Genomic DNA, 228,755 nt, shown 5'->3' on the forward strand with positions numbered 1-228,755 from the left:
CCGCCTCCCTTCAACGTCGCCAAGATAGCTTGGTTGCCGCCGTGGGCGGAGGGCGTGGCGCCTGCGCTCTTGCCGATGGAGTGCAGGCGCCGTTGGGCTTCGACGGCATCAATGAAGCGGTACTGGTTCGCTTCCTCGATGGTGATGCTGATGTGGGAGTAGTGGTATCGCTTGCTCTCGAAGGGCGGCTCCAGGAGGCCGGAGACGGCGATCCACTTACCGACCCACGACTGGTTGGGCTTGCTGGTCAGCTTCTTCAATCCGTCGGACCAGATCGAGAGCTTGACGATCTCGCCCCGCCAGGGGCCGAAGTTAATGAAGACGTAGGGCCGCCCGTACTTGGTCTTGTCCTCCTTCACCTCGACTATCTGGCCCACCAGTTCCACACGGTCGCCGACACGGCGTAAGGCGGCCATGTAGTCTCGGGCGTCGATGACGTCGTAGGCGCCGACGTAGATCGCCGGGCCGGTCGCCGTCGGTCGTTGCCCCGGAGCGGGGAACGCGATGACGGTCGCGGGGATGTTCCGGCCAGCCAGGAAGTCGCTGAGGGATGGCACGTTGGCAATCGGCGCCCGGCAGATGCGTGCGAAGCCGTCCGCGTCCTGCAGTAGGCCGGGAATGGCGCGGACGTCAGCGAACACCGCCGAAGATGCCGGGTCAAGGTAGTCCGCAGCCGAGAACAGGATGTTCTCGCCGTTGGAGTGGCGCTCGAAAAGGGCTGGCTTCTCGACCAGTGCCCGCAAGCTCAGGTCAATGGCGATGAAGGAGAAGCGATCCATCTGGGGGCCGAAGTCGGTTCCCAGCCGCTTGGGGTGCTGGAAGTGCTTGTGCCCGAGTTCGTTCCCCTGGCCAGTCGGGAGGCCGGGTACGAACAGGCCGTCGTAGTCGATCAGCCGGACGGTGCCGCCATCCACGAGGACGTTACCATTCTGCAGGTCGCCGTGGGCAATGCCCTTGTCCCGCAGGAACTGCTCCAGGCTGCGGAAGCTGGCTATCAACTTGGTGATGGCAGCCTTGTTCTTGTAGTTGCTCTCCAGCCAGATACCGAGGGTCTCGCCCTCGGCCCAGTCCATCCGCACGACGGGATACGGGGTGCCGTCAACGCGAACACCCTGCGGCTGGTACTGGAAGCCGACGAAATGGCCGCTGGGCAGCGAGGAGAGTGTCGAGCTGATCTTCGAGTAGCGGTCCTGAAGGCCCTTCGCCTCCTTGTGGAAGCAGCGGACGGCGTACTTCTTGCCGCCGCTGGTCACCGTGTAGGTCAGGGCGAACCCGCCACCCAATGCGATGGGAAGGCCGAAGGCGTTGGACGCGACCTGACCACGCTGGAGGACTGGATCGAGAAAGGCGACTTGGGGCTTCTGGACCGCCTCGTTGTACTTGTCGATTGCCGGGTAGCCCATCGCCCTACCCCACGATCATCAACGTGGTGTCGTCCCGCCGCATGGTGCCTGCGGCTCGCTCGCCTTCGACCAGCGCCGCGAACGCGGTCCTGGACGGCAACGCTAGGAGCTTGGGCAGGCGGGAGGCCGGGTCGCCGAGGAGCCACGCGCCCAGCGCGTCGGTCATCATCAGGATGGCGGCACCCTTCATGCCCTTGAGGGACCATTCGGCGGTCAGCCGCTTGACCGCGCCCGGCGCCATTAACAAGGCGTTCTTCTCGAAGATGGTCGAGAGGAGCAGAGGGCGAGCACGGAACTGTTCGGGGTTGTCGTAGGGGAACGAGGTAACCATCCGTCCGCCCGCAGCCAGCACGGCCAGCGAGTCGCCAATGCCGAGAATCCGAACACGATCACCGGCGATTTGGGCACCGAGGAGGGTCGCGAAGGAGCCACGGTCGAAGGCGGCTTCTTGGCTCCACGTCATGGTCTTGCGGTTGAAGTGGCTGTTGTACTCCTTGATCGCCGCCATCACCCAGGCTGGCTCTACATCGGCGTTGTCCACGAACCGATTGACGAGCGTGCGCGCCCAGGCGGCGGAGCTATAGGACTCCGTGGCGCCGTCGCTGACAGCGAACAGGCCGCGATAGTGCTTCGCGTTCAGGGCGTCCTCGTTGAGCCCTGGTTCGGAAGCGACCTTCGGCACCTTAGCTCCGAACCAGACCCGCATCACGCCAGCCTCTTGATCGGGTTAGCGGAGGTTCGATGCCTGCGTGCCGATCTCGAAGAAGTCCACGATTTCCTCGATGTTGGCCTTGTAGCCGAAGAACTTGGCCTCGCTGCTAACGTTGTGCCCCTTGGCCTTGGCGGCGGCGACGAGGTGCGGTGGGAAGCCGCTGGACATGCGGAACAGCATTCGCGAGTGCTCGTCGGGAAGGCCGCCCTCAGACGACGGGAACAGGATCGCCGACCCCTCGGTGGTGGCGATGTGAAGATTGAACAGCAAGCACTGCCCGTCCTGCGTCGAGATGAGCTTCAAGGACTCGGCAATCTGAGAGGGGTCGCCGTCGGTGGACTGACCGTCGGTGACGTGGATGATGGTGGGTGGGTAGCTGGCCTGGTGCCCGTCGCACCACTCAACCAACACCTCAGCAGTCTTCCGCATCGCCTCGCACATCGGCGTGCCGCCGTTGTTCACCGGCTCGAACCAGATCGGGAACTTCACCGACTGCTCGACCAAGCCGCCGGCCCCGTCGCTGACCTTCTTCGTCCGCTCGTCCACGCGGAGAACGTTGGCCTCGACGGCGGACAGGGGGTGGATGATGTTACCGCTCAGGCCCCCACGGAAACCGCAGCCGACGCCTTCACCGCCGTAGGAGATGACCCCAACATCGAAGTAGTTGCGAACACCGTCAGCCCGCGTGCTGCGGATGATCAGTTGGTACAGGGTCTTGTTGAGCACGTCCGCGACGAACTCGGCCTTGCTCTTGCCCGAGTCCATCTTCTCGTCCATCGACCCACTCTGGTCGATAACGAAGAGGAAGCAGGTCGGATTTGCGCGGCTGATGTCGGCGGTATAGGCCATTGAAAGTCCCCCTATATGAATGCAGCCGCAGTCTAGCCGGTCTCCCGCGTTTGGTGAAGGGACTGCCTACAGCTTCATCCACCCGTCAGCATCACATCCCGGTTGCGGCGACCGTCACGTTCTTGGTGGTCCATCAGGGACGACGGCTATCCGTCGCTCTGATGAAAGGTTCCACCATTCTGGAGTTCCGAAATCGCGAGGTCGGCCCCGTCAATCAAGGTCTTGCTGTGATCACCGGTGGGAACCCCCGCGTGATCAAGCAGTGTCTTGGCCTCGGCCAGTCGCGCCCTTGCCGACAGCAGATAGACCTGCTTCGCCGCCACCATCTCGTTCATGTGCTTTCCCCCTAATCATCAATGATCTGGCTACTCAGCTGCGACGGCTGTGTGGGTGCTCTCACCTGCATGTTCATTGAGTTGTTCCCAGTATCCGGGTTTGTCCCATTTGCCCTCGGGACGAACGATCACGTAGTGACCGCTGGTTGCGGTGATGGCACCGGGGTCGGGAGGAAGCTCCCCGTACATGGGAATAATCTTGCGGCCGCCAAACTCGATCTCCGCCCCAGGAATGGGCTTCATGCCGCCGCGCCCGATCTTGCTCCAGAATGAAACCCGCTCTTCCAGGGCGTGGCCATAGAACTTGGTAAACCCCTTCTTCAGGCAAAAGTCGATACCAGCATTGCACAGCTCAAATGCAACGCCGCGACCGCCGAACCGCGAGTTTCGGTACTTGGGGAGAACGGCCAAGCGCTCGCACTTGGCGAAGTCGCCGAAGTAGCGAATACGAAGACTTCCTGCCGGTTCGCCATCAACGCAAGCATACATATGCGTTCCAGCAAAATCGTTCCCGTCCCAGTCTTCATGAAAGCGCCATCCACTCTCACCGACATATACTATGGCGCGGAGCGCAATTGATTTGATAAGCTCGTCGAAAGTTCTGGCAATGTGAACGGTAATTCTGCTTGCCATTGAGGTTGCTCCATCAGCATTACTGGCGCTAATTCTAGCTACAGCAGCCGAATTGGATAATTCACAGTTTTAGCTCCTCTGATAAGGTTGTCTATCACCAGCATGTCGATCAACGATTGGGAGTTGCTACGAGTTCTGCTAGAAACGGCGCGGGCAGGAGCTTTCCGCAGGGCCGAGGAGAAGCTCGGCATGACTCAGCCGACGATAGGGAAGAAGATCGACCGGCTGGAGCAAGAGGTCGGGGCCAAGCTAGTGGTGCGGACAAAATCCGGGATTTCGCTAACCCCGTCCGGCGAGGAACTGTGTCAGATCGCAGAGGAGATGGAGCGGTTAGCCGGTCGGGCGGCGGACGGCATCATAACGCCTACAACTAGGTCGAGGGGGCGGGTTCGCGTTGCCATGACCGACGCTATGGCTGGGTACTGGCTACCTCGGCGGCTCCAGCGCTTTCACCGTGAGCATCCGAATATCACCTTGGATATTCAGGTGGTCGAGTTTGGGGCCGAGGTAGATCTCAGCAGCCGAGAGGCCGACATCACCGTGATGTATCGGTTTCCCTCGGACTTGGATGTAGTCGTACTCCAGCAGTCAGTGATGGAGCTTGCCCCCATGTGTACTTCCGCTTTTCTGGCGGAATGGGGGCGACCGATATCGCTTCTCGACGTGCGGAATTTTCCGGTGGTGACGCAGCCCTTTCACTATCACAAGGTGGGCAGTATGAGGCTATGGGCAGAAATGCTTGAGGCCCATCCGATGGTGATCTACCGAACCTCGTCCTCGATCATCTCTGCTCTGGTGTCTAAGATGGGCATCGGCCTGAGTTTGCAGCCGGTCGGCGTCCTTGACCGTGAGGATGGCGTGGAACTGCTGGAGATTGATGGCTTTCGCTGCTATCTACCATTTTATTTGGTCTGCCACAAAAACGTGAAAGACGTGCCCGCAGTAAGAACCGTGATCCAGTACCTTCAGAGCAGCCTCTTTGCTGATGACGGCACGGGCAGCCCGTCGAAGACAATTAAGCCGAGTGCGGAGGAGGTGGCTCCTGTCGTGGCCGAGGAAGCGGATAAGAACCGCCCATGAGCGAAGTCTGCCTGGACGCCGGTCTCGCCGAAATTATCATCCAGGCCCTGGCTATCGGGATGGATGAGCACCCCGATAACGACCCTCTTGCCGTAGAGGTCGCCGTCAAGGCGGCCATGGCCTTTAATCGCAGGCTGTCCAGGGCCGAGGCAATCGCCCATGTACATGCGGTAGTGAGTGGCGCTCACCTCAACTGAGGTGTGTCAGGGATCGATGCCTCGCCTCGGGCGTCCTTGACGGCCTGGGCGATGACCGCCGACCAGAGGTGTCGTTCGTCGGTGATCATGCAGGCTCTCCTACGAGGTGCTGGAGACGCTGGGGGTCGCCGCAAGTGAGTCGCATTAACTCCGATGCCAATTGATCCTTGCCGTGGGCGGTCTGCCCGCCGAGGGCGGCGACGACCTGGCGCAACCATGCAGCGCCCTTCAAGTGGGTCTGGGCAGCAACCCATTGCTCGAAGCCCTGGGCCTCGGGCAGCCGGTCGATCAGGGCGACAGGGCGCTGGGGAGTGGCCGGGGGCGGCGCGGCTGGCGGGGTGTCGTCGGGTACTTCGGCCAGCCCCTCGCCAGCCTGCTCGGCAATATCAGTGCGGATTTGCTCTTCTTCGCCCTGGCTGAGGACGCGGACGTGAAGCTCGGCGGGCTTACCATCTTCCCGGTCCCCACCGACCGGGGCCAGCATCCCAAGACGGCGAAGACCCTCCTCGGCCTCGCGCAACACCCTGCCCAATCCGCCCATAGCGACCGGCGCGATCTTCCCGCGATTGGCGGCCATGTAGGCGTTGACCTCGGAAATCATGGCAACGTAATTGGTCGCCAATCCCCGCCATGCCGCCCCGGAGGATATGGCAAATCGCTCCGCTTCTTCCGGGGTTCCCCATTCGGGCGGCAATCGAGGCGAAGCGGCCCCAGGCTGCGGCTGGGACTCTGGAGCGCGTTCCGCCGGGGCTGGAAGGGCCTTGGCCGGTGCGGGCGCTGGGGTTGTAGCTGCCTTGCCCTTTCGGGCCTTCAAAGCCTTGGAAACGGCTTGCTTGGAAACGCCCAGCAGCCGGGCGGCCTCGGCCTGCGTCAACTGGCCCCGCTCGATGCGGGAAACCATGTCGGTGTCGAGGCCATCCAGTCCGATCCGGGAGGTGGGCGAGGTCGTGGTCATCGCCGATAGACGCCCATGCTGTCGCACTGGTACTGGTTTCCCGCTCCCAGCCCTTCGTCCTCGTCGTCATCCCACGATGCAAAATACGCCCCGACGTATTCGCGTCGGGGCGGCTCGGAAATAGAGGGGGCCTGGGCTTGCTGATGCCCTTCGTCAGGCATGGCCCAGGCCCTTGGCGATCAGGTCCAAGCCACGGCCCGGTCGAGACGACGGGCGGCTGTACGGCGTGGCGTTGGCGGCACGGCGTTGCTGCCGCTCGACCTCGGCCTGTCGCTGTTCAGCCTCCCACCGGGCCGTGGCTCGGATTTCTGCCTGTTCGGCGGCGTGTTGCCGCTCCAGGCCAATCAGTTCGTCCACCTCGGAATCGGACAGGACGGTGTGATCGTCGCAGCGGGCGCTCTGGGCGCGGTCGCGGAGCTGTGTGAGGCGCTGGAAATCAACCGGCATGCTGGGCCTCCATCACCGTGGCAATGGCAGCAGCAGCACCACGCACCGCGTTATTCAGGAGGGTGCTGCTGGACAGTCGGTCATCGCCGACGAGGAGGGCCAGGGCATCGAGAAGAACGAGCGTCCAGGCGGCTTCGGAGCCCTGGCGTCCGTCCTCCCGCTTCCAGCAGGCGCGAGCGGCGGCGATAACGTCGGTCATCGCCGCGCCTTCCTTCAAGAAGCTGGGGATACCGACACTCAGGCGCTCGACCCGCTGGCGGGTCACACCATACATCTCGGCCACCTCTTTTGAGGACCGGCCCCAGATGCCGACTTCCAGACGGACGGCGGCACGACCGGCGGGGGTCAGGAAGCGACCGCTGGGCGTCTTGATGGTGACGCCATGCTTCACGCTGCTCATGCGCCGCACTCCGACAGGGCGCCCAAGGCGCGGTCGATCTGGGCCAGGACGGCGGCCACCTGTTCGCGGCCAGCGGTCAGCTCCTCGACGATCTGAGGCAGCCGACGCTGGAAGCCGATGCTGGCCTTCAGCTTTGCCATCTTGTCGCGACTGGGGCCGTCGTCCGCCTTGGCGGCCAGCTCCTGCAGCTTGGCGTGGGCGGCCTGGAGCTTCGCCATGGCGTCCTCATGGGTAGCCTGGGCGTGGTCGAAGTCGGTCAGGGCGCTCTCGATGGCCTTGAGGTCCAGGCCGTGGGCCAGGGGCAGAACCGACTTCAGGTAGGTGATCGGTGACGACGCTTCGGCAGGAATGCCGGTGGCCCGCATGGCGTCCGCGACGATGGTGCCGAAGCCGGTGATGGTTTTCCGCTCGTCACCCATGACCGGCATGGACGCCAGCTTGGTGGCTTCCTCGACCAGCTTGGTGGCCTGGGCGATGGCGGCCTGGGTCTGAGAGGTGACGGCCACCACCACGCTGGTCGCAGCGGCGATCTCCGCGACGATCAGTTTGATGGCCTCCTCGCCGGTGATGGTGGCCCGCAGCAGACCGGCGGCCCGGAAGAACTCGACGGCGGCGGGAAGTGCCGGGGAGACGGTGACGCCCGCGAAGGTCGGTGCGCCCAGGCGAGGGTGTTCGCGGCGATTGCCAAGAGACGGGATGTGAAGAAACGGCATGGCGACCTCAAGTGCTTAATGAAACCTCACGAAATACTACCTCCTGTGCGCCTTGTTGTCAAAATGGCGGAAAATCTATACATTGAGAGATATTTCTATTTCGGCACCTTGTCGCATTCTTGCCCTGCTTCTCACTTGGATTGCTAAATTTGATATTAAGTTATGCTTCTATATAGCAAGCTGCGTGACTTGGAAGGCAATTGCGACAATCTCCTTCTAAGCAAACAAAATGGGCCAGCACTTCTCATGCTGGCCCATCAAATAGGCTATTTGGGGTATGTGTAGATACGTCGTCTACATCATGGTCCACAATCACCCCAGCGGCGACCCCAAGCCGTCCAAGGCCGACATCGACATGACCCGTGCCGTCAAGGATGCGCTGGGAGCGGTGGGAATTCAGCTGCACGACCACGTGGTGGTGGGCCGCAAGGGCCATTGCAGCTTCAAGGCAATGGGGCTGCTGTAACGACAAAGCCCGATGAGAAAACTCATCGGGCTTTGTCTTGGAACGGCGCCGGATCAGGCCGAACGCAGCTTGTACCAGAAACCATAGGCCCAGCAGGCGGCGCAGAAGCCGGTGGCCAGGTCGATGAAGGCGAAGATCAGGATGGCGGTGGCCGGAATGGCGCCGATCTCCGAGCCCATCAGCCACGACACCGCCATGACGCTGCCGGCGATGGCGGCGATCTTGTCGGCGAACATCTTGGACCCGGCGTTGACCGGATGCTTCCAGCCCAGCCTGTCGGTGATCGTTGCGAACAGGCGGTAGGACAGGCATTTGTGCGGCGAGACGAAACCGCGCAGCACGCCGCCGAACGCCAGCAGGAACGCCACCCACTGGTACGGCGTGAACAGGTAGAGGGCGGCGATGCCGAAGCTCATGGCCGCCTGGAAACGATAGGCGTTGGAGCAGACCGGAGCGATATCGAAGCGAAGCATGGAGGCACCTGAAGCTAATTCCTACGCCCTAAATATTAGCATTTTCTAATTATGTGTCAAGAGCCCTGCTTCCGAACGCCCTCACCCTTCTCCGCCTCTCCTCCTCCGAGGCATCCTCCGGCACCTGGGCCAGCTCCGCGAAAAGCTTGCGCGTACACTTCCGTGCTCCCCATTTCAGCGGCAGGCGCGGCGGCTTCAGGGGCGAGACCAGGGCCTCGGCCCAGCGCTCGAACAGCCGCAAGCAGGCGGCGTAGGCCAGGCTTTCCAGCCCTTGCAGATCACACTCGGCCGGAATGGCGAAGCTCTCCACGTCGCAGATGGTCCCGGAATCGACCCTGGCGGTCATTTCGTGCAGCACGGCCCCGAACGTGGCCGCTCCGTCATGAAGGGCGAAGGCGGAAGGACACCAGCCGGGATAGTCCGGCGGACCGGGATGAAAATTGTAGGCGCCGTATCCCAGCCGCTCCAGCACGCCGCCCGGCACGATCTCGGGGAAGACGAAGGCGATCAGACGGGCGGTGGAGAGATCGATCGGCAGGTCTCCGACCGAGCCCGCCGCCACCACCCGAAGTCCCGGTTCGGCGCGGCGCAGCGCCTCGGCCAGGACCGGGCGTTCGGCCTCTCCCGTCAGAAGAAGGATGGTGTCGAGCATGGCGTTCCGGTGCTTGCGTTTCACCATCATGCTAACCTGCCCGTGGAATCCGTCAAACGGCGTGTGCCAAGCTTGACGCGCCAAGGCCGCCTCTGCATTCTTCCGCCTTCGGAATTCCTCAAGGCGTGATGCCGATGTTCCTTCTGATCGATAAACATGATTGGAATGCGTCGTAGCCTTCCAACCTCCGATCAAACACGCGTTTCCGCCACTTCCTCAAAATCTGTCTTCCGGCACCATCCATTTTCAGCCTTCCCCATCCGGCAGAAAACCGGGTAAGAAACCGGGTAACCGGAATCCTGGGGGAGCGTTACCCGGTCATGCCGATCACAGACACCAAGGCACGTCAGGCGAAGCCCGCGGAGCGTTCATACCGTATCCCGGATGGCAAAGGCCTGTACCTTGAGGTCAGGCCGGCCGGGACGAAATTCTGGAGATATCGCTTCGAACTGCCGCCTGGAAAAGAATCTGTTTTTACCATCGGCGAATATCCAGCCATCACCCTGGCCGAAGCCCGCGCGCAGCGAGATTGGGCGCGGGAAAAGATCAAGGCAGGTATAAATCCCACCGCCGCGCGAGAGTTAGACCGCCGCTTGGCCGCAGCCGGCGCGGCCGAGACATTTAAAGCGGTGGCCGCCGAGTGGATTTCTCAAAACAAGGCGGGATGGACTGAGGGCTACGCCAGACAACTTCAGTCTGTGTTCGAGATGGACGTTTACCCAGAAATCGGGGAACGGCCTATCCGTGCGGTTACCGCCGCCGACATTCTGGCGATACTGCGGAAGATCGAGTCCAGGGATGCAACATCCATCGCCCTGCTGGCCAGGCAGCGGTGCTCCTCCGTTTTTCGTTATGCCGTGGCGACCCTAAGAGCGGATTTCGACCCAACCAGCGCTTTGCAGGGGGCGCTCCGGCGCAAGCCAGTCCGTCACCACCCTCACCTCACACGGGAACAGATCCCGGCGCTGCTGGAGAAGATGGATACCTACGGTGGCTATCTTCCAACCAAGACGGCCATGCATCTGCTGCTGCTGACCTTCACCCGCACTGGCGAACTGAGGCAGGCAAAATGGGACGAGATCGACTTGGATGGAGAGCGATTCGGTCTCGGCGGACCGACATGGCTGATTCCCAAGGAAAGGATGAAAATGCGCCGGCAGCATATCGTTCCGCTGGCCAGCCAAGCGGTGGACTTGCTGACCGAGCTTAGAACGATCACCGGCGGACAGAAATTCCTCTTCCCGAACCTCCGCACCGGCGGCACATGCATGACAATCACCACCATCAACCGCGCCTTGGAGCGCATGGGTTTTGGTGGACAGTTCTCGGGGCATGGATTCCGCTCCACCGCCTCGACAGCCCTCCATGAGCTGGGCTATCCATCAGATCACATCGAAGCGCAACTGGCGCATGCTCAACGCGGCGTCCGGGCAGCATACAACCACGCTCTCTATCTTCCTGAACGCCGCGTTATGATGCAGGACTGGGCTGATTTGATCGACCGCCTGACAGATCGGAAATAGCATCCACCCCACAAACGCAAAAAAGCCCCCTCCCCGGCCGAAACCGGAGAAGGGGCTTTGATGTTCATCCAGACTTGGCAGCCAACCGGTCCCCAGTCGAGGATCCTCCATAGATCCAGTACAGGAAGGCCATGGTGGCGGCGTCGATCATTCCCAGGATTCGCCCCGTCAGCTCGGGGGCGATCACCGGCGGAAAGGGGGTGACCAGCAGGTAGCCATTGATGGTCGCCCAGACGACGAGGATCAGGGCTCCGATCCAGACAGGCGATTTGTCATTCATGGCCTGGGCCCTGGCGCGGGCGCTGTTGCGGTCCTGGACAGCCAAGGCCTCACGATCGAGGCCGAGTTTGTTCATTGCCTCGGCGTGCCGGTGGTCCTCGGACTTGAGAGCCAGCAATTGCTCGGGAGAGGCCTGCGCCACCGCCTTGAGGGCCGCATCCTTATCGCCCGTAGGATCGAGCCCCAAGGCCGTCTCGATGGCCGTCACAGCGGCGCCGGCGAAGGGACCACCGATCATGGTGGCGATGGTCGGGGCGACCTTTCCCAGGACCCCCAGGGCATCATCGACGAAACTCATCACCCCACCTCCTCGGTCAGTCCCAGCGCCTTGAGGGCACGGGCATGGAAGGCCTTGCGCTCGGCCAGGCCTTTGGTTCCGCCATTGATGCGGCGCGTGATGCCCTCGACGTCGTCGCGATCCGCCAGCGCGTTGAGCCCACGCTGCCACCAGAACCATCCGGCCGAGCGGGCGGCGGGCTCGTCCTGCTCCAGCGCTTCGGGATGGGCCAGCAGATCCAGGGCCAGCGCCGAGCCGCACAGGCGGTAATTCTCCCGGCCGGTGATCTGGATCAGGCCGCGCCCCCGGAATTTCCAGCCGTCGCCACCGGCCTCGGGGCCATTGCCCATGCGGTTGGCGTAGACACGGTTGGCGATGGCTTCCGGCCGGTGGGCGAAGGAGTACGCCTCCTCCTCGCTGAAGTACTTCTTGAAGTTCCCCAGCAAGCCCGTGGCCGAGTAGTTCAGGTTTTCGGTCAAGCGCCCAAGCTGGACGCTTTCATGGGCCAATTGGGCCAGCCACGCGGCGATCTGGCGGGGGGTGGTGATATCGAATTCGGCGGCAGCGACGGCCAGGGGGCCGGAAAAGCGCCGGCAGTTATCCGGCTTGGCCAGGGGCATGATGGCCTGCAGCAGGTCATGGGTGATCATGTCCGCGATCTCCTTCGGATGCGGGGTGAAAAGAACGGTTCCGGGTACACGGATGGCGAATCGGCGGGCGTCAGCCGCCTTCAAGCTGGGATGGAGACAGCCATGCGAAGATCACCTGACTGCCCCGGTTGATGTGGATCAGCCGGGCGCGGGCATGGATCATATGGCCGTCCTTGTGGCGCAAGCCGATATGACGCACATCGCCGGCCAGGCGCGGCCCGCCCGCCCGGTAGCGCTCAAGGTACTGACGGACGAAGCCCGCATGGTGGCGGGCATCGGCTGGACACATCAGGATGGCCAGATCCTGGCCCATCACCGCTTCGGACGGCCACCCGGTCAAGGATTCTGCGCCGTCGTTGTACAGACGGATGCGATGATCGCAGTCGATGGCCAGGGCGGGGACCTCGCATGCCGAGATCAGCGCCTCGCCAAATTCCAGGGCGGTGTCGTCATCGATCACCACACATCCTTTGGCCGGGGATCCGCCCGGTGGAGTCTGACCTTTCCAGGCGGAAACCAGCGGCACGAAGCGCGGGGCCTGGTTCGCCAGGATGATGACGACCCCCGCCACCGTCGCAAACCCCATGGCGACCGAGCCGAGGATCACCACGGGGCCGCCGCCACCGATCACGGCGGCGAAATCGGCGATGATTGACAGGATTTCCAATACACCCTCCTGGATGCTCATCAGTTGACGTGGACGCGGTCATCCTCGATGACGGCGGCGATATCGACCCGGTTCTTCCTGGGCTTGATGGACTTGATACGGACGCGGCGCGCCCACAGGTCCGTGCCGGGCCCCAGGGCGTAATAGGTCCTCTCGCGGTTGCCGCCGGTGTCCGGCACCAGGGGCAAGGGGTCGAGAACGTGGACCTTGTAGGGGTCGCCGTCCGGATCCGGCTCGATCTCCACCGCCGGATGGGCCAGGGAGCCGTTGCGGTGACGCAACCCCATGTAGTGAACAGCCCCTTCGGTCCAGCGAGGCTGTTCCGACAGGGTCATGATGCCGGAATCGGGGTCCCAGTCCTCGACCTCTCCATCCTGCCCCCAGGATGGCAGGGGGTGGGATATGGCCACCACATCACCATAGGACGGGATGCGGCCGTCCAATTCGGTCATCCAGTTGGGCTGGATGCGGCGGTAGTAATTGACGGCGAACATGAAACAGGCCTCGCGTTCGGCCTGGGCCTGATTGGTGATGCCGGGCATCTGGACCTTGGCAGCCCGATCTGGCGGCGTCTCCACCAGTTCGGTGGCGGTCATGATGCGGATCTCGCCCGCCATCATGGCGGCGGTCACCTCGGCCACCTTCCAGGTCTTTTCCGAGTAGTACTGCACCGTCACCGCATCTGCGGTGTCGTCGGTGGGCAGAATATAGTCAACGTTGAAGCTGCCCTTGACGATGTTGCGGCGGTTGTAGAGACCGCTGGGCAGGGCACGGGGCTCATCGCGCATATAGCGGATGATACCGCCCTGCTGGAAGGCCGAGCCGCGCCCCACCTTGACCACCCGCTGCAGGGCATCCCACACGGTCACCGGGGAATCGAACACGGCATTGAAGGTGTCACCCCGCGATTCCCACGTCTCGTGCAAGGACCACAGCATGGCCAGGTCGTTGCGGCTATCAGCCAGCCCAGCCCCGTTTGACGAACGCAGGATGTAACTGGCCGCCGCCGCGATGGACCGGGTGGCCACCGGGCTGGACCATGTGCCGGTATCGGCATCCCACAGCGGAAGCTTGCGGGTGACGATGGCATTGAACAGACGGCTCGACCGCTGGGACAGGTTGTCGGTGGCCCGCGCCTTGATCGCCACCAGGGTGGCATTGCCACCATAGTCGGGCGTTTCATCCAGGTAGGCGCGAAGCTGCCCCCACCGCATTTCATGCCCGGTTCGACTATCGGTGTCGTTGGTGTTGGTACGCCGCAGCCTGACCTCGTAGCGGGCGGCGGCGACGGCATACTTGTTGGACAGGCGCAGTTGCGAGTTATCGGCGGCGGTGTAGGTTTCCTCGCCCAGGCAGGCAAAGGCGCCGCCGGTCAGGGTATCGGCCGAAGGAACCGCCCGGCTGGCCGCCAGGGTGAAGGCATGTCCGGCCAGACCGGCGGTGTCGTATTCGATCACCAACCCCTTGCCGGAAGCCGAATAGGTGGCCACCGCCAACGCCGGATCAGACGAGGCGTTCAGCGCCGACGCCAGGGCGGCGACGGTATCGGCCACGGCGGCGCCGATCTGCACCTGGAAGGCGGCCGGCGCTCCGGAAACGAAGGTCCAGATCCTGCCGTTCAGGGTGGCGGTGTCTCCGGCCGTCGGATTGACGGTGAACAGCAGCCGTCCCCGCGCCTTGGTCAGACCGCCGGGCAGCGCCGCCAGGGACGATGATTCCACCGGGTTTCCATCGTCGTCGATCTCACGCGCCTCGATCCGCCACGCTCCTGTCTTGGATGACAGGGTTCCGCTATTCTCGGCGTAGTAGAGACCCCGGGAAAAGACGATATCGACGCCCAGATGGGTGGCCTTCTTGGCGGCCGGAACCGGCACGAATGGCCCCACCCAGCCGTCGGCGCCGTCGCTCAGCTGGTTGGTGCCCTGGGCCTCCTGCCCCGCCACCTCGGCCGCGGTGACCACCACATGGTCGATCAGGGTCATGGCCCCGCCGGGCGGAACGATCTGGTATTCAACCTCCTCAAACGAAGCAATGGGCGTATCGTCGATCAGCAGGCGTTCGAACTCGAATTCCCCGATCCCCACCACATGCAGCTGGTACAGATACTGCTCGTTGTCGACGTATTCCTGATAGGGGTCGGACCCCAAGTCGAAGACGATCTTGTGGCGTCCGAAGATCTCGGGAATGGTCTGGCCCAGACGAGCCTGATTGCCAGACGGGTTGAGCCCGTAGGTGGGAGAGGGCGCGGGCGGCGTGCCGAATCCGCCCCAGGACGAGGACGGAGTCGCCGCCTTGGGCGCCGAGAACATGGCGCTGGTCAGCAGCATGCCGCCGCCGATCACCGCCGCCGCACCGATGGAGGTGGCCACCTCCATGGTCAGGCCGATGGTACCACCGCTGTAATACGCGACAGCCTGACCGATCTCCGGAGCCAGCATGCCGCCGATCTCGGGCGCGGCGACCATCAGGGCGATCATGGCCACGCTGGACAGGATCTGCTTGCCGCCTCCCCCGCCACCGCCATGGGGAAAGGCACGGAACTCGACCACGTCGTCCGGTCCGACCACCAGAATGGACCATTCACGGCGCAGCGCCGGACGACCGTTCCAGAAGCAGACGGTGGGCATGGGAAACTCCACGATGCCACGCCGGTCAAGGAATCCCCGCACGGTCAGACCGTCATCGACGGAGAACTCTTCGCGGTCCTTCAGCGGGTTGAAAGGGTTCTTGACCCAGATTGCGCAGCCCATGGCCTAACCTCGGAAACGGTGGGTTTCGTAAATGCTCCAGCCCGACGCCCGCACATCGGCCAACGTCTGGAAAACCACGCCGGCATCGCGCGAGCAGTGGAGGATTCCGCCGCGATCCACCGTCAACCATGTCCCGATATGGACGGGATAGCGGGCCTGGCGCATCAGGACGGCATCGCCGTCACAGCGTTCCTCCCAGGGGATTTCCACCCAGCGCTGGCGCTCCGGATGCCCCCTGAAATGCTTGGCGATGGCCAGACAGCGCCTCGCCTCGGACTCCCCTTCCGGATAGACGATGCGCGGCACGTCGCGGCTGAACCCCACCGCCTGGGCTTCGCGGAAGAAGCTCCAGCAATGGAACGTGTTGGGGCCTTCCCCCGTGGGGGACCACGGCAGGCCGATGTAACCCTCTGCCCAGTGCATGGGGTTCTCCTTGGATGGAACGGATGGGGAAGCTAGGTGGCCAAACCGGGATATGATTTCTCGGTGTAGGTCGCCTTGGGGAAGGTTTTGTTGGCAATGTTCGGCATGCGGGCCCGCCCGGCTGCCCGGGGGTTGGAGGCGTTGACCAGCACCATGGACAGCGTCATGGGCGGGTCGTTCTGCGGGCCGTCGATATCGATGTCGAGATAGACACGGTAGGTGACCTCGACCACGGCGGCGCTCATGGCCGCCGCCTCCAGATGGTCCTGCAGTTCCTTGCCCACGTTGTCCATGGTGATGGACAGCTCCGGCGAGGGCGAGGACGAGACCTCGGGCAGGGTGAACTCGAAGGCCAGGGCAATCCAAGGGACCAGTTCACCACCATTGGCTGGCGCCGATGGCTCCAACCGGGCCACCAGGCCGACCAGGGCCCGATCCTCATCGGACAGGGCATCCAGCACCGCGACCACCGGAGCCCCTCCCCGCTCGATCCAGGTATCCTGGTCGGGATTGTTGCGGACCACCCGGATGGCCGTCGGATTGCCGTCACCGTCCACGAAGGTCGGATGCCGTAATTCCAAAGTTTCCAATGGCGTTACCGTAGACGGGCAGGAGGCATAGGCCTCGGCCAGCGCCTCGGAGAGAGTGGGATCAGGCATCAGGGCACCAACTGCGCCCGAAGCGCATCCGCCCGGGCGTTGAACTCGGCCAGCCTGGCGAGGTCGGCGGGATCGGGCGTGCCGCCCGTCGCCTGCGCCTCGAGGATGGCGCGCAAGGGCCGCACCGACTTGGCGTCGATCTCGGCCAGGGCGGCCAGGATGGGGGCGTTGGCCCGGTCCGAGGTGGGCGGATCGGCCGGATCGGGTACACCGCCCGCCGCCTTCCACGCCAAGTATTCGGCGTAGTCGGTGTTGGCGGGATCAGTGGGGATGCTCGCGCTGTCCGAGAGGCGGATGACGGAGCCGCTGGGAGTGAGTTTATAGGCGCTCATAGATCAAAACTCCGCGCTGAAGGCTGGTCGGATTGTCGTCGCCCCACCACCGCCACTGTTAGTGCCGTAGATCACTGCCTGACCTGCCGTAAGAGATGACGGAACCGAGATGTCCATGAACCCGAAATTCTGGGACATTTGGGCGGACCCAATCGACGTTGGTGTAGTCTCAGCCGCAGCACAGTAAATTCTATTTGCGGTATATGAGGACCCAAGCACGCTCTGCGTAGGGGCTGCCCGCATCTCAACCGGGAACTTGACGACGCACCGGGCGAGGGTGGAGCTGAAAGCATACCCCGGGATATTGTCGCCGAGTTTCATGGCGTAGTAATAACGGAAGCACCGCGCCGCCACGACATCGACGGGGAGTACTTCGAAATCCGTAGCAGATGTACCCGCCTCCAGCTGGATGAGGGCTAACTTGAATGTCCCAGCGTTGTTGGCAACATTCACCTGATTGGCTGATGCGAAGGCGTTTGCGGAAGCCCACGACCCGGCGGTCGTCTGGTAGGTACTACCGCACGCCAGCACGAAGCTAACCCTAATCCCCTGACCTATAGTTGTCTGCCACACCCCATCAGTGCAACCGGGAACGGTGATTGTTTTCTTCTCCCAGGTGTTCGCAGCGCTGACGGAATACTCCGCCACATACGTGCGTGATCCCGCTGCATTGCGGAAGCTGACACAGTGTACCCCGGTCAACGGCGACTGCACCCAGAAGCTCAGAGTTGCCGACACGGGGTTGGCTGCGCCCCATCCCATGAAAGCTGTATTGAACCCCTCCACCCCGTGCGTAATGGCAACAACGTCGGCAGCGGCAGGCGACCCAAGCGTTGTGGTTGTTTGGAGAGAAAAGCAGTTAACCGCCTTAATACCGGCCTGCGAAATGGTTGGCGCATCAGAAGCCTGGGTAACGGTACATGCATGTCCTGCCGCACCTACCTTGTAGTACTTCCACCCATCAGCGGTGTACTGTTCCGTAGAGATTGTGACGAAGCTCGTCCCCCGCTGCCAGGGATTGGTGGCGAAGTCGCCGCCGATGATCAGATTCTTGAAGGCGGAACCGCCACCGCCGCCGGCGGGCAGCGCGATGGTGCCGGCGGCGTCATCGTAGGACCCGCCCGCCGCCGCGATCATGGCGCCGATCACGTCCTGCGCGGCCTCGACGAAACCCAGGTTGCTCCGTGCCGCCGCCGGGTCGGTCAGGTCGGACAGGTTGTTGCTTCCCGCGAGGTAACCGCTGCCCGACACATAGGCCGCGACCCACGCCGATCCGGTCCACAGCTTCATCGCCTCGGCCACCGTGTCGAAATACAGCGCTCCCGCCACCAGGGCGTTGCCGTCGTTGTCCAGGGTGGGCGGGGCAGCCTTGGCGCCGAGATAGCGGTCGTCGAAATTGTCGTAGGCCGACAGGGTGGCGTCGCGCGCGGCTTCGGCCGCCACCTGCGCGGCCTGCGCGGCATTTCGGGAGGCCAGCGCGTTGGTCTCCGACCCGGCCGCCGCCAGGGCGGCGGCGGCGGCGGCGGCCTTGTCGGCCGCGACCAACGCCTTGTCGGCGGCGACGATGGCCTTGTCGGCGGCGGCAGCGGCCTCGCTGGCGGCAGCGGCGGCGGCGCTGGCCGTCGCCGCCTCCTCCAGATCCCCCACCGCCTTGGCGACGGTCTTTACCGGACCGCTCTCGGTCGTCACCGTCGAACCGGCGCCGGCGGCCGGTCCATTGGCGACGGCGTCGAGAATGGCCGCCGCATCCGTCGCCTTGGTAACGGCGGCGTTGAGATCGTCTTTGATGGTCATGGATCAGGCTCCGAGATGCTGAAACAGCGTGAGATTGGACAGAGCGTCGAGCGCCGCCACCGCAGCCGTGAGGTCGGCGGGGGCCGTGTCGAGGCAGATGTCCAGTTCGGCTTCGGTCAGGCGGGGGCGCTTGCGGGCCTCCAGGGTCTGGGAGACCAGCCAGTTGATGCCGTCCTTCAACGGCGCCTTGTACTGGCCGACGAAACGGACCTCGTGGTCCTCCACCCCCAGGCCGGTGCGGAGTTTCACCAGGAACCATTCCGCCCCCTCCTTGCCCTTCCATTTGTACCAGGCGTCAAAGATGGCGTACTGGGTGTCGGTGAACTTCCACACCACCGGAATGCGGGTTGGAACGTTGGTCCCCTCCTGCCGCTGACGGGCGGGACCGCTTTCCATATCGGTGCGGATCACCCCTTCCATGGGCTCGACCGAATAGGGATCGGACTGGGGCATGGGCAGGGTGGAGGGAAACCGCAACATCATCCGAAACTCCCGTTGGCGGGGTTCAGCCCGTAGCGACCTTCCAGGGCCGGGGCCAGGCCGTTACCCCGGTCGATATTGGTCGCCATGGCCCCTTCCACCTTTTCCACCAGCACATCGAACGAGAACCCGCCGTCGGCGGTCCGCCGCTGGCCGGTCATCCGCCCGGTGGTGCCGGCCGGAGTGGTCAGGTTGAACTGGACGTTGAGGTTGACCGGCCCCGCCGCCCCACCTGCCCGCCGCAGGTTACGGACATGGCGGGGGTCGGAGGAGGTCAGCACCTCTTCATCATCGGTCAGGATCGCCGGCCGCTCGTTGGAGGCGAGGTAAGGCTGGAACCCGGTATGATGGCGGGGTGCCCCCTGGAACCACAGGGGATCAACGGCACGTGACACACCGGCATCAGGCATGCCGCCCGTATGAAGTTCGGTTCCCCAAAAGGCCAACGTATCGGCCATGGAAGCCCCGCCCTGACCGCCGCCCGACGCCCCGAAGCCGAGAAGATCGGAAAACCAGCTTCCAACCCCCGACAACCCACCCCCCAGTCCCGACAGCAGGCCAAGACCGGCGCCGCCCGAGGCCAGGGGGCCGGTGATGTATTTCTGCGAGAACAGCCGGGCCAGTTCCTGCAGCGACGAATCCACGAAGGATTTCATCGCGTCCTTGCCCTTCTTGGCATTGGTCGCGACGTTGGCGAACATGGTGTCGAAGCCGCGCAACGAATTCTGGGTCAGTCGGTACGAACCGGCGGCGGCATTCTCCGCCTCGCGGCCATATTCCTTCAACGCCAGCATCATGCCGTCGGTGGCGTCCTTGCTGGCCCGCAGACGGGCAAGATCGGCGTCCTCGAACGCCTCCTTGAGGGTCTTGGCGGTCAAGGTTCCGGTGTCGGCCAGTTCCTGCAGACGGGCGATCTCGGCCTGATAGGCCTTATCGCCGTCATACTGGCGGTTGAGCATGGCCGCCTGACGGATGGCGTCTGCCTGATCGCGGGATCGGGTCAGATCGTCATAACGCTTGATCTCGTCCTCGGCCGCCGCGACCCGCGCCGCCGATCCGCTGGCGGCGGCGGCGGTGCGAAGCTTCTCCGCCATCGTGGCGACGTCGTGCTGACGCGCCGCCTCGGTGGCCGCCACGGTCGAGATCTGTTCGGCCTTGGCAACCGCCTGCAGCCCCTTGACCTGGTCGGCCAGGGCATCGTTGGCCTGGGCGGCATCGGCCACTTTCTGGGCGGCGCCGCGATCCAGCAGGGCCTTGGTCAGCGCCCCCTCGTTCACCGCCGCATTGGCGATGTGGGCGGCGCGGGCCTGGGAGGCGGCATCGGATTCGATGGCCGCCCGCTTGCCGGCATCCCAGGCCTGGGCCAGATCGGCGGCGGCGCGGGTTTCCTCCCGTAGCGCGTTGATCTGGTCCGAGGCCGCCATGCGCTGGCCCAGAGAGGCCGCCTCGCCCTTGGCCGAGACATAGGCGTCACGCCCCGCCGCATCCAGGGGCAGGGAAAGGGCCTCCTGGCCCGCCTGCATCCTGGCCAAGGCCGCCGCCCGCTGGCCGGGGGTCAGGCCGGCGGTCGCCTGCGAGAAGGACAACTGCTTCTGGGCCAGTTGCGCCGGGTCCAGCAGGGCGGCATCCTGTCCGTCCAGCAGGGAAAGTCCGCGCCGGAATTCCGCCTCGCGGGCCGGGTTGGCCTTGATGGCGTTTTCCAGCAGGGCCCGCTGATTGGCGAGGTCGAGGCGGCGCTGGGCCAGGGGGTCGAGCTGGCGGACCAGCGACGTACCCTTGGTGTCGAAGTCGTTGGCCTGATTCCTCGCCTCGCGCTCGGCCGGCGCCTTGGACTCGGCATCGGCCATGACCCGCCAATAGCGGGCATCGGCCTCGGCGACCTTGGTCCGGCGGTCGTCGGCACCGTAATCCTTGCGGGCGGCGGCGGCCTTTTCCTCTGCAGCGGACAACTTGTCGGCGGTAGAGCCGTCGGAGAACGAGCGGCCCAGGCTGTCCCAAGCATCGGTGACCGAATTCCAGGCCTTGGCATACCAGCTTACCTTGCCGGCGGCATTCGCCGCCGCATCGCCAACTTTGGCCAGCAGTTCCAGTTGGGCCTGCCCGGCCTGACCAGACTTGGCCAGGGCGGTGATGTGATCGATCTCGGCCTGGGTCAGGTTGTGGAAGCGGGATGCCAGATCCTCAGCCGCCTTGGCGGGGTCGGACAGCAGGCGGGACAGATCCTCGGCGCCCTCCTTGGCGTCCTTGCCGATCAGGGCGCCCCAGTCGCGGGCCAGATCCATGACCTTGCCCAGGGCGGCGCCGGTGACCGTCCCGGACGATACGGCGGCGCCGGCCACGTCACGCATGGCCGAGATCGACAGTAAGGCCGCCGGGGCCATGGCGCGGGCCATGGCCTCGATATCGGCCCGGCTCTTGCCCACATAGCCGCCGGAAGATTGCAGGGCCAGGGACAGCTGCCGCTGGGCCTCGGCGTAGGAATAAGCGGCGGCGGCGGCCAGGGCGAAGGGCGCGGCCACCGCGACCACCCCGGCGGCAGCCAGGGCGGCCTTGCCGCCGATCATGGCGAAGCCTTGGCCCACATCGATCAAAGGGCCCAGGGCCGATGTCAGGTTGCCCTTGGTGGCAATGGCAACCTGGCCTGCGTTGACCAGGTTAGCGGACACCGTGCGCCAGCCCATGGAATTGCCGGCCAGAGCGCCGCCGCCCCGGGCCAGGGCGCCGGTCAGCTCGTCCAGGCGGGTCCGCGCCAGGGCCGAGAACTTGGCGTGATCCTCCTGGGACATGCCCAGGCGGGCCATGCCATCGTCCAGCAGGCGGATGGAACGGTTGTATTCCGCATGGGCCGCGATGGTGGGGTCCAGGCTGGCCTTGACACCCTCGATCTGGCGCGACAGAACGCGGGCCGAGACGGCGGCCTTGTCGCCGGCCGTCTCCATCACCGCCAGGGCCTTGGAGCCCTCCTCGCCGACGCTCTTCAGCGCCTGCTTGACCGTCTCGGCGTCCTTGACGGAAAGACGGATGGAAACATCGCTGGAAACGCCCATGGGACACCCCAAAAGAAAAGGGCGGCCCATGGGACCGCCCTGTACATTGAAATCACGCCGCCGCTAGGACGGATGGAACATCCGCATGGGAATGGCGACGGCCGTAACCTTGATACGGCGAAAACGGATCGCCGGGGTCGCCTGAGCACCGGGGATGGCCAGCAGAGCGCGGCGCCATCCGTTAGCCCAGGAAGACGAGGCGAATACCGCCATCAGCACCGGGTGGGCATCGGCCACGATAAGGAAGCCGTCGTAGCTCTCCACATCTACCCGCACACCGACGGGAGGCAAGGCGCCACAGGCCCCTTCGCTCACCCTGGCGGCGGCCACCAATTCGGCGATGGTACCGTCACCCAGTCTCCAGGACAGCAACCAACGCAGGCAGGCCATCCCCGTCTCCTCGGTATCCCGCACCGCCCGCGCCGAATCCGATGGAAGCGGCAAGGGAGAACGCTCCCACAATTCGCGAGCCGCCCCACGTCCCCACACCCGCATGCTCAAGTTGATCTTGTTCAGCCATAGCCGCTCGATATCGGGGTCCAGGGATTCACCGGTATCGGCCGGCGAACGGAAATCGGGCATGACGTAGGACCCGGTACGGCGCAGGGACGGCAGAACCTCATGGGCCAGCCAGCGCTTGAACCGCTCGGCCGAAGGCTTGCGGCTGGTGAAGATCAGCCGGTACAGACCGGCCTCGTTGACCAGATTGAACTGCTGAGCGCCGTGCCCAGCCCGACCCTCAACATTATTGAGGGTCGTCTTCTCATCGCCATCAAGTCGGGACAATGCCATCGTCGTATTGCCAATTTCCAAACACCGGCAGACATCGGCGGCGACGAACCAGGGCTCGGACACGGCATCGCGCACCACGCGGACCGGGTGCCCCTCGAAGGCGAACGGCATCATGTGTCCCATGTCAATGCACCATGCTGGACTGGGGAACGTATTCATCACCGGCGAAGGCGCCGCGTTCGATTCCGGCTGCCGCCTCCACCACCGCCAGGGCACCCCGTACCGTCACCGCCAGAACGTCCTGAAAGTCCGGGGTGAACCCGTTCCATTCCAGGTGGTGGGCAATCAGCCGAAGCTGCATCACCGCCCCGACAAGGCTAGCGGCCGGAATGGCCAGCACCGCATCCTCGATGGCGTCGATCTTTCGCAGCGCCTCTGTTTCGCAATCCAGGGGCATCCCACCGGCATTAACCTGCCGATGCAGCCGCTCCAACTCATTTCCGAGGGCAATGTGTATGTCCATGGAGAAACCTCAATCACCAAAAATTGGTGACATAAACATAACACACTGACCAGATGAGGCGTCAACATTTTTTGGTGACATTGACCTAAACATATGAACGCGCTAAAGTGGCTACATGATTACGCCAGCACAAAGCCGGGCAGCTCGTGCCCTCATTGAGTGGTCTCAAAGCCAATTGGCTACCGCCGCCTCTTGTAGTTTAAGCACGGTTCGAGACTTTGAAACTGGCCGCCGTACCCCAGTCGCCAACAACCTCGCCGCGATCCGCCGCTCCCTCGAAGAGGCAGGCGTGATCTTCATCGCCGAAAACGGTGATGGACCAGGGGTAAGGCTAAGAAAGTCCCTATAAGAGCTAGACTCGCGAAGTTCGGCATGGATTCCATTATCCATCATTCTTGATGGAGAGGACCATGGACGATCATGACCAGAGCGGCAGGTTGGCTCATGAAGCAGTAAGGCGCTTTTCTTGTGGCATTTTGGAGCGCCAAATTCTTCGTCGGAATGTGGGACGGAGAGTTCGCGTAATTCATCCCACCCTCAACGGCGCCATTCAGTCCTGGGAGGTAACGATCGATATCATCGCGGCCCTAACTTGCAGGGAAGGTGATAACTCCCATACCGATTTAACCTTTCGCGGATACGCAACCACTGGAACATGGAGTGGTGATAAAACATTTTTTGCCTGCGGCTGCATATCCATGACGGATACAGTCACCGGGGACAATATTACAGACATCCATCGCTGGCTGACGAATATTTCCACTACAGAATAAAATTATTCAATTTTTAGACACAGAAACTAAGAACAAGATAGTCACGACAAATCCTGTGACGATCAGCAATATTCTGACCAACAAGTCTAAGCATCCTGTTTTTTGCTTCACAACCCGCTCCACCTGGGTCTGAACCGTTACAGTGGCGAGACGCAGATCCTGGCAGAAGGCCTCTATCTCTTGATCAAACACCTCGATCAGGCGGGCCCGCTGGGTGGAGGCCACCTCGGGGAAGGCCTCGGCGATGCCGTCCTGAAGGTCGAGCCGGGTTCGGGCCAGATGGCCCTCGGCCTGGGCGGTCTCCAGCAGTCCGCGCTGGGCTGATACCCAGGCGCGGACCGCTCCACGATCCACCTTGATGCTGCCATCATCCATGGTACACCCCCGGCCGGTTGCGAAAGCCGAGGGTGCCACACTTTACGGCAGGGTCAAGACTCCTCGTCGTCCTCGTCCCCGGCCGTCGCTTCCAGCAGGCCGAGGTCGATGGCGGGCAGAAGATCCGCCAGAGCGGATGGGCTGGCCCCCAGCGCCTGGCCGTAGGTCAGGCAGGCGACCATGTCCAGGCCGAGAAGACCGCCTTCCGCATCGGTCAGCATGTGCCCCCGGCAGGCCAGCATGGCGCCCCAGGCTGCGGCTCCGGACGGGGTCATGGGGGCATGCTCCACATAGGGGCAGAGCTTGCCGCCTACCCGTTCTCCGCGAGAGCAGGGGAGATCGAGTTCCCGACATTGTCCGCAGTATTGGGGGCCGGCGCCGAAGTGCCATCGTGCCCGGCCCCGGAGCCTTTTTTTTCCGCTTCGACCTCGCGCAGACCGGCCTGATAGGCGGTGCGGAAGCGTTCGCCCACGGTGTTGACGTTCATCAGCTGGCGGATGGCGGCGGGGCTGACCTCGGCCACGGCGCCATTGGCGTCGAACACCTGGTCCCAGCCGATGATAGCCGCCTCGGCCAGGGCAACTCCGGATTCGAACTCGGCCAGCCCCAGGCGGACGGACTCGTCGTCGATATCGGGAATATCGGCGACCCGCCCGCCCTCGGCCACCACCGCGTCAACATGCTCGCGCAGGGCGCGGATCGCCGCCCAGCCCTTGGCGCGGGCCACGTCGGACACCGCCTGGGTCAGGGGACGCACCAGCAGGCGCACCGACAGCCCCGGCAGGGGCATCCAGTAAGGCCCCTCGGGGGCGGACAGATGGATGGAGCCGCCCGTCTCCGGCCAGGACAGGGCCAGGGGAACCGGCGCGGCGGCGGAACCGGCTTTCGCCGACTTGGAGGCGCATCCGCCGCAGTCCAGGCCGAGCATTTTTTTCAACCATGCAAACATGACGTACTCCCTCAGGTATAGCTTTCCACGTCGTTGACCAGGACCACCGTCATGGCGCAGCCGGCGGCGGTGTTCTTGGCGCCCTTGAAGGCGTAGTTCTTCTCGATGCCGCCGGGACCGGTGATGCCCTTCTTGTCCTTGGGCAGGTAGACCTCGTGGCAGGTGATGGACAGCGACAGGCTGTTGCTGATCTTGTAGCCGAAGGTCAGGTCCGAGATTTCGGAACGATTCGCCTCGGCGGTGGCCAGGGCATCAGCCGACATGCGGACCCGCAGCTCGCCGCCCAGGTCGACCTTGCCCGGATCGGCGCCGTCGATCAGGCCGTCGTCGCGGATGGTCCGCACCACGTCCAGATTGTTGGAGTAGTTGAACTTGCCGCCCACCAGATTGCCGACGTAGTCGGCGCCGATCTTGACGAAGCCCTGGCGCACGGAAAAGCGCTGCATGACCAGTTCCACCGGAGTGGCATCCAGGGGGGAACCGGCCTCCGCCTCGGTCTGGGCCACACCGGTAATGGTGGCCTTGACCTTGCCGCTGGTCGCCCAGTCGATGGCCATGGTGTTGGCGGAAAATCCCTTCTGGCGGTAGTACTTGCCCAGATCGGTCAGGCCCAGGTCCAGGGTCATGGACGGCAAGGTGGCGGCGCCGGACTTCCAGGTGTGGGTGTAGGGACCGGTGCCGGTGGTGACCGGGGAACCCAGCAGGGCCTTCAGCCAGATGCCGAACTCGCGCGGGTCGACGGGAACGTCGATGCTGGGCTCGTTCTTGATGGGGCCGTCGGTGGGCGCCGCCGGGTCGCGGCCGTCGCCCAGAAGGTCGGAGGCTTCCAGCGCAATCTCGTTGCCGCCCGAGAAGGACGAGAAGTGCAGCGAGGTCAGTTCGGTGGCGGCGGTGCCGTAGGTCCCCTCGAAACCGCCGGCCAGAATGGCGTTTGCGCCCTGTGCGCGAGTGGCCATGATCATGTCCTTTCGTGATGCGCCCGGTCAGCCGAGCGGGTTGGTGCCCGTCAGCCGAGCGGATTGGTGCCCGTCAGCCGAGCGGATTGGTAGTGGTGTAAGTGGCGACCAGGGTGACGACGGCGCCCTTGACGGAGGCCGCACCCTGAATGCGGGCATCGGCGGTATCCGGGGCAGACCAGTCGAGATAATCGACCTTACCGCCCAGGGTGCGATCCGCCTCCAGGGATGACCCCATGGCGGCCAGCAGGGAATCGAGATCGGCGGCGCGGGTATGCTGCGCCGCCTTCTGGACCAGCACGTCCACCGGGATCTCGTGCTGGAATTCATAGAGGAGCGGAGAGCCCAGCAGGATCTCCGCCTCGCCCGGGTCGCCGTCATGGACGATGATCCGGCCGCCCGCCGGAACAGTGGTCGGAATGGGGTCGTTGCGCTCGACCTTGACCCCTCCCATGGCGGCGGTGAGGACGCTCACCACGGCGGCCAGAACCTCCTCGCGCTTGCTGGTCATGTGGCCATCCTTTGCAGGTTGCGGGCGACCCGGGAAGGAAGCGCCGCCGCCGCCGCCAGGGCGGCGCCGTTAATGTCGAGCAACTTCTTCATGCGAGCCGCCGGGGCCAGGACGAACAGCACCACGGTGGTCCGTCCGGCCAGGCGAACGTAATCTCCGCCGGCTCCCCTGGTGGTCGCCCGCGCCGCCCGACCCCTGGAACTCAGGCGGGCGTTATCCAGCACCAGCAAACCCGGTTTTCCAGGTCGGAAGATGAAGCGCAGCGCGTTTCCGAAGCGGGTTTCGCACTGAAGCAGCGACAGCGGGCGGCCACCACGTCCACGCGGAACGGCGGCAGTAGGAATGGCCAGCCATAGTCCCAGCTTTGAGCGGATCACTGTGCCGTTGGCGAAGGCCGAGACAATGTCTGGGGCCTTGGAATAGACCAGGGCGGCGGCGCCCATGGAAACCTCGCCTTTGGGATAGACCTGCAGGCGCCAGGTGGATTCCATCCGTGTCCCAAGCCCGGCGGCGGCAACCTGGGCACGCAACTGGGCCTGAAGCTCGGCCCCTGCCTCGGCCACCGCGTCGGTGACCGCCGCCGCCATGGTTCCGATCTTGCGGTCAAGCTGGGCGGAAAGGTCGCCCTCGATGCGGGCGCCGATCATGACGGCACCGTGTCTATGACCCACCAGACGCCCAATTCGTCGAGCATGGGTTCCCCCTGCACGGTAAAGACACCTCCGCCGCTGAGGGTGATGGAATCGCCTGCGACGGGCCGCTCCAAATCGGCGGCCAGAGCCCGGAAACTCGTCGTTCCGGCGGCAATGTCATGGCCGAAGATGGAGGATGTCTTGCCCGGCTGGGCCCGCAGCAGGCGCAGTCCAGTCTTCACCTCGCCCGTGGCGGCCACGGTATAGGTGGCGATGACGGCGCGATCCCGGTTTTCGAACATCACGGCGGCGGCGCGGGAAAAGGCATTGTCCATGGCGAGCCCCGCAAACGGCTGAAAGCGGCGGGGGATGATTCCCCCGCCGCTGTTGATCAGGCGACGATATGGATGGTGACGGTCGCCTTGGAGGCCGTCGTGCCTTCGCCGCCGCAGGCGATCTCGACGGCGCCACCGGCCGCCACGGTATTGGCGGCGGTAGGGCTGGCCGAGGCCTTGGTCCCCGCCGCCGAGGCGTCCGATTCCACGGTGACGGCGCCGCCGGTGATGGCCACGCCGCCGATCTTGCCGGTAAAGACGGTATCGGCATCGATGGCGCCCTGGAGGACCACGTCGATGCGCTTCACCTTGCCGGCGATGGGGCTGACCACGAACTGGCTGCCCGCCGCCGCCACGTCGGCGAAATCGACGTTCAGCGCCACCTCGATCTCGTTGGGAGACGCCGAGGTGGAATGCAGGGTGCCGCAGATATCGGCCACCACGGTGGCGGCGCCGCTGCCGGCGGACGACACGGCGGTGCCGCAGCGAGGGCCGGTGGACTGTCCCGTCAACCGCTTGTTGGCGGCGTCCCAGTACAGCGGATCGCCGGCCGCCACGACATCGGTCGACGCCTTGGGCAGTTCATACACGCCCTCGCGGAACATGATGACCAGCTGTCCGGCCTCGGACGCGGCGCCCGAGCAGACACCGAACAGATTTCCCACGGCGAAGGGCTCGCCCGGGGACAGGGCATAGGGCGCGGCGATATCCAGCTGCTCGCCCGGCTGAATGAAATTCTTCATGGTTTCCTCGTTCGAAATGAGGAAGGGCGGCGCCGAACGAGCACCGCCCTTCTTCTGTTTCCGCCCGGTCTAGGCACTCAAGGCCCCCGGGCCGGTGACGGTCGCCCTTAGGCCGGGGCGGCGCCGGGGTTCTTGTAGAAGCCGCGATAGTCGACCAGGGAGGCGTAGAAATCCTCGTAGGCCAGCAGACCGACACCACGGCCGGGCTTCACCTCGTAATAGGTCTGCGGGCCCTGGTTACCCGACAGCCAGCCGAAGTTGATGCAGGGCAGCACCAGCGGGTCGGCAGACAGATACCAGGAAAGCTCGCTGGCCTCGTCCAGCAGGGCTTCGGTCACCACCTCCAGCTTGCGCAGGGATTCGGGAACCGAGGAACCGGGAGAGGTCGGAACCACATAGGGGTTGGTGAACTGCTCGGCCACCGTTTCCAAGGACGCCGGAACAACCAGCTTGGTGACCATCGTGTTGAGCTTGCGCCCCTTGTCGCTCTTCTGGGTCCTGACGGCCCGACGCCCCTCGCCCACCGAAGTGGAAGCGATCACCGCGCCGGCAGCGGCCAGATTGCCGTGGTCGGCATGGAACAACGCCTTGTTGTCCGACACCATCTTGGCATTGGAGGTGACCAGGGCCCATACCGTGCCGTTCTCATGGCTGGCGGCGGCGATGGCGATGCCGTCGGAGTGATCGGCAAGGACGCCCAGGTCGTCGTTGATCAAGGCCTCGCGGGTAATCATGAGTTCGACGCCCACGGATTCCAGCTTGGCGGTTTCCTTGCTCTCGCCGAACGCGCCCTGCTTGAATTCGCCGTTTTCCATCTTGCGCTGGAAGGCCGGGAAATCGCCCTTGCGAACCAGGTTCTTGGTCTTGAAGTCGTTCAGATCGCGCTGGGCGGCGATATGGCGGTAGGTGACGGCCTGCAGCTTGTACTTGGGCAGCAGGATCTTGTCTGCCGCCGCCGACAGCAGGTAGGGAAAATCAGCCGTTTCCAGCGCCCGCAGAGCCAGGGCATTGCGGTTGCCGCGCGGCAGACGCTCGCCACGGGCCGCCAGCAGTTCCGCCGCCATGTCCAGCACGGAGAATCCGGCAAAGGAGCGGGCATGCTCGGAAATGGCCCTCATCTGATCTTCGGAGTGGCCGACGGACCGGGTCTTCTCCAGTTGCGCCAGTTCGGCGGGGTTCAGATACCGCACGGCGATGGCATGGGACATGGCATCGCGCATGAATTCAGGATCGTCACCCGAACGGCCCTGGCTGATGCGCAGCGGCTGGGCGCCAGTGATGCCCTGCAGCGCCGAGCGGCCGGTCACATGATCGAACAGGGCGGAGCGGACACCGTCCATGGAAACACCGCGCTGGAAGAAATCGGCGGTCATGCGCTCGGCCTCGGCGCCCTGGATACCGGCGGCGGAGACCGCCTCGCGGATCTGGGTCATCTGGGTCAGAGCCTCGGCGCGGCCAAGGGCGGTATCGGTATTCTGGGCCGGAGCCACAGCAGGGGCGGGCGGGGCAGCGGGATCCTGGCGGTTCTGGCCGCCCTTCGCCTCGACCACCGAGGGGGGCGGGGTCTGAACCTGCGGCGCATCGCCGCCACTCGAACGGAACTTCATGTTGTCCTCTTGGGGTTGCGCGGCGGCGCCGCTGGGGATGAACTCACACGGAAACTTTTCGGCCATGTCCGAGCGCAGCACCGCCGCGTCCGGATCGGCCGGCATGGCGACCAGGGAGATTTCCAAGGGCTCCCAGTCGACGGCGCGGTAGATGGGCAACTGCCCTTCCTTGCGGGTGACCTCGTACTTGTTGACCCGATAGCCCACCGAGACGTGGGTGATCAGACCCTGCTCGATGCGCTCCCACACCGGGTCGATATCGGCGGTACGGCCAAGGGTGATCTTGGCCGTACCGGTGGTGCCGTCGGTGGTGGCGCTTCCGGCCTCGACCTTGCCGAGGATGGAACGGACGCCGGACCAGGCCTGATGGGTGTCCAGCACCTTTCCCGCGCTGTTCAGGCGGTCCAGGCGGACATGCTTGGCGTCAAGCGACAGCTCCTCCATGTAGTAGCAGTCGTTCTCGAAGTCGTAGCGGCGGACGCCGACGCCCTTGGACCACACCACCGAGATGGTGCGGCCGGCGGAATCGAGGCCGGATGCATCGATGGCCTCGGCGCGGATCTGCATGGTGAGGTCCCGCCGCTCTCCGTTCGGCGCGGTGGCGGACCTGGTCATCAGGGATCCACGGATATGCTTGCTCATGATTCCCCCTTGGGGCTGGCCGCGCCATCCTTGCCGACGGCGTCAAGCTGGCTGATGCCCTGCATGACGCCCGCCTGACTGGTGTGGCGCGGGTCGTTGTCAAAGACCAGGCCGGCGGCATCCACGTCGCGGATGAAACCGGCCCATTTGGCAAGAACCTCGCGCGGGTCGTAGCCCAGACGCTTGATCTCGGTCTGCGGGTCGCTCTGCCCCGAACGCATGCGGACCAGGGCGGCCAGGGCCGCCTTGTATTCGTCCGCTTCCTGCAGCGGGCTGGGGGTCCAGGCCACCCGGTAGTCCCGGCGCGGGATCTTCCCGGCCAGGAACAGGGCATCCACCATCCAGCGCCACTGGGCGCGGCAGGTCTGCGGGATCAGGAAATGCTCCTGGTCCTGCTCCACCATGCGGCCAAATCCGATCTGCCCGATCTTGTAGCTGGCGAAATTGGCGTCCGAGAGGTCCCCGGTCAGGTGGAAATAGGGAACGCTGGACCCGGCGCTGGTCCGCTGGGCAAAGAACTTCATCAGGTCGCGCAGGCCGCCGGACGCCTGGGGCGTCAGCATGTTAGGCTTTTCCCCCGGACGCAGGTAATGAACCATGCCGGGTCCAAGGGTCTGGATGATCTTGTCCTCGACCTTCTTGGTGATGCCCAGTTGATCGGAGCCGGTCCGAATCCCCGACTGTTCGATGAACACCGCCAGCAGGGCCTGGACCTTGAACCGCCACAGTTCCGCCTCGGTGGCCTCGCCGATGTCGCGCAGCGTCACCGTGACGGCATGCAGCCAGGGTGGAAAGCGGACCATGCCGCTCCGCCCCTCGTTGCGGCCGACATGCATCCCCGAGTCGCCATCCCGAGCATCTGGCGCGAGACGTAGCGGCGCAGGGCAAGACTGGGGGCAATTGCCGCCAAGGCCCGTTCGAACATGCTCAGCTTGTCGGACATGGCCTACCCTTTGCTGTAACTGACCCAGGCCGAACGCGGCGACCCGGAGGAATTTACCGTCACCGCGGAGGCGATCTCGGCCTCCAACTGCGCCAGCTTCTGGGCATCATCGGCGCCCCGATAGGTCACCTCGGACCCGTCGGGAAACCGAACCTTTGCTTCCGCCCTGGTCAGGAGATCAAAGCGGGCCTGGCGGACGGCCGCCAAGTGTTCGGGTGTCCAGTTCATCGGGACCTCAGAAAGTTGGCGGCGGCCTCGGCATCGATCAGTCCGCCGGAGATGGTGCCGCCGCCGTCTTCTTCGGCTGCGGCGGCTTCGATGATCTCGCCCGTCACGGGGTCGAACCTGACCCCATCGGCCGTGGACGGCGCCGGGATCGGCCCGCCTTGTCCCAGCAATCCTGACCACCACCGCTCCAGGTCATGCTGGGCGGTGGCCGGTGCGGCGGAGCGCTGGGAAATCAGGGCCGCCCATTCATCGGGCTTCAGATTGTCGGACAGATGATGGGCAAGCGCGCGGGCCCCGACATGGATAAGCACGCCGGAAAGATGCAGGCGGAAATGATGCGCGGCTCCAATTGGGACGTGGCCGTTGCCATCTCTCATGCCCTGGAAGAGGCCGGTCATCGCGGAAACTGGGGCGACCTGCCCCACGGCGCCGTCGTCTGCACGGCGGTGATCTCCGGTGCGTACCACGCGTTTCCGGTTGATGGCGGCGGCATCAAGCTTCTGGCCTCGGTAGGCATGGGGCCGCAACTTCCTCCCGACATGATCCACCATACCGACCCATTCGGTGATTACACGCCGGGCCGGTGGGCATGGCACCTGACTGACGTGCAGCCCTTGGCCGCGCCGAGCCCCGCCAGGGGAAAGCAAGGTTGGTGGGAATGGGAACCATCGGAAAGGGGGGAAGCATGATGCGCCACGGTCAATCCCGCCGCATGTCGTTGGTCGAGCAGGTCTGCAACGTCGCCTCCGGCATCGTCACCGCCGTCGTGGTCGGACAGATCATCTACCCGATGTTCGGCTACTCGGTGACCGTGGCCGACAATCTTGGGCTGACCGCAATTTTCACGGTGGTCAGTGTGGTGCGAGGCTATGTCTGGCGCCGGATGTTCAACTGGTGGCACTGCCGGGAGAGCGCTTATGGCGGATGATCTCTTCGCCGGCAGCCAGCGCCTGCAGATGACCGAGAGCATCGAACTGACGGTGCAGTCGCTGCTGGCCTATGCCCATGATCATGACCACTGGGGCATGGCGTGGTCGGGCGGCAAGGATTCCAGCGCCACCGTGACGCTGATCTGCTGGCTGATCGACATCGGGAAGATCCCGGCGCCGAGGTCGTTTACCGTGTTCTACGCCGACACCAGGATGGAACTGACGCCGCTGGCCATCGCCGCCTTGCAGATTATGGACGAACTGCGGGACCGGGGAATCAAGGTCCACGTGGTCCGCGCTCCGCTCGACAAGCGGTTCTTCGTCTACATCCTCGGCCGTGGCGTGCCGCCGCCCAACAACAACACGCTGCGCTGGTGTACCCGCCAGATCAAGATCGACCCCATGGGCGAGGCCGTGGCGCGCAAGCTCGACGAGATCGAGCGGAACCATAATGGCGGTCCCGACCTGGACGGCGCCGCCGCCCCGAAGCCGTTCCTGATGATCACCGGCGTCCGCCAGGGCGAATCCGCTATGCGCGACCGCCGCATCGAGATGAGCTGCAGCAAGGACGGCGCCGAGTGCGGCCAGGGCTGGTACCAGAAGACGCTCCCCGAGGCCAAGGGCGTACGGGGCCGCATCGCCACCCTGGCTCCGCTGCTCCACTGGAGGGTCTGCCATGTGTGGGAGTGGTTGAAGCACTGGGCACCCCAGCCGCAGTTCGGCGACTGGTCCACCGCCATGATCGCCGATGCCTATGGCGGCGACGAGGCCGAGGAGATCAACGCCCGCACCGGCTGCATCGGCTGCCCCCTGGCCGCCAAGGACATGGCGCTGGATACCATCCTGCATAATCCGGCATGGGCCTATCTGGCGCCGCTGAAGGGCCTGAAGCCGCTCTACCGCGAACTGCGCATGGCCAGGAATCGCCTGCGCCAGCCGGGCGGCGAGCGCCGTCAGGACGGCACCCTGGCCAAGAACCAGCAGCGCATGGGTCCGCTGACCTTTCCGGCCCGCCTGATGGGCCTCGACCGCGTCTTGACCATCCAGGCCGAGGTAAACGCCGCCGCCGTCCGGCTCGGCCGCCCGCGCCTCGACCTGCTCGACGCCGAAGAGGAGGCCCGCATCCGCGAGCTGATCGCCGCCAAGACCTGGCCGGATGGCTGGGATGGCGACGAACCGACCGCCGATACCCCGCTGCCGGCGTACTTCGCCGACGGCACCATTCAGCATCTGCTTGTTTGAACCTTTGAGTGAAAGGACATAACCATGGCCGACCGCCTTATCCGCCTGCCCGAAGTCGAGCATCGCGTTGGTCTTAAAAAGAGCGCAATTTATACCCGCATTCGCGAGGGCACCTTTCCGGCTCCGCGCAAATTGGCGGTCAACTGCGCCGTCTGGCTTGAGTCTGCCATTGACGCTTGGGTGAAGGCGCAGATGGTAGACCCGGAACCCTCTGGAACGCCGGGCTGAAGCCGTGTACCCTGCCGCCGTCTTCCACCGCCGTGCGCCACCGTGCCACATTAAACCGGGTAACAAACCGGGTAAGATGATGGGTGGAAGAATAAAATGTTGATTAATGTCAGTTTGTTAGGTGCTCGAGTGTTCCTCCTGATCGATAATTACGACAGCTTCACCTACAACCTCTGGCACTATCTCGGCGAGTTGGGGGCCGAGGTGGTGGTGAAGCGCAACGACGCCGTCACCGTCGATCAGGTGCTGGCCACGAAGCCCCAGGGCATCGTCATCTCGCCCGGCCCCTGCGATCCCGACAAGGCGGGCATCTGCCTGGAGTTGATCGAGCGCGCCGCCGGCAAGATTCCGCTGTTCGGCGTCTGCCTGGGGCATCAGGCCATCGGCCAGGCCTTCGGCGGCAAGGTGGTGCGCGCGCCCAAGCCCATGCACGGCAAGGTCGACAGCATCGAGCACGACGGCACCGGCGTGTTCAAGGGCCTGCCCAGCCCCTTCCGCGCCACCCGCTACCACTCGCTGGTGGTGGAGAGGGAGAGCTTCCCCGATTGCCTGCACGTCTCCGCCTGGACCGCCGACGGTCTGGTGATGGGCCTGGTCCACAAGGAACTGCCCATCTGGGGCGTCCAGTTCCATCCCGAAAGCATCGAGACCCAGCACGGCCACGCCATGCTGCGCAACTTCATCGATCATACCAAGACCCGCACCGGACAGGCCGCCTGATGAACACCACCCTCGCCCTGATGAAGGAAATCCTCGGCCGCGTCGCCGCCGGCGCCACCCTGTCCGAGGCCCAGGCCGAGGAAGTGTTCGAGATCATCATGTCGGGCGACGCCACACCGGCCCAGATCGGCGGCCTGCTGATGGGCCTCAGGGTCCGGGGCGAGACGGTGGAGGAGATCACCGGCGCCGCCCGCATCATGCGCGCCAAGGCGCTGAAGATCGAAGCCCCGGCCGGTGCGGTGGACATCGTCGGCACCGGCGGCGACGAGGCCGGCACCTACAACATCTCCACCGCCGCCTCCTTCGTGGTGGCGGCCTGCGGCGTGCCGGTGGCCAAGCACGGCAACCGGGCGGTGTCGTCCAAGTCGGGCGCGTCCGACGTGCTGACCGCGCTGGGCGTCAACATCGACGCCGATTTCTCCCTGGTACGCGAAACCCTGTGGGACAACAAGGTCGGCTTCCTGATGGCGCCGCGCCACCACAACGCCATGCGCCATGTGGCCGGCCCGCGCGGCGAGCTGGGCACCCGGACCATCTTCAACCTGCTGGGACCGCTGGCCAATCCGGCCGGAGCGACCCGCCAGGTGGTCGGCGTCTTCGCCGAGCGCTGGGTGGAGCCGCTGGCCCGCGTGCTGGGCCGCCTGGGGGCCGAGCACGCCTGGGTGGTCCACGGCTCCGACGGGCTGGACGAGATGACCACCACCGGTCCCACCAAGGTGGCCGAGTACAAGGGCGGCGAGGTCCGCCTCTTCACCGTCAAGCCGGAGGATGCGGGCCTGAAGCGCGCCGCGCCCGCCGACCTGAAGGGCGGCGACGCCGCCGCCAACGCCGCCGCGCTCCGGCGCCTGCTCAAGGGGGAGCAGGGCGCCTATCGCGACATCGTCGTCCTCAACTCGGCCGCCGCCCTGATGGTGGCCGGCAAGGTCGACTCCCTTAGCGACGGCGCCCGCGCCGCGGAACAGGCCATCGATCGGGGCGAGGCCGAAGCCGTGCTGGAACGCATGATCGCCATCACCAACCGGACTCCCTGACATCATGAACGCCACCCCGACCATCCTCGACCGCATCTGCGCCGAAAAGCGCCGCCAGGTCGCCGAGCAGAAGAGCCGCCGCCCCATCCAGGAACTGCTGAAGCGCGCCCAGGACCAGGCGCCGCCGCGCGGCTTCGCCGCCTCGCTGGACCGCAAGGTCAAGGAGCTGGGCTGGGGCATCATTTCCGAGATCAAGAAGGCCTCGCCCTCGGCCGGGGTGATCCGCCCCGATTTCAAGCCGGAACTGCTGGCCCGGGCCTATCAGCGCGGCGGCGCCGCCTGCCTGTCGGTGCTGACCGACCAGAAGTTCTTCCAGGGCTCGGACGCGGATCTGGGCGCGGCGCGCTCGGCCTGCGACATTCCGGTGCTGCGCAAGGACTTCATGGTCGATCCCTACCAGATCGTCGAGGCCCGCGCGCTGGGCGCCGATTGCATCCTGCTGATCGTCGCCTCGCTGACCGATGCCGAGCTTTCCCAGATGGAGGACATCGCGCTGGGCTACGGCATGGACGTGCTGATCGAGGTCCATGACGAGGCGGAACTGGCCCGCGCGCTGAAGATGAAGTCGCCGCTGATCGGCATCAACAACCGCGACCTCAAGATCATGAAGACCGACCTCGCCACCACCGAGCGTCTGGTCCCCCTGATCCCCGAGGGCAAGGTGGTCGTGTCGGAAAGCGGCCTGGAAGGCCCCGGCGACCTGCGCCGCATGGCCGCCATCGGCGTCAAGCGCTTCCTGATCGGCGAGGCCCTGATGCGCCGCCCCGACGTGGAGCAGGCGCTGAAGGTGCTGCTGGCCGGCGCGGGCACGGCGGCCTGATGAGCGACGGGCTCACCCATTTCGATCCGGACGGCAATGCCGTGATGGTCGACGTCTCGGCCAAGGGGCAAACCGCTCGCAAGGCGGTGGCGCGCGGCTCGGTGGTGATGACGCCCGAGACCCTGGCCCTGATCGCCGCGCGCGGCATGAAGAAGGGTGACGTGCTCTCCGTCGCCCAGCTGGCCGGCATCATGGGGGCCAAGCGCACCCCCGACCTGATTCCGCTGTGCCATCCCCTGGCCCTGTCCTCGGTGGGGGTGGAGCTCAGCCTTGATCCCCAGGCCTCCGCCGTCCATATCGAGGCCACTTGCAAGCTGGTGGGCCAGACCGGCGTCGAGATGGAGGCGCTGACCGCCGTCTCGGTGGCGGCGCTGACCGTCTACGACATGTGCAAGGCGGTGGACAAGTCCATGCGCATCGAGAACATCCGCCTGATCCACAAATCCGGCGGCAAGTCCGGCATCTACGAGGCCAAGGAATGATCTCCGTCGAAGTGGCGCGCGAAAACCTGCTGTCGGGCATCAGGCCGGTGGGGACCGAGGTGATCGGCCTCGCCCAGGCCGCGGGACGCATCCTGGCCGAGGATCTGGCGGCCCGCGTGTCCCATCCGCCGGTGGCGGTGTCGGCAATGGACGGCTACGCCGTCCGCAGCGCCGACCTCGCCCAGGTGCCACGCCCTCTCGACGTCATCGGCCTGTCGGCGGCCGGCTCGGCCTTCGCCGGCATTGTCGGCCCCGGCCAATGCATCCGCATCTTCACCGGCGCGCCGGTGCCCGAAGGGGCCGACGCGGTGGTCATGCAGGAGAACACCCGCAAGGACGGCCAGCGGGTGGAAATCCTCACCTCCGCCCCCCCGGGCCGCCACATCCGACCGGCCGGGCTGGACTTCAAGACCGGCGACGTCCTGATTCCGGCGGGAACCATCATGGGCGGCCGCACCATCGGTCTGGCGGCGGCCATGAACATCCCCAACCTGCTGGTGCGCAGGAAGCCCCGCATCGCCATCCTGTCCACCGGCGACGAGATCGTCCTGCCCGGCGACCAGCCGGGGCCGGCCCAGATCGTCGGCTCCAACGGCCCGGGCCTCGCCGCCATGGTCAACGCCCTGGGAGCCGATTCCATTCATCTCGGCATCGCCAGGGATACCCGGGAGTCGCTGGATTCCATGATCGCCGCCGCGGCGGGCGCCGACATGCTGGTCACCACCGGTGGCGCCTCGGTGGGCGATTACGACCTGGTCCAGGATGCGCTGAAGGACGCCGGCATGAATCTCGGCTTCTACAAGGTGGCCATGCGACCGGGAAAGCCGCTGATGTTCGGCGACATGAAGGGCGTTCCCGTGCTCGGCCTGCCGGGTAATCCCGTCTCGGCCATGGTCTGCGCCATCATCTTCCTGGAACCGGCCATCCGGGCGCTCACCGGACGCTCCACCGTCACCCAGGCCATCAACGCCATTCTGGGCCGCGATCTTCCCCCCAACGACGAGCGCATGGAGTTCATGCGCGCCAGCCTGGAACGCACCGACAACGGCCTGGTGGTCGCCCTTCCCTTCGAACAGCAGGACAGCGCGGTGCTGTCGGGGCTGGCCCGTGCCACCTGCCTGCTGGTGCGCCCCCCCCATGCCGCCACCGCCCAGGCCGGCGACATGGTGCAGGTCATCCCCCTGCCCCCCACCCTGTAGGGAGTATCCTTTGACCGGAGCGCGGCCGTCCCGCCCGCTGGGGTGACCGGAGCGCGGGCGTCCCGCCCGCTGGGGTGACCGGAGCGCGGGCGTCCCGCCCGCTGGGGCGGAAACAAAACGGAATCATCCGTACAGATTCCCCTTGACCACCCCCGGGAACGCGCATAGAACAAAACCAGATGGTTTGTTCTTTGTTCCCTGAACAGACTCATATCGGGGGAGGTTCCGCGATGCTGACGCGCAAGCAATACGAATTGTTGATGTTCATCGACGAACGGCTTCGCGCCACCGGTATTTCTCCCTCGTTCGACGAGATGAAGGATGCGCTGGACCTCAAGTCCAAGTCCGGCATCCACCGCCTGATCACGGGTCTGGAGGAACGGGGCTTCATCCGCCGCCTCGCCCACCGCGCCCGCGCCCTGGAAGTGGTCCGCCTGCCGGAGAACCGGGCCGACACCGCCCTGCCCCCGCCGGCCAAGGCCTTTGCTCCCAACGTCATCAAGGGCGGCTTCGCCGGGCCGCAACTGGCGGGCGCCCCGGTCGCCGGGCCGTCCGACGCCGTCACTCTTCCCCTCTACGGCAAGATCGCCGCCGGCACCCCCATCGAGGCGCTGCGCGACCATTCCAACAGTATCGACATTCCGGCCTCCATGCTGGGCAGCGGCAATCACTACGCGCTCACCGTGGATGGCGATTCCATGATCGAGGCCGGCATCAACGACGGCGACACCGTGGTGATCCGCTCCTGCGACAGCGCCGAGACCGGAACCATCGTGGTCGCCCTGGTGGACGACACCGAGGTGACGCTGAAGCGCCTGCGCCGCAAGGGCAATTCCGTGGCGCTGGAACCCGCCAACCAGGCCTACGAGACCCGTATCCTTCCCCCCGACCGGGTGAAGGTCCAGGGCCGTCTGGTCGGTCTGCTCCGGAGGTACTGAACATGGGCAGCTTCCGTCCGCTCCGCTTCGGCTTCACCGCCGACGGCCGCCCCGCCGACGAGACCTGCGCCGAGATGCGCGTCACCTATCTGGGCCGCGTCTCGCGACGCCAGGCCGAGGCCGACGCCCGGCGCCGCTTCGAGGAATGGTCCCGCCTGGGCAGTTCCCTGTCGCGCCTGCGCGGCGCCGATCAGGTGGTGCTGGGGTAGTCTTTGTGGGCTCTGCCCACGCCCGCAAAGGGCCCGAGGCCCTTTGATCCCCTTGGTCAACCGAGCTGAACTGAGGTTGCCGGAAAGACACGGAGAACACGGATACGGTGCTCCGCACCGCTCGCGGATGGACACGGATGTTCCGCCCCTCTCGGCCGTCACCCCGGGCTTGACCCGGGGTCCAGGAGGCCAGAATTCCAGGAAAGCAATTCCTGGGTCCCGGCTCTTCGGCCAAGATGGCCATATGAAATTTCCATTCTCCGTGCTTATCCGTGGCCGCGCAGCGGCATCCGTGTCCAAGAACGGCAGGAATCCGCATGAAAAAGGTTGGGTCATTGGGCTCTCGCCCTCATCACCCGGTAGGGTGGTAAGAATTCTCGACGTGACGGCGATCTGATGCGGCGCCGACCAGCAGGGGAGAGAAGTGATGGACTAGAGCGGCGTGCGTTTAATCTGAAACATACCCGGCTTCCCTGAGGTAGTTCCAGCATTCGTCTGGGGTGTAGAGATCGCAGATATTGCCGACGGCCTTCCAGAGGTCGTCGATGGTGCGCGCGCCGATCCGTCGGAGATGAGCCTTGAGTTTGGCAAAGGCCATCTCGATTGGGTTTAGGTCTGGGCTGTATGGGGGTAGGAACAGGAACCAGGCGCCTCTCTCCTTGAGGATGGCCTTGGCCTTCTCGCTTTTATGGCTGGAGAGGTTGTCGAGGATGACGACGTCGCCCGGCTGGAGCGTCGGGGCCAGTTGGGTCTCGACGTAGACCTCGAAGGTTTGTCGGTTCATGGGGCCGTTTATGATCCAGGGTGCCGTCAGACCGTCACAGCGCAAGGCGGCGATGAAGGTTTGGGTTCCCCAGTGGCCGAATGGCGCGCGGGCCTTGAACCGTTGCCCTCGCGGTGCCCGTCCCCGCAACCGGGTCATCTTGGTGGTGGTGGCGGTCTCGTCGATGAACGCCAGCCGGTGAGGCTCCTGGCACATCCGGGGCTGGCGGTGGCTCAGCCAGGTCCGGCGCTCCGCCACCACATCATCGCGACCGGCTTCGGTGGCCAGCAGCGTTTTTTTTGACGCTGAAGCCTTGCCCGATCAGAAACCGCGAGAGTGACGCCGGGTGGGCCGTGACGCCGCATTCGGCCTTCAGCTTGGCCGCCAGTTCCGGCATCGTGATGTCGCCTTGCGCCTCCACCCAGCCGGTCAGAAGAGCGGCAAAGGCCGCCAGCTTACCACCGCCCGGCGGACGGCCTTGCCGCAAGGGCTCCAACGAACCCGTCGCCGCCATCCGTTGTGCAAGACGGACGCTGGTCGCGGCGCTCACTCCAAAATGCCGAGCCGCCGCTCGCCGCGATTCGCCGTGTTCGATCTTACCGTAAACACGGACCCGAAGATCTGATGATAGCCATTTGCCCATGATCCACCTCCAATGAGGTTGAATCACTTTTTCGCCTACAAGGGAATCCCCTGCGATTCAGATTTCAGGTCCGATGCTCTATTTCGTCGGTTTGGATGTGTCGGTGCGGACGACGAGTGTGTGCGTGATGACCGAGACCGGAAGAATCGTTCAGGAAGGCAAGGTCGAAAGCGAACCCGAGGCGCTGATCCAGTTCCTTGATGTGCCCGGCAGGCGGTACATCCGTGTCGGCGTCGAGGCAGGCCCGCTTTGCCAATGGCTGTACGCGGGCTTGGCAAAGGCTGGCCTGCCGGTCATCTGCATCGAGACGCGGCATGCGCAGGCGGTGCTCAAGGCGCAGATCAACAAGACCGACCGCAACGACGCCCGCGGCATCGCACAGATGATGCGTGTCGGCCTTTATCGGCCCGTGCATGTGAAGACCCTGGCGAGCCAGCAGATCAGGACGTTGCTCAACGGTCGGCGCTTTCTCCAGGCGCGGATTCTGGACGTCGAGAACAGCATCCGGGGGCTGCTGCGTAATTTCGGCATGAAAGTCGGCGTCATTAGTCGTGCCCGTTACGACGCGCGGATCCGCGAGCTGATTGACGGCGACCCTACGCTGGCGGCGGTGATCGAACCCATGCTCATCGTCCGGCGCGTCACCCGTGAGCAATTCGCGGCTCTTCATCGGAAAATGTTGGAACTGGTCCGCGCCGATGAGGATTGCCGGTTGTTAATGAGCGCACCTGGGGTTGGGCCGGTGGTCGCGATGACCTACCGGGCAGCCATTGATGAGCCGGCCCGCTTCCAGCGTTCACGAGCCGTTGGTGCACATTTCGGCTTGGTTCCTCGAACGCACCAATCCGGCGAGATCGACCGCCGGGGCCGGATCAGCAAGAACGGCGATGAAACATTGCGATCGACGCTCTTCGAGGCGGCCTTGGTGCTGCTGCGCCCGAATTCGAAGCCATCAGCGCTCAAGGCATGGGGCCTGCGGATTGCCAAACGCCGAGGCATGGCCAGGGCGATGGTTGCCGTCGCACGCAAACTGGCGGTGATTCTTCACCGCATGTGGATCGATCGCACAGAGTTCTGCTGGAAGGCCGAAGCCACTGTCTGAGCTATTGCGTCCGTCGTAATTTAGGATCTGCCGCGAGGCGGAGCGAAGTCCCTCCGGGGACCGAGGGTCGGTGAGATCGAGGGCGGTTTGAAGCGCCAAATAGCGACTTCGCGAAAAAGCTTGAGCCACCACTCTTCGGACCTAACCATGAAGCGGCCAACGCGCCGACTTCGGAGAGAAGCCAGAGACCTGGCGGGACAATGCTCTCCAATAAGGCAGATGGAGACAAGAAGGTGCTTGACTCATGAACGCCCAATAGAGAAGCCCCCCGGACCGCGTGATCCGGGGGGCTTCGTCTTGACCGGGATTACTTGCCGATCAGCCCCTTGATGGCGCCGCCGGCGTCGCCGGGCACCAGGGCCTTGGCCTTGTCGCCCACCCCGCCCAGCAGGTTGCCGAAGCTGGTGGCCGCCTTCAGGGCGCCACCGACCAGGGCATCCATCACCTTCTGCGCCACCTGGGCCGAGGACGCGCCGCCGCCATCCTTGCCGATATTGGTCAGCACGATGTCGGCCAGCTTGGCCGTGCCCTGGGCACCGGGAATGCCGCCCGCCGCCAGCTTGACCTGACCGCCGGTAATGGCCAGGCGCTCGATGACCAGCTTCTTTTCCTCGTCCTTGGAAGCGGGCTTGGCCGGCTCGGCCTTGCCGCCGCCCTGTTTGGCGGAGAAGGCCTTCACGTTCTTCTGGATGGCGTCGATGTTGCTGCCGCCCGCCGCCATCTCGTAGGCCACGAAGGGCGAGGCCACGGTGATGTCCTTGACCACGATGGGGTTCTTGTTGAGCGAGCCGGTGTCGAGCGCCAGCGCGATCTCGCCCAGCTTGATGGCGGGATCGGACGAGAAGCCGGGCGGATTGGCGATGGAGAGCCCCGAGATGGAGCCCTTGCCTTCGGACAGCGAGATCTTCACGTCGCCCACCGACACCTTCACGCCGGTCACCTGGGTGCCCACCTCCTCGATCACCTTCTTGACGATGGTGTCCAGCGACGACAGCAGGAACACCGCCGCCCCGACGATCAACGTCACCAGAACACCGGCCCCGATAAGCAGCTTGCGCATGGAGAACCCCCGACCTGTGATTGCAGAGGGGTCAGTGTGAGCCGGGTCGGAGGGAATGTCGAGGGAGTGTCGCGTGACACTCCCTCGATCATGCCGGCCTTACATCTGCGCCAGAGTGCCGCGCAGCTTGAAGCGCTGGATCTTGCCGGTGGCGGTCTTGGGCAGCGCCTCGACGAATTCGATCCAGCGGGGGTACTTGTAGGGCGCCAGCTTGGACTTGACGTAGGCCTGGAGCTGCTCCTTGAGGACCTCCGAGCCGGTTTCGCCGGGGGCGAGCACCACGAAGGCCTTGGGCTTGACCAGGCCTTCGGAATCGGCCTCGCCCACCACGGCGGCTTCCAGCACACGCTCGTGGGAGATCAAGGCCGCTTCCACCTCGAAGGGCGATACCCAGATGCCGCCGACCTTCAGCATGTCGTCGCCCCGCCCGGCGTAGCGGTAATAGCCGTCATCGTCCACGTAGTACTTGTCGCCCGTGTGGGTCCATTCGCCCCGGAAGGTCTTGAGCGACTTCTCGCGCTGGTTCCAGTAGGCGACGGCCGAGCTGGGGCCGCGCACGATCAGCTCGCCCATCTCGCCCTGGGGCACCTCGTGGCCGTCGTCGCCGACGATCTTGAGGTCGTAGCCGGGCACCGGCTTGCCCGAGGTACCGTAACGGACCTCGCCATGGCGGTTGGACAGGAAGATGTGCAGCATCTCGGTGGAGCCCAGGCCGTCCAGAATGGCGGCGCCGAAACGCTCCTCCCAGCGGCGGCCCACGTCCTCGGGCAGGGCCTCGCCGGCCGAGACGCAGGCGCGCAGCCGGGTCGAGCCGGTCTCGCGCTTGTATTGCGGGTCAGCCAGGATGGAACCGTACAGGGTGGGCACGCCGTAGAAAATGGTCGGCTGGTGGTCCTTGAGGATGCCCATCACCGCTTCGGGGGTGGGACGGTCCTTCAGCAGCACCGAGGTGGCGCCCACGTGCAGCGAGAAGGTCATGCCGTTGCCCAGGCCATAGGCGAAGAACAGCTTGGCCGCCGAATAGGTGACGTCGGCCTCGGTGATGCCCAGCACCTGCTGGCCGTAATGCACGGCGGTGGCCGGCAGGTCGCGCTGCAGGTGGACGGCGCCCTTGGGCGCGCCGGTGGAGCCCGAGGAATAAAGCCAGAAGGCCACGTCGTCGCGGGTGGTCTCGGCGGTCTTCAGCTTGGCTTCGGCCTTGGCCAGCAGGTCGGAAAGCAGTACATGCCCGTGGGCGTTCTTGCCCGAGATCACCACGTGCTCCAGCATGGGCAGATCGGGAAGGATGGGTTCGACCTTATCGAACAGCTCCTCGCTGATCACCAGCACGCGGGCGCGGGAATCGGACAGCATGTAGCCGTAATCGCCGGTGGTCAGCAGCGTGTTGAGCGGAATGGGCACGATGCCGGCCTTGATCGCCCCCCAGAACACCGCCGGAAAGTCGACGGTGTCCAGCATGATCATGGCGATGCGGTTCTCCATGTGGAGCCCCAGGCCCTTCAGCGCGTTGCCGGCCCGGTTGACCTTCTCCGCCAGCTGGGCGTAGGTGTGGCCGCCATCGGCATCGATGAAGGCCACCTTGTCGGCACGCCCTTCCTTGAGATGGCGGTCGATGAACCATGTGGCGGCGTTGTAGTCGCGCGGAATGTCGAGCGCATGCTCGGACGAGGCGATGGCGGACGTCATGACGTGTTCTCCTTCCTCCTTAAGCGGGTTGGCGACTGCTTTGCCGGTCAGAGCCCGATATGTCGTTCGAGTATGCTCGAATCGCTTTTCAGTTCGTGCGGGCCGCCGTCATAGACCACCTCGCCCTTGACGAGGATGACGTGACGGTCGGCGAGGTCCAGCAGGACCCCCACGTTCTTGTCCACCACGATGGTGGCGATGCCGGTATCCTTGACGTGGCGCACCACCCGCCAGATCTCGCGGCGGATCAGCGGCGCCAGCCCCTCGGTGGCCTCGTCCAGGATCAGCAGGTCGGGATTGGTCATCAGGGCGCGGCCGATGGACAGCATCTGCTGCTCGCCGCCCGACAGATGGGTGCCCATGTTGTCGAGACGCTCGGCCAGGCGGGGGAAGGTCTCCAGCACCCGGTCATAGGTCCAGTCGGCCCGGCCGCCCAGCCCCTTGCGCGCCGCCATCAGCAGATGCTCGCGCACGCTCAAGTTATGGAACATGCCGCGCCCCTCGGGGACATAGGCGATGCCGTGGCGGATCACCGCCGATGTCTCCATGCCGGTGACGTCACGCCCCTGCACCGTCACCTTGCCCCGGCGGGGGCTGACGATTCCCAGCAGGCTTTTCAGCAAGGTGGACTTGCCCATGCCGTTGCGGCCCATCAGCGCCACCGTCTCGCCCACGCCGACGCGGAAATCCACGCCGTGCAGGATATGGCTGGCGCCGTAATAGGTGTGCAGGCCGGAGGCCTCGAGGAACATCTCCATCAGTACGCCTCCGCCCCGTCGCCGAGATAGGCGTCCTGCACCGCCTTGCTGGCGCGGATCTGCTCCAGGGGGCCGCTTTCCAGCAGGGTGCCGTTGACCATCACCGACAGCACACTGGCGATGGCGAAAACCGCGTCCATGTCGTGCTCGATGAGGATCAGGGTGTAGGTGCGGGCCAGATCCCGCAGCAGATGGACCATGCCCTCGGATTCCTCCTTGCCCATGCCGGCCAGGGGCTCGTCGAGGACCAGGACCTGGGGTGCGGTGGCCAGCACCATGGCGATCTCCAGCTGGCGCTGCTCGCCATAGGACATGGTGCCGGCGATGCGTCCCGCCCGGGACGCCAGCCCGGCCCGCTCCAGCGCCTCGGACGCCTTGGCGGAAATCTCGCGGTACGAGGCGGCGGGCCGCAGGAAACGCATGGAAGTGGAAAGATGGGACTGCGCCGCCAGACGGCAATTCTCGAAACAGGTGAAGGTGGGGAAGATGTTGGTCTTCTGGTACGAGCGCCCGATGCCCAGCCGCGCCACCCTGTGGGCCGGCAGCCGGGTGATGTCGGAGCCCCGGAACAGCACATGGCCGCCCGAGGCGGGCAGATGGCCGGTCAGCAGGTTGACGAAGGTGCTCTTGCCCGCCCCGTTGGGGCCGATGATGGCGTGGGCCTCGCGCTCACGAAAGCCGATGGACACCGAGTTCACCGCGATCAGGCCGCCGAACGCCTTGGTCAGCTCACGGGTCTCGAACAGGAAGGGTGACACGCTCATTCACCATCTCCCTTCTTGCCGCACCACTGCAGCAGCAGCCCGGCGACACCCTTGGGCAGGGCCAGCACGATGGCGATCACCAGGGCTCCCATGGGCAGCAGCCAGTGCTCGGTCAACGCTTCCAGGCCGAAATGGGCCAGTTCCAGGATGAAGGCGCCCAGGATGGGGCCGAACAGGGTGCCCATGCCGCCCAGGATGACCATCACCAGCACGTGTCCCGACTGGTGCCAGCCCAACATGGCGGGATTGACGAAGCCGTACTGGGTGGCGGCCAGGAAACCGGCCAGCCCGGCCAGGGCGCCGGCGATGGTGAAGGCCACCAGCTTGTAGAGCATGGGATCGAAACCCAGACCGCGCACCCGTCCCTCGTTGACGCCGATGGCGGACAGCACCCGGCCGAAGGGCGAGGCCAGGATCACCCGCAGCAGCAGGTAGACGGCCACCAGACAGCCCAGCACCACGAAGAAGAAGGAGGCCTTGCTCTCCAGGTTGACCAGGGTGATTCCAAAGGCCTCGACCACCGGCTTAACGTAGATATAGGCCCCGTCCGATCCGCCGGCCAGCTTGGAATCGTTGAAGAAGTAGTACCCCATCTGGCCGAAGGCCAGGGTCACCATGATGAAGTAGATGCCGGCGGTGCGGATGGCGAGGAAGCCGACCACCAGGGCGGCCAGCGCCACGGCCCCCATGGTGGCGGGCAGCACCACCCACAGATTGGCGGCCTCGTATTGCGGGCTCATCAGGGCCAGCATGTAGCCGCCCAATCCGAAGAAGGCGGCATGCCCCAGGCTGACCAGCCCGGCGACGCCCACCAGCAGGTCCAGGCTCATGGCCAGGATGGCCAGGATCATGATGCCGGTCAGCTTCTGCAGCAGGAAATTGTATTTGGCGCTGAAGGCCAGCGGCCCCCAGACGGGAAACAGCGCCAGCGCCGCCAGCAACACCAGCAGGATAAGGGTCAGGCGTTTGGGGGGATTGATCATGAGAACAGCCCCCGGGGCTTCCACAGCAGCACCGCCGCCATGACGCCATAGACCGTGAAGCTGGCGAAATCGGGGACGAAGACCTTGCCGAAGGTGTCGGCCAGACCGATCAGCATGGCGCCGAGAAAGGCGCCCTTGATGGAACCGACGCCGCCGATGACCACCACCACGAAGCACAGGATCAGCACCGAATCCCCCATGCCCGGCGCCACCGAGGTGATGGGCGTCGAGATGGCCCCGGCCAATCCGGCCAGGGCGGCGCCGATGGCGAACACCACGCCGAACAGCAGTTTCACGTTGATGCCGAGAGCCGCCACCATGTCGCGGTTGGAGGCTCCGGCCCGCACCCACATGCCGAAGCGGGTGCGGGTGATGACCAGATACATGCCCACCGCCAGCACGGCGCACACCACCGACAGCATCAGGCGGTAGACGGGATAGGACAGGGTATCGGTCAGCTTGATGGACCAGTTCAGCGCGGCGGGAACCGGCACGCCATGGACGTCGGCGCCCCAGGTCATGCGGGTCGCCTCGTTGAAGATGAGGATCAGGCCATAGGTCAGCAGAACCTGGTCCAGATGGTCGCGGCGATAGAGCGTGCGGACCAGCAGGGCCTCGATCCCATAGCCGATGGCGCCGGCCAGCGGCAGCGACAACAGCACCGCCGCGGTCAGGCTGCCGGTGACACCCGCCAGCCAATAGGCCAGATAGGCGCCCAGCATGTAGAAGGCGCCGTGGGCCAGGTTGATGATGCCCATGATCCCGAAGATCAGGGTCAGGCCGCTGGCCACCAGGAACAGCAGCAGCCCGTACTGGACGCCGTTCAGCGCCTGAATCAGAAAAAACCAGAAATCCATCGTGGCTCCAGACCGCGCACGTCGAAAGCCGGGGTAGCCGCGCCGCCCGCTCTCCACGAAGCCCCCGCCCGCCATGGGCAAACGGAGCCTCCACCTTCATGGAAAGCCGGCGGCGCGCCCCGACGGGTCAGCCCATCTTGCAACCGGTGGCGGGATCGGCCAGGGCCTTCTCCGCCACGCCGAGGACCACTTCCTGTCCACCCTTGACCTGGCGCAGATAGATGTCCTGCACCGGGTTGTGGGCCTTGGACAGGGTGAAGGTGCCGCGCGGGCTCTTGATCACCGCCTTCTCCATGGCGGCGATCAGGTCGGCCTTGGCGGCGGTGTCGCCCTTGACGGCGCCCATGCCCTGGAACAGCAATTGGCCGGCGTCATACCCCTGCACCGCGTAGACGTCGGCATCCTTGGAGAACGCCTTGCGGTAAGCGCCCCGGAAGGCCTTGTTCTCGGCGGTGTCCAGCGCGTCGGCATAGTGCAGGGTGGTCAGCAGGCCCTCGGCCGCGGCGCCCTGTTCCTTCAGCACGCCATCGGTGAGGAAGCCCGGCCCCATCAGCGGAATGGACTTGAGGCCAGCAGCCGCGTAGTCCTTGACGAACTTGAGCGCCCCCGACCCGGCGAAGAACACGAACACGCCGTCGGGCTTCAGCGCCGCGATCTCGGTCAGGTTGGCCTGGAACTCCTCCTGCGGGAAGGGCACCAGGATCTGCTTGGCGATCTTGCCGCCGGCCTTGGTGAAGCCCTGCTCGAAGCCGGCCACCGCCTCCTCGCCCGCCGCGTACTTCCACGACATGGTGACCACGTTCTTCATGCCGCGTTCCATGGCGACCTTGGCCATGGGATAGGCGGTCTGCCAGTTGGTGAACGAGGTGCGGAAAATATTGGGCGCACAGAGCGGGCCGGTGGCCGCGCCGGCGCCGGCATTGGCGATCACCGTGATGGTGCCGGTCTCGCGCACCACCTTGACCATGCCCATGGCCACGCCGGAATGGACCGGGCCGACCACGAAATCGACGTTCTCGCCGGTCACCAGCTTGTTGGTGTTCTCGGGGCCCTTGGCGGGATTGGATTCGTCGTCCACGGCGATGAACTGGATGTCGCGTCCGCCCAGCTTGCCGCCCCGCTCCTCCAGCGCCAGCTTGAAGCCGTTGGTGATGGCCTCGCCCAGCGCGGCGTAGGTGCCGGAATAGGGCAGCAGGAAACCGACCTTGACCTTGGCGGTGTTGCCGATGGCAAAGCGGGTCGGCACGAAACCGCTGGCGCCAGCGGCCACCACGGCGCCCGCCTGCAACATCGCGCGACGGGAAATACCCTTCACATCTTCCATGACAGTCCTCCCAGACTTTCAGGCCTGCGGCCCGTTCCGTTGTCTTGTTACGAAGGTCCGGCTGTCCCCGGCCGGAACCCTAACCGCCACCCCTTCCGTTCCACAGGAACGGGCGGCCATCGCATCGGATACGGATCCACTTAAATCGGCATCCTAATGCGCATTTCTTCGGATTGCAATCACGCCCCCGAGCGGAGTTGATCTTGTCCCGCGACCGGTTCACCATTCGCCCGACATCCGGTCAGACCAAGGAGTCCGCCGCCGTGACCGCCCACCTTTTCGAGCTTGCCCTTCCTGCCGTCGCCGTCAAGGGGGAAGCGGCGCTTTATCCGGTGCGCCGCGTTTTTTGCGTCGGCCGCAACTATGCCGGCCATGCCCGCGAGATGGGCTCAGACCCCAACCGCGAGCCGCCGTTCTATTTCACCAAGCCCGCCGACGCCCTGGTCCCCGGTGGCGGCTCGATCCCCTACCCCCCCGGCACCGCCAACCTGCACCACGAGGTGGAACTGGTGGTGGCACTGTCGCGCCCCGTCTACAGGTGTTCGCCGGACGAGGCGCGTCAGGCGGTGTTCGGCCATGCGGTCGGCCTGGACATGACCCGGCGCGACCTGCAATTCGCCGCCCGCGACAAGGGACGCCCCTGGTGCCTTGGCAAGGCATTCGAGTTCTCCGCCCCCATTTCGGCCCTGGTCCGCGCCGACGCCCCAAAACTGGCGGGTCGCATCACCCTGGAGGTCAACGGTCAGATACGCCAGAGCGGCGATATCGACGAAATGATCTGGTCGGTGCCGGAGGTGATCGCCCACCTGTCGCAATACTACCATCTGGGGCCGGGGGACCTGATCTTCACCGGCACGCCCGAAGGCGTCGGCCCGGTGGTGGCCGGAGACCGGCTGAAGGGCGCCATCGACGGTGTCGGGGAACTGGAGGTGAGCATCGCGCCCGAGGCCTGAACCTCAGCCCAAGCCTTCCGTCGTCGGCGGCCGCAGGGTGAAGTTGAACGTCGTGCCCTTCTTGGGCTCTGATTCCACCCAGATGGTGCCGCCGAAGCGATGGACGATGCGCCGGCACAACGCCAGGCCAATGCCGGTTCCACCAGGAAAGCGGGTGGGCTCCAGACGCTGGAAGATGATGAAGATCTTCTCGAAATAGGCCGGCTCGATGCCGATGCCGTTGTCGCGGACGGAAATGCGCCACAGGCCCTTGGGCTCATGGGTGGCGGTGATCTCGATCTGGGGCGGGAAATCGGGCTGGCGATAGGTCAGGGCGTTTTCCAGCAGGTTCTGGAACAGGCTCTCCGCCTGCCGCGCCTCGGCCAGGACCACCGGCAGCGTGTCCATCTTGATGACGGCCCCGGATTCCTGCAGGTCGGGGCCGAGATTGGTCAGCACCGACTTCACCACCGCGTTGAGATCGACCGGCACCAGTTCGGGCGGCGAACGCGACACGCGGGCATAGTCGAGCAGATCGGGAATCATCGACGACATATGCTTGGCACCGCCGACGATATAGCCGATGAACTCGTCGGCATCCTTGTCCAGGCGCCCCTCGTAGCGCCGCGCCAGCAATTGCGCGTAGCTGGCGATGTTGCGCAGCGGCGTCTGCAGATCGTGGGACGCCACATAGGCGAACTGTTCCAGATCGGCGTTGGAGCGAGCCAGTTCATCGGTGCGGCGCTCCAGCGCCCGCCAGGTGCGCAGCATGCCTATGCCGCCCAGTGTGGTGACGATGATGAAGGCCCCGGCCAGAACGATGACCTTCACGCCCTCCTTGCGCCATTCCCCCAGATAATCCTCGGTGGCCATGCCGACCAGGGTGATCAGCGGGTAACTGGCGATGGGCTGATAGGAGAAGGTGCGCCGGATGTTGTCGGCCCCCGCCACCGCTTCGTAGGTCCCGCCCTTCGGGTTGGCGGTGATCCGGGCGCGGAAGGTCTGGGACACCGTCGTCTGCCCCACATAGCCCGCGTGGGGGAAACGGGCCAGCAAATCGAAATTGCGCGAGGCGTCACCGCGCATCACCACGGTCCCTTGAGGCCCGACCTCGAGATCGTTGAATTTCTGCTCGAACCACGCGATGGTCACCGGCGCGAAAACGATGCCGGCGAAGCCGCCGTCGGCCAGGGTCAGCCGACGGGCGAAGATCAGCACCCATTTGTTGCTGATTCGCCCCAAAATGGGCTGCGAGATCGCAAGCCCGGCCCCGGGATTATCGCGTAGAGTGGTGAAGTATTCGCGGTCGGCCAGATTGATTCCCGGCTGTGGCCCGTCCGAACCGGCGATGACGTTGCCGGCGGGATCGCTCAGGCGAAGGCTGTCCGTCATCTTCAGGCGGCCCTGCAGACGCCCGAGGAAATCCTTCATCTCCGGCCCGCGCACCGAACCGCCGCCGTCGTGCAGCCGAGACACCTCATCGGCGACGGCGCGCAGGGCGAGATCGATCTGATCGATGTCTCCGGCGATACTTTGGGCTACCAGGCGATTGGTATTGCGGGTGGTGACGGCGGCCCGGTCCTGGTACTGGCGATAGCTGGCATCCAGCGACATCCAGGCCAGTCCAAGTACGGATGCGTTGACGAACAACAGCAACGCGACCAGCCGCCAGCGTGACGCCTTGAATTTGTTGAAGTCCGCCTTCACCCCACCACCCTCCGTCCCTCTCCCCAGAGGAACAACAGCGTACGGAGATAACCTTACCCCAACCCATGGGGCTTTGCCCAGCCGTTCCAATACCTCATGGGCGAGAATTATACCGTTGACAACAACCCCAAACCCAATACGCCGCCCTGGACTTCGCATCACGCTAAGTAATCACCCGATCCTAACCTGGGCTCGATTGCAAAAATCATTTGATGCGGTGAGACCCCGACGATAATGATGACGAGGACGTGGGAGCAGCAAACGGGTAGCGGGTTATCATTCGATGGCGATACCGACCAAAGACGATCTGGAAGCGGCACCCGAAGCCCTGCTGGAGGGAGCCTATTGCACCAGGATCGAGGACTTCTTCTCCACTGGATCGCGTGATCTCATCGGCCGTTTTCTGACCAGCTTCACGGAATCCCTCGTCATCACGCCGACCGAGCTGGTGTTTTCCGCCAAGTACCAGAAGCGTCTGAGCGATGCCGGCCGGGTCATGATGAATGCGGTGGACAAGATCGCCACCCTGCAGGCCAAGGTGAAGGGCGAAAGCGCGGCGCAGCGCCTGCGCGACCTCAACACCCTGATCAGCGCCGGCATGAAGAAGGTGTGGGACGACGACAAGGACAAGCCGCCGCCCACCATCACCCCGGAGAGTTTTTCCGGCTATTGCGCCGGCCTGAAAGGCTCCGCCCTCGAAAAGGATTACGCGGCGAATCGCGCCCTGACCGAGCTTCTGTTCTCGTATAAGGTGTGGAAGGACAAGGTCGCCGTCCTGGTGAAAATGCTGGAACTCACCAAGGGCAAGGAGGAAAGCCGCTACGTCGAACAGGTCCTGTCCGAGTGCCTGAAGAGCGACCCGGCGCTGGACCAGATGCTGGGCCTGTGCGAAACGCTGGAAGAGCGCTGCAACGATCTGGCCGATCTGTGGAAGGGCGAGTGGAAGCAGCGCGACACCGCGCACGCGGCCATGCCGGCCATCGCCCAGATGATCGCCGATGGCAGCGCCCCCAATTGCAAGGCCGCGGTGGAATACTCGCTTCTTCGCACCCTGGCCAATAAGATGCCGTTGCGTTCGGCCGAACCCGAAATCGAAATCTCGGCGCTGTTCGACCTGTTCAAGCGCATGTGGACCGGCAGCACCCTGATCGGCGGCGCCAAGGCCCTGACCTCGCTGGAACGGCGCCAGGCCCGCCATCTCAACAAGGAAGGCGTCACCGACCTGCTGCGCGAGCGCAAGGTCCTGGCCGACCGCTACGCCTTCCTGATGCAGCTGACCACCGTCGCGGTGGGACAGGGCAACCGCGCCACGCTGAAGACCTTCATCGACCACTATTTCGGCGACAAGGATTTCGTGCCGCGCGTGGTGACGGGCCAGGAGCCCCCGGTTCCCAAGCTGCAGACCCTGGCCGGCATCCACCGTGCCATCAAGGCCTCTTGGCTGCCCGATGGGGACAAGCAGGTCTTCATGGCCCAGGTCGAGGCTGCCCAGACCCAGTTGCTGAAGAATGCCCGCCTGTTCGAGCAGATCGACAAGAAGGGCGGCGGACCGGCCCAGAAGGTGCTGACCCTGCTCGATCTCTGTCGCAAGGGAACCTTCATCGACGGCACCAACATGGACGCCGTGCGCCAGTTGCTGAACACCTATCTCCGCGATGGCGGCTTCCTCACCGACTACCTGGGCACCGCCAGCGGCGAGGAGCGGGAGCGCAAGATGCTGCTGTTGAGCAAGACCCTGGCCAGCATCGGCATAACCATCTGACCGGTCCGGCGGTTCAGCGGATGCTGGCCGCGGAGCGGGGCCATTGGAACGGCCCCACCACTGCGGTGAAGTCGTCGAACGGATAGCGGTCCACCGTCACTTGGTCGGCCATGTTGTCGAGCACATGGTGCCGCCCGTCGTGACGAACCAGCAGAACCGCGTGGGCTTCCACATGGAACGGCAGGGCGACCACCACGAGACGCATGTCCTCCTCGCGCCATCCCAGGTCGCGCAGCATGGCCATCTTGGCCAGGGCATAGCCCTTGCAGTCGCCGCCCGACCGCATCAACGAGGCCGGCGACACCGGCCGATGCGGATGGGACGGCACCGCCCGCGCCCCGTTGACATAGGCCTGCACCCGGTCGAGTTGGGCGACCCGATCCAACTGACGATACAGCCCCACCCTGTCCCGCCACTCCGGCAAGCGTGGCTCGTCGAGCATCACCCGCAGTTCCGCTCCCAACGGGACGGGGTGCTCGAACATGAGCTCCATGGACCGCAAACCGGCAGCGCGGGCCTCGCCGACCAGCCCTCCCAGCCACAGGGCGAATACTATCGATCGCATCCACATGCCCATCCTCCATAGGAAGGGACGACACAAAGATCATGCTTAAAAGCACATGACTTTGGTATGTAGTGATGCGTGAGAACACTTCAAGGGTCGAGGGGCCGGGGTACGTGCAGCGCCTTGGCCAAAGCCCTGAAAGGCAGCAGAACGCAGTCATGCCGACTCTTGTGCGGCCTGACGGGCAGGAAGGCCGCCAGGGCGGGAATGGCGGGATCGGCTCCCTTCTTCAGCATGCCCGCCACCTGATCGGCCAGACGGGCGGCGGCTTCCGCGTCCAGGCCCACCGCCTGCTCCGCCGCCAGAGCGGCGGCGGCACGGCACAGCAGGCACCCCTTGACCCGATGGCCGAAAGCCGCGATCCGTCCGCCTTCCACCCGGACGTCGAGGACCACCCGGTCGCCACACAGGGGATTGTCCTGGGTCACGCTGGCATCGGGCTTATCCAGCACCGCCGGTTCCCTGGCGGCCAGATCCTTGATGGCGGTGCCGTAAAGTTCGTCACTCATCGCAGGACCTTCACCGCCTCGGCCAATCCCCGCAGCAGGGCGTCCACGTCGCCCCGGTCGGAATAGGGGGCGAGCGAGGCACGCAAGGTCCCCTCCTCCAGCCCCAGCACGGTCATCAGCGGCCGGGCGCAATGGGCGCCACCGCGCACCGCGATGCCCCGCTCGGCCAGCAGGTGGGCGAGATCGTGGGGATGGCAGCCCTCGACCGTGAACGACACCACCGGCACCCGCGCCTCCAGGCCCAGCGGCCCGACGATGTCCACCCCCTCCATGCTCCGCAGGCCGTCGAGCAGATGCCAGGTGAGCGCCGATTCCCGCTGGCGCACCGCCTGCCAGTCCAGGCCCCCCATCCAGTCCAGCGCGGCGGCCAGCCCCACGGCCTGGGCCACGGGCGGAGTACCCGCCTCGAACCGGTGCGGCGGATCCGCCAGGGAGAAATCCTCGTCCCCGACAGTGCCGACCATGCCGCCCCCCACCACCAGGGGCACCATACCGGCCAGGACCTCCGCCCGCCCCCACAGCACCCCGATGCCGGTGGGGCCATAGGCCTTGTGCCCGGCGAAGGCATAGAGGTCGGCGCCCAGGGCACGGGGATCGACGGGGCCATGAGGCACCATCTGGGCACCATCCACCACCAGTCGGGCGCCGGCCGCATGGGCGGCCTCGGCCAGGCGGGGCAGATCGCTGACCGCTCCGGTGACGTTGGAGGCATGGGTCACGGCCACCACCTTGCAGCGGGGCGTGACCACCTCCCCCAGTTGGTCCAGATCCAGCCGGCCCTCGGGGGTCACCCCCAGCCAGCGCAGCGTGAAGCCCCGCTCCTTGGCCAAGGCCATCCAGGGCAGGCAGGCGGAATGATGCTCCAGCCGGCTGACCACGACCTCGTCATCCGGCCCCAAGACCCGCCCCAGCCCCCAGGCCGCGACATTGAGCGCCAGGGTACAGCCGCCGGTGAACACCACCTCCTCGGCCGGAGCGTTGAGAAAGCGGCCCACGGTGGCCCGCGCTCCGTCATAGGCCTCGTCGGCCCGCCGGGCCATTTCATGCAGGCCCCGCCGCACGTTGGAGCGGGCGGTACGGTTGAGATGGGCGATGGTCTCCGACACCATGCCGGGGATCTGCGCCATGGCGGCGCTGTCCAGATAATGAAACCCCGGCCGCCCCAACGCCGGGAATGCCTCGCGAATGGACTGACTCATCCCTCTCCTCCCAAGGCCCGCAACGCGTCGGGCGTGTCTACATCGATCAGGACGCCGTCATCGTCCATGGCGACCTCGACCACCGCCCCGCCATGCCGGGCGATCAGGCCCCTGGCCCCCGTGTCACCTGTCAGTTCCCCCATGGCGGCGAAAAAGCTCCGTGCCAGCAACACCGGGTTGCCCCGTCGCCCCTCGAACAGCGGCACACAGATGCCGCCCGGCCGGAATGCCGCCGTCAGCTTCCGGACATGGCTCTCGGTCACTCTCGGCATATCGGCCAGCAGCACCATCACCCCGTCCACATCCCCGGGCAGGGCGGCCACTCCGGCGGCCAGCGAGGAGGCCATGCCCCGCGACGGGTCGGGATTGATCACCCGTACCACGCCTTCGGGCAAGTCGGGTTGAGGCTCTGGCCCGGTGACCACCAGAACCGGCGACAGGCCGCCGGCCAAGGCCGCCTCGGTGGCGCATTCGAGCATCGTGCGGCCCTCGACACGCATCAGGCGCTTGTCTCCCCCCATGCGGCTCGCCCGTCCCGCCGCCAGCACCAACCCGGCCACGACGCCCATCAACCACCCCCGTGGTTGAGGGCGCGCCGCGCCAGAACGGGAATCAGCGCGGCGCGGTACTCGGCGCTGGCATGCAGGTCACGGCTGAGCTCGTCGGCGGCAACGCGGAGCCCGTCCAGGGCGGCGGCGGAGAAGTCTCCGGCCAGGGCCATCTCGAAGGTTTCCAGACGGAACGGGCAGGATGCCGCCCCGGTCACCGCCACCCGAATTCCCGCATCGGTCTCGGCGACGAACACGCCCACCACCGGATAGCCCGAGGCGGGATTGCGCACCTTGGCGTAACCGGCGCGGCGCGGCAGAGGGTAGCGGACCGAAACGATCAGCTCACCTGGGTCCAGCACCGTCTCGAACATGCCGAGGAAGAACTCGTCGGCGGCGATGACGCGGCGATCGGTCAGAATCTCGGCCCCCAGGCCCAGCACGCCCGCCGCATGGTCGCTGGCCGGATCGGCATTGGCCAGCGCGCCGCCCAGGGTGCCCATGTTGCGCACCTGCAGATCGCCGATGGAGCCGGCCAGCTCCGCCAGGGCGGCAATTCCGCCGCGCGCCGCCAGCTCCGCATGGGTCACCGCCGCGCCCACCGTCAGATACCCGCCCTCCAGGCGTATCCCCGCCAGTTCCGGCAGCCGGGCCACGTCGATCAGGGCCGAGGGCTGGGCCAGCCGCAGCTTCAGCGCCGCCAGCAGGCTCTGGCCTCCGGCCAGGTAGCGCCGCTCCTCGCCGTCATGGGCGGCGACGGCTTCGGCGATGGTTTGGGGGCGGAGATAGTCGAAGGGAAACATCAGCCCTTCTCCCGCAAAGTCTGGGCGATGGCCTCGACGATGGGGCGATAGCCGGTGCAGCGACACAGATTGCCGTCGAGGCCATGGCGGATGGCCGCCTCGTCGGGCTGATCCAGATGGGCGACGAGGTCGAGACCGCTCATCACCATGCCGGGCGTGCAGAAGCCGCATTGCAGGGCGTGGCGGTCGCGGAAGGCGGCCTGGAGCGGATGCAGCGACTCACCGTCCGCCAAACCTTCGATGGTCAGCACGCTGCGCCCGTCGGCCTGGGCGGCCAGCACCAGACAGGATTTCACCGCCCGGCCGTCAAGGTGAACGGTGCAGGCACCGCACTGGCCGGTGTCGCAGCCCACATGGGTTCCGGTCAGCCCGAAACCCTCGCGCAGCAGCGTGACCAGCAGGGTGCGGGGTTCGACCTCCGCCTCCACCATTTCGCCGTTCAGGGAGAATGCCACGCGCATGGGCCGGCTCCTTTGATTTGCGCCCCCGACGACGCTATCATCGGCATCGCTTCAAGGAAACCGGTCCCGATGCCCATAGCCGTTAAATCCTGCCTCGACGTGGTGTTCTGGATCTCCGACCAGGCGCTGAACGATCGCGAGTACATCCAGCCGCAAAAGCTGCACCGCCTGCTCTATCTGTCGCAGGCCTATTTCGCCGTGGCCTATCACGGCCGCAAGCTGATGCCCGCCACCTTCGTCACCGACGCCTTCGGCCCCATCGAGCCCACGGTGTTCCACGCCTTCGCCTTCGGGCGGCCGACCATGATCGAGGGCAACATGCTGTCCGAGCAGGTCAGCCATTTCCTCGACGGCATCTGGCGGCGCTACGGCCCCTACACAGCCGACCAGCTGACCAAGAAGATCGTCGAGCACGCCCCCGTCGCCTTGGCCATGGCCAAGGGCATCAACGAGGAAATCCCCTTCGCCGACATGGTGAAGTACTATTCCGAGGAGGCCGCCGCCCGCAACAAGCCGGCCTCGGCGGTGGATTCCATCGATCAGGTCTTGAAGCCCCGCATGATGCGCTCGCAGACCGGCAAGCCGGTCACCGTGGCCGCCTGGAAGCCCAAGACCGTCACCCCCAAGAAGGACGAGTGATGCGCCGTCGGGATCTTCTGGCCCGCGGGCTGGCGGGCGGACTGGCGCTGGGCCTGGCCGCCTGCGCCTCGGAACCGGCCCGGCCCGCCCGGCCGTCCCGCGCCAAGGCCACCCCCGGCGTGGTGGACGAGCCCGCCCTGGCGGGCCTCAACGCGGTGATCGACCTGCACCACGCCAATCCGGTCAAGAGCTTCGCCGCCGCCCGTGACGGCAGCGGCATCCTCGCGGTGATCCACAAGGCCAGCGAGGGCGACTGGCAGGACCCCCGCTACGAGGAACGCCGGGCCGCAGCCATGGCGGCGGACCTGCTTTGGGGAGCCTACCATTTCGGCACGAGGCAGCATCCCGGGCGCGTCCAGGCCCGAATGTTCCTGGCCGCCGCCCGCCCCGACCCCGCTACCTTGCTGGTGCTCGACCTGGAGCCCAACGGCCGGGTACCGGCCAATTCCATGCGGCTCGATGCCGCCGAGGACTTCGTGCGGGAAATCGCCGACACCACCGGCCGCCTGCCGCTGCTTTATGTCCCCCCGGCCTGGGCCGATGGCGAGATCATGGTGGGCCAAAGTCTGGGCGGAGCCATCGAGCCCGATTCGATTCTCGCCGCCTGCGACCTGTGGCTGGCCGATTACCGGTACGAGCCGGAACTGCCCCGCGCCTGGACGGCCAAAAGCTGGCGCCTGTGGCAATATGCCGGCGACGATGCGGTGGCCGGCGGACCATTCCGCGACCGCACCCGCGCCGTTCGGGGCGTGGAGCGCGGCAACCGCTCGGTCTTCGCCGGCAGCCGGGAACAGCTCTACGGCTATTGGGCCGGATTGCCCGCGCGGGTCGGCACCACCAGCTGAGTTTCCAGGGTCTGCACCGCCTGCCCTCCGGCATCCAGGGTCTCGACCCGGAAGCGGGCCAGCCCCATTCCGGGCCTGGAGCGCATCTCGCGGGTCTCCACCACCTCGATGCGCAAGGTCAGCACGTCGCCGGGGCGTACCGGACGGTGCCATTTCAGGTATTCCAGGCCGCTGCCGATGATACCCAGTGGCAGTTTCAGCTCACTGGTCACCATCAGGCGCATGGTGGCCGCCGCCGTGTGCCAGCCCGACGCCGCCAGCCCGGCGAAGAACGACTCCTCGGCCGAGTCCTCGTCCAGATGGAAGTGCTGCGGGTCCCAGGCGGCGGCGAAGCCCTTGATGTCTTCCACCGTCACCTCGTACGAGGGCGACGAGAACACCCGGCCGGGCGTGAGATCCTCGAGATAATGGGTCATGCCGCCACTCCTTCCGTCACCGGCCGCGGCCCCAGCTTGCGGCCGATCATCAGCGACATGACCGCCGCCACCAGCAGGGTGACGAAAGTCAGCCCGGCGGCGATCCAGCCATAGTGCAGACGGGGGGCGGAAGCCGGCTGGAACATGGGATTCTCCGGGAAATGAGGTAGACAGGTCTGTATCATTTGACTAGTACAGACAGGTCTGTATCATGTCAATCATGGAAGCCCAGGTCAAAAGCCATACGATGAACGCCCCCATCGGCAAGCTCACCGCCCGCGACCGGATTCTGGCGGCCGCCAACGATCTGTTCTACCGCGAAGGCATCCGCGCCATCGGCATAGACACGGTGATCGAGCGGGCCGGCGTCGCCAAGATGAGCCTTTATCGCGCCTTTCCCTCCAAGGACGACCTGATCGCCGCCTTCCTGGACATGCGCGACAGGATGTACTGGGAGTGGTGGGATTCGGTGGTGGCGCGTCATCCCGGAGATCCCTTGCGCCAGTTGCGCGCCCTGTTCGAGGCGGTGGCCAAGCGCACCTCGGGCTCTCAGTACCGGGGGTGTCCCTTCGTCAACATGTCGGTGGAGTTTCCCGACCCAGCCCATCCCGGCCGCCAGGTGGTGGCCCGCCACATGGAGGAGCTGCGCCGCCGCCTGTCCGTCCTGGTGACGGGACTAGGCCTCGCCCAGCCCAAGCCGCTCACCGATCATCTCATGCTGCTGCTGGAGGGCGCCTATTCCGCCGGCAACACCATGGGAGCCGACGGCCCCTCCGCCTCGGTCGCCGCCTGCGCCGAGATCGTCATCCAAGCCCATCTTTCCCCCACCCTCCAGAGGCCCGCATGACCACCCAGCCCCGTCTGTTCCAGCCGCTCCAACTGCGCGGCCTGACCATCCCCAACCGCGTCGCCGTCGCCCCCATGTGCCAGTATTCGGCGGTGGAAGGTCTGGCCCAGGACTGGCACCTGATGCATTACGGCGCCCTGGCGGCGTCCGGTCCCGGCATGGTGGTGATCGAGGCCACGGGCGTAAGCCCCGAGGGCCGCATCTCGCCCAAGTGCCTGGGCCTCTACGACGACGCCACCGAGATGGCTCTCACCCGGCTGGTCGGCGCCCTGAAGAGCTTCGGCGGCGGCGGAGCCATCGGGGTGCAGTTGGCCCATGCCGGGCGCAAGGGCGGTTCCGCCCCGCCGTGGGAGGGCGGCAAGTTCTCGCCCGACGGCTGGCCGACCATTTCCGCCTCGGCCCTGCCTTTCGACGAGGGCTGGCCGGCCCCAGTGGCGGCGACAGACGATGACCTCGTCCGGTTGAAGCAGGCCTTCGTGGATGCCGCCCACCGGGCCCTCCGGGTCGGATTCGACCTGATCGAACTGCATTCCGCCCACGGCTACCTGCTGCACCAGTTCCTGTCGCCGCTCTCCAACCAACGCACCGATGAATACGGCGGCAGTCTGGAAAACCGGATGCGCTTCCCGCTGGAGGTCATCGCCGCGGTACGCGCGGTCTGGCCGGCCGACAAGCCGCTGGGCCTGCGGATCAGCGCCACCGACTGGGTCGAAGGCGGCTGGGACGCCGATCAGGCGGTGGTCTACGCCAAGGCCTTCAAGGCGGCCGGCATCGACTTCGTCTGCGTGTCTTCGGGGGGGCTAGTGCCCCATGCCAAGATTCCCCTCGGCCCCGGCTACCAGATCGATCTGGCGGCGCGCATCCGCCGCGAGGCGGGGATTCCCACCCGCGCCGTGGGCCTGATCGCCACGCCCGCCCAGGCCGAGGCCGCCCTGGAACAGGGCGCCGCCGACCTGATCGCCATCGGGCGCGGCTTCCTCGACAATCCCCGCTGGGTCTGGCACGCCGCCCAGGCCCTGGGAGCAGAGATGAGCTATCCGCCGCAATACCGGGCCGCTTCGGTCCGGGCCTGGCCGGGCATCGCCCTGGCTCGTCCCGGCATCGCAGCCGAATGAGAACAAGGGGCCCGTCCGGCACCGGCCGGACGGGCCCAGTTTGATCCTGGGGTGGGGGGACAGCCTAGCCCAGGACCTCCTTCATCTTGTCCTGATCCAATTCCTTCTCCCATTTGGAGACCACCACGGCGGCCACGCCGTTGCCGACGAAATTGGTCAGCGCCCGGGCCTCGGACATGAAACGGTCGATGCCGAGGATCAGGGCCAGACCGGCCACCGGAACCGAGGGGACCACCGCCAGGGTGGCGGCCAGGGTGATGAACCCCGCCCCGGTGACGCCCGACGCCCCCTTTGAGGTCAGCATGGCCACGCCGAGCAGGGTGAGCTGCTGGGTAAAGCTCAGTTCGATGTCCAGCGCCTGGGCGACGAACAGGGCGGCCATGGTCAGGTAGATGTTGGTGCCGTCCAGGTTGAAGGAATAGCCCGAGGGAACCACCAGCCCGACCACCGACTTGGAGCAGCCCATGGCCTCGAGCTTGTTCATCAGCGGCACCAGGGCCGATTCCGACGAGGAGGTGCCGAGCACGGTCAGCAGCTCTTCCTTGATGTAGGCGATGAACTTGAAGATGTTGAAGCCGACCACCAGGGCGATGCCGCCCAGCACGATCGCCACGAACAGGAAGCAGGTGAGATAGAAGCTGCCCATCAGCGCGGCCAGGGGCTTCAGCGCCGCCACGCCGTACTTGCCGATGGTGAAGGCCATCGCCCCGCCGGCCCCCAGGGGGGCAAGCTTCATGATGATGTTCATCATGGCGAAGAAGATGTGCGAGCATTCCTCGATGAACATGTGCACGCCCTGTCCGGCCCGTCCCATGCGGGTCATGGCGTAGCCGAACAGGATGGCCACCAGCAGCACCTGCAGCAGATCGCCCGAACCGGTGAAGGCGTCCACCAGGGTCTTGGGAATGATGTGCAGGATGAAATCCACGGTGCTCTGCTCGGTGGCGGCCTTGGCGTACTTGGCCACCGCCTTGGCGTCCAGCTGGGCCGGGTCGGCGTGGAAGCCGTCACCGGGCTTGAGCACCGTCATCACCACCAGGCCGATCACCAGGGCGAAGGTGGACACCACCTCGAAATAGACCAGGGCCTTGCCACCGACCCGGCCGACCTTCTTCATGTCGCCGGCCCCCGCGATGCCCAGCACCACGGTGCAGAAGATCACCGGGGCGATGAGCATCTTGACCAGCGAGATGAATCCGTCACCCAGCGGTTTCAGGCTGACGCCCACATCGGGATAGAAATAGCCGAGAGCACCACCGGCAAAGATGGCAAGCAGAACCCAGAAATAAAGATGACCGGCCAGGCGCTTCATCAGCATGTACCTCGATGGAATGCGAAATCGCGGCGCTTCCTATCCGTTCGACGTCGTTCATGTCGATTGCGGTTATCCGAATTGCGGAAATCCGACGTTCCCGGACCATGCATGGTGCGTTGAGAATTTTTCAGTTGCTCCCGCCCCGGCCAAGGTCTTCCATGAGGGGCCGCTTTCCAAGGATCCGCCCGGTGCCCAACTCCGCCCAGACTACCGTATCCGCCATGTTGGGGCGGGTGGTCCTGCCCTTCGCGGCGGGCTACTTCCTGTCCTACCTCTACCGGACGGTGAACGCGGTGCTGGCCCCCGAGATCGGTCGCGCCATCCATCTCGACGGCGGCGACATCGGCCTGATGACCGGGGTGTATTTCATCACCTTCGCCGCCGCCCAGCTGCCGCTCGGCATCCTGCTCGACCGCTTCGGCCCCCGCCGGGTGGAGAGCATCCTGCTGTGCTTCGCCGCCGCCGGCGCCTTCGCCTTTTCCCTGGCCGAATCGGTCCCCGCCCTGGTGATCGGCCGCGCCCTGGTGGGATTCGGCGTCTCGTCCTGCCTGATGGCGGCGCTGAAGGCCAACGTCCAGTTCTTCCCGCAACCCCGCATTCCCCTGATGAACGGCATCATCCTGGGCGCCGGCGGCCTGGGCGCCATCGCCGCCACCGCCCCGGTCCAGGCCGCCCTGCAGGTGACCGACTGGCGCGGGGTCTATGCCGGCGTCGCCGTCCTGACGCTGGGCGCCAGCGCCTTCCTCTGGCTGGCCGTCCCCGACCGCCACCCGCCGCCGGGCGCCGGTGGATTGCGCGCCCAGATCGCCGAAGTGGCCGAGATCTACCGTGACGCCGGCTTCTGGCGGGTTGCGCCGGCCACCATGCTGTCCATGGGCAGCTTCATGTCCATCCAAGGGCTGTGGGCCGGTCCCTGGCTGCGCGACATGGCAGGATTCACGCCCGATCAGTCGGCCACCGGCCTGACCGTGATGGCGGCGGCCATGGCGCTGGGCTACCTCTCGGTGGGAGCCATGGCCGAGAAGCTGGAGAAGCTGGGCATCCCGCCCATCACCCAAGGGGCCATCGGCATGGGCCTGCATGTCCTGGCCCTGGGCGCCATGGCGGCGGGATGGACCGCCGCGCCTCTGGCGCTCGCGACGTTCTACGGCCTGACCGGCACGGCCTGCTCGATCAATTACGCCGTGCTGACCCGACGCTTTCCGCTGCGCCTCGCCGGACGGGTCAACACCAGCCTCAACCTGACCATCTTCGTGGCCGCCTTCATCATCCAGTGGGGGCTTGGCGCCCTGATCGGCCTGTGGGACAAGGTGGACGGCCATTGGCCGCCGGTGGCCTGGGCGGTGGGCCTCGGCGTGCCCGCCCTGCTGACCCTTCTGGCCCTGATCTGGCAGATTCCCGCCTGCCGGGCGGAAAGGCCCTGATGCATCCGGGTACGGTTGACCGGCGGCCGACGGCCGCCTTCATCCTGTCGGCGGCGCTGCATGCACTGGTCGCCCTGTTGCTGCAGATGGAGGCCTGGCCGGATCTGCTGCCCAGGGAGCACAGCGAGCGAAGCATGGAGGTGGAGGTGGTCCGCGAACCACCCAGACCACCGCCCCCGCCGGCCCGGGAGCCGCCGCCCGAGCCGCCGCCCGAGCCGCCCAAGGTCCAGCCGGCCCCGCCTCCTCCGCCCTTGCAGCGTCCACAGCTGGAACCCGCGCCCCTGGCCGAAAAGTCGGCGGCACCGCGTCCCGCCCCCCGCCCCGAACCCGCCCCGAGGCCAGCCGTGGCCGCGACGGGGCTGTCGGCCGAGAGCGGCGCGTCATCGCGCCCGGCCCAATCCGCCGGCAGCCTGACCCAGAGCGCCCAGGACAAGGTCCTGGCCCAGGTGGTGGCCATGTGGCATTTCAATTCCAACGCCTTGCGGGGCAGCGACATGGTGCTGACCGCCAGCCTGCTGATCAACCGCGACGGAACCCTGTCCGGCCCCATGCACAAGGATTCGCCGTGGAATCCGGACGCGGTGATCAAGGGCTATTCGGCGCTGCCCGACGGCACCACCAAGCGGATGCTGGAAACGTTCCTGCTGGCGCTGCGCATGTCCCAGCCGCTGCAGCTGCCCCCCGACGACGGCAAGCCCTGGCCGCGCCAGATGATCCTGCGCTTCAAGCCGGGGGATCTTTCACGGTGAATTCCATCCGCACCACCAGCCCGGGCTGATTGCCGCCCAGCGAGAGCCGCGCGCCGTGCAGCCGCGCCACCGCCTGGACCAGCGACAGGCCCAGGCCGTTGCCCGGCGTCGAGCGGGTGGCGTCCAGGCGGACGAAACGTTCGAGCACGCTGTCGCGGGCGTCCTCGGGAATGCCGGGGCCGCTGTCGGCCACCGACAGGATCACCGAGCCGGGGCCGCCCTCGACGGCGACCGCCACCTCGCCACCGGCGGGCGTATACTTGACGGCGTTGTCCACCAGATTGGCCAGCGCCTGGAAAAGCAGGTGGCGATCGACCTTGAGGGCAAGGCCGCCATCGGCCCGGCACTGGAGACGGATGCCCTTCTCCTCGGCCAGGGGTTCGTAAAGCTCGACCACGTCGGCGGCCAGGGTGGCGGGATCGATGACCTCGAAGCGGTCGAGCCGCGCCGCCGATTCGGCGTGGGATATGGTCAGGATGGCGTTGAAGGTGGCCAGAAGGTGGTCGGCCTCGGCCAGCGTTTCCTCGAGGGTACGGCGATAGGCGTCGCGGTCCGCCTCGCCCAGCAGCACCAGATCGATGCGCGAGCGCAGGCGGTTCAGGGGCGTGCGCAGGTCGTGGGCGATGTTGTCCGAGACGGTGCGGATGCCTTCCAGCAGACGCTCCAGCTCGTCCATCATCTCGTTGAAGCTCTCGGCCAGGGAATCGAACTCGTCGTCGATCCCCGAGACCTGCATGCGCTGGCTCATGTCGCCGCCGAAGATGCGGCGCGCCGTGCGGCTCATCTCCTCGACCCGCTGCAACAGGTGGCGGCTGGTGAAATAGCCGCCCACCACGCCCAGCAGGATGGTCAGCGCCAGGCCCCAGCCCAGCGCCCGGTTGATGGCCGATTTCACCCGCTTGGCGTCGGCCAGCGAACGCCCGACCAGCAGGCGGTAGCCGTCGGCCAGCTCGTAGACATGGGCCAGCACCTCGATTCCCGGGCCGACGCTGCCCACCTGGATCAGCCGGAAGCGGACCCAGCCCAGCTGGCTGGACACCTCGGCCGGCCAGGATTTGATGTTGCCGGCCAGGATGTGGCCGGAATGGCCCATCAGCAGATAGGTGTTGCGGCTTTCGATGTCCTGGCGCATGCGCTGGCCGATGATCTCGGCCAGACCGCCGAGATCGCGCGAGTGATAGACCTCGGACAGGCCGGTGGCCTCGGCCTCCACCGTTTCCTGCACCTGCCACTCGATGAACATGGTGGTGCTCCACGACACCAGGGCCAGCAGCGCGATGGCCGAGACGGTGAAGATGCCGAGATAGCTCAGCGCCAGCCGGAAGGTGGTGGTGCGGAGAAGGCTAGCGGGCCGCACGAAGGGTGTATCCGGCGCCGCGGACCGTATGGATCAGCGGCAGTTCGAAATCCTTGTCCACCTTCTGGCGCAACCGGCTGATATGGACGTCGATCAGGTTGGTCTGGGGGTCGAAATGATACTCCCAGACGTTCTCCAGCAGCATGGTGCGGGTCACCACCTGGCCGGCGTGGCGCATGAGGTATTCCAGCAGCCGGAACTCGCGCGGCTGCAGGTCGATCTCCTGCCCGCCCCGCATCACCGTGCGGGCCAGGAGGTCCATCTCCAGGTCCTCGACCTTGAGCCGGGTCTCCGGCTGGGATGTGGACACCCGGCGCGACAACGCCTCGATGCGGGCCAGCAGCTCGGCGAAGGCGTAAGGCTTGACCAGATAGTCGTCGCCGCCCGCCTTGAGGCCCCTCACCCGGTCGTCCACCTTGCCCAGCGCGGAGAGCACCAGCACCGGCGTGGTGTTGCCGGCGGCGCGCAGCGCCTGGATGATGGCCAGACCGTCCAGGCCGGGCAGCATGCGGTCGATGATCATGGCGTCCCAGCGTTCCGACGTCGCCAGGAACAGGCCGTCGGTGCCGGTGGCGGCGTGATCGACCACATGGCCGGCTTCCTTCAGGCCCTTGGCCATGTAAGCCGCCGCTTCGCTGTCGTCCTCGATCAGAAGGATGCGCATCTGCCCATTTACCTTGTTGTGACGGGGACCATACAATCAACCCCCCTCACGGAAAAGCCCCCGCGCCAGGGGGGAGAGCGCGGGGGCCTTTTTCCGGTGCCCGGCAGCGGGGGGACGCTGCCGGTGGTTCGACTTGACCGCTCGGGGGGAAGAAGCGGCCAGCCGTGCGGCGGGGAGTTCAATTCCGCCGGGTTCGAGAGGCTTTGGCGAGGAGCGCAAACTTGCCGCCGACCGCCATCTCCAACCTGATGAAGGGATCATGGCAGGCGCCGGGTTACCGCAGCATTTCACCGCGATTAACCTTTGGTAATATTGGCCGAAACCATGCCGGCCGATCATATCCGCCATGCGCAACACACTGATATAAATGACGAAACCATGCCTTGACGGCGTGACACCCCACCTTACATCGAAGAGTGGGAAGGTGTTCGAACGAAGCCTTCCCGTGCGCGTGCCGCACTCCGCGGGCGCGGGTGTCCGCCGGCCCCATTCGGGGATCTGGCGTCGGGCCGGCCATCGGCAACGTTTCACCCGCCCCGGGCAACGCGGCACGCGGGCGTGCAACATTGCGATGGAGGACAGTCATGAACCGCACCATGATTCCCAAGGGCCATACGCCTCTGGCCTCCCGCGAGGGGCGCCTCGAGCCGTTCTTCGCGCTCCAGCGCGGCATCAACCGGATGTTCGACGATCTCTGGCACGGCTTCGACGTGCCGACCGTTTTCGCCGGCCATCGCTTCCCCACCCTGGAAGTGCGCGACGACGACAAGGCGGTGTCGGTCATCGCCGAGCTGCCGGGTCTGGGGCCCGATGACGTGGAACTCAGCCTGCGCGACGGCATTCTCACCCTGAAGGGCGAGAAGAAGACCGAAAGCGAGGAAAAGACCGAGCGCGGCTTGGTGTCCGAACGCTGGTTCGGCCATTTCGAACGCTCGGTGGCCGTGGGCGACGTGGATGAGAGCACCACCGAAGCCAAGTACGAGAACGGTGTGCTCACCGTCACCCTGCCCAAGGTCGAGCGGCCGAAGGAAACGGGACGCAAGATTCCCATCGCGGCCAAGTAGCATGATCCGCTGGGGCGCCGCCGGACATCCGGACGGCGCCCCACTCTTACCGGGAGCGTCCCATGCTGGACTATCGGTCGCTGCGAGACCAGGCTCGGCGCAATCGCCGCGACACCGCCTTCGTCCTGGCCGCCATCGCCCTGCTGATGTCGCTGGCCGGCTGGCTGCTGGCGGGGGAATTGGGAATCCTCGCCGCCCTGGCGGGCGCCGCCCTCGCCCTGGCGGTGAGTCCGAGCAACTCGGTCGCCATGATGCGGGCCGTCTACCGCGCCCGTCCGTTGCCGGTTCAAGCCGCACCGGGCCTGTGGCGCGTCCATATGGAATTGTGCCGTCGCGCCGGGCTGGAAACCGTGCCCCCTCTGCTGATCATCCCTTCGGCGTCCGTCACCGCCCTGTCGGCCGGCTGGGGGCGGCATTGCGCCATCGCCCTGTCCGAGGGAGCCCTCCTGCACTTCTCGCCGGAAGAGACCGCCGCCGTGCTGGCCCACGAAATCGCCCATATCCGGGCCGGAGATCTCAAGCTGCTGCGCCTGGCCGACACCGCCGGCAACCTGACCCATGGCCTGGCGGCCGCCACTCTGATCCTGCTGGTGCTGTTCCTGCCCGACATGCTGGCGGCGGAAGCCTCGCCGAATATGGCGGCCATCGCCCTGCTGGCCCTGTCGCCCGTCGGCTGCGATCTGCTGCGCCTGCGCCTGTCGCGCACCCGGGAATTCGCCGCCGACGCCGAAGCGGCCCGTCTGTGCGGCTCGCCCGTGGGGCTCATTTCCGCGCTGGCCCGCCTGGAGCGCCGCTACGACACCTTGACGCCGCCCGGCTGGTGGCAGCTGATCCGCACCCATCCCACCACCGCCGAGCGCATCGCCCGCCTGCGGGACTTGGCCCCGCCGGCCCATCCCGACGTCCGGAATCTGCTGTTGGGGGAGGCTCCCTGGTACGCACCACCTCCATCCGCGCAGGCCCGATACGCCGGGGCAGCGCATCCCCGGCACCGAATTATGTGGTAAGCTGTTTACCTTAGTCGGTTCCGGAAAGCGTGGGGAGATTCGCCATGTTGAGCCTGGAAGACTGTATCGCCTTCAGCGGCTTGACGGCCGAGCAGCTGGAAGCCGTCGCCTGCCACGAGCACCTGCCCCTGATCATCGTCGCCGAATGGGCGGAAACCGTCCTGGCGGCCGAGGACGGCTGCGCCAAGGTCGCCGCCATCCTGTGCGAGGAGGTGGAGGCCGCCGCCATCCACCACAGGGACCGTCTCTGCGACTGGGCGCGCGGCCTGGAGCAGTTCCGGCGCGAGCACGCCCTCAACTAAAGCATCGAGCGTCAAATCAGAGACAGATTGTCACCCTGAGCTTCGGCGAAGGGTCTTTCAGGCACCTGCGGCAATCGCCTCAGGCTGAAAGATGCTTCGCTGTGCTCAGCATGACAGCGTGTCTCATATTTGACGCTCGCCGCTCTAGCCGAACAGGTCGCCCTGGGCGGCTTCGGTCGTGACGGCGTACGGCCCGTCATCGGGGCGCATGAGCGGAGCAACGGCGTCGAAAGGCATTGCGCCGTCCAGCCATCTCCCCTCTTCCGCGGGCTTCAGCACCACGGGCATGCGGTCGTGGATCGCGGCAAGGCCGTCGCCGGGGGCGCAGGTGACGATCACCACCCGCTCTCCATCGGTCAGTCCGGCGAAGGCCAGGATCTCTCCGTCCACGGGTGCGATCCGGGTCTTGGCTCGCCGGGGCCATTCCCACCACGCGGTGGCCGGCACCAGCACCCGCCCCCTGGCCAGCAACGGACGGAAGGTCGGCCTGGACGCCAGGGTCTCGGCCCGGGCGTTGATCAGCGGCGCCGCCTGCCACTCCACCACCAGGCCCCAGCGCATCAGGCGAGCGCCGTCACCGCCGATCGCCAGGACGGAATCGGTTGGGCGAAGTTCCCTGGCGGACGGCAGCGGCGGCGGCACCGTCAGGCGGAAGCGCCGTGCGAGTTCGCGGGAATTGGCGTTCAGTTCGAAACGGGAGCACACGGCGCGCCCTCGAACCGCCCGACGATGAGGAATTCCTTGTTGCCCTCCGGCCCCAGGATGGGACTTTCGGTGATCCCTTCCACCCGCCATCCCGGCAGACTATCCAGCCAGAGGCGGATTCGCTCGCAGACCTCGGCGTGCAGTTCGGGCTCGCGCACCACGCCGCCCTTGCCCACCCGCCCCTTGCCCACCTCGAATTGCGGCTTGATCAGCGCCGCCAGCACCGCTCCCGGCCGGGCCAGGGCGAGGGCGGCGGGCAGCACGGTTTCCAGCCCGATGAAGCTGGCGTCGCACACCACCATGTCCACCGGCTCGGGTATCCGCTCGGCCGTCAGGTGGCGGGCGTTGGTGCGTTCCAGCACCACCACGCGGGAATCGCTTCTGAGCTTCCAGGCCAGTTGCCCGTGGCCGACATCGACGGCATAGACCCGCGCCGCGCCGAAGGCCAGCAGCACGTCGGTGAACCCTCCGGTGGAGGCCCCCACGTCGATGGCCACCTTGCCGGCGGGGTCGATGCCGAACGCCTCGATGGCCTTGGCCAGTTTGAGGCCGCCCCGCGACACCCATGGATGATCCTGGCCCTTGAGCTCCAGGGCGCAATCCTCGGGCAGCGCGGTGCCCGGCTTGTCCACCCGCCGATCGCCGCTGTAGACCAGACCGGCCATGATCAGGGCCTGGGCCTTGGAGCGGCTTTCCACCAGCCCTCTATCCACCAACAATTGATCGGCCCGCTTTTTCGCGCTCATACGCTGCCGTCCCATGCAAAAAACAGGGATGGAAATTGCCCTCCCTTTCCCCGAGAATACAGAAAATTCATATAAACGCGGGACGTCCAAGCCAGAATGACAACGTTGCTGTTCACGCACCCAGTCTGTCTGCAGCATGACACGGGCGATTATCACCCCGAATGCGCCGACCGTATCAAGGCCGTCCTCGCCGCTCTGGAGAGCGAAGAGTTCATGATGCTGCTGCGCGACGAAGCGCCGCACGCCACCATGGAACAGCTGATGCGGGCCCACCCGCTCAGCCACATCGACTACGTGCTGGATTCGGTGCCCAACAGCGACGGCCACCACCACCTGGATCCCGACACCATTCTGTCGCGCTATTCGGGCGAGGCCGCGCTGCGTTCGGCAGGCGCCGGCATCGCGGCGGTGGATGCCGTGGCCACGGGGCAGGTCCGCAACTGCTTCTGCGCCACGCGACCGCCCGGCCATCATGCCGAACGCGACAACGCCATGGGCTTCTGCTTCTTCAACAATGCCGCCATCGCGGCGCTGCACGCCCGCGACGCCCACGGCTTCAAACGGGTGGCGGTCGTCGATATCGACGTGCATCACGGCAATGGCACCCAGCACATCCTGTGGGACGAGCCCGGCATGCTCTATGCCTCCACCCACCAGGAGCACGCCTATCCCAATACCGGCCTGGCCGACGAAACCGGCGGCGAGGGCATCATGGTCAACGTCCCGCTGCCGGCGGGCACGGGATCCGACGACTACCGCATGGCCTTCACCGACATCCTGCTGCCCCGGCTGCGGGAGTTCGCGCCCGATTTCCTGATCATCTCGGCCGGCTTCGACGCCCATGCCGCCGACCCCCTGGCCCATCTGCGGCTGACCACCGCCGATTTCGGCTGGGTCACCCGGCAATTGCTCCAGGTGGCGGAGGAGACGGCGGGCAACCGGGTGGTCTCGCTGCTGGAAGGCGGCTATGACCTGCGCGCCCTGGCGGCCAGCGCCCGCGAGCACGTCCGCGCCCTGATGGGAATGTAAAAAAGTTTCGCCATACCCCCGCGACTTTTTTCAAATGGTACGCAGTGGCGCTTGCCTTCGGGAAGCGCCACCCGTAAACTTCCGCGCTTCGTTGGAAGACCCGATACAGGTTGTTTAATCAAGAGTCCCCATGGCAGACATCCCCACCGACATCGCCGCCATGAGTTTCGAGGAGGCCCTGGCCGAACTGGATCTCATCGTGCGCCGGCTGGAGGAAGGCAAGGGCCGCCTTGATGATTCCATCGTCGCCTACGAGCGCGGCGCGCTGCTGAAGAAGCATTGCGAGGCCAAGCTGGAAGAGGCGCGAACCAAGGTCGAGCGGATCGTATCGGGTCCCGATGGCAGCGTGGCCCTTGAGGCCGGAAATAACGTGTGATCCTTGAAAGTCGAGTGAACCATTGACTGATTCTCCCATGTCTCCGCGCCTCACCGAGGCTCTGACCGTCGTCAGCCAGGCCGTCAATTCCGAGCTGGACCGCCTGTTGCCGGTTTCCGAATCGCCCGATTCCCGGGTTCACGAGGCCATGCGCTACGCCACCCTGGACGGCGGCAAGCGGTTGCGCCCCTTCCTGGTGATGCAGTCGGCCAGCCTGTTCAACGTGGCGGAAAGCGCCGCGATCCGCGTCGCCTGCGCCATCGAGATGATCCACTGCTATTCGCTGGTTCATGACGACCTGCCCTGCATGGACGACGACGACCTGCGCCGCGGCCGTCCCACCTGCCACAAGGCGTTCGACGAGGCCACCGCGCTCTTGGCCGGCGACGCATTGCTGACCAAGGCGTTCGAGGTGCTGGTCAATCCCGCCACCCACGCCGATCCGTCGGTGCGCTGCGAACTGGTGGCCGATCTGGCCCACGCCTCGGGCGGCCAGGGCATGGTCGGCGGCCAGATGATCGATCTTCAGGCCCACACCCTGGACCTGGACGTGGCGGGCATCACCCGGCTGCAGCAGCTGAAGACCGGCCGCCTGTTCTCGTTCTCGTGCGAGGCCGGCGCCGTGCTGGGCAAGGCCCATGGCGAGCTGCGCCTGGCATTGCGCAATTACGCCCACGACCTGGGCCTGGCCTTCCAGATCGCCGACGACATCCTGGATGTGGAAGGCGACGTGGCCGAGGTGGGCAAGCGCCTCAACAAGGACGCCGATGCCGGCAAGGCGACCTTCGTGTCGCTGCTCGGCCTCGAGCGCGCCAAATCCCAGGCGGACATGCTGGCCGAACAGGCCTGCCGCCATCTCGATCCCTTCGGCGAGAAGGCCGATCTGATGCGGGACGTTGCCCGCTTCGTCGTTCGCCGCCGTTCGTGAGGTCCTAAGGTCATGACTCCTCCCCCCGTCCCCGGAAAGCCCAAGTCGTCCCTGCTCGACCGCGTGTCGAGCCCGGCCGACATCCGCGACTTCTCCATCGAGGAGCTGGAGCAGCTGACCCATGAGGTCCGCCAGGAAATGATTCAATCGGTATCGTTCACCGGCGGCCATCTCGGCGCCGGCCTGGGCGTCGCCGAATTGACCGTGGCGCTGCACCACATCTTCGACACGCCGCGCGACCGGCTGATCTGGGACGTGGGCCATCAGGCCTATCCCCACAAGATCCTCACCGGGCGCCGCCACCGCATGCGCACCATGCGCCAGGGCGGCGGACTGTCGGGCTTCACCCGCAGGTCCGAGAGTGAGTACGACCCCTTCGGCGCCGGCCATTCCTCCACCTCCATCTCGGCGGCGCTGGGCATGGCGGTGGCGCGCGACCTCAAGGGCGGCACCAACAACGTCATCGCGGTGATCGGCGACGGCGCCATGAGCGCCGGCCAGGCCTACGAGGCCATGAACAATGCCGGCGCGGCGGGCTCGCGCCTGATCGTCATCCTCAACGACAACGACATGTCCATCGCTCCGCCGGTGGGCGCCCTGTCGGCCCACCTGTCGCGGCTGCTGTCGTCGCCGTCCTACCACTCGCTGCGCCATCTGGTGAAGGATCTGGCCCACCTGCTGCCGCCTCCCCTGGAACGCGCCATGGGCCGCGCCGAGGAATACGCCCGCGGCATGGTCTCGGGCGGCGGCACGCTGTTCGAGGAGTTGGGCTTCTATTACGTCGGCCCCATCGACGGCCACAATTTCGAGCACCTTCTGCCGGTGCTGAAGAACGTCCGCGATTCCGACGAGACCCGCCCCGTCCTGCTGCATGTGGTGACCAAGAAGGGCCGCGGCTATCCGCCGGCCGAGGCCGCCGCCGACAAGTATCACGGCGTGGGCCGCTTCGACGTGCTGACCGGCCAGCTGGAAAAGCCCAAGGCCAACGCGCCGTCCTACACCTCGGTGTTCTCCAAGGCGCTGATCGCCGAGGCCGAGGTGGACGACCGCATCGTCGCCATCACCGCCGCCATGCCGGCGGGAACCGGGCTGGACAAGTTCGGCGACCGTTTCCCGGCGCGCACCTTCGACGTGGGCATCGCCGAGCAGCACGCGGTGACCTTCGCCGGCGGCCTGGCCACCGAGGGCTTCAAGCCGTTCTGCGCCATCTACTCCTCGTTCCTGCAGCGGGCCTACGACCAGGTGCAGCACGACGTGGTGTTGCAGAAGCTCCCCGTGCGCTTCGCCATCGACCGCGCCGGTCTGGTGGGCGCCGACGGCGCCACCCATGCCGGCTCCTACGACATGGCTTTCCTGGGCTGCCTGCCCGACATCGTCATCATGTGCCCGTCCGACGAGGCCGAGCTGATGCACGCCGTCGCCACCGCCGTGGCCATCGACGACCGCCCCTCGGCCTTCCGCTACCCGCGTGGCGAGGGTGTGGGCGTCGAACTGCCCGAACGCGGCTCCGTGATGCCCATCGGCAAGGGCCGCGTGGTACGCGAGGGCAACCGCGTCGCCATCCTGTCGCTCGGCACCCGTCTGGCCGAGGTGTTGAAGGCATCCGACGAGTTGGCCACCCGTGGCCTTGCCCCCACCGTGGTGGATGCCCGCTTCATGAAGCCGCTGGACGAAGAGCTGATCCTGCGCATGGCGCGCGAGCACGAGGTGCTGATCACCGTCGAGGAGGGCTCGGTCGGCGGCTTCGCCAGCCATGTGCTGCACCTGCTGGCGGCCAAGGGCGCCCTGGATCGCGGCCTCAAGGTCCGCCCCCTGGCGCTCCCCGATGCCTTCGTCGAGCATGACACCCCGACCATCCAGTACGAGAAGATCGGCCTCAACGCCTCGGGCATCGTGGCGACGGTGCTGGCCACCCTGGGGGAAACCCGCGAAGCCGTCAGCGCCTGACAATATACACATTAAATTGCGTAATATATCGGCGCCGCTCGCCATCGAGCGGCGCCGTTTTGTATATGGATTGAATTAGCGTGGATCAGTGATATTATATATGTGACATCCGAGATTTGAGGAAAGCGGTCATGGAATTGGAAAAACTTCAGGAAAGCGCCCGCCGGGCCAGCGCCTTGCTGAAGGCCATGAGCAATGAGCACCGCCTGATGATCCTGTGTCAGCTGCTTCCCGGCGAGAAGTCGGTGGGCGAGCTTGAACGCATCATCGGCCTGTCCCAGTCGGCACTGTCGCAGCATCTGGCCCGCCTGCGCCGCGACTCCCTGGTCACCACCCGGCGTCAGGCCCAGACCATCTTCTATTCCCTGGCCGGCATCGAGGCGCGCGCGGTGATCGATACCCTGTACGGGCTGTATTGCAAGCCGGAAGGCGCCGCCTGCGCGGGATAGCCGGTGGCGGGCTCAGGCCCGCCGATAGCGCCATACCCCGTCCGCTTCCAAACTCCGCTCCACTTTCCCCCGCTTCATCAGGTGATGGAGATGGGCCAGGGTCTCGCCGGTGGCGAAGCCCAATTGATGGGCGTCCAGCGGCCGGGTGAACAAGATCTTCAGCACCTGCACCGCCGTGGCGGGCTCGACACAGGCGGACAGAGTCTTTTCCAGCCGCTCGGCGTGGTGGGCCTTGAGGTCGTCGATACGGGTGTGCAACCCCTGGAACGGCAGCCCGTGGGAGGGCAGCACCAGGGTATCGGCCGGCAGCTGGCGCAAACGGTCCAGGGCGTCGAGGAACAGGGACAGCGGTTCGGATTCCGGCTGCTGCGGCCACACGCCGACGATGGGCGAGATGCGCGGCAGCACCTGGTCGCCGGAAATCAGCAGCCCGGCCTCCTGGCAATACAGGCAGGCATGCTCGGGCGAATGCCCGCCACCCTCGATCACCCGCCAGGTCCGCCCGCCGATGGTCATCTCGTCCCCATGGCGGATGCCGATGACGCGGACCGGCATGATGTCGATGCGCGAGCGATAGGTATTGCGCCGTTCCTTGACTCCCTCCAGCTGCTCGGCATCCAGGCCGATGCGGGTGTAGTAGCGCAGCTGGTTGGCGACGAATTCGGGAGTATCCTCCAGCCACAGCATGCGCCCGAACAGCCATTCGCGCATCATGGCGGTGAGATCCACCCCCAGCCTGTCGCACAGCCAGCCGGCCAGCCCCATGTGGTCGGGATGGAAATGGGTGGCGACCAGCCGGTTCACCCGCTTGCCCGCCAGCGGACCGGCGAAGATGTCCTCCCACAGGGCCTTGGTGGCGTCGTTGCCCAGGCCGGTATCCACCAGCACCACACCCTCGCCATCGTCCAGAACCCACAGATTGATGTGGTCCAGGGCAAAGGGCAACGGCATGCGGACCCACCGCACTCCCGGCGCCACCTCCAGCAATTGCGCGGGATTCGGTGGCTCGGTCAGCGGATGGATCAGGGATGAACGGCTCACGGCAGGGCTCTCCGAATTAATTCGGTAAGTCTTTGCATATTTGGTGCGGTGCGACAAGATTCAAGCTGGTGGTAGCGCCGCCCTATCCGTTATCGCGATTTGTGGACTGCATCATTCAGGTTATCCTGCGTCCACGTCCGATGAAAAAGGGGAGAAGCGCCGATGCTCGTTTCCGAAATCCTGCACAAGAAGGGCAGCAAGGTTTTCAAGATACTCCCGTCCAAGGCCATGATCGAGGCGGTCCAGGGCATGGCGGCCTTCAAGGTGGGGGCGGTCCTGGTGGTGGACGAGAAGGACAGGACGCTCGGCATCTTCACCGAACGTGACGTCACCCGCTGTCTGGCGGCGCACGGAGCCGCCATCCTTGAGACGCCGGTGGGCGACCACATGACCCGCAATCCGCTGACCTGTCAGGTCGGCGATACCGTCGCCTCGGTAATGAGCACCATGTCGACCCATCATTTCCGCCACATGCCGGTCATGGACAATGGCCAGATGAAAGGCATCGTCTCCATCCGTGATCTGGTGTCCAACAGCCTGGAGCGGGCGGAATTCGAAGCCGAGGCCATGCGGGCCTACGTCACCGCCGGCTGATGGCCTGAACGGCGCGGAGGGGCGCTCAACCCTCCGCGTGCAGGACGACCCGGTTCTTTCCGCCGCGCTTGGCGGCGTAAAGCGCCTCGTCGGCCAGACGCGTGACATCGCTGATATCTTTGCCATGACGGGGCCACAGGGCCGCGCCGACGCTACAGCCGATCTTCACCGGATTGCCGTCCAGCGTGAACGGCTCGCCCAGGGAATGAACGATCCGCTCGCCCACCAGGACGGCATCGGCCGCCGCCGCCTGGGACGGGGCGGACAGCACCATCATGAACTCGTCGCCGCCCAGGCGCGCCGTGATGTCGCCCTGGCGGGCGCAGGCCCGAATGCGGGCTGCCACGTCCTGCAGCAGCAGGTCACCAATTCCGTGACCCAGGGTGTCGTTGACCCCCTTGAAACCGTCGAGGTCCAGACAGAGGACGACCAGACTGGTTTCGCTTCGCCGCGCCGAGGCCAGCATCCGCCCCAACTGGTCCTCGAGCCCCAGGCGGTTGGTCAATCCGGTCAGCCGGTCATGGCTGGCCTGAATCTCGGCCTGGCTGCGTGCCGCCTCGCTGCGGGTCAGGCTGTCGATCAGGGCGCGGAGCGACACGCTCAGGGACTGGATTTCCACCACCCCTCTTTCGGCGGGAATGTCCACGGGTTCGCCTCCACGCAATCGGTCGGCGGCCTCGGCGATGCGCCGCAGCGGGGCGGCGACCCGCCCGGCTACCCACCAGCCGAAAGCGGCACAGGCGAGCGCCACCCCGGCGCCCCAGGCGACGATGTGGCGCTGCAGCGCCGACACGGCGGCGAACGCGGTCTCGGTGGGCTGGCGGGCGACGATGGTCCAGCCCAGCCCGCCATAATCCTTGTATCCCCGAGCCAGGGCGTAGCCGGTGAGGTATTCCCGGCCATCGGGCCAGGTCTCCACCTGCCAGCTTCCGTCGCCCTGGCGTGCCTTGGCGACCGAGTGAAGCCTGAGAGGATGCCCGATCTGGGAGGACGGCCCCAGCAGAACCGTGTCGTCGGTGGCGACCACGAAGACCTCGACCGCCCGACCGGCGTCGAAGGGGGTCAGGACCGACTGCTCGATCTCGCGCGCCCATTCCCAGCTGAGGTGAGAGGCGATGACACCCAGCATCCCGCCGCCCGGAGCGACCACCGGCCGGCTGATATCGACGAACTTCATGGGCTCGCCCGAGGGATTGGGCAGCAGCTTGGCCAGCAGCACCGCCTCGTGGACATCGCCCACGAACGCCCCCTTCGCCCCCTGGACGAATACCGGCCGTCGCGAAATATCGGCCCCGATGAGAATGCCCTCCGACGCCGCCAGCACCCGTCCCTGGGGATCGGTGAAGCCGATCCAGGAAAAGTGGGGAATGGAGCGCTTCAGCCGGTCCAGGGAAACCTGAACCGCCCGGGGATCGAGGGGGCTCTGGGTCTCGATCAGGGTGGCGAGCAGCGCCACCTCGCCCGAGCGCGCCCACATGCCGCGGTCCAGCTTGTCGGCGATCTGGCGGGTCACCTCGCTAAGGTTACGGCCGATCTCGGCCCGGACGTCTGCGGACGAGCGGCTGCCGATGGCATAGGACAGGATCGCCGCCCCGGCCATGACCGACAGCGCGAAGGTCAGAGCGAACCGGACCCTGAGGCTGGTGGCGACCATCTCCGCCCACCTCTGGCCTTAAACGAAGTACCGGGTCAGGTTGCGGCGGATGCGCTCCTTCACGGGGTCCGCCGCCGACGGCGCCTCGAAAGCCTGGCCGGTCACCGCCTCGAACAGGGCGATGTACTTGGCCGAGAACTCCACCAGGGTATCGTCGGGAATGGCCGGAATGGGATCCTTGTAGGGATCGCAGCGTGCCGCGATCCAGATGCGCAGGAATTCCTTGTCCAGGCTTTCCGGCTCCTCGCCCCCGGCGTGGCGGGCGGCATAGGTATCGGCCTTCCAGTAGCGGCTGGAATCGGGAGTGAGGATCTCGTCGGCCAGGGTGATGCGCCCCTCGCCGTCCACGCCGAACTCGAACTTGGTATCCACCAGGATCAGGCCGTTCCTGGCCGCGATCTCACGGCCGCGGGCGAACAGGGCCAGCGACAGGCGGGCCAGCTCGTCCCACTGCGCCTGGCTGAGCAGGCCACGAGCCACCACCTCGGCCGGTGACACCGGCGCGTCGTGCCCCCCCACCTCGGCCTTGGTGGTGGGCGTGAGGATGGTCGAGGGCAGCTTGTCGTTCTTCACCATGCCGTCGGCGAAGTCGAGGCCGTACATATTCCGCCGCCCGGCCTTGTACATGGACCAGATGGAGGTGTCGGTGGAGCCGGTGAGATAGTCGCGCACCACCATCTCGATGGGCAGCATGTCCAGGCGCCGGCCCACCACGACGTTGGGATCGGGATACTCGATGACGTGGTTGGGGCAGATGTCCCGGGTCGCCTCGAACCAGAAGCGCGCCGTCTGGGTCAGCACCTGACCCTTGAACGGCACCGCCGCCAGCACCTGGTCGAAGGCGCTCTGGCGATCGGTGGAGATCAGGATGCGCCGTCCGTCGGGCAGATCGTAGTTCTCGCGCACCTTGCCGCGATAGTAGTTGGGCAGTTCGGGGAACTCGGCTTCGGTAAGCACGCCGGGAATGGCGGCGCGGATCGCGGCGGCGGAGAGCATGTCCAGACATCCAAGAAGAACGGGATGCCTTTATCGCATTCCCCGATGCGGCGGGCAAGGGAAGCACCTCGCTCAAACCGGCCTCGATTTTATTGTTGTGCAGCACAACAGTTTTTGTGCCCAACAATACCCTTGACGAACGCCGAGGACTGCCTCACAGTCGTAGGCATCAAAGTCGCCAAAGAGCGACCCAGGAGGTTTTCGAACGCGAAAGGGACGTCCAAATGCCTGACAACACCACGAGTCTGTCCGCGTCACGGACCATTACCCGCCGCCAGTTCACCACGGCCGCGGCGGCCGGTGCCTTGGTCACCACCACCGGGTTGCCCTTGCGCTCGGCGCGGGCGGCGACGCCGCTCAAGCTGGGCGTGTTGCTGCCCCGCTCCGGCCATCTGGCCCTGATCGGCCAGGCCTGCCAGCGCGGCGCCGAGATCGGCCTGCCCATGCTGAAGGACATGGGCTATTCGGTCGAGCTGATGAACGCCGATACCGAGTCCAATCCGGATGTGGGCCGCACCCAGGCGGAGAAGCTGATCCGCGAAGGCGCCAACATGCTGATGGGCTGTTTCGATTCCGCCACCACCCTGGCGGTGGCCGGCGTGGCCGAGGCGAAGGGCGTGCCCTTCGTGGTCAACATCGCCGCCGAGCCCAAGCTGACCGAGCAGGGGTTCAAGTACGTGTTCCGCAACTTCCCCACCGCCGGCATGCTGGGCAAGGGTGGGCTGCTGCTCTACAAGGACATCTTCGCGGCCACCGGCGTGACGCCCAAGACCGCCGTGCTGATGCACATCAACGACAGTTTCGGCATGGCCATGCTGGGCGGCATCAACGCCCTGATGCCCAAGCTCGACATGCCGTTCCAGATCGTCGAGACCATCGGCTACGACCCCAAGGCCCGCGACCTTTCCATCGAGGTCTCCAAGGCCAAGGCGGCCAAGGCCGACTTCGTCATGACGGTGACCCGTCTCAACGACGCCATCCTGCTGGTCCGCGAAATGGTCAAGCAGCAGGTGGAGACCATGGGCATCATCAGCCCCGGCGCTCCCGGCATGTACGAGAAGCAGTTCTTCAAGGCCCTGGGCAAGTACGCCGAGTTCTGCACCACCAACGTGCCGTGGTTCGATCCCAAGCAGGAAATGGCCCAGATCCTGAACAAGACCTTCGAGAAGGCCTTCCCCGAGGAGAGCTGCGACCTCAACGTCGGCTTCACCTTCGAAGCCGTGCTGATCGCCGCCGACGCCCACAAGCGCGCCGGCAGCAATGACCCGCAGGCCCTGACCGAGGCGCTGCGCGCCACCAACCTCGCCAAGCGCGCCATGCTGGGCGGAGCGATCAAGTTCGAGGCCAACGGCCAGAACATGAACCTGATCTCGGCGGCGGTGCAGAACCTGGGCGGCAAACCCACGGTGACGCTGCCGGCGGCCTCGGCCGAGGCCAAGCCGGTCTTCCCCATGCCGCCCTTCAAGGGCCGCACCTAGGAAAAAGCCGCAACATCGGCATTGCTTGGCGGGGAGCCGGGATGGACGCCACCTTCTTCATGAACGTGATCAGCGCCGGTCTTTTGACCGGCCTGGTCTACGGCCTGATGGCCCTGGGGCTGTCGGTCATCTTCGGCGTCATGCGCGTGGTCAATTTTGCCCATGGCGACATGATGGTGGTGGCGATGTATGCCGCCTTCCTGCTCTTCACCAAGATGGGGATCGAACCGGTCCCCGCCCTGCCGCTGGTGGCCGGCGGCCTGTTCGTCGTCGGCTACCTGCTGCAGCGCTTCCTGATCAACCACTTCCTCCACGTCACCGAGCACATCCAGTTCCTGCTGCTGCTCTCGGTGGCCATGATCATTACCAATCTGGTGCTGATGGCGTTCGGCCCCGATGCCCGCAACATCCAGCTCGACGCCAGTTTCGAGAGCTATTCCATCGGCAAGCTGGTGCTGGACAAGGTCAGGGTCATCGCCGCCATCACCGCCGGCGGCGTGGCGTTGCTGCTGTGGGCCTTCTTCCGCTTCACCACCACGGGCACCGCCATCCGCGCCTGCGCCGACAATCCGGTGGGAGCCCGCGTGGTGGGGCTGGACGTGGAGAAGCTCTACGCCATCACCTTCGGCATCGGCGCCGCCTGCGTCGGCGCCGCCGGCTGCCTCTTGCTGCTGCTGGTGGACGTGCATCCGCACCTGTCGTCCGACTACACCCTGCTGGGTTTCATCATCGTCATCCTGGGTGGGCTCGGCAGTCTGGGCGGCGCGCTGCTGGGCGGCATCCTGGTCGGCCTGTCCGAGGCGCTGTCGGGCGTGCTGATCGCCCCCAGCCTCAAGAGCATGTTCAGCTTCGGCCTGCTGATCCTGGTCCTGCTGCTGCGCCCGCAAGGCATCCTGGGGAAGAAGCCATGAGCGCCCTGTTCCGTGACCGCCGCGCGGTCCTGCTCCTCGGCCTGCTGGCGATCCTCGCCCTGGCCCCCCTGGCGGCGGGCGACTACCTGCTCTCCATCCTGATCACCGTGCTGCTCCAGGCCTATCTCGGCATGAGCTGGAACGTGATGATGGGCTTCGCCGGCCAGTTCTCGCTGGGCCATGCCCTCTATGTGGGCCTGGGGGCCTATGCAGGCGGCGCCCTGTTCGTCCATTACGGCACGCCGCCGTGGATCGGCGCCCTGGCCGGCATGGCGGTGTCCGCCGCCGTCGGCGCGGTGATCGGCACGCTGGGTTTCCGCTTCAAGGTGATGGGGGTCTATTTCGCCCTGCTGACCATCGCCTTCGCCGAGTTCACCCGGGTGCTGTTCGATCACTGGGGCTGGGTGGGCGCCTCGTCCGGCCTGTTCCTGCCCCCCGCCCCCAACAACAGCCCGGACAATCTGTGGCTGCTGCGCGGCTCGACCACCATGTTCTACTACGTGGCCCTAGGGATGACCGCCGCCGCCTTCTGGTTCAGCCGCGCCCTCCTGATGCGCCGCATCGGCTATTACTGGCAGGCCATCCGCGAGGATCAGGACGCCGCCGACGCGCTGGGCATCGACGTCTTCAAGAACAAGATGATCGCCGTGCTGATCTCGGCGGCCATGACCAGCCTGGGCGGCGTCTTCCTGGCCTTCTTCAACAACAACCTCTACCCCGAGAGCATCTTCTCCATGCATCGCTCCATCGAGCTGATGCTGGGCACCATCATCGGCGGCATCGGCACCCTGTTCGGGCCGATCCTGGGCGCCGTGGTGCTGACCGCGCTGGGCGAGCTGCTGACCGAGCTGGGCGCCCATATCGGCATCGACGGCGTCAAGCAGATCGCCTACGGCATCTGTCTGATGCTGATCCTGGTGCTGAAGCCGGGCGGGCTGTGGCCGTGGCTGCGCAAGGCGCTGCGCCTGGAGGGAGACGGACGATGAACACCGCCACCCCCATGCTGTCCGTCGAGAACCTGGGCAAGAGCTTCCGTGGCCTGCGCGCCGTCAACGCCGTGACCTTCGACGTGCCCCGGGGCGCCATCGTCGCCCTGATCGGCCCCAACGGGGCGGGCAAGACCACCACCTTCAACCTGATCGCCGGCGCGCTGCCCCCCAGCGACGGTCGTGTGGTGCTGGACGGCGAAGACGTCACCGGCCTGGGCCAGGCGGCCATCTGCCGCGCCGGCGTCGGCCGCACCTTCCAGATCGTCAAGCCGTTCGCCGGCCTGACGGTGGAGGAGAACGTCATGGTGGGCGCGCTCCGCCACGACAACGGCGACGTGGAGAAGGCCAGGGCCGCCTCGCGCGCCATCCTCGACCTGCTGGAACTGGGCGACCGCGCGCGTGACCCGGCCCAGACCCTGACGCTCCCCGACCGCAAGCGGCTCGAGGTGGCCAAGGCCCTGGCCACCCGGCCCAAGCTGCTGCTGCTCGACGAGGTGATGGCCGGCCTGCGGCCGGTGGAATGCGATCGCATGGTGGCGATCCTGACCGGCCTCAACAGGGAGACGGGCCTCACCATCCTGCTGATCGAGCACGTCATGCGCGCCGTGATGGCCCTGTCCGACCACGTGGTCGTGCTGCACCACGGCGAGAAGATCGCCGAGGGTACGCCCTCCGAGGTCACCAGCCATCCCAAGGTGCTGGAATGCTATCTGGGAGAGGATCACGGATGATGCTGGAAGTTCGCGATCTCGACCTGTTCTACGGCGACGCCCAGGCGCTGGACGGCGTGTCCCTCGACGTGGCCGAGGGCGAGGTGGTGGCCATCATCGGCGCCAACGGCGCCGGCAAGACCTCGCTGATCCGCGCCATCGCCGGCATGCAGAAGCCGGCGCGCGGCACCATCTCCTTCGAGGGCCGCGACATCACCGGGCGCCTGAGCTCGATGATCTGCGACCTGGGCGTGGCCCAGGTGGCCGAGGGCCGCCAGATCTTCCCCTCCATGAGCGTGCGCGAGAACCTGGAAATGGGCGCCGTGCTGCCGCGTGCCAGGGCCAAGCGCAAGGAGACGCTGGAACGCTGCTACGAGATGTTCCCCAAGCTCCTGGTCCGCTCGGATCAGGCGGCGGGGACGCTGTCGGGCGGCGAGCAGCAGATGCTGGCCATCGGCCGCTGCCTGATGGGTCAGCCCCGCCTGATGATGTTCGACGAGCCGTCGCTGGGGCTGGCGCCCGCCGTGGTCAGCGAGATGTTCAAGATCATCAAGACCCTGCATGAAGAAGGCATGACGGTCATCCTGGTGGAGCAGAACGTGTCGGCCTCGCTGAAGCTGGCCGACCGGGGCTATGTGCTGGAAAACGGCCGGGTGGTGCTGTCGGGCACCGGAGCCGGCCTCTTGAACGACGACGGAGTCCGCCAGGCCTATCTCGGCCTGTAAGGACGACAAGAAAAAAGCGGTCCGCTGAAGACGGCGAGGGAGGTTCATCATGAATTCGGTTGCCTGGGCACCCATCAATTTCGCGCCCGCGCGGGTGGAAGTGGAAAAGCTGGAGGACGGCGCCTTCATCATCCGGTCGCCCGACAGCCTGAAGCCCTATTCCCGCTGCCTCGGCGACCTGCTCGTCCACTGGGCCGAGCGCATCCCCAACAACGTCTTCCTGGCCCAGCGCGCCGGTGACGGCTGGCGCAAGGTGACCTGGGGCGAAGCGCTGAAGATGGTCGAGGCCATCGCCCAGTCGCTGCTGGACCGCGGCCTGAACAAGAACCGGCCGGTGATGATCCTGTCGGACAATTCCATCGACCATGCGCTGCTGGCCCTGGCCGCCATGCATGTGGGCGTGCCGGTGGCCCCCATCTCTCCGGCCTATTCGCTGATCTCCCAGGATCATTCCAAGCTCCGCTACATCGCCGATCTGCTGAAGCCCGGCCTGGTCTACGCCGCCGACGGCGCCAGGTTCGCCGATGCCCTGGTGATCCCCGAACTGGCCCGCGTCGAGGTGGTGACCAGCGTCAACCCCATCGCCTGCGGCGTCACCTTCGATACCCTGCTGACCGCCACCCCCGGCCCGGACGTGGAGAACGCCTTCGCCAACGTGCGCCCCGCCACGGTGGCCAAGATCCTGTTCACCTCGGGCTCGACGGACATGCCCAAGGGGGTGATCAACACCCAGAAGATGCTGTGCTCCAACCAGCAGGCCATCCGCCAGGCCTGGCCCTTCCTGCTGGAAAGCCATCCGGTGCTGGTGGACTGGCTGCCGTGGAACCACACTTTCGGCGGCAACCACAATTTCAACATGGTGCTGCGCCATGGCGGAACGCTCTACATCGACGAGGGCAAGCCCATGCCGGGGCTGGTGGAGAAGACCGCCGCCAACCTGAAGGAAATCGCCCCCACGCTTTACTTCAACGTGCCGCGCGGCTTCGACATGCTGATTCCGCTGCTGGAGAAGGACGAGGCGCTGCGGACCAATTTCTTCAAGAACCTGAAGATCATCTTCTACGCCGGCGCGGCGCTGCCCCAGAATCTGTGGGAAAAGATGGAACAGCTGTCCATCCGCACGCTCGGCTACAAGGTGCGCATGGTGTCGTCCTGGGGCGCCACCGAGACCTCGCCCATGATCACCACCGTGCATTTCGACATTCCGCGGGCCGGCATCATCGGCCTGCCGGCGCCGGGCTGCGAGGTCAAGATGATCCCCAACGGCGGCAAGCTGGAGATGCGCATCAAGGGACCCAACGTCACGCCGGGCTACTTCAAGCGCGACGACCTGACCCGCAAGGCCTTCGACGAGGACGGCTGGTACGTCATCGGTGACGCCGGCAAGCTGGCCGACCCCGACGACCCATCCAAGGGCATCGTCTTCGACGGCCGCGTCGCCGAGGACTTCAAGCTGATGTCGGGCACCTGGGTGCATGTGGGAGCGCTGCGCCTGGCGGTGATCGATGCCGCCGCGCCGGTGCTGCAGGACGCGGTGATCACCGGCCATGACCGCGAGGAGGTGGGCCTGCTGGGCTTCGCCAGCCTGCCCGGCTGTCTGCGCCTGTGCCCCGACGCCGCCCCCGACACGCCGCTGAAGGACCTGATCAAGCGCCCCGAGGTCCGGGAGAAGATGCGCGCCGCCATGGTCGCCCTGGCCGCCGAGGGTAAGGGCAGCTCGCACCGCATCGCCCGCGCCATCCTGATGGATGTGCCGCCCTCCATCGACGCCAACGAAATCACCGACAAGGGCTACATCAACCAGCGGGCCGTGCTGACCAACCGCGCCGCCCTGGTGGAGAAGCTCTACGCCGGAGGCGACGATCCCGACCTGATCCGGATGGGGTGAGCGACCGACAAATATCATCCCGACGACCATCGGGAGGAGGGATCCCGTTCTGGCCCGGCTTTGCCGATTCGGCACCAACCGGAGAAGCAGAGATCCCTCCCCCTCGCTCGGGATGACGGGTGAATTGAGCCAGGGACCAGACCATGATCGATTACCGCACTCCCCTTAGCGACCTGCTGTTCGCGCTCCGCCATGGGGCCGGGACCGCTCGCCTGCCCCATTGGGATGACGAGACCGCCGAGACCGTGCTGACCCACGCGGCCGCCATGGTGGACGAGGTCATCGCGCCCCTGGACCCGCTGGGCGACACCGAGGGAACCCGGCTGGAGGACGGCCGCGTGGTCATGCCCCAGCCCTTCGTCGACGCCTACCGTCAGTTCGCCGGCGATGGCTGGCAGGGCCTCGCCGTGCCCGAGGAGGACGGCGGCCAGGGCCTGCCCCACATCCTGGCCTCGGCGCTGTCCGAGATGCTGTCGGGGGCCTGCATCACCTATCAGATGGTCCTGTCGCTGGCCCACGGCGCCATGCGGACGCTGGCGGCCAGCGGCTCGGCCGAGCAGCGGGCCACCTGGATTCCCCGCCTCGCCGCCGGCGAATACCTCGCCACCATGTGCCTGACCGAGCCCCAGGCGGGCTCGGACCTGGGGCTGGTGCGCACCATGGCCACCCCCCAGCCCGACGGCTCGTGGAGCATTTCCGGCGGCAAGATCTTCATCTCCGGCGGCGATCAGAACCTGACCGAGGGCCGGATCATGCATCTGATCCTGGCCCGCACCCCCGACGCGCCGCCCGGCGTCAAGGGCCTGTCGCTGTTCCTCGCCTCCTCGCTGTTGCCCGACGGCTCGCGCAACGCCATTTCCGTGGTGCGCCTCGAGGAGAAGATGGGCATGCACGCCTCGCCCACCTGCCAGGTGGCCTTCGATGGCGCCCGGGCCGAGATCATCGGCGCGCCCGGCGAAGGACTGGCCCGCATGTTCACCATGATGAACGCCGAACGCCTGGACGTGGCGGTCCAGGGCGTCGGTCTGGCCGAGGTGGCGCTGCAGCGCTCGCTGGCCTATGCCAACGAACGCAAGCAGGGCCGCGCGGGAAAAGACGGCGGCCCCGACATCATCGCCAAACATGGCGACGTGCGGCGCATGCTGCTGGCCCAGATGGCGCTGGCCATGGGCTGCCGCGCCATGGTGATGCGCACCCTGGTGGATTTGGAGCTGGGCGACAGGCCGGCGCTGATGGAGCTGATGACCCCGGTGTGCAAGGCCTTCGCCACCGAAGCCGCCATGGAGGCCGCCGACCACGCCATCCAGGTGCATGGGGGTTACGGCTTCCTGCGGGAATACCGGGTGGAACAGATCCTGCGTGACGGCCGCATCACCCGCATTTACGAGGGCACCAACGGCATCCAGGCGGCCACGGTCGCCGGCCGGGTGATCCGCCTGGACAACGGCAAGGCCCTGGCCGAATTCAAGGCCGAGGTGGAGGCCGCCATGGGCGCCGCCTCCCCCGGATTCGCCGCCGCCCTGCGCCAGGCGCTGGCCGCCTGGGACGAGGCCGGGGCCGCCATGGCGTCACGCAAGGACATCGGGCTGACCGCCACCTCCTATCTGCGCCTGACCGGTCTGGTGGCCTTCGGCGCCGCCTGGGCGCGGCTGGAGGCGGCGGCGGAGCATGCCGCCAACCCGGCGCGTATCCGTGCCGTGGCCGAATTCGTCAGCGACTGGATGCTGCCCGAGACCCGGCATCTGGCCATTCTATGCAAAAATTCAGCGGAACTCGGGTCTTTACCCGATGAGGTATTCATCACCTGATGATTCCTGGGGAAAACCCCCAACGATTAGGGACAGGACCGTTGTATTGTTGCGGAAAACGCGACACATTGCTTAACTCCCCGCTGGTCGGAAGTCCGCCTGTGACAGGGCTTCCAGCCTGGGGTTCGGGTTCGGGCCGGTGCGGCGTCCTCGCAACAGAGTAGTTGACGTCCGCAACGGTCATGTCATTTTCAACCGGTCACGACAATTCCATTGGGGGTCTCATGAACAAGCAGGATCTGGTGAACAAGGTTGCCGAGCTCAGCGGTCTGTCCAAGGCCGCCGCCGACAACGTGATCGACGCCACCTTCGCCGCCATCACCTCGGCGCTCAAGGCTGGCGACGATGTCCGCCTGGTCGGGTTCGGTTCCTTTTCGGTGACTCAGCGCGCCGCCAAGGAAGGCCGCAATCCCCGCACCGGCGCCACCATCAAGATCGCGGCCTCCAAGGCCCCGAAGTTCACCGCCGGCAAGGGCCTGAAGGACGCCGTCAACGGCTAGGTCCTTCGCCCCAAGGGTGAAATGCCAAGGCCCCCGGAAAAATCCGGGGGCCTTTTGGTTTTTGGAGATCCACTCGCTTGTCTGTCATTCCGAGCGCAAGCGAGGAATCTCCGTCTGGAATGGCTATTCCGAAAGGGAAAAGTCGCCCCAGAAGGAGATCCTTCGCTTGCGCTCAGGATGACACACTGTTCAGCCTCGAACCCTGAGCGGCTTGCCCCGCCGCGCCGCGATCAGTTCGGCCAGGATGGAGACGGCGATCTCGGCAGGCGTGCGGGCACCGATGTCGAAGCCCACCGGCGCGGCGATGCGCCGGAGCTTGTCCCCCAGGTCTTCCAGGCGCTGGCAGCGCTTGGCATGGGTGCGGGTGCTGCCCAGGGCGCCGATGTAGAAAGCCTCCGACCCCAGTGCCGCCCTGAGGGCCGCGTCGTCCAGGCGCGGCACGTGGGTGAGGCTGACCACCGCCGTGCGGCGGTCCATGCTGATCCCCGCCAGCACCTCGTCGGGTTCGCCGCACACCAGGGTCGTCCCGGGAAAGCGCACCTCGTCGGCGAAGGCGCGACGGGGATCGACCACCGTGACCGCAAAGCCCGCCTGTCGCGCCATGCCGGCCAGCACCTGACTGATGTGGACCGCGCCGCCGATGATCAGGGTCCAGGGCGCCTCGTGGGTTCTGACGAAGATCTCGTCGGCCACCACGCCGCAGGTCCCCTGTCCCAGATGCATCTGGGCGGCCACCAGCCGGGTCTCGTCCAGGGCGAGCGATCCGCTTGCTCCCTCGTCGCCGACCAGGGCCTGCGCCCCGGTGGCAAGCTCCAGGACCAGGGCGCTGGGCTTGCGCACGGCCTGCCGCCGCACCGCTTCCTCCAGCAGGTCGCGCTCCGGGTTGAACACCGCCACCCGGATGTTGCCTCCGCAGGGCAGCCCCACCGCCCAGGCCGTCTCATCCTCGACACCGAAGGCCAGTTGCCGGGGAGCTTCTCCCGGTTCCAGCTCGCGCGCCTCGGAGATCACGGCGGATTCGACGCAGCCCCCCGACACCGAGCCGGCGAAGGTGCCGTCGGCATCCACCGCCATGTAGGAGCCGATGGAACGGGGCGCCGAGCCCCAGGTGGCCATGACCACGGCCATGACCACCCTTTTCCCCTCGTCCATCCACTTCAGCGCGGTGGCCAGGACCTCGCAATCATCGGCGGCCATGTCGGCTGGATCGCACTTGATGGCGTCGAGGCACATGGGGCTACTTCCCGTTCCAGAGGTCGTCCACCTGCTTCCTGGCCACCGCCAGCAGAACGCGGCGGCGGTATTTCACTCCGGCCACCGTGGTCTTGAGCACGTTGGAGACCTTGCGTACCGCCTGGGTCAGCGCCTCGGCGGTCTCGTCGTTCCACGGACGGCCCCACAGGGCGTCGGTGGCGACCATCAGCGGCGCCGAATTGGTGCCGGTGATGGCGACGCGCAATCCGGCGATGGCGTTGCCGTCCCGCTTCAACGCCACCGCCACCCCGGCCAGGGGGAAGTCGATGGCGTCGCGCACGCGGACCTTGGAATAGGCGGCGGCCCAGCCGGTGGCCGGCGGCACCAGCACGGCCGCCACAACCTCGCCCGCATCGAGAGCCAGATGCTCGGCTCCGCTTTCCTTGAACAGCTCGGCCAGCGCGATCTGGCGCAGGCCCTTGGGGCCGACGATCTCGGCCGAGGCGTTCAGCACCATCAGGGCCGGGGCGACGTCGCCGTGATAGGTGGCGTAGCAGCGGTCGGACTTGACCACCACGTGGCACTTGTCGCCCTCGTATTTGAGGCAGAAGCCGTTGCCGGACCGCCACCACTCGGACTGGTTATAGAAGACGCAGCGGGTGTCCTGGCACAGATTGCCGCCCAGCGTCGCGGCGGCACGGTGGCTGGGACCGGCCACCAGCGAGGCGGCATGGGCCACCGCCGGCCATTGGCTGAGAATGCGGGCATCCTCGGCGATGGCTTCCAGGGTGGCGCCGGCACCGATGCGCAAGGCTCCGTCAGCGCCCACCGAAATGGTGCCGAAGCCGTTGATGCCGGTGAGGTCCACCAGCGTCTCGGGCTTGCCCAGGCCCCGGCGAAGATTGGGCAGCAGATCGGTGCCGCCGGCCAGGGGCTCGGCCCCCGGCGCGGCCAGGGCGGAAACGGCGTCGGACAGCGAGGCGGGCCGCAGAGTGCGGAAATCGGGAAGGATGTTCATTCTGCGGCCTCCTTGGCGTCGAGGAGTTCGGTGATGGTCTCGGGGCTCAAGGGGAACTTGGTGGAGCGCACGCCCACCGCCTCATAGACCGCCTCGTGCACCGCCGGCAGGAAGCCGGCCAGCATGCCCTCGGACGCCTCCTTGGCGCCGAACGGGCCGTTGGGATCGATGCTTTCGACGATGATCACCTCGATATCGGGGCTTTCCGCCATGGTCGGCACCCGGTAGTCGAGGATATTGCCGTGCAGCATCTTGCCGTCTTCCCAGCGGGTCTCCTCGGACAGGGCTTGGCCCATGCCCATCCATACGCCGCCCTGGGTCTGGCCCTCGACGGCCAGCGGATTGAGCGCCTTGCCCACGTCCACGGCCACCCACACCTTGTGGGCGGTGACGCGGCCGGTGATCTCGCAGACCGAGGCCTCGACCACTTGCGCCGCGTAGCAGAAGCCCATGGTGGCGCCGATGGCGCTGCCGCGGATCTTCTTGTCGCCCTGGAACTCGGTCGGGCAGGTGAAGGTGCCCTTCACCGTGATGGTGCCGGTGTCGATCAGCGCCGCCTTGACCACCTCCTGGAAGGTCAGGCCCGGGTCCTGGCTGCCGGCCACCATGAAGACCTCGTCGATGACCTCGATGTCCTCCTCGCGGGCGTCCAGCTTCTTGGCCGCCGCCTTGACCAGGATGGCCTTCATCTCCTCGGCCGCCGCGATGGAGGCGTTGCCCACCATGAAGGTGACGCGGGACGAGTACGAGCCGTTATCCTTGGGGGTCAGCGCGGAATCGGCGGAGATCACCCGGATACGGTTCAGGCGCACACCCAGCACCTCGGCCGCCACCTGGCTGGCCATGGTGTTGGAGCCCTGGCCGATATCGGCGGCGCCGGTCAGCAGGGTGATGCCGCCGTCGAAGTCGAGCTTCAGGTTGACGGTGGCGTGGGGCTCGCCGGTCCAGTGCTTGGGCGTCGAGGTGCCCGACACGAAGTGGGACAGCGCGATGCCGAGCCCCCTGCCCTTGGGCATCTTGCCCTTGCGTTCGGCCCAGCCCGAGGCCGCCTTGACCTTCTCCAGGCATTCCGGCACGCCGTAGCTCATGACGCGCTGGGCATACATGGTGACGTAGGGAATCTGCGGCAGCATGTTGCGCTGGCGAATCTCCAGGGAATCGATCCCCAGTTCCTCACCCATCTCGGTCAGCAGGGCCTCGAAGGCGGCCCGCGTGTCCACCGTGCCGTGGCCGCGCATGGCGCCGCAGGGCGGCGTGTTGGTGTAGACGCGCCACGCGTCGTGCTTGATGGCGGGGATGTGATAAAGCCCGTGCATCAGGGCGCCGGTGTAGAGGATGGTGATGATGCCGTAGCCGGCATAGGCGCCGCCCGCCTGGGTGGCCTCCAGGGCCAAAGCGGCGATCTTGCCGTCCGTCTTCAGGCCGATCTTCATCTTCACTTCCGTCCACGGACGGCCGCGATGGGCGATGAAGGTCTCCTCGCGGGTCTGGACCAGCTTGACCGTGCCCTTGGCCTTACGGGCCAGCAGGCCGGCGATGATCTCGAAGTGCAGGCACTCGGTGCGCGCCCCGAAACCGCCGCCCAGGAAGGGCTTGATCACCCGGATGCGGGCCGAATCCATCTGCAGGCAGGCCGCCACCTTCAGATGGACGTAGTACGGCACCTGGGTGGTGGTGTTCAGCGTCAGCATGTCGCGGACGGGGTCGTATTCCGCCAGGGTGGCGTTCAGTTCCATGTGAACGTGGTTGACCTCGGCGAAGGTGTAGACCTTCTCGCGGATCAGGTCGGCCTCATTGAAGGCGGCCTCCACGTCGCCGAACTCGGCATGGACCTCGCGCAGGACGTTGTTGGGCTTGTCGTCGTGGATGGCGATGGCGCCGTCCTTCATGGCCGCCTTGGGCGTCATGTAGGCGGGCAGCACCTCGTACTCCACCTTGATCAGACCGATGGCCTTCTCGGCGGTCAGTTCATCGATGGCCGCGACGGCGGCAACGGGGTCGCCGCGATAGCGGACCTTGTCGCGGGCCAGCGGATATTCGTTCTCGGCGATGGGCAGCACCCCGTAGGGGACCGGCGTTTCGGCCCCCGTGCAGACGGCGAACACGCCGTCCAGCGCCTCGGCCGCCGAGGTGTCGATGGATTTGATGCGGGCATGGGCGACGGGGCTCCGAAGAATGCGCCCCACCAGGGCGCCGGGGGCGGCGATGTCGGCGGTGTACTTGGCCTTGCCGGTGACCTTTTCCACGCCGTCCACCAGGGGGGTGCGGGCGCCGACCGTGCCGTTCTTGGGGAATTTCGGGCTCATTGGGCCGCCTCCTGGCATCCGCAGCGGGCCTGGGCCGCACTTTCCACCGATTCGATGATCTTCACGTAGCCGGTGCAGCGGCACAGATTGCCGGCAAGCGCCTCCTTGATCTGATCGCGGTTGGGATTGGGGTTCTTCCGAAGCAGCGCCTCGGACGCCATCAGCATGCCCGGCGTGCAGAAGCCGCACTGGGTGCCCAGCTTCTCGTGGAAGGCGGCCTGCAGCTTGGAGATGGTGCCCTGGGTCGCCAGGCTTTCCACCGTCTCGACCCTCTTGCCCGCCACCTGATGGGCGAGCGTCGAACAGGCCAGACGGGGCCGGTCGTCCACCAGCACGGTGCAGGCGCCGCACTCGCCGCCGTCGCAGCCCTGCTTGGTCCCGGTGAGGTTGGTCACCTCGCGCAGGTAGTCGAGCAGCAGCATGTTGTCTGGCACCAGATCCTCGCGGGGGCGGCCGTTGAGGGTCAATCGCAGGATGCTTTTCAAGGTCTTCCTCCCTCGGAAGCTTTGGGTCTTTTTGGTGTTAGTAGAGACGCTTGAGCAAAGAGATCAAAAGGCGCCGGGCGTCCTCGGACAGGCCGGCGGAAAACTCGCGATCCTGGCGGGCCACCGCCTCCTCGATGCGGGCCAGGGCCAGCTTGCCCTCGGCCGTCATGCGAAGATGGTAGGAGCGGCGGTCGTTGGGGGCGGCGTCGCGGCGGATCAGGCCCTTGTCCTCGAGCGCGTTGACCACCTTGACGATGGAGGAGCGGTCCACCTCCATCACCTCGGCCAGCGCGCTCTGGGTCAGGCCGGAATTGTTGGCGATCACCTGCAGCATGCCGTAGAGCCCCGGCGTGATACCCTCGGCGGCGGTGACGGTCTGGGCGAAGTGCTTGAAGGCCGCCACCTGGGCGCGGCGCAGATGGAATCCCAGCTCGTCGGTCATGGGACCGAACGAGGTTCCACTTCCTTCCTCCAACGCGGCGATCTTGGCCTGACTGCCCGGCATGGCGATACCCTCATTCCATTTCCGGACATTGTTGACCAGGTCAACGACGTTGGCAACAAGATTGTTTACCTAGCAAACAATCGCAGCAGGATTGTCATTCCGAGCGAATGCGAGGAATCTCCGCTTGGAGCGCCGGTGCCAATATGGAAAAGCCGTCCCAGAATGAGATCCCTCGCCTGCGCTCGGGATGACACTCTGAACGTCGGAAGGCCTCAGTCGGCCGATTGCAGCCCGCCGAAGCGGGTGTAATAGGCGGGGTGCGCCTCGGGCACCGGGCCTTCGGCGGTTTCCAGCATGCCCATGACGTGGGTCTCGGCCGCCGCCTGGACCAGCCGGTAGAGGTTGCGGCACAGCACCCGGGCCGAGGTCCCCGGCCAATGGGCGGGCAGCAATTCGTCGGGCAGCATGGGATCGCGCAGCAAGGCGCGGCGGTAGCCGTGCATCAGCAGGGTGCGGACCACGAAACACAGTTCGGGGTTCAGTTCGCCGTTGCCGGACAGGGCCTGCCACAAGGGCCGGAAGGTGTCGAGGAACTCGTTGTAATCGGCGGCCAGACGGTCCAGGTCCCAGCAGGTGTGGATCAGGTCGCGCAGCGCCTCGGGCGTCACCCAATCCTCGGCGCTGGCGGTCATCATCACGGCGCGGTCCTGCACGCCCGCCTCGGCCAGGGCCTGCCGCACCGCGCTGCGATCCGGATCGGGATGGACCAGGACGCCGGTGGCCAACTGGCCGAATCCCAGCCAACCCAGGTCACGGCGGAGCGAATCGCGGCGCTCGGCATCCATGCCCTCGATATTGGTCACCGCCAGGGTCCAGTTACCGTCCCACGGCTTGCCGTTATAGTGATAAATGCGGTTGTGAGCGGCCTCGAAGCGGCGGCGGCCCATCTCGGTCAGGCGGTAATAGCTGCGCCGCCCGATCTGCATGGAGGACAGCCACGCCTCCTTGGACAAGCGGAACACCGAGGTGCGCACGATGCGCTCGTTGAGGCCCAGCGGCTCCACCAGATTGATCACGCTGCCCAGCCAGGCACTGCCGCCATGGTGCGAAATGGCATCACCATAGACGGTAATGATCAGCGACTTCGCCTTGGGGCGAAGTCGCGCCAGAACCTGCCCTACGATTTCACCGACCCGCCGGTTCATGCCATCCTGCTTGGATTGAGGAGAATCCGCCCTTCCACGCGGCACATCCTAATGAAGCCGCGTTTTCGGGCAACCACGAATTTCATCGAACCGCAACGACGATCAATGGACTGGAAAACGCCATACGAAAGACCTATAGTCGCCCTTCCTTGGGAGGGGATTGGGGTTCCTTCCGACAATCCGCACAAAGCAGCCGAATCACAATGCCCCAACTCGCCCGTTTCGGTATCCGCGCCAAGCTCATTCTCATCTTCGTCCTGATCAAGGTCATTCCTCTGCTGGTGCTGGCGGGGTTTGCCTGGCGCGGCCAGGTCTGGCTGGCCGAGCGGGTGTCCGAGAACGTCACCGGCATGACGCGGGGCATGCGCGAGACCACCGAGCAGGTGGTGGCCGGCACCACCAACTCGGCGATCAAGGCCCTGGACGACGCCGCCAGGGAAAGCCTGGAGCGCCTGACCACCGACACCGCCCGCCAGGTCGCCGCCTTTCTTTATGACCGCGACGGCGACGTCCGTTCGGCGGCGATGATCGAACCCAGCGAGGAGAACTACCGCAACTTCCTGCGCGGCCGCACGCGTCAGGTGGAGCGCCATTACCCCTGGGTGACGACCCCGGACGGTTCCAAGTGGGTGCCGGGCCCCGAGGCCGTCCCCCATTACGACGCTCCGCCCATCAAGTCGTCCATCGAGGACAACCGCCGCAACTTCAACTACCGCCCCGCCACCGAAGGCGGCCTGAAGGTCGAGCGGCCGCTGTTCCTGGAAATGACCTTCATCGGCCTGGATGGTCGCGAGAAGGTCAAGGTCACCACCTCGGATTTGGTGAACAAGGACCTGCGCGATGTCTCGCGGCGTGAAAACACCTTCATCAAGGCCGAGACCTATTTCGACAGCCTCAAGACCTTGGGACCCGACAAGATCCATGTTTCGGACGTGATCGGCGCCTATGTCCGCTCGCCCATCATCGGACCGTTCACCCCCAAGTCGGCGGCGGCCAAGGGAATCGAGTTCGCGCCGGAGAAGGCGGCATTCGCCGGCACCGAGAATCCGGTCGGCACCCGCTTTCGCGGCCTGGTGCGCTGGGCAACGCCGGTGGTCCGCAACGGCCGTACCGTCGGCTGGGTGACGCTGGCGCTCGATCACGACCATCTGATGGAGTTCACCGACCACATCCTGCCCACCCCCGACCGCTACTCGCCCATCGCCGACGCGGCGTCCGGCAATTACGCCTTCATCTGGGACTACAAGGGGCGATCGGTGGTGCATCCCCGCCACTACTTCATCACCGGATACGATCCCGAGACGGGCGAGCCGGCGGTGCCGTGGCTGGATTCGGGCCTCCATGCCCAGTGGCAGGAAAGCGGCAAGCCCATCGGCGAGTTCCTGAAGACCGCACCCACCTTCCTCGAGCAATCCTTGAAGAAGAAGGGTGCCCCGGAACTGGTCAAGCAGGGGCTGCTGGGCCTCGACTGCCGCTATCTCAACCATGCGCCGCAATGCACCGGCTGGATGGACCTCACCAGCCAGGGCGGTTCGGGCTCGTTCGAGATCTTCTGGAGCGGGTTGTGGAAGCTGACCACCGCCGCCACCATTCCCTACTATACCGGACCTTACGGGCAGTCGCCGCGAGGCTTCGGCTTCGTCACCATCGGCGCCAACGTCGAGGATTTCCACGCGGCCGCGACCAAGGAGAAGGAGAACACCGACCAGATCCTGGCGCTGCGCAACCGTGACCTGCAGGCCCAGTACGACAACGTCATGGCGCTGATCGCCGCTCAGGTGGAGAGCCTCGCACGCCAGCTGTCGATCTCGACCCTGGTGATGATCATCGTCGTGATCGGCATCGCGGTGTGGATGGCCTCGTTCCTGACGCGGCGCATCACCGCCGTGGTGGGCGGCATCCACCGCTTCAGCGAGCAGGACACCGAATACCGCCTGCCGGTCCACGGCAACGACGAGATGGCCAGCCTCGCCGTGTCGTTCAACCAGATGGCCGACCGGGTGGGAGAATCCTTCGTCCGGCTGGAGGAAGCGCGCAAGCGGGCCGAGGAGGCGAGCCGCATGAAGAGCGAGTTCCTCGCCAACATGAGCCACGAGTTGCGCACCCCCTTGAACGGCATCATCGGCTTCTCCGAGTTGATCCGTGACGAGGCCACCGACGACGAAACCCGAGAAAACGCCGACATCATCGAAAAGAGCAGCCGCCATCTGCTGGAGCTGGTCAATTCCATTCTCGACATCGCCAAGATCGAGGCCGGCGCCATGACCCTGTCGGTCCAGCCGGTGAAGCTGGCCGCCCTGGTGTCCGAGGCGGCCGCCGTCCACCAATCGGCGGCCCAGGCCAAGGGAATCGGCCTGAACAGCCGGGTCGGCGAGGATTGCCCCGAAACCATCCAGGCCGACCCCCTGCGCCTGCGCCAGATTCTCCACAACCTGCTGTCCAACGCCGTGAAGTTCACGGACAAGGGTGACGTTTCACTCAGCGTCGAGCGGATGCCCGGCCATCTGCTGTTCCGCGTCACCGATACCGGTGCCGGCATCCCGGAAGAGATGCTGCATGCCATATTCGAGAAGTTCCGGCAGGTTGACTCCTTCCTCACCCGTTCCCACAGTGGAACCGGCCTCGGTCTTACCCTGGCCCGCCATCTGGTCGAGCTGATGGGCGGTACCATCGGCGTCGAATCCACACTGGGCAAGGGAACCGTCTTCCACTTCACCCTGCCCTGCCAATATTCCGGGAGCCCCGCATGAAGAACGCCCTGGTGGTCGATGACAACGACGTCAACCGCATCCTGGCGTCACGCCTGCTGACCAAGGCCGGCTGGACGGTTTCCGACGTGGATTGCGGCGAGGCCGCCCTCAGCTTCCTGGCGGCCAATTCGGTGTCGCTGATCCTGTTGGACGTCAGCATGCCGACCATGAGCGGCCAGGAGGTGTGCCGGCGCATCCGCGCGACGGGCCTGGGCGGCCCTGGGGTGAAGATCGCCGCCTATACCGCCCATGCCATGCCCGAGGAGGTGCGGGAATTCCTCGACGGCGGCTTCGATACCGTGCTGCTCAAGCCCATGTCGCGGGACCGCCTGAACGCCACCTTGAACGAGTTGGGATTCGCATGATCCGCCGTCGTCTGTTTGTCGCCGCCCTGACCGCCGCCCTGGCCGCCGCCCCGACAATCGCCGCCGAACGTCCGACCCAGGAGCAGGTGAAGGCCCTGACCCTGAAGGCCGCGGCCCTGGTGGCCGTCAATGGGGTGGAGAAGGCGCGCGAGGCCTTCCACCGCGAGGGAGAGTTCCGCTTCGGCGAGATCTACGTCAACGTCATCGACGCCAACGGTACCTGGATGATCTATCCGCCCAACCCCAGGAACGAGGGAAAGTCGGTGCTCAACGTCAGGGACAGCAACGGCAAGCTGCTGGTCCAGGAGATCATCCAGGTGGCCCGCGACAGGGGTGAAGGCTGGGTCGAGTACCAGTGGCTCAACCCGGCCAGCAACCGGATCGAGCCCAAGATCACCTTTGTCAAGGCGATCCCCGGCAAGGATCTCATCGCCTATATCGGGCTCTACAAGTAGCCGTCCTTAGAGCGACGAGCGTCAAATATGAAACGCGCTGTCATGCTGAGCGCAGCGAAGCATCTTTCAGCCTGAGGCGGCTGCCGCCATGGCGTGAAAGGCCCTTCGGCTGCGCCTCAGGGTGACAATCTGTCTCTGATTTGACGCTCGATGCTTTAGCCTTACCCCCAGATGTCCTGGGTGATGTTGGCGTACCAGCTCTCGGCATAAGAGGCTTCCAGCCCCCGGAACAGGGCCGAGGCGCCCTTGGGGCTGATACCGCCCGATCCGGGAACATCGGCGATCTTGCCGTTGATCACCCGGTAGACGCCGGCCACCGTGATGCCGTAATCAGGCGACAGCAGCGAGTAGCAGGTGTTCATCCAGATGGGATCGGGGGCCGGCAGGCCCTTCAGCGCCGCCACGATGGCGGCGGCGGCCACCTTGGCCTGGGAATTGGCGGCGAAGCCCGATTTCGGCTGGGGCGCCGCGCTGGTGGCGTCGCCCACCACGTAGATGTCGGGGGCCTTGACCGACTGGAAGGTCTGCGGCACCACCGGCACCCAGCCCGAGGCATCGGTCAGCCCGGCGGCGATACTGATGCGCCCGGCGCTCTGTTGCGGAATGTGGTTGAGCACGCTGGCCTTGTGGCGGGTGCCGAACTCGGTCTCCACCGTCAAGGTCTTGGCGTCCACCTTGGCCACCTTGCCGTCCTTCGACAGCGGCACCCATTCCAGCAGCCCCTTGTAGAGCTGGTCCCAGCCCTCGGTGAACAGCGGCTGCTTGGAGAAGGAATCCTTGGCGTCCAGCAAAAGCAGCTTGGAGCGGGGCTTTCGGGCCTTGAGGTAATGGGCGATCAGGCTGGCGCGCTCATAGGGGCCGGGCGGGCAGCGATAGGGATTGGCGGGAATGGTCATCACCACCACGCCGCCATCGTCCATGGCCTCCAGCTGGCGGCGCAGCAGCAGGGTCTGCGGCCCGGCCTTCCAGGCGTGGGGCGCCAGTTCGGCATCGGCCTCGGCATAGCCCTGCTCGCCCCACTTGATGTCGATGCCGGGCGACAGCACCAGCTTGTCATAGGGCAGCTTCTCGCCGCCCTGCAGCACCACCAGCTTGGCGGCGGCGTCGATAGCGGTCACCTCGGCGTGAATCACCTCCACCCCGTGGCCGCGCAGGCCCTCGTAGCCGAAGGTGTTGGCCTCCAGCGAGCGGAAGCCGCCGATCACCGAATTGCTGAACGGGCAGGTGATGAACCGGGTCGAGCGCTCCACCAGGGTCACCCGCAAGGAGGGGTCGAGGCGGCGCAGATACTTGGCGGCGGTGGCGCCCCCGAAGCCGCCGCCCACCACCACCACGCGGGGTCCGGTTCCGGCCGGGCCGGTGGCGCAGGCGGAAGTGAGCGAGGAAAGGCCGGCGGCGCCGGCCAGGGCCAGGAAGGAGCGGCGGTCGAAGCTGTTGGTCATGGCGAGAGCCCCCCTTCTCAGCGCAGATTGGCGAAATACTGGGCGACCGTGTCGATCTCGGCCTCGGTGAGGCCCTTGACCAGACGCGGCATGACGGTGGCGTTGGCCACCTTGTCGGCCTTGAAGTCGCGCAGCTTGCCGGCGATCAGGAAGGCGGGCTTGCCGGCAATGGCGGGAATGGCCCCCTCGTTGCGCCCCTCCGTCCCGTGGCAATTGGCGCAGACCGCCGCCGCCAGGGGGGCGGGCTCGGCGGCCGGAGCCGCAAGGGGAAAAGCGATAATCACAGCCGGAACGACCAGAAACGACAATGCCCGCATGGCAACCCCCATCTCGACAAGAGGAATTCGGAATATTCTACACGCTTTCGCCGACGAATACCCGCGCCTTGCGCAGGAAGACGGAAACCTCCAGCCCACGCCGCAGACCGAGCTTGTCCTTGATGTCGCGCGACAGCTCGGCTTCGACGATGACGCCATCGGCCAGCTCCAGCTCGGCGCGCACCACGGGACCCAGCACCACCACCTGGCGCACCCTGGCCTGGGGGATATCGGGAGACAGCTCCAGGACTTCAACGTCGTGGGGACGGATGAAGGCGGTGCCGGGGCCGTCGGCCCGCCCCTCGCCCACATGCAGGCCGCCCACCTGGGCCTGCCCGCCCGCCACCCGGCAGGGCAGCGCGTTGACGTTGCCGAGGAAGCAGTAGACGAAGGGAGTGGCCGGGCTGTCGTAGATCTCGGCCGGCGTGCCGATCTGCTCGATACGCCCCTTGTTCATCACCACCACCTCGTCGGCCACTTCCAGGGCCTCCTCCTGGTCGTGGGTGACGAACACGCCGGTCAGGCCCATCTCGTCGTGCAGATGCCTGAGCCAGCGGCGCAGATCCTTGCGCACCTGGGCGTCCAACGCGCCGAACGGCTCGTCCAGCAGCAGCAGGCGCGGCTCCACCGCCAGGGCGCGGGCCAGGGCGACGCGCTGGCGCTGGCCGCCCGACAGCTGGCTGGGATAACGCCCGGCCAGGCCTTCAAGCTGCACCAGATCCAGCAAGGTGCGGACCTTTTCCTTGATGGCCGCCACCGGGGGACGGTCGGCGCCCTTCCTCACCTTCAGGCCGAAGGCGATGTTCTCGGCCACCGTCATGTGGCGGAACAGGGCGTAGTGCTGGAAGACGAAGCCTACCTTGCGGTCACGGGTCCCCAGCCCGGTGGCGTCCACGCCGCCCAGGCGGATGCGCCCGTCATCGGGCTGCTCCAGCCCGGCCAGGATGCGCAGCAGGGTGGTCTTGCCCGACCCCGACGGCCCCAGCAGCGCCACCAGCTTGCCCTGGGCCACCTTCAGCGACACCTGATCCAGCGCGGCGAAATTGCCGAAGCGCTTGGAAATATTCTCGACCTCGATCATATCCGACCCTTCAATGTCCAACGGCGGCAAGCTCATCCCGGTGCCACCATTCGAGCGCCGATTTGACCGCCAGAGTGACAAGGGCCAGAACGGCGAGGAGAGAGGCGACCGCGAAAGCGCCGACGAAATCGTATTCATTGTAGAGGATCTCCACATGAAGGGGCATCGTATTGGTAAGCCCCCGGATATGACCTGAAACCACGGAAACGGCGCCGAACTCGCCCATGGCCCGCGCGTTGCACAGCAGGACGCCGTACAGGAGCCCCCAGCGGACGTTGGGCAGGGTCACCAGCCGGAAGGCGGCGAAGCCCGAGGCTCCCAGGGTCAGCGCCGCCTCCTCCTCCTCGCGCCCCTGCTCCTCCATCAGCGGAATCAGCTCGCGGGCGACAAAGGGGAAGGTGACGAAGATGGTGGCCAGCACGATGCCCGGCACGGCGAAGATGACCTTGAGGCCGTGCTCCACCAGCCAGGGACCCAGCAGCCCCTGCAGACCGAACAGCAGCACGTAGATCAGCCCAGAGATCACCGGCGAAACCGAGAACGGCAGTTCGATCAGCGAGACCAGCAGGCTCTTGCCGGAAAAATCGAACTTGGCGATGGCCCAGCTGGCCGCCAGCCCGAAGACGATGTTGAGCGGCACGGCGATGGCGGCGACGATCAGGGTCAGGCGGATGGACGAGAAGGTGTCGTCGGTGGAAAGAGCCCGAACATAGGCGCCCCACCCCTTGGCGAAGGCCTCGACCAGCACGGCGGCCAGGGGTGCCAGCAGGAACAGCCCCAGGAAGGCAAGGGCCAGAGCGGTCAGGCTCCAGCGCACCAGGGCCGGCTCATGGATTGCACGGTTGTTCATGCTCCCCCCATGCGCGCGCGGCGCCACTTCTGCAGCAGATTGACCGCCAACAGCAGGGCGAAGGAAATTCCCAGCATCACCGTGGCGATGGCGGTCGCGCCGACATAATCGTACTGCTCCAGCTTGGTGACGATCAGCAATGGCGCGATCTCGGACACCCCCGGCAGATTGCCGGCGATGAAGATCACCGATCCGTATTCCCCCACCGCCCGGGCCAGGGCCAGGGAAAAGCCGGTCAGCAGCGACGGCAGGATGGCCGGCAGGATCACCCGCAGGAAGGTCTGCACCCGGTCGGCCCCCAGCGAGGCGGCCGCCTCCTCCAGTTCCAGGTCCACGTCGTGCAGCACCGGCTCCACCGTGCGCACCACGAAGGGCAAGCCGATGAACACCATGGCCACCACCACGCCCAAGGGCGTGAACGCCACCTTGACGCCCAGCGGCTCCAGCAACCGTCCCAACCAGCCGTTGGGGGCGTAAAGGGCGGTCAACGCGATGCCGGCCACGGCGGTGGGCAGGGCGAAGGGCAGGTCGATCACCGCGTCCACCAGCCGGCGCCCGGGAAAGGGATAACGCACCAGCACCCAGGCCACCAGCAGGCCGAACACGGTATTGATCAGCGCGGCGGCCAGGGCGCCGCCGAACGACAGGCGGAGCGCCGACAGCACCCGGGCATCGGTGAGAATGGCGCCCCACTGGGCCCAGGTGGTGCCGGCCGCCTTGATCACCAGCGCCGCCAGCGGCAGCAGGACGATCAGCGACAGGTAAGCCAGGGTGAAGCCCATGGTCGGGCCGAACCCGGGAATGACGCTGGGCGCCCGGCGCGGCAGGGAAAGGGCGAGGACGGCCATTCCCCCCGCCCCTACTTCTTGGCCGTGATGCGGTCGAACACGCCGCCATCGGAGAAATGCTCGGCCTGGGCCTTGGTCCAGCCGCCGAACACGTCGTCGATGGTGAACAGCCTCACCGGCGCGAAGGTGGCGGCGGTCTTCTTCGCCACGTCGGGATCGCGGGGACGGTAGAAGTTGCGGGCGATGATCTCCTGCGCCTCGGGGGTGTAGAGGAATTCGAGATAGGCCTGGGCCACGGCGCGGGTTCCACGCCTGTCGACCACCTTGTCGACCACCGCCACCGGCGGCTCGGCCAGGATGGACAGCGACGGCGTGATGATCTCGAAATTGGGGCCGAATTCCTTCAGTGCCAGGACCGCTTCATTCTCCCACGACAGGAAGACGTCGCCGATACCGCGCTGAGCGAAGGTGGTCAGCGACCCGCGGGCGCCGGAATCCAGCACGGGAACGTTCTTGAACAGCGCCGCGACGAAGGCCTCGGCCTTGGCGGCGTCGCCGCCGTTGCGATCCAGCGCATAGCCCCAGGCGGCGAGATAGTTCCAGCGCGCCCCGCCCGAGGTCTTGGGATTGGGAGTGACGACCGAAACGCCCGGCTTGACCAGATCGCCCCAATCCTTGATCTGCTTGGGATTGCCCTTGCGGACCAGGAAGACGATGGTCGAGGTATAGGGCGAGGAATTGTAGGACAGGCGCTTCTGCCAGCCGGCATCCAGCAGCTTGGCCTTGTCGGCGATGGCATCGATGTCATAGGCCAGCGCCAGGGTCACCACATCGGCTTCCAGCCCGTCGATCACCGAGCGGGCCTGCTTGCCCGAGCCGCCATGGGACTGGTTGATCTTCAGGTCCTCGCCGCTCCGGGCCTTCCAGCGCTTGATGAAACTCTCGTTCAGCGCCTGATACAGCTCGCGGGTGGGATCGTAGGAGACGTTGAGCAGCGTCCGGCTCTCGGCCGCCTGCGCACCGGGCAGCAGCGCCGCCATTCCCAGGGCCAGCATCACCGCGAACATGGCCGCCAGCAGCAACCGCCGCACCTCATCACCATGAAAACCGACCATCGGACCCTCCAAATTCACACCCGAGCCGTAGAGCTCATTATTTAGACTACTAATCTGTAGACTATTGGGGAGATAGCGTCAAGCGGCCTGAATGGCATCCTTTCGTCGATGTGGGTATTCGCCTCACCGTATTAGATGCTAGAGTGCCGCCTCGAACCGGGGGAGAGGGGATGACACTGCCCGACCATACGACGAGTTCCCACCGGGAGACGGTGGCGGTGATCGATATCAGCGAGAGCCACCGCCGCCAGGTCGAGCACGCCCTGACCTCGTTCTATCGCATCGCCACCTACGGCAGCACCACCCTGGCCATGGCGGCCATGGCCAAGGTGCCGCCCTGCGCCATCGTGGTGGACCGTGGGGCCGGACCGCAGGATTCCTGCGATTTCATCGCCGAGCTGCGCGGCGACCCCAGCTTTGTCGACACCCCCATCGTGTTCATCAGTTCCAGCGACGATCCGGCGACGCGCAAGGCGGCCAGGGACGCCGGAGCGGATTCCTTCCTGGCCAAGCCCTATCGCCGCAGCATGCTGATCCGCGCCATCTCGCAGCAGATCAACAAGGCCGTCGAGCGCCGCTGGGAGAAGCTGCCGACCCTGCAGCGGGACGCGCTGGTCGGCACCATGGACATCTTCAACAGCGTCAGCGACGTGATCGAGAGCGGCGAGCCCATCGCCTATTCCAAGGTCACCGACGCCTGCGGCCCCCTGGTCGAGGCGGTGGGCACCGGCGAGTTCCGGGTCATCCTGGACGAGGTGCGCGGCCACGACAATTTCTCCTACGCCCACAGCCTGGGGGTCGCCACCCTGCTGCTGCTGTTCGGCTACACCATCGGGCTGAAGGGCGACGAGCTGTCGCTGCTGGGCAGCGGCGGCCTGCTGCACGATGTGGGCAAGATGTCGATTCCCTACGACGTCCTGAACAAGGTCGGCATCCTGTCCAAGGAAGAGCATGACCTGATGAAGAGTCACGTGACCGGCACCCACGCTTACCTGGAGAAATGCCTGGATCTGCCGCGCAACATCCTGCTGATCGGCAACCAGCACCACGAGCGTCTGGACGGGTCGGGCTACCCCAGGGGACTGAAGGGCGGCGAGCTCAACGAACTGGCCCGCATGTCCGCCATCGTCGACGTCTTCTGCGCGCTCAGCGACCGGCGGCCCTACAAGCCGGCGCGGACGGCGGAACAGGCCCTGCAGATCATGATGGACGACATGCCCGGCAAGCTGGACATGCAGTTGCTGTCCCTGTTCCGTGAGATGCTGCTGGATTCCGGCCGGTAGGGACGATGATGCGGCAAAGATTGCGGATCCTGCTGATCGAGGACAATCCCGGCGACGCCCTGCTGATCAAGACCGCCCTCAAAGAGGCCCATTCCGCCAGCTTCATCGTCATGCACGAGGAGACCCTGGCCGGGGCCATCGAGCGCCTGACCGTGAGTTCCACCTTCGATGCGGCGCTGCTCGACCTGGGCCTGCCCGATTCGGAAAGCGCCGACACCCTGTCGGCCCTGCTGGCCGCCGTCCCTCCCCTGCCCGTGGTCATCATGACCGGGCTGGACGATCCCCAGGTGGCCGAGCAGGCCATCGAGCAGGGCGCCCAGGACTTCCTGGTCAAGGGCGAGATGGATTCCCGCTCCCTGGCCCGGACCCTGCAGAACGCCATCTACCGCTTCCGCAGCGAGCGCGAAAGGCTGCACCTGACCGACATGCTGGCCAGCGAATACGACCGCATGGCCGAGGAGCTGTCGGCGGCCCGCAACATGCAGTTCGACCTGCTGCCCCGCCCCAACCGCCTGGAGCGTGTCCGCTCCACCCTCGGCCTGGCGGTGGAGGGCTACTTCAAGCCGTCGTCCGATATCGGCGGCGATCTTTGGGGATGCATGGAGGGAAGCGACGGCTGCCTGACCCTTTATGCCCTCGACTTTTCCGGCCACGGAGTCGGAGCGGCGCTGAACGTCTTCCGCCTTCACACCCTGATCAGCGAACTGAAGGGCCAGTCGGTCGATCCGGCCGGCACCCTGATCCAGCTCAACGCGGCACTGCACGGGCTGCTGCCCCGCGGTCAGTACGCCACCATGGTACTGGCGGTCATCGACACCGCGGCCGGAACCATGACCTGGTCGGGAGCCGGCGCGCCGCGCCCCCTGCTGTTCGACCCCGATGGCGACGTGGAGCGGCTCGACACCATCGGCACGCCGCTGGGTCTGTCGGGGGCGGGGCGATACTTCAACCGCTCCATCCCCTTCCCGCCCGGCTCCAGCCTGTTCGTCTACAGCGACGCCATGACCGAGGCGCTGCTGCCCGATGGCGACATGTTCGAGGATGAGCGGCTGCAGGACCTGATCCGCCGCCATCACACCAGGGAAGCCGGCATCGCCATCACCCCCATGGTCGAGGACTTCCTCGACACGGTGCGGACGCCCTTGTCCGACGACATGACGGCGGTGGCGGTCACCCGCCTGCGCAAACCGGATTGAGACCTAATCCGGCCGCTCGGTCCTGAGACGCTTGACCTCGCCCCGCTTGGACTTGGAGTCCATGCGGCGCCCCGCCAGGCGTTCCAGTTGCAGACATCGAAACGCAGCTGCACCGCCGTGCTGGTCTTGTTGACGTTCAGCGCGTCATAGCCAGACGCCGGGCATGTGGCTACCCCATGCTTTCAGTGGTATTGTCGCGAAACGCTTCCTTTGCCTACGGTGCCCATGCGCGCGACGGTTCCCCCCGACCTTCTCGACTCCGTTGTGGCCTTTTTCCAGCCACAGCGAGTGATCCTGTTCGGGTCTCGGGCGCGCGGAGACGACGACGCGGATAGCGACGTTGATCTTCTGGTGGTGGTTGACGACGACACGCCCGCGGAAAAGGTCACGCTGCAAGCCGGGTACGAGTCCCGCCGCTCCTACCGGAAAGCCGCCGATGTCATTCCGGTCCGCGACTCGGTCTTCCGCAAGAAGCGGAATATCGTGGGAACACTGTCATTCAGTGCGGCCCATGACGGCGTGGTGGTGTATGAGCGCGGCTGATCCGGAAGACATTTGGTCCGTCGTCGAGCAATGGATCGCCCATGCGCGATCCGACCGGAGGGCGGCGGAGGTTTGCCTGAATGCTCGCCCGCCTCTTCTGGACGCCGCCAGCTTCCACTGCCAGCAGGCGATTGAGAAGTTGCTCAAAGCAGCCCTGGTGTGGGCGGAAGTTCCATTTCGGAAAACCCACGATCTTGCGGAACTGGGGACTGCCGTCGTCGGCATGTATCCGTTTCTGGCCGATATCGTCGCAACCGTCGAACCGTGGACGACCTGGAACATTGCTTATCGCTACCCAGGCGACGATGTGCACGACTCATTGCCGACCCCGGAAGTGATCGCCGCGGCGCTGACCATCATCGATCAGTTCGTCATGGCCATCCGGGATTTGCGGAACCCTGCCTGAGGCATTTGAACGCACCGGCTAATCCGGCCGCTCGGTCCTGAGGCGCTTGACCTCGCCCCGCTTGGACTTGGAGTCCATGCGGCGCTGCTGGCTGCCCTTGGTGGGCTTGGTGGCGCGGCGGACGGGAGGCGGCGGCTTGGCGGCCTCGCGGATCATCTCGATCAGACGGTCGAGCGCCGCCTTGCGGTTCATCTCCTGGGAGCGGGCATCCTGGGCCACGAGGACCAGCACGCCCTCCTTGCTCAGCCGCCGGCCCGCCAGGCGTTCCAGATTGGCTTTCACCCGGTCGGGCAGGTTGGGCGAATTGCGGACATCGAAACGCAGCTGCACCGCCGTGCTGGTCTTGTTGACGTGCTGCCCGCCCGGCCCGGCGGCGCGGACGAAGCTTTCCTCGATCTCGGACTCGTCGATGGCGATGCGATGGGTGACGGGAATCATGACGGCAGTATAGCCCAGGCACCATCCCTCGGTAAGGTTTCGTCACGAGATGCCGGGCTGTGACGATGCCGCACATTCGGTATAGTTCGATTCAGGTCATTCGGCTAAGTGCACGGGGGTTTGGATTTGAGTGCCAGGCAGCCGGGTTCGGACAGGGCCTCCATCCTCGCCAACGTGACGGCGGGGGTGATCCGCTATACCGCCCTGGGATTGCTGGCCTGGACCCTGCTTCTCGGGGGATCGCTGGCCTGGAACATCGCCAAGCAGCGCGAGATCACCCTGGAACTGGCCACCAATACCGCCCTGGCCAATTTCAACAAGGACGTGGCCTACCGCCTGTGGGCGTCGGGCCACGGCGGCGTCTATGTGGAGCCCACCGAGAAGACTCCGCCCAGCCCCTGGATGGCCCACCTGCCCGACCGCGACCTGGTGGCCAATGACGGGCGGCTGCTGACCCTGATGAACCCCGCCTACATGCTGCGCGAGATGATGCAGGACCATGGCGAGCTTTACGGCATCAAGGGCCGCATCGTCGGCACCGTCTACCTTAATCCCAACAACGAGGCCGATCCGTGGGAGGCCGATGCCATCCGCCAGTTCGCCCAGGGGAGCAAGGAAGAGGTGATGGAGGTGTCCGACATCGACGGCGCCCCCTTCCTGCGCCTGTTCAAGCCGTTCCGCATGGAGCCAAGCTGCCAGAAATGCCACGGCCATCTGGGCTTCAAGGATGGCGAGGTCCGAGGCGGAATCGGCGTTTCGGTGCCGCTGGCCCCCTATCAGGCGGGCGAGGCCCGGGTGGTGCGGACCATGGCCGCCACCCACGGGACCGTCTGGCTGACGGGGGTGCTGGCCATCGGCTGGATCTCGCGCCGCAGCCATGTCCGCCTGGCGGCCAACGCCAGGATGACCCAGGCCCTGAGCGACAGCGAACGGCATTACCGCGCCATCGTGGAAACCTCCTCGGAGGGCTTCTGGATGACCGACACCGAAGGCCGGATTCTCGAGGTCAACAATGCTTACGTGCGGCGCTCTGGCTACAGCCGCGACCAGTTGCGCGCCATGTCCATATCCGACCTGGATGCCGAGGAAACCGGCGAGGAAGTCCGCGCCCGCATCGGGGCGGTCACCCGCGGGGACATCGACCGCTTCGAGACCCGCCATCGCACCGCCACCGGCCAGGTCTGGGACGTGGAGGTCAGCACCTCGTACTTTCCCGGTGGCGACGGTCGTCTGTTCGTGTTCCTGCGCGACATATCCGAACGCAAGCAGGCCGAGCGGATTCTGGCCGAAAGCGAACGCCGCTTCCGCGAGATGGCCGAAACCATCGATCAGGTGTTCTTCGTCGCCGAGCGGGATTACCGGAAGTTCCACTACGTCAGCCCGGCCTTCCGCCGCTTGTGGGGACGCGACCCGGCCGAACTGCTCAACGATCCCGCCGTCTGGCCCGCCTGGATTCATCCCGAGGACCGCGAGGCGGTGATGGCCCTGGTGGCATCGCGCATCGGGTCGGGGGAGTACGAGGCCGAGTTCCGGGTCATCCGTCCCGACGGCTCGGTGGCCTGGTTGCACGCCAAGTCCTTCGAGGTCGACGATCCGGCGGGTGGCTCACCCTATACCCTGGGCTTCCACACCGACATCACCCTGGCCAAGACGGTCGAGGAGGAATTGCGAGGCAAGAACCAGGCGCTGCAGCGGTCCAACGCCGAACTGGAATCCTATGCCTATGTCGCCTCCCACGACCTGCGGGAGCCGCTGCGCAACATCACGTCGTTCTCCTCGCTGCTGGCCCGCCGGCTCGAAGGCCGGCTGAGCGGCGAGGAGCGGGAATTCATCAAGATCGTCACCGACGCCGCCAACCGCATGGACAGCCTGGTGCGCGACCTGCTGGAGGTCAGCCGCGTCGGACGCAGCGAACGTGCCATGGCTCGGGTCTGTCTGGACGAACTGGCCAATTCGGCCAGGGATGGCCTGCGCAGCCAGATGCAGGCCGCCAACGCCGAAATCGAGATCGCCTCGCCCCTGCCCACGGTCATGGGCAACGATGACGAGCTTTACCGGGTCCTGCTCAACCTGCTGGGCAACGCCCTCAAGTATCACGGCCCCGATCCGGTCCGCATCGTCATCGACTGCCGGGCCGACGGGCCGGACATGTGGCGGGTGACCATCGCCGACAACGGCATCGGCCTCGAACCGGGCAAGGGGTACGAGGAACGCATCTTCGGTCTGTTCCAGCGCCTGCACCAGCGCGATGAATATGGCGGCGGCACCGGGATCGGCCTGCCGGTCTGCCGCAAGATCATCGAATGCCACGGCGGCCGCATCTGGGCCGAGTCCGAGGGGCTGGGCAAGGGCACCCGCATCGTCTTCACCCTGCCGAAACTGCCGGACTAGCGTCCCCGGCTGAGTTCCATCTCGGCCCGGGCCAGGGCGGCATCGAGCTGGGCGCGCAAGCCCCCCTTCTCCGCCGCCGGCGCCTGGCGGAAGCGGCGGAGCAGATCGTCGGCCTCCATCAGGATGGGACCGGCCCCCAGGGCGGAATTGGCCGAGGCCCGGACCTTCAGGGTCTCGATCTCGGCCGACTTGGCCGCCGCATAGGCGTTGTCGGCGGATGGGGCGGGCCTGTCGGCCGCCAGGGCGCCACCCAGCCACAGGGACAGGGCCAGCGCGGGGATCAGGCTGCGAAACGCGGTCATGATGCACCTCCGGTATTCAATCTATACCCCCCATTCGCGAATCACCACCATGGCGACGGCGCGGAACAGACGTTGCAGGGCGGAACGCCCCTCCCCGTCCAGATGGACCTCGCCGCGCAGCATCACGGGCTCGGACGCCACGCCCGCCACCGAGAGACGGACACGGTAGAGGGCCGCGTCGGGAACCAGGGCCTTGTCCACGAAGCGGGCCGGAACGGTTCCCCCGTACTGGACCGCCAGGGCGGGATCGGGAAGGCCGCGCACCGCCGTGCGGTCGATCTCGACGATGGCGGCGGGAAGTCCCGCCCGCGCGCCCTCGGCCAGGAACAGGGCCTTGCCCCCGGGCCGGATGCGCGGCAGGTCGTCCTCGGCCACGTAGGCCTCGATGATCGCCCCCGGCGCGCGCACCGCCATCAGGGCCTCGCGCGGGCTCAGCCACTGGCCCTCGAGCAGGAACGGCGAGACATCGGCCACCCAGCCGGCGATGGGCGCCCTGAGGGTCAGACGGTCCTTGTCGCGCAGCAGGGCGGCGTGTTCGGCCTGGACGGCTTCCAACTGGCGGGCGACGGCCTGGGAGCGGTCGCGAAAGCCGTCGTCGAACCCCACCGAGGACAGTTCGTATCGCAGCACGGCCATGCGCCGCGCCGTCTGGACCAGACGATAATCGATCTCGGGATTGTCGAGAACGGCCAGCACGCTTCCCGCCTCCACCCGGTGCCCCTCACGCGTCTCCACGGATTTCAGCAAGGCCGGAACCGGAGGATAAACGGTCACGTGTCCGGCCGCCTTCAGCATGGCGGGCGCCGAGACCCGGCTGTTCCAAGGCACCAGGGCAAGCAGCAGTGCCAGCCCGGCCAGCCCCAGGGTCCAGCGCGACCGCCGCGAGGCCAGGATCGCCCCGGAACGGTCGCGCCACTCCCTGATCTCGGCGGCGATGGGCCGCAGGACGAACCAGCCGATCTCCACCACGAACAGAACGATGCCGACCACCTTGATGAAGAAGTGATAGACCAGCACCGCGATACCGAGGAACAGGGCCAGACGGTAGATCCACACCGCCCAGGCGAAGACGATCAGCAGACGGCGGCGCCCGGGCGGCAGCGGTTCGGGTTCGGGCTCGCGCAGGGAGAACAGCACTTCGCGCAGGTGCCAGCGGGCCAGGGCGAAGGCCCGGTTGTGCAGATTGGGCATATCCAGGGCGTCGGCCAGCAGGAAGTAGCCGTCGAAGCGCATGAACGGGCTGAGATTGATCAGCAGCGACGAGATCCAGGTGGTGGCCGCCAGGGTGAAGGCCATCTGCCGCATGATGCCGTCGGGCAGCAGCGCCCAGGCCAGTGTGGCCCAGGCGGCCAGGGTCAGTTCCGCCAGCACCCCCGCCCCGCCGATCAGCAGGCGCCGACGGCGGTCGGGCAGCTTCCACGCCTCGTTGACGTCGGTGTAGAGCACCGGCATCAGCACCAGGAAGGCCACCCCCATGGTCGGCACCCGCAGGCCGAAGGCCTTGGCGGTCAGCGCATGGCCCAGTTCGTGGATGATCTTGGCCAGCCCCAGGGCCACTCCGAACGCCGCCAGCCCGGTGATGGAGAACTGGTCCACCAGGGTGGTGGCGAAGACGTCCCACTGGCGGCCCACCAGCAGCAATCCCGTCAGCAGGGCGGCGATTCCGGCCAGACGGAAGGTCCGGCCGCCCAGCCACGCCACCCACGGCAGCAGGGTGTCCAGGACCCGGTCGGGCCGCAGCAGCGGCACGCGGAAGAACAGGTAATGGTGCAGCAGCCACTCGGCCCACGACGTGCGCGACGCCCGCGCGATGGACAGCAGCCGCCGGGTGTGGTCCGGCCCGGCGGGCCGCAGCAACTGACCCCGGGCGAGGAATTCCACCATCTCCGCCACGTCCTCGGCCTCCACCGCCAGGGTGGTCTCGTGGCGGATGGTGTCCGCCACCGCCTCCGGCCACCCCAGATGCCAGCGCGACAGCATCTCGAAGGCCGGCCAGGACAGACGGAAGAACTGATTGCGCAGCGGGTCGTGCAGCATCCAGCTGGGCGCCCCGTCCGCTCCCCGCGGCCCCGGATGCACGGTCAGTTCCTCGCGCAGCGGCGGCAAGGCGGCGGTGACCATGGTCAGAAGCCCACGAACTGGCGCACCGCCACCAGCGGCTTGCGGAACAGCCACCAGATCAGCGGCACGCTGTCCCCGTCGATGCGGGCCGTTCCCTTGAGGCCCAGGCGCGGCTTCTCCTGCCCCTCGGCCAGGACCGCCCGCACCCGGTGAGCCAGGGTGGCGTCGGGTCGGGCCGAAGGCTCGTAGGCCACGCTGCGCACCACGGCGCGCAGCGGCGACAGCGGCCGGGAATTGAGAAACAGCGTCAGCCGCGCCCCCGGCCGCGCCTCGCCGGCATCGGCCACCGCCAGCCAGGCCTCCACCTCGGTGTCGGTCTCGTCGGCGACCAGCATCACCTTCTCGCCCACCACGACCGGGCGGCCGATCCAGTCGGACGGATCGTCGAGAACGGCAATTCCCGGCCCTGGTGATTTCACCCGGATGCGTTCCAGCTGACTTTCCAGCCACTTGGCCTCGGCGGCCTTCTCCTCGGCCCGGCCGGCCAGGATGGCCACCTGGGCCTTGGCCTTGGAATCGAAAACCTGGGCCTGGGCCGCCTGACGGTATTCCGCCTCGGCGGTGGCATGCTGCTGGCGGGCGATGTCGAGACGGCCGGCAAGCTGGGTGGCGTCCAGGTCGAACAGCGGCTTGCCCTCGATAACCGCTTCGTTGGGCCGCACATGGATGCGGTCCACCACGCCATCGAGCGGCGAGCGCACCACCAGGGGATGGGCGGGCACCATGTCGGCGGGCGCCAGTACCGAGCCGGTCACCGGAAACAGCGACAGGGCCAGCAGCCCCACCGCCACCATCTGCCGCCGGCGGCTGGCCTTCAGCCGGCCCAAGGCCTTGGCCAGGGGTGACGGGCGATGGAAACGGGCCAGCGACACGCTCACCGCCTCGCCCAGTCGGGCCAGCAGGGCGACGTCGCCCTCGTGCCATTTCTCCTCGGCGGCATAAAACAGGGCCGCGCCATCTCCCAGCGGCAGCCACAGGGCGTGGGGCGGCAGCCATTCCCCCCACTGCCCGGCCAGGGTGTCGGGCAGATCGGCGGCGGACAGCGTCACCGCCTCGGCACGCGACGAGAGATGGCGGCACACGCCCTCCATCCACAGCAGGAAGGGAGCGTTGCGATCGGGAAGCGCCAGGCCGGACACCGCCTGCACGCCCTTGTCCCGCCGCCACAGCACCGCCTGGCGGTAGGGAACCAGGGTATGGGCGTCGTTGACCGCCACGAAGGCGATCTCGGCGGCGTCCGCCGCCCGCAGGATACGCCCCTCCACGTCGAGCAATCCAGCCAGACGCAGGGCCGTTCCGGCCTCGATCTCCATCATGGGGGCGGGGCCAGCAGGACCTTGCCCGACATGCCGGCCGTAAGCTCGGGGAAATGACCGCCGATGGCGCCCGCCACCCGCACCGTCTGGCTGACCGGATCGATGCGGGCGCCCACCCGGATCAGCTTGACCGGATAGGTCTTGCCGGTCTCGTCGATGGCGGCCTGGAAGACGTGGCCGGGCTTCAGCCACACCAGCCACTTGGAGGGCACCACGAAATCCAGCTCCAGCACCGAATCGTCGAGGATGTCCAGCAGGGCCTGCCCCGGCTGGACGTATTGCTGCCCCCTCACCTTCTGCTCCACCACCCGGCCGTCGAAGGGCGCGGTGACGGCGCATTTGGAAACCATGGCGCTCATGGCGGCGACCTTGGCGCGGGCCTTTTCCGCCTCGGCCACCGAGACGTCGGTCTCCAGCTTGCCCACCGTCTGCAATTCCAAAAGCCGCCGGTTGACCGCCAGGGTCTTGTCGGCGGCGGATTGGGCGGCGCGGGCCTCGTCCAGCTGGGCCCGGTTGACCGAACAGTCGAAGGCGACCAGCACCTGTCCCTTGGTGAAGCGCTCGCCCTCGCGCGCGCCGATCTTCTCCACCTTGGCGCCGATCTCGGCGGCCAGGGTGGTGAAGTCGCGGGGTGAAAGCTGGGCCCGCAATTCCTGCCCCCAGGCGGGGGCGGCGCAGGCAAGCGCCGCCATCACCGCCAGGGCGGCACGCCTCATCGGCCGGAAGCCTGATGCAGGCCGCGGATGTGGGCGACCACGGTGCCCACCGTCTCCTCGGTCAGGCCGGCCTGGGCATCGCCCTTGATCCACTGGGTGTTCTCGCTGGTCAGCGGCTCGGGGGCCGGCGGGGCGGCCCCGGCCACCGCCGGTGCGGGAGCGGGAGCGGGCTCCGCCGCCAGGCCATGGCGGCCCCAGGATTCCAGCCCGGCGGCCACCGCGCGGGACAGGGACTTGAGATCGCCGCCCTCGGCCTTTTCCACCTGCAGGTCGTGGCCGATGGTCGCCTGGATCTTGGCGTAGGCCTGCTCCACCTGGGCGTAGGACTGGAAGCGGCGCAACTGCGAGGCAATGGCCGAGGCGCGCCCCGCCACCCGCTCCAGGATGCCGGTGGCGTCGTTGGCGGTCCTGGCCTCGGACAGTTCGAACAGCCGCTTGTCCACCTGCCACAATTCGTCCGATTGCTGGTACTGGCTGACGGCGTTGTGGAACTGGCGCTCGCTCACATGCACCTGGGCCAGCACCGCCATGCGCAGCGCCTTGCGCCGGGCATTGGCGACGTTCTCGTTGGTCTCGGCATAATCCAATTGCGACTTGCCCGAGAACACGTTCATGACGTTCCACGACAGCTTGGCGCCCGCCTCCCACCAGCGATTGTCCATCAGGAACGAATTGCCGTCCCAATTGCGGCCGCTGGAAAAGGTGATGCCGGGCAGCAGCTTGAGGATGGCCTTCTTGGTATCGTCGATGGCGATGCGCGACAGATAGCCCTGCTCCAGAAGATCGGGATTGCCGGCGAAGGCCAGTTCCTCCATGCGCTCCAGCGGCAGGGTCCAGTCGGGTACCTTCATCTCGGCGGGAACGTCCAGCACCAGCCTGGTCCCCGGCGGCACGTTGATCAGCGCCGCCAGCTCGATGTGGGCGGTGGACAGCTCCTGCTGGATGGCGGTCAGCTGGCGCAGCGTCTCCAGCAGGGATTTCTGGTAGCGCAGGGATTCGGCCGGGGCCTTGAGGTTTTCCCGCTCCACCTGCCGGGCCTTGCCCAGGGCGTCCCGGGCCTCGGACACCGCACGGTCCACCTCGGCGTTCAGCACCTGATAGGCGGCGGCGCGCCAGAAGGCGAAGCGCACCTCGGTCACCAGGTTGTGCACCGCCTTGCGCCGGCGCTCGGTGGCCACCAAAGCGCGGTCGGCATTGGCCTTGGCGGTGTAGTAGGTGACGCCGAAATCCAGCACGTTCCACGACATGGTGAGATCGGCGGTCTTGCCCCGCTGGTCGGCCGACACGCTGTAGGCCCCGCCGCGCTGGCCGGTCTGGACGTCGTGGGAGACGGTGGCGTTGGGCTCGGAGCGGTAGGTGTAACCGGCATTGGCGGTCAGCTTGGGCAGCATGTCCCAGCGGTCCAGCTCGGTCTGTCCCAGCGCCAGCGCCTCCTCCATCATCTTGGAGCGCTTGTCCAGGTTGTACTTCAGCGCCCGGGCGATGGCCTCGGACACCGACAGCGGGCCCGACAGCGGCTCGCCGCCCTTGAACATGGTCTCGCGGTCGGCAACCGCCTGGGTCTTCAATTCCTCCGCCGTGAACGGCTCGGGCGTCACCGCGCAGGCGGCGAGCAAGGCGACCAAAGAGGCGGAGGCCAACAGGCGGCCGGCGCGCTTCACATCAACCATCGTCAACTTCCCCCTGTTCATCATCTCTATGCGGCACGGCCCTTGCCTGACAGCAGGCTTGCCAGCACCCTGGCGTCGGATTTCTGTCCGTCGCGGCTCAGATTACGCAATTGTTCCGTCAGGCCGGGACGCCCCACTGCCTTGGCCAGCTTGCCCGGCTGGCCGAGATCGCCGCTCTGGCCGGGCGCGCCTTGGCCGGGGGCGCCTTGGCCGGGGGTACCCTGGCCTTGGCCACCTTCGGGAGCCACGTTGCCCTGGCCGGTGCCCACCTGGATCTTGAAGGTCTGGACCGCCTCGCGGCCCTCGTTGTCCTTGGCCACCACCTTGACCACCACCTCGCCCTTGAAGCCGGGCGGCGGCGTGCCTTCGAAAGTGCCGGTCTGCGGATTGAAGGTCATCCAGCCGGGCAGCGCCTGCCCGTCGGCCCGCGTCGCCACCAGCGTCACCGTGGCGTCGGCCTTGGTATGGGCGAAAGCCTCGGCGGGAATGGTCACCGCGATGCGTGCCCCCTCGGCGATCACCGTATCCCGCATGGGGGCGTTGACCACCAGGGCATCCCCGCCTCCCGGCGGCTTGGCCGCCACGGCGATCTGGAAGGAATTGCCGATCGGCGCCGTCAGTACGGCAGGAATGATGGCGACCCGGCCACCGTCACCTGTGACGGGAGCGACGGGACTGGTGATCGTGGGACCGATCGCCGGCCCCGCCGGGGTGGTCAGCCCTCCGGTATCGCCGAAGCCCTTGCCGCTTCCGGTCTTGGTGTCGCCGCTCTCCGTGTTGATGACGGTTCTCAGGCTGTCCGAGCCCTTGTCGTCATTCCCGTCCTTCGTCTTGGTGTTGGTGTCCTTGACCGTATCGACAACGACCTTCACACCACCGTCGCTAATCGAGGGCTTCGCCTTGATCTTCAGCGTCGCCGTCTTGGTCGCCGTGGCATTGGAGGGGTCGGTGGCGGTGAAGGTCAGGGTCACCGAATCCACGGCCGTGGTCGGGTTGCCGGAAATCACGCCCGCCGTGCTCATGGTCAGGCCGGCCGGCAGGCCGCTCACCGTATAGCTCAGCGTGTCGTTGTCGGCGTCGGTGAAGGTCCCGGCCGGCAGGCTGAAGGAATAGGCGCTGCCCACCTGTCCCTCGGTCAGGGTCAGGGTCCCGCCGCCCGCCGCCGGGGCGCTGTTGACGGAGATGGCGGCATTGACGGTGGAACCGCCCAGACCGCCGTCATTGGCGGCCTTGGAGGCCTGGGCGGTGAAGCTGCCGGCGCTGCTGCCCGACGGCGTGAACTTCAGGCCGGCATTGCCCTCGGCGAAGGTGATGAAATCGCCGTTGTTGATCTGGGTGGTGCCGTCGTTCTTGTACAGCGTGCCGTTGGTGATGCCGGTGATCTTGAAATGGGTGGTTTCCGCCCCGTCACTGGCGCTGCGGCTCAGCACCAGCCCGCTGGTGGTCTGGGTGGACGGCGCGGTCGAGGCGGCGGTGACGCTGGGCGTGTCGGCGATGGCGGTCAGCGTGATGGTGCTGGTCGCCGTGCTGCCGCCCAGACCGCCATCCACCCCGGACTTGGAAGCCTGCACGGTGAAGGCGCCGTTGCCGCCGGTGGTGGCGTTGCGATTGGCGGTGGGGCGGAAATAGACGTTGGTGGTGGCGCCGGCGCTGGCGATGAAATCGCCGTTGCTGATCTGGGTGGTGTAGTTGGAATCCGAATACAGCGTGCCGCCGGTGATGCCGGTGATCTTGTAATGGGTGGTCTCGGCCCCGTCGGCCGCCGCCCGGGTAATGGCGATGGCCCCCGAATCCGCGTCCTCGTTCACCGTCGGGCTGGCCACGCTGGGCGTGTCGGCGATGGCGGTCAGCGTGATGGTGCTGGTCGCCGTGCTGCCGCCCAGACCGCCATCGGCGTTGGATTTCGATGCCTGCACGGTGAACGCGCCGTTGCCGCCGGTGGTGGTGTTGCGGTTGGCGGTGGGGCGGAAGTAGACGTTGGTGGTGGCCCCCCCACTGGCGATGAAGTCGCCATCGTTGATCTGGGTGGTGTAGTTGGAATCCGAGTACAAGGTGCCGCCGGTGATGCCGGTGATCTTGTAATGGGTGGTCTCGGCCCCGTCGCCCGCCGCCCGGGTAATGGCGATGGCCCCCGAATCCGCGTCCTCGTTCACCGTCGGGCTGGCCACGCTGGGCGTGTCGGCGAGGGCGGTGAGCGTGATGGTGCTGCTCACCGTGCTGCCGCCCAAGCCCCCATCGGCATTGGATTTCGATGCCTGCACGGTGAACGCGCCGTTGCCGCCGGTGGTGGCGTTGCGATTGGCGGTGGGGCGGAAATAGACGTTGGTGGTGGCGCCGGCGCTGGCGATGAAGTCGCCGTTGCTGATCTGGGTGGTGTAGTTGGAATCCGAATACAGCGTGCCGCCGGTGATGCCGGTGATCTTGTAATGGGTGGTCTCGGCCCCGTCGGCCGCCGCCCGGGTAATGGCGATGGCCCCCGAATCCGCGTCCTCGTTCACCGTCGGGCTGGCCACGCTGGGCGTGTCGGCGATGGCGGTCAGCGTGATGGTGCTGCTCACCGTGCTGCCGCCCAGACCGCCATCGGCGTTGGATTTCGATGCCTGCACGGTGAACGCGCCGTTGCCGCCGGTGGTGGTGTTGCGGTTGGCGGTGGGGCGGAAGTAGACGTTGGTGGAGGCCCCCCCACTGGCGATGAAGTCGCCATCGTTGATCTGGGTGGTGTAGTTGGAATCCGAGTACAAGGTGCCGCCGGTGATGCCGGTGATCTTGTAATGGGTGGTCTCGGCCCCGTCGCCCGCCGCCCGGGTAATGGCGATGGCCCCCGAATCCGCGTCCTCGTTCACCGTCGGGCTGGCCACGCTGGGCGTGTCGGCGATGGCGGTCAGCGTGATGGTGCTGGTCACCTGGCTGCCGCTCAGGCCGCCGTCGTTGGAGGCGCTGGAAGCCTGCAGCACGAAGCTGCCGTTGCCGCCGGTGGTGGTGTTGCGGTTGGCGGTGGGACGGAAATAGACGTTGGTGGTGGCACCCGCATTGGCGATGAAGTCGCCGTCGTTGATCTGGGTGGTGTAGCCCGCATCGGAATACAGCGTGCCGCCGGTGATGGAGGTGATCTTGTAGAAGGTCTCGCCGCTGCCCCTGGTGATGGCGATGGCGCCGGAATCCGTATCCTCGTTGACGGTGGGATTGGCCACCGCCGCGCCCACGGTGATCGTCCCGGTGACGGTCGCCCCCCCCAGTCCGCCATCGGCGCCGCTGGTGGAGGCCTGAGCGGTGAACGAGCCGTCGCTGCTGCCGCTGGGGGTGAACTTCAGGCCGGCATTGCCCTCGGCGAAGGTGATGAAATCGCCGTTGTTGATCTGCGTCGCGCCGTCGTTCTTGTACAGCGTGCCGTTGGTGATGCCGGTGATCTTGAAATGGGTCACCTCGGTGCTGTCGGCGGCGTTGCGCGACAGCACCAGACCGCTGGTGGTCTGGGTGGAGGGCGTGGTGCTGGAACTGGTCACCGACGGCGTGTCGGCGACGGTCGTCACGTTGATGGTCACCGTGTCGGTGTCGTTCAGCGTCCCCGTATGGGCATCGGTGGAGGAGATGGTCAGGGTGGCGTAGCCGTTGCCCGAGGCATTGGCGGTGGGCGTATAGGTCACCGAGCCCAGGGCGTTCTGAACCTGCGCCACGGTGCCGACGATCTGCACCGAGTTGGAACTGTTGCCGGTAATGGTGGCCCCGCCGCCGGTGGTCACCGCGATGGTCCCGGTGCCCGCCGCCACGGACACCACCGTGGTGAGCGTCGTGCCGGTATCGGCATCGGCGACCGACAGGGCGTTGCTGTTGCCCGCCGAGAACACCAGGGCGGTATCCTCGTTGGTGGTCTGGGCCGCCGGCTTGGTGTTGACCGGCGCGTCGTTGATGGAGGTGGCCGTCACCTGGGTGGTGGCGTTGGCGGTGCCGTTGCCGATGGCGTCGGCGGGGGTCAGCGTGAAGGTGGTGACCACCGTGCCGGCCGGCGCGGTCTGGTTGATGGTCGGGGTGAACACCAGGGCCTGGAGCAGGGTCTGCAGCGCCGCCGGACTGGCCCCCGACAGGGTGTAGCTGCCCGCCGACCCGGTCAGGCCGCCGCCCCCCGAAGACAGGGTGCCGTTGGCCCCCGTATAGGTGATGGCCAGGGTCACCGCGGTGGCGTCGGGATCGGTGAAGGTCACCGACGAGAACGGCGTGGTGGTGGCGTTGTCGTTGACCGTGCCCGCCGTGGTGAAGGTGCCGCCCAGGGACGGCAGGTCGTTGACGCTGGTGGAAACCACCGTGGTGGTATTGTTGGTGACGTTGGAATTGACGCCGTCGTTGACGGTGATGGTGAAGGTGGTGGTCTCGGTGGACCCCGCCGTCACGCGATTGTCGGTGGGATCGAAGGACAGTTGCCGGATGGCCGCCTGGGCAGCCGCCGCGCTGCCCGAGGACAGGGTGTAGGTCCCGCCGCCGGCATCGGTGAAGCCCGAGGCGGTGAGCGACGCCGAGGTGAAGACACCCTTGGCGGCGGTGTCGAGCGCCACCGAGACGGTCACGTTGTTGCCATCGGCATCGGCGATGGTGACGCCCGAGAAGGGCGATACCGTGGCGGTATCGTTGACCGTCTGGCCGGCGCTGGCCCCGCCGATGGTCGGCAGGGCGTTCATGGTGACGTCCACCTTGGCGCCCAGGGTCTGGTTGCCGGCACTGTCCTTGGCGGACATGTAAATGTCGTAGGAGGTCCCGGGCGTCAGGCCGGTCACCGAGAAGATGTTGGTGTAGGGACCGGTTCCCACCGCCGCGTTGCCGCTCTTGAGGATGGTGACGCCGCTATAGGTGGCCGCCGCCTCGACCTGGGCGGCGGTGGGCGCCGTCGCGCCATCGGCGACGATCACGTAATAAAGCGTCCCGGCCTCGTCGATGCTGCCCGTCAGATCCAGGGTGGTGCCGGTGACGCTGGACTTGTCGGGAGTGATGTCGAAGGTGGGCGGGGTGACGTCGGGAGTCTGGATGTTTGACAGAACAATGTTATCATAGACGAAATTATAGTTTCCGTCAGATGAGGTAATCGTTATCGACGATATTCCCTGCAGCTTCGCCTGATCTCCGGCGGATAAATTAGCAACAACAACCGAAGTACTTGACGCGCTGAGCGCCGACAGCGTTACACTTCCCTTGCTCGTCGTAAATATAGGGGTGTCATTATTCCCGGGCCACTCGGCAAGGGTAAGCGAAGTAAGATCGAACAGCTTTCCACTCACCAGGGATACGACCGTTTGCGTTTCCTCGCCGACAGTATGGTCATTCCAGGCCACGGTCCCGGTAAGCAAGGCGAGGTCGCCGCCACCATAATTGGCTTCCGTGTCGAGGATCATGTTCCTGGTGGTCGATACGAACTGTATGGTCTCACCGGAATCGACCTGGGTCATCGTCTTGCTGCCACCGCCGCTGGTGGAAGCCTCGAAGTCGAAGGATGCCCCAACCAGAAGACCGGCATAGATGGAAGGGGCGAGCGCCGTCGCTTCGACTATTGACGCCGAACGTTCGAGTACCCAGTCACCACCTTTGTCGGTGGCCCCGGTCGCATCGTCGGACGCAGCCACATCGGCTCCGGTCGCATTGGCCAATGCGGTGATGAACCCTTGACCGGCCTCGCCCCTGGCCACGTTGCAGCCATAGAGCAGCAGATCGCCATCGGCATCGAGGGCCTGGCCGATCACCGACAGTTCCATCCGCACCGTGGTGTCGGACATACCATTGGCGGTGATGGTCCTGGAGCCCAGGTAAAGGGTGCCCTCGGACCCGTGGCTGAAGACATGGATGGCGTCGTAGCCGGAATGGGTCTCGGCCCATTGGGCCATCTGGGCAAGGCCGTCGGCGCCGCCGCCGATCTCGACGATGGCCACGCCGTCACGGATGCCGGCCTCGATGACCTTGTAGTCCTTGACCGAGGTATCGACGAAGGCCACTTCCTTGCGGCCGCTGTCCTTTGACGGGTCGGCGTCGCGCACCACCACCGGGGCGGGAGCGGCCTTGATGGCGGCGTCGGCGGCCTGGGCGGCGTCCACCACGGCGGCGCCGTCGAACATCAGCCGGGGTTCCAGCGCCATGATCATCGGCCCCAGGGACGAGAGCCGCGACCGGTCGCGGCGGCGGATGGGCTTCATCTCAGTCATGACGGAAACTCCCGGAAACACACTGCCGCACCGTGGCGACGATGGACGAGCTCACGCCCAGATATCGGGAACGCCCCCGCCCTTGGATAATCCACAGTCGCACGGCCGCATCCATTACGCGCCAAAGCCCAATCCCAGAACAAGGAATTATACCATGACGTGCATACTATCAAGCGACGAAATGTGGCGCCCGGTAACAGATATCAGTGATCATCCGCACTGCGGCATAACTGTTGGCTTGTCCACTGTGAAGACATTAATCCGTCATTCGGGCCGTTTACCCTCTTAGGGAGTTTCTTTCCCTTGAAAATCAACCCCACGGGACGCATCCCGTTCCGCCAGCCGGCACGCCACCTCGTCCATCGCCTCGCCCCAGCCCTCGCCGAAGCGCTTCTGGCGGATCAGCCGCACCGAGGGATAAAGGCGCGAGGTCTCGCCCTGCTGCCCCCAGCGGAAGCAGGCGACATGGGGAAGCAGGATCCAGGTTTCCTTGCCCAGGGCGGCGGCCACGTGGGCCAGGCTGGTATCGACGCTGATCACCAGATCCAGACGGTCGATCACCGCCGCGGTATCGGCATAATCGGCACAGCCGTCCAGCACGTTCACCAGCGGCAGGTCGGGCCGCACCTCGCCCACATGGGCGCTCACCGGCCCACGCTGAAGACGGAAGAAGCGGATGCCGGGAAAGCGTCGGACCAGCCGCGCCACCTCGATGGCCGGCATGGAGCGGATGGAATCCATCAGATAGCCCGGCCCTCCGGCCCAGCACAGGCCGACCTTCAGGCCGTCGCCCCCGGGCAGCGGCACCGAACATTGGGCCGGCGGACGCAGGAAGGGCACCGGCACCGGGGCGATGCCCGGCTCGCCGCCGTCCAGCACCTTCATCAGCGACATCATGGGTATGACGCGGTCGTGCTCGCCGTGCGGTTCGGCCAGGGAGCGCCACTCGTCCACCCCGGCGATGGACTCGCGGGCGAGGCGCAGCAGCGGCTCGGCCAGATGAACGACCAGGCGCCCCTTGACCAGCGGGCGGATCAGCGGGATGTAGCGCAGGCACTGGACCTGATCGCCCAGCCCCTGCTCGCCCAGCACCAGCAGGGTTCCCTCCATGGCCTCGCCATTCCATAGCCGCGCGTGATCGATGGGATAGAATTGCAGCCGCCCCTCATAGCCGGGCAGCCCCTCCTCCCACCGCCCCTGGGCCATCAGCGCCAGGGCGCGGTTGTTGATGGCATCGGAACTGGCGGGATCGAGGTCCAGCGCCCACCCGGCCTCCGCCACCGCGTCGTCCAGGCGCCCCATCAGATGGCAGGCGACCGATCGGGCGAGGTAAGTCGGCGGCCCCGTCACGCCCATCGCCTCGGCCCGTTCCAGTTCGCGCAGACCTTCCACGGGCCGTCCCGAATTGATCATGGCGCGGGCCAGGACGGAAATCGCCATGGGATTCTCGGGATAGAGCATGTTGGCGGTGCGCGCCACCGCCAGCGAATCCTCGGGCTGCTTGTCCAGGCGCAGCAGATCGGCCAGCATCACCAGCCGCTCGCCCAGTTCCGGCCACTGGTGCACGCACAGCCCGGCCAGCGCGCGGGCGGCATCGCCGAACCGGCGCAGCCCGGAATAGGCGTTGACCACCCCCATCATGGCGCGTGAGTCCGAGAGATCCCGCTCGGCACAGGGATAGTAGGCCTCCAGCGCGGCGGCCCAGTCCTGCCGCTCCTCCGCCCGCCGCCCCAGGGCGAGGCGCGCCTCCACCCCATCGGGGTCGAGGGCCACGGCGCCCTTCAGCGCCTCGAAAGCCGCATCCCCCTGTCCCATGCGCGCCAGCACCTCACCCCGCAGGCGAAGCGCGTCCCCGTCCTCGGGGCAGGCCTCCACCAGCCGGTCGGCCAGGCCCAGCGCCTCGTCCATCCGGCCCTTCAGCAGGCAAATCCCCACCAGTTCCCGCAATGCCCGGGTGTCGGCGGAATCGGCGTCCAGGTCCCGCCGCAACTGCTCCTCGGCCAGAAAGGTTTCCAGCGTTACAGCCACAGTCATTGGTCGCACTCCATTTATTACCGCCATCACTAAACAGGTATGAATTGCCTTGTAACCACGCTTAAGTTGTCGTACCAGTTTGGTAAACAACTTTAAACCAGGTGCACAACCATGACCGCCTTCGCCGGAGCCATCCCCATGCTGGGAGGCCTCTCCCTACGCTTTGTCGCGCCGTCGGACCGGGATTTCCTGCTGGAAATGTTCATGGCGGCGCGCCCCTGGTTCAACTGGACCACCCTGGAGCGCGACGCCATCCACGTCCTTTATGAACAGCAGTGGAGCATCACCCGCGCGGGAACCGGGGCCATGTACCCGGAACATCTCGACTTCGTGGTGGAAAAGACCGGCCAGGCGGTCGCTCACCTGGTGGTGGATCTCGGCTATCACGACTGGCGGATCACCCAGTTGGAGGTACATGCCATGGCACGGTCCAAGGGCATCGGCAGCGATGTGGTGCGCAGTCTGCAGGCAGCCGCGGCCAAAACCTCGCAACCGCTCAGCGTCTCGGCCATGATGGCCGCGCCCAACGCATTGCGTTTCTGGGGACGGCTGGGCTTTGGCGTGGTGGCGCAGTCCGCTCCCATGCTGCATCTGGCCTGGTTCCCACCCGGCCACCCGGCACTGGCCTCGGCGGCTCAGTTGAAATAGACCCCGAACCACGCCCGATTGTCGCCGGGCATGATGCGCACCACGTAAACCGGCCCCACCGTTCCGAAGTCGGGATGACCAAGGGTGTAGTGGCCGCTCTTCGCATCGCAGGGAAGAGGGGCGGCCAGGGTCAGGACGAAGGATTGGCGGGGCGCGTTCGGCATGGTGGATTGGGGGCGATCCTCGACCCGCAGCAAGGTGGGGGCCAGCACCACATTGCCCTGGGAATCGGCCAGGGCGATGACGGTATCCTGATGCGGACGAAAGAAATCGGAGCCGATGGTGGCGATGTCGGGCATGGCTTGAGTCCACTGGTGGCTTGGAAATCGGCCCGCCTGGCAGGGCGGGCCGATGAGTATCATCGCGACAGGAGAGCACGGCCGATGATGGCCGCTCCCTGTCAGGACCGCATGGGATAGAGACCGTTCATGGCGATGATGAAGTTGATCGCCAGCGAAGGCTGATAGTTGTTGAAGCCCACCGGGTTGGTGGAACCGCCCCCGAGACCGACCGTGACCGCCCCGCCGGTCACCGCGTTGATGTTCACGGTGGCCGCCGGGCTTCCGGGGGTATAATTGGCCGAGGGGGTCACCGATCCCGACAACCCCTGGAGATTGGCGGTAGCGGCGGCCTTGGTGGTGTCGTAGGGGCCGGTGAAGGCCACGGTACTGGCACCAGCCTTACCCCCAACCCCGCCCAGATAGACGTTGGCCGCCGAAGCCGGGGCCGCCGTGCCGGCGGTGCTTGTGTTGACCGTGCCTCCCACGTTGACCGACAGCGAACCGGCGGCCGATACCGCCGGGATGGTGACCGACTGCGTGCCCATGGTCGGCGAGAAGCTTGCCGGGTGGTTGTGGGCCGGCAGGTTGTTGAGGCCCAAGGTGATGGTCGCTACCCCGACCGACGAGCCGATCGAAAGGCGGGGAAGAGGCGAAACACCAGTGTTGAAACCGACCGGAGACCGGCCGCGCAGGTCCGGAATACCCATGGTGGACGTTCCGCTGCCGCCGTAGATATTCCCGAATATGGAATACAGGGCCTGGTATTGCGCAACCGGAATAATCGCGCCGTTACATTGGCTCCAACTTTCCGGCGCCCAATCCGCCGGCCAAATAAGGATCGTTCCAATAAAGGCGTCCATCTTTCCCCCCTTCGGGTTGGCGAGCCTCCCGCCCAGGCGGTTGCGCTCGCTAAGGTTGTTCAACTTTGTCGTAGCCAAGTTGATTGCGCCGAATAAGGCACCGCCAACCATCCATTACGAGCACATGCATCGTGCTATACATATTTATGCAGATGGACAGACAGCTGCACAACCTTAAAAGATATTTTATTTGTGATGATCGTTTTAAATATGTGTTTTGTCAATTGTATACAATTAATACGACTGCACGGCAAAGGCGTCACAGCCAGCCTCTCCGACGAGAGTGGGGCGAGAGCGCTATTCGGTTCCCAGGCATGAAGTCCCAAGCTCATTCAGGTGCCAGCCGCCTGATACTCTGCTAGGCTGATCCAGTCGCATTGTCTTTCCACCAGGGGATTTGCCACATTGACCGTCGCATGGCGCATTACCGGCATATATGCCGCCGTCGGGTTGAGCTGGATATTCCTGTCGTCGGCCGCCGTGTGGATCGGCGTCGACGAGCCTCCCGGCCTGGCGTCCCTGCTGGAAATGGCCAAAGGAAGCGCCTTCGTCCTGGTGACGGCCCTGTTGCTGCTGGTGCTGCTTGCCCGGTGGGAAAAGGAACTGAACCGGCGCGGCGCCGCCCTGGCCGAGACCAACCGCGAGCTGACCGAGGTCAACGCCCGCCTGTCCGGCATCATGCGGGGGTCGCAGGATCTGATCGCCGCCTGGGACCGCAACAAGCGCCTGACCGCCTTCAATCCCCGCTACCAGGCGGTGTGCTGGAACTTCTTCGGCCGCGACGCCAGGATCGGCATGTCCATCGACGAGCTGTTCGGCCACGTTCCCGACCGCCACCGCCTGTTCTCGGAATGCTGGGACAGAACCCTGGCCGGCGAGTCCTTCGTCCAGTTGCAATCGCTCACCATGGATGGCGACACCGCCTGGTTCGAGACCAGCTACGGCTCGCTCCCCGGTCCCGAAGGCATCCCTTCGGGCGGCTTTCATATCGTGCGTGACGTCACCGACCGGATCCGCGCCGAGGAAGATCGCCGCACCCACGCCGAAAAACTGGCCAAGACCGTCGAAATCCTGACCGAGGCCAACAGCGAGTTGGAGCGCTTCGCCTACGTGGCTTCCCACGACCTGCAGGAGCCGCTGCGGACCATCGCCTGTTTCGCCCAGTTGCTGGAACGCGATTATGGCGGCGGCCTGGACGAGCGCGGACGGCAATACATCGAGCTGGTCACCGGCGGAGCCATCCGCATGCACGACCTGATCAACGATCTGCTGGCCTATTCCCGCACCACCCGGAGCGAAGGGCGGATCGAACTGGTGTCGGCCGGGGCGGCCTGCCAAAGTGCCCTCAACAACCTGCGCGAGGCCATCGATTCAAGCGGAGCGGAGATCGTCGTGGCCCCCCTGCCGGACATCAACGCCGATTCGGTCATGCTGATCCAGATATTTCAGAACCTGATCGGCAACGCCATCAAGTACCGCAAGGCCGGACTCACTCCACGCATCGAGGTCGCCGCCGTGCGCCAGGATCGGCAATGGCTGTTTTCCATCGCCGACAACGGTATCGGCTTCGACCCCACGGAGCAGGACGTGTTCGAGCTGTTCCGCCGCCTCCACCCCCATTCCGGCTACGCCGGAACCGGAGTCGGACTGGCCATCTGCAAATGGATCGTCACCCGGCTGGGAGGCCATATCTGGGTGGAATCAAGCCCCGGTGCGGGAAGCACCTTCCACTTCACCCTGCCGCTGGGCGATGAATCTCGGCCAGCTGCCGCGCCCGTTTGATCGCCGCCTCCAGAACGGGCAGCACCTCGGCGGGAGCGGCGGCATACATCAGGTTCTCCACCAGCCCGAAATCCTCGACCACCATGCCGTGCTGGCGGCAAAACAGGCGCCCATCCTCGTCACGGTCATGGGGGACGCGCTCCTTGTAGGGCCGCATATCCTCGGACCAGGCGATCACCGGCTTGCCCAGGGCCTCGGCGTAGCCCATCTCCCAGGTGGTTCCGGGACAGGCCCCGGGGCCGCGAAACGGCGACACGCAGGCAATCACCACATCGCATTCCCGAATCCGCAGGATATTGCCCTGACGGATCACCGTCGCCAGTTCGGCCGGCGGCAGCGTCAGATGATCAGCCTGCGGCTCAAACGGCGCCACACCCACCAGGCCATGCTGGCCGCACAACTCGACGAGGTAGTCGAGCAGGGCCTTGGCGGCCGGATGGAACACCGCCGGGCCGGCGAGATAGGCCTTGGGCTTGTCGGTCATGGAGCGGAAATTCCTCAGGCCAGGACGTCCAGTGCGTCCTTCTCGGTCCTGGCGACACGCGAGAAGGTGCGGGCGGCCAGGATATAGGCCTGCTTCGCCTGGCCCAGATCCACCACCTCGCGCAGCAGGTCAACCCCGCCCTCGGGCGGCAGCGGCACATAACGCGCCCCGGCCGGGCCGGCCGAGACCACCTGCCCCCTCTGGGCCTGATAATCGGGAGTGGTGAGGTTGGCGATGTTGTCGGCGGCCTTCCCGGCAACCCGCGACTGGGTGGCGAGGCCACTGAGCAACGTCGTCGAGGCGATGGAGGAAATCATCAAGGTCCGGCCGCTTGGTTCAGTCTTCCATCATGCGCCCCCGACCGCCGTCAAGGCAAGCCGATCGACGCTACGGCAAGGTCCTAGACGAGGTCCCTGAACCATCCCAGGGACTGGTCGGCATCGGGGCGGCGGGCCGGGTCGGGATCAAGGGCGGCCGCCACCCAATCTCGCAGAACCGGCGGAACGTCGGGGGCGAGGTCCACCATGCCCGCCCCCTCCCCCGGCTTGGCGGGCAATCGTCCGCAAAGCATGCGATGGGCGAGGACGGCGGCCGAATAGACGTCGGCCTTGCCGTCCACCGCCCCGGTGCCACGCAGCTGTTCAGGGCTGATGTAGTCGAGCGTGCCGAACCATGCCCGGGGAGCGGCATCCGGGCTATCGCCCCGGCGCGCCATGCCGAAATCGCACAGCTTGACCACCCCCTTCTCCGTCGAGGTCAACAGAATGTTGCTTGGCTTGACGTCGCGATGGACGATTCCCTGCCTGTGCAGGTAAGCCAGCGCGGCCAGGAGTTGAAGCAGGATGCGAAGGGCGACGGCGGAAGGCAGGCTTTTCGGAAGTTCGATGTCATTCATCCCCGCCTCGGCCACATCGAAGCCGATCAGGCGAGGCAGGTTGACCGGCATGAAGGGCAGCACCAGATAAGGCGTTCCGTCCTCGGCCCGGCCGATCTCATGCACGCCAAGGACGTTGGGATGGTGAATGGCGGCCATGATACGGCCCTCGGTCACGAAGCGGCGCAGCCATTCGCGCCGGGTGAACGGCGGCTCGGCTGCCTTGGCCGACACCGCGAACAGCTTGATCACCACCAATCGCCCCAGCGCGGGGTCCATGGCCAGGAAAAGCCGGGAAAAGGTGGTGTCGATCAGATGCCGTCTGACCTCGTAACGCCCCAGCCGCTCCATCCCCCACTCCCAAAAAAAGGGCCGCCCCGAGGGGCGGCCCCCTTGTCCTTGCCGGTTGCCGCGGTTACCAGACCACCTTCTCGATGTTGGTGAACTCGATGGTGTCCTGGCTGCCATCGGCGTTGGTAACCACGATGGTGCCCTTTGCATCCTGGGCCCCATTGGCCAACTGAGCCGTATGGTGGCCGTCGGCATCGACGGTGACGGTCCAGTTGGCGCCGCCTTCGATGTTGACCGAGGCGATCTGATCGTCATTGGTCAGATCGATGGTGTCGGTCCAGTTGGAGCCGCGACCGCCGTCCACCACGTCATGGCCGAAGCCGAAGTCGAAGAGGAAGGTGTCGTTGCCCTGGTCGCCCCACATCACGTCGTCGCCGGAGCCACCCGTGATGGTGTCGTTACCGCGGCCACCGTGGATCTGGTCGTTGCCCGAGCCGCCGTCCAGGACGTCGTTGCCCGAGCCGGTCACCACGATGTAGCCGTTGGACATCTTGGCATCGCCGTAGATCACGTCATCGCCGGCACCGGCGCTGATGACGTCGTTGGTATCGTTCTCGACGATGGACCAGCCGCAGCCGCTGCCGCCATGGCCACCGCCCGAGTAGCGGTAGGCCGCGCCGCCCTTGCCACCCAGCAGCAGGTCGTTGCCGACGGTGCCAACGATGTTGTCGTCGCCCGCGTTGCCCACCAGGGTGATGCCGGGAATGGTGGTGCCACCACCCGCCGCCGCGCCGTCGCAATGGACGATTTCGTCAACCGAGGCGCTGTCCAGGTTGCTTCCCTCGGAGGTGACGGCCGAGACATGGACGTCGAAACCGGAGGTGCCGGAGGTGACGTTCAGGTCGAGGGACACGGCGCCGTCGTAATGCTCGCTGTCCACCTGGAAGTCCCAGCTGCCATCGGCATTGTGCACCAGGGTGCCCTCGTTGCCGCTGTAGCTGAGCGAGGCGCCCGACGCCAGGGCGTCGATATGGTAGGTCAGGTCCTCGGACCCGTCGGTGTCCACCAGGGCGCCCTGCATGTTCAGGGTATAGCCGCTGGCCGTGCGGGTGATGGAGGAGTCGACGCTGAAATTGACCCAGTCGCCGGTGTTGTACAGGCGCTCGGCCGCCGTGTTGTTGTAGCTGTAGGTCAGGGACGCGCCCGAGCTGTGAGCCGAGTTCTCCGCCTCCACGTTGATGCCGTTGATCACCACGCGATCGACGACGACGTCGTTGGAGTTCCAGTTGCCGGTGGTGGAGACGATCTTGACGTCGGCGCCACCGGTCAGCAGGGAATTGTCCACGGTGTAGGTGTGGGCCTCCCAGCTGCCGGACGAGGTGATCTTGACGTTGGACGCCACCTTGGTGTCGCCCACATACAGGTCGTAATTGGCATCCTTCTTGGCGTCCACATAGACAGTGATCTTGCCGGTATCGTCGCCGAGATGAGCCGTCGAGGCCCCCTTGGAGGCGATGGAGGCGTCGAAGCCGGTGGCCGCGTCGGCGTTGGCCTCCACGTTCAGCGTACCGCTGGTGCGGGTCGCGATGCCCGTATCGGTCACCACGTCATAGCCGATGGTGACGTCGCCCGACCAGTTGGCGTTGGGCGTGAAGGCGTAGCCTTCGTTGCCCTCGGCATCGGTGGCCTGGATGAAGGTCCCCACCACGTTGCCCTGCGAGTCCGTGGCGGTCAGGTTGTCCACGTGCAGCGTGTTGTCCACGTCGGTGGCATTGGCCAGCAACTGCTCGGTGGTGATGAAGATCTGGGTATCTTCCGAAGTGCCCGCCAGGGTGGTCGGGCCGGTCACCACGGTGGCGTCGTCGCCGGGGTTGAAGTCCAGAGCGACCTTCTGGGTGGTGACGCCGCCCATGCCGTCATTGACGGTCACGGTGAAGCTGTCGGTGCCCTTGAAGCCGCTGTCGGTGGCGGTGAAGTGATACTCGCCCGTATGGCTGTCGATGGTCACGACGCCATGCGCCGTATTCAGCGAGGTGATGGGCGTGCCGTTGGCCGCCGTGCCGAACGAGTAGGTCAAGCTGTCGCCGTCCGCGTCGGTGACGTGCACCGCGCCATCGGCATGGCCGGTGGTGTAGTTGGTCTCGACACTGGTAACGGCCGGCGGATGGTTGAGATCCACCTCGTCGCCATCGACGGTCACGGTCAGCTGCTCGAAATTGCTGACCTTGAGGCCGCCCAGGGAGTTGAAGGTGAAGCTCTTGCCCGCATTGGCCGCATCCGCCACGAAGGAGGCGAAGCTCATCAGTTCGGTCCGCACCGCCGTGGTGTACTCGGCCGGGCTGAGGTCCACGGTCAGGGTGTCGGTGCCGGTGCCGCCGTCATAGACGTCGCCCGCCGTATTGCCGCCCAGCGCCACCACGGTGTCGTTGCCCGCGCCGGCCAGGATGGTCTCGGCCGAAGCCGAACCGGTGACGGTGTCGATGCCGGTACCGGCGTCGATCACCTCGACGCCCTTCAGGGTGACGCGCGAGAAGTCGAGGATGTCGTTGCCGCCCGTCGCGGAAATGGTGTCGGTGCCCGACCCCATGTCGATGGTCTCGATGGAGCGGAGGTTGGACAGGTTGCTGGTGACGTGCAGGGTATCGCTGCCGCTGCTGCCCAGGATGGTGTCGGTGCCGATGCCGCCGTCGAAGGTATCGCCCACGCCGTCGGTGCTGCCCGACACCTTGAACACGTCGTTGCCCACGCCGCCGAACATGGTGTCGGCGCCGGCGCCGCCGGTGATGGTGTCGTTGAAGCCGCCGTCGAAGTTCACCTTGAACGACGAGGTGGTGACCGCCGTCGTGTTACCGTCCAGCGTGGTGACCGCCATGTTGATGGTGCCGCCCACGCCGTTGGTCGAGGTCATGGTCAGGCCGGTCAACTGGCCGGGGGTGAGCGTCCAACTGCCGTCGGCGTTCTTGATGCCCGCCGACAGGGTGGCGCCGCCGGGAATGTTGGACAGCGTGACGGAACCGATGGACTCGCCCGAAATCGCCGCCGCCGACAGGTTCAGCTTGACGGTCACCGCCGTGTCGCCCTGGGCGTCGTCGCCGTAGATCAGGTCGGCTGCAGAGCTGCCGTTGATGATGTCGTTGGCGGAAGAGCCTTCGGCATACTTTTCAGTGGAGCTGACCGTGGTGGTCACGCTGCCCTGGGCCGCCAGGCTGGCGTCGGCGGCGGAAATGGTCGCCGCGTCGGCCTGGGCGTTGACGGTGATGGCCACGGTCTGGTTGACCACGCCGCCCTTGCCATCGGACACCTGCACCGTGAAGTTGTCGGTGCCGTGCCAGTTCTTGTCGGTGGCCGTGAAGGTGTAAGTGCCGTCGGCGGCCACGGACAGGGTGCCGTTATGGGTACCGCCCGACACCACCGAGTAGCTCAGGCTGTCGCCGGTATCCACGTCGGACGCGTTGATCTTGCCGGTCACCACGGTGGCGGCGTTGGTGGTGCTCTCGTTACCGGTACCGCCGGTCACCGAGGAGACCACCGGCCCGTCGTTGGAGCCGGTCACCGTGACGTTGACGGTGCCCACATTGGACTCGGCGCCGTGGTTGTCGGTGGCCACCACCTTGAAGCTGTCGGTGACCGACTTGCCGACGCCCAGGCTGGCATTGGCCGCGTTGGGCGTGAAGGTGTAGTCGCCGGTCGAGGTGTTGATGGTCACGGTGCCGTGGTCGGTGACCAGGCTGTTCACATGGTTGCCGCTGGCGTCCACCAGCGAGTAGCTGACGGTGTCGCCCGCATTGGCGTCCACCGCGCTCACATGGCCGGTGACCGCGCTGTGGTCGTTGGCGGTGGCGGCGTTGGCGGTGGTCAGGGTCGGCGCGCCGTTCTCGACGGTGACCGTCACCGTCTCGGTGGTGGTGCCGCCATGGCCATCGGACACCACGACCTTGAAGGTGTCGGTGCCGCTGTAATTGCCGGTCGGCGTATAGGTGAAGGTGCCGTCCGGATTGAGGACCACGGTCCCATGCTGGGCGCCGTCGTTGCCGGTCGCCAGGGTGAAGTTGAGCTCGTTGCCGTCGGCGTCGGTGGCTTCCACCTGTCCGCTCACCGAGGTGTTGATGGCGGTGCGGACGCTTTCGGCCGCGCCGGTATCCGGTCCCTCGTTGCCGAGGTCGAGGGTGACCTCGGCCTGGGCGGAGGCCGAAGCCGTGCTGGAGCCGTCCACGCTGGTGGCGGTCACCGACAGTTCGATCTCGCCGGTGAAGCCCGGCGCCGTGGTCAGGGTGAGCCCGTCCAGGTCCGAAGCGTTCAGGGTGTAGGAGCCATCGGCACCGGGAGTGAGCGCCACGCCGTCCTGCGACAGGATGGCACCGGCGGGCAGGCCGCTCAGGACCACCGTATGGCCCTCGGAACCGTCCATGTCGGGGAAGCGGGCCGTCACATCGACATCGTGGGTGGAGGTCGGCTCGGCCGCGTTCCACGACACGCTCATGTTGACGTCGTTGAAGTCGTTGTCGCCGCCGCCGTTGAGGTCTTCCCAGTTCTGGTTGCCGGTGACGTTGCTGCGATCCTGGAGGTGATCGCGATCATCGGAATTGAGGTCCTTGTTGTCGAACAGGACCTTGGCGCCTTCGCCGGTCAGGACGGTGCCATTGGCGTTCAGTGCCTGCCAGTTGCCCGAGGAATCCTGGGTGAAGGTCACCGCCGAGCCGTCGCGGATGCTGGAGTTCTGGTCGCCGTTGGGAATGATGAAGAAGCCGACCCGGTCGGGGTCCACGCCCTCGATGGTGACCGATTGGCCGTTGGTGTCGTGGACATCCTTCCAGATGACGCCGCCGCTCACCGGGTTGCCATTATCGTCCATGACGTAATAGCCGTAGGTGTTGTGGTAGCCGGCCGAGGCGCTGGCGTCGTTGTTGGTGACGGTGAAGCTGCCGCCCGGATTGACCGTGCCCTCGCCGATGGACAGCGCGACCGTCGCCCGGTCGGCCACAGCCTCCACATCGACGCTGACCGTCTGGGTCACCGTGCCGCCGTTGCCGTCGCTGACGGTGACGGCGAAGCTGTCGGTGCCCGACCAGTTGGCGTCCGGGGTGAAGGTGTATTCGCCGGTCTCGGAATTGATGGTCACCGTGCCGTGACCGGTGTCGAGCGAGGTGATTGGCGAGCCGTCGGCCTGGGTGCCGAACGAGTAGGTCAGGGAGTCGCCGTCGATGTCGGTCGCCTGCACCGAGCCGCTCACCGCGTGATCCTCGGTGCCCGTGCCGTTGGTCACCGAGGTGATCACCGGCAGGTCGTTGACGTCGTCCACCTGCACGGTGACGGTGGCCGTATCGGTGCCGCCCTTGCCGTCGCTGATGGTGTACTCGAAGGTGGCGGTGCCGTGGTAGTTGGCATCCGGCGTGAAGGTGATGGTGCCGTCGGGGTTGAGGCTGACCGTGCCGTGCGCCGCGTTGCCGACGCCGGTGATGGTCAGGGTGTCGCCGTTGACGTCGCTGTCGTTGGCCAGCAGGTCCGAGGCCTTGATGGTCAGGGCCTTGTCCTCGTTGGTCTCGATGGCCTGGGCACCCTCGTTGGTGCCGGCCTCGCTGCCGATGCCCAGCACGGTGGTGACCGAAACGTCGCCGCCGTTGGCCTCGGTGGAGGACACCGAGGTGGTGATGCCCGACAGGGTGTTCTCGGTGACCGGCGACGAGCTGACCAGGGTCAGGGTCACCGGCGAGCCGGAGCTCACCTGCACGGTGTAGCTGCCGTCGGCGTTGGCGGCCAGGGTCTGGCCGCCGAGTTCGACGGTCACGCCCGCCGGGATGTTGTCCAGGGTCACCGAGGACAGGGTCTCGCTGCCGTCATTGTCGTTCAGCGTGGCCTCGATGGTCAGCGGGGTCTTGTAGGTGGTGGTGGTCGTGGTGGTGGTCGTGGTGCCGCCGAAGGCCGAAGCGTCGCCGATCACCTGGCCGTCCGAGAACTTGATGTTCTCGAAATTGGCCAGACGCTGCTGCAGCTGGCTGTCGGCCATGTACTGGGCCTTGGTGTAGCTGCCCAGCTGGATCGAGTCGGTACCCGAACCACCGTCGATGGTGGCGTAGACGTTGCCCGACACATAGACCGCGTCGTTGCCGCTGCCCGTGTTCACCTTGCCGCCGTTGATGCCGTGGTCAATGACCACCACGTCGTCGCCCGCGCCGGTGGTGACGGAACCGCCGTTGGCGATGCCATCGATGTGGATCTTGTCGTTGCCGCTTCCGGTGGTGATGTTGCCGCCGGAATTGGCGTCGCCCTTGACCTCGAGAGTGTTGTTGCCGTCACCCAGGTTGATGGCGGCGTTGGCGTTGCCGCCCACCAGAACGGTATCGTTGCCCGACCCGGCGGTAACCCCCGAATTCACGGAGCCGCCCACCTGCATGGCGTTGTCGCCATCGCCCAGGTTCAGGGTGGCGTTGACGGCACCACCAACCTTGACGCTGTCGTTGCCCGCGCCGGTCAACACCGAGCCGCTGGCATCGCCGCCGATCTGCACCGCGTCGTTGCCGTCACCGGCATTGACGGTGCCGCCCAGGCTGCCGTTGATCTTGATGGCGTCGTTGCCGGAGCCGGTATCCATGCCGACGTTCCAGAACGAACCGTTGACCACGACATTGTCGTCGCCCGTGCCGGTGCTGACCGAAGCCCAGGTATCGCCGCTGATCCTGACCGCGTCGTTACCCGAGGTCCCGGTCACCGCCGTGCCACCCGCCACCGTGGTCGTGGTGGACGGATTGATGTCGGACACGCCGGAAACCGAGAAGGTGAACGGGCTGGCCGTGGTGGTGGTGGTGGTGCTGGTGTGGGTCTCGGCGACCGAGGCCCCCAGATCCACCGACAGGGCGGGCGCATCGGCCGCCGCGTCGATGGTGCTGTCGTCGCCCGCCACCGGGCCCTGGTTGAACTCGCCCACGTCGACGCTTGCCGAGGTCGAGGCGGTGCGCACGATGGCGCCGGTATCGGCTTCGGTGGCGGTGGCGGTGGCGCCCAGGGTGAAGGCGTCGGCGCCCGCCGGCACCCGCAGCGTCAGCTGGTCCAGGTCGCCGGAAGGCAGCGACCAGGTACCGTCTCCGTTGTCGGTGCCGACCACCTGGCCGGCGGCGTTCAGGATCACCGCGTCATCGGGCAGGCCGGTCAGGGTGACCGTCAGGCTCTCGGAGCCGTCGGTATCCTTCAGATTGGCCGCGACGTTCAGCGGATAATCCACCACCTGCTCGCCGGGCTCGACCGCCTCGAAGCTGATGGAGTTGATCAGGAAGTCGTTGTCGCCGCCACCAGGCGCCGAGAACACGATCTGATCGAAGCCGCCGTTATCCGTGGCATGCAGGCTGATGGCCGGATCGACCGAATCGGTGATGCCGGTCACGGTGCCCTCGCCCACCTTCACGCCATCGCGGAACAGGTCGTAATGGGCCTTCTCGTTCGACGCCAGCCAGGCGAACTTGACGTCGGCGGTGGAGACATCGTTGTCGAAATTGACGACGATCTTCTCGGACCGGCCGCCCGACTGCCCCAGCTCGGTGGAGTCGCCCGAAGCGCCGCCAGCCACGCCGAAGCCCGCGGGACCGGTATGGGTGGACAAGGTGCCAGCCGAACCGTCCAGCTTGACGGCGGAGACGGAGAAGCCGCTGTCCGTGGCGTTCATGTTGGCGAGGCTGATGGTCACGTCCTCGGACTCGCCGCCCAGGGTCACCGAGGAACCGGTGCCCAGGTTCAGGCTGAGTTCGGGCGCGTCGGCGATGGCGCCCACATCCAGCGAAGCGGTGCCGCTGGTGGTGCCGCCATGGCCGTCGGTGACCGTGTAGCTCACATCCACGTTGCCGCTGAAATCGCCGGTGGGCGTGAAGGTATAGGTGCCGTCGCCGTTATCGCTGATGGTGCCGTTGGTGGCGGAAAGGTTGCTCACCGACAGCGTGTCGCCATCCACGTCCGAGGCATTGGCCAGCAGCTGGGCCTTGGTGAAGGTGATGGAATTGTCCTCGGCGGTGTCGCCGAGATCCACCGCGCCGCTCACCACCGGGCCGTCATTGCTGCCGGTGATGGTCACCTGGACGTTCTGGGTGGCGGTGCCGTCGGCCGAGGCCACGGCGAAGGTCTTGGTCATGCTTTCGCCGGCGCCGAGCGCCTGCACGTCGGCGTTGGCCGAGTTGACCTGGAAGGTCCACTGGCCGTTCTCGCCGATGGTGAAGGTGCCCTCGTCGGTCTGCACCGACCCGGCCTGCACGTGGTTCTGGCCGGCATCGACATCGGCCACGGTCAGCGTGCCGGTGGCGACCGTATTGCCGTCCTCGCCCACCGTGCCGACGGTGGTGCCGGTGATCACCGCGCCATCGTTGGACCCGGCGATGGTGACGGCCACCGTGGAGGGAGCGCTGGTCATGGTGCCGTCGGTGGCGACCACCTTGAAGCTGTCGGTCTGCACATCGCCGGCCCGCAGAGCCTGGGCGCCCGCATTGGGAGTGAAGGTGTACTCGCCGGTGCTGGAATTGATGGTCACCGTGCCGTGGGCGGTGGACAGGCTGTCCACCTGGTTGCCGTTGGCGTCCATCAGGTGGTAGCGCACGCTGTCGCCCACGTCCTGATCGCTTCCCACCACGCGGCCGGCGCCCGAGTGATCCTCGTCGGTCGCCACGTTGGTGATGCTGCTCACGGTCGGCGGATTCTCCAGCGAGATCTCGCGACCGTCCACGCTGACCTTCAGGCTTTCCCAATTGGAGGCGTCGAGCCCCAGGGTGTCGAAGTGGAAGCTCTGGCCCTGATTGGCCGGATCGGCCATGAACGCCTGGAACTCCAGCAACTCGGCCCGCACCTCGGCGGTATACTGGGCGGTGGACAGCTGCACCTTCATGGTGTCGCTGCCGGCGCCGCCGTCGTAAACGTCGCCGCTGCTCTGGCCGCCGACCACCACGCCGAGGTCGTTGCCGGCCCCGCCGCTGATGCTGTCGGCGCCCCAGCCGCCGTTCAGGGTATCGGCCCCGTCGCCACCCAGCAGGGTGTCGTTGCCCGAGGCACCATAGAGAACGTCGTTGCCGGTGCCGCCCAGGATCATGTCGTTGCCCTGGTTGCCCATCAGCACGTCATTGCCCGAGCCGCCGTCGATGGTGACGTCGCCGTAGGCATACTGGGTCGATGTCAGATCCACCACGTCGTTGCCGTCGCCGGCATTGATGCTCTCGATGCCGTCGATGCGCGCGCCGCCGGTGGGCGAGGCGCTGTAGCCGTCATCCAGGAACAGGGCGTCATTGCCGCCGCCCATCACCAGGGTGTCGGTGCCGGCACCGCCCCGGAACACGTCCTGGCTGTCGCCGGCGCCGGTGATGGAATAGGTCTCGTTGGTGCCGCCATGGGTGGGGTCACCCACGTTCTTCGCCACGAAGCCGCCGCTCCAGGAGCCGTCGGTCGAGTAGTTCAGCACGTCGTTGCCGTCGCCGCCGTCAAGCAGGTCCGAGCCCGTGCCACCCGACAGGGTGTCGTTGCCGGCGCCACCGAACAGGCTGTCGTTGCCCGCGCCGCCGTCCAGGGTATCGTTGCCGGCGGCGGTGCCGCCGAAGGTGATATCGAAGCTGGTGGTGGTGCTGGCCGACGAGCCGTTGGACGCCTCGGTCGAGGTCGCCGTCACGCTCAGGTGCAGGCTGGTCCCCTCGGTGGTGGTCACGCTGAGGCCGGACAGCTGGCCGGGAGTCAGAGTCCAGGTGCCGTCGGCGTTCTGGGTGCCGGCCGACAGGGTCGCGCCCGCCGGCAGGCCGCCGATGGTGACACTGCCCAGGGATTCGGAGCCATCGGCATCCGCCAAGCGGTCGCTGATGTTCAGCGGAACCGTCACGGTGCCGGTGCCGTCGCCATACAGAACGTCGTTGCCCGACGAACCGTTGACCACGTCATTGCCCGAACCGCCGCTCAGGGTATCGTTGTTGGCGCTTCCGTTCAGGGTCTGGTTCTGGCCGGCGCCAAGGTCCACGGTGATGTCGGAGGCCGACAGGACAGGCGCGTCCGCCACCGCCGCCACGTCGAAGCTGGCCGTGCCCTGGGTGCTGCCACCCTGGCCGTCCGAGATGGTGTAGGACAGCTCCACCTCGCCGCTGAAATCGGTGGTGGGCGTGAAGGTGTAGGTGCCGTCGCCATTATCGACGATGGTGCCGTTGCTCGCCGACAGATTGCTCACCGACAGCGTATCGCCATCGACGTCGGAAGCATTGGACAGCAGGTCGCTGGCCCGGATGGTGACCGAGTGGTCCTCGGTACCGGCGGCCAGACTCACCTCGCCGGTGGTCGGGCCGTCATTGGCGCCGTTCACCGTGATGGTGACGTTCCGAGTGGTGCCGTCCTCGGTCTGCACCGTGAAGGTCTTGGTCAGATGGTCGTCGGCCCCCAGAGACTGCACCGCCTCCGAGGCGTTGTTCAGGGTATACGACCAGTTGCCCTCGGCATTGATGGTGAAGGTGCCGTGCTCGTCGCTCTGGCTCGAGACGACGAAGGCCGCCTGATCGTCGCCGCCCTGGCCGCCCTGGCCCTGGCCGCCCTGGCCCTGACCGCTGTTGCCCTGGCCGCTGTTGCCGGAATTCTCGGCATTGTTGTTGCCGCCGGAATTTCCGGGCGCCTCCTGGTCACCGTTGCCATGGCCGTTGTTGGCATGGCCGCCGCCCTGGTCGGCATCGGTGGCGTCAAGGTCGCCCGAAGCCACCAGCGAGCCGTCCTCGGTCACCGAACCGGTGGTGTCGCCGGTGATGACGCTGTCATCGTCAACTGCCGTAACGTCCAGCGTCGCCGACCCCGTGGTGGTGCCGCCATGGCCGTCCGAGACGGTGTAGGTGATGTTGACGTCGCCGTTGAAATCGGCGTTGGGCGTGAAGGTATAGGACCCGTCGGCATTCTGGGTGATGGTGCCGTTGGTGGCGGACAGGTTGCTCACCGACAGGGTGTCGCCATCGATGTCCGAAGCATTGCCCAGCAATTGCTGCGCCGTGAAGGTGATGGAATTGTCCTCGGCCGTATCGCCGAGATCCACCGCGCCACTCACCACCGGCCCGTCGTTGGAGCCGCTGATGGTCACCGTCACCTCCTGGGTGCCGGTACCGTCGGCGGAGGTGACCGTGAAGGTCTTGGTCATGCTCTCGCCGACCCCAAGGGCCTGCACGTCGGCATTGGCGTTGTTCAGCGAGAAGTTCCACTGGCCATCCTCGGCCACATGGAACGTGCCCTCATCCGTCTGGATGGTGGCCGCCTGAACCTTGGCCTGACCGGCATCGGCATCGGAGACGTTCAGCGTCCCCGAGGTCACCAGGGTGCCGTCCTCGCCCACGCCGCCCGAGGCGTCGCCGCTGATCACCGCCGCGTCGTTGGCGCCGTCGATGGTGACGCTCACCGTCTTGGTGGTGCCGTCCGCCGTCTGCACCTCGAAGGTGCGGGTCAGCTGCTCGCCCGCCGCCAGGGACTGCACCGCCTCGGACTCGTTGTCCAGGGTGTAGGACCACTGGCCGTCGGCGTTCACCGCGAAGGTGCCGTAATCGTCGCTCTGGCTGGCCGCCACGAAGGTGGTGGCCGAATCGATGTCGGTGGCGTCGAGATCGCCCGAGGTCACCAGGGTGCCGTCCTCGCCCACGCCGCCCGAGGCGTCGCCGCTGATCACCGCCGCGTCGTTGGCGCCGTCGATGGTCACGCTCACCGTCTTGGTGGTGCCGTCCGCCGTCTGCACCTCGAAGGTGCGGGTCAGCTGCTCGCCCGCCGCCAGGGACTGCACCGCCTCGGACTCGTTGTCCAGGGTGTAGGACCACTGGCCGTCGGCGTTCACCGCGAAGGTGCCGTAATCGTCGCTCTGGCTGGCCGCCACGAAGGTGGTGGCCGAATCGATGTCGGTGGCGTCGAGATCGCCGCCGGTCACCAGGGTGCCGTCCTCGCCCACGCCGCCCGAGGCGTCGCCGCTGATCACCGCCGCGTCGTTGGCGCCGTCGATGGTGACGCTCACCGTCTTGGTGGTGCCGTCCGCCGTCTGCACCTCGAAGGTGCGGGTCAGCTGCTCGCCCGCCGCCAGGCCCTGCACCGCCTCGGACTCGTTGTCCAGGGTGTAGGACCACTGGCCGTCGGCGTTCACCGCGAAGGTGCCGTAATCGTCGGACTGGCTGGCCGCCACGAAGGTGGTGGCCGAATCGATGTCGGTGGCGTCGAGATCGCCCGAGGTCACCAGGGTGCCGTCCTCGCCCACGCCGCCCGAGGCGTCGCCGCTGATCACCGCCGCGTCGTTGGCGCCGTCGATGGTGACGCTCACCGTCTTGGTGGTGCCGTCCGCCGTCTGCACCTCGAAGGTGCGGGTCAGCTGCTCGCCCGCCGCCAGGCCCTGCACCGCCTCGGACTCGTTGTCCAGGGTGTAGGACCACTGGCCGTCGGCGTTCACCGCGAAGGTGCCGTAATCGTCGGACTGGCTGGCCGCCACGAAGGTGGTGGCCGAATCGATGTCGGTGGCGTCGAGATCGCCCGAGGTCACCAGGGTGCCGTCCTCGCCCACGCCGCCCGAGGCGTCGCCGCTGATCACCGCCGCGTCGTTGGCGCCGTCGATGGTGACGCTCACCGTCTTGGTGGTGCCGTCCGCCGTCTGCACCTCGAAGGTGCGGGTCAGCTGCTCGCCCGCCGCCAGGGACTGCACGGCGTCCGAGGTGTTGTCCAGGGTGTAGGACCACTGGCCGTCGGCGTTCACCGCGAAGGTGCCGTAATCGTCGCTCTGGCTGGCCGCCACGAAGGTGGTGGCCGAATCGATGTCGGTGGCGTCGAGATCGCCCGAGGTCACCAGGGTGCCGTCCTCGCCCACGCCGCCCGAGGCGTCGCCGCTGATCACCGCCGCGTCGTTGGCGCCGTCGATGGTGACGCTCACCGTCTTGGTGGTGCCGTCCGCCGTCTGCACCTCGAAGGTGCGGGTCAGCTGCTCGCCCGCCGCCAGGCCCTGCACCGCCTCGGACTCGTTGTCCAGGGTGTAGGACCACTGGCCGTCGGCGTTCACCGCGAAGGTGCCGTAATCGTCGCTCTGGCTGGCCGCCACGAAGGTGGTGGCCGAATCGATGTCGGTGGCGTCGAGATCGCCCGAGGTCACCAGGGTGCCGTCCTCGCCCACGCCGCCCGAGGCGTCGCCGCTGATCACCGCCGCGTCGTTGGCGCCGTCGATGGTGACGCTCACCGTCTTGGTGGTGCCGTCCGCCGTCTGCACCTCGAAGGTGCGGGTCAGCTGCTCGCCCGCCGCCAGGGACTGCACCGCCTCGGACTCGTTGTCCAGGGTGTAGGACCACTGGCCGTCGGCGTTCACCGCGAAGGTGCCGTAATCGTCGGACTGGCTGGCCGCCACGAAGGTGGTGGCCGAATCGATGTCGGTGGCGTCGAGATCGCCGCCGGTCACCAGGGTGCCGTCCTCGCCCACGCCGCCCGAGGCGTCGCCGCTGATCACCGCCGCGTCATTGGCGCCGTCGATGGTGACGCTCACCGTCTTGGTGGTGCCGTCCGCCGTCTGCACCTCGAAGGTGCGGGTCAGCTGCTCGCCCGCCGCCAGGGACTGCACCGCCTCGGACTCGTTGTCCAGGGTGTAGGACCACTGGCCGTCGGCGTTCACCGCGAAGGTGCCGTAATCGTCGGACTGGCTGGCCGCCACGAAGGTGGTGGCCGAATCGATGTCGGTGGCGTCGAGATCGCCCGAGGTCACCAGGGTGCCGTCCTCGCCCACGCCGCCCGAGGCGTCGCCGCTGATCACCGCCGCGTCGTTGGCGCCGTCGATGGTGACGCTCACCGTCTTGGTGGTGCCGTCCGCCGTCTGCACCTCGAAGGTGCGGGTCAGCTGCTCGCCCGCCGCCAGGGACTGCACCGCCTCGGACTCGTTGTCCAGGGTGTAGGACCACTGGCCGTCGGCGTTCACCGCGAAGGTGCCGTAATCGTCGCTCTGGCTGGCCGCCACGAAGGTGGTGGCCGAATCGATGTCGGTGGCGTCGAGATCGCCCGAGGTCACCAGGGTGCCGTCCTCGCCCACGCCGCCCGAGGCGTCGCCGCTGATCACCGCCGCGTCGTTGGCGCCGTCGATGGTGACGCTCACCGTCTTGGTGGTGCCGTCCGCCGTCTGCACCTCGAAGGTGCGGGTCAGCTGCTCGCCCGCCGCCAGGCCCTGCACCGCCTCGGACTCGTTGTCCAGGGTGTAGGACCACTGGCCGTCGGCGTTCACCGCGAAGGTGCCGTAATCGTCGCTCTGGCTGGCCGCCACGAAGGTGGTGGCCGAATCGATGTCGGTGGCGTCGAGATCGCCCGAGGTCACCAGGGTGCCGTCCTCGCCCACGCCGCCCGAGGCGTCGCCGCTGATCACCGCCGCGTCGTTGGCGCCGTCGATGGTGACGCTCACCGTCTTGGTGGTGCCGTCCGCCGTCTGCACCTCGAAGGTGCGGGTCAGCTGCTCGCCCGCCGCCAGGCCCTGCACCGCCTCGGACTCGTTGTCCAGGGTGTAGGACCACTGGCCGTCGGCGTTCACCGCGAAGGTGCCGTAATCGTCGGACTGGCTGGCCGCCACGAAGGTGGTGGCCGAATCGATGTCGGTGGCGTCGAGATCGCCCGAGGTCACCAGGGTGCCGTCCTCGCCCACGCCGCCCGAGGCGTCGCCGCTGATCACCGCCGCGTCGTTGGCGCCGTCGATGGTGACGCTCACCGTCTTGGTGGTGCCGTCCGCCGTCTGCACCTCGAAGGTGCGGGTCAGCTGCTCGCCCGCCGCCAGGGACTGCACCGCCTCGGACTCGTTGTCCAGGGTGTAGGACCACTGGCCGTCGGCGTTCACCGCGAAGGTGCCGTAATCGTCGCTCTGGCTGGCCGCCACGAAGGTGGTGGCCGAATCGATGTCGGTGGCGTCGAGATCGCCCGAGGTCACCAGGGTGCCGTCCTCGCCCACGCCGCCCGAGGCGTCGCCGCTGATCACCGCCGCGTCGTTGGCGCCGTCGATGGTGACGCTCACCGTCTTGGTGGTGCCGTCCGCCGTCTGCACCTCGAAGGTGCGGGTCAGCTGCTCGCCCGCCGCCAGGCCCTGCACCGCCTCGGACTCGTTGTCCAGGGTGTAGGACCACTGGCCGTCGGCGTTCACCGCGAAGGTGCCGTAATCGTCGCTCTGGCTGGCCGCCACGAAGGTGGTGGCCGAATCGATGTCGGTGGCGTCGAGATCGCCGCCGGTCACCAGGGTGCCGTCCTCGCCCACGCCGCCCGAGGCGTCGCCGCTGATCACCGCCGCGTCGTTGGCGCCGTCGATGGTGACGCTCACCGTCTTGGTGGTGCCGTCCGCCGTCTGCACCTCGAAGGTGCGGGTCAGCTGCTCGCCCGCCGCCAGGGACTGCACCGCCTCGGACTCGTTGTCCAGGGTGTAGGACCACTGGCCGTCGGCGTTCACCGCGAAGGTGCCGTAATCGTCGCTCTGGCTGGCCGCCACGAAGGTGGTGGCCGAATCGATGTCGGTGGCGTCGAGATCGCCCGAGGTCACCAGGGTGCCGTCCTCGCCCACGCCGCCCGAGGCGTCGCCGCTGATCACCGCCGCGTCGTTGGCGCCGTCGATGGTCACGCTCACCGTCTTGGTGGTGCCGTCCGCCGTCTGCACCTCGAAGGTGCGGGTCAGCTGCTCGCCCGCCGCCAGGCCCTGCACCGCCTCGGACTCGTTGTCCAGGGTGTAGGACCACTGGCCGTCGGCGTTCACCGCGAAGGTGCCGTAATCGTCGCTCTGGCTGGCCGCCACGAAGGTGGTGGCCGAATCGATGTCGGTGGCGTCGAGATCGCCGCCGGTCACCAGGGTGCCGTCCTCGCCCACGCCGCCCGAGGCGTCGCCGCTGATCACCGCCGCGTCATTGGCGCCGTCGATGGTGACGCTCACCGTCTTGGTGGTGCCGTCCGCCGTCTGCACCTCGAAGGTGCGGGTCAGCTGCTCGCCCGCCGCCAGGCCCTGCACCGCCTCGGACTCGTTGTCCAGGGTGTAGGACCACTGGCCGTCGGCGTTCACCGCGAAGGTGCCGTAATCGTCGGACTGGCTGGCCGCCACGAAGGTGGTGGCCGAATCGATGTCGGTGGCGTCGAGATCGCCCGAGGTCACCAGGGTGCCGTCCTCGCCCACGCCGCCCGAGGCGTCGCCGCTGATCACCGCCGCGTCATTGGCGCCGTCGATGGTGACGCTCACCGTCTTGGTGGTGCCGTCCGCCGTCTGCACCTCGAAGGTGCGGGTCAGCTGCTCGCCCGCCGCCAGGGACTGCACCGCCTCGGACTCGTTGTCCAGGGTGTAGGACCACTGGCCGTCGGCGTTCACCGCGAAGGTGCCGTAATCGTCGCTCTGGCTGGCCGCCACGAAGGTGGTGGCCGAATCGATGTCGGTGGCGTCGAGATCGCCGCCGGTCACCAGGGTGCCGTCCTCGCCCACGCCGCCCGAGGCGTCGCCGCTGATCACCGCCGCGTCGTTGGCGCCGTCGATGGTGACGCTCACCGTCTTGGTGGTGCCGTCCGCCGTCTGCACCTCGAAGGTGCGGGTCAGCTGCTCGCCCGCCGCCAGGCCCTGCACCGCCTCGGACTCGTTGTCCAGGGTGTAGGACCACTGGCCGTCGGCGTTCACCGCGAAGGTGCCGTAATCGTCGGACTGGCTGGCCGCCACGAAGGTGGTGGCCGAATCGATGTCGGTGGCGTCGAGATCGCCCGAGGTCACCAGGGTGCCGTCCTCGCCCACGCCGCCCGAGGCGTCGCCGCTGATCACCGCCGCGTCGTTGGCGCCGTCGATGGTGACGCTCACCGTCTTGGTGGTGCCGTCCGCCGTCTGCACCTCGAAGGTGCGGGTCAGCTGCTCGCCCGCCGCCAGGCCCTGCACCGCCTCGGACTCGTTGTCCAGGGTGTAGGACCACTGGCCGTCGGCGTTCACCGCGAAGGTGCCGTAATCGTCGGACTGGCTGGCCGCCACGAAGGTGGTGGCCGAATCGATGTCGGTGGCGTCGAGATCGCCGCCGGTCACCAGGGTGCCGTCCTCGCCCACGCCGCCCGAGGCGTCGCCGCTGATCACCGCCGCGTCGTTGGCGCCGTCGATGGTGACGCTCACCGTCTTGGTGGTGCCGTCCGCCGTCTGCACCTCGAAGGTGCGGGTCAGCTGCTCGCCCGCCGCCAGGGACTGCACCGCCTCGGACTCGTTGTCCAGGGTGTAGGACCACTGGCCGTCGGCGTTCACCGCGAAGGTGCCGTAATCGTCGCTCTGGCTGGCCGCCACGAAGGTGGTGGCCGAATCGATGTCGGTGGCGTCGAGATCGCCGCCGGTCACCAGGGTGCCGTCCTCGCCCACGCCGCCCGAGGCGTCGCCGCTGATCACCGCCGCGTCGTTCACCGAGGCGAGGTCGAAGGTGGCCGTACCGGGGGTGGAACCACCCTGGCCGTCCTCGATGGTATAGCTCAACTCCACCTGGCCATTGAAATTGGCATTGGGGGTGAAGGTATAAGTGCCGTCCTCGTTATCGACGATGGTGCCGTTGGCGGCCGACAGGCCGCTGATCGACAGGGTGCCGCCATCGATATCGCCGGCATTGGACAGCAGATCGCTGGCCTTGATGATGACCGACTGATCCTCGGTACCGCCATCCAAGGTCACGTTGGCCGTGGTCGGGCCGTCGTTCACCGAGGCGACATCGAACTTCGCCGTACCGGCAACCGTTCCGCCCTGGCCATCGCTGATGGTGTAGGCGAGGTCCACCTCGCCAAAGAAATTGGCGTTGGGGGTGAAGGTATAGGTGCCGTTCCCATTATCGACGATGGTGCCGTTGGTGGCGTTGAGGTTGGAGATCTCAAGATCGCCGCCGTCCACGTCATAGGCATTGGCGAGCAGCTGATCGCGGGTGATGGTGATGGAATTATCCTCGTCACCGCCGGCCAGAACCACCGTATCGCTGACGAACGGGCCGTCATTGGAACCGCTGATGGTCACCTGGACCTGATCGGCTTCGCTGACCGCGCCATGATTGTCGATGGACACCACCTTGAAGGTGTCCTTGGCGACATCGCCAACCCCAAGACTTCCCGCCGCGTCACCGGGGGTGAAGGTATATTGGCCGGTTTCGGCATCGATGGTCACCACACCATGGTCGGTCGCCAGGCTTGTCACCTGATTGCCATTGGCGTCCAACAGGGCATAACTCACCGTATCGCCGTTATCCACGTCGTGGCCGGCGGCGGTTCCGCTGATGGCGGTATCCTCGTCGGTGCTGAGGTCGGCCGCCGAAACGGTCGGACCGTCGTTGCTTCCGGTGATGTTCACCCCGACATTGGCGATGGTGGGCGTTCCGCCCTGCCCGTCATCGACGGAGACCGTGAAGCTGTCGCGGGCCGACGCGCCGAGCTGGATATTGTCCGCCTCATCATTCGGCGTGAAGGTATATTCGCCGGTGGCCGGATTGATAGTGACAGTACCGTATGTCGTATCGAGGCTGGTAACACGGTTGCCGGCGGCATCGACCAGCGAGAACGTCAGGGTGTCGCCATCGGCATCAAAGGCAGGGACGACGCCGGTGATCGGAGCATCGTCATCGACGGTGGTCACCTCGCTGTCTCGCGCCGTCGGCCCCTGATTGACCGCCGCCTGAATCTCGGGCGCCTCGTCCTCGGGAGCCTCTTCCTCGGCGGCCGGGGCCTCGGGGACGCCTTCCTGCGCCAGGGCGTTGGCGACGAACCCGCCGGGAGGGGTCAGGGTCACCGGCTGGCCGAGGGCCGGATCCTGCTCCTTGAACTCCGCGTCGGGACGCGCCAGGTCGGGAAGCTCGCGCACGTTGAGCGGCTTGGCGCCACCCGGGTTGACCGTGATGGCCGCGGCCTCTTCCCGAATGTCCACCGCCAGGCTTTCCAGCTCGGGCGGAGCGACCGAATTGTCCTTGGACGATTCGATCTCCACGTCGATGGCGATGTTCGCGCCGCCAGCGATGCCGCCCAGGTTCTGCACCTGCGGGCTGCCCGTCGAGCCCTGCTGCACGTTGGCGAGGTTGCCGAGCTGGGTGTCGCTGACGTCAACCGCTCGCGCCACGTTCAGTCGGGCATCGCCCAAATTCTGGTTCTGGACGTTCTGCAGCACCGTCAGGTCGTCAAGCGCCTGCTGTGCGTTCTCCGCGCCATCATGCTGATCGTCGGCATGCTGGTCGTTCGGAGGATTGGAGTTGTTGTTCTCGGCCATTGCAGAACTCCCCAGGCAAAAAAATACCCGGCCTCAAAGAGGTCCGGGTCCGCATCCGGTATTATGCACGCGTGGCGCCAGGATATGCAACCGAATTTCGTAGACATACCTATGGCCGGGGCGAGGCGCTGGTATGACCATTGCGCTTCGGGCATGGCGCCCCTGCGTTCACGGGCGTGGAATCAGGCCGGCCATCGGCGATACAGTCATTGTGCATTGCAGCAAAAGGAGACGCCGCCGTGCTCGAGGAATGGATTCGCAATGTTCCCCTGACCCTGGTCGAGCGCATCGTCGCCGACCGCAAGGTCCAGGGAACCCCCATCTGGTCGCTGGCCAGCATCGAATTGCTGCGCCGGCGTCAGGCGACACCCCGCGCCGCCTGACGGTCACATGTCGATGACGTGGAGCATGAACTCCATCGGATAGAACATGCCGACCAGCCCGGCGGCCACGCCGCTCTTGTCGTGAAACACCGATTTGAAGAAGACGCCGCGCCGGGTCAGCCCGTCGCCGTACTTCACCGACGAGGCGTAGCACTGGGTGCCGCCCGCCTCCATCAGCCTGATGTCCGCCTCGTGATAGACCTGGGCCAGGTTGGACGGCGCGATCTCGAACACGGTCTTGCCCACCACCTCGTCGTGGCCGAATCCGAGCATCTGGCAGAAATGGCTGTTGCAGCCGAGATAGCGGCCATTCCGATCCTTGAAGAAAATGGGATGGGGAATGACGTCCATCAGCGCCGCCACCATGTCGGTGTCGGTCAGGATATGCCAGGGCGGCGACGGGTTCCCGGACATTATGTTCCCTGCGCGATGACTCTGCCGTCCATCTTCTAGCACCGGCGGCCGGACGCCGGAAGCCCTGCGGGACGGTCTGCATATATAGATGCGGCGCCGCAGAACTTTATTACTTTTTGAGGGGCCGATTCGTAAGGGACTTGCGGACCCGCGAGGCCGCCGTCTATTCTTCCGAGCCTTCCGAAAGCAGGGCGCGGCGCCGATTCGCGCCCGTTTTCCAAGGCCCAAAACGGGCAATGAACTTAGAGAGTGGGAAAGACATGGCAGACAGGGCTTTGATCACGGTCGACGGCAACGAGGCGTGCGCCTCGGTGGCTTACCGGGTCAGCGAGGTGGCGGCGATCTATCCGATCACGCCGTCTTCCACCATGGGCGAACTGGCCGACCAGTGGGCCTCGGAAGGGCGCAAGAACATCTGGGGCGTGGTCCCCGACGTGGCCGAGATGCAGCACGAGGGCGGCGCCGCCGGCGCGGTGCACGGCGCGCTGCAGGCGGGCTCGCTGGCGACCACGTTCACGGCCAGCCAGGGCCTGCTGCTGATGATTCCCAACATGTACAAGATCGCCGGCGAGCTGACGAGCTTCTGCATGCACGTCACGGCGCGCACCGTGGCCACCCACGGCCTGTCCATCTTCGGCGACCATTCCGACGTGATGGCCTGCCGCCAGACCGGCTTCGGGCTGCTGGCCTCGGGCTCGGGCCAGGAAGCCCACGACATGGCGGCCATCGCCCATGCCTCGACGCTGAGGGCCCGGGTGCCGTTCCTGCACTTCTTCGACGGCTTCCGCACCTCGCACGAGGTCACCAAGATCGAGGAGCTGAACGACGAGGACCTGCTGGCCCTGCTGGACGCCGATTCCATCGCGGCGCACCGCGCCCGGGCGCTGTCCCCCGACCATCCGACCCTGCGCGGCACGGCGCAGAACCCGGATACCTTCTTCCAGATGCAGGAGGCCCGCAATCCCTGGTACGAGGCCTGCCCCGGCATCGTGCAGCAGGAGATGGACGCCTTCGCCAAGCTGACGGGCCGCGCCTACAAGCTGTTCGACTATTGCGGCCACCCCGAGGCCGAGCGGGTGGTGATCATCATGGGCTCGGGCGCCGAGACCGTGCACGAGACCGTCACCGCCCTGGCCGCCAAGGGCGAGAAGGTGGGCGTGCTGAAGGTCCGCCTGTTCCGTCCCTTCTCCATCGACGCCTTCGTCTCCGCCCTGCCCACCAGCGTGCGCGCCATCGCCGTTCTGGACCGCTGCAAGGAGCCGGGCGCCATCGGCGAGCCGCTCTATCTCGACGTGCTGGCCGCCCTGGCCGAGGCCAAGGCGACGGGCAACCGCGCCACCGCCGCCGACCCGGTGATCATCGGCGGCCGCTATGGCCTGGCGTCGAAGGAATTCACCCCCGGCATGGCCAAGGCGGTGTTCAACGAACTGGCGAAGGCCAGCCCGAAGCGCCGCTTCACCGTGGGCATCACCGACGACGTCACCCATCTGTCGCTGGAGCCGGACGCGTCGTTCAAGCTGGACCAGCCCAAGGTCAAGAGCGCCGTGTTCTTCGGCCTGGGCGCCGACGGCACGGTGGGCGCCAACAAGAACTCCATCAAGATCATCGCCGAGAACGCCGGCTTCCAGGGCCAGGGTTACTTCGTCTATGACTCGAAGAAGTCGGGCGCCATCACCATCTCGCACCTGCGCTTCTCCCCCGAGCCCATCCAGTCCGCCTATCTGCTGGATTCCGGCGACGCCGACTTCGTGGCCTGCCACCACTTCGTCTTCCTGGACAAGTACGAGGTGCTGCGCTACGCCGCCAAGGGCGCCACCTTCCTGCTGAACTCGCCCTATCCCGCCGACGAGGTGTGGACCCACCTGCCGCGCGAGGTGCAGCAGGAGATCATCGACAAGCAGATCAAGGTGCATGTGATCGACGCCCGCAAGGTGGCCCTGGCCACCGGCATGGGCAACCGCATCAACACCATCATGCAGACCTGCTTCTTCGCGCTGTCCGGCGTGCTGCCCAGGGACGAGGCCATCGGCCACATCAAGAAGGCCATCGAGAAGACCTACGGCCGCAAGTCGGAAAAGCTGGTGGCCAAGAACTTCGAGGCGGTGGACGAGACCCTGCACCACATGCACGAGGTCGCCATCCCGGCCGAAGCCACCTCCAACCGCTCGCTGCCGCCCATCGTGCCCGAGGACTCGCCCGACTTCGTCAAGCGCGTCTCGGCCCTGATGCTGGCCAATCACGGCGATAAGCTGCCCGTCTCCGCCTTCCCGGTGGATGGCGTGTGGCCCACCGGCACCGCCCGCTTCGAACGCCGCAACATCGCCGCCGAAATCCCGGTCTGGGACGAAGGCCCCTGCATCCAGTGCAACAAGTGCGCCCTGGTCTGCCCGCACGCCGCCATCCGCGCCAAGGTGGCCAGCCCGGCCGACATGGCGAACGCGCCCGCCTCGTTCAAGCGCATGGATTATCGCGGCGCCGAGTTCAAGGGCGACGCCTACATCATCCAGGTGGCGCCAGAGGACTGCACCGGCTGCACGCTGTGCGTCAAGGTCTGCCCCGGCAAGGACAAGAAGGACCCCAACCGCCTGGCGCTGCGCATGGAGGCCAAGGACCCGATCCTCGAGACCGAGAAGAAGAACTGGGCGTTCTTCGTCGACCTGCCGGAAGTGAATAAGGAGAAGCTGGGCACGCCCACGGTGAAGACCGCGCAGCTGCTGCAGCCCCTGTTCGAGTTCTCCGGCGCCTGCCTGGGTTGCGGCGAGACTCCTTATATCAAGCTGATGACCCAGCTGTGGGGCGATCGCCTGATGATCGCCAATGCCACCGGCTGCTCGTCCATCTATGGCGGCAACCTGCCCACCACGCCCTACACCCAGAACGCCGAGGGACGCGGCCCCGCCTGGGCCAACTCGCTGTTCGAGGACAATGCCGAGTTCGGCTTCGGCTTCCGCCTGGCGGTAGACCAGCACAAGAACCAGGCCAAGCTGCTGCTGGCCGCGCTGACCACCACCGGCCAGGTGCCGGAGAAGCTGGCCAACGAGATCGCCCACGCGCCCCAGGGCACCGAGGTGGAGATCGCCGTCCAGCGCAACCGCATCCTCGACCTCAGGAAGGTTCTCGCCGGCCTGAAGTCGGCGGAGGCCCGCCAGCTGGAGCAGGTGGCCGATTATCTGGTCGAGAAGGTGGTGTGGATCGTCGGCGGCGACGGCTGGGCCTATGACATCGGCTATGGCGGCCTGGACCACGTCTTCGCCTCGGGCAAGAACGTCAACATCCTGGTCATGGACACCGAGGTTTATTCCAACACCGGCGGCCAGCAATCCAAGGCCACCCCCATCGGCGCCTCGGCCAAGTTCGCCATCGCCGGCAAGACCCTGCCCAAGAAGGATTTGGGCATGATGGCCATGGCCTACGAGGACGTCTACGTCGCCAACGTGGCCTTCGGCTCCAAGGACGTGCAGACCATGCGCGCCTTCCAGGATGCCGTCAGCTATCCCGGCGTCTCGCTGATCGTCGCCTACTCCCACTGCATCGCCCACGGCTACGACCTGGCCCACGGCCTGGACCAGCAGAAGATGGCGGTGGAAGCCGGCTACTGGCCGCTCTACCGCTGGGACCCGCGCAAGATGGGCACCGGCGAAAGCCCGCTCACCCTCGACAGCAAGGAGCCCAACGGCAAGCTGTACGACTTCATGAAGGGCGAGGCCCGCTTCCAGATGGTGGAACGCGCCGACCCCGAGCGGTACCGCCAGCTGGTCGAAAGCGCCGAAAGCCAGCTGCGCCGCCGCTTCGCCATGCTGCGCCGCTTCGCCGGCCTCCCCGACGCCCCGCCGCCGGCGGGCGGGGACAAGGCGGCGGCGGAGTAGGACCGTACTGTCACCCTGAGCCAAGGGCGAAGGGCCTTTCACCAAAGCCGCAGGACGGTGAGTGAAGGGCGCTTCCCCTCGGCCGGGATGACGGATGAGACCGATGGCGGGCTATCGCCCGCACCCATCCGGGGCGATGCCCCGGACCCCCTTTAGATGTTTAGTCCCGGCATTTGATGGTGCATTCTTGTCCACGGAGTGGAAGGAGGCACTATGGGCCAGGTTCTACACGGCAGCGCCACGACGACAGAGGCAGTCCGTCGAGCAATACAAGATAGTCAAGAGAGCCTGAGGGCCCTTGCCAAGCGTTACGGGATCAACCCCAAAACGGTTGCCAAGTGGAAGAAGCGCCGATCCGTCAGCGATCTGCCGACGGGGCCGAAGGAAGCCAAATCCACGGTGCTGAGCATCGAGGAGGAGGCCATCATCGTGGCCTTCCGCCGCCATACCTTGTTGCCGTTGGACGATTGCCTGTACGCCTTACAGGCGACGATCCCGCACCTGACCCGCTCTGCTTTGCATCGTTGCTTGCAGCGCCACGGCATCAGCCGTCTGCCGGAGACTGAGGGTGACAAACCGGCCAAGAAGAAGTTCAAGGCCTATCCCATCGGCTATTTCCACATCGACATTGCCGAGGTGCGGACCGGATGGACTCACATTTCAAGTGCAACACCGAGATCGATGGCTTTTCCGAGGAAAGCCTCAAGCGGAGTTCGATATCCGAGGCACTTTCGCGGGGTGAGGTTGTAGTCCATGGCCAGGTCGTCCAGATCGGCCTGGGAAACTGCCGCGAGATCTGTTTTTCGCGGCAGTCCCCGCCGCATTCGCCCGATGGCGTTCTCGACGCCGCCCTTCTGCCAGGGGCTATGGTGTTCGATGGGGTGTGAGGGGGATTTGTTGATGGATGAAATGGGCTCAGAGTCCATTTCATCCAAACTACCGCGTTGACTGCTTTCAACCCGCTTAGGTTGTTGAATATGCTCATGCGATCTTCTAATATTGTGCCACGCCCTAATTCGCCGCGCCGCCTTTGATAGGCCAGAAGCGGGTATTCAATTGCAAAAGTTGATTGGCTCAGGACAACGCCAATGGTATATGTTTCAAACTAATTTACACTTATTTCGGAGGGCATTCTGTGGAAGCAGAGGCAAAGGCCATACAAGAGGTAGCAAAGAGCACAGGAAAAGCAATAGACGCAGCCCGTGAAGCTGGGATCTTTATTTCAAAATTTATCTCCGGCCCAATTGAGCAGGGAATTGGAATATTTGAAGATAAACTCAAATATATGCGCTGGGAGCGGCAGGTAAGGCTAATGCAACGCGCACAGGAATTTCTCACGAACATCGGACTTAAGGCCCCAACTCGTCAAATTCCATTAAATATTGCGATACCTATATTACAGGGAGCCAGCCTTGAGGAAAATGATGACCTTCAAGACCGATGGGCTATGTTACTTGTCAACGCTGCGAACGCCGATTTTCATGGTGAAATTCGTCGTTCTTACGCGGCAATTCTTGAGCAAATAACACCACTGGATGCATGCCTTCTTGATGTGCTGTACGACTTGCCGTTCGATGAAAGCCAACATCGCGGTATAGCCACCGCCAAACTCCCCATTAGTGCCCATGTTGTGGATGAGAAGGAAAATGAACTACCTCCCCCAAGCGAGGAAATTGTCATTTCGCTCAGCAACCTAGTTCGTCTCGGATGTTTGCGCCCCGGCATGACCTGGGGTGGCGGTGAGATGTTTGGGCGGGTCAACCCCACCATTGCAGGTAAAGCATTTGTAGAAGCCTGCCACCTACGTCGAACCTAATATTCTCACATGGCTCACTTGTTGAGTCCTCTAAAAGGCAGATTCTGCGCAACCTCATGTGCGCTATCAATTCGATAATCCCCACCCCATCAGGTCCAGGAGCCCCGGCTCCTGGTGGGAGCGCGAGGGTAAAACCCTCGCATCCGGCAAAAGCCGCCTTCTCCTTCACCCGATGCGGCGCAGCAGTTCCTCAAGGGCGGCCTCGATTTCCCCGACCCAGCCGTTGATTTCATCAATGGACGGAGGCGGCGGCAGGCCCAGGGGATCATCGACCGGGTAGCGGTAGGCCGTGGCATAGGGGGTGAAGCGGGCCAGCGGCGCCAGCATGGCGGTGAGGGACGACGGCGGCAGCAACCCCACCAAGACACGAATATCGTGGGAATACGGCGCATTGATGCCCGCGCTCACCAGGACGGCCTTGACCAGTTTCTCGGCGGCCTGCTGGCAATGATAGGCGGCTGCTTCCCCGGTGGGTTCGGGGCCGAACAGGCAATTGCGGGCGGCTTTCAGGTCGCGTTCGACCACCGCCAGCCAGGGGCGGACCTCGTCAATGTCCATGGACGAGGCGCCCTTCGGACCAGGCGGCGCGGCTGAGGGTTCCCGGCACCAGCTTCTTGCGTTCGAACACCGAGCGGCGGCAGGGGATCACCTCCACGGCCACGTCGAAGCCGCTGGTGGCCTCGAATGCGTTCAGCATGCTCAATTTCTCGGGCGGCGTGTCGTCGGGCATCACCACGAGCAGGTCGTAATCGCTGTCAGGGCGGTTGGTGCCGCGTGCCCGCGACCCGAACAGATAGACGGCCTCGGGCTGGAGCGCGGGGACGATGCGCTGTAACAGCCTTTCCAGGTTGGGGTCATCCCGCGGATTCAGCGAACCGGCCATTATTCATCCTCCACCGGGGATCATAGCAAAGAAGCGGTCGAAGGGCAGTGGGGAAGACGAGCGCCCCCATCCCCTTGCCCCCCGCCCCCGTCTCCGCTAGCCTCGACGGCACTGGTAATACCGGAGGCGGATGATGCGGATTTTGGTTCTGGGCGCGGGAGCGACGGGGGGGTATTTCGGGGGACGGCTGGCGGAGGCCGGGGCCGATGTGACCTTTCTGGTGCGGCCCAAGCGCGCTCAGTTGCTGGCCGCCAATGGCCTTTCCATCGAGAGCCCGCACGGCGACGCCAAATTCCCGGTCAGGACGGTGACCGCCGATACCCTGTCGGGTCACTGGGACATGGTGCTGCTGTCGTGCAAGGCCTATGACCTGGACGAGTCCATCAAGGCCATCGCGCCGGCGGTGGGGCCGGACTCCACCGTGGTGCCCATCCTGAACGGGCTGGCCCATTACGGTCCGCTGGACGCGGCCTTCGGGGCCGGGCGGGTGATCGGCGGGCTGTGCCACATCTTCTCCACCCTGGGTGCGGACGGGCAGATCCTGCACATGAACACTATCCACCGCATCACCTTCGGCGAGCGGTCGGGGGGCACCTCGGCGCGGACCGAGGCGCTGGCCAGGGCCTTCGCCGGCGCCAAGTGCGAGACCCGCCATTCGCCCGAGATCATGCAGGAGGCCTGGGAGAAGTACGTTCTGCTGGCCCCGCTGGCCGGCATGACCTGTCTGATGCGGGCCAGCGTCGGCACCATCGTGGCGACCGAGGAGGGCGAGGCCTTCACGCGGGAGATGTTCGAGGAATGCGCCGGGGTGGCGTCCCATGCCGGACATGGGCCGCGCCCCGAGGCCCGCGACCTGGCGCTGGGCTTCCTGACCCAGAAGGGCTCGGCCATGACCGCCTCCATGATGCGCGACCTGGAGGCCGGCGGCCCCACCGAGGGCGAGCACATCGTCGGCGACATGGTTCGCCGCGCCCGCGCCGCCGGGCTGGCCGCTCCCATGCTGCGCACCGCCCTGGCCCATCTGCAGGCCTATGAGATCAGGCGGAAGGGGTAAGCTTTTCTAAAACCTGTCATTCCGAGCGTATGCGAGGAATCTCCGCCTGGCACGATGGTGCCGGTTCTGAAACACCGTGCCAGAACGAGATCCTTCCTCCCGTTGGTCGTCAGGATGACAGATCGAATAGATCAGCAATCGGCGTACCAGCGGGTGAAGAAGGTGTCGTCGCCTTCTTCACGCAGCCCCATGGTGGGGGCACCGCTGTCGTCGATCAGGCCCATCTCGTGCAGCCAGCGCACCACCTTGCGGAAATGGGCGAGGTTGTGGAGGCTGCTGCCGCCTTCCAGCCAGTTCTGCTCGAGGAAGGCCAGCACGGCGGGCTGGCCCAGTTCGGCCTCCCACAGGATGCCGAGCAGGGAGCACAGCCCCTCCTCCACGTCGCGCTCGGGCAGGAACAGCGACTGCACCGCGTCGGCCTCGGCCTTGCGCCCCGTCTCCGGCCCGGCGCCCAGGCCGAAATCCAGCACAGTGCGGCGCTGGGGCGAGGACAGCTGGTAATGGGCCACCTCGTGGATCAGCACGCTGGGCTCCAGATGCACCGCCACCGCCTCGCCATCCCAGGTGAAGTGCTCCTGGGGGCTCATCTCCAGGATCTTGAAGCCGAAGCGGCGGCACAGCTCCACCGCCTCCTTCCGGTGCTGGGGCTCGGTGGACAGCGTCAGCAGATCGTCCTCGGGCACCAGGGCGGTGACGCGGCGGAACACGGCGAGCGCCAGCGGATCAATGGCCAGGGCCGCTTCGAATTCGCATTTCAGCCGGGCGAAGCCGGTATGGTCGATGGGTGTCAGAATCATGGGAGCGGTTTTAGTCGCGGACCTTGACCTTGGCAAGGGGGGGCGCTAAAGGGGGCCTTCCGTTTCCCCCTCGCGCTCTCAAGGACCAAGCATGGACAGGATCCGCATCATCGGCGGGACGCCGCTCAAGGGCACCATCACCATCGGCGGCGCCAAGAACGCCGCCCTGGCGCTGATGCCCGCCTGCCTGCTGACCGGGGAGACCCTGGCGCTGTCCAACCTGCCCCATCTGGTGGACATCACCACCATGGCCAATCTGCTGGCCCAGCACGGGGTGACGATGGCGCTGAACGGCCATGCCTCCAACGGCGGCCATACAGGACGGGTGCTGGAGCTGACCGCCGCCACCATCGGCAACACCACCGCGCCCTACGATCTGGTGCGCAAGATGCGCGCCAGCGTGCTGGTGCTGGGGCCGCTGCTGGCCCGCTGCGGCGAGGCCCGCGTGTCGCTTCCCGGCGGCTGCGCCATCGGCACCCGTCCGGTGGATCTGCACCTGAAGGCCCTGGAGCAGATGGGCGCCAGGATCGAGCTGGACGGCGGCTACATCGTGGCGTCCGTCAAGGGCCGCCTCAAGGGCGCCCACATCATCTTCCCGCAGGTCACCGTGGGTGGCACCGAGAACATCCTGATGGCCGCCACCCTGGCCGAGGGCGAGACGGTGATCGCCAACGCGGCGCGCGAGCCCGAGATCACCGATCTGGCCGAGTGCCTGGTGGCCATGGGCGCCCACATCGAGGGCATCGGCACCGGCACCCTGAAGGTCCGGGGCGTGGAAAGCCTGCACGGCGCCGAGTACTCGGTGGTGCCCGACCGCATCGAGACCGGCACCTACGCCGTGGCCGCCGCCATCACCAGGGGCGACATCGAGCTGGTGGGCGCCCGCTTCGACCTGATGGAATCCGTCAACAAGGTGCTGACCGAGTGCGGCGTCCAGGTGGAGGAGACTCCGCGCGGCATGCGGGTGCGCGCCGACCAGGGCGAGATCACCGGCGTCGACATCATGACCGAGCCCTATCCCGGCTTCCCCACCGACATGCAGGCCCAGCTGATGGCGCTGATGTCCACGGCCCATGGCGCCTCCATGATCACCGAGACCATCTTCGAGAACCGCTTCATGCACGTTCCCGAGATGACCCGCATGGGAGCGCGCATCAACGTCCACGGCTCGTCGGCCATCGTGCGCGGCACGCCCAGGCTGTCGGGCGCCCAGGTGATGGCCACCGACCTGCGCGCCTCGGTGTCGCTGGTCCTCGCCGCCCTGGCCGCCGAGGGCGAGACCATCGTCAACCGCGTCTACCACCTGGACCGCGGCTACGAGCGGGTCGAGGAAAAGCTGGCCGCCTGCGGCGCGAAAATCGAGCGCCTCAAGGACGGCGTGGCGGAGTAATTCGGAGCGCGGGCGTTCCGCCCGCTTTCTTGGGGGCGGGCGGGACGCCCGCGCTCCCCCCCCCTATTTGTGCACCAAGGCCACCAGCTTGGCGATCCAGCCCAGCTTCCAGGCCAGGACCAGCGCCGCCACCACGACACCCGCGAACACCACGGAACGCCACGGCGGCTCCTTCTGGGCGTAGGGGTCCTTCAGCGAGCGCTGGGCGCCGTCGGGCAGCTTGGCGAGGTGGGTCAGCGCCGTGCCGAACGGGATGTTGATGCGGGCGTGGGTGTTCACCGCCCAGCCGTTGGCGTCGAGGATCGGCCCCAGATGCCGCTGGTGCAGCTTGAACGAGGCGATGATCATGCTGGGTCCCGACACCGCCAGCACCGCGCCCAGCAGGGCCAGGGGGATCTGCCACCACGGCAGGGCCAGGAAGCCGGTCACCACCGAGGCCAGCGCCGTACCGATGGCGCCTACCGCCAGACCCAGGGCGGCGAAGATGCCGGCGAAGCGGCCCGCGTCGAAGGGAGCCGGCGGCGCGGCCGGGGCGGCAACAGCCGGCGCGGCGGCGGGAGCGGCCGGAGCCGGAGCGGGCTTGGCGCCCGGCAGCGGAATCTTCGGCGTCACCGCCAGGGCGGCGGCCTGGTCGTCGGCGGCCTTGGCCCGGGCGGCGGCCATCTTCTCCACCGTCTGGGCGATGATCTTGCCCACCTTCTTGTAGGGCGCCCAGAACGACTGGCGGATGCTGATGGGATGATCGACGATGTGGACGATGGTGGCGTCCCAATCGCCGCCCTTGCGGTCATAGAACACGCCGTTGCGCCCGACCATCAGCTGGTCGGAATCGCCATCGGTGACGGCGGCGGCGATGTACATCTTCTCGCCGTCCTCGGCGCCCCTGCGCCGGCACTCGCAATAGACCAGATAGATGCGGCTGAGCGTGGCGATCACCGCATGCTTGGCCGGGTCCTCCACCCTGACGCACAGGTCGCACGAGCGGCCGTCGATGAACAGGGTGCCCGCCTGGAACACCGCCTTGTGCTTCCTGGTGTAGAAGTCGCGGAAAGCCACGAAATTGTTCAGCAACACCGCCAGATCGCGGCAGCAGCGCAGCAGCTTGTCCACGGAATCGATGGCCTTGGCCTCGGCCTCCAGCGCCAGGTCCTGGCCGATCAGGCTCTCGATCGCCGCCCGGGCGTCCATGGCCAGGATGGCCCGGATCCGCTCGGTGCCCAATCCCGCCACCGGCCCCTCGGGCATGTCCTTGGCCCAGGCGGCCCGGGCGGCGAACCGCTCCTTGATCGCCGCCCAGTCCTGGGCCGACAGGGTGTCGCGCTCGCCCAGCAGCGGCACCACCACCTCGGCCCTGAAGCGGGACATGGCCGCGCCCCAGGCCGGATTGAGCCCGGCCCCCAGCGGCAGGTCGGCGCCGGCGGTCACGCCGGCCAGGGGGAATTCGGCCAGGACGGGCGAGTCCGGCGACAGCAATTGCCCGGCCAGCGCCGCCCAATCCTCCTCCGAGCGGTTGAGCGGTCCGGCGGCGCGGCCGTCGAAGGCGGCGAGCGCGCAGCGGGTGAACCAGTCGTCCAGCTTGGCCGCCACCAATGCCACCGCCTCGGCGGCATGCCCGGATTCGCCGGCCACCGGATTGAGGGCCGGATCGGCGTCGGCCTTGGCCGCCCAGTCGGCATGGGCCTGGGCGGCCTCGAAGAAGGCCTTCACCTTGTCCATGTTGATTCCGGGCAGCCCGCCGCGATCGGTCTCGCCGCCCAGGCAGGCGATGATGTCCTCGATCACCGAGCGAAGCGCGGGGTCATCGACGATCTCGGCCGGCACGATGCCGTCGCCGTTGAAATCGTTGGCGGCGAAAACCTCCTGCACGCCGGCCACCTCGGCCAGGGTGATGGTGTCGGAATCGGCCTTGCCGCTTTTGGCCAGGATGCGCCGGGCGGCGGCCAGCACGGCGCGGCCCTCGGGCTTGGCATCGTCGATCTCGGCGAGCGGAAGCGCATCCTCGCGCCGCAGCAGCAGGTCGGGCTGCTTCAGGAGATTGCCGGCCCATTCCACCACCGCGATGACCTCGCCGGCGCGAATGCGGCCGTCCTTGTCGGCATCGATGATGTCCAGCGTGCGCTGGTCCAGCTCGATGCCCCGGGTCGGGCAGGAGAGCGCCGCCCACAGCTTCTGGTCCAGCGAGCCCAGGCTCATCAGCGCCCGGCCGGTGTCGAGCCGCACCTGGTCGAAGCCGCCCGCCCGGAAGAACTTCCACTGCATCGGATTCTGGGTGTTGCCGCTGTCGTCGCCCATGCCCGCCCCCTGGAGTTGAACGTTTCCATCATGCCCGAAGCGGGGACGGAGGCAAGCGTTACACTCTGTTACCCCTGCCCGTCCGCCGGACATCCGCCCGTTACCTTCGCATGATCTAATACACCCATGAGCGGGAATGAGTGACAGGAGGCAATCATGAAGACCATCCTCAAGACTCTCGCCGCCTTCGCCCTGGCCGCCTTCGTCGCCTCGTGCGCGGCCCAGGCCGCCGACCCGTCCCCGACGCCGCAGACCTGGGGTCCCGGCTGGCGCCATGAACAGATGCTGAAGGCCCAGAAGGACGGCACGTTCGTTCCGGGTCAGGGTCCCGGTTACGGCCGTGGCATGTGGGGCGGTGGCCCCGGTTATGGGCGCGGCATGATGGCGGCGGCCATCGGCCCGGACGGCAAGATCGACCCGGCCAAGCTGCCCGTCGATTGTCCGATGCGTCAGAGCCTGATCCAGGCGCCGGCCAAGTAGCGACGAAATGCGCGAAGCCCCGCCCCCGGCTTGACTCTCGGGGGCGGGGCTTCGATTCTAGGGGAATGTTCAAGCGCCTCGCCCCCCTGCTCGTCTCGACCCTGCTGGCCGCCCCGGCCTGGGCCAAGGACGAGCTTTCCATCGGGATTACCCAGTATCCCGCGACGCTCAACCCCTCCATCGAGTCCATGCTGGCCAAGACCTACGTCCTGGCCTTCGCCCATCGCCCCATCACCGCCTACGATTCCTCGTGGCAGCTGACCTGCCTCTTGTGCGAACAGCTGCCGACCATCGAGAACGGACTGGCCAGGGTGGAGACCCTGGAGGGCGGCAAGAAGGGCATCGCCGCCACCTACACCCTGCGCGCCGACGCCAGATGGGCCGACGGCACGCCGGTTTCCACCGACGACGTGGTGTTCAGCTGGGAAGTGGGGCGCCATCCCCAGTCCGGCGTGGCGGCGGCCGAGCTGTTCCGCCGCATCACCCGCGTCGAGGTCAAGGACAGGCGGACCTTCACCCTGCACGTGGACAAGCTGACCTTCGACTACAACGCCATCAACGATCTGCGCCTGCTGCCCGCCCACGTGGAGCGGAAACGCTTCGAGGCGGCGCCCGCCGAGTACCGCAACCGCACCGCCTACGACCAGGAGTCCACCAATCCCGGCCTTTATAACGGTCCCTACCGGATCAGCGCCGTGGTTCAGGGCAGCCACGTGGTGCTGGAGCCCAACGCCCATTGGGGCGGGACCAAACCGGCGTTCAAGCGCATCGTGGTCAAGGCCATCGAGAACACCGCCTCGCTGGAGGCCAACCTGCTGTCGGGCGGCATCGACATGATCGCCGGCGAGCTGGGCCTGCCGCTGGAGCAGGCGCTGGCCTTCGAGAAGCGCCACGGCGCCCGCTTCGCGGTGATCACCCGGCCCAGCCTGTCCTACGAGCATCTGGACCTCAACCTGTCCTCGCCCCTGCTGTCCGAGCCGAAGGTCCGCCGCGCCCTGCTGCTGGGGCTTGACCGCGAAACCATCTCGCGCCAGCTGTTCGAGGGCCGCCAGACCGTCGCCCAATCCATGGTGCCGCCGCTGGACTGGGTCTACGCCGCCGACCTGCCCAAGGCCGCCTTCGACCCGGCCCGCGCCAACCAGTTGCTGGACGAGGCCGGGTGGATGGCCGGACCCGGCGGAATCCGTGTCAATCAACGGGGCGAGCGCCTGTCGCTGGAGCTGGTCACCACCGCCGGCAACCGTTCGCGCGAACTGGTGGCCCAGGTGATGCAGGCCCAGTGGAAGAAGATCGGCGTCGATCTCCGGATCAAGACCGAACCGCCGCGCGTCATGTTCGGCGACACGGTGACCCGGCGCAAATTCCCCCACATGGCGCTGTTCGCCTGGTACTCGGCCCCCGAAAGCGTGCCGCGCTCGACCCTGCACTCCGCCATGATCCCCCACGCGGCCAACAACTGGTCGGGCCAGAACTACACCGGCTATGCCAGCCCCGCCATGGACAGGCTGATCGATGCCGTCGAGGTGGAGCTGGACAAGGACAAGCGCAAGGTCCTGTGGCGCGACGTCCAGGCCCTTTACGCCGCCGACCTGCCGGCGCTGCCGCTGTTCTTCAAGTCGGATTCCTTCATCCTGCCCAAGGCGCTGAAGGGGGTGCGGCCCACCGGCCACCAGGACCCCTCCCCCTATTGGGCCGAGCACTGGCGGTGGGAGTGACCGCAAGACTGATACAGTCGGCCCTCGTCCTGCTGGCCATGTCCTTCGTGGTCTACGGCCTGATGGGCCTGATGCCCGGCGACCCCATCGACCTGATGATCGCCGGCGACCCGCGCATGAGTTCCGAGGACGCGCTCAGGCTCAAGACGCTTTACGGCCTCGACCGGCCATGGACCGAGCGCTGGCTGCGCTGGCTGGGGCAATTGCTCCAGGGCGAGCTCGGCTATTCCCGCCTCTACGCCCGCCCGGTGGCCGAGGCCATGGCCCCGGCGCTGGGCAACAGCGCGCTGCTGATGCTGTCGGCCATGATCCTGTCCCTGTCCATCGCCATTCCGCTCGGCATCCTCGCCTCGCTCCGGCCCGGCGGCCCGCTGGACCGGCTGGTCAACCTGCTGGCCTTCGCCTCGGTGTCGGTGCCGGTGTTCTGGCTGGGGCTGATGCTGATCGTGGTGTTCGCCGTGTCGCTGGGCTGGCTGCCCGCCGGTGGAGTGGAGACGGTGGGCGGCGGCGGGCTGGCCGACAGGCTGCGCCACATGATCCTGCCGGTCTCCGCCCTGGCGCTGGCCGGCATCGGTCAGGCGGCGCGGCACATGCGGGCCGCCATGATCAACGAGGCCGCCGCCGACTACATCCGCACGGCACGGGCCAAGGGCTGCGGCCCCGCCCGGGTGGTGCTGGGCCATCAGTTGCGCAACGCCCTGCTGCCCATCACCACCATCGTGGCGCTGGAATTCGGCGGATTGTTCTCCGGCGCGCTGATCACCGAGACGGTGTTCGCCTGGCCCGGCATGGGCCGCCTGATCTACGAGGCGGTGATGGGCAACGACTTCAATCTCGCCCTGTCGGGGCTGCTGCTGGCCACCGCCATGACCCTGGCGGGCTCGGTCCTCGCCGACCTGGCCTATGGCCGCCTCGACCCCCGGATCGGCCGGCCATGAGGGCGGGCGCCGCCATCCTACTGCTGCTGCTGGCCGCCGTGCTGGCCGCCCCGTGGGGACTGCCCGCCCCCGAAGCCATGGACCTTGCCCTGCGCTTCGATCCGCCGTCCCCGGCCCATCTTCTGGGCACCGACGATCTGGGCCGCGACATCGCCGCCCGCCTCGCCCAGGGCGGTCTGGTGTCTCTGGGAGTCGCCGCAATCACCGCCCTGATGGCGGCGCTGATCGGCACCACCATCGGGCTGCTGGCCGGCTATCACGGCGGCTGGGCCGATTCCGTGCTGATGCGCCTCACCGACGGGGTGATGTCGCTGCCGCTGCTGCCCTTGCTGATCGTCATGGCCGCCGCCGACCCCGCCAAGCTGGGCGTGCCGCCCGGCGTGACCGAATCCGAGATCTTCGCCATGCTGCGCCCCGCCCTGATCATCGCCTGCATCGCCTGGACCGGCGTGGCCCGGCTGGTGCGCGCCGCCACCCTGTCGGTGCGCACCCGCGACTATGTCCGCGCCGCCGAGGCCATGGGCGCCCGCCCCGGGCGCGTCATGCTGCGCCACATCCTGCCCAACGTCGCCTCGCCCATCGTGGTGGCCACCACGCTGTCGGTGGGCAACATCATCCTGATCGAAAGCGCGCTGTCCTTCCTGGGGCTCGGCATCCGCCCGCCGCTGGCATCGTGGGGCAACATGCTGACCGGAGCCATGGACGTGGTGTGGAGCGCCCCGCTGCTGGCCTTCTGGCCGGGCATCGCCATCTTCGCCACCGTTCTGGGGTTCAACCTGCTGGGCGACGGGCTGCAGCGGGCGCTGGACCCGAAAGGGTGAAATCATGGGCTGCCCTCTATCGTCGTCCCGGCCTTGAGCCGGGACCCAGGGGTCACAAACGACGATGCTTACGGAAGCCCCCCCTGGACCCCGGCTCAAGGCCGGGGTGACGGAAGTGGGAGATAGATTCAGCAAACCCCAAAATTCTCAATATAAAGAGAGGGTTCGGGAGGCATGCCTCCCGATGGGGCCGGGGCAAAGCCCCGCTTCCCCGTCCCCCTCAGTGGCTGAACAGCACCGGCACGGTCATGCACTCCAGCATGTGGCGGGTGGCGCCGCCCAGCACCATCTCGCGCAGGCGCGACCGGCCGTAGCCGCCCATGACCAGCAGGTCCACGTCCTCGTCGGCGGCGCGCGACAGCAGCATCTCGCCCACGTTGAGGTCGTCGGAGGCCACGTGCTCGCACACGGCGTTGACGCCGTGGCGCGACAGGTGCAGGCAGATGTCGGCGCCGGGAATATCGCCGTGCCCGGCCATGCCGTGGCCGGGATTGATGGCGATGACGTGGACGGTCTGGGCGCCGGCCAGCAGCGGCAAGGCGTCGTGGACGGCGCGGGTGGCTTCCCGCCCGCCGTTCCAGGCCACCATCACCCGGCGTCCCAGGGTGGGGAAGCGTCCGGCGAAAGGCACCACCAGCACCGGGCGGCCCACCGCCATGATCAGCTCGTCGGCCAGGCGCGGAGACTCCGACTGGGGCTCGGACTGGCCGATGACCGCCAGGTCGGCGTAACGGGCGTGCAGCGCCAGTGTCTCGGCCCGCGGGCCGGTGACGTCGCGCCACTCCCGCGTCACGCCGGCCCCCGCCTCGAAGGCGGCGACCATGGCCTCGACCCGCCGGGCGGCATCGGCATCGGCGGCGGCCCCGATCTGGTTGAGGTCGCCGCCGAACTGGGCGGTGACGTGGGAGGGCAGAATGGCCTGATCGCGGATGTTGAGGGTGATCAGATGGGCCTGGAAGCGGGCGGCGATGCCGGCCGCCAGCTCGAGACGGACCCGGGCACGCGGGTGATCGTCCACATGAACCAGGATGTCCTTGTAGGTCATGACCGCCCCCCGAAATGTTCGCGACGGACTCATCTTAGACCCAACCGGGGGTGGGGGCCAAATCACTCCGTGTATTGCAGCCCCCAGCTAATAGCTGGTCGCCTCGCAGGACTGGCGATGGAGCTTCAGCACCTTGCACAGCTTGGTGGCGTCGGCGCGGGTCTTCATGGGGCCGGCGACGATGCGCCAGCGGGTACCCCGCTCGCCCTGGTCGATCTTGGGGAAGGTTGCGCTGACGGGTCCCAGTTCCTCGGGGAACTTGGCCTTGATCTTCTCCCAGGTGTCGCGCGCCGCCTCCTCGGTCTTGGCGGTGCCCAGGCTGATTCCGGGCGTGCCGCCCCCCGCCGACGACTTGGCCGCCGAGCCGTTGGCGCTTCCCTGGCGCAGGCCGCTGGCGGTGCCCGACACCGGCTGCTTGGCCAGCTGGGTGTCCAGCACCTTCTCGACGGCGGCCTTCTCGCGCTTGGCCTCCTCGGCGGAGACCAGATTGGCGGCGCGCAGGCGCTCGACCCGGCCGACGGCGGTAGCAGCCTCCATCACGTCCTTGGGCGGCAGCACCGGCAGGTCCACCTTGCGCGGCTCGGCCGGCAGCAGGGCGTCGAGAATGGCCAGACGCTCGGCGCCGTGCTCGGCCGGCGACAGGGCTCGGCTTTCCAGCGCCACGGCCAAGGCGCGCAGGCGGTCCACCACCTGCTCCTCGGTGGGACCGGGACGCTCCAGACCCTGGGCCGGGGGCAGCTTGGAGGAATAGGGCAGCAAGGCCCCGAGATTGGTGCTGCGCCGCCGGGCATGTTCGTCGGGGGTGATCAGCCCTTCGTCCAGCAGGCGCCGCAGGACACGGAAACGGGTGGCGACGTTGGTTTCCGCCTGGGTCGCGCCCCGCGTCGCCATGGCGGAAGACGGCATGCTTCCCGGCTCGCCCAGCGGTTCGGCGGCGACCATGCCGCGTCCGGCCCCCTGAGGGGGCATGGGCTCGAATTGCTGCGGGGTGACGTCCGAAGGCCGGCCCGAGCGCAGCGCCGAGCCGGCGACGCTGCGGCCCAGCATCTTGTCCACCACCAGCAGGTTGGCCTGGGCCACGTCGATCAGCGAGCGCACCTGCGGCCCGCCCTGGGACGGCGCGGTGATGGTCACCTGCGGCCGGTTGGCGATGATCACCTCGTAATACTGGCGCGCCAGGTCGTAGCGTCCGGTGGCCTGATAGACCATGCCGGCGGTGTAAAGGGCATAGGGGTCCTTGGGGTTGCGGCGAAGCGCCCCGATGGCCAGGCGCTCGGCGGTGCCGTATTCGCCCCGGGTCAGCGCGGTCATGGCGCGTTCGCTGGAATCGTCGTCGAGCAGGGGAGACTTCATCACGGCATCGGTGAAGCCGCGCGGGTCGTTGATCACGCCGCACCCGGCCAGCACCGCCGCCAGCGACACGGCCAGGACGCCCCGGCGCAATCCTTTGATGCTCATCGACCTCGTCCCCCAAGATGGCACGATCATCCGCCCCTCCCGAACTCTCACATCGGGCTGGACGGGACAAGACCTTTTCAGTCCTGCCGCCATAATGCGTCAATGAAGGTTCACACTTTGCTAATGGCCGGATGGCCGCCGGCTGGTATAATCGACCCATGATCCGGGGGAGTGCATGGCCGACCTGAGCGGAGACAGCCGGGAAATCGAGTTGAAGCTGGCGCTGACGCCCGAGGACATGGCCCGCATCGCGGCGCGCCCCTGCCTGACCGTGGGGCGGCTGGGCGATCCGGTCTCCCGGCATCTCGCCTCCACCTATTACGACACGCCCGATTTCGTCCTGGCCGCCCAGGGCATCGCCCTCAGGGTGCGCCGCACCGGTTCGGGCTTCGTCCAGACGGTGAAGACCGCCGGCACGGCGGTGACCGGCCTGTTCGACCGCGACGAGTGGGAGGTGCCGGTGTCCGGCTCCGAGCCCGATGCCGAGCAATTGCGCCTCACCGGCCTGGCCGTCTTCGCCGAGGGGAATCTGGCCGAACGCCTGTCGCCCGTCTTCGCCACCGAGGTGGAGCGCACCACCCTGCGCCTGGGCGGCGAGGGCTGGGAGGTGGAAGTGGCGCTGGACCGGGGCGCGGTGATCGCCGGCGACCGCCGGGAAGAGATCTGTGAACTGGAACTGGAACTGGCGGGCGGCACCCCCCTTCATCTGTTCCGGCTGGCCGCCCGCATTCTCGACGAGGCGGCGGCCCGCCCCCTCTGCCTGACCAAGTCGGAACGGGGCTACCGTCTGGCGGCGGGCAAGACCGTGGCGATCGTCAAGGCCAAGGCGCCTGTCCTCGCCCCCGACCTTACGGCGGCGGAGGCCTTCCAGGCCATCGTCCGGGCCTGCCTCGAGCACCTGATGCTCAACGAGCGCTGCCTGCTGGCCACCGGGGCGGGCGAGGCGGTCCACCAGATGCGGGTGGCCATGCGCCGCCTGCGCTCGGCCATCAAGGTCTTCAGGAGGATCGCCGACGGCCCGGAGCTGGAGCGGGTGAAGGACGATCTGCGCTGGCTGCTGGCCCATCTGGGGCCGGCCCGCGACGCCGAGGTGTTCCTGTCGGAAATCGTCGAGCCGGTGCTGGCCGCCCACCCGCACGATGCCGGCCTGGCCGCCCTGCACGCCCATTGGCGCAAGGACCGCGAGACCAAGCTGGCCGTGGCGCTGACCGCCGTGCGCTCGCGGCGCTACGCCGCCATGATCCTCAACCTGGGGCGCTGGGCGGAAACCGGCGACTGGCTGGAGCCGCGCAAGCGCCTGGCCGAACCCGTCGGCGCCTTCGCCGCCCGCCGGGTGGACAAGGCGGTGCGCCGCCTGCTGAAGGAAGGGGGCGACAGCCTGTCCCGGCTGTCGCCCGAACATCAGCACGCGGTGCGCATCCGCTGCAAGCAGGTACGCTATGCCGGCGAATTCTTCGCCTCGCTGGTACCACGCAAGACCACCAAGCTCTTCCTGGCCGAGCTGTCGCAGCTGCAGGACGTCCTGGGCCAGCTCAACGACATCGCCGTGGCCGGACCCAAGCTGTCGGGACGGGGCGCCGAGACCGGCTCGTCACGCGCCGCCGGCCTGGTCGCCGGCTGGCACCAGAGCCGCCGCGCCACCCTGCTGGCCGAAGCGGACAAGGCCTGGAAGCGCTGGCGCGCCATGCCGGTACCCTGGGACGAGAAATAGAGCGGCGTGCGTTTAATCTGAAACATACCCGGCTTCCCTGAGGTAGTTCCAGCATTCGTCTGGGGTGTAGAGATCGCAGATATTGCCGACGGCCTTCCAGAGGTCGTCGATGGTGCGCGCGCCGATCCGTCGGAGATGAGCCTTGAGTTTGGCAAAGGCCATCTCGATTGGGTTTAGGTCTGGGCTGTATGGGGGTAGGAACAGGAACCAGGCGCCTCTCTCCTTGAGGATGGCCTTGGCCTTCTCGCTTTTATGGCTGGAGAGGTTGTCGAGGATGACGACGTCGCCCGGCTGGAGCGTCGGGGCCAGTTGGGTCTCGACGTAGACCTCGAAGGTTTGTCGGTTCATGGGGCCGTTTATGATCCAGGGTGCCGTCAGACCGTCACAGCGCAAGGCGGCGATGAAGGTTTGGGTTCCCCAGTGGCCGAATGGCGCGCGGGCCTTGAACCGTTGCCCTCGCGGTGCCCGTCCCCGCAACCGGGTCATCTTGGTGGTGGTGGCGGTCTCGTCGATGAACGCCAGCCGGTGAGGCTCCTGGCACATCCGGGGCTGGCGGTGGCTCAGCCAGGTCCGGCGCTCCGCCACCACATCATCGCGACCGGCTTCGGTGGCCAGCAGCGTTTTTTTTGACGCTGAAGCCTTGCCCGATCAGAAACCGCGAGAGTGACGCCGGGTGGGCCGTGACGCCGCATTCGGCCTTCAGCTTGGCCGCCAGTTCCGGCATCGTGATGTCGCCTTGCGCCTCCACCCAGCCGGTCAGAAGAGCGGCAAAGGCCGCCAGCTTACCACCGCCCGGCGGACGGCCTTGCCGCAAGGGCTCCAACGAACCCGTCGCCGCCATCCGTTGTGCAAGACGGACGCTGGTCGCGGCGCTCACTCCAAAATGCCGAGCCGCCGCTCGCCGCGATTCGCCGTGTTCGATCTTACCGTAAACACGGACCCGAAGATCTGATGATAGCCATTTGCCCATGATCCACCTCCAATGAGGTTGAATCACTTTTTCGCCTACAAGGGAATCCCCTGCGATTCAGATTTCAGGTCCGATGCTCTAGACGGCGGGAAGGAAGCGGGCGGGACGCCCGCGCTCCAAACACATCTTTCTCGGAGCGCGGGCGTCCCGCCCGCAGGCCACCTCGGAGCGCGGGCGTCCCGCCCGCAGGCCCCTACCGGAACACCCGATCCAGCAAGGGCGCGATCTCCGCCGCCGGAACGGGGCGGCTGAACAGATAGCCCTGGGCGATGTCGCAGCCGATGATGGCCAGATGGGCCAGTTGCTCGGGTGTCTCCACCCCCTCGGCGATGACCTTGAGCCCCAGGCCCGAGGCCATGGCGACGATGGTTTCCACCAGCACCTTGCGTTCCTGGCGCTCCAGCATGCCGATCATGAACGAGCGGTCGATCTTCAGGGTATCGAAGGGAAAGCGCTCGAGATAGCTGAGCGAGGAATAGCCGGTGCCGAAATCGTCGATGGACAACAGGATGCCCATGTCGGTCAGGGTGCGCAGCAGGACGTCCACGTCGCCGCGCTCGGTCAGCAGCAGGCCCTCGGTGATTTCCAGTTCCAGATTGGTGGGCGGCAGCCCGGATTCGGCCAGGGCGGCGCGCACGTCGTCGAGGAAACCGGCATCCTGGAACTGGCGCGGCGAGACGTTGATGCACAGCCTGAGATCGGAATGCCCCGCCTCCACCCAGCGCCGCGCGTCGCGGCAGGCGGTGCGCAGCACCATCCGGCCGATGGCGACGATCACGCCGCTGGTCTCGGCCTGGGGAATGAAGCGGTCGGGCGGCACGTTGCCCAGTTCGGGATTGGACCAGCGCAGCAGCACCTCGACCCCCACGGCGCGGCCGGTGCGGACCTCGACCAGGGGCTGATAGGCCAGGTGGAACTGGTCGGTGCCGACGGCGCGGCGCAGTTCGCCCTCCATGCGCAGCCGGGCCTCCGCCTCCTCGTTCATGCGGCTGGTGAAGAAGCAGAAACGGTTCCGGCCGGCCAGCTTGGCCTGATACATGGCGATGTCGGCGTTGCGCAGCAGGGTCTGCTGGGTACGGCCGTCCTCGGGATAGATGGCCAGCCCGATGCTGGCGGTGGCCACCAGATCGCGGCGGCTGATGGCGAAGGGATGGGAAAAGCGTTCGATGATCCCCGACGCCACGACGCGCGCCGCCTCGCCGTCCTGAAGATCGCCCATGATCACCAGGAATTCGTCGCCGCCGAAGCGGGCGACGGTTCCCAGCGTTCCGGCCGCCTGCCGCAGGCGTTCGGAGGCCAGCACCAGCAGTTCGTCACCGTATTCGTGGCCGAGGGAATCGTTGATGGCCTTGAACTCGTCCAGATCGACGAACAGCAGGGCCACCTTGCGTCCGCGATCGCGGGCCTGGTCGATTTCGTGGCCGAGACGGTCCAGCGCCTGCACCCGGTTGGGCAGATCGGTCAGGCCGTCGAACAGCGCCTGGTGCTGGAGCTTGCGCTCCTGCTCCTTGCGGATGGTGATGTCCTCGATCTGCAGCAGGTAGTGGGGAACATCCTCGCCCGGCGTCGCCACCTTGGAGGCGTAGACGTCCTGCCACTGGTATTTGCCGTCCCGGCGCCGGACCCGGATCTCGCCCCGCCAGTCCCCCTGCGACAGCAGGGCTTGCCAGAGTTCGCGCAGCACGCCCTTGGCGTCGCCGGGATAAAGGGCCGCCAGGGGCTTGCCGACCACCTCGGACACGGCATGCCCGGTGATGGCGGCGTGGGCGGAGTTGACGTATTGCACCATGCCGTCGCCGCCCACCACCGCCACCGCCACCGGGCTCTGCTCCACCGCCTGGGAGAGCAGGCTGACGCGGGCCTCGACCCTCTTGCTCTGGGTCAGGTCGCGGATGGAGGTGACGCGCACCGACTTCTCCCCCATCCAGCTGTGCTTGGAGTGGATTTCCATGGGAAAGACCGAACCGTCCCTGCGGACGCCGCGCACCTCGTAGGGCGCCTCGTATTGCTGGGCCACCATGCTCTTGGCGAGCGGGATGTCGCGCGGATCGATCACGTCCCACGCCCACATGGTCAGCAATTCCTCGCGCGGGTAGGCGAACAGGACCTCGAAGGCCTTGTTCATGTCGATGATCTTGCCCTGGAAATGGATGCAGATGGCCTCGGTCGCCACGTCGGACAGCCGGCGGAAGCGATCCTCGCTGTCCTCCAGGGTCTTGCGGGTCTGCCAGATTTCGGTGATGTCGCGGATGGCGCCATTGATGCCGGCGAAGCGGCCGTCCGCGTCATAATGGGCGCTGGCGTAGATGGCCGCCCAGATGGAAGCCCCGTCCTTGCGGCGCATCTCCACCTCGGCCCGCACGGCGCGGCCGCGCGCCTGGCGGATGCGCTCGACGATATCCAGGCGCTCCTCCGGACGGAGATAGAGACGGACGGCCTCGGTTCCGACAAGCTCCCCGGCGGAAAAGCCGAACACGGCGGCGGCGTTGGGAGAGACCCAGACGAAACGGCCACGGGCGTCGATGCTGTAGAGCACGTCGGGCAGATCGTTGAGCAGCGCGGCACGCAACGCGGCAGGTATCCGCGCATCGTCGGGTTCGAATTCCCGTGCCATCCGACCTCCCGCTCTCCGGCACACTTTGGCGTGCCTTGTCTTTATGGGACCCACTCTTTATTGGAGAATTTCAGATCATCTACAGAATGACACCTTACCATGAAACATGCATTTTCATAATATCTATTCCCCGGACCCGGGGATCACTCGTCGAGTTTCTTGCCGTCGAGGTCCCTGGACAGCTTTTCCTCCTCGCGCCGCGCCGCCTCCTTTTCCTGACGGGTCCGGCCGAAGCGGACGCGGTTGGTCTTGGCCGTCTCCTCGGCCTCGACCTTGGCGCGGGCCTTGCGCACCTTGTTGAGATTGACGATCTCCGCCATGGCCACCTCCCTTGAACCTTGCCCGATCACTCTAGAAGCCGCCCAGCGGGCTGTCGAATCGCATCGGCGAAAAAACAGGCTTGCGCCCCCCGGATTCGACTGCTATATCACCGGCCCTCGCGCGGGTGTAGCTCAGTTGGTCAGAGCGCCGGCCTGTCACGCCGGAGGTCGCGGGTTCGAGCCCCGTCACTCGCGCCATTCCTCTTCCCGAGGAACAGCATCGCAAACGCCGGTCCCCAGGGACCGGCGTTTTGCGTTTGCGATCACCGCTTTCATTGCACAAATATTCATCAGTGCAAAATATTGCCCATAAATAAGGCCAATACACCTCTCGCCGCGGCCCCGCCCCGGAATGGTGCCGAAATTATAGACACCTGCCTTCCACGTCTGTCCATTTAATCACCACACGCGGAATGCCCAAACGGGCATCACTCGCCAATGCATTGATTGGCAACGATTATCATCCAGAAAGGCATCTGGCATGCATCTTGAAGCCGCGCCGCCATCCCGCGGCGGCGGCAGCATTATCAGGCAGAGGAAGCAAATGGAGACCACGAAGACAGGCGCCGATGTATTGTTCATCCTCTTGGGAGCGATCATGGTTCTCGCCATGCACTCCGGCTTTGCCTTCCTGGAGGTGGGCACGGTCAGGAAGAAGAATCAGGTCAACGCCCTGGTCAAGATTCTCTCGGATTTCGCGGTCTCGACCATCGCCTACTTCTTCGTGGGCTATTCGGTGGCCTACGGCACCAGCTTCCTGGTGGGAGCCGACGTGCTGGTCGGCAAGAACGGCAACGCCTTCGCCGCCTCGGGCTACGATCTGGTCAAGTTCTTCTTCCTGGCCACCTTCGCGGCGGCCATTCCCGCCATCGTGTCGGGCGGCATCGCCGAGCGCGCCAAGTTCAACACCCAGCTGATGGCCACCGCCCTGCTGGTGGGTCTGGTCTACCCCCTGTTCGAGGGCATGGTGTGGGGCAGCCGCTTCGGCTTCCAGGACATGATGAAGGGCTGGTTCGGCGTGGCCTTCCACGACTTCGCCGGCTCGGTGGTGGTGCACGCGGTGGGCGGCTGGATCGGCCTGGCCGCCGTGCTGATGCTGGGCACCCGCCTCGGCCGCTATCGCAGGGACGGGCGTCTGGTGGCCTTCCCGCCGTCGAACATCCCATTCCTGGCGCTGGGCGCCTGGGTTCTGTCGGTGGGCTGGTTCGGCTTCAACGTCATGAGCGCCCAGTTGATCAACGACATTTCCGGTCTGGTGGCCATGAACTCGCTGATGGCCATGGTGGGCGGCATCGTCACCAGTCTGGTGGTGGGCCGCAACGACCCCGGCTTCATCCATAACGGCGCCCTGGCCGGTCTGGTGGCGGTGTGCGCCGGCTCCGACGTCATGCACCCCGTGGGCGCCCTGGCCACCGGCGGCATCGCCGGCGCCCTGTTCGTCTGGCTGTTCAACCTGTGCCAGATCAAGTGGAAGATCGACGACGTGCTGGGCGTCTGGGCGCTGCACGGCATGTGCGGCTTCATGGGCGGCATCGCCTGCGGCGTGTTCGGCCAGGAAGCCCTGGGCGGCCTGGGCGGCGTCAGCCTGGGCGCGCAGGTGCTGGGCACGGTGGCGGGCGCCGTCTTCGGCCTGGCCGGCGGCCTGGCGGTCTATGGCGGCCTCAAGGCGGCCTTCGGCATCCGCCTGTCGGACGAGGAGGAGTTCGCCGGAGCAGACCTCTCCATCCATCAGATCGGCGCCTATCCCGAGGACGCCACCACCGTCCACGACGACGGTCTGGCCATGTCGGTCCACTCGGCCAACAAGCGCAAGGCCGGTTGAGTCACCTTTTCCCGTCATCCCGGAAGCGCATCGCGCTATCCGGGATCCAGGGGGAGTGACTCCTGGATCCCGGCTCAAGGCCGGGATGACGAAAATGAGAGAAGCAGGGCCACTCTTAGGAGCGGCCCTTTTTCGTTCAGGGGACGATGCAGGAGGCGGGGAAGGTCAGCACCACCCGGGTTCCCTCGCCCACCCGGCTTTCCAGGCTGAGGCTGCCGCCGTGCAGTTCCATGAACCCCTTGGCCAGCGGCAGGCCGAGGCCGGTGCCTTCGTGCTTGGGGCTGATGGCGTTCTCCGCCTGGCCGAAAGGCTGCAGCACCATGGGAATGTCCTCGGCGGCGATGCCGACGCCGTCATCTTCCACCGTCACCGTGACGCAGCCGTCGATCATCCCGGCTTCCACCCGGATATTGCCGGATTCAGGGGTGAACTTGGCGGCGTTGGACAGCAGGTTCAGCACGATCTGCTTCATCAGCCGCTCGTCGGCGCGAATGCGCGGCAAGTCCCCATGGGGGGTGAAAACCAGGTTCTGGCGCTTGGCGGAGACCACGTGGCCGACCAGGCGCATGGCGGCGCGCACCGCCTCGACCACGTCCACCTCGCTTTCGCGCAGCGTCACCTTGCCCACCTCGACACGGGAAACGTCCAGGATGTCGCTGATCACCCGGAGCAGATGGTGGGCGGATTCCGAGATGTTGTCGAGAAAGCCGCCGTAACGCTCGGCATCGGCCTCCCCCATGATGGAATGGGCCAGCTCGGAAAAGCCGATGATGGCGTTCAAGGGCGTGCGCAGCTCATGGCTCATGTTGGCCAGGAAGATGGTCTTGGCCCGTGACGCCGCCTCGGCGGCCTCGCGCGCCGCCTGGGCCTGCTCCTCCGCCTTGGCGCGGCGGCCGATTTCCTGCTGCAGCCAGCGGGTCCGTTCCTCGACGGCCTTCTGCAGTTCGTCGTGGGCGCGGCGCAGGTAATCCTCGGCCTGCTTGCGGGCCGTGATGTCGCGGGCGATGCCGGCCAGCCCCACCACCTCGCCGCCCAGGCGGATGGGAACCTTGCTGACCGAGAACCATTGGGTATTGCCGGCCTCGTCGGTGACCGCCTCCACCTTGTCCAGCTGGGAGGCCCCCTGTTCGAGAATGACCTGTTCCTCGGCCTCCACCGCCTTGGCCTGCTCCGAGCCCAGCAGCTCGGACAGGCGCTGCCCCACCAGATCGCTGGTCTCCGCCTGGCCGAGCAGCCGGGCCTGAGGCTGGTTGACCCGCGAGAACTTGAGCTGCAGATCCTTGATGAAGATGGCGTCGGGGATGTTGCCCATCAGGGCGAGCAGCAGGGTGCGTTCCTGCTGCAGGGTGCGGTCCAGCCGCCAGCGGTCGGCGGCGGTGCGCACCACCACCTTCAGTTCCAGGGGGTTCCACGGCTTGGACAGATAGGCGTGGATCTGCCCCAGGTTGACGGCGCTGACCAGGGCGTCCAGGTCGGAATAGCCGGTGACCAGCACCCTGGTGGCGTCGGACAGCACCCGGGCCTGCCCCAGGAACTCGGCGCCGCTCATGCCCGGCATGCGCTGGTCCGACAGGATCACCGCCATCTCGCGGTCCTTGAGGATCTCCAGCGCCGAGGGACCGTCATGGGCGGTCCACACCTCGAACTCGTCCTCCAGCAGGTCGGTGATGGCGGTCAGGATCTGCGGCTCGTCATCGACGACCAGCACGTGTTCCTTGGCTCCGGTCCTAGATGTGCTCATCGGCCTCAGGTTCCCTGGAGGTTGACGGGGATCAGGATGCGGATTTCGGTCCCCTGCCCCGGATCGCTCGTCACTTCGATGCGGCCGTCATGGCTCTTGATGATGCCGTAGGAAATGGACAGGCCCAGCCCGGTCCCCTGCCCCACCGGCTTGGTGGTGAAGAAGGGGTCGAAGATGCGTTCCTGGATTTCCGGCGGAATGCCGCTGCCGGTATCGGCCACCGCGATGGTGAACATGCCGTCGCGGCGGTAGGTGCGCACGGTGATGGCGCCCTTGCCCTCGATGGCGTCCACGGCGTTGGCCACCACGTTCATGATCACCTGGTTCAGCTGGCCGGCATAGCAGGCCAGCATGTTGTCCTCGGTGTAGTTGCGGCGGACCTCGATGCGGTCGCTCATCTTGTGGCGCAGGAACAGGAGGACGGATTCCACCGCCTCCTTGATATCGACGGTCTTGAACTCGCCCTCGTCCAGGCGCGAGAAGGTGCGGAGCTTGACCACCAGTTCCCTGACCCGCTCCAGCCCCTGGCCGGTGTCGGCGATGCGCTTCCTGGCCTTGTCCAGCTTGGCCACGTGGTCGGGCGCCAGGCAGGGTGCCGCCTCGGTCATCACGGCGGCCAGCCAGTTCTCGATGGAGAACACGTTGGACAGCGCGAAGGACAGGGGATTGTTGATCTCGTGGGCGATGCCGGCCACCAGCTGGCCGAGCGAGGCCATCTTCTCCGACTGGATCAGGTGGACCTGGGTCTCGCGCAGCTTGGTGTTGGCCTCCTCCAGCTCGGCATTGGCCTTGGCCAGCCCCTCGGCCAGGGCGGCGCGGGCCTCGGCCGCCTCCTTCTCCGCCTTGGCGCGCAGCGTCTCCATCTCGCGCAGGCGGATTTCCTCGACGATGCGCTGGTTCTGCTCCAGCAGGAACTTGCGGCGCAGCAGGGCGCGCAGACGGGCGCGCAGCAGGCTCATCTCGGTGGACTTGCCGACGAAGTCGTCGGCGCCGGCTTCCAGCGCCCGGGCGACGTTCTCCTTGTGCTCGTAGGCCGACAGCATCAGGACGACCAGCGGCGCGTCGTCGTCGGAGCGCAGCTTGGACAGCTCCTTGCACACGGCGATGCCGTCCATCTCGGGCATCACCATGTCGACCATGACGCAGTCGAAATCGCTTTCCGACAGCAGGCGAAGGCCTTCGACGCCGTTGTTCACCTGGGTGACGTCGCAGCCTTCGTCGGTCAGCTCCTGGGCCAGGCTTTCGCGGTAGGTGGTGCTGTCGTCGATGACCAGCACCCGGGCGCGGCGGAACAGCGAGCGCCCCACCTCGACGTTGACCGCCTGACGCCTGGCCTTGCGCAGCAGGTTGTGGACGCGCAGCAGCAGGATTTCCGGGTCCTCGGACTTGGCGACGAAATCGTCGGCACCGCTTTCCAGGCCGTGCAGCTCGGCCGCCGAGGTCTCGTCGGCGGTCAGCATCATCAGCGGAATGCTCCGCGTGGTGATGTCCATGTGGATCTGGCGGCACAGCTCGTCGCCCTGAATGCCGGGCAGGTGGTAATCGACGATGATCAGGCTGGGACGCTGGCGGTTGATCTCCTCCAGCGCCGCCTCGCCGGAATGGGCGCAGACGGTCTTAAAGCCCTCCTGCTCCATGACCAGCTGGAGCTTCAGCGCCTGGGTCACCGAATCCTCGACGATGAGGATGAGATGGTCGTCGGTCACTTCGTCCCTCCCAGGGCAAGGTCGCGTAAGCGGGAAGCGATGGCGGGCAGCGGCAGGGTCTCGCGCGCGCCGCCCAGCTTGGCGGCGGCGGCGGGCATGCCGTTGACCACGCAGGTGGAGGCGTCCTCGACGATGGTGTAGGCCCCCTTGTCGGCCATCAGGCGCAATCCCTCGGACCCGTCGGCCCCCATGCCTGTCAGCACCACGCCGATGCCGTGCTTGCCCAGCTCGCGGGCCATGGCCGAGAACAGCACCGTCCCCGACGGCTTCTGGTTGCACACCGCGGGCGAATCCAGAATGGCGAGATGGCCGTGAATCAGCCCCAGATGATGGTCGGCCGGGGCCACGTAGACCCGGCCGGGCTCCGGCTTCTCGTCTTCCCCGGCGATGCGCACCTCGAACGGCGTCGCCCCCGACAGCCAGGTGACGAAGCCCTCGAGGAAGCTGGAGGTGATGTGCTGGACCAGCAGGATGGGCAGGGGGAAGTCGGCGCCCAGGCCGCTCAGCAACTGCACCAGGGCCTGCGGCCCGCCGGTGGAGGCGACGATGCCGACCATGGAATAGGTGCCGGCACGGGCGGCGGGCGGGCGGGCCGGCGTGTCGTCGCTGCCGAAGTTCAGCCCCCGGTCGATGCCCTGGCGCACCACCTGGACCTGACTCATGATGGCCAGCTGGGTACAGATCTTGGCGGCCATGGTCTCATAGCCGGCATTGGTGACGCCCACCGGCTTTTCCACCACCGACAGGGCACCGGCGCGCAGCGCGTTCATGGCGATGTTCAGCTCGTTGTCGTCCACCTGGGCGGCGATAACCACGATGGGGGTTGGGCGGCGCGCCATGATCTTGAGGGTGGCATCCAGCCCGTTCATGCCGGGCAGGCGGATGTCCAGCGAGATGACGTCGGGCCGCAGGGTTTCCAGCTGCTCCAGGCAATCCTCGGCGCTGGCCACCGCCGCGATGACGTCGAAGCGGTCGTCCGAGCCGATGATGTGCTTCAGCAGCTCGCGCACCACCAGCGAATCCTCGACGATCAGGACCTTGATCTTCTTTCTCATAGGAACTGCCCTATGGTTTCGAGAAGCTCCTTCTGGTCGAACTTGCGCTTGACCACATAGGCGTCGGCGCCCAGCTCCAGGCCGCGTTCCTTGTCTTCGCGGGCCTCCAGCGAGCTGACCAGGATCAGCGGAATGGCCTTCAGGGCCGGATCGGACTTCACCGCCTGCAGCAGGCCGAAACCGTCCAGGCGCGGCATCTGGATGTCGGAGATGATCAGGTCGATCTGCTCGGCCCGAAGCCGCCCCAGCCCCTCCAGCCCGTCATGGGCGAGACGCACCTGATAGCCGTGGGCCTCCAGGATGGACTTCTCCAGGGTGCGGGTGGTGAGCGAATCGTCCACCACCAGGATGACCGGCACCTTCTTCTCGGCCGGCTTCTCCACCGTGGTCAGCACCCGGATGCTGCCCGACTTCCTGAAGGTCTCGACGATCTCGAAGGGATTGAGGACCAGGGCGATGTCGCCGTCCTCGAGCAGCACGCCGCCCGCCACCATGGTGCCGCGCGCGCCGGGCACGCCGATATCCTTGACCAGCCCCTCGCGGATGGACAGGAAGCCGTCGATGGCCACCGCCACCCGGCGCTCGCCGTTCTTCAGGACCACCAGCGGCACCACGTTGCGGGTGACCTTGACCGAGCTTTCCCCCAGGGCCAGCAGATGGGCCAGCGACAGCAGCGGAATCTGCCGGTCGCCCAGGAACACCACCGACTTGCCCTCGACGGTGCCCACGTCCTCGGCCCGCACGCGGTAGAGTCGGTCGACGCCCTCGGTGGGCAGGCCGTAGACGTGGCCCTGGCATTCCACCAGGAACAGACGCTGGGTCGAGACGGTGAGCGGCAGCGACAGGCGGAAGCGGGTCCCCGCCGGCTGGCGGTCCTGCACCTCCACCGTCCCGTTCATCATGGCCATGGCTTCGCGCACCACCGACAGGCCCATGCCGCGCCCCGACAGGTCGTCCACCACCCGGGCGGTGGAGAATCCGGGGTCGAAGATCACGTCGATCAGCGACTGGCGGTCCACCTGGAAGGATTCGGCATCGGAGAACAGGCCGCGCTCCACCGCCTTGCGGCGGATGGCCTCGAAGTTGACGCCGCGGCCGTCATCCTCGATCTGCACCACCAGACGCCCCTCGGACACGTCGAAGGACAGGCCCACATGGGCGCCGGCCGCCTTGCCCGAGGCCTTGCGCTCGTCGGGCGGCTCGACGCCATGGGACAGCGCGTTGCGCAGCAGGTGCATCACCGGGTCCTTGAGGCCCTGCAGCACCATGCGGTCGGCCTCGACGTCCAGGCCGGAGACCTGGACCGAAACCTGCTTGCCCGCCGCCTTGGCCAGATCGCGGACCATCTTGCGGAAGCCGCCGAAGATGGAATCGGCGGGCACCATGCGGACCTGCCGGACCTCCTGCTGCATGTCGTTGCCCAGCTGGCGCAGCGCCCAGCCGGTGCGCTGCTGCCGGCGGCGCACGGCGCGCAGCTCGCGGCTGATGCCGGTCAGGGTCTGCTCCAGCGCCTCGTACTGGCGCTCCAGCGCGATGGCGCGGTCGTAATCGCCGAGATCACGCAGCGCGGCGGCGGCATTCTTGCGCGGCCGACGCCACGAGCGGTCGAATTCGGCCAGCGTGCGGTCGAGGCCCAGCAGCGACTGGGTCACCTGCCGCTGGTTCATGGTCTCGGTCAGCAATTCATTGGACGAGCGTAGCAGGCGGTCGAGATGGAGCGCGCGGACCCGAACCGTCTCCTCCGGACGCACCGCCACGGCGGCGGACCGTTCGGCGGGGACCGGCTCGTCCTCCTCGGGCTCTTCGGGCGGCGGCGCGGGCGGCGCCATGACCGGCGGGGCGACCGGATCCGGCATGGCGGGCGGAGGCGGAGGGGACGGAGGCGGCGGCTCGGCCGGAGCCGCGTGGCCTTCGATCATGGCGTCGAGGGCGGCGATGGCGGCGGCGGTGTCGGGCAACGGCTCGTTGGCGAGATTGGCCGCCACCGAATCCTCGATGACGTCGAGCACCTGGCCCAGGCCGGCGGCCATCTCGTGGTCCAGTTTGGACTGGCCCGAGCGGACCTTGGCGAACAGCGTCTCCATCCGGTGCGAGATTTCCTCGATGGCCGGCAGGTCCACCGCCCTGGACGCGCCCTTCAGCGAGTGGGCGCGGCGGAAGATCTCGTCCAGCTGCGCGAGTCCGCTTCCCTCCGCCTTGTGCCCGAGGTCATCGAGCAGCGCGCGGATGGCGTCAACATGTTCCCGGTATTCGATCTGAAAGGCCTGGAGCAGCCTTTCCCGGATGCTGATCAAAGCCGGTATTTCTCCAAGGTGCGCGACAGCTTCTGGCCCAGCTGGCTCAGATCGAGGGACGCCTTCTCCAGCTGGGCGGTGGTCTGCGCCGTCTGCTGGCTGGCCTGGCGGATCTCATGCAGGGCCTGGGTCACCTGTTCCAGGCCGATCTGCTGCTGATTGGTGGCGCCGACGATCTGCTGGAAGGCGTGAACGCTCTCCTGGATGTTGTCGGCCATCTGGCGGATGACGTGCTCGGACATGGTGGACTTCTCGCGGCCCAGCTCGACGCGCTTCAAGGCCTCCTCGGTCAGCATCACCGAGGTGTTGATGCCCTTCTGGGTCTGCTCCAGGATGCCGCGCACCTGGGCGGTAGCTTCCTTGGCCTGATCGGCGAGGTTCTTGATCTCGCCGGCCACCACCGAGAAGCGGCGCCCCTGCTCGCGGGCGTCGGCGGCCTCGATGGCGGCGTTGAGGGCCACCAGATTGGACTGCTCGGCGATCTCGTTGACCGTGGCGATGATCTCGCCCACCGCCTGGGTGCGCTCCGACAGGGTGATGATGTTCTCGGCCACCGTCTCGGTCTGCTCGCGGATGGCCTCCATGCCCTGGGAGGCGTCGCGCACCGCATGCAGGCCGGCATTGCCCGAGGTGGCCACCGCCTCGGCGGTTCCCGCCACCTGGCGCGAGCGCTCGGCCACCTGCTTGCCCGACAGGCTGATTTCCTCGACCGTGGTGGTGATCTCCTGCACGGCCGCCGCCTGCTGCTTGGTGCCGGCCGCCTGCTCCTGCGCCGAGGAGAGTATGGCGGCGGCGGCGGCGGTCAGCGCGTCGCAGGCCGAACGGGTCTGCAACGCGATATCGCGCTGGCTCATCAGCATCTCGTCGAAGGCTTCCTGCAGCACGCCGATCTCGTCCGACGAGCTGACCACCAGCGGCTCGATGCGCAGGTCGCCCTCGGCGATCTTGCGCGCCGCCTCGGCGCAGGCGGCCAGGGGGTCGGCGATCTGGCGGCCGATCAGGCTGCTGACCACCAGGCCCGACAGGGCGCAGATCAGGCCGACGATGATCTCGAGGCCGATCATGCCGCGGATGGCGCCCTCGGCCTGGAAGCTGAGCAGCTTGACCGCCGCCTCGGCGGAATCGCTCAACTGGGCCTGCAGCACCAGCATTTCCTTCAGCTTGTCGGCGCGGCGGACGTCGCCGGCGCCCAGGGCGAGATAGCCGGTCGCCGAGGCCTCGTACTGGCGCAGCAAGGTCGCCTGCTCGGCCAGCTTGGCCCGGATTTCCAGCGAGGGCGGCGGCGGCAGGATGACCTTGGCGCCGGTATCGAGGTTGACGACCACCTCGCCGCCCTCGGTCAGGGCCGCCAGGGAATCACGCATGAGACGCAGCGTCGCCTGATGGTCCACCGCCACTCCGCCGCCGAGCAGCAGCACCTCCTTGGCGAATTTCTGCGACAGCATGCGCTGGCGCCCGGCCATGTCGGTCACCACCGAGTTTTGGCTCTGGCTGCGCAGCACCATGACGTTGAAGGCGATCAGTCCGGCCAGGACCAGGGTGAAGCCCAGGGACACCGTGGAGAACTTGCGGCGAAGCTTCAGATCTTTCCACCAGGAGCGTTGCGCGGTCTTGGCCATCGGGATTTCCTTCATGACTCGTCTTGACCGGCGGCGCGCGTGTCCTTCAGCGCGTCGAGGGCCAGAAGCTGTGCGGTATCGAGAAGTATCAGGGCATCGGGAGCGATACCCGAGATGAAACGTTGCGGCAGGCCGTTGCCGGCCTCGTGCGGGCGGGTCAGGGTGGCCGGGTCGAGGGACACCACCCGGTCGAGGGCATCGACCCGCAGCCCCACCTCGACGCCGCCGGCCTTGAGGAAGATCACCCAGTTCCGCGCCTCCGGCGGCGGCGGCGCCAGCCCCAGCAGGGAATGCAGGTCGAGAACCGGACGGATCTCGCCCCGCAGATTGGTGACGCCCAACAGGTATTGCGGCTGGCCCGGCACCGGAGTCCAGCGGGCCAGCACCATCACCTCGGACAGGGTCTCCAGCGGCAGGGCATAGCGCTCGCTGGCGATGCGCACGCCCAGCACCTCGATTCCGGCGGCCATTTCGGCCACCGCGCCGCGTGGCGCCGCCAGACGGCGGGCGCGGGCACGCAGCAACGCCTCGGCGTATTCCTCCTCGCTCCAGCCGTCATGCCCCGCGCCCAGGGTGCGAAGACGGTCGAGAACGGTCTCGGCCTGACGGGACATCACGCCCCTCCGACCAGTTTGAGATGCATCGCCACCGCCTCACGCATCTGTCCCACGCTAATCTTCTCGCCGGGGTCCACCGGCTGCTCATCAGCCTGGCCGGTCAGCAGCGCCTGGGCGTTGCGGAACGAACGTTCCGCACCGGCGACATCGTCCTTCCGCGCCAGGAACAACCCCAGGTGATAATGGGGCAGAACCAGACGGCGGTCGAGATAAATGGCGCGGCGCAAGGCCTTTTCGCACGCCTCGTCCTCGCCCAGCTGCTCGTGGACCATGGCGCGGTAGAAATGGGCCCAGGCGTCGAGGGGGACGGCGGCGATGATCGCGTCGCAGGCGGCGGCGGCCTTTTCCCACTGGCCGCTGTCGGCCAGCTCGCGCGCCACCTTGAGCCGGCAAGCGGATTGGGAGGGATCGCCGGACGGGCCGGTGGCGGGAACCGGCTTGGGCGCCACCGGCCTGAGAGGCATGGAGGCCCCGCCGCGCCGCGGGGGGGCATGGGGCGGCAAAGGGCGCCGTCCCGCGGCGAATTCCGGCACCTTGAGCGGAGCGAGCGGCAATTGCGGCGGCGCGGCGACGGGGGCGGGGCTCTCCTGCGGCCGGTCCACCCGCTGATAAAGCACCGCGCCCGGCGTGTTGACCGTGCGGAAGCTGCTGAACAGCCGCTGGTTGGGCTCGGCATGGCCCATGATCAGCCAGCCGCCGTCGTTCAGGGTCTCGCGGAAGCAGGGAACCAGGGCTTCCACCGTGGGCTGGCTGAAATAGATGATGACGTTGCGGCAGATGATGATGTCGAAGCCGGCGATGTTGTCGGCCAGCGAGGGAAACGGACTCTTGATCAGGTTGTGGTACTGGAAGCTGACGTGGCGTTTGAATTCGGGGCGGATCTGCCACTGATTGCCCACCCGCTCGAAGCAGGCGGCGCGCAGGCTGTCCGACATGGCCCGGAACGCCCATTCGTCGTAGCGCCCTTCCCGCGCCCGGGACAGGAACTTCTGGTTGATGTCGGTCCCCAGCACGGTGACGTGCCAGCCGGCGATGCGCTCGCCGAACTCGCGTTCCAGCATGATCGCCACCGAATAGGGTTCGGGGCCGGTGGCGCAGCCCGCGCTCCAGATGCGCAGGCGGCGGACCATCTGGTTGCGCTCGATCACCTCGGGCAGGATCAGGTCGCGCAGGGCGTCGAACTGCTCCTTGTGACGGAAGAAGTAGGTCTCGCCGATGGTCAGTTCGGCGATCAGCGCGTCCATCTCCGCCTTGCCCTGGGCCAGGGATTGCAGCAGGTCGAGATAGCCGCCGCAATGGCCGATACCGATCTCGGCCATGCGCTCGGCCAGGATGCGGGCCAGGTCGCCGTCCTTGTCGCGGTAGAACTCCATCCCGGTGGTGTCGATGACCAGGGCCTTCAGGCGGGAATAGGCCGGGTCGTCCAGAATGGCGGCGACCGCCGGAGGGAGATTGGCGGTGGCGGAACTCACGGCGCCGGTTCCCTCATGGTCCGAATTCCGTCAGGGCGTCGAGCCGCTGCTGGGTGCGGGCCTGGAACTGGGCCAGCGCCTCGCGTTCCTGCTTCAGCAGGATGCGGTCCCAGGCCAGCAGGTTGACGGCGCGCCCGTCCCTCTCCAGCACCTCGGCCAGGCAGTCGTTGAAGGACTGGCCGGGCGGAAGGCCCATGGCGGCGAGGTCGCCGCCCTCGCGCACGCCGTCCACGTGCTCGACCAGCAAGCCCAGTGCCCCCGAACCGGGCCGGGGCCGCATGATGAGAATCGAGGCGTCCAGGCCGTAACGGCCGTCCTCCATCCCCAGCAGCCGGTCGAGGCGGAGGACCGGCACCGCCTGTCCGCCGAGATTGAGGATGCCCTCGACCATGGACGACAGGTGCGGCGGCCGGTCGAGCCAGGCCAGCGGCACCACCTCGCGCACGTCGTCCACCGGCAGGCCGAAGCCCAGCCCGGCCAGGCGGAACATCACGATGCCGGAAGCGTCGGCCGATTGGGAGGCCATGGTCACATCACCCGTCAGACGAAACCGAGCAGCCCGGCCAAGCGGCGGGCACCCTCGATTCCCACCCCCAGCAGCGCCAGCCCCCCCAGCAGCATCACCACCAGGAATGCCACCAGGGACAGGCGATTCTCGATGAAGAAATGCACCACTTCAAGATGCCAGCGCTCCATGCGCGTCCGGTCGCCGTACAGCATGCGGTCCAGCTGGTCGGTCTTCTGGCGCAGGCGGGCGTCGTCGGCGGGAACGGCGATCTCGGCGCAGGCTCCCTGCCAGCGGGTCAGGCGGCCGACCGCTTCGTCGCGCGGGAAATGGGGGCTCACCGTCTCGTTGTTCTTGGCGGCGATGGCCACGTGGCGGCCGATGAATTCCTCGGTGAAGTCGAGATGGGCCTGGGCCGCCGGCGACTTGGGCGCGAAGACGCAGACCGGAAGCCGCGAGGTCGCCGCCTCGATCACCGTGTTGTCCCTGGGAATCTCGGTGCGGTAGACGGTGCCGCCCAGACGCGAGCGGATCAGATCGTTGATCTTGCGGGTGGTCTTGTTCTTGTCGTTGATGGTGAACAGCACGCCCTGCAGCAGCAGGTTCTTGTTCAGCCCCTCCTGCACGTACTTGATGGAGGGCAGCGTGCGCAGCAGCCCGTCATTGGCATAGGGCGTGGCGGTGACGGGAATGATCACCGCATGGGCCGAGGCCAGGGCGTTGATGGGCAGGATGCCCAGCGCCGGCGGGCAGTCGATCACCACGTAATCGCAATCCAGCGCCGTATGCGCCAGGATGTTGGACAGCGTGCGCTGGGAGTTCTGCATCTCCGACAGCTTGATCTCGATACCGGCCAGGCTGTAGGTGGAGGGCAGCACCCGGACGCCGTCGAACATGGTGTCCACCATGACGTCCTCGACCGAGGCGCCGTTGGTGAAGAGATCGTAGATGCCCTGCTTGGTCTTGGGATCAATCCCCAGGCTCTTGGTGGAATCACCCTGCGAGTCCAGATCGATGACCACCACGGATTTTCCGAATGCAGCCAAGCATACCGCCAGATTGGTGCTGGTGGTGGTCTTTGAGATCCCCCCCTTCTGATTGAAGATGGCGACAATATACGGTCTCATGGGAGTCCGAAGCCCACGTTTGTCGTCCGATCAACACTTGGATAATTCAGGGCAACCGCCAAAACTCTCCCCCTCACCGGCATAATTCTGCGATCCCAATTCAGTCGCGGGTACGACCAAGCCTCCGGTTATGGACCTTCCCTGGCGTCGAGCTTAAGCATAGACCACAGCAGCATGCAACGAAAGACACTAAGGAATTCTTGATTCCCCACCGCGATAAACCGGTTGTAAACAGATTCCATTGAGTCGAGTCGATGCACCTAGCACATGGGAACCAGAATCGACAGTCCCAACCCGTGATGAGATGAGCCTCATTGTCATGCCGCGCCCCCCTGTTCGGGCGGCCGAGATGCGGGGACACGAGCACGCCATTCCATCTTCAACTCCAGGCCGGAACTTGGTAAATACGCAAGAGGAGCATCCGCCCCGCCAGACGGGGCGACGCCCCCGCAGGCAAGACCAAGACGGTATGATGCATGCTTCGAATGAACGTTGGGACCATCGAAAAGTCTTATTACGACATTGACGACGAGTTCTTCCTGAACCTGTTTCCCATATTGCAGCAGGTTTCCATAACGGCCATGGAATCCGCCGAAGCCCCCTGGGCTCTTTACAAGGCGGTCGAGCACATCGTCCGCCACCGTATCGACGGCGATCTGGTGGAATGCGGGGTATGGAGGGGCGGCTCCATGATGCTGGCCTGCTCCACCATGGCCCATCTGGGCGACACTTCGCGTCACGTTTATCTCTACGACACCTTCAACGGCATGCCCCGCCCCGACGAGGTCGACGTCGCCTGGGACGGAACGCCGGCCATGAATGCCTGGGCCGCCCATGCCGCCGAGGGGAAGAACTGGGGCTATGGCGGCTCCGTTGACATGGTGCGCCAGGTGCTGGGACTCTCGCGCTATCCCGAGGACAGGATGGTCTTCGTGGAAGGACTGGTGGAGGAGACCATCCCCGCCGTCATGCCGGACCGGATCAGCCTTCTGCGGCTGGACACCGATTTTTACGCCTCCACCCTGCACGAACTCAGGCATCTGTACCCACGGCTGGTCTCGGGCGGCATCCTGATCATCGACGATTATGGATATTTCCGGGGGGCGAAACAGGCGGTCGACGAGTACTTCGCGGAGAACGGCGCCCCCATCTTCCTGGCGCGCATCAACGAATCGGTCCGGCTGGCGGTAAAGCCCTGATACCGGCCGTCATTTGAACCGACCTGTCATCCTGACGACCGCAGGGAGGAAGGATCTTTCAGCGGCAAGCGGCTGCCGCCATGGCGTGAAAGATCCCTCGCTTTTGGCTCGGGATGACATGAAGAGTCTGTTCCAGGGGCGGACGTTATGATACGCGAAATGCCGCCCACCGAACGGCGGACGGCATTTCCCGGCAGGCGGCGGGCCGTCAGGCCGGCGGGTAGCAGCCGGCCATGAACAGCAGATCGCCGTTGGCCTTCACCCAGGTCTGCTTGGGCGCCAGCTTCTTGGTCTCCGGATGGGTCCAGGTGTACTTGGCCCAGGCGCCGGCCGGGCCGGACTTGCCGGCCTTGATCATCTCCTGGATGATCAGCACGCCGTTGACGTCCTTGAGGCCGGGCAGATCCTTGTTGTCGATCAGCTTGGGATTGATGGCGTGGGCCTTGAAGATGCCGTCCATGGTCGAGACGATGACGTAAAGCTCGCCGTTGACCCAGTCCTTGTTGCCCTTGTCCATGAAGTCGGCATAGGACTTCTCCTGGCCCACCGCCTTGTAATGGGCGATGGCCTTGTCCACCAGCCCCTGGGCCGAGGCGCATTCGTCGGCGGCCCGCGCCGCCCCCGACAGGCCAAGCACGGCACATGCGGCCAGCACCGACATCTTCACGAAATTCTTCACGGCTTCCCTCCTGATTGTGGTTATGCGGATTTGAGACGGGCCACCAGACCGTCCACCTGGGATTGCAGGCGATCGAACTCGCCCACCAGGGTCTCGGTGGTGACCTGGACGGTGGCGGCGGCGTTGCCCACCTGATCGGCGACCCGTCGCACCTCGCCGATGCCCGACGACACGGTGCGGGTTCCGTCGGCGGCCTGGCTGACCGAGTCCGAGATTTCGCCGGTGGCGCGCCCCTGCTCGGCCACGGCGCCGGTGATGGCGGCCAGGGCCTCGTTGACCCGACTGATGGTGGCGACGATGCCGTCGATGGCCCGCACCGCCTCCTCGGTGGCGGCCTTCATGGCGGTGATCTCGCCGGTGATCTCCTCGGTGGCCCGCGCCGTCTGGTTGGCGAGGTTCTTGACCTCGTTGGCCACCACGGCGAAGCCCTTGCCGGCATCCCCCGCCCGCGCCGCCTCGATGGTGGCGTTGAGCGCCAGCAGGTTGGTCTGCGACGCGATGTCGTTGATGAGGTTGACCACCTCGCCGATCTTGCCCGAGGCGACGGTCAGGGTCTTGACGGTCTCGTCGGTGCGGGCCGCCTCGGCCACCGCCTCGGAGGCGACGCGCGAGGATTCCTCCACCTGCCGGTTGATCTCGCTGATGGAGCCCACCAGACGCTCGGCCGCCTGGGCCACGTTCTCCACGTTGCCGTTGGCCAGTTCCGAGGATTGGGCCACCTGGGCGGTCTGGCTGATGGCGGTCTCGGCGTTGGCGGCCAGCACCTCGGCCTCGCCCCGGATGGAATCGGCGGCGCGCGACGCGTTCTCGACGGCGCCCCGGACCGTGGTCTCGATCTCGCCGGCCAGTTCGGCCATGGCCTGGCGCTTGGCGGCCTCGGCCTGGCGCTGCAGCGCCTCCTGCTCGTCGGTGAGCGCCTTGACCCGCTGGGCGTTCTCCTTGAACACCTGGACGGTGGCGGCCATGGCGCCGATCTCGTCCTTGCGGCCGATGGCGGGCACCGCCACGCTCAGGTCGCCCTGGGCGAGACGCTCCATGGCGCCGGTCATGCCGCCCACCGCGCTGGCGATGGCGCGCACCAGCAGGAAGGAAATCAGCGCCAGCAGGCCCAGCACACCGAGCGTGATGCCGATGAACAGCCCGCGCGTGGTGCCGGCGTCGTGGCTGGCCGAGTGGCGGGCGGCCTCGACCAGCCGGGCCTCCATGGCCACCATGGCCTGGGTCTCGGCCATCAGGGCCTGATAGCTGTCCTGGGCGGTCCACATGAAGGACACCGCGGCGGTGAAGTCCATCTTCTGCATGGAGACCACCTGGTCGGTGGCGTTCTTGTAGGTGACCAGGCCGCTTTCGATCTTGCGCAGCAGCGCGTCCTCCTCGCCGGTGACCGGAAAGGCGGCGCGGAAGTCCTTCAGCTGCTTGCGGGCCTTGTTCATGCCCTCGGCGAAGGCCGCCTCGATCTTGTCCACCTTGGCCGCCTCGACACCGGCGGCATTCCAGGTCAGCAATCGATAGAGGTCGGAATGGGCGTCCTGCAGCACGTCGGTGAAATCGCCGATCTTCACCGATTTGGCGAACGAGACCTCGGCGATCTCGTCCAGCGTCCGGCTCTGACCGGCCAGTCCCTGCATGCCCACCCAGGCGATGATCACCAGTCCGATGGTCGCCACCACCGGAACAATGGCGATCTTGGCCCAAATCCTCATGTCGTCGAGAAAGCTCATCTCACCCTCCGAGGCCGGCGTCTGGCTGGAGGCAACGCCCATACCATGTCGCCGAAGCCATATGCCCCAGCCGCCCAAGACTACGTCATAGCGGATGGCATGACTATTAAACAGCCATACCCACGCCAATCAAATAAACATTTGTAATGAATTGATGCTTTATAACTTATGTCTAATCAGGCATTCACCGTATTATTCTTTCTCTTTGATGCATGTTTCGCCGGAGAAGCCGGGGTTCCGCCGCGATAGGCCCGAATCACCGCGTCGGCGGCGAGCTTGCCGTCGGCGATGGAGCGGTCCAGATTCGACCAGCTCCAGTCGTAATTGATGTTGTGGGCGACCGGGATCTCGATGACCCGGACCTTGGAACCGCTCTCCTGAAGGTGGTACCTGAACAGCTTCACGTCGTCCTCGCTGGTGGTGGAGGCGAACAGCATCACCAGATTGTTCAGGGCGTCGTAGAGGTTCTCGGGCCGGCGGATCTGCTTGCGGTCGAGAATGCGGCTGACCCACACCTCGTCCAGGTCGGGGTGGTTGGTCAGCAGATCCTCGAAATTGACGGTGTCGATGGTGGCGCCCTCGCAATAGACCTTGCCGTTCATGGTGACCGGCTCCTCGATGTAGGGCAGGGCCGAGCAGGCGCACAGGGTCTCGGCCGAGATGGGCTGGTACTTGGAATCCTTGTTGCTGAACAGTTCCAGCCGCTGGTCGGTCAGGTTGTAGGAATTGTGGTAGAGCACCGGGCGGCCCGGCTGGTACAGCGCCTTGAAGTCGATCTGCTGCAAGAAGGCGCTGTCGGGATAGAACACCCGCGACAGCCCCTTGGTGGCGCTCTTGTACATCAGGCTGGTCATGAAGCGGGACACCGGGTTGACCGCCAGCACCTGATTGAGGATCAGGGCGTTGAAATTGGCCTGGGACCACTTGCCGGGGTCCCTGGCGAAGGCGACGATTTCCTCGGACGCCTCCTTGATGGCCTCGGGGATCACCAGATTGCGGTAGCTGTTGGAATCCAGCACGAAGTTCAGGGTGTTCTCGGTCGCCGCCTCGAAATCGGGCGCGAAGGCGGCCGCCACCGGAAACTTGTCGTAGACGTCGTCGGGCCTGAAGATGCCGCGGAAGAAGTCCACCGAGGTCTCCACCTCCTTGCCCGGCGCGGCCTGGTTCCAGACGATGCCCAGCCAGGCGCCGATGCAGGCCAGGCTCCACACGTCGAAGCGGATGTCCGGCTCCCGGTGCAGGCGCTCCAGCGCGCCGATGGAAAGACCGACCGCCGGGCCGCCGCCCGCAAGACAGATCGCCCGCTTGATCGCCATCTTCGCCCCCTTGACCGCCGCGCCCCGTTGGCACGGGAAGAACGGTATCCTGCGGCGCAACATCTCGCAATAGTTACAAGGTATGGCCCGAACCTTCCCCTTGCATGCGACTTTCGCCGGGGTGGAATTTGGCCTATGCTGCCGTTGCGCGAACGGGGAAGCTGAGCATGCATCACGGAGCTGGGTCGGCCGAGTTCAAGTGGCGCCACCTGATCGAGGCGGTGGAGGAGTTCGGCCAGGGCTTCACGGTGTTCGACCGCGACCTGAACCTGATTCTGTGCAACAACCGCTTCCTCGAGATGCTGGACTTTCCGGCCAGCCTGGTCCACCCCCGGACGGTGTTCGCCGATTTCATGCGCTACAACGCGCTGCGCGGCGAGTACGGCCCCGGCGAGGTCGAGGCGCTGGTGGCCGAGCGGGTGGAAAAGGCCCGCAACTTCACCGCCCATTGCTTCGAGCGCGAGCGCCCCGACGGCACGGTGATCGAGGTGCGGGGCACGCCTTTGCCCGGCGGCGGCTTCGTCACCACCTACACCGACATCACCGACCGCAAGCGCGCCGAGCGCATGCTGATCCACGCCAAGGACAAGGCCGAGGAGATGGCCCGGGTCAAGGCCAACTTCCTCGCCACCATGAGCCACGAGATCCGCACCCCCATGAACGGGGTGCTGGGCATGCTGCACCTGCTGACCGGATCACCGCTGACCACCGAGCAGAAGGACCACCTGGAGACCGCCCAGTCCTCGGCCCGCGCCCTGCTGGCCATCATCAACGACATCCTGGACTTCTCCAAGCTGGAGGCCGGGCAGATGCGGCCGGAGACCACATCCTTCGATCTCCACCGCCTGCTGGACGAGATGATGGCGCTGATGCGGGGCGCCGCCGCCGACAAGGGCCTGACCCTGCGTCTGCTCGTGGCCGAGGGCGTGCCGCGCATGACGGTGGGCGACCCCACCCGCCTGCGCCAGGTGCTGACCAATCTGCTGGGCAATGCCGTCAAGTTCACCGAACGGGGCGGCGTGGTGCTTTCGGCCGAGGCCGGGCCCGGCCATCTGCGCTTCGAGGTGAGCGATACCGGCATCGGCATCGAGCCCGCCGCCGCCCCCGCCCTGTTCGCCGAATTCGTCCAGGCGGATTCCTCCATCACCCGGCGCTTCGGCGGCACTGGGCTGGGGCTGTCCATCTGCAAGAAGCTGGTGGAGATGATGGGCGGCGAGATCGGCTTCGACAGCGTTCCGGGCGAGGGCACCACCTTCCATTTCACCCTGCCCCTGGCCGCCGCTCCGGCGGAGCGGGCCGCCGCCCCGGCGGAAGGGGACGACACCGGCCTGCCGCCGCTGTCGGTGCTGGTGGCCGAGGACAACCCGGTCAATCAGAAGCTGACCACCGCCCTGCTGAAGCGCTGGGGCCAGCGCGTCACCCTGGCCCATGACGGCGCCGAGGCCATCGCCGCCCTGGGGCGCCAGCCCTTCGACGTGGTGCTGATGGACGTCCACATGCCGGGCATCGACGGGCTGGAGGCGACACGCCGCATCCGCGCCATGTCCGGCCCCGTGGCCGCCACTCCCATCATCGCCATGACCGCCGACGTGCTGGACGGCGACGCCGCCCTTTGCCTGGAGGCCGGCATGGACGACTATGTCTCCAAACCGGTGGAGCCCGCCCGCCTGCTGGCCGCGCTGAAAGCCGCCATCAAGCGCTGAAGCGCTTCACGTAGCGCCCGGCGATGTCGGCGGCGTTGACCACCACCAGCACGTCGGTGGTGTTGAACGGCCGGTCGATCACCGCGCCGTCGCCGATCACGCCGCCCAGGCGCAGATAGCCCTTGAGCAGCGGCGGCAGCGAGGCCAGGACCCGGCGCGCCTCCCAGGCCGCGTCGATGGCGGCGAAGTCCACCCTCTCGGCGCTGTCCAGCGCCCGGCCGCGCAAGGCGGGCGGCGCCAGGTGGTTGTCGCGCAGGTAAGCCAGCTGGGGGGCCAGCACCTCGGGATCGGTGCCGGGCAGGCTGCCGCAGCCGAACAGCAGGCGGATGTCGTTCTCCACCATGTAGGCGGCCAGTCCCTGCCACAGGGCCTGCAGCGTGCCGCGGTGGCGCCAGCGGGCATCGACGCACGAGCGGCCCAGTTCGAGGATTTCACCCTCGACAGCCAGGAAGGGGCTGATGTCGAACTCGCCCGCCGAATAGAAGCGGCCCACCGCCTCGGCCGCCCGGCGGCGGATCAGGCGGTAGGTGCCCACCACCTCGCCCTCGGCCAGGACCAGAAGGTGGTCGCAATGGCGGTCGTAATCGTCGAAATCCTGTTCCAGCGCCTGCATGGCGGCGCTGGGCTTCGCCCCCATCTCCTCGTAGAACACCCGGTAGCGGATGCGCTGGGCGGCGGCCACCTCGGCGCGTGTCTCGGCGAGGCGCACCTCCAGCCCGTCGGAGGCGGCCGGGTTCAGGGCATGGACGGTCGTCATCTGGTGGGTCATGACTCACCTCGTCTGATTGCGGATAATGGAATTGAGACGGAAGACGGATCGGAAGCGCCCCTTTCGGGCTGCTTCGGCACAACACGCCGACCTTCGACTGCTGAGGTTTCGTAGCCGTCCATGACTATCCTATAACGCAAGGGCTTGTGCCGCCGGGGTGAAACAATTATTACATCCAGTAGTTCTTCCGTTATTTTCGCCAGCCGCCCGTTTCATTGAGGAGCCGCCATGGCCGAGTCCCGCATCGCCTCCGTCGAGGGCTTCCAGTTCTCGTTCCACCACCAGGAGGCCGAGCGCCCCATCCGCAAGGTGCTGGACCGCTGGGTGCTGCAGGATTGGGTCTGCCAGGTGGAGTACGAGGGCGAGTGGTGCCTGTTCACCATCCACGAGTTCAACGACGGGATGTTCGAACCCTCGGCTGTGCAGGGCGTGTTCAGCGACTTCGCCGGCGCGGCGGCGGTCGAGGTCACCACCCGCTGGCTGCAGCGCCGCCTGGAGGAGAAGGACCGCGCCAAGCGCCGCCAGCGCGACATCTTCCTGGGCGCGCTGGCCATCGTCGCCGCCCTGGCGCTTGCCGCCATCTCGCTACGGTGAACGGCGGACCCCATATAGGGGGGAATGGTTTAACGGCGGAGTCACACCCATGTCGCTTTGGGGCCCCAGCAAGACGGTGATGGTCACGGCCGAGCAGGCCCTGCCCGGCCGCGCCAGCGAAGTTCACATCCCCGAGCGCCATTACGTGCTCGACACCCACCTGAAGCCTCCCTTCCCGGTGGGCATGGAGGTGGCGATCTTCGCCATGGGCTGCTTCTGGGGGGCCGAGCGGCTGTTCTGGAAGAACCATGGCGTCTATTCCACCTCGGTGGGCTATACCGGCGGCTTCACCGAGAATCCCAGTTACGAGGAGGTCTGCACCGCCCGCACCGGCCACGCCGAGGCGGTGATGGTGGCCTTCGATCCGGCCGAGCTGTCCTATGCCGCCCTGCTGCGGCTGTTCTGGGAGGGCCACAACCCCACCCAGGGCATGCGCCAGGGCAACGACATCGGCACCCAGTACCGCTCGGCCATCTACTGGACCACGCCCCAACAGCGCGAGGCGGCGGAATCCTCGCGCCAGGCCTATGGCGAGGCGCTGCGCCGCGCCGGGTTCGGCGCCATCACCACCGAGATCATTCCGGCCGCCCCCTTCTACTGGGCGGAAGGCTACCACCAGCAATACCTGGCCAAGACTCCCGGCGGCTATTGCGGCCTGGGCGGCACCGGCGTGCGCTGCGGCTGATCTTCAGCCCTGGAACAATTCCGGCCATATCCCCACATCCTTGACGCGGGCAGGAAAAAGGGGCTGGCATGGCGACGTGGATCGAGGAGCAGTGGAAGAGCGGTGACCCGGCCATCGATACCGAGCACCAGAAGCTTCATCAGATGATCGCATCCATGACGGCGGTCGTCCGCAACGACCCCGGCCTGGGACTGGCCGACGAGGCGGTGGACGTGCTGCACGACCGCATGCGCATCCATTTCCGCATGGAGGAGCAACTGGCGGCCCGCTTCGGCCCCGAGGCCGTCGCCCGCCTGAAGGACGACCATCTCCGCCTGCTGAGCCTGCTGGTGCCGGTCCGCGAAGCCATCCGGGACAAGGACCCCAACTCGGCCCGCGAGCGCATCGAGCATTTCCACAAGGAACTGGACCGCCACGACCGCGAGGTGGACATTCCCCTGTTCCGGACCATGGCCGCCGGCACCCGGCCCTGATTCGATTTGCTATTTCGTCACCCTCGGGCTTGACCCGAGGGTGTCCGGTTCAATTCGGCCAGCACTGGTCTCTTGCCTTGCCCAGGCTTGGTTTGAGATCGCCCCGCCCAACCTCACCGTCATGGCCGGGCATCGTCCCGGCCATCCACGCGGATCCGCTGGAATGCCTTATGAAACAATAGTCCCTGCGGACGGGCGTGGATGCCCGGAACAAGTCCGGGCACGACGCACCTGGAATGTCCTCTTGGTGTCCTTGGTGTCTTGGTGGTGAAAAAACCGTCCGCCAGCACCCAGGCAATTAAACCTGATCGCCCCGCCCAACCTCACCGTCATGGCCGGGCATCGTCCCGGCCATCCACGCGGATCCGCTGGAATGCCTCATGAAACAATAGTCCCGGCGGATGGGCGTGGATGCCCGGAACAAGTCCGGGCACGACGCACCTGAAATGATGGGGTGGACGGCCCCTGCTCACCGGCGTCGCAATGCGCCAAGATGGTGGTTGTCGAGACACACCATTCGAAGGGGGCCGTCCATGGCAGAGATTATCACGGTTGGTTTGGATCTGGCGAAGCGGGTTTTCCAGGTTCACGGGGTGGATAGTGCAGGAGCCGTGACGCTCCGGCGCCAGTTGCGCCGGTCGGAAGTCATCAAGTTTTTTTCCAGCCTTTCCCGGTGTGTTGTGGGGATGGAGGCGTGCGCCTCCGCTCACTATTGGGGGCGGGCGCTGGTCAAGTTGGGTCACGAGGTGCGTCTGATCGCCGCCTCGCAGGTCAAACCCTATGTCAAACGGGGACGAAAGAATGATGCCGCCGACGGAGATGCTTCGGACAGACTCTAGTCCTCGACCTCCACATCCGCCACCGGGGCGCCGACCGGGACCACGTCGCCCTCGGCCACCCACCAGCGCACCAGCCGCGCGGCGAAGGGGGCCTCCACCTCCTGGGCGACCTTCTCGGTTTCCAGCTCGTACAGGGGCTCGTCCAGGGCGAAATCCTCGCCCGGCTCCTTCAACAGGCGGGTAATGGACACCTTCTCCACATTGTAGCCGTAGGACGGAACGGCCAGAACCTTGATCATCACGGGGCTCCTGTCATGTCGCGGATTGCTTGCGCGACGGCTTGCGGCTGGGGCAGGTAGGACTCGCCGTACACCCCGGAAAATCCGATATGCACGTCCGGACGCCCCAGGATCAAGGGGGGAGCCTGCAGGCTTTTCCAGGTGACGGGATCGGCGCAGGCCTCGGCGACGATGGTCTGGCCGACGCCGCCGCTCACATTGTCCTCCTGGACCACCAGCAGCCGTCCGGTCCTGGCCACCGAGGCGAGGATCGCCCCCCGGTCCCAGGGAACCAGACTGCGCAGGTCGAACACCTCCACCGACGCCGCCGCCGCCTCGGGCCGGCGGAGCGCCTCCTGGACCACCCGCACGGTGTTGCCCCAGCACACCACGGTGAGGTCGTCGCCCTGGCGAAGCAGCGCCGCCGTTCCGAAGGCGATGGCGGGAATCTCGGCCGGCACCGGCTCCGAGACCTGGAACAGCCGCTTGGGCAGCAGGATGACCGTGGGGTCCTCGGCATGGGCCGCCGCCCAGAACAGCCCCACGGCGTCGGCGGGCGTGCTGGGCACCGCCACCCTGAGGCCGGGGACCTGAGTGAACGACGCCTCGCAGGCCTGGCTGTGCCACATGCCCGCCCCGGCCACGTAGCCGCCATAGGGGGCATAGATCACCGCCGGGCAGGTCCAGGCCCCGGCCGAGCGCCAGCGCAGCGTCGCCAGGTCGTTGACGATCTGGCTCATGGCCGGGCCGCAGAAATCCACGAACTGCATTTCCAGGAACGGGCGGATTCCGGCTCCGGCCAGTCCCGCCGCCACTCCGGCGATGGTCGCCTCGGCCAGCGGAGAATTGTGGACGCGGCCGGGAAAGCGGGTGGACAGCCCCCGGGTCAGGCCGAACACCCCCCCCTTGGGATCGTCCACGTCCTCGCCGAACAGCAGGGTGTCGGGCTGGTGCTCGAAGATGGCGGTCAGCGCCACGCCCACCGCACGGGACAGACTCCACCGTTTCTCGGCGTAATCCTCGGGCAGGCGGAACGGCGAAGGCCGGGAGACCGGCCCCAGGCGGTCGTCCAGCGCCGCCAGCGGCACCGGATCGGGTTCCTCCAGCACCTCCTGGAAGGTGGCGTAGACCTCATCGGCCAGACGCTGGCGCAGCGCCGTCACCTCGGCCTCGGGGGCGGCCCGGCCGGCGAAGGCGGCGACGGGATCCCTGTCCCACTTGGCGCGGATGGCCTCTTCCGGCAGATAGCCGCGCTGGTCGTCGAAGCTGGAATGCCCCTCCAGCCGGTCCAGCTCGCACCACAGGATGGCCGGTCCGCTTCCTCCGCGCACCCCGTCCATCACCCGCCGCGCCGCATGAAACAGCGCCTCGGGGTCGCGCCCGTCGGCCCGGGTCACCGGCACGCCGTCCAGCAGGCCGAGCGCCAGGGGATTGAGGCGGTCGGTGGGCGTGCTGATGCCGAATCCGTTGTCCTCGACCACGAACAGCACTGGTAGTTGACGTTCGACGGCGAAGGCCACCGCCTCGAAGAACTCGCCCTGGCGGCACGACGCCTCGCCGGTCAGGGCCACCGCCACGTGGGCCAGTCCCTGGCGCCGCATGGCCCAGGCGAAGCCGCAGGCCGGCAGCAGGTGGTGGGCGACGGGAGACAGCGCGCTCCACACGTTCCGGCCGGCATCGCCGAAATGCCCGGGCATCTGGCGGCCGTTGGCCAGCGACGCCGCCTTGCCCAGCAGCAGGCGCGCCAGTTCGCGCACCGGCGTGCCCAGCGCCAGCATCAGCGCCTTGTCGCGGTAATGGGGGAAGATCCGGTCGCCCGGCCCGATCAGCTGGGCCAGGGCCGCCAGGGATTCGTGCCCCACCGACGACACGTGGAACGGCGCCTTTCCCTGGCGGACGAGGATGGCTTCGCGCCGGTCGCACTCGCGACTGAGCAGCATGGCCTCGAGCGCCAGCCGTGGCTCGAACGCCACCTCGGACCCATCCATGCAAAGACCTCCCTAGGTAATGGTCCGGCCGAGATCGACACCGTACTCGGCGATGTGCTTCCTGGCCGTCTCGTAGCCCAGCTCGAACATCCGCTCCATGTTGGTGGTCGACCAGTCCAGGGCGGCGGGCAGCCAGTCGGGGGGAATGTCGAACTTGATCTTCACCAGTTCCACTTCCTTCTTGGGATGGGCGGCGTTCCATTCCTTCAGGTAGTAGTGCTCGAACAGCATCAGGTCCTTCCGGCAGACCTCGACCAGCGGCAGGATCATGGACTGGGAATAGGCCTGGAACAGGTTCTTGGGGCGCTGGATGTATTGCTGGTTGCCGAAGGCGTCCAGCACCACCAGGGTGCGGATATCCTCGTCGGTGCGTAAGAGGCCGCTGAAATTGTAGGTGTCGACCGCGCCGCCTTCCATGAAGTAGATGCCGTCCACCGTGGTGGCCTCATAGATGAAGGGATAGCCCAGCGAGGCGGCGAAGGTCTCGAAATTGATCTCGTTCTTGCCGTAGGTCACCACCTTCTGGTCGGCGACGGAATAGGCGTTGATGTAGACCTCTTCCTCGTAATCCTTGATCTTCGAGAAATCGATGAACTGCTCCAGCAGGGGCGCGTGCGAGCACATGCCGCTGGAGAAGAAGGTGGTGGTGCTGGGCGTGGTGATGGCCCAGATCAGCTGGATCAGGTCGCTGATCAGCTTCTTGCCCTTGGTCATGCCCAGCTGGTCCACGACCTTCTCGTAATAGGGCAGCTTGGTCAGCAGGTTGCGATAGGTCTCGGCGATGCGGCTGCCCTTGACGAACACCTTGTAGTTCACCGGGATGAACTTGAAGATGGAATCCGACACGCTGAGATTGATGGAATTGCGCAGGGATTCCTGCCGCGTCATGCCGTTGGCCGGCGCGGCGTAGAGCAGCGCCATGCAGCCGCCGCCGCCCGCCCCCGAGATCACGTCGAATTTCACGCCGGCTTCCTCGAACGCCAGCATGGCGCCCGTCATCAATGTGCAGTTGGGGGCGCCGCCGCCCAGAACCAAAGCCATCTTAGGCAAGTTTGCCATGCTCTTCCTCCTCGCGTTCACGACTTTCGGTCACGAAGCCGGCCGGGACAATTCCCGCGAAATAACCCTTTGTATGAAAGCCTCGTCCTCAATGATGGAGTAGTGCGTGCCTTCACGCATCAAAACCTGCAACTGCCTATTTGTAAAGCGTCCCCAGCCGAGGATATCCTCGCGCGAGACGAAGATGTCGCCGATGGCGACGAAGCAGGTGATGGGAACGTCCAGCGGCCGCCGTCGCCGGTATTCATAGGTGCTGGCCATCTCGAAATCGGCGCGCACCGCCGGCAGCATCAGGCGCCGCAGGTCGGGGTCCACCAGCAGATGCTCGCTGGCGGCGATGTCGAAGTGCCGCACGATCTCGGCGAAGATCGGCCCCGGCTGGCGATAGGGGGGCAGATCGGCGCGGTAGCCGGGCATGCGGGCCAGACGCCGCATCAGGCTGGTCTCGAACGAGCCGATGGACTTCAGGCGGTCCGGGGGCCGGGCACCCGAGCAGAACAGGTGCGAGGGCTTGAGTCCGGCCCGGTCCATCAGGCGGCAGGTGGTCTCGTAGAGGGTCAGGCTGCCCAGGCAATGGCCGAAGAAGGCGAAGGGCAGGTCGAGCTTGCCGCCCATCTCCTCCAGCAGCCGGTCCACCCAGCGGCCCAGGTCGTGCTCCGGCTCCTCGCCGATGCGGGTCAGGCGGCCGGGCGGCTCGATGGCGATCACCTCCACCGAGGAATCCATGGCCGCCCCCCAGCCCCGGAAGGTGGCCGACCCGCCGCCGGCGAAGGGGAAGCAGAACAGGCGGCTCCGCGGCCGTTCGGGCGAGACGATCCCCACCAGCCAGGAACCGCCGGCCACCGCCTCGACGGCTTGCCCTTCCCGCGGTACGGGGGCCGGCGCGCCGGCGGTGTCGGGCCACAGATCGTCGATCAGCTGGTCGATGCTGGGACCGCGGATCAGGTTGAAGGCGGGAATGCGCAGCCCGATGGCGGCTTCCACCCGGTTGATCAGGGTCACCGCCATCAGCGAGTCGAGCCCCACCTCGCGCAGCGGCCGGCTGGTCTCGATGGGCTCGGCGAGGCCCAGGGTGGAGGTCACCTGCCGCCGCAGGAAGGCCGACAGCGCCCCTCGCCGCCGGCCGGGATCGTCCGAGGTCAGGCTGGCGCGCAGATCCACGATGTCCGAGGCCAATCCGGCGGCGGCCCCGCCCTGGAAATGGGCGAACAGGGCCGGCGGCCGGGCGAACTGGCCCAGGAAGGACGGCCAGTCGATGGGGGCCACCGCCGCCTGCCCCACCCCGCCGTCGAACAGCCGGTCGAAGGCCTGTCCGCCCAGATCGGACGAGATGAAACGCAGGCCGCGCGCCTGCCATGCCGCCTGGGTCCGCTCGTCCAGCCCGCTGGCCATGCCGGCTTCCGCCCACGGCCCCCAGTTGACCACCAGGGCGGGCAGGCCGAGACGGCGGCGATGGGCGGCCAGGGCGTCGAGACAGGCGTTGGCGGCGGTGTAATTGGCCTGACCGGCCGAACCGAACAGGCTGAGCACCGAGGAGAACAGGACGAAATCCCCGGGGGCGGCGTCGCGGCTCATCTCGTGCAGCCACCACGCCCCGTCCAGCTTGGGCGCCAGGACGCGCCGGAACCGGGGCCAGTCCATGGACCCGACCATGGCGTCGTCCAGCGATCCGGCCGCGTGGTAGATGCCGCGCAGCGGCAGGCCCAGTTCGGACACCCGGCGCATCAGGCGGCGCACGTCGGCCTTGCTGCCCATGTCGGCCTTGACCACCAGCACCTTGGAGCCGACGGCCTCGATGGCCTGGACGATGGCGGCGGAATCGGGCGCCTTGCGGCCCTGGCGGCCGACCAGGACCAGCATTTCGGCCTTGCGGCGCCGCGCCAGCCATTCCGCCACCCGCCGGCCGATGGCTCCCAGGCCGCCGGTGACGATGTAGACTCCCCCCTCGGGCGGGGTGGAGGGCGGGACGACGCAAGCGGCCTCGGCCAGCCGCGCCACCAGCCGCGCGCCCCGGCGGAAGGCGAACTGGGGCTCGCCGTCGGGCCGCCGCAGCCTTGCCGCCACCAGCCGGGCCTCAGCTGGTCCGTCGCCGCCGGCCTCCAGGTCGATCAGCCCGCCCCACAGAAGCGGCATCTCCACGGCCAGGGAGCGGCCGAAGCCCCACAATCCGGCCTGCAGGACATCGGCCGCCGGATCGTCATCGGCCACGGCCGCCGCGTTGCGGGTCAGCAGCCACAGCCGCAGGCCGCCGGCGAAGCCTTCCCGCTCGGCGGCCATGGCCCGGGCCAGGATCAGGGCGCCGCCCAAGGCCCGCTGTTGGGCCGCCTCGTCGGAAGGGTCGGCCCCGGCGGCGTCGAGCCCGCCGAGATAGAGGATGCCGACCATGCCTCCTGCCGCCCGGACAGCGGCCGAGCGCAGCAATTCGGCCATGAGGTCCGACGATTGGGGAACATCGGCCGAGGCCACCTGCCCGCCCTCGGCCTCCAGGGCCGCCGCCAGGACCGCGCGTTCCTCGCCGCCACCCAGCAGCAGCCAGACGGCCGGGCCGGTCCCGGTCGCCGCCGACACGCCGGCATTCTCCCAGCGCAGTTCATGGAGCCAGCGCTCCTCCCGTCCACCCGCCGCCGGGCGGAACTGGTCGGCCGGCAACGGCTCCACCGTGACGCCGTCGAAGCCCAGAACCAGCTTGCCGTCCAGGTCGCGGGCCTCGATGTCGACGACGGTCCGGTCGGCATGGCCGTTGGGGGGACGCCGCTTCACATGGCACCACAGCTCGCGCGCCGGAGCGGACGCCATGCGGAAACGCTCGATGGCGACCGGCAGCGGCATGGCGGCGTCGGCGGGCGGCGGGCGGCTGAAATCGCCCAACGCGTCGATCACCGCCGGATAGAGATGCAGACAGGCGTCGAGCAGGGCCGGCGGCGGGCCGTCCTCGCCTCCGGACAGGGCCACGCCGTCGGGAAGGCGGATGCGGGCCAGGGCCTCGCCCTCGCCGCGCCACAGGCTTTCGATGCCCCGGAACGCCGCCCCATGGCCCAGCCCCAGGCTCTTCATGCCGGCGTAATAGGCCGAGGCCTTCACGGAGACGGCGCAGCGCCGCTGTATCCGCTTGGCGTCGAAGCCGTTGCGCCGGGCCGGTTCCGGCGGAGCCTGCCGGACGGTTCCCTCCATGTGGGTCCGCCAGGTTCCGTTCCCCTGGCTGGTCAGGGTGAAGCGGGCCTGGCCGCCGCCGTCGGGCTCCAGCAGCAGGCAGGTGGGGCGCTCCTCGTCGTCGGCCAGCACCAGGGCCTCGCCCTGGGTGAAGTCCACCACCTCCAACTCGGTCTCGCCCAGGCTGTGCCGCGCCGCTCCCAGGGCCGCCGCCAGACCGGCGGCGGCGGGCAGGACGATGGAATCGTGCACCCGGTGGTCGGCCAGCCAGGGCAGCCGGGCGCTGCCATAGACCGCCTCGAATTGCTGCACGGCCAAGGGTGACGGCCGGTGATGGCCCACCAGACCGGTGCCGGCGGCACGTACCGGGCGGCGCTCCTCCACCTCCTGCCAGAACCGCTCGTGCTGGAAGGGATAGACGGGCAAGGACAGCCGGCGGGGCTGGAACGGGCCGTTGAACCGCGCCCAGTTCACCGGCGGGCCGCGACGGTGCAGACCCGCCACGCATTCCATCAGCGAACGGCACTCGTCATCGCCCTTGCCGAGGGTGGTCAGCCAGCCATGGTCGCCGTCGGGCACGCCGTCGCGCGCCAGGGCGAGCAGGCCGCCGCCCGGCCCGATCTCCACGTATTCGGTAATGCCCATGGCATCCAGGGTGCGGACGGAATCGGCGAAGCGCACCGCCTCGCGGGCCTGACGGCACCAGTATTCGCCGGTGGGCGCCGCGTTCATCGACTGACCGGTCAGGGTGGATATCCAGGATATGCTTCCCGGCCGCGTTCCGCTCCCCTCGGCGGCCCGGGCCAGCCCGTCCAGGGCGGGGGCCATCAGGGCGGAATGGAAGGCGTGCGACACGGTCAGCCGCCGGGCGGCGATGCCGTCCCGTTCGAGGGCCGCCAGGATGCGTTCGACGTCGTCGGCCTCGCCCGAGATCACCGTGTTGCGCGGCCCGTTGACCGCCGCCACATCGACCGGCGCGTCCCCCAGGGCGGCCCGCAAAGTGGCTTCGTCTGCGAACACCGCCGCCATGGCGCCGCCTTGGGGCAGCGCCCCCATCAGGCGGCCACGCTCGCAGACCAGGCGGGCGGCCTGATCCAGCGACAGCGCCCCGGCCAAATGGGCGGCGGCGAACTCGCCGATGGAATGACCGGCCACCGCCATGGGCCGGATGCCCCAGGTTCCCAGGCAATCGGCCAGCGCCACCTGCACGGCGAACAGCGCCGGCTGGGTGTTCTCGGTCCGGTGGATGGCGTCTCCCTCCGCGAACAGGAGGTCCAGGACGGAACGGCCGAGATGGGGGGCCATGGCCGACGCCACCCGGTCCAGCGCCTCGCGGAAGGCCGGTTCGGACTGGTGGAGGGCGCGGCCCATGCCGGCGAATTGCGAGCCCTGGCCGCTGTAGAGGAAGGCGACGCGCCTGGGCGTGTCGGGGACCCGCCCGGCCGCCTCGGCCCGCCACGCCGCCAGTCTGGCCCGCAGGTCGGCCACGGACTCCACGGCAAGGGCGAGACGGTGGGCGAAATGCACCCGGCCCGCCGCCAGGGTGTGGCACATGTCCCCCAGATCCGGCGGCGGCCCGGCCTCCAGCATCCGCCGGTGGCGGGCCACCAGGGCGTCCAGCGCCGGGGCCGTCCGCGCCGACAGCAGGAAGAGATGGACCGGCCGATGGGGGCGGTCGGGCCGGGGCGCGGTGGCGGGAGCCTCCTCGACGGCGATGGCGGCGTTGGTGCCGCCCATGCCCAGGGCGTTGACCAGGGCGCGGCGCGGCTGCGCCTCGGGGCGCCAGGGCCGCTTGTCCGTATTGACGAGGAACGGCGAGGTCTCGAGCTTCATCAGGGGATTGGGGGTTTTGAAATTGACGTTGGGCGGCACCACGCCGTCCCTCAGCATCAGGGCCGTCTTGACCAGCGACACCAGCCCGGAGGCGTTTTCCGCGTGGCCGACATTGGGCTTGGCCGAGCCGATGGGGCAGGTCCCGGTTCCCGCCCCGGGAAAGGCGCGCTTCAGCGCCGACAATTCCTTGGGATCGCCCACCGAGGTGCCGGTTCCGTGGCATTCCACGTAACCGATGGTGGCCGGCGCGAATCCCGCCTGGGCCAGGGCCCGGGTCATCACCTCGGCCTGGGCCTCGACGCTGGTCACGGTGTAGCTGGTCTTGCGGCCGCCGTCGTTGTTGACGCCCGAGCCCCGGATGACGGCGTAGATGTTGTCGCCGTCGTCGATGGCCCGGCCCAGATCCTTCATCAGCACCGCCACCACGCCGGAACTGAACGCCGTCCCGCCGGCCTCGGCGTCGAAGGTGCGGATATGGCCGTCGGGCGAGAAGATGGAGCCCTTGACCGCCAGATAGCCGGCCCGGTTGGGAACCCGGACAGTGGCCGCCGCCGCCAGCGCCATGGTGCAGTCGCCGTCGCGGATGGCCTTGGCGGCCAGATCGACCATCACCAGCGAGGTGGAGCACGCCGCCTGCACGTTCAGGCTGGGACCGCTCAGGTCCAGCTTGAAGGAAATTCGGGTGGAGGCGTAATCCTTGTCGTTGCCGAAATGCAGCAGGCTGGCCGTCCCGCCGTAATGGGCGTCGGGATGGTCGGCCAGGGCGTTCATCATGTAATTGGTCACCACCGTGCCGGTGGTGGCGTAGACCGCCACGGGACCATGCCCCCGACCCGGGGGATAGCCGGCATCCTCGAAAGCCTCCCAGGACACCTCCAGCAGATGGCGCTGCTGCGGGTCGATCAGCCGGGCCTCGACGGGCGCGTAGCCGAAAAATCCCGCGTCGAAGCCGTCGTAACCGTCCAGGACGTAGCCGGCCTTGACGTATTGGGGATCACGGATCTGTTCGGGCGGCACGCCCTCGGCCAGCAATTCGGCGTCGGAAAACCGGGTGAGCGATTCCTTGCCGTCGCAAAGATTCGTCCAGAATTGCCGCCAGTCGGACGCGCCGGGCAACCGGCACGCAATTCCGATGATGGCGATACCCCCCGGCTGCGCCACTGAACCGCCCTTCCCTGCCTGTCTCGAGCGTTACCAGTCGTCGCCGTCGTCGGAACCATCCTGGGCGTCGCCACTGTCGGCGAACTCGGCGAGGCGCTCCAGGGTGCGTTCCATGAAGTCCTGCATGGCGGCCAGATAGTCGATCCAGATCTCGACCATCAGCATGGCCATCCGCAGTTGGAAGCCCACCATGCGCTGTCCGGGATTGCCGCCGCCCATGGCCAGGAGCAACGGCAGCATCTGCATGAACGAGCCCATCTGGTACGGCATCTCGCGACCGGCTCCGCCGCCGCTCCGCCGTTCCCGCCGCGCACCGCGATCCCTATTGTTACGGGAATTATCCGAACCACGATCCCGCTCAGAGCGGGCATCCGCCGACCTGTCATCATCTCGCATATTGACGTCCCGCCTTCATAGCTTCGATTAAGGAGCCATCGGCAGGGATTACGCCTTATTACGAGCCGAGGCAAACGATTTTCAGGGACACCTCGACCTATGTCCTAAAATGGCGATCCGGTCTGGAGGCATTCGATACCCCGTCGTTTCGACAAGATTCAATTTATGGAAATAGGCGGTTGAAAGCGTAACCCGGCTCAGTAAGATTGCAAACGGTCTGTTTCCCGACAGTCGGCGTGACCGGAACACAAATCAAGGTGCCCGTGGGTTGAGCACATCCAATGTGAAACCACTATTGGCTACAATGGAGCGGGCGGAGGTGCTCTGCCGCGACCGCGACCGGGTGCTGTGGCGTGCCGAGAGCGCGTCACTCGGCCGGGCCCTGGTTCTGGTTCCAGCCGATGACGAGCCCACGCCCCGCGTCCTGGCCCGCTTCCGCCATGAATTCGGACTGAAGGACCGGCTGGAGGCCGACTGGGCGGTGATGCCGACCGTTCTGGTGGAACGCGGCGGCTCGGTGGAGATGCTGCTGGACGATCCCGGGGGACTTTCCCTGGACGCCCTCATCGGGAACGGCCGGACTCCGGCCGGCGGCGGGCTGGGTGTCGGGGAGTTCCTGCCCCTGGCGCTGCGGATCGCCGTCTCGCTCTCGCGGCTCCACGGCCGCAGCATCGTGCACAAGGACATCCGGCCGGCCAACATCCTGGTGCTGCCGGATGACCAGCCGGCCCGCTTCACCGGCTTCGGCATCGCCTCGCTGCTGCCGCGCCATCACATCGCGCTCGACCCCATCGAGACCATCGAGGGAAATCTGGTCTACATGGCGCCGGAACAGACCGGCCGGATGAACCGGTCGGTGGATTGCCGCAGCGACCTGTATTCCCTGGGCATCGTGTTCTACGAGATGCTGGCCGGCCAGCCGCCCTTCACGTCCGAAGACCCGGTCGAGCTGGTGCATTTCCACGTGGCGCGCCGCCCGCCGCCGCTGTCGGCGGTGCGGGGCGACATTCCCGGTCCGGTCGCCGAAATCGTCATGAAGCTGCTGGCCAAGCCGGCGGAGGAACGCTATCAGACCGCCCGGGGCCTGGTGTCCGATCTCGAGCATTGCCTCGCGGCATGGCGACGGGACGAGGCGGTGGGGCCGTTCCGCCTGGCGACCAACGACACGCCGGACCGCCTGATCATCCCGGAAAAACTTTACGGGCGCGGCAACGAGCTGCACCGCCTGCAGCTGGCGGCCGAGCGGGTGACGGTGCGGGGGCACGTCAACATCGTCCTGGTCACCGGCTATTCGGGCATCGGCAAATCGGCCCTGGTCGGCGAACTGCACAAGTCCCTGATCCAGCCGAGAGCGCTGTTCGCCTCGGGCAAGTTCGACCAGTACAAGCGCCACATCCCCTATGCCACCTGGGCCCAGGCCTTCCAGGGAACCATCCGTCAGATTCTCGGCCAGGGCGACGCGCAGCTGGATGAGTGGCGCCGCTCGATCCAGGACGCGGTGGGCCAGAACGGCCGCCTGATCACCGACCTGATTCCGGAACTCACCCTGCTGATCGGCGAGCAGCCCCCGGTGTCGGACCTGCCGCCCAACGAGGCCCAGGTCCGTTTCTTCGCCACCTTCCGCCGTTTTCTCGGCACCTGGGCGACCGCCGAGCATCCGCTGGTCCTGTTCCTCGACGATCTCCAGTGGATCGATCCGGGCAGCCTGAAGCTGTTCGAGTATCTGGCCACCCATCCCGAACTCAGCCATCTGCTGCTGATCTGCTCGTACCGCGACAACGAGGTGGGGGCCGCGCACCCCCTGGCGCTGGCGCTGGACTCCATCCGGTCGCGCATCGAACTCGAGGAAATCCTGCTGCAGCCGCTGTCCATCGACCACCTCTCCCAGATGGTGGCCGAGACGCTGTACTGCCCCCAGAGCAAGGCCCTCCCGCTGGCCGAGGTCATCGGCGACAAGACGGCGGGCAATCCCTTCTTCACCATCCAGTTCATGCAGGGACTGTTCGAGGACGGCCTGCTCGCCCCCGGCCCCGCCGGCTGGCAGTGGGACATGGAACAGATCGCCGGCAAGACGTTCACCGACAACGTCATCGACCTGATGGTCGGCAAGCTGCGCCGCCTGCCCGAAAACGCCCAGAACGTGATGCGAACCCTGGCCTGCCTGGGCAACACGGTGGCGGTCAGGACGCTGCAGATCGTGTACGGCGCCGCCAGCGCCCCCCTGGACACGGAGCTGGACGAGGCGCTGCGGGCCTCCTATCTGGTGCGGCGGAACGACAGCATCCGCTTCACCCACGACCGCATTCAGGAAGCCGCCTACTTCCTGCTGCCGGCCGAGGACCGCCCGGCGGAGCATCTGCGCATCGGCCGCAAGCTGGTCGCCAGCCTCGATGGGGACGAGATCGAGGACGAGATCTTCGACGTCGTGAACCATTTCAACATCGGCGCCGAGCTGGTGGACGATTCCGAGGAGCGGCGGCAAATCCGCCTGATGAACGTGCGGGCCGGCGAGAAGGCGAAGGCGTCGGCGGCCTACGCCACCGCCCGCACCTTCTTCGTCCAGGCCATGGACTTGCTGCCCCCGTCGGCATGGGAAGACGATTACCGCGGGACGTTCCGTCTGGTTTTGGAACGAACCACCTGCGAGCTCCTGCTCGGCAATTTCCAGCAGGTCGACGAGCTTTTCCCCCTCATCCTCGCCCAGGCCCGCAGCAATGCCGACCGGGCGCGGGCCTATCGCCTGCTCATCCTGCGCAACCAGGTCGCCGGCCGCTATGGCGAGGCGGTCGAGGTCGCCCTGACGGCGCTGCGCCTGTTCGGGCTGACCTGCCCCACCACCCCGGCCGACATCGAGGCGGCGGTGGAGCGCGCGCGGCAGGATTCCACCGTCAACCTCAAGGGCCGGGACATCAGCCAGCTGATCGACGCGCCGGCCATGACCGATCCCGACGCGCTGGGCATGCTGGGCATCCTGGCCGATGCCATGCCCTGCGCCTGGATCGCCAGGCCCGACCTCTATGCCTGGCTGGCGCTGAACGCGCTCAACGTGACCCTGCTGCTCGGCAATGACGGGGATTCCTGCGCCGTCTACATGGGCTACGCCATCGTCCTGGTCAGCAAGTACGACGCCATCGACGAATCCATCCAATACGCCAACGTGGCGCTGAAGCTGCAGGAGGCCCTGTCGCGCCCCGACCTCAGGGGCCGCATCCTGGTTCGGGCCGGCGTGTTCATCAACAGCCGCCGCAACCCCATGCGCACCAGCATCGACATCCTGCGGGAAGGCTTCGTCGAGTGCCAGGCGGCCGGCGACTATTCCTACGCGGTCTACGGCGCCCTGGAGATGTCCTGGCTGACCTTCGAATGCGGCGCCCCCCTGGAGGAGATCGCCGCGGCGGCCATGACCTATTCGGCCTTCGCGCAGCAAAGCCGCAACAACGGCCTGCTTCACACCCTGCGCGCCCAGCAGGCCTTCACCGCCTGTCTGGCCGGGGACGCCGACCTGCCCGCCTTCATGGAGCGGGGCGCCGAATCCCTGGCGGCGCTGACCGCCGCCAAGTTCGGCACCGGCATCGCCTATTTCCACCTGATGGGCCAGTTGGCCGCCATGCTCTACGGCGATTACCCGCGGGCGCTGGAGCAGAGCCGGCTGGTTTCCCCCTACCTGAAGAGCATCACCGGCTGGGTGGCCGAGACCAGCTACCACATGCTGGCCGCCCTCACCCTGACGGTGCTGGGGCTCCCGGAGGATCCGGCCGAGGCCGCCGAGTGGCGGGCCGAACTGGCCGGCCATGTGGATCTGCTGGCCAGGCGGACCGCCAACTGCCCCGAGAATTACGGCTGCCGCCATTCCCTGGCCCTGGCCGAGATCGCCCGCGTGGACGGCGACGAGCTGGAGGCGGAGCGCCGGTACGAGGACGCCATCCGACTGGCGCAGGAAAACGACACCCTCCATGTGGAGGCCCTCGCCTACGAGCTGGCCTCGCGGTTCTACCGCGGGCGCGACCGGCAGCTGATCGCCGACACCTATCTGCGCAAGGCCCGCGACTGCTACGCCCGCTGGGGCGCCATGGGGAAGGTCCGGCAGATGGAAGCCGCCCATCCCCAGCTGATCGACAAATCCGTCCGGCCGGGCGCCGGCGGCGCGCCGCACAGCCAGTTCCAGAGCCTGGACGCCATCAGCGTCGTCAAGGCGTCGCAGGCGGTTTCCGGCGAGATCGCCCTCAACCGGCTGGTGGAGACGCTGCTGCGCATCGCGGTGGAAAACGCCGGGGCGGGGCGGGGCGTGCTGGTGGTCGATCTGAGCGGCACACCCACCGTGGTGGCCGACGCCCGTATCGACGACGGGGCGGTGGTGGTGGTCTCGCTGCGCAGCGAGCCGATTCCCAAGGTCCTGCCCATGAAGGTGCTGAACTACGTTCAGCGGGCCTGGAAGGGCGTCCTGCTGGACGACGCGCCGCTCGACAGCGATTTCGGCGCCGACGAATACATCCAGAAGAACAATATCCGCTCGATCATGTGCCTGCCCATGGTCAAGCAGTCCAAGCTGATCGGCCTGCTGTACCTGGAGAACAGCCAGGTTTCCCACGTCTTCACCGCGGCCCGCGTCGCGGTGCTGGAACTGCTGGCGTCCCAGGCGGCCATCTCGCTGGAAAACTCGCTGCTGTACGAGGATCTCGAACGGCACAGGGACGACCTGGAGCGCACCGTCGCCCAGCGTACCGCCGAGCTGTCCGAGAAGAAGGAACAGCTGGACAAGATCCTGGCCGAGCAGGACATCATCCTGGAGAACGCCTCCCTCGGCATCGTCGTCGTCCAGCCGTCGCCCGACGGCCGCCGGCTGATCCGGCGCGCCAACCGCGCCATCGAGCGCCTGTTCGGCTACAACCCGGACGAAATGCTGGGAATGGACACCCGCGACGTCTGGGGCAACGACGACGAGTTCCACAATGTGGGCGAGGCCTACAGGCTGCTGGCCGCCGGCCAGACCTACAGCGGCGAGCACGTCATCCGGCGCTGGAATGGCGAGAAGGGATTCTGCAAGCTGGTCGGCACCGCCATCGATCCCACCGACCTCGCCAAGGGAACGGTCTGGCTGGTGGAGGACATCACCGACCGCCACACCGCCGAGGTCGCCCTCAAGGCCGCCAAGCAGATGGCCGAGGAGATGGCCGACGCCTTCCGCTACAAGAGCGATCAGGTCTCGGCGCTGCTGGACAATTCCGGCCAGGGCTTCCTGTCGTTCCAGCGCGACCTGCGGGTCAAGCCGGAATTCAGCCATCCCTGCCTGGCGTTCTTCGGCGGCTCCCCCGCCGGCAAGCCCATCGACGAGTTGCTGTTCTCGGGCGACGAGCACGCGCGTGACACGCTGAAGGCCTGCATCGAGGAGGCCCTGGACGAGAAGGACGTCTCGCGCGCCGAGCTCTACCTGTCCCTGCTGCCGGAAGAGATCACCATCGGTTCGCGAATCCTCAAGGCCGAGTTCAAGCCGCTGGACCAGGCGATCATGGTGGTGCTCACCGACATCACCAGCGAGAAGGCCCTGGCGGCCCAGGTGGCGCGTGAACGCACCCACCTCGAGATGATCGTGTCGGCCGTCACCTACGGCAACGACTTCTTCGACGCCATCGCCGAGTTCACCAGCTTCGTCCAGGACGGCCCCGGCATGTGGCGGGGCCGCGACCGGACGGTGCTGTACCGGATGATCCATACGTTCAAGGGGACCTTCAACCAGCTGGGCTTCCACCATCTGCCGGCCGCCCTGCACGACGTGGAATCCTCGCTTCAGCGCCTGGGCACCTGGGCAGACGGGGCCGACGCCGCCACCATGGTGTTCTCCCGCGACTGGCAGGCCATCCTCGCCGCCGACCTGGAAACCGTCCGCAGCGCGCTGGGCGACGACTTCATGGCGCGGCGCGGCGTGGTCACCGTCACCCCCGAACAGGCCAAGCGCTTCGAACGCTTCGCCCGCGGCCTGCTCGACGAGGCCGAGGTGCCCGACGTCCTCGAGGAAATCGCCGCCATCCGCACCGTCTCGCTGCGTCAGGCCATCGCCGATTTCGACAAGATGATCCACCAGATCTCGGCCCGCCTGGAAAAGGAAGTGGCGCCGCTGGTGGTCGAAGGGGACGACGTCCGCATCGACCCCGAGGTGTTCGGACCGTTCCTGCGCTCGCTCGGCCACGTCTTCCGCAACGCCATCGACCACGGTATCGAGGACCCGGATTCCCGGCTGTCCACCGGCAAGAGCGAGGTGGGCACCATCACCTGCGCCATCCGCAGGGCCGATGGCGCCCTTCGCATCGACATCGCCGACGACGGCAACGGCATCGACGTGGACACCCTGCGCCGCCGCGCCGCCGAACTGACCGCCGCCGACGTCAGCGGCTGGGATCTCGCCGATCTGGTCTTCGCCGACGGCGTCAGCGTGCGCACCGAGGCCACCGAGCTTTCCGGCCGCGGTGTCGGCATGACCGCCGTCAAGGCCAGCGTCGAGGAACTGGGCGGCAGCATCCGCATCGATTCCCGGCCCGGCCACGGCACCCTCTTCCAGTTCCACATCCCCTTCCCGCCGCAGGTGGAGGGACGTGCCCAATGACCTTCTGCAAATTGAAGTTTCCGCCGACCATGGCGGCGGTGCTGACGCGCAGCCGGGACTACCTCCAAGAGGAGATCGGCCTCAAGGTCTCCAGAGCGAAGCCGCGCATCGGAAACGTCGATACGTTACAATTACGCGATATGACCGCCGTGGTCTGCACCGGTGGGCCGGTGAAGCTGATCATCGCCTTCAGCTTCCAGCGTCCCCTGCTGGAACATGTCCGTGAAGTCCTCACCGCCTCGCTGAACGTGCCGGAGGAAGAGCGCGAACTGTTCCTGCGCGAAACCGCGGCCGAGATCGTCAACGTCATACTCGGCCACGCCACGGCCGACCTCGCCGAGGACGGCAACGAGATGGAACTGTCGCCACCCACCATGCTCGACGAGGAAAAGAACATTCTTCGTCCCAAAAAGGCGACTTTCACCGCGATCGAAATGGCAACCAACCATGGTATTCTCGACATAAACTTCATCGGACCATCGGAGTTATTCGATCACAAGTTGAATATTCTCGACGAGAAAGATGCTCAGGGGGGGGATATGCATCCATTGAAGGTCCTGATTGTCGACGATTCCCTGCTGACCGTCCGCACACTGACCGGCATGCTGACGGAACTCGGACACCTCGTGGTCCAGACGGCCGGTACCGGAGCCCTGGCGCTGGAGGCCTATCGGCAGGCCAAGCCCGACCTGGTCACCATGGACATCACCATGCCCGACATGGACGGTATCGAGGCAACCGGCGGCATCCTCAAGGAATTTCCCGATGCCAACATCATCATGGTGACCTCGCACGGTCAGCAGGGTATGGTCATGAAGGCGGTGAAGGCGGGGGCCAAGGGCTATGTGCTCAAGCCCATCAAGGCCGACAAGCTGCGCGAGATGATCGCGCGGGTCTTCAAGATCTGACCGGTCAGGGAATACGGATGGCGACGGCGTCTCGGCGGGTACATACGGCAAGAAACGCCCGCAATGATGGCAGCTTCGACGTCATCCCGTTCCCCATTTACGTGGTCGATACCCAGACCCTCGAACTGGTCAGCGTCAACCAGGCCATGCGGCGCAAGACCGGGGCCGAAGCCGGGCAAACCTGTCACCGCGCCATCTACGACCAGCCGTCACCCTGCCATTTCTGCAAGATCGCGGCCCTGACCGAGGCGGCGGCCGGCGCCCCCGCCGCCATGGTGTTCGAGCATTTCAACGACCGCGACGATTGCTGGTACCAGTTGAACGAGACCCTGATCGACTGGTTCGACGGGCGCCGGGTGAAGCATTCCATCGCCGTGAACATCGGCGCCCTCAAGGATGCCCAGAACGAACTGTCCGAGGCCTATGCCCTGCTCGCCCTGAAGAGCGTCGAACTGGAAAAGGCATCCATCACCGATTCCCTGACCGGCCTGTTCAACCGCCGCCGCCTCGACGAGGCCTTCGCCCATGAACTCGACCGTGCCCAGCGCTACGGCAAGCCGGTCTCGCTGATCATCAGCGACGTGGACCACTTCAAGACCATCAACGATACCCACGGCCACCAGACCGGCGACGAGGTCCTGCGGACCATTGCCGGATTGCTGCGCACCGGCGTGCGGGCGGTGGACATCGTCGGACGCTGGGGCGGCGAGGAATTCCTGGTCATCTGCCCCGACACCGACCTGGACGGCGCCCAGGCCCTGGCCGAGAAACTGCGCGCCTCCTTCGCCGCCGAACCCTTCCCCGCCATCGGCGGCACCTCGTCGTCATTCGGCGTCGCACAGTACCGGGAGGGGGAATCCTTCAAGGACACGGTGGCCCGCGCCGACACGGCCCTCTACCGAGCCAAGATCAACGGCCGCAACCGCGTCGAGTCCTGAGGCGCCACCATGCTGATCGGCCAGTTCACCCTGCCCCTCGCCTTCGATCTGGCCGCCACCTTCCTGTTCGCGCTCACCGGGGCGCTGACCGCCATGCGCAAGGGGTACGACTTCGTCGGCGTGTTCTTCCTGGCCCTGGTCACCGGCATCGGCGGCGGCCTGCTGCGCGACGGGGTCTTCCTGCAGCAGGTCCCGGCGGTGCTGGGCTCCCATTACCTGCTGGCGGTGGTGGTGGCCACGGTGATCGGCCTGCTGTTCGGCCAGAGCCTCAACCGCCTGTCCCTGGTCTTCCTGCTGGTGGATGCGGTGGGATTGGGGCTCTACACCGTCTTCGGGGCGCAGAAGGCGTTGAATGCCGGGCTGGGCTGGGTTCCCGCCCTGCTGATCGGCGTGATCAACGCGGTGGGCGGCGGCGTGCTGCGCGACATGATGAGCCGCGAGGACCCGCTGATCTTCCGCCCCGGCGAGTTCTACGCCGCCGCCGCCCTGGCCGGCGGCGCGGTCTTCCTCGCCCTGGCCCTGGGATTGGGGCTGGCGGCCCAGCCCGCCGCCTGGGCCGGCATCGCGATGACCGTGCTGATGCGGGTGGCGTCGGTGCGCTTCGGCTGGCGCACCCCGGCGGCCCGCGCCCTGATCGGCCGCAAGGACCCGCCGGGAGAGGCTTGAACCTGCCTCCCCCTAGCCACTAATGTGGCGACATGGTCGTACACCCCTCCCCCTCGGGCACCTTCAACCTCCTGTGGCTGCAGGCCGCCAGTTGCGGCGGCTGCACCATGTCCGCCCTGGCCGCCGACGATTCCGGAATGCTGCGCGCCCTCGAGCGGTTCGGCATACGCATGCTGTGGCACCCGTCCCTGTCCGAGGAATGCGGTGCCGAGGCGCTGGCCATCCTGGAGGATTGCGCCTCGGGGCGGACCCGCCTGGACTGCCTGTGTGTCGAGGGATCGGTGCTGATCGGACCCGGCGGCAGTGGACGGTTCCAGATGCTGTCGGGCAGCGGCAAGCCCATGAAGGACTGGATCGCCCGGCTGGCCGCCAAGGCCCGCCATGTGGTGGCGGTGGGCAGTTGCGCGGCCTTCGGCGGCGTGCCGGCCGCCGGCCACAATCCCACCGACGCGCGCGGCCTGCATTACTCCGGCTGGGACATGGGCGGCGCCCTGGGCAAGGGCTTCCGCTCCGCCGCCGGCCTGCCGGTGGTCAACATCGCCGGCTGCGCCCCCCATCCCGGCTGGGTGGTCGAGACCCTGGCCGCCCTGGCGCTGGGCGAGGTGACGCCCGAGCACCTGGATGCCCTGGGGCGGCCGCGCGCCTATGCCGATCATCTGGCCCATCACGGCTGCGGCCGCAACGAGTTCTACGAGTTCAAGGCCAGCGCGGCGCGGCCCTCGGATCGCGGCTGCCTGATGGAAAATCTGGGCTGCCGCGCCACCCAGGCGCCCGGCGACTGCAACATCCGCCGCTGGAACGGCTACGGCTCGTGCACCGATGGCGGCTATGCCTGCATCAACTGCACGTCGCCGGCTTTCGAAACGCCGTCCGGCCCCTTCCAGGAGACCCCCAAGGTGGCGGGCATCCCGGTCGGCCTGCCGGTGGACATGCCCAAGGCGTGGTTCGTGGCCCTGGCGGCGCTGTCCAAATCGGCGACGCCCCAGCGGGTGCGCACCAACGCCCATGCCGACCACGTCATCGTCCCCCCCGCCCGCCGGCCTCCGAAGGTGCCATGAGCAATCCCCCCGCCCGCCTGATCGTCGGCCCGTTCAACCGGGTGGAAGGCGACCTCGAGGTGACCCTCGACATCGCCGACGGCGTGGTCGCCGAGGCCCGCGTCAACGCCCCCCTCTATCGCGGCTTCGAACAGATCCTGCACGGCCGCCCCGCCGCCGATGCCCTGGTGATCGCCCCCAGGATCTGCGGCATCTGCTCGGTGTCGCAATCGGTGGCCGCCGCCCGCGCCCTGGGCGGGCTGCAACGCTCCGAAGTCCCGGCCAACGGCACCCTGGCCGCCAACCTGATCCTGGCCTGCGAGAACGCCGCCGATCACCTGACCCACTTCATGCTGTTCTTCGCCCCCGATCTGGCGCGGGAATGCTATGCCGCACGCCCGTGGTTCGCGGCGGCGCGCCAGCGGTTCGCGGCGGGAGAAGGCGAATGCGGCCGCGCCCTGCTGCCCGCCCGCGCCCGCTTCCTGCACCTGATGGGGCTGCTGGCCGGCAAGTGGCCCCATTCCCTGGCCCTGCAGCCCGGCGGCGTCACCAAGGCCGTCGACCCGGGCGAAAAGATCCGCCTGCTGTCCATCGTCGCCGAGTTCCGCGAGGCGCTGGAAACCCATCTGTTCGCCGACAGCCTGGAAGCCATCGCGGCCCTGGACGGCATCGGCGCGCTGGAGGCGTGGGCCGATGCCGCGCCCCCCGAGCGAGGCGACTTTCGCCTGTTCCTGCACATCGCCCGCGACCTGGCTTTCACCGCGCTGGGCCACGGCCCCGGCCGCTTCGTCTCGTCGGGCAGCTTCGGCCTGTTCGCCCCGGGCGTCTGGACAAAGGGCGCCCTGACGGCGTTCGACCCCGCCCAGGTGACCGAGGATCACGCCCATAGCTGGATGGAGGGCGGAATCCTCGCCCCCGTCTCCGGCCAGACCCTCCCTTCCCCCGACAAGCCCGGAGCCTATACCTGGTGCAAGGCCCCGCGCCTGGAGGGACAAGTGGCCGAAGTGGGCGCCCTGGCCCGCCAGGTGGTGGACGGCCACCCCCTGGCCCGCGCCCTGGCCCAGGCCCGCCCCACAGGCTCGGTCCACGACCGGGTGGTGGCGAGACTGCTGGAACTGGCCCGCCTGATTCCCGCCATGGAAGGCTGGATTCGCGCCATCCGCCCCGGCGAGCCGTTCTGCGCCCCGCCCGCCCCGCCGGCCGATGGCGCTTCGGTGGGACTGGTCGAGGCGGCCCGCGGCACGCTGGGCCACTGGCTGGGCCTGCAGGGCGGCAGAATCACCGGCTACCAGATCGTCGCCCCCACCACCTGGAACTTCTCGCCCCGCGACGCCCAGGGCAATCCCGGCGCCCTGGAGACGGCCCTGGCCGGAACCCCGGTCCTGCCCGGCGAAACCACCCCGGTGGCCGTCCAGCACGTGGTCCGCTCCTTCGATCCTTGCATGGTCTGCACGGTGCATTGACGGTAACTTACTGATTTTGTTGAATGAAATTGTAAACGTCCAAAACTTACCCAAAACTCGTCCAATAAGCGGGCGTTAGCCCAGGCGAATTTCGATCCATTCTGACCCGCGAACATCGCGGTAGAGCGCCGTCATGTCGGGGGATTTGTGCCCCAGCAGCGTCTACACCAAGCGGCCACCGACTGATCATCGCCACCCAGAACCCGGCATACCAATCCGCGTTGCGAGTGGATCTCAACATTATCTTGCGCCCCCCTCGGCGGGCATTCACATCACCCGCCGGAGACAAAATGGCGGGAAGTCATGGTTCTGCGGTATTCCGCCGGCGGGATGCCGAATTGTCGGCTGAAGGCAGCCGTGAACGAGGCGACATGGGCATAGCCGGCGCGGTAGGAGATCTCCTTCACGGCAAGTTCTCCTGCCGCAAGCAGGCGTGATGCCTCCTCCAGGCGGCGTTCCACCACCCATTCCATCAGCGTGCGGCCGGTCGAGGCCCGGAATGTGCGGGCCAGCTGTCGTTGAGACAGGCCGACGGCAGCTGCCAGCGTCTCCAAAGGCGGCAGCCGTCCCAGGTCCGAACGGAGCATGTCGCAGACCCCCCGCACCTTGGCGTTGGCCTTGTCGGAGTGCCGCCGGTCGCGGTCGCGCCCGTCCTCCATCTTGCTCAACACCCCGGCCAGCATGTTGAACATCTGCCCCTGCAGGTAGAGCCGAGACAGGTCGCCGCCATAGGGGCTGGAGTGGATCAGGTCGGGGATGGCGCGCATCAAGGCCGAGGCATGGACGGTGCCAATGGCGCTGCCCCCCTTTCCGCTCAGGAACGAATCGACCTGCCGCGGCCGGCCGATCCCCGCCAAGGTGCGGCTTAGATAGTCGTGGGAAAAGCCGAGCAGGAGCGTCCGGTAGGCACCGGGTACATAGTGGTACTCGGCATCAAACATGGCATCGTTGACCCAGTTCAATCCGTAGCGGGTCTCATCCTCCATGATCCGGCCGGTGTCACGCAGCGAGACCCCCATCTGGCCACCCCGTGGAATATGGATCGCCAGACTGGGCTCACCCACGGGAAAAACAATATTCAGCGTAACGGGTTGGCGGATGATCCGGCGCCCGGTGATGATGGCGCAACCTTCGGTGACCCAGGTGAATCCCTTCTCCTCCCGCCCCACGGAATCGGGAAGGTCGCCGTTGACCGTAACTTCAGTATCGTAGGAATTCAGGCCGTTAGGACAAGCCCAACTCTGATGGACTCCAGGAGGAGTGGCCATGCTACCAGCCCCTTCCCGCCATCATTGCCACTCCGTCTCTTGCTCGTGATTGATCCATCACCTCACATCCCCGGCCGAGAGGGCGGCAGGAATAATCCCGACACAACGGATGAATGTCAAAGTGACGTCGCATTACCTTCAAAGGTTGCTCTGCAATATAACATAATATATATATTGCTCGGCCTCTATAGCGCAAAAGCGCATTGTGTATAAATGTAGGATACGCACTATAATTCCAACCAAAATCGATGGCAATGCTTGCCTCTGTCCCTTTTTGCCCCACCGGGCGGAGGGGAAACTTGATTCCGTTCGTAATGATTGATCGCTAAACTATGCCAGATCCTGCCCCGCCCTTTCGCTTCGAATGGTCAACGATACGAGGATTCGGCAGCGCCCATTTGGCCGAGGGCGGCGAACAGGTTCTTTTGCCTTCCGAGATCGGCACCGAAAGCATGGTTGCCCGACCAATAGGAGAAGGTGTCGGCTTTTTTGATCACGGCTTCCGCCTGAACCAGTCGCTGAGTATCACGGGAACCAAGCTTGCGGAGCAGGGCATGCTGGTCATCCGCACCGGCCTTACCCGCGATGCCCTTTGCCGGCGCGATGGCCTCGGGTCCTTCACTGAATCGGCGGGACAGTACAGCCTGCATCTGTTTTGCGAGGTGGGAAGCACCTGCACGGTGACCTACGGCGCCGGCGAGCCGTCCATCGGTCTGGCTCCGATCATCACTGAGGACCGGCTGCGCCATATGCTGACAGGCTTCAAGGTCCCCAGGCTGATCGAGCGGTTCATCGAGGGCCGTGGCACGGATATGATCGCCCAGCCGCGCAATTCGCCCGCCATGCGCAGGCTGGTCGAGGATATCCGTTCGGCTCCTTATCAGGGAGCCATGCTGGAATTCTACCTTCAGGGCAAACTGTTCGAGATGCTGGCCATCGCGTTCTCGGATATGGATGACACGCCGCAACCGCGCCGCCCGGTCATTGGCGCCGAACGGGCCAAGGTCGCCATGGCCTGCCAGTTGCTTCAGCGCGATCTGTCCCATCCGCCGTCCCAGGAAGCTCTGGCCGCCGAGATCGGCATGGCGCCCAGGCGATTGGCAACCGCGTTCCGCGACGTCATGGGCGTCTCCATGGTCGAATGGATTCTCGATCGCAAGCTCGACGAAGCCTGTCGGCTCCTTATGGAGGGCGACATGGCCATCAAGCAGATCGCCTTCCGGCTGGGTTACAGCCATGTGGGCAATTTCACCGCCGCCTTCAGCCGCCGTTTCGGCCTGCCGCCGGCCAACTATCGCAAGGCGAACGTTATGACGCACGTCATGGCGTGCAAATCCTCCTAAATCCGCTGCATCCGCGCATAAAGCGGGGCTGTATACCCTGTCGCGTCGAAAATGGTGAAATTCCCGCGCCACTTCACATGGGCGCGGAGAAGAGATGCAGGCCAGCTTTCAGCATTTGAGCGTCGGGCGCGGCCTGGACATCCTGCTGGCGGACTGCGAGGCGGGTTCGGGCTCACCCCAGGCGGTGATCCATATTCAGTCCGACGAGACGGAGGATGCGGTCGAGATCGGCGATATCGCCGTGGCGATCCGGCTTTCCACCGGTCGCCTCAGGACCCTGCTCGGCAATGCCCCCATGGCCGACGATCTTCTGTCCCGGCCATCGGGGCATGACGGCGTTCATTTGCTCGTCCGCAATTCTTCGCTGGTCCGCCGCATCGCCCAGGACATCCGACATTCGAGCTACAAGGACACCTGCCTCAGGCTGTTCCTCCAGGGGAAAGTGGTCGAACTGCTCGTGGAAGGCCTGTCCCAGCCCGCGACCGAAGGCGAACGCTCCCATGCCTTCGCCATCCGCGATCTGCTGCTGGTCGATCCGGTCACCCCCCCGTCCATGACGGAATTGTCGCGGCGGCTCGGCGTGTCGCAACGCCGGTTGAGCAATGAATTCAAGGCGGCGTTCGGCCTCACCGTGCCGGAATGGCTGGCCGACTGGCGCCTGACCCGTGGCCACGATCTGGTGATGGAGGGTTCCACCCCCATGGCCGAGATCGCCGCTTCGCTGGGCTATGCCCACCTGTCCACCTTCACCGCCGCCTTCACCAAGCGGTTCGGCGTCGCCCCCACCCGCCTGCGCTCGGGGAACGCCTTGAAATCGGAGCCGTTGTCATGAGCAATGCCGTTCGTAAACGGAGCAATCTCGGTTTGATGGCTTTGGAGCCGCGCTGGATGTTCGATGGCGCCGCCATGGCGGATGCCGCCCATGCCGCCCCCGATGCCTCCGCCAAGGCGTTGATCCCCGATGCGCCCGCGCCGGTGCAGGTACAAGCTGCCGACCCCAGCCTGAACAACGGCAGGAAGGAGGTGGTGTTCGTCGATACCTCGGTGGCTAGCTACAAGGACCTTGAGGCGGCGGTGAAGCCGGGCGTGGAGATCGAGGAGATCGACGGCGCCGGGAGTGGCCTCGCCCAACTGGCCAAATGGGCCGAGACCCATACCGGCTATGACAGCATCTCGATCCTGTCCCACGGCTCGGAAGGCGCGTTGCATCTCGGGTCCGACACCTTGCGTGATGCCAGCCTGACCGACGCGGTGGTCCAGGCGGAACTGGCTCAGATCGGTCACAGTCTGAAAGCCGGTGGCGATTTGCTGCTCTATGGCTGCGACGTGGCCACCCACCGCATTACCCACCTCGGTAACGGACAAGGGATCGGAATCGGCATCAGCGTCATTGGCGGCCAAGGCGCCGGAATGGAGAGAAAGTGCGGCGTCTTCGTCCATGACAAAACTGTCGGGCCGCGCACCGGGAGCATCATTGATGGCCGCCACATCGACGCGGACCCAGCCGCGCGTCATCCCTCCATTACCGTCGGAAACTTGATAGGCGAAACCGCCATCGCCATTGAAGTCCGGGGCAGGCCGGAACAGAATCCGACCGTTGGGATAGAGCTCCACCTGGCCGCCGATTGCCTCGCCCACCGACACCACGCTCAGCTGATCGCCATCCACATCGCTATCGTTGGCGGCAATATCGGCGGAGGACAGGGAGACGAAGGAATCCTCATCCACAGCAATGACGTCAGCCACCGTCACCGGCGCATCATTGACCGGACGAACCGTGACCGTCGCGCGGGCGGTCGATGTCTCGCCGTCCTCGTCGGCAATGGTGTAATCGAAGCCGGCTATGCCGTTGAAATCATGTTCGGGGGTGAACAGAACCTCGCCGGCTTCGCTTATGGCCACGGTGCCGCCGGTGGCGTTGCCAACCCCGCTCAGGCTAAGGCGATCACCGTCGATATCGCGGTCGTTACCGAGCAGCGCTGAGGGAGCGAGGCGAAGCGGCGCATCCTCGTCGGTGGCGACACTATCCACCAGGGCCACCGGGGCATCGTTCACCGGGGTCACGGTGACAGCCACCGGAATGGTGGACGTGGCTCCTTCCGCATCGCGGACATAGTAGTCGAAACCAGCGGCGCCGTTGAAATCGGGCGAAGGCGTGAACACCACCTGGCCGTCCACCACGGCAACCGAACCGCCACGGGCATTGCCCACGCCGGTGAAGGTAACAGCATAGCCTTCCACATCGAAATCATTGGCCAGCAGATCGGCAATGGAGACCGCAACAGCGGTGTCCTCGGCTGTGGTCAGGACATCGGCGCCAGATCTGGGGGCATCGTTGACCGCGTCCACGGTGATATCGACCGCAGCCTCCGACACATTGCCGTGACCATCGGTGACGGTATAGCTGAACCCGGCCGGACCAGCGTAATCAGCATCCGGGGTGAAGGTGACTTGTCCCCCCGACAGGCTGACGGTCCCGCCTTGGGCCGTTCCCAGACCGGAAACGGTCAGCACATCGCCATCGGGGTCACGGTCATTGGCCAGCAAGGCGGCAACCGGGATAAGGAGAACGGTGTCCTCGTTGGTCCGCAGACTGTCGGCCGCGGCCATCGGCACATCCTCAACTGGGCTGATATCCACGGTGACGTGTGCGGTGGAAACGGCTCCATCGGTATCGACGACGGTGTAGTCAAAGCCGGCAATGCCGTTGAAGTCCTGGTCGGGCCGGATGGTCAACTGGCCATCGGCACCGAGTTCGACGCTGACGCCATGAGCGTTGCCGACAGATTGGAGACCCAGAGTCTGCCCTTCCACGTCCCCGTCATTAGCCAGCAGATCAACAGCCGACAGCGTGAACGGGGAGTCTTCCAAGGCTGAGATTTGATCGGAGACTGGTCGCGGAGCATCGTTGACCGGCGCCACCACCACCCGAACACTTCCCAGCGTCGTGGCACCGAACTCATCGGCCAGGGTATAGCTGAACCCGGCCTCGCCGTTGAAATCGGCAAGGGGTACGAACTCCACCTGACCATCGGCCCGCAAATGGACGGAGCCCCCGACCGCGTCGCCAACCCCGGTAAGGTTCAGCCGGTCATTCTCGGGGTCGAAATCGTTGCCCAACAGCTGCTGCGCCGACACCACCAAGGTCCGGTCTTCGTCGGTCTGAACGCCATCGGCCAGGGCCACCGGCTCCAGGTTGGTGGAGCGGACCAGCACAGTGAGCGAGGCTGCCGCCTCGGCACCAAGGGAATCGGCCACCACATAGGCGACGGTCATCTGGCCCTCGGCGATGGCCGGAGTGATCAGGATCTGCCCATCCGCGGTCAACACGGCGCTGCCGCCGACCGTCGCCCCCAGCCTGACGAAGTGAAGGGTATCGCCTTCCGGATCCTGATCGTTGGCCACCAGCGAGGCCGGGGACACCGTGACCGGGAAACCGGTCAGGGTCGCCGCACTGTCGGCTACCGGACGGGGACCATCGTTGACCGGAGTCACCGTGCCGGTAACCTGCCCGGTCGCGGTCCCGCCGTTGCCATCGGATAGAGTGTAAGTGAACGATACCGGGCCGTTGTAATCGGCATTTGGGGTAAACTCGATCTCTCCGGAGGGCAGCAATGCGACCGTACCGCCGACGGCACCGGACACGCCGGTGAGCGACAGCCGGTCACCCTCCAGATCACGGTCATTGGTCAGCAGTGACGCCGCCGACAGGCGGATCGGCGTGTCCTCGTTCGTGGTGAAGGCATCCGCCACCGAAACCGGCGCATCGTTCACCGGCGCGACATCCACTGTTGCCGTCGCCCATGACGTCAGGCCGGAAGGATCGCGAACCTGATAGCTGAAGCGGGCCTGACCATTGAAATCGGCATCCGGCGTGAAGCGCACGCCTCCCGCCACCAGTTCGGCCTTGCCACCGACCGCTCCGCTCACCTTGTTGATGGCAAGAGGGTCTCCATCGGCGTCGGTATCGTTCCCGACCAGATCTGCCGTGGTGAAGGTGACTGCTGTATCCTCTCGCCCGACCAGACGGTCGGAATTGGCCCTAGGTCTATCAGGCGTCCCCACAACATTTACACTGACGGATGAGGAGCTTAGATTGCCGCCAGCATCTTCCGCAAAATACCTGAATGACGTGATTCCAGAGAAATCTACATCCGGAATGAATACAAATGAATTCTCCCCTATTCCAGCAACAATCCCTCCATCAACTTTATCATAAAGGCTGCCATCCTCACCAAATCCAACTACGGATAACACCCCACCTTCCGGGTCGGCATCATTAAGAAGTAGACTATCACCGGAGAAATAAGCCAAATTGTCTTCCATGCAAACAATATAATCGTTGCGCAGGCGGGGGGCATCGTCAACGGGCTTGATGTTTATGCCGGCATGTCCGGTGGCAGTGCCGCCTCGTCCGTCTGAAACAGTATAATCAAAACCACCCACCCCGCTGTAGTCTCTATATGGATCAAAAACAAGATTACCATTCACACCAAAAATAACACGTCCGCCAGTAACTGAGCTTACAGAGGAGACAATAAGATGCCTCTTCGACGTTGGAAGTGGAATTGCGCCGGTTCCGGCGTGAGCGCCCTGCCTACCTGTAGCTGAATATCCCCTTGTTCGATTAATCCGCTGACCATCCCCTCGTCCCGACCTGCCGTCTGGCAGGCCATCGAGCGGAGCGGTGGTCAGGGATGGCCGCAGGCCACCGCGTCAGCGGCGTGGGACGCGTCCTTGACCGGCGTGAGCACGATGGCACTCTGCGGTGGTCTGGGAGGAGAGGAGATCGACGTGGACGCCAATACGATCATGGCTTTGGGGCTGGGCGTTTCCCCGCCGTGGAAACTGGTCGAGCAGCGACTGGACACGACGGTTCATCCGCACGTGCTGCACCTGGAGATTGCGGTCGATCGCGGCACCATGTTTGCCTGTCCCCAGTGTGGCCGAGCCTGCAAGGCGCACGACTTCGCGGAGTTCACCTGGCGGCACCTCAACTTCTTCCAGCACCATTGCCACATCACCGCCAAGGTGCCGCGCACCGACTGTCCGGAGCATGGTGTGCTTCGGATCGGCGTGCCGTGGGCGAGAGAAGGCAGTCAGTTCACTCTGCTGTTCGAGCAGGTGGCGCTGGTTCTGGTCCGCGAGATGCCGGTGCTGGCGGCGGCTCGCATCATCGAGGTCACTGACAACCGTCTATGGCGGATCGTTCATCATTATGTCCGCAAGGCGGTGGAGCGCCTCGACCTGTCCAAGCTCGCCGCCGTCGGCCTTGATGAAACCGCCGCCAAGCGCGGCCATACCTATGTCACCGTGTTCATCGATCTCGACCGCAAGGACAAGCCGGTGGTCTTCGTCACCCCCGGCCGGGGCAAGGAGACCGTCACCCGGTTCAAGGCGTTCATGATGGACCATGGCGGCCAGCCGG

Annotated in this window: 192 protein-coding genes, 1 tRNA gene and 5 pseudogenes (1 of these 198 running past the window's edge); 81 read left to right on the top strand and 117 right to left on the bottom strand. The window is 66.5% G+C overall.

Going from position 1 to position 228,755, the window contains the following annotated elements:
* The 5 genes from ACV4UZ_RS19470 to ACV4UZ_RS19490 all read right to left on the bottom strand — a co-directional run.
* The coding region (locus ACV4UZ_RS19470) for a protein kinase family protein (RefSeq protein WP_491602445.1) at positions 1–1,403 on the bottom strand (1,403 nt) is incomplete at its 3' end.
* Between the two features lie 4 nt (positions 1,404–1,407).
* Complete coding sequence (locus ACV4UZ_RS19475; protein WP_491602446.1) at positions 1,408–2,109, bottom strand: PP2C family serine/threonine-protein phosphatase; 702 nt, start codon at positions 2,107–2,109, stop codon at positions 1,408–1,410.
* Between the two features lie 21 nt (positions 2,110–2,130).
* Positions 2,131–2,964 carry a vWA domain-containing protein gene (locus ACV4UZ_RS19480; RefSeq protein ID WP_491602447.1) on the bottom strand — a complete coding sequence of 278 codons (834 nt, stop codon included), beginning with the start codon at positions 2,962–2,964 and terminating at the stop codon, positions 2,131–2,133.
* Between the two features lie 146 nt (positions 2,965–3,110).
* On the bottom strand, positions 3,111–3,299 hold the full coding sequence (locus tag ACV4UZ_RS19485; RefSeq protein ID WP_491602448.1) for a hypothetical protein: 189 nt from the start codon (positions 3,297–3,299) through the stop codon (positions 3,111–3,113).
* A gap of 30 nt (positions 3,300–3,329) precedes the next feature.
* On the bottom strand, positions 3,330–3,932 hold the full coding sequence (locus ACV4UZ_RS19490) for a GNAT family N-acetyltransferase (RefSeq protein ID WP_491602449.1): 603 nt from the start codon (positions 3,930–3,932) through the stop codon (positions 3,330–3,332).
* A 102-nt stretch (positions 3,933–4,034) separates the two neighbouring features.
* Here ACV4UZ_RS19490 and ACV4UZ_RS19495 point away from each other — a divergent pair, with 102 nt between their 5' ends.
* Both ACV4UZ_RS19495 and ACV4UZ_RS19500 read left to right on the top strand, forming a co-directional pair.
* Positions 4,035–5,012: a LysR family transcriptional regulator gene (locus tag ACV4UZ_RS19495; protein WP_491602450.1), complete on the top strand. Its 978-nt coding sequence runs from the start codon at positions 4,035–4,037 to the stop codon at positions 5,010–5,012.
* Entirely contained in the window at positions 5,009–5,209 is a 201-nt protein-coding gene (locus ACV4UZ_RS19500; RefSeq protein WP_491602451.1) for a hypothetical protein, read from the top strand. The genes ACV4UZ_RS19495 and ACV4UZ_RS19500 overlap by 4 nt, the downstream gene beginning before the upstream one ends.
* An 85-nt stretch (positions 5,210–5,294) precedes the next feature.
* Here ACV4UZ_RS19500 and ACV4UZ_RS19505 read toward each other — a convergent pair whose 3' ends face one another.
* From ACV4UZ_RS19505 to ACV4UZ_RS19520, 4 genes are all read right to left on the bottom strand, one after another.
* Positions 5,295–6,164, bottom strand: coding sequence for a hypothetical protein (locus tag ACV4UZ_RS19505; protein ID WP_491602452.1), 870 nt, complete (start codon positions 6,162–6,164; stop codon positions 5,295–5,297).
* A 153-nt stretch (positions 6,165–6,317) separates the two neighbouring features.
* Positions 6,318–6,611: a hypothetical protein gene (locus ACV4UZ_RS19510; protein ID WP_491602453.1), complete on the bottom strand. Its 294-nt coding sequence runs from the start codon at positions 6,609–6,611 to the stop codon at positions 6,318–6,320.
* Entirely contained in the window at positions 6,601–7,011 is a 411-nt protein-coding gene (locus ACV4UZ_RS19515; protein WP_491602454.1) for a hypothetical protein, read from the bottom strand. The genes ACV4UZ_RS19510 and ACV4UZ_RS19515 overlap by 11 nt, the downstream gene beginning before the upstream one ends.
* Entirely contained in the window at positions 7,008–7,724 is a 717-nt protein-coding gene (locus ACV4UZ_RS19520; RefSeq protein WP_491602455.1) for a hypothetical protein, read from the bottom strand. Before ACV4UZ_RS19520 ends, ACV4UZ_RS19515 begins: the two co-directional genes overlap by 4 nt.
* Before the next feature lie 277 nt (positions 7,725–8,001).
* On the opposite strand from ACV4UZ_RS19520, the gene ACV4UZ_RS19525 reads away from it, so the two are divergent.
* A complete protein-coding gene (locus ACV4UZ_RS19525; protein ID WP_491602456.1) occupies positions 8,002–8,190 on the top strand; it encodes a JAB domain-containing protein in 189 nt (62 codons plus the stop codon).
* A 53-nt stretch (positions 8,191–8,243) separates the two neighbouring features.
* On the opposite strand, the gene ACV4UZ_RS19530 is transcribed toward ACV4UZ_RS19525, so the two are convergent.
* Both ACV4UZ_RS19530 and ACV4UZ_RS19535 read right to left on the bottom strand, forming a co-directional pair.
* Positions 8,244–8,663 carry a DUF4395 family protein gene (locus ACV4UZ_RS19530; protein WP_491602457.1) on the bottom strand — a complete coding sequence of 140 codons (420 nt, stop codon included), beginning with the start codon at positions 8,661–8,663 and terminating at the stop codon, positions 8,244–8,246.
* A gap of 49 nt (positions 8,664–8,712) precedes the next feature.
* Positions 8,713–9,345, bottom strand: a complete 633-nt coding sequence (locus tag ACV4UZ_RS19535) for a formyl transferase (protein WP_491602458.1) — start codon at positions 9,343–9,345, stop codon at positions 8,713–8,715.
* Between the two features lie 290 nt (positions 9,346–9,635).
* Here ACV4UZ_RS19535 and ACV4UZ_RS19540 point away from each other — a divergent pair, with 290 nt between their 5' ends.
* Positions 9,636–10,838 carry a tyrosine-type recombinase/integrase gene (locus ACV4UZ_RS19540; protein WP_491602459.1) on the top strand — a complete coding sequence of 401 codons (1,203 nt, stop codon included), beginning with the start codon at positions 9,636–9,638 and terminating at the stop codon, positions 10,836–10,838.
* Between the two features lie 64 nt (positions 10,839–10,902).
* Here ACV4UZ_RS19540 and ACV4UZ_RS19545 read toward each other — a convergent pair whose 3' ends face one another.
* From ACV4UZ_RS19545 to ACV4UZ_RS19600, 12 genes are all read right to left on the bottom strand, one after another.
* On the bottom strand, positions 10,903–11,415 hold the full coding sequence (locus ACV4UZ_RS19545) for a hypothetical protein (protein WP_491602460.1): 513 nt from the start codon (positions 11,413–11,415) through the stop codon (positions 10,903–10,905).
* Positions 11,415–12,044, bottom strand: a complete 630-nt coding sequence (locus ACV4UZ_RS19550; protein WP_491602461.1) for a glycoside hydrolase family 19 protein — start codon at positions 12,042–12,044, stop codon at positions 11,415–11,417. The genes ACV4UZ_RS19545 and ACV4UZ_RS19550 overlap by 1 nt, the downstream gene beginning before the upstream one ends.
* 70 nt (positions 12,045–12,114) lie before the next feature.
* Positions 12,115–12,732, bottom strand: a complete 618-nt coding sequence (locus tag ACV4UZ_RS19555) for a PAS domain-containing protein (RefSeq protein ID WP_491602462.1) — start codon at positions 12,730–12,732, stop codon at positions 12,115–12,117.
* Positions 12,732–15,461, bottom strand: coding sequence for a host specificity factor TipJ family phage tail protein (locus tag ACV4UZ_RS19560; RefSeq protein WP_491602463.1), 2,730 nt, complete (start codon positions 15,459–15,461; stop codon positions 12,732–12,734). Before ACV4UZ_RS19560 ends, ACV4UZ_RS19555 begins: the two co-directional genes overlap by 1 nt.
* A 3-nt stretch (positions 15,462–15,464) precedes the next feature.
* Positions 15,465–15,884, bottom strand: a complete 420-nt coding sequence (locus tag ACV4UZ_RS19565; RefSeq protein WP_491602464.1) for an NlpC/P60 family protein — start codon at positions 15,882–15,884, stop codon at positions 15,465–15,467.
* A 32-nt stretch (positions 15,885–15,916) separates the two neighbouring features.
* Positions 15,917–16,543, bottom strand: coding sequence for a DUF1833 family protein (locus ACV4UZ_RS19570; protein WP_491602465.1), 627 nt, complete (start codon positions 16,541–16,543; stop codon positions 15,917–15,919).
* Entirely contained in the window at positions 16,543–16,875 is a 333-nt protein-coding gene (locus ACV4UZ_RS19575; protein WP_491602466.1) for a hypothetical protein, read from the bottom strand. The genes ACV4UZ_RS19570 and ACV4UZ_RS19575 overlap by 1 nt, the downstream gene beginning before the upstream one ends.
* A 3-nt stretch (positions 16,876–16,878) precedes the next feature.
* Positions 16,879–18,669 (bottom strand): hypothetical protein, encoded by a 1,791-nt coding sequence (locus tag ACV4UZ_RS19580; protein WP_491602467.1) that lies wholly within the window; start codon positions 18,667–18,669, stop codon positions 16,879–16,881.
* Positions 18,670–18,672: 3 nt separating this feature from the next.
* Positions 18,673–19,152, bottom strand: coding sequence for a hypothetical protein (locus ACV4UZ_RS19585; RefSeq protein WP_491602468.1), 480 nt, complete (start codon positions 19,150–19,152; stop codon positions 18,673–18,675).
* Complete coding sequence (locus tag ACV4UZ_RS19590) at positions 19,149–22,196, bottom strand: phage tail length tape measure family protein (RefSeq protein WP_491602469.1); 3,048 nt, start codon at positions 22,194–22,196, stop codon at positions 19,149–19,151. Before ACV4UZ_RS19590 ends, ACV4UZ_RS19585 begins: the two co-directional genes overlap by 4 nt.
* A 63-nt stretch (positions 22,197–22,259) precedes the next feature.
* A complete protein-coding gene (locus ACV4UZ_RS19595; RefSeq protein WP_491602470.1) occupies positions 22,260–23,102 on the bottom strand; it encodes a BRO-N domain-containing protein in 843 nt (280 codons plus the stop codon).
* 10 nt (positions 23,103–23,112) lie between these two features.
* Positions 23,113–23,385, bottom strand: a complete 273-nt coding sequence (locus ACV4UZ_RS19600; protein ID WP_491602471.1) for a hypothetical protein — start codon at positions 23,383–23,385, stop codon at positions 23,113–23,115.
* A 181-nt stretch (positions 23,386–23,566) separates the two neighbouring features.
* Here ACV4UZ_RS19600 and ACV4UZ_RS19605 point away from each other — a divergent pair, with 181 nt between their 5' ends.
* Together ACV4UZ_RS19605 and ACV4UZ_RS19610 are read left to right on the top strand one after the other, a co-directional pair.
* Entirely contained in the window at positions 23,567–23,800 is a 234-nt protein-coding gene (locus tag ACV4UZ_RS19605; protein WP_491602472.1) for a helix-turn-helix domain-containing protein, read from the top strand.
* Positions 23,801–23,861: 61 nt separating this feature from the next.
* On the top strand, positions 23,862–24,224 hold the full coding sequence (locus ACV4UZ_RS19610) for a hypothetical protein (RefSeq protein WP_491602473.1): 363 nt from the start codon (positions 23,862–23,864) through the stop codon (positions 24,222–24,224).
* Positions 24,225–24,230: 6 nt separating this feature from the next.
* Here the strand turns inward: ACV4UZ_RS19610 and ACV4UZ_RS19615 are convergent, their stop codons facing one another.
* The 12 genes from ACV4UZ_RS19615 to ACV4UZ_RS19670 all read right to left on the bottom strand — a co-directional run bounded on the left by ACV4UZ_RS19615 (position 24,231) and on the right by ACV4UZ_RS19670 (position 32,696).
* A complete protein-coding gene (locus ACV4UZ_RS19615) occupies positions 24,231–24,599 on the bottom strand; it encodes a hypothetical protein (protein WP_491602474.1) in 369 nt (122 codons plus the stop codon).
* Between the two features lie 53 nt (positions 24,600–24,652).
* A complete protein-coding gene (locus ACV4UZ_RS19620) occupies positions 24,653–24,874 on the bottom strand; it encodes a DUF7697 family protein (RefSeq protein ID WP_491602475.1) in 222 nt (73 codons plus the stop codon).
* Between the two features lie 35 nt (positions 24,875–24,909).
* Complete coding sequence (locus ACV4UZ_RS19625; protein ID WP_491602476.1) at positions 24,910–25,548, bottom strand: hypothetical protein; 639 nt, start codon at positions 25,546–25,548, stop codon at positions 24,910–24,912.
* An 11-nt stretch (positions 25,549–25,559) separates the two neighbouring features.
* Positions 25,560–26,504, bottom strand: coding sequence for a phage tail tube protein (locus tag ACV4UZ_RS19630; RefSeq protein ID WP_491602477.1), 945 nt, complete (start codon positions 26,502–26,504; stop codon positions 25,560–25,562).
* A gap of 73 nt (positions 26,505–26,577) precedes the next feature.
* Positions 26,578–27,015, bottom strand: a complete 438-nt coding sequence (locus tag ACV4UZ_RS19635) for an acyl-CoA transferase (protein WP_491602478.1) — start codon at positions 27,013–27,015, stop codon at positions 26,578–26,580.
* Entirely contained in the window at positions 27,012–27,662 is a 651-nt protein-coding gene (locus ACV4UZ_RS19640) for a DUF6441 family protein (protein WP_491602479.1), read from the bottom strand. The genes ACV4UZ_RS19635 and ACV4UZ_RS19640 overlap by 4 nt, the downstream gene beginning before the upstream one ends.
* Entirely contained in the window at positions 27,659–27,982 is a 324-nt protein-coding gene (locus tag ACV4UZ_RS19645; RefSeq protein WP_491602480.1) for a head-tail joining protein, read from the bottom strand. Before ACV4UZ_RS19645 ends, ACV4UZ_RS19640 begins: the two co-directional genes overlap by 4 nt.
* 56 nt (positions 27,983–28,038) lie before the next feature.
* Entirely contained in the window at positions 28,039–28,725 is a 687-nt protein-coding gene (locus ACV4UZ_RS19650) for a DUF2190 family protein (protein WP_491602481.1), read from the bottom strand.
* Between the two features lie 107 nt (positions 28,726–28,832).
* A complete protein-coding gene (locus tag ACV4UZ_RS19655) occupies positions 28,833–30,947 on the bottom strand; it encodes a prohead protease/major capsid protein fusion protein (RefSeq protein WP_491602482.1) in 2,115 nt (704 codons plus the stop codon).
* Positions 30,948–30,970: 23 nt separating this feature from the next.
* Positions 30,971–31,810, bottom strand: a complete 840-nt coding sequence (locus tag ACV4UZ_RS19660; RefSeq protein WP_491602483.1) for a phage portal protein — start codon at positions 31,808–31,810, stop codon at positions 30,971–30,973.
* Between the two features lie 110 nt (positions 31,811–31,920).
* The gene (locus ACV4UZ_RS19665) at positions 31,921–32,145 is read right to left on the bottom strand and encodes a hypothetical protein (protein ID WP_491602484.1); all 225 of its coding nucleotides are present in this window, start codon (positions 32,143–32,145) and stop codon (positions 31,921–31,923) included.
* A complete protein-coding gene (locus ACV4UZ_RS19670) occupies positions 32,142–32,696 on the bottom strand; it encodes a hypothetical protein (protein WP_491602485.1) in 555 nt (184 codons plus the stop codon). Before ACV4UZ_RS19670 ends, ACV4UZ_RS19665 begins: the two co-directional genes overlap by 4 nt.
* A 134-nt stretch (positions 32,697–32,830) precedes the next feature.
* Between ACV4UZ_RS19670 and ACV4UZ_RS19675 the strand changes: the two genes are divergently transcribed.
* The 10 genes from ACV4UZ_RS19675 to ACV4UZ_RS19720 all read left to right on the top strand — a co-directional run bounded on the left by ACV4UZ_RS19675 (position 32,831) and on the right by ACV4UZ_RS19720 (position 39,943).
* A complete protein-coding gene (locus ACV4UZ_RS19675) occupies positions 32,831–33,073 on the top strand; it encodes a DUF7220 family protein (RefSeq protein WP_491602486.1) in 243 nt (80 codons plus the stop codon).
* Positions 33,063–34,316, top strand: coding sequence for a phosphoadenosine phosphosulfate reductase domain-containing protein (locus ACV4UZ_RS19680; RefSeq protein WP_491602487.1), 1,254 nt, complete (start codon positions 33,063–33,065; stop codon positions 34,314–34,316). Before ACV4UZ_RS19675 ends, ACV4UZ_RS19680 begins: the two co-directional genes overlap by 11 nt.
* A 24-nt stretch (positions 34,317–34,340) precedes the next feature.
* Positions 34,341–34,544 (top strand): helix-turn-helix transcriptional regulator, encoded by a 204-nt coding sequence (locus ACV4UZ_RS19685; RefSeq protein WP_491602488.1) that lies wholly within the window; start codon positions 34,341–34,343, stop codon positions 34,542–34,544.
* 129 nt (positions 34,545–34,673) lie between these two features.
* On the top strand, positions 34,674–35,264 hold the full coding sequence (locus tag ACV4UZ_RS19690) for an anthranilate synthase component II (RefSeq protein WP_491602489.1): 591 nt from the start codon (positions 34,674–34,676) through the stop codon (positions 35,262–35,264).
* Positions 35,264–36,295: an anthranilate phosphoribosyltransferase gene (trpD, locus tag ACV4UZ_RS19695; RefSeq protein WP_491602490.1), complete on the top strand. Its 1,032-nt coding sequence runs from the start codon at positions 35,264–35,266 to the stop codon at positions 36,293–36,295. Before ACV4UZ_RS19690 ends, trpD begins: the two co-directional genes overlap by 1 nt.
* 4 nt (positions 36,296–36,299) lie before the next feature.
* Complete coding sequence (gene trpC / locus ACV4UZ_RS19700; RefSeq protein ID WP_491602491.1) at positions 36,300–37,115, top strand: indole-3-glycerol phosphate synthase TrpC; 816 nt, start codon at positions 36,300–36,302, stop codon at positions 37,113–37,115.
* Positions 37,115–37,597, top strand: a complete 483-nt coding sequence (gene moaC / locus ACV4UZ_RS19705; RefSeq protein ID WP_491602492.1) for a cyclic pyranopterin monophosphate synthase MoaC — start codon at positions 37,115–37,117, stop codon at positions 37,595–37,597. The genes trpC and moaC overlap by 1 nt, the downstream gene beginning before the upstream one ends.
* Positions 37,594–38,796, top strand: a complete 1,203-nt coding sequence (locus ACV4UZ_RS19710) for a molybdopterin molybdotransferase MoeA (protein ID WP_491602493.1) — start codon at positions 37,594–37,596, stop codon at positions 38,794–38,796. The genes moaC and ACV4UZ_RS19710 overlap by 4 nt, the downstream gene beginning before the upstream one ends.
* A gap of 230 nt (positions 38,797–39,026) precedes the next feature.
* Complete coding sequence (gene lexA, locus ACV4UZ_RS19715) at positions 39,027–39,734, top strand: transcriptional repressor LexA (protein ID WP_491602494.1); 708 nt, start codon at positions 39,027–39,029, stop codon at positions 39,732–39,734.
* 2 nt (positions 39,735–39,736) lie between these two features.
* Positions 39,737–39,943, top strand: a complete 207-nt coding sequence (locus tag ACV4UZ_RS19720; protein ID WP_491602495.1) for a hypothetical protein — start codon at positions 39,737–39,739, stop codon at positions 39,941–39,943.
* Between the two features lie 448 nt (positions 39,944–40,391).
* Here the strand turns inward: ACV4UZ_RS19720 and ACV4UZ_RS19725 are convergent.
* A protein-coding gene (locus tag ACV4UZ_RS19725) for an IS630 family transposase (RefSeq protein WP_491599710.1) occupies positions 40,392–41,349 on the bottom strand; the annotation gives its coding sequence in 2 pieces (ribosomal slippage) (positions 40,392–41,019 and positions 41,018–41,349; 960 coding nt in all).
* 73 nt (positions 41,350–41,422) lie between these two features.
* On the opposite strand from ACV4UZ_RS19725, the gene ACV4UZ_RS19730 reads away from it, so the two are divergent.
* Positions 41,423–42,451 carry an IS110 family RNA-guided transposase gene (locus ACV4UZ_RS19730; RefSeq protein WP_491602496.1) on the top strand — a complete coding sequence of 343 codons (1,029 nt, stop codon included), beginning with the start codon at positions 41,423–41,425 and terminating at the stop codon, positions 42,449–42,451.
* 307 nt (positions 42,452–42,758) lie between these two features.
* On the opposite strand, the gene ACV4UZ_RS19735 is transcribed toward ACV4UZ_RS19730, so the two are convergent.
* From ACV4UZ_RS19735 to ACV4UZ_RS19765, 7 genes are all read right to left on the bottom strand, one after another.
* A complete protein-coding gene (locus ACV4UZ_RS19735) occupies positions 42,759–43,511 on the bottom strand; it encodes a DUF748 domain-containing protein (protein WP_491602497.1) in 753 nt (250 codons plus the stop codon).
* Positions 43,512–43,610: 99 nt separating this feature from the next.
* Complete coding sequence (locus ACV4UZ_RS19740) at positions 43,611–45,197, bottom strand: benzoate-CoA ligase family protein (RefSeq protein WP_491602498.1); 1,587 nt, start codon at positions 45,195–45,197, stop codon at positions 43,611–43,613.
* 47 nt (positions 45,198–45,244) lie between these two features.
* A complete protein-coding gene (locus tag ACV4UZ_RS19745) occupies positions 45,245–45,955 on the bottom strand; it encodes an ABC transporter ATP-binding protein (protein ID WP_491602499.1) in 711 nt (236 codons plus the stop codon).
* On the bottom strand, positions 45,955–46,719 hold the full coding sequence (locus tag ACV4UZ_RS19750; protein ID WP_491602500.1) for an ABC transporter ATP-binding protein: 765 nt from the start codon (positions 46,717–46,719) through the stop codon (positions 45,955–45,957). The genes ACV4UZ_RS19745 and ACV4UZ_RS19750 overlap by 1 nt, the downstream gene beginning before the upstream one ends.
* The gene (locus ACV4UZ_RS19755) at positions 46,716–47,702 is read right to left on the bottom strand and encodes a branched-chain amino acid ABC transporter permease (RefSeq protein ID WP_491602501.1); all 987 of its coding nucleotides are present in this window, start codon (positions 47,700–47,702) and stop codon (positions 46,716–46,718) included. Before ACV4UZ_RS19755 ends, ACV4UZ_RS19750 begins: the two co-directional genes overlap by 4 nt.
* On the bottom strand, positions 47,699–48,559 hold the full coding sequence (locus tag ACV4UZ_RS19760) for a branched-chain amino acid ABC transporter permease (protein WP_491602502.1): 861 nt from the start codon (positions 48,557–48,559) through the stop codon (positions 47,699–47,701). Before ACV4UZ_RS19760 ends, ACV4UZ_RS19755 begins: the two co-directional genes overlap by 4 nt.
* 127 nt (positions 48,560–48,686) lie before the next feature.
* Positions 48,687–49,883 carry an ABC transporter substrate-binding protein gene (locus ACV4UZ_RS19765; RefSeq protein WP_491602503.1) on the bottom strand — a complete coding sequence of 399 codons (1,197 nt, stop codon included), beginning with the start codon at positions 49,881–49,883 and terminating at the stop codon, positions 48,687–48,689.
* A gap of 263 nt (positions 49,884–50,146) precedes the next feature.
* Between ACV4UZ_RS19765 and ACV4UZ_RS19770 the strand changes: the two genes are divergently transcribed.
* Positions 50,147–50,836, top strand: a complete 690-nt coding sequence (locus ACV4UZ_RS19770; protein ID WP_491602504.1) for a fumarylacetoacetate hydrolase family protein — start codon at positions 50,147–50,149, stop codon at positions 50,834–50,836.
* A 3-nt stretch (positions 50,837–50,839) separates the two neighbouring features.
* On the opposite strand, the gene ACV4UZ_RS19775 is transcribed toward ACV4UZ_RS19770, so the two are convergent.
* Entirely contained in the window at positions 50,840–52,522 is a 1,683-nt protein-coding gene (locus ACV4UZ_RS19775; protein WP_491602505.1) for a sensor histidine kinase, read from the bottom strand.
* Positions 52,523–52,805: 283 nt separating this feature from the next.
* On the opposite strand from ACV4UZ_RS19775, the gene ACV4UZ_RS19780 reads away from it, so the two are divergent.
* Complete coding sequence (locus ACV4UZ_RS19780) at positions 52,806–54,284, top strand: hypothetical protein (protein WP_491602506.1); 1,479 nt, start codon at positions 52,806–52,808, stop codon at positions 54,282–54,284.
* 13 nt (positions 54,285–54,297) lie between these two features.
* Here ACV4UZ_RS19780 and ACV4UZ_RS19785 read toward each other — a convergent pair whose 3' ends face one another.
* The 6 genes from ACV4UZ_RS19785 to ACV4UZ_RS19810 all read right to left on the bottom strand — a co-directional run bounded on the left by ACV4UZ_RS19785 (position 54,298) and on the right by ACV4UZ_RS19810 (position 58,369).
* A complete protein-coding gene (locus ACV4UZ_RS19785; protein ID WP_491602507.1) occupies positions 54,298–54,849 on the bottom strand; it encodes a transglutaminase-like cysteine peptidase in 552 nt (183 codons plus the stop codon).
* An 89-nt stretch (positions 54,850–54,938) separates the two neighbouring features.
* On the bottom strand, positions 54,939–55,358 hold the full coding sequence (locus tag ACV4UZ_RS19790; protein ID WP_491602508.1) for an iron-sulfur cluster assembly scaffold protein: 420 nt from the start codon (positions 55,356–55,358) through the stop codon (positions 54,939–54,941).
* Positions 55,355–56,557, bottom strand: a complete 1,203-nt coding sequence (locus ACV4UZ_RS19795; protein ID WP_491602509.1) for an aminotransferase class V-fold PLP-dependent enzyme — start codon at positions 56,555–56,557, stop codon at positions 55,355–55,357. The genes ACV4UZ_RS19790 and ACV4UZ_RS19795 overlap by 4 nt, the downstream gene beginning before the upstream one ends.
* A complete protein-coding gene (locus ACV4UZ_RS19800) occupies positions 56,554–57,126 on the bottom strand; it encodes a nucleotidyltransferase family protein (protein WP_491602510.1) in 573 nt (190 codons plus the stop codon). Before ACV4UZ_RS19800 ends, ACV4UZ_RS19795 begins: the two co-directional genes overlap by 4 nt.
* A complete protein-coding gene (locus ACV4UZ_RS19805) occupies positions 57,126–57,908 on the bottom strand; it encodes an FAD binding domain-containing protein (protein WP_491602511.1) in 783 nt (260 codons plus the stop codon). The genes ACV4UZ_RS19800 and ACV4UZ_RS19805 overlap by 1 nt, the downstream gene beginning before the upstream one ends.
* On the bottom strand, positions 57,908–58,369 hold the full coding sequence (locus tag ACV4UZ_RS19810; protein ID WP_491602512.1) for a (2Fe-2S)-binding protein: 462 nt from the start codon (positions 58,367–58,369) through the stop codon (positions 57,908–57,910). The genes ACV4UZ_RS19805 and ACV4UZ_RS19810 overlap by 1 nt, the downstream gene beginning before the upstream one ends.
* 69 nt (positions 58,370–58,438) lie before the next feature.
* On the opposite strand from ACV4UZ_RS19810, the gene ACV4UZ_RS19815 reads away from it, so the two are divergent.
* Both ACV4UZ_RS19815 and ACV4UZ_RS19820 read left to right on the top strand, forming a co-directional pair.
* A complete protein-coding gene (locus ACV4UZ_RS19815) occupies positions 58,439–59,008 on the top strand; it encodes a Panacea domain-containing protein (RefSeq protein ID WP_491602513.1) in 570 nt (189 codons plus the stop codon).
* The gene (locus tag ACV4UZ_RS19820) at positions 59,008–59,853 is read left to right on the top strand and encodes a glycoside hydrolase family 25 protein (RefSeq protein ID WP_491602514.1); all 846 of its coding nucleotides are present in this window, start codon (positions 59,008–59,010) and stop codon (positions 59,851–59,853) included. The genes ACV4UZ_RS19815 and ACV4UZ_RS19820 overlap by 1 nt, the downstream gene beginning before the upstream one ends.
* Here the strand turns inward: ACV4UZ_RS19820 and ACV4UZ_RS19825 are convergent.
* Positions 59,811–60,269, bottom strand: coding sequence for a MaoC family dehydratase (locus tag ACV4UZ_RS19825; RefSeq protein WP_491602515.1), 459 nt, complete (start codon positions 60,267–60,269; stop codon positions 59,811–59,813). The genes ACV4UZ_RS19820 and ACV4UZ_RS19825 overlap by 43 nt on opposite strands.
* Positions 60,266–60,415 carry a hypothetical protein gene (locus ACV4UZ_RS19830; RefSeq protein ID WP_491602516.1) on the bottom strand — a complete coding sequence of 50 codons (150 nt, stop codon included), beginning with the start codon at positions 60,413–60,415 and terminating at the stop codon, positions 60,266–60,268. Before ACV4UZ_RS19830 ends, ACV4UZ_RS19825 begins: the two co-directional genes overlap by 4 nt.
* Positions 60,416–60,480: 65 nt before the next feature.
* Here ACV4UZ_RS19830 and ACV4UZ_RS19835 point away from each other — a divergent pair, with 65 nt between their 5' ends.
* Positions 60,481–61,116, top strand: a complete 636-nt coding sequence (locus tag ACV4UZ_RS19835; protein ID WP_491602517.1) for a TetR/AcrR family transcriptional regulator — start codon at positions 60,481–60,483, stop codon at positions 61,114–61,116.
* Positions 61,113–62,231, top strand: coding sequence for an NADH:flavin oxidoreductase/NADH oxidase (locus ACV4UZ_RS19840; RefSeq protein ID WP_491602518.1), 1,119 nt, complete (start codon positions 61,113–61,115; stop codon positions 62,229–62,231). The genes ACV4UZ_RS19835 and ACV4UZ_RS19840 overlap by 4 nt, the downstream gene beginning before the upstream one ends.
* 64 nt (positions 62,232–62,295) lie before the next feature.
* Here the strand turns inward: ACV4UZ_RS19840 and ACV4UZ_RS19845 are convergent, their stop codons facing one another.
* Complete coding sequence (locus ACV4UZ_RS19845) at positions 62,296–63,543, bottom strand: dicarboxylate/amino acid:cation symporter (protein WP_491602519.1); 1,248 nt, start codon at positions 63,541–63,543, stop codon at positions 62,296–62,298.
* Positions 63,544–63,734: 191 nt separating this feature from the next.
* Here ACV4UZ_RS19845 and ACV4UZ_RS19850 point away from each other — a divergent pair, with 191 nt between their 5' ends.
* Both ACV4UZ_RS19850 and ACV4UZ_RS19855 read left to right on the top strand, forming a co-directional pair.
* Complete coding sequence (locus ACV4UZ_RS19850) at positions 63,735–64,970, top strand: MFS transporter (RefSeq protein ID WP_491602520.1); 1,236 nt, start codon at positions 63,735–63,737, stop codon at positions 64,968–64,970.
* Positions 64,970–65,719, top strand: coding sequence for an energy transducer TonB (locus tag ACV4UZ_RS19855; RefSeq protein WP_491602521.1), 750 nt, complete (start codon positions 64,970–64,972; stop codon positions 65,717–65,719). The genes ACV4UZ_RS19850 and ACV4UZ_RS19855 overlap by 1 nt, the downstream gene beginning before the upstream one ends.
* Here ACV4UZ_RS19855 and ACV4UZ_RS19860 read toward each other — a convergent pair.
* Together ACV4UZ_RS19860 and ACV4UZ_RS19865 are read right to left on the bottom strand one after the other, a co-directional pair.
* The gene (locus ACV4UZ_RS19860) at positions 65,694–67,076 is read right to left on the bottom strand and encodes a sensor histidine kinase (RefSeq protein WP_491602522.1); all 1,383 of its coding nucleotides are present in this window, start codon (positions 67,074–67,076) and stop codon (positions 65,694–65,696) included. The genes ACV4UZ_RS19855 and ACV4UZ_RS19860 overlap by 26 nt on opposite strands.
* On the bottom strand, positions 67,063–67,740 hold the full coding sequence (locus tag ACV4UZ_RS19865) for a winged helix-turn-helix domain-containing protein (protein ID WP_491602523.1): 678 nt from the start codon (positions 67,738–67,740) through the stop codon (positions 67,063–67,065). The genes ACV4UZ_RS19860 and ACV4UZ_RS19865 overlap by 14 nt, the downstream gene beginning before the upstream one ends.
* A gap of 584 nt (positions 67,741–68,324) precedes the next feature.
* Between ACV4UZ_RS19865 and ACV4UZ_RS19870 the strand changes: the two genes are divergently transcribed.
* The 3 genes from ACV4UZ_RS19870 (at position 68,325) to ACV4UZ_RS19880 (ending at position 70,113) form a co-directional block, all read left to right on the top strand.
* The gene (locus ACV4UZ_RS19870) at positions 68,325–68,804 is read left to right on the top strand and encodes an Hsp20/alpha crystallin family protein (protein WP_491602524.1); all 480 of its coding nucleotides are present in this window, start codon (positions 68,325–68,327) and stop codon (positions 68,802–68,804) included.
* Between the two features lie 62 nt (positions 68,805–68,866).
* A complete protein-coding gene (locus tag ACV4UZ_RS19875) occupies positions 68,867–69,811 on the top strand; it encodes a M48 family metalloprotease (RefSeq protein WP_491602525.1) in 945 nt (314 codons plus the stop codon).
* 44 nt (positions 69,812–69,855) lie between these two features.
* A complete protein-coding gene (locus tag ACV4UZ_RS19880) occupies positions 69,856–70,113 on the top strand; it encodes a hypothetical protein (protein WP_491602526.1) in 258 nt (85 codons plus the stop codon).
* Positions 70,114–70,257: 144 nt separating this feature from the next.
* On the opposite strand, the gene ACV4UZ_RS19885 is transcribed toward ACV4UZ_RS19880, so the two are convergent.
* Both ACV4UZ_RS19885 and ACV4UZ_RS19890 read right to left on the bottom strand, forming a co-directional pair.
* Positions 70,258–70,818, bottom strand: a complete 561-nt coding sequence (locus ACV4UZ_RS19885) for an SOS response-associated peptidase (RefSeq protein ID WP_491602527.1) — start codon at positions 70,816–70,818, stop codon at positions 70,258–70,260.
* Positions 70,797–71,564, bottom strand: a complete 768-nt coding sequence (locus tag ACV4UZ_RS19890) for a TlyA family RNA methyltransferase (RefSeq protein ID WP_491602528.1) — start codon at positions 71,562–71,564, stop codon at positions 70,797–70,799. Before ACV4UZ_RS19890 ends, ACV4UZ_RS19885 begins: the two co-directional genes overlap by 22 nt.
* Before the next feature lie 96 nt (positions 71,565–71,660).
* On the opposite strand from ACV4UZ_RS19890, the gene ACV4UZ_RS19895 reads away from it, so the two are divergent.
* The 5 genes from ACV4UZ_RS19895 (at position 71,661) to ACV4UZ_RS19915 (ending at position 76,293) form a co-directional block, all read left to right on the top strand.
* Positions 71,661–72,593, top strand: a complete 933-nt coding sequence (locus tag ACV4UZ_RS19895) for a histone deacetylase family protein (protein ID WP_491602529.1) — start codon at positions 71,661–71,663, stop codon at positions 72,591–72,593.
* A 130-nt stretch (positions 72,594–72,723) separates the two neighbouring features.
* On the top strand, positions 72,724–72,969 hold the full coding sequence (locus tag ACV4UZ_RS19900; RefSeq protein WP_491602530.1) for an exodeoxyribonuclease VII small subunit: 246 nt from the start codon (positions 72,724–72,726) through the stop codon (positions 72,967–72,969).
* A 37-nt stretch (positions 72,970–73,006) separates the two neighbouring features.
* Positions 73,007–73,897, top strand: a complete 891-nt coding sequence (locus tag ACV4UZ_RS19905) for a polyprenyl synthetase family protein (protein WP_491602531.1) — start codon at positions 73,007–73,009, stop codon at positions 73,895–73,897.
* Between the two features lie 12 nt (positions 73,898–73,909).
* Positions 73,910–75,844 (top strand): 1-deoxy-D-xylulose-5-phosphate synthase, encoded by a 1,935-nt coding sequence (gene dxs, locus ACV4UZ_RS19910; RefSeq protein WP_491602532.1) that lies wholly within the window; start codon positions 73,910–73,912, stop codon positions 75,842–75,844.
* Positions 75,845–75,975: 131 nt separating this feature from the next.
* Positions 75,976–76,293 carry an ArsR/SmtB family transcription factor gene (locus ACV4UZ_RS19915; RefSeq protein ID WP_068433977.1) on the top strand — a complete coding sequence of 106 codons (318 nt, stop codon included), beginning with the start codon at positions 75,976–75,978 and terminating at the stop codon, positions 76,291–76,293.
* Positions 76,294–76,305: 12 nt separating this feature from the next.
* Here the strand turns inward: ACV4UZ_RS19915 and ACV4UZ_RS19920 are convergent, their stop codons facing one another.
* Positions 76,306–77,334 (bottom strand): MBL fold metallo-hydrolase, encoded by a 1,029-nt coding sequence (locus tag ACV4UZ_RS19920; RefSeq protein ID WP_491602533.1) that lies wholly within the window; start codon positions 77,332–77,334, stop codon positions 76,306–76,308.
* 162 nt (positions 77,335–77,496) lie between these two features.
* Between ACV4UZ_RS19920 and ACV4UZ_RS19925 the strand changes: the two genes are divergently transcribed.
* The gene (locus ACV4UZ_RS19925; protein WP_491602534.1) at positions 77,497–77,928 is read left to right on the top strand and encodes a CBS domain-containing protein; all 432 of its coding nucleotides are present in this window, start codon (positions 77,497–77,499) and stop codon (positions 77,926–77,928) included.
* 25 nt (positions 77,929–77,953) lie between these two features.
* Here ACV4UZ_RS19925 and ACV4UZ_RS19930 read toward each other — a convergent pair whose 3' ends face one another.
* Both ACV4UZ_RS19930 and ACV4UZ_RS19935 read right to left on the bottom strand, forming a co-directional pair.
* Entirely contained in the window at positions 77,954–79,582 is a 1,629-nt protein-coding gene (locus ACV4UZ_RS19930; protein ID WP_491602535.1) for a diguanylate cyclase domain-containing protein, read from the bottom strand.
* An 18-nt stretch (positions 79,583–79,600) separates the two neighbouring features.
* On the bottom strand, positions 79,601–80,578 hold the full coding sequence (locus tag ACV4UZ_RS19935; protein WP_491602536.1) for a phosphoribosylaminoimidazolesuccinocarboxamide synthase: 978 nt from the start codon (positions 80,576–80,578) through the stop codon (positions 79,601–79,603).
* Positions 80,579–80,802: 224 nt separating this feature from the next.
* Between ACV4UZ_RS19935 and ACV4UZ_RS19940 the strand changes: the two genes are divergently transcribed.
* From ACV4UZ_RS19940 to ACV4UZ_RS19975, 8 genes are all read left to right on the top strand, one after another.
* Positions 80,803–82,056 carry an ABC transporter substrate-binding protein gene (locus tag ACV4UZ_RS19940; RefSeq protein ID WP_491602537.1) on the top strand — a complete coding sequence of 418 codons (1,254 nt, stop codon included), beginning with the start codon at positions 80,803–80,805 and terminating at the stop codon, positions 82,054–82,056.
* 41 nt (positions 82,057–82,097) lie between these two features.
* On the top strand, positions 82,098–82,967 hold the full coding sequence (locus ACV4UZ_RS19945; RefSeq protein ID WP_491602538.1) for a branched-chain amino acid ABC transporter permease: 870 nt from the start codon (positions 82,098–82,100) through the stop codon (positions 82,965–82,967).
* On the top strand, positions 82,964–83,953 hold the full coding sequence (locus ACV4UZ_RS19950; protein WP_491602539.1) for a branched-chain amino acid ABC transporter permease: 990 nt from the start codon (positions 82,964–82,966) through the stop codon (positions 83,951–83,953). Before ACV4UZ_RS19945 ends, ACV4UZ_RS19950 begins: the two co-directional genes overlap by 4 nt.
* Positions 83,950–84,687 (top strand): ABC transporter ATP-binding protein, encoded by a 738-nt coding sequence (locus ACV4UZ_RS19955; protein WP_491602540.1) that lies wholly within the window; start codon positions 83,950–83,952, stop codon positions 84,685–84,687. The genes ACV4UZ_RS19950 and ACV4UZ_RS19955 overlap by 4 nt, the downstream gene beginning before the upstream one ends.
* Positions 84,687–85,391: an ABC transporter ATP-binding protein gene (locus ACV4UZ_RS19960; protein WP_491602714.1), complete on the top strand. Its 705-nt coding sequence runs from the start codon at positions 84,687–84,689 to the stop codon at positions 85,389–85,391. Before ACV4UZ_RS19955 ends, ACV4UZ_RS19960 begins: the two co-directional genes overlap by 1 nt.
* A 49-nt stretch (positions 85,392–85,440) precedes the next feature.
* Positions 85,441–87,279 (top strand): feruloyl-CoA synthase, encoded by a 1,839-nt coding sequence (locus tag ACV4UZ_RS19965; RefSeq protein ID WP_491602541.1) that lies wholly within the window; start codon positions 85,441–85,443, stop codon positions 87,277–87,279.
* Positions 87,280–87,422: 143 nt separating this feature from the next.
* Positions 87,423–89,087: an acyl-CoA dehydrogenase family protein gene (locus ACV4UZ_RS19970; RefSeq protein ID WP_491602542.1), complete on the top strand. Its 1,665-nt coding sequence runs from the start codon at positions 87,423–87,425 to the stop codon at positions 89,085–89,087.
* Positions 89,088–89,311: 224 nt separating this feature from the next.
* Complete coding sequence (locus ACV4UZ_RS19975) at positions 89,312–89,587, top strand: HU family DNA-binding protein (RefSeq protein WP_008614941.1); 276 nt, start codon at positions 89,312–89,314, stop codon at positions 89,585–89,587.
* 189 nt (positions 89,588–89,776) lie between these two features.
* On the opposite strand, the gene ACV4UZ_RS19980 is transcribed toward ACV4UZ_RS19975, so the two are convergent.
* The 6 genes from ACV4UZ_RS19980 to paaX all read right to left on the bottom strand — a co-directional run bounded on the left by ACV4UZ_RS19980 (position 89,777) and on the right by paaX (position 96,240).
* Positions 89,777–90,820 carry an XdhC family protein gene (locus tag ACV4UZ_RS19980; RefSeq protein ID WP_491602543.1) on the bottom strand — a complete coding sequence of 348 codons (1,044 nt, stop codon included), beginning with the start codon at positions 90,818–90,820 and terminating at the stop codon, positions 89,777–89,779.
* 4 nt (positions 90,821–90,824) lie between these two features.
* Entirely contained in the window at positions 90,825–91,799 is a 975-nt protein-coding gene (hcrB, locus tag ACV4UZ_RS19985; protein WP_491602544.1) for a 4-hydroxybenzoyl-CoA reductase subunit beta, read from the bottom strand.
* Complete coding sequence (gene hcrA / locus ACV4UZ_RS19990) at positions 91,796–94,105, bottom strand: 4-hydroxybenzoyl-CoA reductase subunit alpha (protein ID WP_491602545.1); 2,310 nt, start codon at positions 94,103–94,105, stop codon at positions 91,796–91,798. Before hcrA ends, hcrB begins: the two co-directional genes overlap by 4 nt.
* Positions 94,102–94,590 (bottom strand): 4-hydroxybenzoyl-CoA reductase subunit gamma, encoded by a 489-nt coding sequence (gene hcrC, locus ACV4UZ_RS19995; protein ID WP_491602546.1) that lies wholly within the window; start codon positions 94,588–94,590, stop codon positions 94,102–94,104. Before hcrC ends, hcrA begins: the two co-directional genes overlap by 4 nt.
* Before the next feature lie 37 nt (positions 94,591–94,627).
* Positions 94,628–95,095 carry a MarR family winged helix-turn-helix transcriptional regulator gene (locus ACV4UZ_RS20000; RefSeq protein WP_491602547.1) on the bottom strand — a complete coding sequence of 156 codons (468 nt, stop codon included), beginning with the start codon at positions 95,093–95,095 and terminating at the stop codon, positions 94,628–94,630.
* A 212-nt stretch (positions 95,096–95,307) separates the two neighbouring features.
* On the bottom strand, positions 95,308–96,240 hold the full coding sequence (gene paaX / locus ACV4UZ_RS20005; protein ID WP_491602548.1) for a phenylacetic acid degradation operon negative regulatory protein PaaX: 933 nt from the start codon (positions 96,238–96,240) through the stop codon (positions 95,308–95,310).
* A 203-nt stretch (positions 96,241–96,443) separates the two neighbouring features.
* Between paaX and ACV4UZ_RS20010 the strand changes: the two genes are divergently transcribed.
* From ACV4UZ_RS20010 to ACV4UZ_RS20020, 3 genes are read left to right on the top strand one after another with little or no spacing between them, the layout of a single operon-like run.
* On the top strand, positions 96,444–98,990 hold the full coding sequence (locus ACV4UZ_RS20010) for a sensor histidine kinase (protein WP_491602549.1): 2,547 nt from the start codon (positions 96,444–96,446) through the stop codon (positions 98,988–98,990).
* On the top strand, positions 98,987–99,355 hold the full coding sequence (locus ACV4UZ_RS20015) for a response regulator (RefSeq protein WP_491602550.1): 369 nt from the start codon (positions 98,987–98,989) through the stop codon (positions 99,353–99,355). Before ACV4UZ_RS20010 ends, ACV4UZ_RS20015 begins: the two co-directional genes overlap by 4 nt.
* Entirely contained in the window at positions 99,352–99,810 is a 459-nt protein-coding gene (locus ACV4UZ_RS20020; protein ID WP_491602551.1) for a cache domain-containing protein, read from the top strand. Before ACV4UZ_RS20015 ends, ACV4UZ_RS20020 begins: the two co-directional genes overlap by 4 nt.
* Before the next feature lie 161 nt (positions 99,811–99,971).
* On the opposite strand, the gene ACV4UZ_RS20025 is transcribed toward ACV4UZ_RS20020, so the two are convergent.
* The 6 genes from ACV4UZ_RS20025 to ACV4UZ_RS20050 are packed head-to-tail and all read right to left on the bottom strand — an operon-like array spanning position 99,972 to position 105,403.
* Positions 99,972–101,252 (bottom strand): FCSD flavin-binding domain-containing protein, encoded by a 1,281-nt coding sequence (locus ACV4UZ_RS20025; protein ID WP_491602552.1) that lies wholly within the window; start codon positions 101,250–101,252, stop codon positions 99,972–99,974.
* A gap of 17 nt (positions 101,253–101,269) precedes the next feature.
* Positions 101,270–101,569 carry a c-type cytochrome gene (locus ACV4UZ_RS20030; protein WP_491602553.1) on the bottom strand — a complete coding sequence of 100 codons (300 nt, stop codon included), beginning with the start codon at positions 101,567–101,569 and terminating at the stop codon, positions 101,270–101,272.
* Between the two features lie 37 nt (positions 101,570–101,606).
* A complete protein-coding gene (locus tag ACV4UZ_RS20035; RefSeq protein WP_491602554.1) occupies positions 101,607–102,650 on the bottom strand; it encodes a sulfate/molybdate ABC transporter ATP-binding protein in 1,044 nt (347 codons plus the stop codon).
* A gap of 10 nt (positions 102,651–102,660) precedes the next feature.
* Positions 102,661–103,500, bottom strand: coding sequence for a sulfate ABC transporter permease subunit CysW (gene cysW, locus ACV4UZ_RS20040; RefSeq protein WP_491602555.1), 840 nt, complete (start codon positions 103,498–103,500; stop codon positions 102,661–102,663).
* The gene (gene cysT / locus ACV4UZ_RS20045; protein ID WP_491602556.1) at positions 103,497–104,348 is read right to left on the bottom strand and encodes a sulfate ABC transporter permease subunit CysT; all 852 of its coding nucleotides are present in this window, start codon (positions 104,346–104,348) and stop codon (positions 103,497–103,499) included. Before cysT ends, cysW begins: the two co-directional genes overlap by 4 nt.
* An 11-nt stretch (positions 104,349–104,359) precedes the next feature.
* Positions 104,360–105,403, bottom strand: coding sequence for a sulfate ABC transporter substrate-binding protein (locus ACV4UZ_RS20050; RefSeq protein ID WP_491602557.1), 1,044 nt, complete (start codon positions 105,401–105,403; stop codon positions 104,360–104,362).
* Between the two features lie 170 nt (positions 105,404–105,573).
* On the opposite strand from ACV4UZ_RS20050, the gene ACV4UZ_RS20055 reads away from it, so the two are divergent.
* From ACV4UZ_RS20055 to ACV4UZ_RS20070, 4 genes are all read left to right on the top strand, one after another.
* The gene (locus tag ACV4UZ_RS20055) at positions 105,574–106,686 is read left to right on the top strand and encodes a response regulator (protein WP_491602558.1); all 1,113 of its coding nucleotides are present in this window, start codon (positions 105,574–105,576) and stop codon (positions 106,684–106,686) included.
* A 5-nt stretch (positions 106,687–106,691) separates the two neighbouring features.
* Positions 106,692–107,882 (top strand): PP2C family protein-serine/threonine phosphatase, encoded by a 1,191-nt coding sequence (locus ACV4UZ_RS20060; protein ID WP_491602559.1) that lies wholly within the window; start codon positions 106,692–106,694, stop codon positions 107,880–107,882.
* A gap of 225 nt (positions 107,883–108,107) precedes the next feature.
* Positions 108,108–108,425, top strand: a complete 318-nt coding sequence (locus tag ACV4UZ_RS20065; protein WP_491602560.1) for a nucleotidyltransferase domain-containing protein — start codon at positions 108,108–108,110, stop codon at positions 108,423–108,425.
* Positions 108,412–108,831, top strand: coding sequence for a HEPN domain-containing protein (locus tag ACV4UZ_RS20070; RefSeq protein ID WP_491602561.1), 420 nt, complete (start codon positions 108,412–108,414; stop codon positions 108,829–108,831). Before ACV4UZ_RS20065 ends, ACV4UZ_RS20070 begins: the two co-directional genes overlap by 14 nt.
* An 18-nt stretch (positions 108,832–108,849) precedes the next feature.
* On the opposite strand, the gene arfB is transcribed toward ACV4UZ_RS20070, so the two are convergent.
* A complete protein-coding gene (gene arfB / locus ACV4UZ_RS20075) occupies positions 108,850–109,269 on the bottom strand; it encodes an alternative ribosome rescue aminoacyl-tRNA hydrolase ArfB (RefSeq protein ID WP_491602562.1) in 420 nt (139 codons plus the stop codon).
* A gap of 126 nt (positions 109,270–109,395) precedes the next feature.
* Here arfB and ACV4UZ_RS20080 point away from each other — a divergent pair, with 126 nt between their 5' ends.
* Positions 109,396–111,660, top strand: coding sequence for a PAS domain S-box protein (locus tag ACV4UZ_RS20080; protein ID WP_491602563.1), 2,265 nt, complete (start codon positions 109,396–109,398; stop codon positions 111,658–111,660).
* On the opposite strand, the gene ACV4UZ_RS20085 is transcribed toward ACV4UZ_RS20080, so the two are convergent.
* From ACV4UZ_RS20085 to ACV4UZ_RS20115, 7 genes are all read right to left on the bottom strand, one after another.
* Complete coding sequence (locus ACV4UZ_RS20085; RefSeq protein ID WP_491602564.1) at positions 111,657–111,962, bottom strand: hypothetical protein; 306 nt, start codon at positions 111,960–111,962, stop codon at positions 111,657–111,659. The two genes, ACV4UZ_RS20080 and ACV4UZ_RS20085, sit on opposite strands and share 4 nt — an antisense overlap.
* 21 nt (positions 111,963–111,983) lie before the next feature.
* A complete protein-coding gene (locus tag ACV4UZ_RS20090) occupies positions 111,984–114,083 on the bottom strand; it encodes an efflux RND transporter periplasmic adaptor subunit (RefSeq protein ID WP_491602565.1) in 2,100 nt (699 codons plus the stop codon).
* Between the two features lie 2 nt (positions 114,084–114,085).
* Positions 114,086–115,399, bottom strand: coding sequence for an efflux RND transporter periplasmic adaptor subunit (locus ACV4UZ_RS20095; protein ID WP_491602566.1), 1,314 nt, complete (start codon positions 115,397–115,399; stop codon positions 114,086–114,088).
* Positions 115,396–116,115, bottom strand: coding sequence for an efflux RND transporter periplasmic adaptor subunit (locus ACV4UZ_RS20100; RefSeq protein WP_491602567.1), 720 nt, complete (start codon positions 116,113–116,115; stop codon positions 115,396–115,398). The genes ACV4UZ_RS20095 and ACV4UZ_RS20100 overlap by 4 nt, the downstream gene beginning before the upstream one ends.
* Entirely contained in the window at positions 116,112–117,785 is a 1,674-nt protein-coding gene (locus ACV4UZ_RS20105; protein WP_491602568.1) for a TolC family protein, read from the bottom strand. Before ACV4UZ_RS20105 ends, ACV4UZ_RS20100 begins: the two co-directional genes overlap by 4 nt.
* Before the next feature lie 26 nt (positions 117,786–117,811).
* On the bottom strand, positions 117,812–123,964 hold the full coding sequence (locus ACV4UZ_RS20110; RefSeq protein ID WP_491602569.1) for a DUF4347 domain-containing protein: 6,153 nt from the start codon (positions 123,962–123,964) through the stop codon (positions 117,812–117,814).
* Positions 123,965–124,249: 285 nt separating this feature from the next.
* Entirely contained in the window at positions 124,250–125,998 is a 1,749-nt protein-coding gene (locus ACV4UZ_RS20115; RefSeq protein WP_491602570.1) for a tetratricopeptide repeat protein, read from the bottom strand.
* Positions 125,999–126,109: 111 nt separating this feature from the next.
* On the opposite strand from ACV4UZ_RS20115, the gene ACV4UZ_RS20120 reads away from it, so the two are divergent.
* Entirely contained in the window at positions 126,110–126,646 is a 537-nt protein-coding gene (locus ACV4UZ_RS20120; RefSeq protein ID WP_491602571.1) for a GNAT family N-acetyltransferase, read from the top strand.
* Here the strand turns inward: ACV4UZ_RS20120 and ACV4UZ_RS20125 are convergent.
* A complete protein-coding gene (locus tag ACV4UZ_RS20125) occupies positions 126,634–126,945 on the bottom strand; it encodes a DUF6916 family protein (protein WP_491602572.1) in 312 nt (103 codons plus the stop codon). The two genes, ACV4UZ_RS20120 and ACV4UZ_RS20125, sit on opposite strands and share 13 nt — an antisense overlap.
* A gap of 101 nt (positions 126,946–127,046) precedes the next feature.
* Complete coding sequence (locus tag ACV4UZ_RS20130) at positions 127,047–127,787, bottom strand: phage tail protein (protein ID WP_491602573.1); 741 nt, start codon at positions 127,785–127,787, stop codon at positions 127,047–127,049.
* Positions 127,788–128,237: 450 nt separating this feature from the next.
* Here ACV4UZ_RS20130 and ACV4UZ_RS20135 point away from each other — a divergent pair, with 450 nt between their 5' ends.
* On the top strand, positions 128,238–129,569 hold the full coding sequence (locus ACV4UZ_RS20135; protein ID WP_491602574.1) for a sensor histidine kinase: 1,332 nt from the start codon (positions 128,238–128,240) through the stop codon (positions 129,567–129,569).
* Here the strand turns inward: ACV4UZ_RS20135 and ACV4UZ_RS20140 are convergent.
* The 4 genes from ACV4UZ_RS20140 to ACV4UZ_RS20155 form a co-directional block, all read right to left on the bottom strand.
* Complete coding sequence (locus ACV4UZ_RS20140; protein ID WP_491602575.1) at positions 129,520–130,053, bottom strand: nucleoside 2-deoxyribosyltransferase; 534 nt, start codon at positions 130,051–130,053, stop codon at positions 129,520–129,522. The genes ACV4UZ_RS20135 and ACV4UZ_RS20140 overlap by 50 nt on opposite strands.
* Before the next feature lie 14 nt (positions 130,054–130,067).
* A complete protein-coding gene (locus ACV4UZ_RS20145; protein WP_491602576.1) occupies positions 130,068–130,370 on the bottom strand; it encodes a hypothetical protein in 303 nt (100 codons plus the stop codon).
* Between the two features lie 83 nt (positions 130,371–130,453).
* Positions 130,454–131,278: a serine/threonine-protein kinase gene (locus tag ACV4UZ_RS20150; RefSeq protein WP_491602577.1), complete on the bottom strand. Its 825-nt coding sequence runs from the start codon at positions 131,276–131,278 to the stop codon at positions 130,454–130,456.
* Between the two features lie 64 nt (positions 131,279–131,342).
* Positions 131,343–150,398: a VCBS domain-containing protein gene (locus ACV4UZ_RS20155; protein ID WP_491602578.1), complete on the bottom strand. Its 19,056-nt coding sequence runs from the start codon at positions 150,396–150,398 to the stop codon at positions 131,343–131,345.
* Positions 150,399–150,637: 239 nt separating this feature from the next.
* Here ACV4UZ_RS20155 and ACV4UZ_RS20160 point away from each other — a divergent pair, with 239 nt between their 5' ends.
* Entirely contained in the window at positions 150,638–150,781 is a 144-nt protein-coding gene (locus tag ACV4UZ_RS20160; protein WP_491602579.1) for a hypothetical protein, read from the top strand.
* Between the two features lie 3 nt (positions 150,782–150,784).
* Here ACV4UZ_RS20160 and ACV4UZ_RS20165 read toward each other — a convergent pair whose 3' ends face one another.
* Positions 150,785–151,195, bottom strand: coding sequence for a PAS domain-containing protein (locus ACV4UZ_RS20165; RefSeq protein ID WP_491602580.1), 411 nt, complete (start codon positions 151,193–151,195; stop codon positions 150,785–150,787).
* Between the two features lie 260 nt (positions 151,196–151,455).
* Here ACV4UZ_RS20165 and nifJ point away from each other — a divergent pair, with 260 nt between their 5' ends.
* Positions 151,456–155,061, top strand: a complete 3,606-nt coding sequence (nifJ, locus tag ACV4UZ_RS20170; RefSeq protein ID WP_491602581.1) for a pyruvate:ferredoxin (flavodoxin) oxidoreductase — start codon at positions 151,456–151,458, stop codon at positions 155,059–155,061.
* Positions 155,062–155,274: 213 nt separating this feature from the next.
* Positions 155,275–155,751: pseudogene (locus ACV4UZ_RS20175) on the top strand (transposase family protein); the annotation flags it as partial.
* Here the strand turns inward: ACV4UZ_RS20175 and ACV4UZ_RS20180 are convergent.
* Positions 155,715–155,927: pseudogene (locus ACV4UZ_RS20180) on the bottom strand (transposase); the annotation flags it as partial. The pseudogenes ACV4UZ_RS20175 and ACV4UZ_RS20180 sit on opposite strands and share 37 nt — an antisense overlap.
* A gap of 269 nt (positions 155,928–156,196) precedes the next feature.
* Between ACV4UZ_RS20180 and ACV4UZ_RS20185 the strand changes: the two are divergent.
* A complete protein-coding gene (locus ACV4UZ_RS20185; RefSeq protein WP_491602582.1) occupies positions 156,197–156,877 on the top strand; it encodes an Abi-alpha family protein in 681 nt (226 codons plus the stop codon).
* 165 nt (positions 156,878–157,042) lie between these two features.
* Here ACV4UZ_RS20185 and ACV4UZ_RS20190 read toward each other — a convergent pair whose 3' ends face one another.
* Both ACV4UZ_RS20190 and ACV4UZ_RS20195 read right to left on the bottom strand, forming a co-directional pair.
* Positions 157,043–157,435, bottom strand: coding sequence for a HEPN domain-containing protein (locus tag ACV4UZ_RS20190; RefSeq protein ID WP_491602583.1), 393 nt, complete (start codon positions 157,433–157,435; stop codon positions 157,043–157,045).
* On the bottom strand, positions 157,425–157,760 hold the full coding sequence (locus tag ACV4UZ_RS20195; RefSeq protein WP_491602584.1) for a nucleotidyltransferase domain-containing protein: 336 nt from the start codon (positions 157,758–157,760) through the stop codon (positions 157,425–157,427). Before ACV4UZ_RS20195 ends, ACV4UZ_RS20190 begins: the two co-directional genes overlap by 11 nt.
* A 133-nt stretch (positions 157,761–157,893) precedes the next feature.
* On the opposite strand from ACV4UZ_RS20195, the gene panE reads away from it, so the two are divergent.
* On the top strand, positions 157,894–158,814 hold the full coding sequence (panE, locus tag ACV4UZ_RS20200) for a 2-dehydropantoate 2-reductase (RefSeq protein WP_491602585.1): 921 nt from the start codon (positions 157,894–157,896) through the stop codon (positions 158,812–158,814).
* Positions 158,815–158,945: 131 nt separating this feature from the next.
* Here panE and ACV4UZ_RS20205 read toward each other — a convergent pair whose 3' ends face one another.
* Positions 158,946–159,611 (bottom strand): hypothetical protein, encoded by a 666-nt coding sequence (locus ACV4UZ_RS20205; RefSeq protein ID WP_491602586.1) that lies wholly within the window; start codon positions 159,609–159,611, stop codon positions 158,946–158,948.
* Between the two features lie 91 nt (positions 159,612–159,702).
* Here ACV4UZ_RS20205 and murA point away from each other — a divergent pair, with 91 nt between their 5' ends.
* Positions 159,703–161,001, top strand: coding sequence for a UDP-N-acetylglucosamine 1-carboxyvinyltransferase (gene murA / locus ACV4UZ_RS20210; RefSeq protein ID WP_491602587.1), 1,299 nt, complete (start codon positions 159,703–159,705; stop codon positions 160,999–161,001).
* Between the two features lie 63 nt (positions 161,002–161,064).
* Here murA and ACV4UZ_RS20215 read toward each other — a convergent pair whose 3' ends face one another.
* On the bottom strand, positions 161,065–163,293 hold the full coding sequence (locus tag ACV4UZ_RS20215; RefSeq protein WP_491602588.1) for a hypothetical protein: 2,229 nt from the start codon (positions 163,291–163,293) through the stop codon (positions 161,065–161,067).
* 156 nt (positions 163,294–163,449) lie between these two features.
* Between ACV4UZ_RS20215 and ACV4UZ_RS20220 the strand changes: the two genes are divergently transcribed.
* The 4 genes from ACV4UZ_RS20220 to ACV4UZ_RS20235 all read left to right on the top strand — a co-directional run bounded on the left by ACV4UZ_RS20220 (position 163,450) and on the right by ACV4UZ_RS20235 (position 167,247).
* Entirely contained in the window at positions 163,450–163,773 is a 324-nt protein-coding gene (locus tag ACV4UZ_RS20220; protein WP_491602589.1) for a hypothetical protein, read from the top strand.
* 65 nt (positions 163,774–163,838) lie between these two features.
* Positions 163,839–165,488 (top strand): peptide ABC transporter substrate-binding protein, encoded by a 1,650-nt coding sequence (locus ACV4UZ_RS20225; protein ID WP_491602590.1) that lies wholly within the window; start codon positions 163,839–163,841, stop codon positions 165,486–165,488.
* On the top strand, positions 165,485–166,426 hold the full coding sequence (locus ACV4UZ_RS20230; RefSeq protein ID WP_491602591.1) for an ABC transporter permease: 942 nt from the start codon (positions 165,485–165,487) through the stop codon (positions 166,424–166,426). The genes ACV4UZ_RS20225 and ACV4UZ_RS20230 overlap by 4 nt, the downstream gene beginning before the upstream one ends.
* Positions 166,423–167,247, top strand: a complete 825-nt coding sequence (locus tag ACV4UZ_RS20235; RefSeq protein ID WP_491602592.1) for an ABC transporter permease — start codon at positions 166,423–166,425, stop codon at positions 167,245–167,247. The genes ACV4UZ_RS20230 and ACV4UZ_RS20235 overlap by 4 nt, the downstream gene beginning before the upstream one ends.
* Positions 167,248–167,467: 220 nt before the next feature.
* Here the strand turns inward: ACV4UZ_RS20235 and ACV4UZ_RS20240 are convergent, their stop codons facing one another.
* Together ACV4UZ_RS20240 and ACV4UZ_RS20245 are read right to left on the bottom strand one after the other, a co-directional pair.
* Complete coding sequence (locus ACV4UZ_RS20240; protein ID WP_491602593.1) at positions 167,468–168,292, bottom strand: universal stress protein; 825 nt, start codon at positions 168,290–168,292, stop codon at positions 167,468–167,470.
* A gap of 87 nt (positions 168,293–168,379) precedes the next feature.
* Positions 168,380–169,750 carry an SPOR domain-containing protein gene (locus tag ACV4UZ_RS20245; protein ID WP_491602594.1) on the bottom strand — a complete coding sequence of 457 codons (1,371 nt, stop codon included), beginning with the start codon at positions 169,748–169,750 and terminating at the stop codon, positions 168,380–168,382.
* A 175-nt stretch (positions 169,751–169,925) separates the two neighbouring features.
* On the opposite strand from ACV4UZ_RS20245, the gene ACV4UZ_RS20250 reads away from it, so the two are divergent.
* Entirely contained in the window at positions 169,926–171,461 is a 1,536-nt protein-coding gene (locus tag ACV4UZ_RS20250) for a CYTH and CHAD domain-containing protein (protein ID WP_491602595.1), read from the top strand.
* 12 nt (positions 171,462–171,473) lie between these two features.
* Here ACV4UZ_RS20250 and ACV4UZ_RS20255 read toward each other — a convergent pair.
* The 3 genes from ACV4UZ_RS20255 to ACV4UZ_RS20265 all read right to left on the bottom strand — a co-directional run bounded on the left by ACV4UZ_RS20255 (position 171,474) and on the right by ACV4UZ_RS20265 (position 175,365).
* Positions 171,474–172,431, bottom strand: a protein-coding gene (locus ACV4UZ_RS20255) for an IS630 family transposase (RefSeq protein WP_491599710.1) whose coding sequence is annotated in 2 segments (ribosomal slippage) — positions 171,474–172,101 and positions 172,100–172,431 — 960 coding nt in all. Because the reading frame shifts where the segments join, the coding sequence is not laid out codon by codon here.
* Positions 172,432–172,624: 193 nt separating this feature from the next.
* Entirely contained in the window at positions 172,625–175,045 is a 2,421-nt protein-coding gene (locus tag ACV4UZ_RS20260; RefSeq protein ID WP_491602596.1) for a sensor domain-containing protein, read from the bottom strand.
* A 143-nt stretch (positions 175,046–175,188) separates the two neighbouring features.
* Positions 175,189–175,365 (bottom strand): DUF4169 family protein, encoded by a 177-nt coding sequence (locus ACV4UZ_RS20265; RefSeq protein ID WP_491602597.1) that lies wholly within the window; start codon positions 175,363–175,365, stop codon positions 175,189–175,191.
* 121 nt (positions 175,366–175,486) lie between these two features.
* Here ACV4UZ_RS20265 and ACV4UZ_RS20270 point away from each other — a divergent pair.
* Positions 175,487–175,563, top strand: a tRNA-Asp gene (locus ACV4UZ_RS20270).
* A gap of 346 nt (positions 175,564–175,909) precedes the next feature.
* Entirely contained in the window at positions 175,910–177,187 is a 1,278-nt protein-coding gene (locus tag ACV4UZ_RS20275; protein WP_491602598.1) for an ammonium transporter, read from the top strand.
* 136 nt (positions 177,188–177,323) lie between these two features.
* On the opposite strand, the gene ACV4UZ_RS20280 is transcribed toward ACV4UZ_RS20275, so the two are convergent.
* Genes ACV4UZ_RS20280 through ACV4UZ_RS20320 form a run of 9 tightly spaced genes read right to left on the bottom strand, consistent with a single transcriptional unit; the run spans position 177,324 to position 189,323 of the window.
* A complete protein-coding gene (locus ACV4UZ_RS20280) occupies positions 177,324–178,928 on the bottom strand; it encodes a hybrid sensor histidine kinase/response regulator (protein ID WP_491602599.1) in 1,605 nt (534 codons plus the stop codon).
* Positions 178,929–178,933: 5 nt separating this feature from the next.
* A complete protein-coding gene (locus ACV4UZ_RS20285) occupies positions 178,934–180,634 on the bottom strand; it encodes a response regulator (protein WP_491602600.1) in 1,701 nt (566 codons plus the stop codon).
* Positions 180,631–181,689: a chemotaxis protein CheB gene (locus tag ACV4UZ_RS20290; RefSeq protein ID WP_491602601.1), complete on the bottom strand. Its 1,059-nt coding sequence runs from the start codon at positions 181,687–181,689 to the stop codon at positions 180,631–180,633. Before ACV4UZ_RS20290 ends, ACV4UZ_RS20285 begins: the two co-directional genes overlap by 4 nt.
* Positions 181,686–183,983 (bottom strand): hybrid sensor histidine kinase/response regulator, encoded by a 2,298-nt coding sequence (locus ACV4UZ_RS20295; RefSeq protein ID WP_491602602.1) that lies wholly within the window; start codon positions 183,981–183,983, stop codon positions 181,686–181,688. Before ACV4UZ_RS20295 ends, ACV4UZ_RS20290 begins: the two co-directional genes overlap by 4 nt.
* Positions 183,980–185,602, bottom strand: a complete 1,623-nt coding sequence (locus ACV4UZ_RS20300) for a methyl-accepting chemotaxis protein (RefSeq protein ID WP_491602603.1) — start codon at positions 185,600–185,602, stop codon at positions 183,980–183,982. Before ACV4UZ_RS20300 ends, ACV4UZ_RS20295 begins: the two co-directional genes overlap by 4 nt.
* A gap of 11 nt (positions 185,603–185,613) precedes the next feature.
* A complete protein-coding gene (locus tag ACV4UZ_RS20305; RefSeq protein WP_491602604.1) occupies positions 185,614–186,216 on the bottom strand; it encodes a chemotaxis protein CheW in 603 nt (200 codons plus the stop codon).
* On the bottom strand, positions 186,216–187,691 hold the full coding sequence (locus tag ACV4UZ_RS20310; RefSeq protein WP_491602605.1) for a CheR family methyltransferase: 1,476 nt from the start codon (positions 187,689–187,691) through the stop codon (positions 186,216–186,218). Before ACV4UZ_RS20310 ends, ACV4UZ_RS20305 begins: the two co-directional genes overlap by 1 nt.
* Positions 187,692–187,704: 13 nt before the next feature.
* Positions 187,705–188,217, bottom strand: a complete 513-nt coding sequence (locus tag ACV4UZ_RS20315) for a chemotaxis protein CheW (RefSeq protein ID WP_491602606.1) — start codon at positions 188,215–188,217, stop codon at positions 187,705–187,707.
* Positions 188,218–188,231: 14 nt separating this feature from the next.
* Complete coding sequence (locus tag ACV4UZ_RS20320) at positions 188,232–189,323, bottom strand: ParA family protein (RefSeq protein ID WP_491602607.1); 1,092 nt, start codon at positions 189,321–189,323, stop codon at positions 188,232–188,234.
* 485 nt (positions 189,324–189,808) lie between these two features.
* Between ACV4UZ_RS20320 and ACV4UZ_RS20325 the strand changes: the two genes are divergently transcribed.
* Positions 189,809–190,522 (top strand): TylF/MycF/NovP-related O-methyltransferase, encoded by a 714-nt coding sequence (locus ACV4UZ_RS20325; protein WP_491602608.1) that lies wholly within the window; start codon positions 189,809–189,811, stop codon positions 190,520–190,522.
* A gap of 208 nt (positions 190,523–190,730) precedes the next feature.
* Here the strand turns inward: ACV4UZ_RS20325 and ACV4UZ_RS20330 are convergent, their stop codons facing one another.
* From ACV4UZ_RS20330 to ACV4UZ_RS20340, 3 genes are all read right to left on the bottom strand, one after another.
* Positions 190,731–191,201, bottom strand: a complete 471-nt coding sequence (locus tag ACV4UZ_RS20330; protein ID WP_491602609.1) for a cache domain-containing protein — start codon at positions 191,199–191,201, stop codon at positions 190,731–190,733.
* A gap of 20 nt (positions 191,202–191,221) precedes the next feature.
* Positions 191,222–192,922 carry a methyl-accepting chemotaxis protein gene (locus tag ACV4UZ_RS20335; protein WP_491602610.1) on the bottom strand — a complete coding sequence of 567 codons (1,701 nt, stop codon included), beginning with the start codon at positions 192,920–192,922 and terminating at the stop codon, positions 191,222–191,224.
* Positions 192,923–193,098: 176 nt separating this feature from the next.
* The gene (locus ACV4UZ_RS20340; protein WP_491602611.1) at positions 193,099–194,238 is read right to left on the bottom strand and encodes a patatin-like phospholipase family protein; all 1,140 of its coding nucleotides are present in this window, start codon (positions 194,236–194,238) and stop codon (positions 193,099–193,101) included.
* Positions 194,239–194,405: 167 nt separating this feature from the next.
* Here ACV4UZ_RS20340 and ACV4UZ_RS20345 point away from each other — a divergent pair, with 167 nt between their 5' ends.
* Complete coding sequence (locus ACV4UZ_RS20345) at positions 194,406–195,941, top strand: PAS-domain containing protein (protein WP_491602612.1); 1,536 nt, start codon at positions 194,406–194,408, stop codon at positions 195,939–195,941.
* Here the strand turns inward: ACV4UZ_RS20345 and ACV4UZ_RS20350 are convergent.
* On the bottom strand, positions 195,931–196,710 hold the full coding sequence (locus tag ACV4UZ_RS20350; protein ID WP_491602613.1) for a GNAT family N-acetyltransferase: 780 nt from the start codon (positions 196,708–196,710) through the stop codon (positions 195,931–195,933). The genes ACV4UZ_RS20345 and ACV4UZ_RS20350 overlap by 11 nt on opposite strands.
* Positions 196,711–196,938: 228 nt before the next feature.
* Here ACV4UZ_RS20350 and ACV4UZ_RS20355 point away from each other — a divergent pair, with 228 nt between their 5' ends.
* The 4 genes and pseudogenes from ACV4UZ_RS20355 to ACV4UZ_RS20370 form a co-directional block, all read left to right on the top strand.
* Positions 196,939–197,304 (top strand): hypothetical protein, encoded by a 366-nt coding sequence (locus ACV4UZ_RS20355; RefSeq protein WP_491602614.1) that lies wholly within the window; start codon positions 196,939–196,941, stop codon positions 197,302–197,304.
* Between the two features lie 49 nt (positions 197,305–197,353).
* On the top strand, positions 197,354–197,989 hold the full coding sequence (msrA, locus tag ACV4UZ_RS20360; protein WP_491602615.1) for a peptide-methionine (S)-S-oxide reductase MsrA: 636 nt from the start codon (positions 197,354–197,356) through the stop codon (positions 197,987–197,989).
* Positions 197,990–198,057: 68 nt separating this feature from the next.
* Positions 198,058–198,462, top strand: a complete 405-nt coding sequence (locus ACV4UZ_RS20365) for a hemerythrin domain-containing protein (RefSeq protein WP_491602616.1) — start codon at positions 198,058–198,060, stop codon at positions 198,460–198,462.
* A 533-nt stretch (positions 198,463–198,995) separates the two neighbouring features.
* Positions 198,996–199,286 (top strand): annotated as a pseudogene (locus tag ACV4UZ_RS20370) (IS110 family transposase); the annotation flags it as partial.
* An 11-nt stretch (positions 199,287–199,297) separates the two neighbouring features.
* On the opposite strand, the gene ACV4UZ_RS20375 reads toward ACV4UZ_RS20370, so the two are convergent.
* Genes ACV4UZ_RS20375 through ACV4UZ_RS20395 form a run of 5 tightly spaced genes read right to left on the bottom strand, consistent with a single transcriptional unit; the run spans position 199,298 to position 208,980 of the window.
* The gene (locus ACV4UZ_RS20375) at positions 199,298–199,540 is read right to left on the bottom strand and encodes a lipoyl domain-containing protein (RefSeq protein ID WP_491602617.1); all 243 of its coding nucleotides are present in this window, start codon (positions 199,538–199,540) and stop codon (positions 199,298–199,300) included.
* Positions 199,540–201,507 carry an alpha-ketoacid dehydrogenase subunit alpha/beta gene (locus tag ACV4UZ_RS20380; protein WP_491602618.1) on the bottom strand — a complete coding sequence of 656 codons (1,968 nt, stop codon included), beginning with the start codon at positions 201,505–201,507 and terminating at the stop codon, positions 199,540–199,542. The genes ACV4UZ_RS20375 and ACV4UZ_RS20380 overlap by 1 nt, the downstream gene beginning before the upstream one ends.
* A 12-nt stretch (positions 201,508–201,519) precedes the next feature.
* On the bottom strand, positions 201,520–202,566 hold the full coding sequence (locus tag ACV4UZ_RS20385) for a patatin-like phospholipase family protein (RefSeq protein ID WP_491602619.1): 1,047 nt from the start codon (positions 202,564–202,566) through the stop codon (positions 201,520–201,522).
* Between the two features lie 30 nt (positions 202,567–202,596).
* Positions 202,597–208,710, bottom strand: a complete 6,114-nt coding sequence (locus ACV4UZ_RS20390) for a type I polyketide synthase (RefSeq protein ID WP_491602620.1) — start codon at positions 208,708–208,710, stop codon at positions 202,597–202,599.
* A 30-nt stretch (positions 208,711–208,740) separates the two neighbouring features.
* Entirely contained in the window at positions 208,741–208,980 is a 240-nt protein-coding gene (locus ACV4UZ_RS20395; RefSeq protein ID WP_491602621.1) for a hypothetical protein, read from the bottom strand.
* A gap of 445 nt (positions 208,981–209,425) precedes the next feature.
* Here ACV4UZ_RS20395 and ACV4UZ_RS20400 point away from each other — a divergent pair, with 445 nt between their 5' ends.
* The 6 genes from ACV4UZ_RS20400 to ACV4UZ_RS20425 are packed head-to-tail and all read left to right on the top strand — an operon-like array spanning position 209,426 to position 220,716.
* A complete protein-coding gene (locus ACV4UZ_RS20400) occupies positions 209,426–215,704 on the top strand; it encodes an AAA family ATPase (protein WP_491602622.1) in 6,279 nt (2,092 codons plus the stop codon).
* A complete protein-coding gene (locus tag ACV4UZ_RS20405; protein ID WP_491602623.1) occupies positions 215,701–216,612 on the top strand; it encodes a response regulator in 912 nt (303 codons plus the stop codon). Before ACV4UZ_RS20400 ends, ACV4UZ_RS20405 begins: the two co-directional genes overlap by 4 nt.
* 17 nt (positions 216,613–216,629) lie before the next feature.
* A complete protein-coding gene (locus ACV4UZ_RS20410) occupies positions 216,630–217,550 on the top strand; it encodes a GGDEF domain-containing protein (RefSeq protein WP_491602624.1) in 921 nt (306 codons plus the stop codon).
* A gap of 9 nt (positions 217,551–217,559) precedes the next feature.
* Positions 217,560–218,216, top strand: coding sequence for a trimeric intracellular cation channel family protein (locus tag ACV4UZ_RS20415; protein ID WP_491602625.1), 657 nt, complete (start codon positions 217,560–217,562; stop codon positions 218,214–218,216).
* A 32-nt stretch (positions 218,217–218,248) separates the two neighbouring features.
* On the top strand, positions 218,249–219,274 hold the full coding sequence (locus ACV4UZ_RS20420; protein ID WP_491602626.1) for an NADH-quinone oxidoreductase subunit B family protein: 1,026 nt from the start codon (positions 218,249–218,251) through the stop codon (positions 219,272–219,274).
* Positions 219,271–220,716: a nickel-dependent hydrogenase large subunit gene (locus ACV4UZ_RS20425; protein ID WP_491602627.1), complete on the top strand. Its 1,446-nt coding sequence runs from the start codon at positions 219,271–219,273 to the stop codon at positions 220,714–220,716. Before ACV4UZ_RS20420 ends, ACV4UZ_RS20425 begins: the two co-directional genes overlap by 4 nt.
* A 272-nt stretch (positions 220,717–220,988) precedes the next feature.
* On the opposite strand, the gene ACV4UZ_RS20430 is transcribed toward ACV4UZ_RS20425, so the two are convergent.
* Positions 220,989–221,984, bottom strand: coding sequence for a helix-turn-helix domain-containing protein (locus tag ACV4UZ_RS20430; protein WP_491602628.1), 996 nt, complete (start codon positions 221,982–221,984; stop codon positions 220,989–220,991).
* A 398-nt stretch (positions 221,985–222,382) separates the two neighbouring features.
* On the opposite strand from ACV4UZ_RS20430, the gene ACV4UZ_RS20435 reads away from it, so the two are divergent.
* From ACV4UZ_RS20435 to ACV4UZ_RS20445, 3 genes and pseudogenes are all read left to right on the top strand, one after another.
* A complete protein-coding gene (locus ACV4UZ_RS20435) occupies positions 222,383–223,327 on the top strand; it encodes a helix-turn-helix transcriptional regulator (protein ID WP_491602629.1) in 945 nt (314 codons plus the stop codon).
* Positions 223,328–223,421: 94 nt separating this feature from the next.
* Positions 223,422–224,159 carry a helix-turn-helix transcriptional regulator gene (locus ACV4UZ_RS20440; RefSeq protein ID WP_491602630.1) on the top strand — a complete coding sequence of 246 codons (738 nt, stop codon included), beginning with the start codon at positions 223,422–223,424 and terminating at the stop codon, positions 224,157–224,159.
* A 74-nt stretch (positions 224,160–224,233) separates the two neighbouring features.
* A pseudogene (locus ACV4UZ_RS20445) lies at positions 224,234–224,605 on the top strand (DUF4347 domain-containing protein); the annotation flags it as partial.
* A gap of 51 nt (positions 224,606–224,656) precedes the next feature.
* Here ACV4UZ_RS20445 and ACV4UZ_RS20450 read toward each other — a convergent pair.
* Positions 224,657–228,034 (bottom strand): annotated as a pseudogene (locus ACV4UZ_RS20450) (tandem-95 repeat protein); the annotation flags it as partial.
* Between the two features lie 87 nt (positions 228,035–228,121).
* Here ACV4UZ_RS20450 and ACV4UZ_RS20455 point away from each other — a divergent pair.
* On the top strand, positions 228,122–228,755 hold the 5' portion of the coding sequence (locus tag ACV4UZ_RS20455; protein ID WP_491599533.1) for an ISL3 family transposase. The gene runs 611 nt beyond the window's last position; only the first 634 of its 1,245 coding nucleotides appear in the window; the start codon lies at positions 228,122–228,124; its stop codon lies off the right edge, out of view.

The organism is Paramagnetospirillum sp. (genome assembly GCF_058402745.1).

Excerpts from the sequence above, each read along its gene's own strand:
- ACV4UZ_RS19740 (WP_491602498.1), bottom strand. The coding sequence starts at position 45,197 with ATGACGTCCGCCATCGCCTCGTCCGAGCATGCGCTCGACATTCCGCGC.
- ACV4UZ_RS19790 (WP_491602508.1), bottom strand. The coding sequence starts at position 55,358 with ATGAGTGACGAACTTTACGGCACCGCCATCAAGGATCTGGCCGCCAGG.
- panE (WP_491602585.1), top strand. The coding sequence starts at position 157,894 with ATGCGGATTTTGGTTCTGGGCGCGGGAGCGACGGGGGGGTATTTCGGG.
- ACV4UZ_RS19595 (WP_491602470.1), bottom strand. The coding sequence starts at position 23,102 with ATGATGCCGTTCGCCTTCGAGGGGCACCCGGTCCGCGTGGTGCGCGAT.
- ACV4UZ_RS19680 (WP_491602487.1), top strand. The coding sequence starts at position 33,063 with ATGGCGGATGATCTCTTCGCCGGCAGCCAGCGCCTGCAGATGACCGAG.
- ACV4UZ_RS19495 (WP_491602450.1), top strand. The coding sequence starts at position 4,035 with ATGTCGATCAACGATTGGGAGTTGCTACGAGTTCTGCTAGAAACGGCG.
- ACV4UZ_RS20125 (WP_491602572.1), bottom strand. The coding sequence starts at position 126,945 with ATGCCCGACATCGCCACCATCGGCTCCGATTTCTTTCGTCCGCATCAG.
- ACV4UZ_RS19590 (WP_491602469.1), bottom strand. The coding sequence starts at position 22,196 with ATGGGCGTTTCCAGCGATGTTTCCATCCGTCTTTCCGTCAAGGACGCC.
- ACV4UZ_RS19570 (WP_491602465.1), bottom strand. The coding sequence starts at position 16,543 with ATGCCTGATCCCACTCTCTCCGAGGCGCTGGCCGAGGCCTATGCCTCC.
- ACV4UZ_RS19915 (WP_068433977.1), top strand. The coding sequence starts at position 75,976 with ATGGAATTGGAAAAACTTCAGGAAAGCGCCCGCCGGGCCAGCGCCTTG.
- ACV4UZ_RS19685 (WP_491602488.1), top strand. The coding sequence starts at position 34,341 with ATGGCCGACCGCCTTATCCGCCTGCCCGAAGTCGAGCATCGCGTTGGT.
- ACV4UZ_RS19665 (WP_491602484.1), bottom strand. The coding sequence starts at position 32,145 with ATGAACTGGACACCCGAACACTTGGCGGCCGTCCGCCAGGCCCGCTTT.
- ACV4UZ_RS20035 (WP_491602554.1), bottom strand. The coding sequence starts at position 102,650 with ATGATCGAGGTCGAGAATATTTCCAAGCGCTTCGGCAATTTCGCCGCG.
- ACV4UZ_RS20060 (WP_491602559.1), top strand. The coding sequence starts at position 106,692 with ATGATGCGGCAAAGATTGCGGATCCTGCTGATCGAGGACAATCCCGGC.
- ACV4UZ_RS19585 (WP_491602468.1), bottom strand. The coding sequence starts at position 19,152 with ATGATGTTGCGGTTTCCCTCCACCCTGCCCATGCCCCAGTCCGATCCC.
- trpC (WP_491602491.1), top strand. The coding sequence starts at position 36,300 with ATGAACGCCACCCCGACCATCCTCGACCGCATCTGCGCCGAAAAGCGC.
- ACV4UZ_RS20405 (WP_491602623.1), top strand. The coding sequence starts at position 215,701 with ATGACCTTCTGCAAATTGAAGTTTCCGCCGACCATGGCGGCGGTGCTG.
- ACV4UZ_RS20245 (WP_491602594.1), bottom strand. The coding sequence starts at position 169,750 with ATGAGCATCAAAGGATTGCGCCGGGGCGTCCTGGCCGTGTCGCTGGCG.
- dxs (WP_491602532.1), top strand. The coding sequence starts at position 73,910 with ATGACTCCTCCCCCCGTCCCCGGAAAGCCCAAGTCGTCCCTGCTCGAC.
- ACV4UZ_RS19925 (WP_491602534.1), top strand. The coding sequence starts at position 77,497 with ATGCTCGTTTCCGAAATCCTGCACAAGAAGGGCAGCAAGGTTTTCAAG.
- ACV4UZ_RS20070 (WP_491602561.1), top strand. The coding sequence starts at position 108,412 with ATGAGCGCGGCTGATCCGGAAGACATTTGGTCCGTCGTCGAGCAATGG.
- ACV4UZ_RS20100 (WP_491602567.1), bottom strand. The coding sequence starts at position 116,115 with ATGAGGCGTGCCGCCCTGGCGGTGATGGCGGCGCTTGCCTGCGCCGCC.
- ACV4UZ_RS20340 (WP_491602611.1), bottom strand. The coding sequence starts at position 194,238 with ATGGCGATCAAGCGGGCGATCTGTCTTGCGGGCGGCGGCCCGGCGGTC.
- ACV4UZ_RS19930 (WP_491602535.1), bottom strand. The coding sequence starts at position 79,582 with ATGGTCGCCACCAGCCTCAGGGTCCGGTTCGCTCTGACCTTCGCGCTG.
- ACV4UZ_RS19810 (WP_491602512.1), bottom strand. The coding sequence starts at position 58,369 with ATGCGCGTGGCATTCTCCCTGAACGGCGAAATGGTGGAGGCGGAGGTC.
- ACV4UZ_RS20000 (WP_491602547.1), bottom strand. The coding sequence starts at position 95,095 with ATGCCGGGCAGTCAGGCCAAGATCGCCGCGTTGGAGGAAGGAAGTGGA.
- ACV4UZ_RS20050 (WP_491602557.1), bottom strand. The coding sequence starts at position 105,403 with ATGGTCGGTTTTCATGGTGATGAGGTGCGGCGGTTGCTGCTGGCGGCC.
- ACV4UZ_RS20345 (WP_491602612.1), top strand. The coding sequence starts at position 194,406 with ATGCATCACGGAGCTGGGTCGGCCGAGTTCAAGTGGCGCCACCTGATC.
- ACV4UZ_RS19945 (WP_491602538.1), top strand. The coding sequence starts at position 82,098 with ATGGACGCCACCTTCTTCATGAACGTGATCAGCGCCGGTCTTTTGACC.
- ACV4UZ_RS19755 (WP_491602501.1), bottom strand. The coding sequence starts at position 47,702 with ATGATCAATCCCCCCAAACGCCTGACCCTTATCCTGCTGGTGTTGCTG.
- ACV4UZ_RS19875 (WP_491602525.1), top strand. The coding sequence starts at position 68,867 with ATGCTGGACTATCGGTCGCTGCGAGACCAGGCTCGGCGCAATCGCCGC.
- msrA (WP_491602615.1), top strand. The coding sequence starts at position 197,354 with ATGTCGCTTTGGGGCCCCAGCAAGACGGTGATGGTCACGGCCGAGCAG.
- ACV4UZ_RS20275 (WP_491602598.1), top strand. The coding sequence starts at position 175,910 with ATGGAGACCACGAAGACAGGCGCCGATGTATTGTTCATCCTCTTGGGA.
- ACV4UZ_RS19710 (WP_491602493.1), top strand. The coding sequence starts at position 37,594 with ATGATCTCCGTCGAAGTGGCGCGCGAAAACCTGCTGTCGGGCATCAGG.
- ACV4UZ_RS19645 (WP_491602480.1), bottom strand. The coding sequence starts at position 27,982 with ATGGACAATGCCTTTTCCCGCGCCGCCGCCGTGATGTTCGAAAACCGG.
- ACV4UZ_RS20065 (WP_491602560.1), top strand. The coding sequence starts at position 108,108 with ATGCGCGCGACGGTTCCCCCCGACCTTCTCGACTCCGTTGTGGCCTTT.
- ACV4UZ_RS19835 (WP_491602517.1), top strand. The coding sequence starts at position 60,481 with ATGTCAATCATGGAAGCCCAGGTCAAAAGCCATACGATGAACGCCCCC.
- ACV4UZ_RS19560 (WP_491602463.1), bottom strand. The coding sequence starts at position 15,461 with ATGGGCTGCGCAATCTGGGTCAAGAACCCTTTCAACCCGCTGAAGGAC.
- ACV4UZ_RS19730 (WP_491602496.1), top strand. The coding sequence starts at position 41,423 with ATGCTCTATTTCGTCGGTTTGGATGTGTCGGTGCGGACGACGAGTGTG.
- lexA (WP_491602494.1), top strand. The coding sequence starts at position 39,027 with ATGCTGACGCGCAAGCAATACGAATTGTTGATGTTCATCGACGAACGG.
- ACV4UZ_RS19800 (WP_491602510.1), bottom strand. The coding sequence starts at position 57,126 with ATGGGCGTCGTGGCCGGGTTGGTGCTGGCGGCGGGACGGGCGAGCCGC.
- ACV4UZ_RS19510 (WP_491602453.1), bottom strand. The coding sequence starts at position 6,611 with ATGCCGGTTGATTTCCAGCGCCTCACACAGCTCCGCGACCGCGCCCAG.
- cysT (WP_491602556.1), bottom strand. The coding sequence starts at position 104,348 with ATGGCCGTCCTCGCCCTTTCCCTGCCGCGCCGGGCGCCCAGCGTCATT.
- ACV4UZ_RS19620 (WP_491602475.1), bottom strand. The coding sequence starts at position 24,874 with ATGACCCCGTCCGGAGCCGCAGCCTGGGGCGCCATGCTGGCCTGCCGG.
- ACV4UZ_RS19785 (WP_491602507.1), bottom strand. The coding sequence starts at position 54,849 with ATGCGATCGATAGTATTCGCCCTGTGGCTGGGAGGGCTGGTCGGCGAG.
- ACV4UZ_RS20155 (WP_491602578.1), bottom strand. The coding sequence starts at position 150,398 with ATGGCCGAGAACAACAACTCCAATCCTCCGAACGACCAGCATGCCGAC.
- ACV4UZ_RS20410 (WP_491602624.1), top strand. The coding sequence starts at position 216,630 with ATGGCGACGGCGTCTCGGCGGGTACATACGGCAAGAAACGCCCGCAAT.
- ACV4UZ_RS20300 (WP_491602603.1), bottom strand. The coding sequence starts at position 185,602 with ATGGCCAAGACCGCGCAACGCTCCTGGTGGAAAGATCTGAAGCTTCGC.
- ACV4UZ_RS19855 (WP_491602521.1), top strand. The coding sequence starts at position 64,970 with ATGCATCCGGGTACGGTTGACCGGCGGCCGACGGCCGCCTTCATCCTG.
- paaX (WP_491602548.1), bottom strand. The coding sequence starts at position 96,240 with ATGAACCGGCGGGTCGGTGAAATCGTAGGGCAGGTTCTGGCGCGACTT.
- ACV4UZ_RS20165 (WP_491602580.1), bottom strand. The coding sequence starts at position 151,195 with ATGTCCGGGAACCCGTCGCCGCCCTGGCATATCCTGACCGACACCGAC.
- ACV4UZ_RS19650 (WP_491602481.1), bottom strand. The coding sequence starts at position 28,725 with ATGAAGAATTTCATTCAGCCGGGCGAGCAGCTGGATATCGCCGCGCCC.
- ACV4UZ_RS20260 (WP_491602596.1), bottom strand. The coding sequence starts at position 175,045 with ATGGCACGGGAATTCGAACCCGACGATGCGCGGATACCTGCCGCGTTG.
- ACV4UZ_RS19905 (WP_491602531.1), top strand. The coding sequence starts at position 73,007 with ATGTCTCCGCGCCTCACCGAGGCTCTGACCGTCGTCAGCCAGGCCGTC.
- ACV4UZ_RS19530 (WP_491602457.1), bottom strand. The coding sequence starts at position 8,663 with ATGCTTCGCTTCGATATCGCTCCGGTCTGCTCCAACGCCTATCGTTTC.
- ACV4UZ_RS19535 (WP_491602458.1), bottom strand. The coding sequence starts at position 9,345 with ATGATGGTGAAACGCAAGCACCGGAACGCCATGCTCGACACCATCCTT.
- ACV4UZ_RS20355 (WP_491602614.1), top strand. The coding sequence starts at position 196,939 with ATGGCCGAGTCCCGCATCGCCTCCGTCGAGGGCTTCCAGTTCTCGTTC.
- ACV4UZ_RS20365 (WP_491602616.1), top strand. The coding sequence starts at position 198,058 with ATGGCGACGTGGATCGAGGAGCAGTGGAAGAGCGGTGACCCGGCCATC.
- ACV4UZ_RS20280 (WP_491602599.1), bottom strand. The coding sequence starts at position 178,928 with ATGAGCACATCTAGGACCGGAGCCAAGGAACACGTGCTGGTCGTCGAT.
- ACV4UZ_RS20015 (WP_491602550.1), top strand. The coding sequence starts at position 98,987 with ATGAAGAACGCCCTGGTGGTCGATGACAACGACGTCAACCGCATCCTG.
- ACV4UZ_RS19500 (WP_491602451.1), top strand. The coding sequence starts at position 5,009 with ATGAGCGAAGTCTGCCTGGACGCCGGTCTCGCCGAAATTATCATCCAG.
- ACV4UZ_RS20225 (WP_491602590.1), top strand. The coding sequence starts at position 163,839 with ATGTTCAAGCGCCTCGCCCCCCTGCTCGTCTCGACCCTGCTGGCCGCC.
- ACV4UZ_RS19565 (WP_491602464.1), bottom strand. The coding sequence starts at position 15,884 with ATGCACTGGGCAGAGGGTTACATCGGCCTGCCGTGGTCCCCCACGGGG.
- ACV4UZ_RS19970 (WP_491602542.1), top strand. The coding sequence starts at position 87,423 with ATGATCGATTACCGCACTCCCCTTAGCGACCTGCTGTTCGCGCTCCGC.
- ACV4UZ_RS19825 (WP_491602515.1), bottom strand. The coding sequence starts at position 60,269 with ATGACCCATTATCTCGAGGATCTCACGCCCGGCCGGGTGTTCTCGTCG.
- ACV4UZ_RS20145 (WP_491602576.1), bottom strand. The coding sequence starts at position 130,370 with ATGATTTCCTCCATCGCCTCGACGACGTTGCTCAGTGGCCTCGCCACC.
- ACV4UZ_RS19975 (WP_008614941.1), top strand. The coding sequence starts at position 89,312 with ATGAACAAGCAGGATCTGGTGAACAAGGTTGCCGAGCTCAGCGGTCTG.
- ACV4UZ_RS19480 (WP_491602447.1), bottom strand. The coding sequence starts at position 2,964 with ATGGCCTATACCGCCGACATCAGCCGCGCAAATCCGACCTGCTTCCTC.
- ACV4UZ_RS19605 (WP_491602472.1), top strand. The coding sequence starts at position 23,567 with ATGATTACGCCAGCACAAAGCCGGGCAGCTCGTGCCCTCATTGAGTGG.
- ACV4UZ_RS19745 (WP_491602499.1), bottom strand. The coding sequence starts at position 45,955 with ATGGAGATGTTCCTCGAGGCCTCCGGCCTGCACACCTATTACGGCGCC.
- ACV4UZ_RS19575 (WP_491602466.1), bottom strand. The coding sequence starts at position 16,875 with ATGAGCGCCTATAAACTCACTCCCAGCGGCTCCGTCATCCGCCTCTCG.
- ACV4UZ_RS20240 (WP_491602593.1), bottom strand. The coding sequence starts at position 168,292 with ATGACCTACAAGGACATCCTGGTTCATGTGGACGATCACCCGCGTGCC.
- ACV4UZ_RS19950 (WP_491602539.1), top strand. The coding sequence starts at position 82,964 with ATGAGCGCCCTGTTCCGTGACCGCCGCGCGGTCCTGCTCCTCGGCCTG.
- ACV4UZ_RS20150 (WP_491602577.1), bottom strand. The coding sequence starts at position 131,278 with ATGGAGCGGCTGGGGCGTTACGAGGTCAGACGGCATCTGATCGACACC.
- ACV4UZ_RS19615 (WP_491602474.1), bottom strand. The coding sequence starts at position 24,599 with ATGGATGATGGCAGCATCAAGGTGGATCGTGGAGCGGTCCGCGCCTGG.
- ACV4UZ_RS20030 (WP_491602553.1), bottom strand. The coding sequence starts at position 101,569 with ATGCGGGCATTGTCGTTTCTGGTCGTTCCGGCTGTGATTATCGCTTTT.
- ACV4UZ_RS19540 (WP_491602459.1), top strand. The coding sequence starts at position 9,636 with ATGCCGATCACAGACACCAAGGCACGTCAGGCGAAGCCCGCGGAGCGT.
- trpD (WP_491602490.1), top strand. The coding sequence starts at position 35,264 with ATGAACACCACCCTCGCCCTGATGAAGGAAATCCTCGGCCGCGTCGCC.
- ACV4UZ_RS19660 (WP_491602483.1), bottom strand. The coding sequence starts at position 31,810 with ATGCATGTCGGCCGCAACGAGGGGCGGAGCGGCATGGTCCGCTTTCCA.
- ACV4UZ_RS20215 (WP_491602588.1), bottom strand. The coding sequence starts at position 163,293 with ATGGGCGACGACAGCGGCAACACCCAGAATCCGATGCAGTGGAAGTTC.
- ACV4UZ_RS19610 (WP_491602473.1), top strand. The coding sequence starts at position 23,862 with ATGGACGATCATGACCAGAGCGGCAGGTTGGCTCATGAAGCAGTAAGG.
- ACV4UZ_RS20020 (WP_491602551.1), top strand. The coding sequence starts at position 99,352 with ATGATCCGCCGTCGTCTGTTTGTCGCCGCCCTGACCGCCGCCCTGGCC.
- ACV4UZ_RS20385 (WP_491602619.1), bottom strand. The coding sequence starts at position 202,566 with ATGGCAAACTTGCCTAAGATGGCTTTGGTTCTGGGCGGCGGCGCCCCC.
- ACV4UZ_RS20025 (WP_491602552.1), bottom strand. The coding sequence starts at position 101,252 with ATGACCAACAGCTTCGACCGCCGCTCCTTCCTGGCCCTGGCCGGCGCC.
- ACV4UZ_RS19520 (WP_491602455.1), bottom strand. The coding sequence starts at position 7,724 with ATGCCGTTTCTTCACATCCCGTCTCTTGGCAATCGCCGCGAACACCCT.
- ACV4UZ_RS19555 (WP_491602462.1), bottom strand. The coding sequence starts at position 12,732 with ATGAGCATCCAGGAGGGTGTATTGGAAATCCTGTCAATCATCGCCGAT.
- ACV4UZ_RS19525 (WP_491602456.1), top strand. The coding sequence starts at position 8,002 with ATGTGTAGATACGTCGTCTACATCATGGTCCACAATCACCCCAGCGGC.
- ACV4UZ_RS19815 (WP_491602513.1), top strand. The coding sequence starts at position 58,439 with ATGCCCATAGCCGTTAAATCCTGCCTCGACGTGGTGTTCTGGATCTCC.
- arfB (WP_491602562.1), bottom strand. The coding sequence starts at position 109,269 with ATGATTCCCGTCACCCATCGCATCGCCATCGACGAGTCCGAGATCGAG.
- ACV4UZ_RS19890 (WP_491602528.1), bottom strand. The coding sequence starts at position 71,564 with ATGAGCGCGAAAAAGCGGGCCGATCAATTGTTGGTGGATAGAGGGCTG.
- ACV4UZ_RS19895 (WP_491602529.1), top strand. The coding sequence starts at position 71,661 with ATGACAACGTTGCTGTTCACGCACCCAGTCTGTCTGCAGCATGACACG.
- moaC (WP_491602492.1), top strand. The coding sequence starts at position 37,115 with ATGAGCGACGGGCTCACCCATTTCGATCCGGACGGCAATGCCGTGATG.
- ACV4UZ_RS20315 (WP_491602606.1), bottom strand. The coding sequence starts at position 188,217 with ATGGCCTCCCAATCGGCCGACGCTTCCGGCATCGTGATGTTCCGCCTG.
- ACV4UZ_RS19490 (WP_491602449.1), bottom strand. The coding sequence starts at position 3,932 with ATGGCAAGCAGAATTACCGTTCACATTGCCAGAACTTTCGACGAGCTT.
- ACV4UZ_RS19965 (WP_491602541.1), top strand. The coding sequence starts at position 85,441 with ATGAATTCGGTTGCCTGGGCACCCATCAATTTCGCGCCCGCGCGGGTG.
- ACV4UZ_RS20120 (WP_491602571.1), top strand. The coding sequence starts at position 126,110 with ATGACCGCCTTCGCCGGAGCCATCCCCATGCTGGGAGGCCTCTCCCTA.
- ACV4UZ_RS19865 (WP_491602523.1), bottom strand. The coding sequence starts at position 67,740 with ATGCGCATCCTTCTGATCGAGGACGACAGCGAAGCGGCGGCTTACATG.
- ACV4UZ_RS20265 (WP_491602597.1), bottom strand. The coding sequence starts at position 175,365 with ATGGCGGAGATCGTCAATCTCAACAAGGTGCGCAAGGCCCGCGCCAAG.
- ACV4UZ_RS20095 (WP_491602566.1), bottom strand. The coding sequence starts at position 115,399 with ATGATGGAGATCGAGGCCGGAACGGCCCTGCGTCTGGCTGGATTGCTC.
- ACV4UZ_RS20140 (WP_491602575.1), bottom strand. The coding sequence starts at position 130,053 with ATGACCGACAAGCCCAAGGCCTATCTCGCCGGCCCGGCGGTGTTCCAT.
- ACV4UZ_RS19735 (WP_491602497.1), bottom strand. The coding sequence starts at position 43,511 with ATGCGCAAGCTGCTTATCGGGGCCGGTGTTCTGGTGACGTTGATCGTC.
- ACV4UZ_RS19655 (WP_491602482.1), bottom strand. The coding sequence starts at position 30,947 with ATGACCAGGTCCGCCACCGCGCCGAACGGAGAGCGGCGGGACCTCACC.
- ACV4UZ_RS19760 (WP_491602502.1), bottom strand. The coding sequence starts at position 48,559 with ATGGATTTCTGGTTTTTTCTGATTCAGGCGCTGAACGGCGTCCAGTAC.
- ACV4UZ_RS20425 (WP_491602627.1), top strand. The coding sequence starts at position 219,271 with ATGAGCAATCCCCCCGCCCGCCTGATCGTCGGCCCGTTCAACCGGGTG.
- ACV4UZ_RS20190 (WP_491602583.1), bottom strand. The coding sequence starts at position 157,435 with ATGGACATTGACGAGGTCCGCCCCTGGCTGGCGGTGGTCGAACGCGAC.
- ACV4UZ_RS20350 (WP_491602613.1), bottom strand. The coding sequence starts at position 196,710 with ATGACCCACCAGATGACGACCGTCCATGCCCTGAACCCGGCCGCCTCC.
- ACV4UZ_RS20395 (WP_491602621.1), bottom strand. The coding sequence starts at position 208,980 with ATGCCGTACCAGATGGGCTCGTTCATGCAGATGCTGCCGTTGCTCCTG.
- ACV4UZ_RS19635 (WP_491602478.1), bottom strand. The coding sequence starts at position 27,015 with ATGACCAGCAAGCGCGAGGAGGTTCTGGCCGCCGTGGTGAGCGTCCTC.
- ACV4UZ_RS20090 (WP_491602565.1), bottom strand. The coding sequence starts at position 114,083 with ATGGTCACCGCCGCCTTGCCGCCGCTGCGCGAGGAACTGACCGTGCAT.
- ACV4UZ_RS19515 (WP_491602454.1), bottom strand. The coding sequence starts at position 7,011 with ATGAGCAGCGTGAAGCATGGCGTCACCATCAAGACGCCCAGCGGTCGC.
- ACV4UZ_RS19765 (WP_491602503.1), bottom strand. The coding sequence starts at position 49,883 with ATGGAAGATGTGAAGGGTATTTCCCGTCGCGCGATGTTGCAGGCGGGC.
- ACV4UZ_RS19840 (WP_491602518.1), top strand. The coding sequence starts at position 61,113 with ATGACCACCCAGCCCCGTCTGTTCCAGCCGCTCCAACTGCGCGGCCTG.
- ACV4UZ_RS19900 (WP_491602530.1), top strand. The coding sequence starts at position 72,724 with ATGGCAGACATCCCCACCGACATCGCCGCCATGAGTTTCGAGGAGGCC.
- ACV4UZ_RS19980 (WP_491602543.1), bottom strand. The coding sequence starts at position 90,820 with ATGTGCCTCGACGCCATCAAGTGCGATCCAGCCGACATGGCCGCCGAT.
- ACV4UZ_RS19670 (WP_491602485.1), bottom strand. The coding sequence starts at position 32,696 with ATGGTGGATCATGTCGGGAGGAAGTTGCGGCCCCATGCCTACCGAGGC.
- ACV4UZ_RS19550 (WP_491602461.1), bottom strand. The coding sequence starts at position 12,044 with ATGATCACCCATGACCTGCTGCAGGCCATCATGCCCCTGGCCAAGCCG.
- hcrB (WP_491602544.1), bottom strand. The coding sequence starts at position 91,799 with ATGAACATCCTTCCCGATTTCCGCACTCTGCGGCCCGCCTCGCTGTCC.
- ACV4UZ_RS19600 (WP_491602471.1), bottom strand. The coding sequence starts at position 23,385 with ATGCCCCTGGATTGCGAAACAGAGGCGCTGCGAAAGATCGACGCCATC.
- ACV4UZ_RS19880 (WP_491602526.1), top strand. The coding sequence starts at position 69,856 with ATGTTGAGCCTGGAAGACTGTATCGCCTTCAGCGGCTTGACGGCCGAG.
- ACV4UZ_RS20195 (WP_491602584.1), bottom strand. The coding sequence starts at position 157,760 with ATGGCCGGTTCGCTGAATCCGCGGGATGACCCCAACCTGGAAAGGCTG.
- ACV4UZ_RS20290 (WP_491602601.1), bottom strand. The coding sequence starts at position 181,689 with ATGAGAAAGAAGATCAAGGTCCTGATCGTCGAGGATTCGCTGGTGGTG.
- ACV4UZ_RS20380 (WP_491602618.1), bottom strand. The coding sequence starts at position 201,507 with ATGGATGGGTCCGAGGTGGCGTTCGAGCCACGGCTGGCGCTCGAGGCC.
- ACV4UZ_RS20250 (WP_491602595.1), top strand. The coding sequence starts at position 169,926 with ATGGCCGACCTGAGCGGAGACAGCCGGGAAATCGAGTTGAAGCTGGCG.
- ACV4UZ_RS19940 (WP_491602537.1), top strand. The coding sequence starts at position 80,803 with ATGCCTGACAACACCACGAGTCTGTCCGCGTCACGGACCATTACCCGC.
- ACV4UZ_RS20010 (WP_491602549.1), top strand. The coding sequence starts at position 96,444 with ATGCCCCAACTCGCCCGTTTCGGTATCCGCGCCAAGCTCATTCTCATC.
- nifJ (WP_491602581.1), top strand. The coding sequence starts at position 151,456 with ATGGCAGACAGGGCTTTGATCACGGTCGACGGCAACGAGGCGTGCGCC.
- ACV4UZ_RS20205 (WP_491602586.1), bottom strand. The coding sequence starts at position 159,611 with ATGATTCTGACACCCATCGACCATACCGGCTTCGCCCGGCTGAAATGC.
- ACV4UZ_RS19630 (WP_491602477.1), bottom strand. The coding sequence starts at position 26,504 with ATGGCCACTCGCGCACAGGGCGCAAACGCCATTCTGGCCGGCGGTTTC.
- ACV4UZ_RS19720 (WP_491602495.1), top strand. The coding sequence starts at position 39,737 with ATGGGCAGCTTCCGTCCGCTCCGCTTCGGCTTCACCGCCGACGGCCGC.
- ACV4UZ_RS19545 (WP_491602460.1), bottom strand. The coding sequence starts at position 11,415 with ATGAGTTTCGTCGATGATGCCCTGGGGGTCCTGGGAAAGGTCGCCCCG.
- ACV4UZ_RS20220 (WP_491602589.1), top strand. The coding sequence starts at position 163,450 with ATGAAGACCATCCTCAAGACTCTCGCCGCCTTCGCCCTGGCCGCCTTC.
- ACV4UZ_RS19750 (WP_491602500.1), bottom strand. The coding sequence starts at position 46,719 with ATGAGCGTGTCACCCTTCCTGTTCGAGACCCGTGAGCTGACCAAGGCG.
- ACV4UZ_RS20085 (WP_491602564.1), bottom strand. The coding sequence starts at position 111,962 with ATGACCGCGTTTCGCAGCCTGATCCCCGCGCTGGCCCTGTCCCTGTGG.
- ACV4UZ_RS19955 (WP_491602540.1), top strand. The coding sequence starts at position 83,950 with ATGAACACCGCCACCCCCATGCTGTCCGTCGAGAACCTGGGCAAGAGC.
- ACV4UZ_RS19475 (WP_491602446.1), bottom strand. The coding sequence starts at position 2,109 with ATGCGGGTCTGGTTCGGAGCTAAGGTGCCGAAGGTCGCTTCCGAACCA.
- ACV4UZ_RS20375 (WP_491602617.1), bottom strand. The coding sequence starts at position 199,540 with ATGATCAAGGTTCTGGCCGTTCCGTCCTACGGCTACAATGTGGAGAAG.
- ACV4UZ_RS20320 (WP_491602607.1), bottom strand. The coding sequence starts at position 189,323 with ATGAGACCGTATATTGTCGCCATCTTCAATCAGAAGGGGGGGATCTCA.
- hcrA (WP_491602545.1), bottom strand. The coding sequence starts at position 94,105 with ATGAGCCCGAAATTCCCCAAGAACGGCACGGTCGGCGCCCGCACCCCC.
- ACV4UZ_RS19640 (WP_491602479.1), bottom strand. The coding sequence starts at position 27,662 with ATGATCGGCGCCCGCATCGAGGGCGACCTTTCCGCCCAGCTTGACCGC.
- cysW (WP_491602555.1), bottom strand. The coding sequence starts at position 103,500 with ATGAACAACCGTGCAATCCATGAGCCGGCCCTGGTGCGCTGGAGCCTG.
- ACV4UZ_RS19830 (WP_491602516.1), bottom strand. The coding sequence starts at position 60,415 with ATGTTCCAGCCGGCTTCCGCCCCCCGTCTGCACTATGGCTGGATCGCC.
- ACV4UZ_RS20415 (WP_491602625.1), top strand. The coding sequence starts at position 217,560 with ATGCTGATCGGCCAGTTCACCCTGCCCCTCGCCTTCGATCTGGCCGCC.
- ACV4UZ_RS19580 (WP_491602467.1), bottom strand. The coding sequence starts at position 18,669 with ATGACCATCAAAGACGATCTCAACGCCGCCGTTACCAAGGCGACGGAT.
- ACV4UZ_RS19960 (WP_491602714.1), top strand. The coding sequence starts at position 84,687 with ATGCTGGAAGTTCGCGATCTCGACCTGTTCTACGGCGACGCCCAGGCG.
- ACV4UZ_RS20115 (WP_491602570.1), bottom strand. The coding sequence starts at position 125,998 with ATGACTGTGGCTGTAACGCTGGAAACCTTTCTGGCCGAGGAGCAGTTG.
- ACV4UZ_RS19820 (WP_491602514.1), top strand. The coding sequence starts at position 59,008 with ATGCGCCGTCGGGATCTTCTGGCCCGCGGGCTGGCGGGCGGACTGGCG.
- ACV4UZ_RS20440 (WP_491602630.1), top strand. The coding sequence starts at position 223,422 with ATGCAGGCCAGCTTTCAGCATTTGAGCGTCGGGCGCGGCCTGGACATC.
- ACV4UZ_RS20305 (WP_491602604.1), bottom strand. The coding sequence starts at position 186,216 with ATGTCCCGTCAGGCCGAGACCGTTCTCGACCGTCTTCGCACCCTGGGC.
- ACV4UZ_RS19805 (WP_491602511.1), bottom strand. The coding sequence starts at position 57,908 with ATGTTTCCCTTCGACTATCTCCGCCCCCAAACCATCGCCGAAGCCGTC.
- ACV4UZ_RS20420 (WP_491602626.1), top strand. The coding sequence starts at position 218,249 with ATGGTCGTACACCCCTCCCCCTCGGGCACCTTCAACCTCCTGTGGCTG.
- ACV4UZ_RS20055 (WP_491602558.1), top strand. The coding sequence starts at position 105,574 with ATGACACTGCCCGACCATACGACGAGTTCCCACCGGGAGACGGTGGCG.
- ACV4UZ_RS19845 (WP_491602519.1), bottom strand. The coding sequence starts at position 63,543 with ATGAAGCGCCTGGCCGGTCATCTTTATTTCTGGGTTCTGCTTGCCATC.
- ACV4UZ_RS20335 (WP_491602610.1), bottom strand. The coding sequence starts at position 192,922 with ATGAGCTTTCTCGACGACATGAGGATTTGGGCCAAGATCGCCATTGTT.
- ACV4UZ_RS20430 (WP_491602628.1), bottom strand. The coding sequence starts at position 221,984 with ATGGCCACTCCTCCTGGAGTCCATCAGAGTTGGGCTTGTCCTAACGGC.
- ACV4UZ_RS19625 (WP_491602476.1), bottom strand. The coding sequence starts at position 25,548 with ATGTTTGCATGGTTGAAAAAAATGCTCGGCCTGGACTGCGGCGGATGC.
- ACV4UZ_RS20110 (WP_491602569.1), bottom strand. The coding sequence starts at position 123,964 with ATGACTGAGATGAAGCCCATCCGCCGCCGCGACCGGTCGCGGCTCTCG.
- ACV4UZ_RS19870 (WP_491602524.1), top strand. The coding sequence starts at position 68,325 with ATGAACCGCACCATGATTCCCAAGGGCCATACGCCTCTGGCCTCCCGC.
- murA (WP_491602587.1), top strand. The coding sequence starts at position 159,703 with ATGGACAGGATCCGCATCATCGGCGGGACGCCGCTCAAGGGCACCATC.
- ACV4UZ_RS19505 (WP_491602452.1), bottom strand. The coding sequence starts at position 6,164 with ATGACCACGACCTCGCCCACCTCCCGGATCGGACTGGATGGCCTCGAC.
- ACV4UZ_RS19485 (WP_491602448.1), bottom strand. The coding sequence starts at position 3,299 with ATGAACGAGATGGTGGCGGCGAAGCAGGTCTATCTGCTGTCGGCAAGG.
- ACV4UZ_RS19795 (WP_491602509.1), bottom strand. The coding sequence starts at position 56,557 with ATGAGTCAGTCCATTCGCGAGGCATTCCCGGCGTTGGGGCGGCCGGGG.
- ACV4UZ_RS19935 (WP_491602536.1), bottom strand. The coding sequence starts at position 80,578 with ATGCTCTCCGCCGCCGCGATCCGCGCCGCCATTCCCGGCGTGCTTACC.
- ACV4UZ_RS20235 (WP_491602592.1), top strand. The coding sequence starts at position 166,423 with ATGAGGGCGGGCGCCGCCATCCTACTGCTGCTGCTGGCCGCCGTGCTG.
- ACV4UZ_RS20105 (WP_491602568.1), bottom strand. The coding sequence starts at position 117,785 with ATGGTTGATGTGAAGCGCGCCGGCCGCCTGTTGGCCTCCGCCTCTTTG.
- ACV4UZ_RS19780 (WP_491602506.1), top strand. The coding sequence starts at position 52,806 with ATGGCGATACCGACCAAAGACGATCTGGAAGCGGCACCCGAAGCCCTG.
- ACV4UZ_RS20325 (WP_491602608.1), top strand. The coding sequence starts at position 189,809 with ATGAACGTTGGGACCATCGAAAAGTCTTATTACGACATTGACGACGAG.
- ACV4UZ_RS20130 (WP_491602573.1), bottom strand. The coding sequence starts at position 127,787 with ATGGACGCCTTTATTGGAACGATCCTTATTTGGCCGGCGGATTGGGCG.
- ACV4UZ_RS19675 (WP_491602486.1), top strand. The coding sequence starts at position 32,831 with ATGATGCGCCACGGTCAATCCCGCCGCATGTCGTTGGTCGAGCAGGTC.